Below are 230,686 nucleotides of genomic sequence, written 5' to 3' on the forward strand. Positions count from 1 at the left end.
CCTGGAAGCTACGCCGCCTCGGGCCAGCTCCCCGTGCTCCCAGAGGGGGCAGTTTTGGAGGCCGATAAGGGGTCAAACTTCGGCGCCGATTGACAATGGTCTGTTCCTCGCTGGACCTGCTTCGCTTCATGTCCGGTCCTTTCTCCTGGGCCGGATTCTTACTCCGTTTGGAGGAGAACGCGGGGGTCACGTCAGGGTGTGCAGGCATGGGGGCGGCGTCATGCAGCCCCAAGGGCGACAGGCGCGGCGCCCCCCGTCACGACGAGACGGTCTGGAGATGGACGCATGTCGCCCGAGCGCTCCACGACAAGGGCGGGGTCACCGCGGAAATCCGGGAACGCTTCGCGTCTATTCGGGCGCCGACTTCAGTTCGCGCTGCCATGGCTTGCCGTTGCACTCGGTCGCGCGATGGGAGACGTGATAGGACAGGATCCGCTCGATCATTTCCAGCATGCTCGCCTGCTCCGCCTCGTCGAGCGGCGACAGCATATGCTGGATGGCCTCCGCGATCAGCGGCTGGGCATCGGTGATCGCCTCCTCGCCGGACGGCGTGATGTAGGCGACGCGCGCGCGCCTGTCCCGCGCGCCCACCTCCCGCCGGATCATGCCGTGTTTCTCAAGCCGCTTGATCACATCGCCCGTGGTCGAGGTGTCGAGCTCCGCGCGCACGGCGATGGTGGTCTGCTCCAGCCCCGGCTCCAGACCGATGATCACGAGGATGGTGTACTGGATCGGCGTGAGGTTCACGCTTTGCAGACAGTCGTGGAAGACCGCGACGGAGACCTGATGCAATCGCCTGATCTGATGCCCGGGCGTGCGGATTCGGGCGTATGATGCGTTGTCCATTCGGGGCCGTTTTCCTCATGCCGGGCGACGCGATGCGGTCCAGGCTCCGGCGCCCGAGGCGGGGCCCGGAGCCTGGACCGCGTGCTCAGTTCAGCCAGGAGACCGGGACGAGCACCAGTTCCGGGAACATCACCAGAACGGCGCCGATCACCAGATCGACCAGCAGGAACCACAGGATGCCCTGAAAGATCCCGCCGAGGGACACCTTGTCTCCGACCACGCCCTTGATGACGAACACGTTCATGCCCATCGGCGGAGAGATCATGCCGACCTCCAGCAGCTTCGTGAGAAAGACGCCGAACCAGATCAGGTTGAAGCCGGCCTCGTCGATGATCGGAAGCACGATAGGCAGCGTCAGCAGCATCGTGCCGATCGGCTCCAGGAACATGCCCAGCACCAGATAGATCACCGCGATGCCCAGGATCAGCATCACCGGGTCGGTTCCGAAGCCGATCACCAGGTCCGTGATGAACACGCCCGAGCCGCTCAGCGCCAGGAAGCGGATCAGCAGCGCCGCGCCGCAGCCGATGATGAACAGGCTCGACGTGGTCGTCAGCGTCTCGATCGCCGCTTCCTTCAGATCCCGCAGGCTCAGCGAGCGCGAGACGAAGGCGATGATCAGGGCGATGACCGAACCGACGGCGCCCGCCTCGGTCGGGGTGAAGAAGCCGGCGAGCAGGCCGCCGAACACGCCGGAGATCAGCACCAGAACCGGCAGCGTCTCGCGCAGGGCGTCGAAGCGCATGGCCCAGGTGATCTTCTCCTCCACCCGCGGGGCCAGTTCGGGGTTCAGCTTCACCCGGACGATGATCAGCGCGATGTAGCCCGCCGCGGTGATCAGTCCGACCGAGATGCCGCCCATGAACAGCGAGGCGATGGGGACCTGGGCGATGATGCCGTAAAGGATCATGAGGATCGAGGGCGGGATCAGCGCGCCCAGCGTGCCCGCGACGGCCAGGGTGCCGGCGGCCAGCCGGGGGTCGTAGCGATACTTGACCATCTCCGGGAACGCGATGCGCCCCATCGCGGCCGAACAGGCGATGGAGGACCCGGCCACCGCCGCGAACCCCGCCGCGCCGAAGACCGAAGCCACGGCGAGCCCGCCGGGAAGGGCGGACAGCCAGAGCCGCGCGAACCTGAACAGTCCGCGGGTCAGCCCGGCCCGGTAGCTCACGTAGCCCATCATGAGGAACATGGGGATGGAGCTGAGCGTCCATGTGGCGGCGAAGGTCTGGGGCACCAGGCTGAGCGTGCCCCAGGCGGCCCGCTCTCCGCCGACCCACCAGATGCCCATGAAGGATACGCCGATAAGCGCGAAGCCGATGGGCACCCGGTTCGCGACGAGCAGGACGAGCAAGCCGATGCAGATCAGGCCGATCTCGAGATTGCTCATGCCGCGCCGACTTCGGAATGGGATGCCGCGGGAGGAAGGTTGCCGGTCGCGAACTGGATCAGGCGCATGGCCACCAGCAGGCACAGGGCGCCGCAGCCGGCGGGAAGCAACCAATAGGCGGGCCAGACGTAAAGGCGCAGACCCGACTCCATGTCGAAGGCGCCGAGCTTGTATTTCTTCATCGCGGTCAGCCAGGCGCTGTAGGTGAGCAGGGCGAAGACCACCAGGGTCACCGCATGGCCGCAGGCCGCCTGAACGCGCAGCGCCCGCGGCGCAAGCCGGCCGGAGAGCGCGTCCATGGTGATATGCTGGCCGAGCCGTTCGGTATAGGCCAGCGGCAGGAACGCGCAGGCCACCATGTAGTATTCGGAGACGATCAGGGTGGTGCCGGGCAGCGAGCCGCCCAGCACCGCGCGGCTGATCACGTCAGCCGTCACATGGGTCATCATCAGAAGGACGGCGATGCCGCCGCCCCACATGAGGATCTCGACGAGCCGGTCGATCGTCGCCCAGAGCCGCCCGATCCCCGGGCGGCGGCCTTGCGTGGTCATGGATGAAGCCTCTGGCTGCGCCGGATCAGTTCAGGCCGTAGGTTTCGAGATCCAGCTTGGAGTGGATCTCGGTCCAGAACAGCTCGGCCAGCGCCTCGGTGTCGGTGGGATCCAGCTCGTTGGTCAGCTTCTTCCACTTTTCGAGCAGCGCCAGGAAGGTGTCGACCTTGCCGTCCACGTCGTCGAGCCGGAAGTCGTCGCGGTAGATCGACTTGATGGTCTCGACATCGTCGCGGATGAACGCCTCGGTCGCGTCCCGCAGGGCCGCGTCGGCCTCGACGATCTCGATGCCCTTCTCACGGGCGGTTTCGAGGTCGAGAACCTCCTGCTTCACATAGGCGGTGACCATGAAGGCGGTGGCCTCGGACATGCCGCGGGCCACGGCCTCGCGCTCCTCCATGTCGAGCGACAGCCAGAAGTCGAGGTTCAGCTGGCCGATCCCGGAGCCGCCGAAAGTGCCGCCGGGCATGCCGGGGGTGATGCCGCCGACCACGTCGAAGAGGCTGAGGTTGCTCATCTCGCCGATGGCGTTGATCGTGCAGTCGACCAGGCCCTGGTTGAGCCCGTCGAACACCTCGTTGGCGGAAATGGTGATGGGCGAAGCGCCCATGGCCTCGGCCCAGCGGCGGAAGATGCTGACCGGACCGCGGACGGCGCGGCCCTCGATGTCCTCGACCGAGGACGCGGGCTCGCGGCACAGCAGCGAGAACTGCGAGCCGGGCGCGAAGGCCAGGCCGATCTGGTTCTGCGCCAGGTTCTGCCGCACGCATTCGGGGCAGTGCATGGTGACGTATTCCATGAGCGCGCCGCCGACCGTGGCGCCGATGCTGGCGGGACGCGCGCCGAGGTTGGCGACCATGGTCAGGTCGGCGACGAAGTTCTGTTCGGAGAACTCGTTCGGGAAATAGGCGGTCAGCAGCATGGTGGAATCGGCGACGCCGGAGGTCAGGCCCGGCGAGGCCTGCTTGAGGTCGAGAACCGTGAGGGCGAAGACCTCGGTGTCGAGGTCGGTGTTGTCCTCGACGTGCTGCGCCAACACCTTGAAGGTGTCGTCGACGATGGACTGGGCCGGAAAGCCGTGCGCGATGCGCATGGTTTCCGCCTGGGCGGCGCCGCTCGCGGCGGCGGCGGCGAAGGCAAGGGCGAGAGCGCCCGTCTTGCTGTTGCGGCTCATGGTTCGTTTCCTCCTGGGCGCTTCGTCCGCAAGGGATGGAAGCGCGTTTTCTCCCCGTCGTGGGCTGCGGGGTTGCCTTTGCGTAGCACCGGGCGCTCGGATTTAACAAGTATGCTCATTAATCCGGGGCGTGGATTTTCGGCTGAATGTTGCGATGCGGATGTCGTCATGGCGCGGAATTGGAGGTGTTTCGCCCCATTCGCGCAGCAAAATTGCGCTGTGGCGGGGCGGTGCGGTCGCCTGCGCATTCGGCGCCGAGGCGAGCCCCCGGAAATCCCGGCGAGCGCGCGATCAGCGCCGCGGAACCCGCGGCGTTCCGGACGTCCGGTCGATCCGGCCTGTCTCCGGTTGCGCGAAGGCGGACATCAGATCGCGACCATGAACCCGGCGAGCGGATCGGCCGAGCGGCATGTTCCGCCGGGACGGCCTTCACCTCCGCGCCGTCTGGGCGTATGCGAGGGACGCGCGCCGCCCGTGGCGCACGGCCCCCTTCCGGCTCGCGGCGCCCCTTCGCGAGCGATTTCCGGACCCTGGACGGAACCGCATTTGCCCCTCGCCTCCCCCATCGACCGCGCCGCCGGCATCCTGCTGATCCTCGATCTTGCGCTGGTGGCCCTGGGGCGATGGGGGGGCGGGACCTGGATGGAGCCGGTGGAGTATGCCTGCGCCGCCGCCGTGGCGGGGCTGCTGGCGGCCCGGGCCTCGCGTCAGCCGAGGGTGTTCGTGGGGATCGGCGTGGTCCTGTCGCTGATCGCTCTGGCGACCCTGCCGGGCGGCGCGGCGCTGATCGGCGACGGGCTCGCGCAGGCGGCCTTCATCGCGGCCTTCTTCGCGGCGCTGGCCACGCTGCGCCACGCGGCCGAGACCTCGCCCTCGATCCGCGACTGCGGGCTGTTCCTGGCCTCTCGCCCGCCCGGCCAGCGATATGCGGCGCTGACGCTCGGGGGCGCGGCCTTCGGGACGGTGCTGAACTACGGCTCGATCGCGCTGCTGGGGTCGCTGGCGACAGCCTCGGCCGAGGCGGAGCCGAACCCCGAAATACGCGAGATCCGCACCCGCCGGATGCTGCTGGCCACGGCCCGCGGACTGGTGGCGATGCTGCCCTGGTCGCCGCTGAGCTTCGCCATCGCCATCACCACCGCCCTGATTCCCGGCGCGAGCTGGGCGGGCGTGCTTCCCTACGCGCTGGTCTCGGGCCTGCTGCTCGCGTCCATCGGCTGGGCGATGGATTCGATCTTCAAACCCCGCCTCTCCGCCGCCGCCTCCGCCCCCGGCGCCGGACGGGCCGAACCGGAGCCCGGCGGCTGGGCGCGCACCCTGCCGCTGGTGACGCTGCTGGCGGTGATCGGCGGCGGCGCGGCGACGCTGCACCTGGCGACGGGGGTCTCCATCGTGGGCGTGGTGATGGTCTGGGCGCCGCTGGTCTCGGCCGCCTGGGTCTGGCTGCAGGGCCCCGGCGCGCGATGGCGCCGGCTGTCGTCGCGGGCGGCGGGCTACACCGTGCGCGACCTTCCCCGATACCGCGCCGAGATCGTGCTGCTGATGATGGCGGGCTTCATCGGCGCGGTGGGCTCGGGGCTGCTCGCCCCCGTGGTGCGCGGCGCCGGCCTGCACCTGGAGCTCGTGCCCGCCTGGGCGCTGCTGCTGTCGGCGCTGTGGTTGATGCCGCTGGCGGGGCAGATCGGGATGAACCCGATCCTGGCGGCCTCCCTGCTGGCGCCGCTGCTGCCTTCGCCGGAGGCGATGGGCGTCAGCCCCGAAGCGGTGGTCTGCGCCTTCACCGCCGGCTGGGCGGTGGCGGGGGCGTCCTCGCCCTACACCGCGTCCACGCTGATGCTGGCCGCGTTCAGCGGCACGACGGCCCGCCGGGTGGGGCTGGTCTGGAACGGCGCCTACGCGCTTGTCTGCGGCGCGGCGCTATCCGCCTGGGTGCTGTGCATCGCCTACCTGCTGTAGGGGCCCGTTCCTCGCGTCATGGCCCGGCGGGCCGGGCAGGGGCGCTCGCGCCATCGCGGGGAGCCGCGTCGAGGGACCTGAGGCCGTCGCCCGCAGCCTTCCCGCGCCATCGCCCCGCGATCCCAATGGGTTGACCCGATGGAAAACCTTGAGGGACTATGGGGCGAGCGTCATGACCCCTTCGCTTGCGCGCGCCGCAGATCTTCGCCTTCAGGAGAAATATTTCCGCATGTTCCGAACCTTGTCGCTCGTCGCCGTCCTGTTTCTCACGGCCTGCGCCGAAACTCCGCGCCAGTCCGCCGTCGCGTTCCAGCCGCCGCCCGAAGCGCTGAATGAGGGCGCCGTGCTGCTGGCCGACATGCGCCCGGAATTCGATTGGGCGGGCCAGAAGGACGCGCTGCGCGACGGGGTCGCCGCCTATTTCGACCGCTATGCGCCGGGGTGGCGGGTGGTCGACGCGGCCTCCGGGCAGAGCGGGGACCTGACGCTCACCTGCTCGACCTACCACGACGGCTGGAGCAATTGCGCCGAGGTCGAGCTGACCTGCAGCCTGGGGATGAAGGGCGAGGAGCGCCGCCGCTTCAAGTTCGAGCGCGAGTCGGAAACATGCGGCAAGGGCGGCGACGACGCCTCCACCCGGGCCGAGGCCTACAACCGGGGCCTGGCCATCGCCGAGCGCGCCGCCGCCGAGATCGCCGGGGACCCGGAGATGTCGCGGATCGTCGGCGCGGATCGTCGGCAGGACCTGCTGGACACCGCCCTCGCCTCGCAGGATGAGGCGGAGCTGCTGGCCTTCGCCGACACCTATCCGGGCACGCCGGAAGCCGAACGCGCCCGCCGGATCGCCGGGCAATGGCGCGCCCGGGCGCTGGAGGACGCGACGGTTGTCGAGTCGGGGGACGCCGGGGCGGGGGACGCCGGGGCGGAGGGCGCCGGCGCGGAGGTCGCGGGTGCGGGGGGCGAGCCGGAGCAGGCCGCGCCCGCGCCGGCCCCGGAGACGCCCGCGACGCCCGCCGCCGAGGCGGCCCCGACCACGGTCGCCGCGGCGGAGGAGCCCCCGGTCGCGGCAGCGCCGACGCCCGCGGACACCGACCTTTCCTGCTATGACACCCGTCAGAACATGTGCGCGGATTACAGCTTCCCCACCGTCGCCAAGCGCTACGAGTTCGAGCGCAAATGCGTGCAGGGCGGCACGCAGGTGCTCGACACGTTCTGTCCCCGCGATGCGGACACCGCGGGATGCGAGCACCGCAGCGGCGGCACGCGCGTCGTCACCTGGGTCTATGGCATGAACTCCGGCCAGGTCGCCCAGTCCTGCCGAGCGAATGGCGGACGCGTGGCGGACCCGCTCGGATAGGCGCGAAGGCGGCCTTCCGCCCCGGCGGATCGGAGCATCGAGCGGTCCGATGCCGCCGGAGATTTCCGGCATACGCGGGGCTGGCGAGGGGTTGAGAGGCCCCTCGCCGGTCCCCTGCGATGCCGCAGCGGGGCGAAGGACGGGGGCGCCGATCCCGCCCATGCCAAGGCGCGCCTTCTGGTCGCCGCGCTTCGCGTTTCGATCAGGCGCCCGGCGCGATTTCATGCGGGACCCACGGGATTGCGGGTCGGGCTCTCAGGGCGTCTGCCGGGCGTTTCGGATCCCGTTGGCGCGGTGATCTGGGCCGCTGTTCCAATGTGGCCAGCATCTGTCCGCGCCCCTCTCGAATTTCGCGCCATCTCCCTCGCGCCGCCATGATTTCGGATGTGAAGGAAGGCGTCGCCGTCCCTGCATCAGAGGCACGCGGTTCACGAAAAACAACTTGAGCGTCCGCTCAAGTTTGAGTATGCAGGTCTGGCGAAGCCGGCCGGACGCCCTCTCCAGCGGTTGAGTTCGCGAGTCCTGAGAATGGCTCGGTCGCCTGTCTTGTGAAGTTCATGAAAAAACGACTCTCGTGGCGCGTAACGTAATCGAATTCAGGCGGACGTCCGGAAGTAGCAGTCGTGACGTCAGCGACATAGGCGCCGGTCCCCGGGTTTGAATTCGAAAATACGCGCCGTCTGGCCGCGGGAGCATGAAGGGGCGTCGGTCCCCCGGCTGACCGCGCTGGCGGAATATCCGCGCGCAAAAGCGCGTCGTCCCGGTCGGGCGCCGCATCCACGTGAAAGGAAGACACGGCATGGCCGAATACACGCCTCCCAAAGTCTGGACATGGGATGCCGAGAGCGGCGGCGACTGGGCCAGCATCAATCGCCCCATCGCCGGCGCGACCTACGACGCGGAGCTGCCCGTCGGGAAGCACCCGCTTCAACTCTACTCCATGGGCACGCCGAACGGCCAGAAGGTCACGATCATGCTGGAGGAGCTCCTGGCCCTCGGCGAAAGCGGGGCGGAGTATGACGCGCACCTGATCAGGATCGGCGAGGGCGAGCAGTTCTCGTCCGGCTTCGTGGCGTTGAACCCGAACTCCAAGATCCCGGCGCTGATGGATCGCGACACCGGCGCCCGCGTGTTCGAGAGCGGCGCGATCCTGCTGTATCTGGCGGAGAAGTTCGGCGCCTTCCTGCCGACCGACCTCCTGCAGCGCACCGAGGTGATGAACTGGGTGTTCTGGCTTCAGGGCTCCGCGCCCTATCTCGGCGGCGGGTTCGGGCACTTCTACGCCTACGCGCCGGAGAAGTTCGAATACCCCATCAACCGCTTCACGATGGAGACGAAGCGCCAGATGGACGTTCTGGACCGCGAACTGGCCGGGCGCCGGTTCCTGGGCGGCGACGCCTACACCATCGCCGACATGCTGACCTTCCCCTGGTACGGCAACCTGGCCCTGGGAGGCGCCTATGATGCGGGCGAGTTCCTGGACGTGGAAAGCTACGGGAACCTGCGCCGCTGGGCCGAAGAGATCCTCGCCCGTCCCGCGGTTCAGCGCGGCCGCATCGTGAACCGCCTCCGCGGACCGCTGAACGAGCAGCTGCACGAGCGCCACGACGCGTCGGACTTCGACACCAGGACCCAGGACAAGATCGCCGCCGCGAGCGAATGAGCCCGGCGTTCCCCGAACCCAAAGGATGCGACATGCTGAAATTTTACTACCACCCCACGCCGAACCCGATGAAGATCGCCCTCTACCTGGCCGAAACCGGCCTGCCCTATGAGCTGGTCCCCGTCGACACGGCCGAGGGCAAGCAGCACACCCCGGAATTCCGGGCGATCAACCCCAACGGCAAGGTGCCGGCCATCGACGACGACGGCACGACCGTCTTCGACAGCACGGCCATCCTGCTCTACCTCGCCGAAAAGACCGGCAAGCTGGGCGGCGCGCCCGAGGATCGCGGCCAGATGCTGTCCTGGCTGATGTTCATCGCCACCGGCCTGGGGCCGTTTTCGGGGCAGAGCGTGCATTTCCACCACAGCGCGCCGGAGGATCTGCCCTACGCCAAGAACCGCTTCATGCGGGAAACCGAGCGGCACTATCAGGTGCTGAACGACCACCTGAAGGGGCGTGAGTTCATCGTGGGCGACAGCTTCTCCATCGCCGACATCTCCGCCTGGGGCTGGGCCGTCCGCGGGGACCGGGTGCTGGGCGGCGAGGGGCTCGTGCAGTTCCCCGAAGTCGCGCGCTGGTTCAACGCGATCAACGCCCGTCCCGCGGTCGAGAAGGCCCGGAACATCGCCGAAGGGGAGACCTTCAAGACGCCAGGCGACGAAGCCTCGCTGCGCGCGCTGTTCCCGAGCAACTACGTCGACGCATGACGCCGGCCCGCCCCAGGCCGCAAGCGCCTGGGGCGGGTCATCGAAACCCTTGGGGCGGAGCGTGGGTTCGACCGCCTGGGCGCGCGTCTCTTCGTGCGACCGCAGCCGCTACGCGTCGCCCGGCGCCATGCCGCGGCAGCGCGACCGCCAGGTGTGGAACGTGGCGTCGCTGACCCCGCGCCTGCGGCCCGGCCCTTCCAGGCTCCGCCGCATGGTCCTTCAGGATCGCGATGATCCGCTCGCCGGCCCGTATCCCGCGCATCCGCGTCTTTCCTCTCGGGGGAACCGCCTGGCGGACGCCCGCCATCCCCGCGCGGATCAGGCGGCGATGCCCGGCGCGGGCGTGTTGGGCAGCTGCTGCTCCCAGAAAAAGGCGATGGCGCTGCCGCCGAGATGATCTCGCAGGGCGTCGTTCAGGCTGTTCGCCCTTCCACCTGAGCCCCTGACGTCGGAGGGCCAGCTCCTGGCGGCGGTTGGGGTCGTCGGTTCGGAAGGGGCGCGGTCACGGCGCCTGCCCGAAGTTCCGGGGCGTCCCAATCGACTTTCAGGCTCCCTGCCGTCAGGCTGAATTGCCGGCGAGGCGAATAGGGTTGGATTTCGGACCCGCACGCTCGGCTCGCCGTTCTGCCCCGCGATCTGCGCGACAACCTCGGCGGACGCGCGCCGGGAGCGGCGCCGACCGAAACATCGAAAGGGAAGTCCGTCGATGCCTGACATTCAAGAGACATGGCTCGGGTCCGCCCTTGCCGCGCTGACGCTGGCGACCCCCGCTCTCGCCCACCCGGAAGCGGCGGCCTTCGCGCCGACCGCCTTCATCGAAGCGCCGGAGATCGTGGCGTGCACGCTGGAAAACGGCGCTGAGACCCAATGCCACCGGATCACGGTCGGCTACCTGCCCGAGGGGTTGGAGATCGGACCGTTCTGCCCCGCTGATCTGGAGGATGCCGGCGGCATCTGGGACTGGACCGGCGAGAATGCCGGGCTCTATCGCATCGACGGCGACTTCCTGCGGATGCTCGACGCGCTGGGCTATCGTTTCCATGACGATGATGGAAACGTCTATTCCGTCGATAACGCGACCGAACGGCCCGCGGTCGATCACGCCTGCATCAACGTCTCGGCCGATGAAAGCGTCGAGATCACGATGCTGCTGCCGGTGGCGCCGGTGATGGCCGATGCGCCCACGCCGCTGGGCACGGTCGCCAAGGTCGGCGTGGCTCTGGACGGTGTGCCGATCTTCGCGGACGCCCCGGAAATCCAGGTGACGGGCCACATGCCCGCGCTCGACACCTGCGGCGGCCATATCGATCCGGGCGGCTGGTATCACTGGCATGGCGCCTCGACCGATATCGAGACGGTGTTCGCGAACGAGAACGTCGCCGCCGATTGCGCTCTGGAACAGGATGCGAGCGCGCAGTTCGGCTATGCTTTCGACGGCTTCGCGATCTACGGAAGCGTTGAGGCGGACGGCAGCGGACCCACCGATCTCGACGCGTGCAACGGTCATGTCGGCCTGACCGCGAACGGCGACGTGATTTACCACTATCACGCCGCCGATGCCTTCCCGAACCTGCCCGCTTGTCTGGTCGGGGTTCCGGCGCAGGACAACTTCAGCACCACCGCCACTGCGGGTATCGGCGCCGCCCGCACGGGCGAGGATGGGCGCAATGAACCGCCGCGCCCGGCCGATGGCGGCGTCGGGGGCATGCCTCCGGGCTTCGATCAGGCGGCGAAGGCTGTCGGCGTAAGCGCGGAGGCGCTTCTTGCGGCGATGGAGGCCGCAGGTGGGCCCAATGCCGATCTGGCGGACGTCGCGGCGAGCTTGGGCATCGAGGAAGACGCCCTGCGCGCCGCCCTTCCCACACCCCCTGGGCGATGACCAGGGAGAGGGAGACGTTGACCCCGCGATGCGAACGCCTCCGGTCCGCCTGTCTCGGCTTCCCCGGCGACGCCGGCATGCTTGCGGAACGCGAGGCCGCCGCGCGACCCGGTGCGGTCCCTAGGCGCCGGCCTCGGCGCTGCGGTGTCGATACTCGGTCGGTGTGCAGCCGGTGAAGCGGCGGAAGGCGCGGCTGAAATGCTGGGGGCTCTCGTAGCCGGCCATCATGGCGACGTCGATGATCTTCAGGGCGGGATCCTCCAGGCCCGTGCGGGCGAGCGCGAACCGGGCTTCCTGGACGATCCGCGAATACGAGCTTCCGCAAAGCTTCAGCCGTCGCTGAAGGGTCCGCGTGCTGATCCCCGCCATCTCGGCCGCCGATGCGACGTCCAGGGACCCCTCGCGCAGATAGGGCTGGACCATCATGCGCAGAAGGCTCGCGAATTCCCAGGCGGCGGGCGGGGCGTCCCTTGCGTCCGCCGACGACGACGCGCCGGCCGCGGCCGCGTGTTTCGTCGGCCGCGCGAGATCGGCGCGCGCGACGACGATCGACGTCTGCGGCTGGCGCAGCAGGATGCGCGTGTCGGGAAACGCCGCCTTCACCGCCTCGGGCACGCGATGCGATGCCACGAAACACATCTCGCTCGGGCGCCACCACGGCCCCGCGACGCTGCGCACGACGGTGATGACCGCCTGAAGGTTCAGCCACTCGGCGAAGCAGATGGAGGGATGCCGGGTGAGGCCGGTCATGTCGCACAGGATGCGGACATTCTCGCCCTCGCGCCGGATGCCGAAGTCCAGCGTGCTGTCCTCGAACCGCGAGATGCCGGCCAGGGCCGTGAGGCGCAGCAGGCCGGTCTGGGCCATGACGATCGACGCCTGATGAATGGGGCGAAGCGTGGACAGGGATGCGTTGCGGGCCGCCAGCAGCCCGAGTTCCATGGGATCGAGGTCGCGGCCGGCCCTCGCGGTCCATTCCATCGCGACGGCGGTGTTGACGTATAGATCCGGGGTCTCCTCGATCCGCCCCGGAAGCCGCGACCGCTCAAGCTCGCGGTCCACCGGCGCGCCGAGCGCGCGCAGCACCGACACGTAGTCGTGCAGGTGCGCCGCCCTGACGATCGAAAGCCTGCCTGCCACCACGCGCCCCCCACCCCCGGTCCGCCGCCCGCCGTCCGCGGAATGGCGCGTCCGGGTCAGTCTCCATACAGCGATTCGATCAGGGTGTTCCCGCGAAATCCTCGAGTCCCGGTTGGCACGCATGACGCAACGAACGAAGGATCCCGAGCGGGAGCTGGCGAGGATCAGGCGGGTGATCGCCGGCCTCGCGCTGGCGGGGACGATTTCGCTCGAAGCGGTGGCGAAGCGTCTGGGAACCAGCCCCCGCACCCTTCAGCGCAGGTTGAACCGGCAGGGCGTACGCTTCTGGGCGCTGGTGGGGCAAAGCCGGTTCGGGATCGCCGGCGCGCTGCTGGAAGAGACGGATCTGAACATCCAGGAGATCGCGGCCGCGGCGGGCTACAGCACGCCCAGCGCCTTCGCCCGCGCCTTCGCCAGGTGGTCGGGCACGTCGCCGAGCGCCTACCGCCAAGCCCGCGTCGCCCGGTCGTCGGGCATGTCGGAATGGCGCGAAATGGGCGGACCCGAGGCGGGCCGGCCGGTAGCCATGAAGGATCGAAGCGACGTGCCTGAGGAGAGCTGACCGATGAAACGCCTCGCCGCCATGAGCGCCTTCGCGCTTGCCGCCGTCATGGGGCCCGCATGGGCGGAGGTGTCGTCGGCGGAACTCGCGGCGATCTCCATTCCCGACAAGGTCGACACCGCGATCGGGACGCTGGAATTCTTCGACGGCGTGCCGACCGACGCCACGATCGCCACGCTTTACGAAAACCTCGACCGCATGCGCGGAATGGGCGTGTTTCTCGACAATGTCGGGGCCGTGTCCATGGCGAGCGTGCGCAAGGGGCTGGCCGCGGCCGGCGCCGAAGGGGCGAACAGGATCGCCGTCTTCGAGCAGCTGATGGACTCCCGGACCCTCGTGGTCACCGCCAACACCTCGACCCTCTACGCCTACACCTACACCGATCTCGCCAAGGACGGTCCGACGGTGATCGAGGTGCCGCCCGGCATGCTCGGCTTTCTCAATGACGCCTGGCAGCGCTTCGTGGGCGACATGGGCGTGACGGGGCCGGACAAGGGCGAGGGCGGCAAGTATCTGGTCGTGCCCCCGGGCTATGCGGGCGAGATCCCCGAGGGCCACTTCCTGCTGAAGCCCGCCACGAACCGGAATTTCATGTTCCTGCGCGGGTCGATCAGGAACGGTCTCGCGCCGGCGGTGGAGAACATCACCGCCAGGCTGCGGGTCTATCCGCTGAAGGATGCGGCAAGCCCGGCGGCGACCGAGTTCGTCAATATGTCGAGCAAGGCCTTCAACACGATCCTGCCCAGCGATTTCTCGTTCTTCGAGGAACTCGACGAGGTCGTCCAGGGCGAACCGATCGAGGCGATCGGCCCCGAGGTCCGCGGCGCCATCGCCGCCATCGGCATCGTCAAGGGCAAGCCCTTCGCCCCCGACGCGCGGATGCGCAAGCTGCTGGGCGAAGCCGCCACGCTGGGCGCCGCGACCGCCCGCGCCATCACCTATCACCCCCGCATCGAGGGCGTGAGGATCTATCCCGACACCCCGTCCAGCGTCTGGTCCACGGCCTTCGCCGACAAGAACACCAGCTTCGAAGCCGACGGGACCATGGGGCTCGACGCGCGGGCGCTCTATTACTTCAACGCCGGCGGCGTGACCCCGGCGATGGCCGCCACCCATGCGGGCCAGGGCTCGGACTACGCGCTCGCGCTGCTCGACGCCGACCAGAAGGCCTTCGACGGCGCCAGGACCTACAGGCTGCATCTGCCCAAGGACGTGCCGGTCAACGATTTCTGGGCCGTCACGCTCTACGACACCCAGACCCGCTCGCAGCTTCAGACCGGACAGCCGTTCCCGACCGTGGGCAGCCAGTCCAAGGGCATGACCGCGAACGCCGACGGGTCCTACGACATCTATTTCGGGCCCGAGGCGCCGGAGGGCAAGGAAGGCGCCTGGCTGCAGACCGTGCCCGGCAAAAGCTGGTTCACCATCCTGCGGATGTATGGGCCGACGGAGCCCTGGATCAACAAGACCTGGCGTCCCGGAGAGATCGAGCTGGTCCGCTGAAGCCGCGCCGGCCCGCGCGGGCCGGCGGCCCCGATCCGAACTGCATGAAACCCGTAAGGTGACCTCGATGAAACGCCCGTCCTTCCTTCTGCTCGCCTGCGCGATCGCCGCCTTCTCGCCCCCGGTCGTCGCCACCGCGGAGCCCATCGTGGTCAACGTCGACAACTTCGACCGCGCCCAGACCGACCTGGAATTCGACGGCATCGTCAAGATGGCGGGCGGCGTCAACAAGCTGCACCACAACCGCGCGCCGACGCCGATCGACAAGCAGAACGTGATCCGGATGAACCGCGACACGCTCTACAGCCTCGGGGTCATCGACATCTCCAAGGGCGCCACGGTGACCCTGCCGGACGCCGGCGAGCGATACATGTCGCTGATGGTCATCAACAACGATGGCTATGTGAACGAGGTCTTCTACGGCGGCGGCGCCCACAAGCTGAGCGTCGAGGCCTTTGACACGCCCGTCGTCGGCGTCGTGATCCGGACGCTGGTGAACGCGGCGGACGACGCGGATGTCGCCGAAGCCCACAAGCTTCAGGACCGCATCGAGATCGCGGCCGGGTCCGACGCCCCCTTCGTCCTGCCGGATTACGACATGGCGAGCCACAAGGCGACGCTGGCGCCGATCCTGGAGCTGGCCAAGGGGCTGAAGCGCTACATCCGCACCTTCGGCTCGAAAACGGAGGTGGATCCGGTCCATTTCATGATCGGCTCCGCGTCGGCCTGGGGCGGCCTGCCGGACAAGGCCGCGGTCTATGTCAACGTGCAGCCCGAGCTTCCGGTGGGCGCCTACGAACTCACGGTCAGGGACGTGCCGGTCAAGGGCTTCTGGTCGATCAGCCTCTACAACGCGGCGGGCTATTTCCAGAAGAACGACCTCGGCGCCTACAACCTCAACAACCTGATCGCCAGGCCGAACGCAGACGGCTCCTACACGATCCGCTTCGGCGAATGCGGCGCGGAGGTGGAGAACTGCCTGCCGATCATGAAGGGCTGGAACTACGCGGTCCGCATGTATCAGCCCGACGAAGCGATCCGGAACGGCGCGTGGACCTTCCCCGGTCCGCCGACGCCGCGCGGCGAATGAACAATGAAATGATCCCAGACATCAGAACGATGAGAGGAACCGCCCGATGACCCGCCCGATGACCCGCCCGATGACTCGAACGATGATGACCTCCGGGCTCGCGCTCGCCCTGGCCTTCGCCGCGGCGACGGCCCGGGCCGAGGTGTCGCAAGCCACCCTCGACGCCATCGGCGCGCCCGACACGCTTGAGACGCCGATGGGCGCGATGACCTTCACCGACGGCGCGCCGACCGCCGAGACCGCGCGGAAGGTCTTCGACGCGCTTGATTTCACCCGTGCGCTGAACGTCTACAACAACAGCTTCCGCGGCGCCTCCGCCCTTGGTTTCCACAAGGGGTTCCAGAGCATCGGCGCCGACTACAACGAAGTGGTCATCACGTCGAAGCTGCTGGACTCGGAGTCCATCTTCCTGACCGGCAACGCCGACACGGTTTATTACCTTTCGGTCATCGACCTCTCCAAGGGGCCGATGGTGATCGAACAGCCCTCCGACGGCGTGGGCACCATCAACGACATGTGGTTCTCCTGGATCATCGACGTGGGCGGCCCCGGGCCGGATCGCGGGCAGGGCGGCAAATACCTGATCGTGGGGCCGGACTATGACGGCCCGCTGCCCGAGGGCGGCTATTTCACCGCCCATTCCAAGACCAGCCGCATTCTCTACGCCTCGCGCGCCTATCTGGTGGACAGCGATCCCGCGCCGGCCGTGGCGAACATCCGCGACAACCTGAAGATCTATCCGTATTCGCCGGGCGGCTACGGCACCAGCATCGCCCAGGCGCTGACCGGCGCGGTCCGGCTCGGCGCCGACGCGAAGATCCCCGAGACGACGTTCGTCGAGGCGAGCGACCTGTCGTTCAACACCGTGCCGCCGAGCGACATCGGTTTCTACGAGTGGATCAACGAGAACGTGCAGGCCGAGCCCGCCACCAGCTATGACGTCGAGCTCGCCGGCCAGCTCGCCGCCATCGGCATCGTCAAGGGCCAGGACTTCGCGCCGGACGACCGGATGAAGAAGATCCTCTCCGAGGCCGCCGCCGTCGGCCAGGCCGCCGGCCGGGTGCTGAACTGGAGGCCCTACGGCGCCCATCCCGACTGGGCCTATTACGACGGCTCGATGTGGGGCAGCATGCTCTGGGAAGGCGGCGCCTTCTTCGAAACCCCGCCCCCGGCCTTCGAGAAGGGCGAGTTCAAGCCGCAGGCCCCGACCGGCGCCCGCACGCTCGATAGCCGCACGGCCTTCTACTACGGCTACACGCTCGACAGCCCCGGCATGATCATGCGCATCCCCGGCGTGGGCTCGCAGTATCTGATGGGCTTCGTCGATGCGGGCGGCGATCCCATGGACGGCGCCAAGACCTACAAGGTGACGTTGCCCAAGGACATCCCGGCGGAAGCGTTCTGGTCGCTCACCATCTACGACAACCAGACCCGCTCGATGCTGAAGACGCCGCAGAAATACCCCCGCGCCGGGTCGCAGAGCTATCCCTCGCCCGCGGCGAAGGCGGCCGAGGACGGCTCCACCACGATCTGGTTCAGCGCGGAGCAGCCCGCCGGGGTGGATCGCGGCAACTGGATCCAGACCGACCCGCAGAAGGGCTGGTTCACCATCCTGCGCCTCTACAGCCCGCTGCCGTCGTTCTTCGACAAGTCCTGGCGGCCGGGCGAGATCGAGCTGGCGCAGTAAGCCGCCCTCCGATCCGGCCGAACACCGGCGACACTGGCGCGCCCGGGTTCCGCTGGGTATCGTCCGAACCTCGACCCCCGGCGGCCGCCTCGCAGGCGGCCGCCGGGGCGCGACGCCTCCGCACCCGCGCCCGGCCCCTGCACGCCGCGGCGCGGCCGCCCGTTTCCCTGCAGCACAGGATCAAGCCACATGAGGCGCCCAAGAGCCTTCCCCACGGCCGCGACGCTCGCCCTCGCGCTTCTGGCGAGCGGACCGCCCGCCGCGGCGCAGACCGCATCCGGCACGGTCACCATCTCGCAAACCCAGGTGGCCCTCCTGGTGAGCGGCGCCCTCGGCGGCGGCGTGCTGACCTATGAGGGCCGCGAGCACCCGTTCACCATCGGCGGCCTCGGCTACGGCGGCCTCGGCATCTCCACCATCGAGGCGTCGGGAAAGGTCTACGGGCTGGAGCGGCTCGAGGATTTCGAAGGCCCCTTCGCGCAGGGCCGCGCCGGCGCCGTGGCCGGAACCGAGCAGGTCGAGGGCGGCATCTGGCTGGTCAACCCGCAAGGCGTGACCGTCGAGCTCAAGAGCCGGCGGGAGGGCTACGCCCTGTCCCTCGGCGGCGACGCCGTCTTCGTGAAATTCAAATGAGGGGGGCGGCCATGAGTTACCGCAGCATCTTCGCCGCGATCGCGCTGGCGGCGTCGGCCTCCGGCGCGCTCGCCCAGCAGGCGGCGGACGGGTCCGCGACGGTCGACGCGTTTTCGGTCTGGTCGGCCGCGGGCGTCGTCATCGCCACCGGCCCCCGGTCCCACGCCTTCGCGGGCGAGATGAGCGGGCCCTACTTCGTCGATGCCGGCGAGGGCCCGGTTCCGGCGGGGCGCATCGTATGCGTCGGCGCGCTTGAGGGCGACGAGGCCACCGGCCGCCAGAGCGGCGCGGCGACCTGCCAGCTGCGCGCCATCGACGGCGCCGTGGCTTACGGCGGCTTTTCCTGCGAGGGTTGGCGGCTTGTCGGCTGCACCGGCCGGTTCGAAATCACCGGGGGCGAGGGCCGCATGGCCGGCGTCACCGGCGAAGGGTCGATCACCCTGCGCCGCTACGAGACGTCGCTGGCCGAGCTTTCGAGCGGCGAAGCGGAGGAGACCGGCCTGGGCATCGCCTACTGGCGCGGCTTCACGCTGCATCCCGCCGCGTCGCCGGAATGACCGCAGGGCGGGCGCGTCGGCCGATCTTCGCCGCGCCCGCCGCCACGCCTTCCGGGCGCGTCGAGCCGGCGCGCCCGGATTTTCGCCTGACGCCCGAGGGAACGCCGCGATGAAACCCCGCTCGACATTCGCCTTGCGCCTGCTGATCGCCACCACCGCGATCGCCGGGCCCGCCGCCGCGCAGGACGCGGGCTGGACCGGGGCGCTGTCGGTCTACGGCTGGCTTCCAACGGTGAGCGGCACGGCGACCTTGCCCCGGTCGGGCCTGAGCACCGATCTGTCGTCCGACGGCGGCGACATCCTGGAGGCGCTGAACTACGCCTTCTTCGCCAACGGCGAGCTGCGCAAAGGCTCCTGGGCGGTGTTCGGCGACCTCGTCGCGACGGAGCTGAGCTCGGCCGAGACCCGGACCGGGCCCGCCGCCGCGCGCGTCAAGGGAGTGGTGGACCTCGGGCTTTTCACCCTCGGCGCCTCGTGGCGGGCCTACGAGGACGCGCGCGGCTCGATCGACCTGCTGGGGATCGGCCGCATCACCCATGTCGGCCTCGATATCTCCGCCACCGGCGGCGGGGGAGCCGGCGCCCGGCGGTCCGCGAGCCGGGACGAGACATGGTTCGACCCGCTCTTCGGCCTGCGCGGCCGATACGCCCTGACCGAGGACTGGGGCCTTCGCGGCTCGGCCTCGGCGGGGGGCTTCGGCATCGGCAGCGAAATGACCTGGGACCTCTACGCCGGCGTCACCTACGCGTTCAGCGAGCGCTGGGTGGGCGAGGCCGGCTACCGGTTCCTGGCGATCGACTATCAGGCGAAGCGCGTCGATCTCGACGTCGACATTCATGGGCCGGTCATCGGCCTCACGATGCGGTTTTGAGGCGGGCCTAGGGCCGTCGCCGGGTTTCCTCGCCCGGCTGGCGGCTCTGGTCCGAGTGCCGACGATCCGGCCAGCACGCTGTCCAACCCCCATCGCGCGCCCGTTCCGCATGCCGCGGCGGTCGAACCAGGGCCGACCGGCGTCGCGCCGCGACGGCAGGGCCCGCGGAGCCGCGCCATGCTCGGCGACCGCATCCGGTCCTGCGCGCAGAGCGCACCGAAGATGAACGCCTCCTCCCCCCGCGGCTGAAGCCCGGCGAGACCATGCCGCCCATGACGGGGCAGGGTCGAAGGGGCTGACGGGAGACCGTCGGGCGTCGCTCGGCGCAGCCGGGCAGGCGTGGAAACCCGCGCCGCATCGGCGCGGGCATCCTTCGCCGGGACTGTGAATTTTTTGCGAAACAGGGCTTGGACAGGAGGGGCGTCATTGCCGCCTCCACGATGATTTGTGTATTCATGAATTGTCGAATCGACGTCTGAAGCACAGTCGCTCGGCATTCGGCCCAGACGCGGCGCCACGGAAGGGGGGGACGGTTTCATGGCTTTCGGATACCGGCGGCCCGCCTTCGTCGGGGCGACCTCCGCGTTGGCGAAGACGCCCGCTGCGACATCGGGGCGTCTTCGCCCGGGCGGGCGCGAGACCATTCACAGGAGCTAAGATGACCTACGTCAAGCTGGCCGTTTCGATGCTCGCCATCGCTTCGGCCTCGACCGCGATGGCCCAGTCCCGCGACCAGATCCGCATCGTCGGCTCTTCGACGGTGTTCCCCTACACCCAGGCGGTGGCGGAGCAGTTCTCCAACACCACCGGCGCCCCCTCGCCCATCGTGGAGTCCACGGGCACCGGCGGCGGCATGCAGATCTTCTGCCAGGGCATCGGCGAGCAGCATCCCGATGTCACCGGCGCCTCCCGCGCCATGAAGCCGTCCGAGTACAAGCTGTGCCAGGACAACGGCGTCGAGAGCATCTCGGAAGCGATGATCGGCTATGACGGCCTGTCGCTGGCCGTGTCGCGCGAAAGCGCCTTCGAATGGGATCTCACGCTCGCGGAGGTCTATCTCGCGCTGGCCGCCCAGGTTCCGGTCGACGGCGAATGGGCCGACAACCCCTACACCATGTGGAACGAGATCAACGCGGACCTGCCCGCGGTGGAGATCCTCGCCTACGGCCCGCCGCCGACCTCCGGCACCCGCGACGCCTTCGTCGAACTGGCCATGCACGCGGGCTGCGAAGAGCTGGACTACGTGAAGAACGGCGATTTCGACGGCGACTGGATCGGCGAGAACTGCTCGCGCATGCGCACCGACGGGCCGTTCGTCGAGGCGGGCGAGAACGACAACCTGATCGTGCAGCGGCTCCAGGCCGATGCCAACGCCGTCGGCATCTTCGGCTACTCGTTCCTCTATGAGAACATGGACACGCTGAAGGCGGTGGATATCGCCGGCGTCTCGCCGAGCGAAGAGACCATCGGCGACTTCTCCTACCCGGTCTCGCGGCCGCTGTTCTTCTACGTGAAGAACGCTCATCGCGGCGTGATCCCCAACCTCGACGAGTTCATCGCGGAATACATGTCCGACGATGCGCTGGAGCCGGGCGGCTACCTGTCCGAGCGCGGGCTGGTCTCCCTGTCCGCCGATCGCCTCACCGCGCTTCAGGACGCGGTTCTGGACGGCGCGCCGATGAGCGCGCCGGAGTAACGCCACGTAGAACGGCGGCCGCCCGATCCCTCGGGCGGCCGCTTCGCTCGATGCCGCGCGACAGGCGCGCAATCAACGTCGGGACTGTTCATGACCGCCCTCGCCTTCGCGATTCTGCTTCTGACGGCCTGCGCCGGCTACGCCTTCAACCGCCGCGCCGCCATGGCCCTTCAAACCAACGGCGTGCGGCTGCACTCGATCCCCTGGTTCCACGGGCTGTTCTCCGGCCTGACCATCCTGATCCCGGTTCTGGTGCTGGTGCTCGCCTGGCTGGTGTTCCAGTCGCCGCTCATCGACCGTGCGGTCATGGCCGGGCTGCCGGACGCCGAGACCTCCGGCCTGGCGTCGGGCGAACGGCAGCTGCTGCTGGCCGAGATCAAGTCGATCGCGGGCGGCCGCGTCTTCGGTCAGCCGGAGGCCTGGAAGCTCGCGGCGGCGGAGCGGATGACGTTTCTCCAGCAGGCCGCCACCCTTGGAATGGTGGTCTTCACGCTGGCCGGTTCCGGCGCGCTGCTGCTGCACGCCCGCCGCAAGGTGTCGCCCGACTTCCGCGCCCGGCAGGGGGCGGAGCGGCTGGTGCAGGGCCTGATGATCTTCTGCTCCGTCGTGGCGATCTTCACCACCATCGGCATCATCGCGGCGCTGCTGTTCGAGACGATCAAGTTCTTCCGCATGGTTCCGCTGACCGACTTCCTGTTCGGCGTGAACTGGGAGCCGCAGATCCCGATCCGCGAGGACCAGGTCGCCGCCGAGGGCGCCTTCGGCTGGATCCCCGTGATCCTCGGCACGCTGGTCATCACCGTCGTCGCGCTGATCGTGGCGATCCCCGTCGGGCTGATCTCGGCCATCTACCTCAACGAATTCGCGCCGCGCCCGGTGCGCCAGGCCGCCAAGCCGCTGCTGGAGATCCTCGCCGGCGTGCCGACGGTGGTCTACGGCTTCTTCGCCATCCTCGTGGTGGCGCCCGCCATCCGCAGCGCCGGCCAGTCGATCGGGCTCGACGTGGCGCCCAACACCGCGCTGGCGGCGGGCGGCGTGATGGGGATCATGCTGATCCCCTTCATCTCCTCCTTCGCCGACGACGCCATGTCGGCCGTGCCGCATGCGCTGCGCGACGGCGCGCTGGCGCTGGGCGCGACGCGGGCCGAGATGATGCTGGGCGTGGTCTTCCCCTCGGCGATCCCGGGGATCGTCGGGGGCGTGCTGCTGGCCGTCAGCCGCGCCATCGGCGAGACGATGATCGTGGTGATGGCCGCGGGGCTGATCGCCTCGCTCACCCTCAACCCGCTCGACAGCGTCACCACGGTCACCGTTCAGATCGTGACGCTGCTCATCGGCGACACCTCTTTCGACAACCCCAAGACGCTGGCCGCTTTCGCTCTGGGCATGATGCTCTTCCTCGTGACGCTCGCGATCAACGTCTTCGCCCTCCGCATCGTGCGGAAATATCGCGAAGCCTACGACTAAGGATACCCAGGATGACCGAAACGTCCTCCGGCGCTCCGACCCGGTTCGCCGACGGCGCGAGATCGCCCCACCTGGCGCGTCGGCGTCGCAAGCAGAAGCTGCTCCAGGCCTTCGGCGTCGCCGGCCTGGGCGTGGCCACGCTGATGCTGTCGATCCTGATCGGCTCGCTCGTGGTCAGCGGCTACAAGGCCTTCACGCAGACCCATGTCACGCTCGACGTGTTCATAGACCCGCAGGAGGTCACGGCCGAACGCCTGCCCCGCGGCGGCTTCGACGACGTGCTGGCGCGGAGCCTCGCGGAGCAGCTCGCCGATCTGGACGCCTCCGACCGCGCGACGCTGCGGCAGGCCACGTCGATCCTGTCGAACGGCGCGCAGTTCCAGCTTCGCGACGCGGTCGTCGCGGATCCCGCGCTGATCGGGACGAGCGTGACGATCACGGTTCCCGCCTCCGATCCGTTCGACCAGCTCAACAAGGGCCTCGTCGATCGCGACACGCCGGAGGGTCAGCGCCGGGTCAGCGATGTCCAGATCGCATGGTTCGACCAGCTGGCGGCGCAGGGGGCGGTGTCCAAGCCCTTCAACTGGGCGCTGTTCTTCAACGCCGACAGCCGGTTCCCCGAACAGGCCGGGCTCTGGGGCGCCATCGTGGGGTCCTTCTGGGCGCTGCTGACCTGTTTCGTGATCTCCTTCCCGCTCGGCATCGGGGCGGCCATCTATCTTGAGGAATTCGCCCCGAAATCCCGCCTCAGCGACTTCATCGAGGTCAATATCAACAACCTGGCCGCCGTGCCGTCGGTGGTTTTCGGGCTGCTGGCGCTGGCCGTCTTCATCGGCTGGTTCGGCATGCCGCGCTCGGCGCCCGTGGTCGGGGGGCTGACGCTGGCGCTCATGACCATGCCCACCATCATCATCGCCACGCGCGCGGCGCTGAAGGCCGTGCCGCCGTCGATCCGCGAGGCGGCGCTGGGGGTTGGCGCGTCGCGGCAGCAGGTCGTGTTCGACCATGTGCTGCCGCTGGCCATGCCGGGCATCCTCACCGGGACCATCATCGGTCTGGCCCAGGCGCTGGGAGAGACGGCGCCCCTGCTGCTGATCGGCATGAACGCCTTCATCACCTCCGCCGCGAGCACGCCGTTCGACAGCGCCACCGCCCTGCCGACGCAGATCTTCATCTGGGCGGACAGCCCCGAACGGGGCTTCGTCAGCCGGACCTCGGCGGCGATCCTTGTGCTGCTGGGCTTCCTGGTCCTGATGAACGGGCTCGCGATCTTTCTCCGCAGCCGTCTGGAACGGCGCTGGTGATCTCCGGCCGGGCGCTCGCCCGGGCCATGGCCTCGCCGCCCGCGCCGCGCGGGCGGCGAGGCCGGGGCGCGGCGCCCCGCGACGCCGGCTGCGGGCTGGCGGAGTCTTGCCGCATCCGCTAGGAATGCGGGTTCCTGCGCGACCCTGCGTCTTCGAATCCGGACGGGCCGGCTCGCGTCGGGACCCGCGGTCAAGACGCCGAGCGACAGATGAACTTGGAAACCACGCTGGAGGGGCTCGGCGCGCTCGCGCATGCCGGGCGCATGTCTGTGTTCCGGCTGCTCGCGCGGCGGGCGCCGGAAACGGTCTCGGCCGGCGACCTGGCGCGGGCGCTTGACCTCAAGGCGAGCACGCTTTCGGTCTATCTCTCGATCCTGACCCGCGCGGGCCTTGTCCGGCAGGAGCGCGCCGGGCGCTTCATTCGCTATGGCATCGACCTCGACAATCTGGGCCAGCTGGTCGAGCATCTCGTCAACGACTGCGGCCGGGGACGTCCGGAGATCCTGGCCAACCTCGTCGGCGAGGCGCCGCGTCCGACCGGCCTGCCGGCGGAGGACGTCTGCAACGTCCTGTTCGTGTGCACGGGCAACTCCGCGCGGTCCATCTTCGCCGAAGCGCTTCTGGAGCAACTGGGCGGCGGCCGTTTCCGGGCGTTCTCCGCCGGGACGTCTCCCTACCCTGCGCTGAACCCGTTCACCGAAGAGGTTCTGCGGGCGGAAGGCCATGACGTCTCGAAATACCGTCCCAAGCCCGTCGACATGTTCTACGAGCCCAACGCCCCGAAGATGGATTTCGTGTTCACCGTTTGCGATCATGCCGCGAACGAGGAATGTCCGCCGCTTCCCGGGCAGCCTGTCTCCGCTCATTGGGGCATGGCCGATCCGGTCCGGCTGGTGGGAAGCGTGGCGGAGCAGGCGCTGGCGTTCCGGCAGACCTATGGCGGTCTGCAACGCCGTCTGGAGGCCTTCGTCGCGCTGCCGTTCACGCGATTGAACCGGCTCTCGCTGCAGCGGAAGCTTGACGCGATCGGGCGGTCCTCCGGGGATATTCCCAGCCTGCGCCAGGTGGTGCTCGAAGATACGGACGATTGATCGGGCTGCGGGTTCCACCCAGCGAAGGCGCTCGGGTCAACAGGCGTGGAGCCCGCCCCGCCGAAATCGGTTGGACTCGGGCGCATCCCGAAGCATCGCCCGCCGCCGGATGGCGCATGGCAGGAACGCCGCGCCGGGGGCGCACGCTCAGGCTTCGACGCCGGGCTCAGCCGACCGCTCGGCGTTCGGACGATCCGGGACGCGAGGCTGGGATGTCGTCATCCCGATGGCGTTCGAGGAACGGGCGAGGCAGACTTGATCCGGGGGCCGCGGAACCGGCGGCAGGTCAGGCGCGGAACGACCGGAAAGGACCAGTTCAATGACGATCCCGCATTCGAAAAGCGCATCCCGTGGACCCGGAAGCCCGGACGTCGTCGGCTTCTACGACCCGGCGTCGGGAAGCTGCCAATATATCTGCATCGACCCGGCGACGAGAAAATGCGCGCTGATCGACGTGGTTCTGGACTTCAACCCGGCCCGCGCCCGCACCTCGACCGAGGCCGCCGACTGGGCGCTTGACTGGATCGAGCGCGAGGGCCTGAGCCTTGAGTGGATCCTCGACACGCACCCCCATGCAGATCATCTGATGGCGGCGGGGTATCTCAAGCGGAAGACCGGAGCGCCTAACGCCATCGGCGAGAAGGTCAGGGAGATCGCAGGCCTCTGGCGCGACTTCTACAACACGCCGGACGCATTCGACCCGGAGGCCGGTTTCGACCGGCTTCTCGCCGACGGCGACAGGTTCCGCATCGGCGATCTTGACGTGCGCGTGATGCTGTCGCCGGGCCACACGCTCGGCTCGATCACCTATGTGGTCGGGGACGCGGTGTTCGCCCATGATACGTTCATGCAGCCCGACAGCGGCACCGCGCGCGCCGATTTCCCCGGCGGATCGGCGGCCATGCTCTACGACTCGCTGATGGCGATCCTGGCGCTGCCCGACGACTTCCGGATCTTCATCGGCCACGACTACGGCGCGGAAGGCCGCGACGCCCCCGCCTGGGAAAGCACGGTGGCCGAGCAGAAGGCCTCGAACAAGCATCTGGGCGGCGGCGTCGAAAAGGACGAGTACGTCACGCTGCGCGAGGGCCGCGACGCCACGCTCAACCTGCCTGACAGGATGCTCCACGCGCTCCAGGTAAACCTGCGGGGCGGCCGGCTGCCGGAGCCGGAGGCGGATGGAAACAGCTACTTCAAGATACCTGCGAACCGGTTCTGATCGTGCGGCCACTCCCGTAGCGCCCCCCCCGAAGGCCGGACTGGCCCCTCCCGCGCAGTCGGGGGGCGGCTTCGCGGCCGCCGATCCGGTTCAGCGAGGGCGCGACGCGGGCCGTGTCATTCGCCCTGCCATTCGGCGATGAAGCGCACGAATATCCGGGTCAGGCTCTCGCGCCGCGATGTGTCGGGCCAGACGGCGAAAAAGCCCAGCGGGATCAGCCGCCAGTCGGGCAGCAGGCGCACCAGCTCGCCCGAGGCTTCGCCGCGCGCGGCGAGATGTTCCGGCAGGACCGTGGCGCCGAGGTTCCGGCAGGTGAAGTGGTAGAGCGCATCGATGCTGTCGGCCTCGAGCCGGGGCTGGCCCTGGACCTTCCGCGTCTCGCCCCCCGGCCCGTGCAACGTGATGCTGTCCGGGCGGTGCTTGTAGCTCAGCCAATCCCAATGCTCGAGGTCGGAGGGTTGTGCGGGCGGGGGGCGGGTCGCCGCGTATCCGGACCCCGCCACCAGGGCCCGTTCGCTTTCGCCCAGCTTTCGCGACATCATCGAACTGTCGTCCAGCCATCCGGCGCGGATGGTCACGTCGAACCCGTCCTCCAGCAGATCCGTCCGCCCGTCGGTGAAACTGACCGACACCGCGACCTGCGGGTGCCGCCGCACGAATTCCGCGATGGCCGTCGCCAGGGCGGAGGATGACATGAAGGCCGGCATCGAGACCCTGAGCGCGCCCACCGGCGCCAGCGCCAGGGCGTTGAGCTCGTTCAGGCCGCTTTCGGCGCTGCGCAGCATCTCGGTCGCGCGGGCGTGGAACATGCGCCCTTCGTTGGTGAGGGCGATCTTGCGCGTGGTGCGATAGAGCAGGGTCACGCCCAGAAAGTTCTCGAGATCCGACACCGTTTCGCTGACCCGTGAGGGCGCGAGGCCGATGGCTTTCGCCGCCGCCCGAAAGGACCCTTCGTCGACGACCCGCGCGAAGATCGCCATGTGCCGCAGATGATCGATCATTGTTCCGCTGATCCGAACGATGACTTCCGAAATGCGTGCATACCCGGATCAATGCCGAAGGGATAGGTGATTGCGGCAACAGCACGGAGCATCGACATGAACGCGAGCGCATACTTCGAAACGGAACATGCCCAACGCTACCTGGGCACGCTCTGCAAGCATTTCGGCCACAAGGTGACGGTCGTCCATGAACCCGGCTTCGGCCGGATCGAACTGCCCTTCGGGCGATGCGCGCTGCACGCCGACGCGGCGGGATTGCGCCTGACCGCCACGGCCGACGACCGGCCGATGCTCGACAAGACCATCCAGGTCATGTCCAGCCATCTGGAGCGGTTCGCCTTCCGCGAGAACCCGGACCTCACCTGGACCGGCGCCGAGGGCGGCGAGGCCTGAGGCCCGTCCCCTTCGGGCCCGTCCCGGGATCCCGCCACCGAGCCGCCGGACATGCCGCCCGCGACCCGGTGGCCGGAGCCCCTGTTTCCGATCGTCAGGAGCCGCCCCATGACCTACGCCGTGACCGCCGTCTCCGGCCAGCTTGGCGCCGAGATCGCCCGAAAACTCATCGCCCTGCCGGGCGGCGCCCGCGTCGTCGGGCTGGCCCGCACGCCTTCCAGGGTCGCCGTTCCGGGGATCGAGGCGCGTCCGGGCGACTACGACCGGCCGGAGCAGTTGCGGACCGCGCTGGCCGGGGTCGACGCGCTGGTGATCGTCTCCGGCATGGCCGCGCCCGAGCTTCGCATTCAGCAGCACCGCAACGTGATCAACGCCGCCCGCGCCGCCGGTGTGAAAAAGCTGTTCTACACCAGCATCATCGGCCCGGAGGAGGGCTCCCGGTTCTCCCCCGTCGTGCGAAGCAACCGCCAGACCGAAGCGGACATCCGCGCCAGCGGACTGGACTGGGCCATCGGGCGGAACGGCATCTATATCGAGCCGGATATCGACTTCATCGACAGCTACAAGGCCCGCGGAGAGATCGCCAACAGCGCAGGGCAGGGCCGCTGCGGCTACACCACGCGGCCCGAACTGGCCCATGCCTACGCCGCGCTGCTGACGCGCGACGACGTGAACGGCGGCGTCTATGACCTGAACGGCCCGCCGATGTCACAGACCGAACTCGCGGCCCACCTGAACCGCGCCTTCGACGCCGATCTCGTGTATCGGGAGATGACGCCGGAGGCCTTCGTGGAGGACCGCAGCGCGGCGCTGGGCGACTTCATCGGTCCCATCATCGGCGGCATCTACGAGGGCATCCGGCAGGGCGTCTACGACCGCCCCGGCGACTACGCCGAGGTCACCGGCCGCCCGCACCAGTCCTGGGGCGACTATTTCGCCGCATTCCGCCCCTGAGCGCGACGGAAACGCCGCGCCGCGCTGTGCAACAACCGGTTCATTCGTTCGGCCGTCCGGCCGCTCCTTCCAGGAAAGGCGACAGACATGGCGTCGCGACTCTCTCCCTACTGGCTCTGGGCGCTTCTGGCGCTGCCGGGCCTTGGCCTGTCGGCAAGCATCCTCGGCGCGTCCGGTGTCGAGGCCACCGGGGCCGCCATCCACAAGGCGTTGCATCCCACGGGCGAATTCGCCGCGCGCTTCATGATCATCGCCATGCTGGCCTCGCCGCTGGCGCTGGTGTTCAAGGGCTGGCGCGGGCCGCGCTGGCTGAAGAAGAACCGCCGATATTTCGGTGTCGCGGCCTTCTTCTACGCGCTGGCGCATACGGTGCTGTATCTGATCGACCTGGGCGCCGCGCGGAAAGTGATCGCTGATGTGCCGAACCTCTACATCTGGACCGGCTGGATCGCCTTTCTGATCTTCGTGCCGCTGGCCGTCACCTCTTCGGATCACTTCGTCCGCAGGCTGGGGCGCCGCTGGAAGACGCTGCAACGCACGACCTATGCCGCAGCCGTGCTGACGCTGCTGCACTGGGCCGCGCTGCACGACTGGGGCGGACTTGTCCCCGCGCTGGTGCATTTCGTCCCGCTCGGCCTGCTGGAGGCCTACCGCGTCTGGTACTGGCGCCTGCGCCCGAGGCCGCAGACCGCTTGAGGGCCGGGGGATCGGGCGCTTGCCTTGGCGAATGATCTCACGCGGCGGGGAGAGGTTTCTCGCGCCTGCCGCTGACCTGCGCCGACAGCGCCGCGCCTTGCCCTACGCGCCCGCCTGATCCGACCATTCGGGGCGATTTCCCAGCCGCTCGATCAGGAAGTCGATGAAGATCCGGGTTTTGGGGGTCAGCACGTTTGACCGCGGATAGACCAGCCAGAGCACGGTGCGTTCGTTCAGCCTCCAGCCCGGCAGGACGCGGATCAACCGGCCCGCCTTCAGGTCATGGGCGATGTTCCAGAGCGAATTGACCGAAATGCCGACGCCCGCCGTGGTCGCCCTCCGCTGCGCGGCGCCGTCATCCACGATCGTGCGGCAGGTCATCCTTTCCGGGTCCAGCGTGGCGGTCGCGCCATCGTCATGGATAAGCTCGCGGGTCCCGGCGCTGCTCCAGGCGATGAAGCGGTGGTTCGCGAGGTCGGCGGGCGTCGCGGGCAGCCCGGTCCTCGCAAGGTAGTCGGGCGAGGCGCAAAGCACGCGGCTGTCATCCGACAGCTTGCGGCCCTTCAGGCTGTTGTCGGCCAGGGGCGCGCTGCGCAGCGCAAGGTCGAAGCTGCCTTCGATCGCGTCGAACCGCGTGTCCGACAGCCGCAGGTCGAGCGTCAGATCGGGATAGAGCGCCTGAAACTCGGGCAGGAGCGGCATGATGTGCAGCTGCGCGAAACTGCTGGGGGCTGCGAAGCGCAACGTGCCCGACGCGCCCGCGCCCGAGCCCCCGAGCGCCGCGCGCGCCGCCTCCGCCTGCGCCAGAATTTCGCGCGCATAGGGCAGGAAATCGGATCCTTCGAGCGAGAGCGACACCTTGCGCGTCGTGCGGCGCAGCAGTTCCACGCCCAGCTCGGTCTCCAGCTTGGCCAGGCGCGCGCTCGCGACCGCCGGCGCCAGACCAAGCTCACGTCCCGCGGCGCTGATGTTGAGCCGTTCGGCCGCCATGACGAACAAGCGCAGGCAGTCGGTGTCCATCGCCATTATATCCGAAAAGCGGAAACAGAACTCCGATAGGCGCCGATTTTATTCGTCAGGGCAAGTGATATCTCGGGGGCAACCCAACGCCCTGCCAATGGATACAGCCATGAACGCCATCGCCGACATCACCCCCGACATCACCCCCGACATCCAGGCCCGGATCATCGACGCCTTCAACTTCCGCCACGCCACCAAGGTCTTCGACCCCGAGCGCAAGGTGGACGCGCGCGCCTTCGAGACGATCCTCGAAGCCGCGCGCCTGTCGCCGACCTCCTTCGGACACGAGCCGTTCAAGGTGCTGGTCATCCAGACCCCGGAAAAGCGCGAACTGCTTCGCGACTTCTCCTGGGGCGCCAACGGCATGATGAGCGGCACCACCGGCCAGTTGGGCACGGCGAGCCATTTCGGCATCATCCTCGCCAGCACCGCCGAGACGATGACGGCCGGGTCGGACTACCTTGTGGATCACTACAGGACGGTCAAGCAGCTGCCCGAAGAGGTGATCGAGATCTTCAACGGCGCCTATGGCCGGTTCCAGACCACCGACCACGGCATCACGACGGATCGCGAGATCGCCGACTGGGCGGGCAAGCAGGCCTATATCGTGCTGGCCAACATGATGACCACGGCCGCGCTGATGGGCATCGACAGCTGCCCGATCGAAGGCTTCGACATGGCGCTCACGACGCAGACGCTCGGCCGGGATTTCGGCATCGACACCGGCAAGTGGAAGCCGGCGGTGATGTGCGCCTTCGGCTACCGCGCCAAGGACCCCGAGTTCCCGAAGACCCGCCGCGCCATGGCGGACACGGTCAGCTGGTTCTGACGCGCGCAGGCGACCCCCGCCATGAAAGGAGCTTCCCAAGTGGTCTGCTATTCCGTTCTCGACGTCACCCCGTCCAGCGAAGACTGGATCCCCGGCTACCTCCCCGCCGCGAATGCGCGTGTCGCGGCGCATGGCGGGACATACCTGGCCCGCACGGCGTCCCACGAACAGGTCGAAGGCGGCGACCAGCCGGCCGCGCTGCGGATCATCATCGAATGGCCGTCGAAGGCGCATGCCGAAGCCTTCATGGCCGATGAAGCCTATGCGCCGCATCTCGCCGCGCGGAGCAGGGGGTCCGTCAGCCACCACTACCTGATCGAAGGCAGGGACGACCTGGCCTGAGCGACCCCGCCCGCCGGGCGCATCCGGCGGGCGGTCTTCGATCGCCCAAGGCGCCATCGGCCGCATCGAGGATGCGTCCGTCACGACGATCCGGCCACGCGTCGAACGCCGGACGCTGGCGCGGCGCTGAACCCGCGGGAGGAGAGACGACATGCCGGACAGGCCCGATGCCGACAGCTTTCAGAAGCTCAACCGCGCCCATGACGCGGTGTTCCGTCCCCGACGCCTGAGCCTCGGGCTCGTGGCGCCGCTGGACGCGCATGGCCCCGACCCGGTTCCCGATCTGACGCGCCATATCGAGCGCGCGCAACTGGCCGACCGGTTGGGGTTCTCGGCGCTCTGGCTGCGCGATGTGCCGTTCAACGTGCCGTCCTTCGGCGATGCCGGGCAGGTGTTCGATCCCTTCGTCTATCTGGGCGCGCTGGCCATGGCGACGCAGGACATCGCGCTGGGGGTGGCGAGCGTGGTCCTGCCGCTGCGCCATCCCGCGCATGTGGCCAAGGCCGCGGCCTCGGCGGATGCGCTTTCCGGCGGGCGGCTGCTGCTCGGCATCGCCTCCGGCGACCGGCCCGAGGAATACCCTGCGCTGAACATGTCCTTTCCCGATCGGGGCGCGCGGTTTCGCGACAGCGTGGACTACATCCGCGCGATGGGCGCGGACCATCCCCGCATCGAGACGGCGCAGGGCGTGCTGACCGGCGGGATCGACATGCTTCCCAAGCCGGTGGCGGGGCGCTTGCCGCTGCTGATCACCGGCGGCAGCCGGCAATCGCCCGAATGGGCGGCCCGGAACGGCGACGGCTGGATGACCTATCCGCGCGACCCCGCGGCCCAGGGCAGGGCGGTCGCGGAGTATCGCCGCAGGATCGCCGAGGCGGGTTCCCCCGACAAGCCGGTGATGCAGTCGCTCTATGTGGATCTCATGGACCAGCCGGACGCCCCGCCGCGCCCGATCCATCTGGGCTTCCGGTCCGGCACGGATTTTCTGCGACGGCATCTGGCCGAATTGCGCGACCTCGGCATCAACCATGTCGCCCTGAACCTGCGCTTCAACGGCGCCGATATCGAAGACACGATGCATCGCCTCGCCGAGGCGCTGCTGCCGGAATTCTCCAACGCGGAGACGCATCCATGACCAGGACTATCCTCATCACCGGCGCAACCGACGGTATCGGACGCCTGACGGCCCGGACGCTGGCCGCGGAGGGGCACAAGGTCCTTTTGCACGGACGCAGCGCCGACAAGCTGGCCGCCGTCGCCCGTGACATGGACGGCGACCCCGAAACCTACCTCGCCGATTTCGCGCGGCTGGACGAGGTGGCCGCGCTCGCCGGGGCGATCCTCGCGCGCCATGAGACGCTTGACGTCCTCATCAACAACGCGGGCGTCTACAAGACGCCGCGAACGCGGACGCCGGCGGGGCTGGACATGCGCTTCGTGGTCAACGCCATCGCGCCCTACCTGCTGACGCGGACCCTGCTTCCGATCCTCCCGCAGGACGGTCGCGTGGTGAACCTGTCGTCGGCGGCGCAGGCGCCGGTCGACCTGGCCGCGCTGCGGGGCGAGGTCGCGCTCGATGACATGGGCGCCTATGCGCAAAGCAAGCTGGCGATCACGATCTGGACGCAGGAACTGGCGCGCCGGCATCCCGAGGGGCCGGTCTTCGTCGCGGTGAATCCCGGCTCGCTGCTGGCGTCGAAGATGGTGAAGGAAGGCTTCGGCGTCGCGGGCAATGACCTGCGGATCGGCGCCGACATCCTGCGCCGCGCCGCGCTGTCGGACGAATTCGCCGAGGCTTCCGGCCGGTATTTCGACAATGACCGCGGGCGGTTCGCCCAGCCCCATGCGGCGGCGCAGGATGCGCGCCACGCCGCCTCCGTCATGCAGGCCATCGGCGATCTCGCCGGGGGATGACGCGCGCCGGGTCAGAGGCGCCACGCGAAGCCGACGGCTTTCTCGGACACCTCCCAGAGGCGGGACATGACGCGCTTGTCATGGGCGTGGGCGTTCAGGACGCCCCTGCCGACCGGGCCGACGACCTCCCGCGTGCCGGTGGGGCCGTAGAGGGCGCGCTGCTCCAGCCCGTCCTCGGTGGCGCACATGAGCTCGGGATAGGCGCCCTGTTCGGCGGTCTGCACCATCGGCGTCTTGGTCATCAGCCACCAGACGAACCGCATCGTCCGGCTGCCGCTGGTGGTGATGAGCGAGGTCGCCGACGCGCCGGGGTGGCAGACATGGACATCGACTTCCGTCCGGCCGGCGGCGGCGAGACGATCCTGCAATTCGTAGGCGAACATCATCTGCGCCAGCTTGCTTTGGCTATAGGCGGCGTTGGCGCCGTAGCCCTTGTCCCAGTTCATGTCGTCGAACCGGATGGTCTTCAGGCCCATGTTGTAGCCCAGGCTGGCCACCACCACGATGCGGCCCCTGCTCGGCGCGATCCGGTCGAAGAGCAGGCCGCACAGCAGGAAATGGCCGTAGTGGTTGGCGCCGAGCTGGCTTTCGAACCCGTCCACGGTCAGCTTGCGGGTGGGAACCTGCGCGATGGCGGCGTTGCAGATCAGCGCGTCGATCCGGGGGACGGTTTCGAGCACCGTTTCCGCGGCCTTGCGCACGCTGTCCAGAACCGCCAGGTCCATTCGGATGAAACCGACATCGGCCCCGGCCCCGAACTCCGACTTCAGCTCCGCGATCGCGGCCTGCGATTTCTCGGCCGAGCGGTTCAGCATCACCACCCTGGCGTTCTTCCGCAGCAGCGTCCGCGCCGCCTGAAAGCCCACGCCGGCATTCGCCCCGGTGATGAGGAAGGTCTTGCCCCGAAGGTCGCCGAGGCGCTCGGGCGTCCAGCCTCCGGGTCCGAAAGTCGTGTCCGCCATGTCATCTCTCCCGCCAGCCCGGGCCGGCCCCTTGCGTGGGTGTGTCTGGAGATGCAGATAAATCTCCCGGGCCATCGAAAACAGGCGGGATCGTCGCGGATACTTGCCTGATCGTATCATCCCGATTGCGTCGCGCCGTTTTCCCCGCCAGCTTGAGCGCATGAGCAAGGACCGGATCAGACGCATCATCGAAGGCCGTCTTCCCGAGGCCGGCCTTTTCGAGACCGGGCTGAAGGGCGTGCGGCTCTTTCGCGTGACCGAGCCCGTGCCCTGCGTGCCGGCCGTCTATGAGCCCACGGTCGTCGCCATCGTCAGCGGCGCCAAGGAAGCCGTTCTGGACGGCGAGCACCATGTCTATGACAGCAGCCGATACATGCTGTGCCCGATGACCCTGCCGGTGGAGGCCGGGGCGCCGCGGGCGTCGAAGGACGACCCGCTTCTGGGCGTCATGATCACGCTGGAGACGCGGGTCATGCGCGCGCTCGCCATCGAGATGGAGACCGCCGCCGGCGCCTCGCGCAGGGCGGAAGGCGCGCCCGCGCAGGCGCTGGCCGTGGCGCGGTGGGATGCGGGCTTCGGCCAGGCGCTGCTTCAGCTGCTGGAGCTGCTCGACGATCCGGTGGATGGGGCGGTGCTGGGGGCGGGGCGCCTGCGCGAGCTCTGCTACGCCGTGCTGAAGGGCGAGGCGGGCGCGGCCGCAAGGCGGGCCTTCGGCGTCGGCAACGAGATCGCGCGCGCCATCGAATACCTCTCGGCCCGCCTGAACGCGCAGGTCGCCATCGACGACATGGCCAGCCATGTCGGCATGAGCCGCGCCGTCTTCCACCGGCGGTTCAAGGAGGCGACGACGATGTCGCCGATCCAGTTCGTGAAGGCGATGAGGCTGAACAACGCCGCGATGCGGATCGCCGAGGGCAAGACCGTGAACGAGGCCGCCTGGGACGTCGGCTACGCGAGCGCCTCTCAGTTCAGCCGGGAGTTCAAGCGCCTGTATGGCCAGTCGCCCAGGGACTGGAGCCGGGGGCTCCGGACGCCGGCCCGATTCATGTAGGGTGGGATGGGCCGCGGGATCGACACGCGCATTCTCGGGACATCGTTCGGCCGGGCGCAGGCGGGAACGGTCCTTCGTTCTGTTCGGGGGCGCGCCCGCCCCCTCCGCCACGCGCCGCCGGGAAAGCGTTTCCCCGCGGCGCGCGGCGTCGGTTCGGCGCGGGGCTGCGCCGTCAGTCGGCCCCGCGCGCGACACCCGATGCGGTCATGCGCGCGCGCTGGATCAGGATCAGCGCGATCGCGATGCCCACGCCGATCGCGTCGGTGATCCAGCCGCCGGCGATCATCGTCAGCCCGCCCGCGCCCAGCGCCGCGCGCACCGCCAGGTTCGCGTGCCCGAAGAACCACCCCTGCACCGCGCAGGACAGGAGGTAGACGCCGACCAGCGCGGTCACGGCGATATGGGCGATCTCGAACCAGCTGCCCTCCAGCAGCATCGCGGGCGAGTAGAAGAACATGTAGGGGACGACGAAGGCGGCGAGGCCGATCTTGAAGCTTTCGACCGAGGTCCGGATCGGGTCCGATCCCGCCAGCGCCGAGCCCGCATAGGCGGCCAGCGCCACCGGCGGCGTGATGGCCGACATCACCGCGAAGTAGAAGATGAACAGATGCGCGGTCAGCGGCGCGACGCCCAGGTTGATCACGCCGGGCGCGATGACGGAGGCCGCCACGGCATAGGCCGCCGTGGTCGGCATCCCCATGCCGAGGATGATCGACACGACCATGGCGAAGAACAGCGCGAGGATCTGGCTCTGGTCCGCCAGCGCCAGCAGCACGGTCGAAAAGCGCGAGCCGATGCCGGTCAGCGCGATGACCCCCACGATGATGCCCGCCGTGGCGCAGACCGCCACCAGCTGCAGCACCATGCGCGCGCCGGTGTCCAGCGCCTGGAACAGCTGCCGCGGCCCCATGCGATGCGGCGTCAGCCAGGACACGACGGCGGCGGTGATCATCGCCAGCGTGCCGCAGCGAATGACCGAATAGCCGGCGAAGAGCGCGTAGATCAGCACCACGATGGGCAGGAACAGGTAGACCTGTCTGGCCAGCTTCCCGAGCTTGGGAAGCGCGTCGCGGGGCAGGCCCTTCATGTCCGCCTTCTTCGCGGCGAGGTCGACCATGAAGTAGACCGAGACGAAGTAGATCACCGCCGGGATGATCGCGGCGTAGACGATCTCCATGTATGCGATGCCGGTGATCTCGGCCATGATGAAGGCGCCGGCGCCCATGATCGGCGGCATGATCTGCCCGCCGGTGGACGCGGCGGCCTCGACGGCGGCCGAGGTCTGGTTGCGGTAGCCCACCTTCTTCATCATCGGGATCGTCAGCGAGCCGGTGGCCACCACGTTGCCCGCCGAGGTGCCGTTGATCATGCCCATCAGGCCGGAGGCGAAGATCGCCACCTTGGCCGGGCCGCCCCGCCGGTGGCCGGCGGCGGCGAAGGCGAGGTTGACGAAATATTCGCCCACCCGCGTCGTCTGCAGGAAGGCGGCGAAGACCACGAACAGGATGATGTAGGTGGACGAGATCGCGATCGGCGCGCCCAGCACGCCGTTGTCGGTGAAGATGTAGGAGAAGAAGCGCTTCACGTCGTAGCCGCGATGCTCGAAAATGCCCGGCAGCCACGGTCCGGCGAAGGCGTAGGCGACGAAGACGGCGGCGATGATCACCAGCGCCAGCCCGGCCACGCGGCGCGTCAGCTCGATGATCAGCAGCACGCCGGTGATGGCCGACCACATGTCGCCGGGCAGCGCCATGGGCATCCCGGCGCGCAGCTGCAGCTGCCGGGCGAAGAAGATCAGGTAGGCGGTGAAGGCGATCGCGGAAAGCGCCAGCAGCACGTCGCCGGGCGCGAACCGCATCCGGCCGCGATGGGGAAACACCCAGCCATGCAGGATGGCCAGCGCCGTGCCGGCGGTCAGCGGGATGCCGAAGGTGGACATGGCCCATTGCGGCGGCAGACGCTCGCCCAGCACGGCGCCGTTGATCCAGACCGCCGCGACCCCGATCAGCCCGTAGACGACGCCGGCCCCGGCGAGCGCCAGCAGCGCCTTGGACAGCAGCCCCTCGCGCCGGGTCGCCTCCGCGTCCTCCCGGAAAGCCTGCGAGCCGAACAGCAGGAAGCCCAGCAGCAGGCCGCCGCCCACATGGGTCAGGCGATAGGCCCAGGTCTCCAGCGGGTAGACGTTCATGACCAGCAGGTGGAACACCGTGTAGGCCACGCACATCAGCGCGATCACCAGGTTTCGGGGGCCGGTGAACAGCCTCTGGTTCGCCGCGACGGGATCGTTGTCGACATTGGCCCGCGCCAGCTGCTGCTCGATGGCGGACTTGCCGTCGTCTTCGGTCGAGGTTGGGCTGTGCTGCCGCTCGGCGTTGTTCATGGACCGGATCGCTCGTGAGAATGGATATGGTTCGGGCGGCGACGCGGAGGTCGCCGCCCGGCAGCCGTCAGATCGTCGTTCGGGACGGCGCGGTCTTACTCGACGGTCGGAACGTCATAGCCGTTTTCCGTGAACCAGCGGGCGGCGCCCGGGTGGAACGGGATCACGGTGTTCTTGACGACATTCTCCGGCAGCGTCTCGCGCGCGGCGGCGTGGTTTGTCATCATGCGGTCATGGTTCTCCATGGCCAGCGCCGTGATCTCGTAGGCCAGGCTCTCGGGCATGTCCGCATGGGCGATGGCGAAGTTCCACAGCGACACGGTCTGCAGGTCCTCGGGCTGATCCTCGTAGGTGTCGGCGGGGATGGTGAAATCCGCCATGGCCGGCACGATCTTCTTCATCGTGGCCAGGGTCTCGTCATCCATCGACAGGAAGCGCACGTCGTTTTCCACGGCCAGCTGCGAATAGGCGCCCGTGGGCAGGCCTGCGGCGTAGACGAAGGCGTCGATCAGCCTGTCCTTGAGCTGTCCGGCCGTGTCGGAGCCGCCGGCGTTGGAAATGGTGACGTCGCCGTAGCCTTCCGCGTTCTCGAAGAAGCGCGTCCAGTAGGTGGCGGACGTGCCGCCCGCCGGGCCGACGCCCACGCGCTTGCCCTGAAGGTCCTGGAAGCTCTCGATGTCCGAAGAGGCCAGCACCGCCGCCTGCAGCGGGGTCTGGTACATCGGGAAGAGCGCGCGCACCGATTCATGCGGGACGCCCGGCATCAGCGGGCTTTCGCCGCGGCGCGCCTCGTCGGCGGGGCCGAGCGTGACGAAGCCCAGCTGGTGCTCTCCGGTCTCGACCAGGGTGACGTTCTGCACCGGCCCGCCGGTGATCTCGACCCCGGCGTTGACGCCCAGCGCTTCGCTGATCATCGCGCCGAAGCCGGAGCCGTAGCCGAAATAGGCGCCGCCCTGGCTGCCGGTGCCGATGGTGAGGCTGGTGGGCCAGTCGGCTTTGTCCTACGCGGCGGCGGGCAGCGCGACGAAGCATGCGGCGGCCGCAATGACCTTGGTGAATTTCATGGTTTCCTCCTCATTGTTTTCTCCCGTGACGCCACGAGACGCGGCGCACCCTCCGCCTGCAACTCTGGGCGAAGGACCGGGATCGACACAATTCAGGAGCAATTATATTCACTAATGATATAATCAAGCCGAGGCCTCCAGGGCCTCCAGCTGATCGTCGAGAACCTGCAGGAATCCATCCCGCAGCGGATCGCGCGTCCCCCTCGCCCAGGCCGCGGCGAGGATGAGTTTCGCCTGCGATGTCGCGTCCGTCTCCGCCAGCGGAATGAAGCGCACGCCCTCGACCTGCAGGCGGGACGTCCAGCGCGGCACGATGGCCAGGCCGGCGCCCGCCGCCACCAGGTTGACGATGGTCTGCTTCTCCTCCGCGATCTGGGCGACGCGCGCCGTCAGCCCGGCGCCGAGGAACAGCGACATGGTCAGGTCGTGGGAATGCGGCCGGGACCGGCGGTCCGGCACGATCAGGGGTTCTTCGGCGAGATCGGCGATCCCGATCGCGTCGCCGCCGGCCAGCGGATGCGCCCGGGGCAGGGCCACGACGGCGGTTTCGTAGAACAGGGTGTGGAACACCAGCCGCGGGTCCCGAATGTCCGGCGGCCGGCAAAGGGCGATGTCGAGGCTGCCGCTCAGCAGTTTCGGAAGCAGGTGGATGGTCTTCTGCTCCACGATCTGGATTTCCAGGTCCGGGTGGGCCTCGTGCAGGGGGTTCAGGACCTGCGGGATCAGCCCGGCCGCGGCGCTGTCGATGGCGCCCACCCGCAGCACATGCGCCCCGGCGCTGCGCACGGCGCGGGCCTTCTCCTCGAACGCCTCGGCCTGGGCGACGAGCGCGCGCGCATCCGCCAGCACCCGGTTTCCCGCTTCGGTCAGCGACACCGCCCGCGTGGTGCGCTGGAACAACGTCACGCCCAGGTGATCCTCCAGCTGCTTGACCTGCCGCCCCAGCGTCGCGGGCAGGATGTCGAGCGACCGCGCCGCGCGGCCGAAATGCAGCGTCTCGGCGGCGGCGAGAAAACATTGCAGCTGCGTGATGTTCACGTCGGGCGGCCCGTTCTCTGTTTTATTTCACAAGTGTATATAAACGACGCTGAATTGAGAAGCCCGGATGCCGGCCTGTAGGATCGCCTCCGAACGCAACCTGCGTTCACGAGGAGGAGACAGCATGATGATCCTGAAGGACGGCGATGCCGCGGCCACCCCTTCCGCCGGTGCGCAAGCGAAAAGCGATGCGGTGAGGACCTACAGGATCGCCTCCATCCCGGCCGACGGCATCGGCCCCGAGGTGATCGCGGCGGGGCTGCAGGCGCTTGAGGCGCTGGCCCGGCGCGACGGTGGCTTCGCCTTCGACGTCACCGCCTTCGACTGGGGCTCGGACCGCTACAAGCGGACCGGCGCCCTCATGCCGGAGGACGGGCGCGACCAGATCAAGGATTTCGACGCCATTTTCTTCGGCGCGGTGGGCGCGCCCGACGTGCCCGACCACGTGACGCTCTGGGGCCTGCGCCTGCCGATCTGCCAGGGCTTCGACCAGTATGCCAACGTGCGCCCGACCAAGATCCTGCCGGGCATCACCTCTCCGCTGGCGGGGGTCGGCCCGGGGGATCTCGACTGGGTCATCGTGCGCGAGAACTCCGAAGGCGAATATTCCGGCAATGGCGGCCGCACCCACCAGGGCATGCCCGAAGAGGTCGGCACCGAGGTTTCGATCTTCACCCGCACCGGCGTCACGCGGATCATGCGCTATGCCTTCGAGCTGGCCCGGTCGCGGCCGCGCAAGCTGCTGACCGTGGTCACGAAATCCAACGCCCAGCGGTTCGGCATGGTGATGTGGGACGAGATCGCCGCCGAGGTGTCCAGGGACTACCCGGACGTGACCTGGGACAAGATGCTGGTCGATGCCATGACCGTGCGCATGGTCAAGAATCCGAAAAGCCTCGACACCATCGTCGCGACCAACCTGCATGCCGACATCCTGTCGGACCTCGCCGGCGCGCTGGCGGGCAGCCTGGGCGTGGCGCCCACCGGCAACATCGACCCCGAGCGGCGGTATCCCTCGATGTTCGAGCCGATCCACGGCTCGGCCTTCGACATCACCGGCAAGGGCATCGCCAATCCGGTGGCCACCTTCTGGACCGCCAGCCAGATGCTCGACCACCTGGGCGAGACCGAGGCCGCGACCCGGCTGATGCGCGCGGTGGAGAAGGTCTGCGCCGACGGCATCCTGACGCCCGACGTGGGCGGCGAGGCCACCACGCAGGAGGTCACCGACGCGGTCTGCGAAGCGATCCGCGCCGAGAATATCTGAGCCTTCGCGATGACGGACGACGACGCCCGCGACCTGCTGCAACGGATGCTGGAGGCCGCCATCGGCGCGGCGGATCCCGCGCGGGCGCTCGCCCGTCACCTTCCCGAAAAGCCTCGGGGGCGGTGCATCGTGGTCGGCGGCGGCAAGGCGGCCGCGTCCATGGCGAGGGCGGTGGAGCAAGCCTGGCCCGACGTCGATCTGTCCGGCGTGGTCGTGACGCGCTACGGGCACGCGACGCCCACGGACCGGATCACGGTGCGCGAGGCGTCGCACCCGGTCCCCGACGCCGCGGCGCAGGAAGCGACGGCGGAGATCATGGCCGCGGCGCCCGAGGCCGGGGCCGACGATCTGGTGCTCGCGCTGGTTTCCGGCGGCGGCTCCTCGCTGCTCACCCTGCCGAGGCCGCCTCTCGCCCTGGACGATCTGATCGCCGTGAATCGGCTGCTTTTGTCATCCGGCCTGTCGATCTCCGAGATGAACAAGGTGCGCCGCCGCCTTTCGCAGGTGAAGGGCGGCGGTCTGGCGCGCGCCGCCGGACAGGCGCGGCTGGTCACGCTGGCGATTTCCGATGTGCCGGGCGACGATCCCGGCGCGATCGCCTCGGGGCCGACCGTGCCGGATCCGACGGCACGGGAAGACCTGTCGCATCTTGCCGCGAAGCTCGGCGGGGGGCTGCCGGAGGCGGTCGACGCGATGCTGCGCGCGCCGTCGCCGGACGCTGCGGATTTCGCGCCCGACTACCGTCTCATCGCCACGCCCCAGGGCTCGCTTGCAGCGGCGGCGGAGGTGGCTCGGGCCGCCGGCGTGACGCCCGTGCTTCTCGGCGATGCGCTGGAGGGGGAGGCGCGCGAGGTCGGCATCGCGATGGCCGGCATCGCCAGGGCCGTGGCGCGCCACGGGACGCCCGCCCCCCCGCCCGCCGTGCTGATTTCCGGCGGCGAGACCACGGTGACCGTGGGCGACGAGGCCCCCGGGCGAGGGGGGCGCAACACCGAGTTCCTGCTGTCCCTTGCGCTCGCGCTCGATGGCCATGCCGGCATCTCCGCGGCTGCGGTCGACACCGACGGGATCGACGGGACCGAAATCGCCGCAGGCGCGATCGCGGGCCCCGACCTTGTGAGGGACGCGGCCCGCCTTGGCATCGATGCGCGCCGCATGCTTGAGGCGCATGACAGCTTCACGGTTTTCGAACGGCTCGGCGGTCTGGTCACGACGGGGCCCACTCTGACCAATGTGAACGACTTCCGGGCGATCCTCATCCAAGGCTGAACGCGCCGGCGGGGACGCGGGCGCGCCGATCTCTCCCGCCGGCTCGCGGTCGAACCGGGCGCCGTCATCCGGCGCCTGGCGCTCCGGCGTCGCGCTCAGCCCTGGGCGGCGATGCGGGCCACCTCGGCCTTCACCACCTTGCCGCCGGAGTTCTTCGGCAGGCTCTCCATCACGAACCAGCGCGAGGGGACCTTGTAGCTCGCCAGTTCGGCGCGGCAGCGGGCCTTCAGGTCATCGACCCCGTCGCCGTCGCGCAGGACCAGCGCGGCGCAGACTTCCTCGCCCAGTTCGGCATGCGGCAGGGGGAAGACGCAGGCCTCGGCGACCTCCTCCATGCCCTGCAGGGTCTGCTCGATCTCCTGCGGGTAGATGTTCACGCCGCCGCGGTTGATCATGTCCTTCGCCCGGCCCCGCAGGGTCAGATACCCGTCCGCGTCCAGCGCGCCGAGATCGCCGGGATAGAACCAGCCGTCGCGGAACGCGGTCGCCGACGCCTCCGGGTCCCGGAAGAAGCTGTCGGCCACGCCGGGGCCGCGATAGCGCACCATGCCGGTTTCGCCCGCGGGCAGGGGCCTGTGGTCCGGGCCCACGATCTCGACCTCGACCCGGAAGGACGGCCGCCCGACGCTCTCGGGCCGGATCTCCTGATCCTGGGGGGGGAGGACCGAGACGCCGCCCCCCTCGGTCGAGGCGTAGTATTCGTAGTAGTTGGGCGTGATCTTCGCGCGCACCTGCTCGCGCTCATGCCGGTGCAGGGGCGAGCCGGACGAGATCAGCAGACGCAGGCCGCGGAACGACGCCTGCACCTCTTCGGGCAGGTCGAGCAGCCGCCGCAGCAGGGTGGGCACGAGGAACACGCCGTTGGCGCGGGTGCGCGCGATCTCGGCGGCCAGCGCCTCGGGCGAATAAGGAGGCGGGCAGAGCACGAGGGTCGAGCCCAGCACGATCTGCGACAGCGAAAAGGTGCGCCCGCCGCCGAAATAGAGCGGCGTGGCGGTCATGAACCGGTCGTAGGCGTTGAAGGTCAGCGACACGGTCTGCGACATGAACCGCGCGAACATCCGCTCATGCGTCACCATCGGACCGGTCGGCCGCCCGGTGGTCCCGGAGGACAGCGACACCAGCAGCGGAAGGTCCGGACCACTAGCCAGGGGCGCGTCGTCCTGCGCCGCCATCACCGCCGCATCCCAGGCCGGGTCGACGCGCATGACCGTCTCGCGGTCCACCGGGGCGATCGGTGAGTCGGACAGTACCAGCCGCGGCTTGAAGAACGCGACGAGGCGCGTGCGCTCGACCTCGCTCCAGCGCGCGTCCATCGGCAGGGACATGGCGCCGATCCGCGCCAGCGCGAAGAGCACGAACAGCGTGCGGGGCGAATCCTCGAGCGAGACGCCGACCAGGTCGCCGGCGCGCACGCCGGTGTCGACGAGATGCCGGGCATGACGGCGGACTTCGCGCGCAAAATCCTCGTAAGTCCATTCCCGATCATGGAAAACCAGAGCCGTGTGACCGGCGCGCGTGCGGGCGTGCACGTCGAGAATCCCCGCGAGATTGCCCGAATCCATTCCCCGCGCCGGCGTCCCGCGCCCTGTCGTGGCCGGGGAGCCAGGGGTGGCCGAACCTGCGCCTGCGTCGTTCATGTAGCTCCTCCGGAGCGGGGGCGAGACCGGAGCCGCGCCGCCGCCTGTATCAAAGATGGGCCTAAACTTGACTTATCATTGACACAGCTTGCCAGGTTCAGCAACAACGTCTGGACAAAGAGCTTCGCAAGGGGCCGGGAGTATTGGACGAGAGGCGCGCGCAGCCGGCGTGGAGCCCATGAACAGCGACAGGGACGAGCGATGAAAACGACCTTTCGAATGATGGCGGCCGCGGCCGCGCTGGCGACCGCGGGCGCCGCCCCCGCCTTTGCGCAGGACACTTTCGTGCGCATCGGCTCGGGCCTCGCGGGCACCTATCCCGTGGTCGGCGCCAAGATCGCCGACCTGATCAACGCCAATATCGAGGGCGTCCACGCGACCACCGTCGCCGGCGGCACCGAGGCGAATTTCGCCCTGATGGCGCAGGGCGAGGTCGACATGATGCTGACCTACTCGTTCCTCTCGCCCATCGTGCAGCGCGGCGAAGGCTCGCTGGGCGTGCCCACCCCGCAGGCCCGCCACCTGATGACGCTCTACGGCGCGCTGTTCCAGCCGGCGGCGACCACGGGCTCGGGGCTCACCTCGCTCGATCAACTCGACGACGGCGAATACCGGGTCTGGGGCGCCAACAAGACCTCGATCTTCTATCCGATGATCGTGGCCGCGCTGGAGGCCAACGGGACCTCGTTCGAGGCGATCGAGGCGGCCGGCGGCGTGATCGAGGAGATCGGCTACGGCGACGAGGCCGGCGCCATGCAGGACGGCCGGCTCGACGTGGGCTTCTTCTCCGGGCCCGCGCCCTATTCGCTGCTGATGCAGGTCGAGAACGAGCCCGGGATCACGCTGCTGGGCTTCTCGCCCGAGGCGGCCGCGAAATACGCCGACCTTCTGCCCGGCGCGTCCTCCGGCGTGGTGCCGGCGGGCACCTACGAGGGGCAGGCCGAGGATGTGACCGTCCCCTACGTCTCCAACGAGCTGGTGGTCAGCGCCGATCTCGACGAGGCGCTGGTCTACAAGATCACCCAGGTGCTGGTGGAGCATCATGCGGAGTTCCACGACCTGTTCGCCGGCGCGGACGAGATCAGCCCCGAGATCATGCTGAAGAACAAGGCGATCGAGGTGCATCCCGGCGCCGCGAAATACTACGCGGAAGCCGGCATCTCCGAGTGACGCCGCGGGGGCGCGCGGCGGTCTCGCCGCGCGCCCCCCGTCGCCCCCGCCTGGCGGCGGAGCGGTCCGCCCGCGCCGCCGCTCCCGGCCCGGCCTTCGTCCGGGGCGCGGCCTCGCCGCCCTCGATCCCTTCGCCTGACGGCGGCGCCCGTCGCCGCCCCGGCCTCGCCGCGCCGCCGCGCGATCGCTTCGGAGCTCCAGCCCTTCCATGACCGCGACCCCGCGATCCGCGTTCCAGGCGCTTTCCGGCGAGGCGTCCGCGCCCCTGCGGATCACCGCCTTCCTGATCGGCGTGCTGGCCACGCTTTTCGCCATGATCCACCTCTATGCCGGGATCTACGGCGCGCCGCCGGCGATGCTGTTCCGCATGGTGCATCTGTGCCTGGCGCTGGCGCTGGTGTTCCTCGCCTTTCCGCTGCGCCGCGGCTGGGCGGATCCGTGGAACGCCTGGACCATCCTCGACGCGGTTTTCCTCGCCGCGTCGCTCTGGCTGATCTGGTACTACGTCACGACCATCGACGGCTGGGCCCTGCGCCAGGTGATCATGTCGGACGCGGACCTGTTCGCGGCCTTCGCCACGCTGTTCCTGGTGGCGGAGGCGGTGCGGCGCACGCTGGGGCCGATCATCCTGATCGTGGCGGGGTTCTTCGTGTGCCACGCGCTGTTCGCCGACCATTTTCCGGGCCTGTTCTACGGCCCGCCCGCACGGCCGCTGACGCTGCTGCGCGCGCTGGTGGTGGGCGACGGCGGGATCTTCGGCGCGCCGATCGCGGTGATGGCGCAATATGTCGTGCTGTTCATCCTGTTCGGCCAGCTTCTGGCGGTGGTGGGCGTGGGCGACTTCTTCCTGCGGCTCGCCTTCTCGCTGTTCGGGCATCGCACCGGGGGGCCGGCCAAGGCCTCGGTGATCTCGTCGGGGCTGATGGGGATGCTTTCGGGTTCGGCCATCGGCAACGTGCTGACCACGGGCGCCTTCACCATCCCGCTGATGCGCCGGCTGGGTTACCGTCCCGCCTTCGCGGCGGGGACCGAGGCCGCGGCCTCCACCGGGGGCATGATCATGCCCCCGGTGATGGGCGCCATCGCCTTCATCATGGCCGAGTTCCTGGGCATGGAATATGTCGAGATCGTCATCGCCGCGATCATCCCTGCGGCGCTCTATTTCCTGGTGATCTTCCTCGCCGTGCATTTCGAGGCGAAGCGCACCGGCCTGGGCGCGCTGCCCCGGGACCGGCTGCCGGTGTTCCGCACGGTGATGCGGCGCGAGGGCTATCTGCTGTTCCCCATGGCGCTGATCGTGGGCGGGCTGACGGCGGGGTTCTCCATCGTGCTGGTCGCGGTGATCGCTCTGGCGGGGACCTTCGTGATGGGCTTCGCGCGCCGCGCCACCTGGCCGACCCCGATCCGGCTGATGGAGGCGATGGAGGGCGCGGCCCGCGCCACCGCCTCGCTGTCGGCGACGGCCGCGGCGGCGGGCGTGATCATCGGCGCGATCTTCGCCACCGGGCTCAGCTACCAGGTCACGCAGGGCGCGATCTCGGTCGCGGGCGACCATCTGTGGCTGCTGCTGCTGATGAGCGGGCTGATGGCCATCGTGCTGGGCATGGGGATGACCTCCTCGGCGGTCTACATCACCATGGTCGCGACCGTGATCCCGATCCTGCGGGCGGCGGGGGTGCCGGACATCGCGGCGCATATGTTCGCGCTCTATTTCGGCGTCGTCTCCAACATCACGCCGCCCATCGCGCTGGCGGCCTTCGCCGCGGCGCCGATCGCGGGGGCGAATCCGCTGGCCGCATCGGTCGAGGCCGCCAAGCTCGGCGTCGCGGCCTTCGTGATCCCGGTGATGTTCGTCTACCAGCCGGCGCTGCTGATGATCGGCGATCCGCTGACCATCATCTGGTCGACGGCGACCGCGGCCATCGGCCTGTCGGCGCTGGCGGCGGCCTTCGTGGGCTATCTGTTCGCGCCGCTGTCGACGCCGGCGCGCATGGCCATGACGGCCGGCGCCTTCCTGATGATCGCGCCGGAACGCGCGACCGACCTCGGCGGGCTCGCCGTGGTCGGGGCGGCGGTGCTGCTCGACCACCGCTTCGCCGCCCGCCGCGCCGCGCGACGGGCCGTGCGACGGGCCGCCCCCGTCGCCCAAGCGCCGGCCGGCGGCGCATCCGGGCCCGCGCCCGCGCCGACCGGGCTTCTCGCCCGTCTCGCCGCCAGCCGCCTGCGCCGCGCCGCGGCCGAGGACGGGGGCGAGCCCGGCGCCGGCCCCGCCGGGCTCGACGCGCTGGCCCGGGTCGCCGACGCCCCTGGCGGCGTGGCCGAACATCCGGGCCGCTCGCTCTGGCTCGGCTGGGGGGTGCTGGCGCTCTTCGCCACGGCGGTGGAGCTTCTGGGCCGCGCCCATCTCCAGTCCCGCGACCCCGTTCTCTGGCTGGTGGCGATGGCCGTGCTCTCGGCCCTGCTGGTGGCGATGTCGGCCCTGGTCCTCGGCCTCGCCCGTCGCCGCGCCGCGCCCATGGGAGCGTCCGCCGCATGATCGATTTCCAGCCCGACGACGAACAGCTCGCCATTCTGGAGACGGTCGACCGCTTCATGGCCCGCCGCCTTCCGCCCGAAGAGCAACGCCGCCGCGACGAGGGCCATGCGCCCCCCTACGACCTCCTGCCCGAGATGGGCGCGCTCGGCCTGCTCGGCCTGCCGTTCCCGGCCGCGTTCGGCGGGCTGGAGGCCGACTGGCGCACCGTCGCCCTGGTGCAGGAGCGGATGGGCCTGCGCGGGCGCATGGCCGCCTCGATCTTCAACCGGGTGATCGGCTTCGGCGGCATGTCGCTGATGACCTATGGCAGTCCCGCCCAGCGCGAGGCGTTCCTGCCGGGCCTGATCGCGGGAGAGCTGCTGTTCGCCCTCGCCCTGACCGAGGCCGACGCCGGCTCCGACGCGGCGGGGGTGAAGCTGAAGGCCGCGCGCACCGCGTCGGGCTGGCGGCTGAACGGGCGAAAGACCTGGATCTCGGACGCGCAGGGCGCCAGCCACCTGGTCACCATCGCGCGCACCGATCCCGAGGCGTCCCGCCATGCCGGCATCTCGGCCCTGCTGGTCCCCACCGACGCGCCGGGCCTGTCGATGACCCCGATCCCCAAGCTGGGCAACAACTGCATGCCGAGTTTCGAGGTCTTCTACGACAATGTGGACGTCGGCGAGGACGCGCTGATGGGGGCGGAGGGGCAGGGCTTCGCCGCCATGTCCCAGACGCTGAAATACGGGCGCGGGGGGCTCGCCGCCTCCTGCGTCGGCGCGGCGCAGCGGGCGGTGGACCTGGCGCTGGCCCATGCGAAGGAACGGGTGCAGTTCGGCCGGCCCATCGGCGCCTTCCAGGCCGTGCAGCACCGGCTGGCGGACATGCAGATGCGCGTCGACCAGGCGCGCCTCGCGTGCTGGCATCTGGCCTGGCTGATCGCCACGGGGCGGGATTCGACGCGTGAGGCGTCGCAGGCCAAGGTCATCGCCTCCGAGGCGCTGCAATACGCGACCCATCACGGAATGCAGATCCTCGCCTCGGCCGGCTACGCGGCCGAAAGCGAGATGGGCCGGCTGTGGCGCGACGCGCGGCTGTTCTCCTTCGGCGAGGGCGCCAACGAGATCCAGCGCAGCCTGATCGCGCGGAGCATGGGGCTGTGAGCGATCCGGCCCCGCCCCCGTCTCCGGCTTCGCCCCCGTTCCCGGCCCCGCCCCCGTTCCCGGCCCCGCCCCCGGCCCCGGCCCCGCCCCCGGCCCCGGCCCCGCCCCCGGCCCCGGCCCTCGCGCGCCGCATCGGCGCCTTCGCCGCCGGCCTGGCCTGGGCGGATCTGACCCCCGCCCGCCGGACCAGGGCGGCCCTGTGCTATGTCGACTTCCTGTCCCTCGCCGCCGCCGGCGCGACCCTGCCGGAGGCCGCCCCCGCCGCCAGCCTCGCCGAGGACGGCCCGGTCCGCGTCCCCGGCCTGGACCGGGGGCTGTCGGCCTCCGGCGCTATGGTGGCGCTGGGCTATCTGGGCGCGCTGCTGCAACTGCATGACGGCTTCGGGCGCGGCGGCAACCACCCCTCGTCCGCCATCGTGCCGGCGGCGCATGTCGCGGGCCGCGGCAAGCCGATGCGGGAGATCCTGACCGCCCTGGCGCTGGGCTACGAGGTCGCCAACCGGCTTTCGGCCGCGACCCATCCCGAGCAGAGCCTGCGCGGCGCCGCCCCCACCGCCACCATGGGCGCCATCGGCGCGGCGGCGGCCTGCGGGCGGCTGATGGGCCTCGACGCCGAGGCGCTTGGGCGCGCCGTCGCCATCGCCGCGGTGACCGCTCCGGTCGCGGCCTATGAGGCGCTGCGGCTGCATGGCTCGGCGGTTCCCTTCCATGGCGGGCTGGCGGCCCGGGCGGGATACGAGGCGGCCCGCCTCGCGGCCCATGGCCTCGACGGCGGGTCGACGGTGCTGGAAGGGCGGCCCGGCGCCGACGGCCTGCTGACCCTGCTCGCGGGGCGCGCCGCGCCGACGCCGGACCCGGCCGGCTGGGCGGGAGAGACGCTCGACCTGGTGTTCTTCAAGCCCGTCCCCGGCTGCCGTCATGTCCAGCCGGCGGTCGAGGCCGCGCTGGATCTGCGCGCCGGGCTGCCCGACGACCCCGACCGGATCGCGGCGGTGGAGATCGAGACCTACCCCCTCGCGCTCGCCTTCGCCGCCGCCCCCGATGCGCGCGACGAGCTCTACGACCGGTTGATGAGCGTGCCGTGGTGCGTCGCCTCGACCCTTCTGCGCGGCCCGCTTTCGCCCGGGCTGCTGGCCCGCCCGACGGACGCGGCGCTGCACGCGTTGACCGCCCGCACTGCCATGCGCGCGGCCGAGCCCTTCGTCGCGGACTATCCCGACGCGCTGGGCGCGCGGGTGACGGTCCGGCTCGTCGACGGCGCGCGGCTGAGCGCCGAGCGGCGGCTCGCCTACGGTTCCGCCGCCGACCCGACCCTGCTGACCCCTCCCGGCGGCCATCTCACGCCGCTGGACCGCGCCGGGCTGCTCGCCCGGGCGGAACGCTTCCTGGTCCCCGTCTGGGGGGCCGGACCCACCCGAAGCCTGATCGACGACGCGCTCGCGCCCTGCGGCGCCGCCGTCGCGGGCGCCTGATCAAGGACGAGACCCATGCCCACCGGAGCCATCGACGCCGTCGTCAACCTTTGGACCGAAGAGGTCATGTCCCACCGTCCCGAATGGCGCGACGGCTTCTTCGTCGAGAAGATGAAGGTGGACCAGGCCACCTCCAGGGGCATCGAGATCGACGAGATGCTGCGCCGCATGGACGCCGCCGGGATCGAGCGCGGTTTCCTCGTCGCCCCCAAGGTCGGCCGGCTTGGCCATCGCTCGACCTGGCATCTGCCCTATGAAGTGGTGCTGCGCGCGGTGAAGGCCCATCCCGACCGCTTCTTCGGGCTCGCGGGGCTGGACCCGACCGAGGGCATGAAGGGCGTGTGGGAATTCCAGCGCGCGGTCGAGGATTACGGCTTCATCGGCGCTCACGGCTACCCGCACTGGTTCGAGATCGCGCCCGACGCCGCGCGCTGGTATCCGTTCTACGCCAAATGCATCGAGCTCGACGTCCCCGTGCAGCTCCAGATCGGGCAGTCGATGGTCTACGCCTCCGACTATCCCTGCCGCTCGGTCGGCCGGCCGATCACGCTCGACGGCGTCGCCTGCGACCTGCCGGAGCTGAAGCTGGTCGGCATCCATGTGGGCATCCCGTGGACCGAGGAGATGATCGCGATGGCCTGGAAGCACAAGAACGTCTTCATCGGCTGCGACGCCCATCGTCCGCCCTATTGGCCCGAGAGTTTCGTGCGCTACATCAACAGCTTCGGGCAGGACAAGGTGATCTTCGGAACCGACTTCCCGGTGCTGGACTTCGAGCGGACCACCGCGGATATCGAGGCGCTCGGGCTCAAGGAGGTCGCGAAGAGGAAGCTGTTCCGCGACAATGTCATCAAGCTCTACAAGCTTGAGGAGCGCGGCGTGAAGCTCTCCGACGGCTGAGACGGTCCGACGGCGAAGGCGGCCGCCCGTCCGCGGGAAGGCGCGCGCCGGACGCGATCCGGGGCCGCCGCCGCCTTCCGGACCCGCGCGGCGCGATCTTCGCCTCGCGCGGTCCCGGTTTCAGGTCGCCGCGAGGCTCGGCGCCTCCGCGCCGGTTCCGGCGCGCGCCTCCGCGAAACGCCAGAAGGTTTCGGCCAGAAGGCGCGGGGCGCGCTGGCGCCGGATCATCACCAGGTCGCTCGCCAGGCGGCGGCCCTCGATGACGACGGGCCTCAGCGACGGCGCCACGACCGGACGGGCCATGTCGAACCAGCCGATGTCCACCGCCGCGACGCCGCTGCGCAGCGCGAGCCGCATGAGCGAGATCGCGTCGGCCTCGCCGCTGCGCACCAGATCGGCCCCCAGCTCCGTCAGCCAGCGGCTGATCGCGGAGGCCAGCGGCCCGCCATGCGCCCGCCCCACCACCGCGATCGGCATGCCCTTGAGCGCGGTCTCCCGCGCCCGGCCGGACGCGGCAAGGGGATGGCCGGGCGGCGCCAGCAGCCCCACCGGGCGCGTCGCCAGGACCTGCGTCTCGAACTCGGCGCCGAGCGTCATGTTGATCGGCGAAAGCTCCTCCTGCGCGGAGGGTTCGAGCGTCAGCGCCAGGTCCGCCTGGTCGTCGCGCACCGCCCGGTAAAGGCGGGAGGGCGCGAGTGCGAGCACATCGGTCCGCGCCTGCGGACGGAAGGCGGCGAAGGCCTCGGTCAGGGCCACATGCTCGGCGATCATCGGGGCCATGTTCGGGACGGCCAGGCGCAGGTCGTTGGACCGGATCTCCCGCGCGCGCTGCAGGGCCCAGTCATGCTCCAGCACCACCCGCTTGGCGTTGACCAGCAGGGCCTGCCCCTCGCGCGTCATGCTCACCCGGCGCGACGTGCGGTCGAACAGGCGGAAGCCCAGGCGGCGCTCCATCTCCTTGATCATCGCCGACAGGGCGGGCTGCGAGATGTTCAGCTCCGACGCGGCGCGGGTGAAGGAGCCGTGCTCCGCCACCTTGACGAAGGCCCTGAACGGCGTTGCGTCAAGGTCCATCCGGGGCGCTCCCTTGCAAGTCGATCCATAACCAAAGCCGAATGATAGGGTCAGAATCCGATATTTGAAAGCGCCCCGCCCCTGCGCGATGTTCCCTGCGAAAAACACGCCGTCCCGGTCGCGGTCGACCCCACGGGCAAGCGGCGGCATCAGGGAGGGAGCCCCCCATGTGGTCATTCGAAACCGACCCCGAATTCCAGCGCGAGCTCGACTGGATCAGCGCCTTCATCCGCGAGCATGTCGAGCCGCTGGACCACATCCTGCCCAGCCAGTGGAACATCGAGCACGAGGGCTTCAAGCGCCGGGTGCGTCCGCTTCAGGCGCAGGTCAAGGAGCGGGGCCTGTGGGCCTGTCACCTCGGCCCGCATCTGGGCGGCAAGGGCTACGGGCAGCTCAAGCTCGCGCTGATGAACGAGCAGCTCGGCCGCTCCCGCTTCGGGCCGATCGTCTTCGGGACCCAGGCGCCGGACACCGGCAACTCCGAGATCCTCGCCCATTACGGCACCGATGAGCAGAAGGAGAAATGGCTCAAGCCGCTGCTCAACAACGAGATCGTGTCCTGCTACGCGATGACCGAGCCGCAGGGCGGCGCCGACCCGCTGATGATCGAGACGCGGGCCGAGCAGGACGGCGACGGCTGGGTGATCAACGGGGAGAAGTGGTTCTCCTCCAACGCCAAGTTCGCGGCCTTCTACATCATCATGGTGAAGACCGAGCCCGACGCGAACGACCCCTATCGCCGCCAGTCGATGTTCATCGTCGACGCCAAGACCCCGGGCATCGAGTTCATCCGCGAATACGGCTATCACGGCCAGGCGGAGAAAGAGCACGCGCATGTCCGCTGGAACAACGTGCGGGTGCCGGCCGAGGGCCTGCTGGGCGGGCGCGGCGACGGCTTCGCGGTGGCCCAGACGCGGCTGGGCGGCGGGCGGCTGCACCACGCGATGCGGGCGCTGGCCGAGGCCACCAAGTGCCTCGACATGACCTGCGAGCGGGTGGTGTCGCGCCAGACCAAGGGCGACGTGCTGTGGAAGCAGCAGATGGTGCAGGAGCGGATCGCCGACGCCTGGATCCAGCTGCGCCAGTTCCGGCTGATGGTGCTGGAGACCGCCTGGCTCGCCGATCAGGGTCATGACTGGAAGGCGCTGCGCCAGAACGTGTCGGCGGTGAAGGTGGTGATGACCAAGGTGCTGCACGACGTGTCGTCGATGGCGATCCATCTGCACGGCGCGCTGGGGCTGACCACCGAGGCGCCGTTCACCGATCACCTGATGAACAGCTTCATGATCGGCCTCGCCGACGGCCCGACCGAGGTCCACAAATCCGTCGTCGCGCGGCAATTGCTGAAGGATTACACGCCCAACCCCGAGATGTTCCCCGACTACCTGCGCTGGAAGGTGCTGGAGAAGGCGGGGGCGAACGCCGGGCCGGAGGCCGCCGGATGATCGCGGACACCGATTTCAGCGGCAAGACCGTCCTGGTCGTCGGCGGCAGCGCCGGCATCGGCAACGCGGCCGCGCAGGCCTTCCGCGCGCGGGGCGCGGAGGTGCATGTCTGGGCCCGCAAACCCTCCGCCGAGGACTATGCCGACGCGCCCGGCTCCGACATGACCGGGCTGCATTACCACCAGGTCGACGTCTCCGACTTCGACGCGGTGGAGGCCTGGGCGCCGCCCTTCGATCGGCTGGACGTGCTGGTCTGCTGCCAGGGCCACGTGCTCTACCGCCGCGCGGAGTTCCAGGTGAAGGGCTTCCAGGAGGTGCTGGACGTCAACCTGACCTCCAACATGGCGATCATCGGCAGGTTCCAGCCGATGCTGGAGACGGCGAAGGGCTCGGTCATCGTGGTCAGCTCCACCGCCGCCTTCCACGCCACGGTGGGGAACCCGGCCTACACCGCCTCCAAGGCCGGGGCGGTGGCGCTGGTGCGCACGCTGGCGCAGGGAATGGCGGCAAGCGGGGTGCGGGTGAACGGGCTGGCGCCGGGCTTCGTGCCGACCCGCATGACCCGGGTCACCACCGACCGCGAGGACCGCGCGGAGACCATGCGCGCCCGCATCCCCATGGGGCGCTTCGGGCAGCCCGAGGAGATGGCCGGCGTCTGCCTGTTCCTCGCCTCGCCGCTGGCGAGCTACGTCACCGGCCAGACCATCATCTGCGACGGAGGACTGGTTCTTTGACCCACGCCGTCGCGCAGGTCGGGAAGGTGTCGGGCGGGGAGGTCGCGGGCGTCGACCTCGCCCGCCTCGCCGGGTGGATGGACCTGCAGGGGCTGGGCGAAGGGCGGATCGAGGACGCCCGACCGCTGGCGGGCGGCACCCAGAACGTGCTGATCCGCTTCCGGCGGTCGGGACGCGACTACGTCCTGCGCCGCCCGCCCCCGGTCCCGCGCGAAAACTCCAACCGGACCATGGAGCGGGAGGCCCGCGTGCTCGCCGCCCTCGCCGAGGCGCCGGTTCCGCATCCGCGCCTGATCGCCGCCTGCGCGGACCCCGCGCCGCTGGGCGTCGCCTTCTACCTGATGGAGCCGGTCGAGGGCTTCAACGCCGTCGCGGGCCTCCCGGCCCTGCATCGCGGCGACCCCGCCATCCGCCGCCGCATGGGCTTCGCGCTGGTGGAGGGCGCGGCGGCGCTGCATGCGGTCGATCCGGTGGCGGCGGGCCTGTCGGATTTCGGCCGGCCCGAGGGCTATCTCGAACGTCAGGCGGACCGCTGGCTGGCCCAGCTCGACGACTACGCCCGCCATGCGGCCTGGCCGGGCCGGGCGGGGCTGCCGGGGGTGGACCGGGTCGCCGACTGGCTGCGCGCCAACCTGCCGCCGGCCTCGGCCCCCGGCATCCTGCATGGCGACTATCAATTCGCGAACGTGATGTATCGCCCGGACTCGGGCGAGCTCGCCGCCATCGTGGACTGGGAACTGGCGACGCTGGGCGATCCCCTGGTGGACCTCGGCTGGATCGTGGCCTGCTATCCCGGCTCCGGCGGGCCCGAGCTGCCGGTCCTCAAGGTCGAGCCGTGGGACGGCTTTCCCACCGCCGACGAACTGGTCGCGCGCTATGGCGAGATCTCGCCGCGCCCGCTCGATCATATCCGCTGGTATGTCGCGCTCGCCTGTTTCCGGCTGGCCATCATCCTCGAAGGAACCTATGCCCGCGCCTGCGAAGGGCGCGCCCCGAAGGCGACCGGCGATCTGCTTCACGCGACCGCCGTGGCGCTGCTGGGCCGCGCGCTGCATCGCATCGGCGGCTGAGGCCGCCCCAACCGACCGCGTGGCGGCCCCATGGCGCGCCGCGTGACCACACCCCCGCGAAGGGGGACATGAGCGCCCGCCACGAGGCGCCGGGGCCGCAAGGGCCGCAAGGGGGGAGACCGCGATGACCGACCGCAGACGCAGTCCGCGCACCTGTGACCGCGCCCCCGCGCGCGCCGATTCGCTCGGCCGCCCCGGTGTTCTCGCGGCGCTGCGCGACATGGATCGTTCTGCCCAAGGGAGGAAAACAACCCGATGAAACTTATGAAAAACCTGCTCGTCAGCGCCGGCGCCGCCACGCTGGCGCTTTCGGCGTCGTCCGCGCTGGCCGCGGAATACAGCTACGGCTCGTTCCTGCAGTCCACCGCCGCCACCAGCGTGAAGGGTCAGATCCCCTTCTTCGAGCGGGTCGCGGCCCGCACCAACGGCGAAGTCACCTTCAACCCCTTCTGGGGCGGCGCCATGGGCGGGCCCAAGGAGCTGCTCGGCGCGGTCGATGACGGCGTGCTCGACTCCGGCCTGATCGTCGACGTCTACACCAAGAAGTCGCTGCCCCACGCCTCGTCGCTGTCGGCGGCCTTCATCCTCGCCGAAGACACGCTCGTCTGGGGCGCGGCGGTGAACGAATTCCAGCTGCTGCACTGCCCGGAATGCCGCGAGGACTTCGCGGATAACGGCCAGATCGGTCTCGCCTGGTATGCGACCACGCCCTACGTGCTGATGTGCACGTCGCCGACCGCCACGCTGGCGGACCTGCAGGGCAAGAAGGTGCGCTCGGTCTCCCGGCTCGCCGACCTGATGGCCCATATGGGCGCGACCCCGGTGTCGGTGACGGTGGCGGAGATGTACGAAGCCATGCAGCGCGGCCAGGTCGACTGCGCGCTGGGCTCGGCCAACTACCTCAACACCTACAACATCAAGGACTTCGTCACCTCGATCATCGACGAGCCGATCGGCGCCTATGTCTCCACGCTGACCCTGTCGGTCAATCTCGACGCGTGGGAGGGGATGTCGACGGAGAACCGTCAGATCATCATCGACGAGATCCCGCAGCTGCTGGCCGATATCGAGTGGGCCCAGTTCGAGGACGACCGGAACGCCGTCGAGGCGACGCTGAAGAAGGGCGGCGAGGTGGTGACCCCCGACGACGCCTTCCGCGCCAGCCTTGAGGAAATGCGCGCCGGCGAGTGGGAGGCGCTGGCCGCGGCCGCCGCGGATGACGGGGTGGAGAACGCCGACAAGCTGATCGCCGACTTCCGCGCGGTGGTCGAGAAGTGGCGCGGGATCATCGCGGAGATCGGTCACGACGACCGCGATGCCTTCGAAGCGGCCCTGCGGGACGAGATCTTCTCGAAGCTCGAGCCCTGAGCGAAACCGGACCCCGGCGCCCGCGCCGGGGTCCGATGACCCGGCCTGCGGGCCAGGCCGCGGCGGTTGGAGCGGCGCCGGCGGTGGCGCCGGCGGTGGGGGGGAGCGACGATCTTTCCCTCGGCCGGACCGCCCGACCGCCGCTTCGGCCGCAGGCCTCCGGCGAACCCGGACCTGATCTGATCGACATATCCCGCCCCGGCGCGCGACCGGGCCTTTGCGACCGACCCGTGATCGCTTCGCCTCCGCGGAAGCATCGCCCTGGGCGGATCCCGGCGCTGCGGCGGCCGGGCGACTTCATGTGACCAAGCGCAAGGGAGCCTGACCGCGAAGGGAAGGGCCCGGCTTTGATTTCATTCGAGTTTTGAGGATGGCGCCAGCCCTGCCGGGATAAGGACCGGCCGGGATGATGTCGCCGCGGCCCTCGCGCCCAAGGCGGTTTCGCCGTGGGCGGGGCGGCGCGCCGCGCCAGGGAGGCCGGCGGCCCTGTCCGCCCTTCGCCCCTTGTGCCGGGCCGCCATAGCGCGTTCCCTCCCGGTCCGAGCCGCGAGACGCCCGACTTCAAAACGGAGATCCAAATGCTCGACAAAGACCTCTTCGCCCGCGCCGGCGTGACGGACCTGTCCCTGCTGCGCGACCTCTCCTTCATCGACGGCGGCTGGGTCGCCGGCGACGCCGCCGCGCCGATCCCGGTCACGAACCCCGCCGACGGCGCGCGCATCGGCGATGTCGCCGCCCTGACACCGGCCCAGTCGAAAGCCGCCGTCGACCGCGCCGACGCGGCCTTCGCGGCCTGGTCCGGCGCGCTCCCCCAGGCGCGCGGCGCCGTCCTGCGCCGGTGGTTCGAACTGGTGCTGGAAAGCAAGGAGGACCTCGCCCGCATCATGGTGCTGGAGCAGGGCAAGCCGCTGTCGGAAGCACGGGGGGAGATCGACTACGCGGCCTCCTTCCTCGAATTCTACGCCGAAGAGGCCAAGCGCCCGAACATCGAGGGCGTGACCTCCCACCTCCCCGACGCGGAGGTGGAGCTGTGGCTGGAGCCGGTGGGCGTCGCGGCCCTGGTGACGCCCTGGAACTTCCCCGCCGCGATGCTCACCCGCAAGGCCGCGGCGGCGCTGGCCGCGGGCTGCTCGGTGGTCGCGCATCCCTCGGCGGAGACCCCCTATTCGGCGCTGGCGCTCGCCGTGCTGGCCGACCGCGCGGGCCTTCCGGCGGGCGTGCTCAACATCGTCACCGGCGAGGCCCCGACCATCGTCGCGCCCTGGACCGAGGACCGGCGGGTGCGCGCGCTGTCCTTCACCGGCTCGACCGAGATCGGGCGGCTGCTCTATCGCCAGTCCGCCGACACGGTGAAGCGCCTGGTGCTGGAGCTGGGCGGGCACGCGCCGGTGATCGTGTTCAAGGACGCGGATCTGGACGACGCGGTGGCCGAGACCATGAAGGCCAAGTTCGCGACCTCCGGCCAGGACTGTCTCGGCGCCAACCGCATCTACGTGGAGCGTGAGATCTACGACGCCTTCGTCCGGCGCTTCGCCGAAGCGACGCGGGCGCTGAGCGTGGGGCGGGGGATGGACGATCCCGACATCGGCCCGCTGATGAACGCCCGCGCCGTGGCCAAGCAGGTCGAGCATGTGCGCGACGCGCTGGCCAGGGGCGCGACGCTGGCCTGCGGGGGCGAGGTGCTGGACCACGGCCCGCTGTTCTTCGCGCCCACGGTGCTGACGGACGTGCCCGACGACGCCCTGATCATGCGCGAGGAGACCTTCGGCCCGGTCGCCGCCCTGACCCCCTTCGACAGCGAGGACGAGGTGGTCGCGCGGGCCAATGACAGCGAATTCGGGCTGGTCGCCTATGTCCACAGCCTCGATCCCCGGCGCATCTATCGGGTGTCGCGGGCGCTGCAATACGGGATGGTGGCGGTGAACCGGACCAAGGTCACCGGCGCGCCGATCCCCTTCGGCGGCATGAAGCAGTCCGGCGTCGGGCGCGAGGGCGCGCGCCGGGGCATGGAGGCCTTCATGGAGGTCAAGTATCTCTGCCGCGACTGGCGCTGAACGCGGCGTCCGCCGCCGGGCGCGCGCTCGGCGGCGGCGCCCGGCAAGCGCGTGAACCCGGTCCCGCGCCGGGGCGGGGGGCCCTGTCCCGCCGAAAGTTCGAGCCCCCGCGCCGCGCCGGTGCGCGCGCTGATCTCCGCGGCGCCAAGGGCGAAACGCCTGTCGCCGGCGCCGTCCGCGGCGTGTCATCATCACCCCGCCGCGCCCGCGCCGGCCGGCCGATTCATCCCGACGACGTTCCCCGTCCCTCCCGGTCCCGACCCCTGAAGGAGCCAGTGCCTTGGCGAAACCGGCCTCCGATCTCGATATCGGCTACGCGACCGCGCATGAGCTGCGCGCCCTCTACGAGGCGGGCGATCTCGCGCCTTCGGAGGCGGTCGCCGCCGTCTTCCGGCGCATCTCCGCGGTGAACCCGCATATCAACGCCTTCTCCGCGCTGATGGAGGACGAGGCGATGGACGCCGCCCGCGCCTCCGACGTCCGGATCGCGAAGGGCGAGGCCCGGCTGCTGGAAGGCGTGCCGGTGACCGTCAAGGACTTCTACGAGGTCAAGGGGCAGGAGACGGAGACCGGCTCCTTCGCCATCCGCAAGGGTCCGGCGGCGGCGGACAATCCCGTGGTGACCCGCCTGCGCGAGGCCGGGGCGGTGGTGATCGGCAAGACCACCATGTCCGAGCTCGCCTGGTCGGGCATGAGCCGCAATCCGGTGACCGGGATCACCCACAATCCCTGGGGGCGGGGGCTGAACGCGGGCGCGTCCTCGGCGGGGGCGGGCGCGGCCTCGGCGGCGGGGTTCGGCCCGCTGCATCTGGGCTCGGACGGGGCGGGCTCGATCCGCATGCCGGCGCATTTCTGCGGGATCTTCGGGCACAAGCCCACCTATGGGCGGGTGCCGCATATCCCGGTCTCCCAGAACGATTACGCCACCTATATCGGGCCGATGAGCCGGACGGCGGCGGACAGCGCCCTGATGCTCAAGGTCATGGCCGGACCCCACCACCTGGACCATACCAGCTGCGAGGCGCCGCCCGCCGACTACCCCGCCCTGCTGGACGCGCCCCTGAAGGGCAAGCGCATCGCGTATTCGCCGGATTACGGCCATGCGCGGGTGGACCCGGACGTGGCCGAACAGGTCGCGAAGGCGGTGAAGACGCTGGAGGACCTGGGCGCCGAGGTCGAGGAATTCACCCCCGCCTGGGGGCCGAAGGGGCCGGAGATCGGGCGCTTCTTCTGGTCGGTCCTGTGGGGGCGCCGCGCCGGGGTGTTGGACGAATTCGAAGACCGGATGAGCCCCGACCTCGTGGCCTGCATGCGCGAAGGGGCGAACTACTCCGCCAACGACTACCTGAACTGGCGCGAGCGGAAATACGCCTATGTCGCCGAGATCGCCGAGACCCTGGCGCAATACGACTTCCTGGTCTCGCCCGCCGTCTCGGTCGCCGCCTTCCCGGTGGAGCGGGTGCAGCCCGCGCATTGGCCGGAGGATCCGTGGAACTGGCTCGCCTGGGCCGAATTCTCCTATCCGTTCGACATGTCCGGCGACCCGGCCTGCTCGGTCCCCTGCGGGTTCACCCCGGCGGGGCTGCCGGTGGGGTTGCAGATCGTGGCGCGGCGCTTCGACGACCTGGGCGTGCTGCAGGCCGCCCATGCGCTGGAGCAGGCGCTGGGGATCATGGACCGGCGCCCGCCCCTGCCGGGCTGAGCGTCGGGCCGCGCGCCCGCCATCACCAGGCTCGACGGGCGTTCGCGCCGCCCGTCGGCCCTTCGCCCTCCCCTTGTCCTACACGCTGCAGGAGCCTCCATGCCCCGGCCTCTTTCCCCGCCCGACGCCGCCCCCGTTCTCGTCACCGGGGGGACGCATGGCATCGGCGCCGCCTGCGTTCGCCTGATGGCGGAGGAGGGCTGGCCCGTCCTGTTCTGCGGCCGCGACGCGGAGGCGGGCGCGGCGCTGGCCGCCGAGACCCCCGGCGCGACCTTCTTCCAGGCCGATCTCGGCGCTCCGGCGGGCATCCACGCCGCCGCGGACCGGGCGCTGGAGCTGTCGGGCGGGCGGCTCTCGGGGCTGGTGAACAATGCGGGCGTCGGGGTGCGGGGCGTCTTCGCGCAGACCGACGACGCGCTTTACGACCGGGTCATGGACCTCAACCTGCGGGCGCCGGTGATGCTGACCGCCCGGCTGCTGCCGGCGCTGACGGCGGGCGGCGGCGCGGTGGTGATGATCGCCTCGGTGGCGGGCAAGGCGGGGGAGAAGGGGCTCGCGCTCTACACCGCCTCCAAGGCCGCGCTGATCGGGCTGACCAAGAGCCTGGCGCTGGAGATCGGGCCGCAGGTGCGCATCAACGCCGTCTGCCCCGGCCAGATCGAGACCCGCATGATGGGCCGCACCCTGTCGCTGCCCGGGCGGCGGGCGCTGCTGGCCGCGCGCATCCCCATGGGCCGGCTGGGCCTGGCCGAGGACGTGGCCGAGGCGACGGCCTGGCTGATCTCGCCCCGCTCCGGCTATGTCTCGGGCGACGTGATCACGGTGGACGGGGGCGAGACCGCGGGGCTCATGGTCTCCGAGGACTGAGGCTCCGCCGCGAATGGCCGGCCGCCGACAACAGACCCGGGCGCGACAAGCATAGCGCCGGGGCGAGAGGGATGAGGAAAGCAAGCATGTCGATCGAGACCTGGACCCGCGCCCTGAACGCCGCCCTGGCGGCGGGCGACCCGGAGGCGGTGGCGGACCTGTTCCTGCCCGACGGGTTCTGGCGTGACTTCATCGCCACCGACTGGACCCTGCGCACCGTGGAAGGCGCCGCCGACATCGCCGCCTTCGCCGTCGCCCACGCCGCGCCCGCCGGGCTGGTCGTGGCGCCCGAGACCGCGGGGGACGAGGCGTCGGAGGGGTTCGTGACCTTCGAGACGGCGCTGGGCCGGGGCCGCGGCTATCTCCGCCTGCGCGAAGGCCGCTGCCGCACCCTGCTGCTGTCGCTGGAGGAACTGAAGGGCCATGAGGAGCCGTTGCGCGCCCGCCGTCCCTCGGGTCTCGTCGACGACCCGCAGGGGCGCAACTGGGCCGAGCGTCTCGCCGCCAAGGCCGAAGCCTATGGCGACGCCGCCCAGCCCTATGTGCTGGTGGTGGGGGGCGGGCAGGCGGGGCTGGCGCTGGGCGCCCGGCTGGAGATGCAGGGCGTGCCCTACCTGATCGTCGACAAGCATCCCCGCGTCGGCGACCAGTGGCGCAACCGCTACAAGGCGCTGACCCTGCATGATCCGGTCTGGTACGACCACATGCCCTATCTGCCCTTTCCCGATTTCTGGCCGGTCTTCACCCCCAAGGACAAGATGGCCGACTGGCTGGAAGCCTACGCCCACGCGCTGGAACTGGCGATCTGGACCGGGACCGAGATGCTCGGCGCCGCGCGCAACGAAGCCGATGACGGCTGGACCGTCACCCTCAGGCGCGGCGACCGGACCGTGACCCTCGCCCCCACCCATCTGGTGATGGCGGTGGGCAACGCCGGCTTCCCGCGCCTGCCCGAGTTCGAGGGGGCGGAGACCTTCGCGGGCCCCCAGCTCCATTCCTCGCAATTCGCCAGCGGCGAGGGCATGGCGGGCAGGCGCGTGGTGATCGTGGGGGCCAACAACAGCGCCCATGACATCGCCGCGGATCTGGCGGCGAACGGCGCGCATCCGGTGATGATCCAGCGGTCCTCGACCCTCATCATCCGCCAGTCCACCCTGACCGACGTGCTGTTCAAGCCGGTCTTCTCGCAGGAGGCCGTGGAGGCCGGGATCACCACCGACCGCGCCGACCTGCTGCTGGTCTCCAACCCGATGCGGGTGCAGGAGGAGAACAACCGCCGCGTCTGGGACGCCATCCGGGTCGCGGAGAAGCCGTTCTACGACCGCCTGACCGCCGCCGGCTTCCAGCTCGATTTCGGTGAGGACGGCACGGGCCTGATGAAATATCAGCGCGCCGCGTCGGGGTACTACATCGATGTCGGCGCCTGCGAGATGGTGGCCGACGGGCGCATCGGCATCCGCGCGGGCGTCGGCATCGCGCGGCTGGTCCCCGAGGGGGTCGAACTGGAGGACGGCGAGGTCCTGCCCGCCGACATGATCGTCCACGCCACCGGCTTCGGCGCGATGGAGGAATGGGTCGCCCGGCTGATCGACCCGGAGACCGCGGCGCGGGTCGGCCGCTGCTGGGGCTACGGGTCGGGAACCCGCGGCGATCCGGGCCCGTGGGAGGGCGAGCTGCGCAACATGTGGAAGCCCACCGCGCAGCCGGGCCTCTGGTTCATGGGTGGCAACCTCGCCCAGTCGCGCTTCTATTCGGGCCTGCTCGGGTTGCAGCTGAAGGCGCGCCATGCGGGGCTCGCCCCCGCGCCGGAGGGCGCCTGACGCCGGGCGCCGCAGGGCGCCTGACGCCCCGCGCCGCAGGGCGCCTGACCCGGGCGCCGCAGGGCGCCTGAGGCCGGGCGCGCGCCCCGAGATGTCGGGGCGCGCCGTGTCCGGTCATCTCCCGGCCCGGAAGGGGGGAGGCGCGCCCCGCGGGACGCGGTTCACGCCGCCGCCGACCACGCCCCGGTCCGGGCCGCGTCCCGCGCGAAGGTCGCGAAGTCCCGCGGCGGCCGGCCCAGCGCGCGCTGAACGCCGTCGGCGAGCCGTGCGTTGCGGCCATCCAGCGTCTCCCGCGCGATCTCCGTCACGATCCCGGCCAGCGCCTCGCCATTGGCCTGCGCCATCGCGTCGTGGAACGCCTCGAAGGACAGCGACAGGCGGCGCACCGGCCGGCCGAGGGCGTCCGAGAGCGCGTCGGCCATCTCGTCGAAGGTCATCAGGCGCGGGCCGGTGACCTCGTAGATCTCGCCGTCATGGCCGTCCTCGGTCAGCGCCGCCACGGCGACCTCGGCGATGTCGTCGACATCCACGATGGGCTCACGCACGTCGCCGCCCGGCATGGGCAGCACGCCCGCCTGCACCGCGTCCAGCAACGCGCCCTCGGAGAAGTTCTGCGCGAACCACGCGGCCCGCACGATGGCGGTGGGGATGCCGGAGGCGCGCACGATCCGCTCCGCGCGTTCGGCGTGATGCTCTCCGCGCCCGGTCAGCAGCACCAGCCGGGGCAGGCCCATGCGGCGGGCGAGCGCGGCGAAGGCCTCGACCTGCTCCACCGCGCCGGGAAAGGCGATGTCGGGGAAGTAGGAGACATAGGCCGCGCGGACGCCGTCCAGCGCCGGGGCCCAGGTCTCGGGCCGGTCCCAGTCGAAGGGGATCGGCGCGCGGCGCGAGCCGGAGCGCACGGCGTGGCCGCGCGCCGAAAGCAGCCGGGCGATGCGCGAGCCGGTCTTGCCGGTGGCGCCGATGACGAGGATGGGGCGGTCGGTCATGGGGGATCTCCTTGTGAATGCGATGACCCCGAGATAGCCGGCGCAGGCGGGACGTCCCATTCCCGTGCGTCCGCGTCTCTTGCCCGTTCGTCCCGAAATGGTGGACGCAGGGCGTCGGCCGGGCCAGAATGCCCCCATGACCCGTCCCACGCCCCATGTCCCCGACCCCGACGCCCTCGCCCGCCCGCAGGGCGATCCGCTGGGGGAGATCCTGCACCTGCTCAAGCTGACCGGGACCTTCTATTGCCAGTCCCGTCTCTCGGCCCCCTGGGGCGTCGCCATCCCCGGCTTCGAGGGCGCGCTCTGCTTCGTCGTCGTCACCCATGGCCGCGGCTGGCTGGAGGTCGGCGACGCCCCGCCCTTCGAGATCGGGCAGGGCGACCTGGTGTTGGTCACCAACGGCGCGCCGCTGGGCCTGCGCAGCGCCCCCGACGCGCCCCTGCGCACGCTCGATGACCTGCCGATCCGCAAGCTCTCCGCGCTCTACGAGACGCTGGACTGCGGCGGCGGCGGGGCGGAGACGGGGGTCATGTACGGGCTCGCGCGCATCGACCACGCCGCCGGCGGGATGCTGATGGCGCTGCTGCCCGACATCCTGCGCATCGACCCGTGGGAGGAGGACGCGGGAAGCTGGCTGCAAGGCACGCTGCAGTTCATCGCCCGCGAGGCGCGCGCGCCGCGTCCGGGCGGCGAGACGGTGGTCACCCGGCTCGCGGACGTGGTGGTGGTCGAGGCCATCCGCCGCTGGCTCAACACCGCGCCCGAGGCGGATCGCGGCTGGCTGAAGGCGGCGCGGGATCCGCAGATCGGCCGCGTGCTGGTCGCCATCCACCGGGCGCCGGCGCAGGACTGGTCGGTGGAGCGTCTGGCCGAGGTCGCGGGGATGTCGCGCTCGGCCTTCTCGGCGCGGTTCACGGCGCTGGTCGGGGCGCCGGCGATGCAATATCTCGCGACCTGGCGGATGCGGCTGGCCTGGCGAGCGCTGGTGGAGACCGCGAAGCCCGTCGCCGTGATCGCGGCGGAGCTGGGATACCTGTCGGAGCCCGCCTTCAACCGCGCCTTCAAGCGGGTGTTCGACGTCCCCCCCGGCGAGGCGCGCCGGCGGGGCCGGGCGGAGGCGCGGGCGGCCTGATGCAGGACCGCCGGGGGGCGCCTCCTGCGCGTCGTCGGCATGGCGCGCGCCCCTGAAGAAAGCGCCGGGCGTCCGCGTGAGCGGCGCGCTGGGGACTTCGGGATCGGACCGGAAAGTCCCGCTCCGGACAGGCCGCGGGGCGCGCGCGTTCCGGCGGGGTGCGCAGGCGTGTGCGGGCGAGGGCGCGTCCGATCTCGATACGTTTTCCAGCCCGGATGACGCCCCCCGTCGGGCTCGTGATCCGGCCAGGGCCGCGCGGGCGCCGCTGTCGGTTCAGCGTCCGCGACCGGCGGCAGGGCGCCGCCGCCGCCCGGCCAGGATCGCCCGCGCCGCCGCCGCGGCGACCAGCGCGCAGAGCCCGGCCTTGGTCCACCCCTCCATGATCCCGTCGATCAGCATCGCGTGCAGGATGACCCCCGCCGCGATCAAGGCGCCGAGCAGGAGATGACCCCGCCGCCACAGCCCCGGCCCCAGCCGCCGCGTCAGCCGGCGACGGAACGCGGCGAGCAGACCCGTGGCGAAGACCGCCCACATCGCCGCCACCCCCCAGACCGAGAACGGCGTGGGAGAGCGGAGCAGCAGCGCGTCGATCACGTCCGGCGGGCTGGTCAGCCAGAGCGCGCCGACATGCAGGACCACCGCCGCGACCAGCCCCGCCCCCACCCACGCATGGAGCCGCCTGCCGCGCCGCCCCTCGGCGCCGGGCAGGGCGCCCGCCGCCAGCAGGGGCTGAACCAGCAGCAGCGCCAGCCCGATCACCCCGGCGAAGCAGCCGGCGATGTAGACGGGGCCGCGCCAGGCGAGCAGCGGGCTCGTCCCCGCCACCGCCAGCGGAAGCGCGATCGCGACGGCCAGCGCCGCCCGGACGAGCGTGGGCGGAAGCCTCCGCACCCGGTTCAGGCCGGTTGCAGCACGAAATCCGCGCTGAGCGACGTGTCCGACCGGCTCGACATCACCGGGCGCAGGAACACGGTGCGGAAGCCGTTGGGATCATGGTCGGCGTCATAGGCGAGATGGGCGTGCGGCTGCCCGAAGGCCGGCACGATCTGCGGCATGTCCATGCGGAAGGCGCCGGAGGCGTCGGTCAGCGTGGCGCCGTGGCTCTCGGGATCGCGCTCGCGGCCCTCGGTGGTGTGCGCCCAGATCTGGATGCGCACCCCCTCCAGCGGCGCCCCGTCGCCGGCGCGGCGCACGGTGCCGCTCATCAGGAAGCCGCCGCCGCCGATGCGGTCGCGGATCGGGGCGCCGGCGCGGTAGTTGTTGGCCCCGCCGCGCATGGTCTCGGTGGGCGCGAGACCCTGGGCGCGGGCGGGCGCGATCAGGCCGCGGGGGCCGAGGATCAGGGCGCTCGCCGCGGCGGCGGCGGCGAGAACGGCGCGGCGGGTCTGCGGAACTCGGGTCATCCGTGTCTCTCCTTGCCGGGCGGAGGATAGGGATCGCATGGGCGGACGTCCGAAAGCTGCCGGAAGCGCGCGGATCGTCCCCCCCACAGCTAGGCGAAATCCGGGCGCGGAGAAATCAACCCCGCGTGAGGGCCCCCGCCCGCCGCGCTTTTCGCCGCCCCGCCCCCCCGCCTGCGCGCTTTTTCCGCGCCCGCCGCCGGCGCCGGCCATGCTAGTCCGCCCCCGAACCGGACGAGCCGCCGAACCGGCGGCCGCGAGCGGGAGACGGCGATGACGGAACTGCGCCTCACCAACCTGTCCAAGCGCTTCGGCGGGACCGGCGACGCCCCGGCGGTCGACGGGCTCGACGCCACCGTGCGCGACGGGGAGTTCTTCGTGGTTCTCGGCCCCTCGGGCTGCGGAAAGTCCACGCTGCTGCGCCTGATCGCGGGGCTGGAGACGGTCTCGGGCGGGGAGATCCGCTGCGACGGCGCGCTCTGGTCCGGGGCGGGCGGCCATCTGCGCCCCGAGGACCGCGGCGTCGGCTTCGTGTTCCAGAGCTACGCGCTCTGGCCCCATCTGACGGTGGAGCGCAACGTCTCCTTCCCCGCCGAGGTCGCCGGCGCCGCGCCGCGGGACTGGAAGGCGCTGGCCGCGAAGCACCTGGAGACGGTGGGCCTCACCCGCTTCGCCGAGCGTCGCCCGGCCGAGCTTTCGGGCGGGCAGCGGCAGCGGGTGGCGCTGGCGCGGGTGCTGGCCTCGGACGCGCGGCTGGTGCTGATGGACGAGCCGCTGGCCAATCTCGACCCGCATCTGCGCGCGACGATGGAGGCGGAGTTCCTGGAGTTCCACCGGCTCAGCGGAGCCACGACGGTCTACATCACCCATGACCAGCGCGAGGCGATGGGCATGGCCGACCGCATCGCGGTGATGATGGACGGGCGGTTCCTTCAGGTGGACGCGCCCGAGACGCTCTACTGGCGCCCGGCCACGGCGGAGGTGGCGCGCTTCATCGGCCGCGGGGCGCTGCTGCCCGCGACCCGGCGCGGCGGCCGGGTGACGGCGGAGGGGCTGGGCGAGGTCCCGGCCCGCGACAACCCGGCGCTGGCGGACGGGTTCTGCGCGCTGTTCGTGCGCCCCGAAGAGGTCCGGCTGGGCGGAGACGCGGCGGAGGGCGGCGCGGAAGCGCGGGTCGTGCGCGCCGTCTATCGCGGCGGCGTGTGGGAACTGACGCTGGACCTCGGCGGTCTGCGGCTGGAGGCGGTCGGCCCCGCCCGCGTCCGGGTCGGCGACATCGTCCGCGCCACGGTCGCGGGCGGCTGGCCGCTTCCCGCGCCGGAGGGTTTCCCGATGTCGCGCAACGCCGTGGAAGACGCGTTCGTTCCCGCGGAGTAGGCGCGCTCCGGCGCGGTCGGTTCGGTCTTCCTCGTCTCGGTCCAGTCGGGCGTCTCAATCCAGCCAGGGGATCGTTCCACGGGGCAGGCGCCTTCCCAATCGGGTCAGCGCCGCCATCAGCAGCGCCGTGACCGCCAGCGTCACCGTCGCCATGGCCGAGGCCAGCGCCGTGTAGCCGCCATCCTCGAAATTGAAGATCACCGTGCCGATGGTCTCGGACCCGCGCGACCACAGCAGGGCGGAGACGGTGACCTCGTTGTAGGCGGTCATGAACACCAGGATCGCGCCCGAGGCCGCCGCCGGCGCCGTGGCCGGCCCGAAGATCCGCCGCAGCCGCGCCCCCAGCCCCGCGCCCGCCACCCGCGCCGCGTCGTCGAGGCTGGGGTCCAACTGGGCGTAGGCCGCCATCACCGGCTTCAGCCCCACGGTCATGAAGCGGATCAGGTAGGCGAGGAAGATCACCGCCAGCGAGCCGTAGAGGCTGACGCCGAGCCAGGGCAGCGGCTTCGCGAAGATCAGGATCAGCGCGATGGACAGCACCAGTCCGGGCAGGGCGTAGGCCATGTCCCCCAGCGCCGTCGCCGCGGCGACCAGCCGTCCGCCCCGCCCGCCCTGCGTGAAATATCCCAGCGCCACCGCGAACACCGCCAGCGTCGCCGCGGCCCCGCCCGCGATCAGGAAGGAATTGGCGAAGGCGCGCAGGGTGACCTCCTGCTCCAGCAGCACCTCGCGGAAATTGGCCAGCGTCAGGGTCTGCAGGTTCAGCGTCACCCCGTAGGTGGAAACCAGCGCGGTGGAGATCAGCGAGACCAGCGGCAGCACCAGCGTCGCCAGCACCGCCAGCGCCAGCCCGGTTTCCGCCGCCGGACGCATGGGCCCCAGCGCGAAGGCCAGCGGGCGGGAGGGCGGGCCGATGCTCTCGGCCCTCGCGCGCCGCTCCAGCCCGCGTTGCAGAAGCGAGGCGACCAGCGCCGCCAGCGCCATGACGGTGGCCAGCACCGCCACGTCGCGCAGCACCGAGGGGCCGAAGCTGGACAGCTTCTGATAGATCAGCACCGGCAGCGTGTGATAGCCGGCCGGAATGCCCAGCAGGGCAGGGATCCCGAAATTGCCGAGGCCGGAGACGAAGGCCAGCATGAACCCCGCCGCCAGATGCGGGGCCAGCATCGGCAGCAGGATCCGGCGCAGGATGGCGAAGGGGCGGGCGCCCGACAGCCGCGCCGCCTCGATCGCCTCGCGGGGCAGGGCGCGCAGGCCGGCGCGCACCAGCAGCATCACCAGCGGCGCGTGCTGGATGGCGAGCAGCAGCACGATCCCGCCGGGCGAATAAAGCGGATGGGTCGAGCCCAGCGGCGGCGCGATCCCCAGCGTGCGCAGCAGCACGCTGGACGGGCCCAGCGACTGGATCCAGGCGATGGCCGTCACATGCGGCGGGATCATCATCGGGACCATGACCAGGAACACGAACCCGGCCTTGAAGCGGATGTCGGTCAGCCCCAGCAGCAACGCGCAGCCCGCCCCGAAGACCAGCGCCAGCGCCGCCGCGGCGAGGCTCGTCTCCAGCGACCGGCGCAGCCCGCGCAGCACGGTCTCGTCCCCCAGCGCCTCGGCCAGCGGGATCAGCGTCAGCCCCTCGGGGCCGGAGATCCCGGCCAGCAGCAGCCGCGCGAAGGGCAGGCCGATGACGACCAGCGCGGCAAGCGCGAGGGCGGCGGGCCATATCCGCCCGCCGCCCCCGTTCATCGTCCCGCGCGCGACCCCGCGCGCGGGGCTCGTGACGCCGAAGGCCATCAGCCGCCGAACAGCGCGTTGAACTTCGCCTTGTGGGCCGCGTCGTTCTCAAGCGCGTCGGCGGGGTCGAAGTCCATCAGCTTGATCTCGGCCCGCGCCGGGAAGCCCTCGGGCGGGGTCACGTCGGGATGGGCGGGAAGGTAGCCCATCCGCGCGGCCAGCTCCTGCCCCTCGCGCGAGACCAGGAAGTCGATGAAGGCCTTGGCCGCGTCGGGGTTCTTCGCGGTGGAGAGGATCGCCGCCGGCTCGGTCACCGCCGAGACGCCCTGCGGCGGGAACACGAAGGCCACGGGCGCGCCCTTGGCGGCTTCGCGGATCGGCAGGAAGTCGACGACCACGCCGCACAGCTTCTCGCCGCCGGCCACCGCCTTCAGGGTTCCGCCATTGCCGCCCTGCGCGACGGCGCCGGTTTCGGCCAGCTTGGCGTAGTAGTCCCAGCCCAGCTCCGGGTTGGCGGTCAGGGTGGCCATGTGGATGGTCGCGGCGCCCGAGGTCAGCGGCGAGGGCATCGCCACCTTGCCCGCGCAGGGGCCTTCCACCAGGTCCGCCCAGGTCGCCGGCGCCGCGTCGGAGGCGGTGTTGTAGACGATGCCCGAGGTGATCAGCTTGGTGGAGAAGTAATACCCCTCCGGATCGTGCAGCCCGGCCGGATAGGCCGAGACGTCGGCCTCCGGATGCGCCATCAGCCGGCCTTCGCGCTTCAGGCCCTCCATGGTCACCATGTCGGCGATGAACAGCACGTCGGGCTGCGGGGCGTCGGCTTCGAATTCGGCGCGCAGGCGGGCCATGATCTTGGTGGTGCCGTCGCGCACCCACTCGACCTCGACCTGCGGATAGGCGGCCATGAAGGCGTCGACGGTGGCCTGCGCGTCGGCGTTGGGCTGCGAGGTGTAGAGCACCAGCGGGCCTTCCTGCGCCGAGGCGGCGCCTGCGGTGGTCAGCGCGGCGGCGGAAAGGGCGAGGGCGGTCAGGAGGGGTCTCATACGAGCTCCGCTGTCAGGGTCGGGGGGAGGATCGGCCTCCGTTTAACTCGGCTCGATTGCATTAATATGTCGGTGACGCGAGCCCTGATCGCACGGCGCCTATGCGGCGCCTATGCGGGGCGATCCGGTCGCGAAACCGGCTTGTCGCATGTTATGTTATACAGTAACAATCTCCGCCGAAGCCGATGCGGCGGGACATCTCGTGCGGGCCAGGCGCCCGCGCCGCCCGATCCCCCGTTTCAGATCCGAGACCACAGTGACCCGGAAAGCGCCTTTCCGGGACCGGAGAGATTTCGCCATGTTCGATGTCGCCGTCATCGGGGGGAGCTTCGCGGGACTGACCGCAGCGCTCCAGCTCGGCCGCGCCAGCCGCTCCGTGCTGGTGATCGACGCGGGCGCGCCGCGCAACCGGACCTCGCCGGGGGCGCATGGGGCGGCGGGCTGGGACGGGAGGCCGCCGGCGGAGATCCTCGCCCGCTTCCGCGCCGACCTCGCCGCCTATCCGACCGTCGCGCTGCGCGCCGGGACGGCCGAGGACGTCTCCGGCGGCCCGGACGGGTTCGAGGTTCGGCTGGCGGGCGGCGATCGGGTCGCCGCCCGGCGCATCCTGCTGGCCCACGGGCAGCGCGACGTGCTCCCCCCGATCCCCGGCGTCGCCGAGGCCTGGGGGCGCCGCGTCCTGCACTGCCCCTATTGCCATGGCTACGAGGTGAAGGGGGCGCCGCTCGCCGTGCTCGCCCTGCACCCGACGGCGGCGCATCAGGCCCTGATGCTGCGCGCCGACTGGAGCGACCGGGTCACGCTATATGGCGCGGGGCCGGAGGGGCTGGATATCGCCGCGCTGGAGGCCGCGGGCGTTCTCGCGGACCCGCGCGGGGTGGAGGCGGTGCGCGCCGACGACGCCGGCGCCGATCTCTTCCTGACCGGCGGCGGGACCGCGCGCGTCGGGGCCCTGTTCCTCGCCCCCCGCGCCACGCTGGAGGGGAGCCCGGCGGCCCGGCTGGGCTGCGCCGCCGACGAGGGGCCCATGGGGCGTTTCCTGCGCGTCGGCCCGATGGGCCAGACCAGCCTGCCGGGCGTCTTCGCCGCCGGCGATCTCGCCCGCCCCATGCCCAACATCAACTTCGCCCTCGCCGACGGCGCCCAGTCCGGCGTCGCCTGCCACGCCTCGCTTCTGTTCCCCGGGTTCGTCCCGCCGCTGGAGATCGCCGCATGACCGCCCCGCAACCCGACGCCCGACTTCCCGTGACCGTGCTGTCCGGCTTTCTCGGCGCCGGCAAGACCACGCTGCTCAACCGCCTGCTCAACAACCGTGCGGGCCTGCGCGTCGCGGTCATCGTCAACGACATGTCCGAAGTGAACATCGACGCCGATCTGGTCCGCGCGGGGGCCGAGCTGAGCCGCACCGACGAGACCCTGGTGGAGATGTCCAACGGCTGCATCTGCTGCACCCTGCGCGACGACCTGCTGGCCGAAGTCCGCCGGCTCGCCGCCGAGCACCGCTTCGACCACCTGCTGATCGAGAGCACCGGCATCTCCGAGCCGCTGCCCGTCGCCGCCACCTTCGACTTCCGCGATGCGGAGGGGGAGAGCCTGTCGGACGTCGCCCGGCTCGACGCCATGGTCACGGTGGTCGACGCGGCCAACCTGCTGCGCGACTATTCCAGCCACGATTTCCTGTCGGATCGCGGCGAGACGCTGGGCGAGGGGGACGAGCGCACGCTGGTCCACCTGCTCACCGACCAGATCGAGTTCGCCGACATCGTGGTGCTCAACAAGATCACCGCGGCGGGGCCGGAGCGGGTCGACGCCGCCCGCAAGATCATCCGCAGCCTCAACGCCGACGCGCGCATCATCGAGGCGGATTTCTCGGCCGTGGCGCCGGACGACATCCTCGGCGTCGGGCTGTTCGACTTCGACAAGGCGCACGAACATCCGATGTGGGCGAAGGAGCTGTACGGCTTCGCCGACCATGTGCCCGAGACCGAGGAATACGGCGTCGCCAGCTTCGTCTACCGCGCCCGCCGCCCCTTCGCGCCCGAGCGGATCATGGCGGTTCTCGACGGCCCGCTTTCCGGCGTGATCCGCGCCAAGGGGCATTTCTGGATCGCCACGCGCCCTGACTGGGTGGCGGAGTTCTCCCTGGCCGGGGCGCTGTCTTCGGTGGCGCCGCTGGGGACCTGGTGGGCGGCGGTTCCGGAGGCCCGACGCCCCGATCACGACGCCGCGCGGGCCTACATGAAGGCCCATTGGCAGGAGCCCTGGGGCGACCGGCGTCAGGAGCTGGTGTTCATCGGCGCGGGGATCGACTGGCCGGCGGTCAAGGCGCGGCTGGACGCGGCGCTGATCCCCGAGGCGCTGGCCGCCGGGCCCGACGCGCTGCCCGACATGCCCGACCCGTTCCCCGCCTGGCGTCGGGCGGAGGCGGCGGCATGAGGCTCGCCGCCGACATCGCTTCCCCCGCATCGCGGGCCGCCGCGGCTGTGGCCGGTGATCGCCCCGGCCCGCGCGCAAGACGCGGGAGCGGCGGGGCCCGCCCCGGCGATCTCGGCGCCACGCGGCTGCCCCGGCGCCGGCGCGAGGAAGACCCGATGCGCGCCTTCGACGCCCTGCCGGCGCCCCTGCGCCGCTGGCTGGCCGAGGCCGCGCGGCCCTGGTCGTCCGCCTCCTGCCGCCGGATTTGGCGGCGCGCCATGGCGCGGGGCGAAAGCGTGGAGGCCGCGCTCGCCCGCCTGACCCGGGCCGAGCGCCGGGCGCTGATGCGCGACGCCATGGCGCCCGGCGCTCCCCCCGAAATCCGCTCCCCTGTCGCATCGACGTTGCGGGCGCGTGCTTGAAATGACCATAATCGTCAAGGAAGGAACCGTCATGAAAACCGCTCGTCTGGCTCTGCTGGCCTCCGCCGCCGCGATCCTCGTCGCAGCCCCCCTCCACGCGCAGGACAAGCGCGAAATGGAGGCCCATGAGCATGGCGTCAGCACGCTGGAACTGGCCGTCGAGGGCGGCGAGGTGGCGATCAACCTGACCTCGCCCGGCGCCGACATCGTCGGCTTCGAATACGCGGCGAGCTCGGACGCGGACAAGGACGCGGTCGAGGCCGCGATCCGGGTCCTGCTGACGCCCGAGAACGTCGTGACCCTTCCGGACGCCGCCGAATGCCGCCTGACCGAGGTGCTGGCGCATCTGCATGGCGGCGGCGACCATGACGAGGACGAGCACGGCCACGGGGACCATGAGGACCACGCCGACGACCATGCCGACGAGGCGCATCACGACGACGGCCATGGGGACGACCACGGGGACGAACACGGCGACGACCACGAAGCCGGCGCCGAGCACAGCGAATTCCACGTCCGCTACCGGTTCGCCTGCGAACACCCCGAGGATCTGACCGCCCTCGCCTTCCCCTTCTTCGAGCGCTTCGGCGCCGCGAAGGAGATCGAGGCGCAATACGTCACCGATGCGGGCGCGGGCTCCGCCGAGATCACGCGCGACGCAGCGGAGCTGTCCCTGAAGTGAGCCGACCCGAACCCGCTCCCGCCCTCGCCCCCGCTCCGCGCGCCGAACCCCGTCCGGCGCTCGCGCTCCGCGACGTGGCCTTCGCCTGGCCGGGCGCGGGGCGGGGACGGGGCGGGTTCGGCCTGCGCTGCCCTGACTTCTCGCTGGCGCAGGGGGAAAGCGTGCTGCTGCTCGGCGCCAGCGGTTCGGGCAAGTCCACGCTGCTGTCGCTGATCTGCGGGATCGTGGCGGCCGATGCGGGCGTGGTGGCGGTGGCGGGGACGGATCTGCGCGGCCTCTCCGCCGGCGCCCGCGACCGTTTCCGGGCCGAGCGCATCGGCGTGATCTTCCAGCAGTTCAACCTGCTGCCCTATGCGAGCGTTTCCGACAACATCCTGCTGCCCCTGCGCTTCGCCCCCGAACGCCGGGCGCGGGCCGGCGAAGGAGCGGCGGAGGTCCGGCGGCTCTGCGCGGCGCTGGGGCTGCCCGCGGACGCGCCCGAAACCCCCGCCGGCCGGCTCAGCGTCGGCCAGCAGCAGCGCGTCGCCGTGGCCCGCGCCCTGATCGGGCGCCCGGGCCTGATCGTGGCGGACGAGCCGACCTCGGCGCTGGACGCCGCCGCCCAGGACGCGTTCCTCGGCCTGCTGTTCGGGCAGGCGGAGGACGCGGGCTCCTCCCTGCTGATGGTCAGCCATGACCCGCGGCTGGGGGAACGCTTCGACCGGGTCGTCCGGATCGAGGACATCGCCGCGGCGGAGCGAAACCCATGATCCTGCGTCTCGCCATCGGCTCGCTCTTCGCCCGCGCGCTGACCGTGGGCATGACCGTGCTCGCCATCGCGCTGTCGGTCGCGCTGTTCCTCGGCGTCGAGAAACTGCGCACCGGGGCGCGGGCCAGCTTCGCCGACACGATCTCGGGGACCGACCTGATCGTGGGCGCGCGCTCGGGCTCGGTGCAGTTGCTGCTCTACTCGGTGTTCCGCATCGGCAACGCCACCAACAACGTGAGCTGGGAGAGCTTCCAGGACATCGCCTCGCGCCCCGAGGTGGACTGGGCCGTGCCCATCTCGCTCGGCGACAGCCACCGGGAATTCCGGGTGATGGGCACCACGCCCGAGTTCTTCCGCCGCTACGAATACCGCGGCGGCCGGTCGCTGGAATTCGCCGAAGGGCGGGGGCTGGACGACCTCTATGACGCGGTGATCGGGGCGGATGTGGCCGCGGCGCTGGGCTATGAGGTCGGCGACCCGATCGTGGTCTCCCACGGGCTCGCCTCTTTCACCGACCATGACGACCAGCCGTTCCGCATCGCCGGGATCACGGCCAGGACCGGCACCCCGGTGGACCGCACGGTGATCGTCAGCCTGGAGGCCATCGAGGCGATCCATGTGGACTGGCGCGGCGGCGGCAAGACCGGCGCCGCCACGCCGGTGGAGGCGATCCGGGCCATGGAGCTGACGCCCACCGCCATCACCGCGGCGCTGGTCGGGGTGAAATCGCGGCTGCGCATCTTCACCCTGCAACGCTGGATCAACGATTATCCCGAGGAGCCGCTGCTCGCGATTCTCCCCGGCGTGGCGTTGCAGGAGCTGTGGGCCATCGTCGGGGTGGCGGAAACCGCGCTGGTCGGCGTCTCCGCCATGGTGGTGCTGACGGCGCTGCTGGGCATGACGGCGATGATTTTCTCCACGCTCAACGAGCGGCGGCGCGAAATGGCGATCTGGCGGGCGATGGGGGCGCGGCCGGCGACGATCCTCGGCCTGCTGGTGCTGGAGGCGATGCTGATGGCCGCCGCCGGGGCCGTGCTGGGGGCGGCGCTGCTCTATGCGGGGCTGGCGGCCGGGCGGCCGCTGGTGGACGCGGCCTTCGGGATCTGGCTGCCGATCGAGCCCCCCAACGCGCGCGAGCTGTGGACGCTCGCCGCCGTGATCGGCGCGGCGGCGCTGGCCAGCCTGCTGCCCGCGCTCCGGGCCTATCGCCTGTCCCTCGCCGATGGCATGATGGTGAGAACATGACTCAAGCGCACATGATAACCCGCCGGCGTTTCGGCCTGATGGCCGCGGCCGCCTCGCTGAGCGTCGCGCCCCGCGCGGCCTTCGCCGCGGCCTTCCGCGAAATCACCTGGGAGGATCTGATCCCCCCCGGCGAGCCCTATTCGGAGATCGTCGGCGACGGCAAGTTCGACGCCGTGAACGACGTCTGGGTGCCCGAGTTCGACGAGCACGGCGCCAAGCTCAACCCCGAGCTGGACGGCGCGCTGGTGAAGCTGCCGGGCTACATCATCCCGCTGGAGATGGGGGCCGAGGGCGTCACGGATTTCGTGCTGGTCCCCTATGTCGGCGCCTGCATCCACGTCCCCCCGCCGCCGCCCAACCAGCTGGTGCTGGTCTCCGCGAAAGACCCCTGGCCGAGCGAGAGCCTGTGGGACGCGGTCTGGGTGTTCGGGCGCATGACGGCCCAGCTCTCCTCCACCGAGGTCGCCCAGACCGGCTACCGGATCGAGGCCGAGAAGGTCGAGGCCTATCAGTGGTGAGCCGCGCGTCCCGGCGCCGCGTCCTGGCCGCCTTCCTCGCGGCGCTGGGCCTCGCGGCGCTGGGCCTCGCGGCGCTGGGCCTGGCGGCCGCGTCCGCGCAGGCCGAAGATGTCGTGGACCTCGGTTGGGATGACCTGATCCCGCAGGGCCAGCCGCCGCTGTCGCCCTCGCTGGAAGGGGTGATCCCCCATGACGAAAGCGCGATGGCGAGCGGGCAGCCGGCGTCTTCGGGCGTGCGCGGCGACTGGAACGGCCGCATCGTGCGCCTGTCGGGCTTCGTCATCCCGCTCGACCAGGACGGGGCCGGGGTGCGGGTGTTCATGCTGGTCCCCTATGTCGGGGCCTGCATCCATGTGCCTCCGCCCCCGGCCAACCAGCTTGTGCTGGTCACGTCCGAACGCCCCTACGAGGCCGAGGGCCTGTTCGCCCCGGTGACGGTGACGGGGATGTTCGGCGCGGCCGCGACCTCGACCCGGTTGGCGGAGGTGGGCTACGCGCTCTCCGCCGACCGGATCGAGGCCTATGGCGGCTAGCGCGCCCTCGCCTTCAGCGCGCCCTCGCCTTCAGCGCGCCCCTGCCTTCAGCGTGCCCGGGCGCGGAGCCGGTCGGTCAGCCACTCCATCGCCAGCACGATCACGAACACCGCGAGGATGATCGCGGAAGCCTTCTGATACTGGAACAGGTCGAAGGCGGTTTTCAGCTCCTGCCCGATGCCGCCCGCGCCCACCAGCCCCAGCACCACCGAGGACCGCACCGCCTTTTCCAGCGCGAAGAGCGAGGCGTTGATCATCGAGGGCAGGGCGTCGGGCAGCACCGCGCCGAACAGCACGCCCCAGCGGTTGGCGCCAATGGTCTCCAGCGCCTGCCGGGGTTCGGCCTCGGTCTCCTCCATCGCCTCGGCGAAGAAGCGGCCGCAAAAGCCCAGCGTGTCCACGGCGATGGTCATGGTGCCGGCCACGGCGCCCAGCCCGACGGCCGAGACGAAGATCAGCGCCCAGACCAGGTCCGGCACGGTGCGCGCCAGCGACACGGTGGCCTTGAACAGGAAGGCCCCGCGCCCGAACGGCGTCACCCCGCGGGCCGAGGCCCAGGCGAAGGGCAGCGAGACGAGCACCCCGAAGAAGGCCCCGACCAGCGCGATCTGAAGCGTCTCCACGATGCTCCAGAACATGCGCAGCAGGAAGGCGGGGTCGGTCTCGGGCGGCAGCATCCGGCCGACCAGCCGGGCGATGCGGGGCCCGCCCTCGGCCAGCCGCTCGGGAGACGGCGCCACGTCCCCGAGGCTGGCCACGATCAGCGCCAGCACCGCCACGATCAGAGCGAAGCTGAGCGGGGAGCCGCCGCTGAGCCGCGAGGGCGGGGGCAGGGGGGCGGGCGCGGGGCGAATGCCCGGGAAATCCAGCGTCCGGTCAGCCATCGAACAGCGCCTCCAGGTCGGTCAGCGCGCAGTCGGCGGCGGGGCGGTCCAGCGCGATGCGGCCGTCGCGCAGGCCCACGACCCGGTCGGCGTAGGCCAGCGCGTGCTCCATGTCGTGTGTGGTGAACAGCAGCGCCGCGCCGCGCCGGGCGACGAGGGCGGAGAACAGCTCCATCACCTCCCGCCCCGCCGCGGGGTCGAGCGAGGCGGTAGGCTCGTCGGCGATCACCAGCCGCGGCCGGCTGACCAGCGCGCGGGCCACCGCGACCCGCTGCGCCTGCCCGCCGGAGAGGCGATCCGCCCGGTCGCCGGCCCGATCGGCGAGCCCGACCTCGGCCAGCGCCTCCATCGCGTCCGCGCGCCACGGGGCGGGGGCGATGGCGGCCGACCAGCCGCGCCAGGCGCCGGGGCGGGCCATCAGGCCATGCACGACATTGGACAGCGCCGAGCGTCGGCGCACCAGCCCGTGTTTCTGGAAGACGAAGCCGGTGCGCGCCCGGGCGCGGGCCCGGCCGCGGGCGCGGTCCAGCCGTTCGCCCAGCGTCTCCACCGCGCCGCCGGCGGCGGGGACCAGCCCGACCACGGCGTTGAGCAGCGTGGTCTTGCCGGCGCCGTTGGGGCCGATCAGGGCCACGCGCTCGGTCGCGCCGAGGGTGAAATCCACGCCGCGCAACGTCTCCCGCGCGCCGCGGCGCACCACGAGGCCGGTGACGCGGCACGCCGCCCCGGACGTGTCCGGCGCGGCGTGGAAGGGGGCGGCGGCGGGCGCGTCGGCCCGCCGCGTCAGCGTCTCGAGATCCGGCAAGATCAGTCGCCGACGAAATCGGTGACGGTGTCGATGCCGATGGTCTTGTACATGTCGCGGACGTAGTCGTAGTCGCTGTCCTCGATGCCGGTCAGGAAGAACCCGCCCTTGTACTTCTGGTTGTCGTCGCCCTTCAGCACCGACGCCATCAGCGCCCGGCCGTCCTCGACGAAGGCCGTGCGGACCTTCTCCAGCGCCGCCGGATCCACGTCGGCGCGGGCCACGAGGATGTCGTTGGGCAGGTCGCGGCCGCGGGCGACCACCTGGAAGGCCACGTCGGGGAAGGCCTCGCGGATCTTGTTGAGATGGCCGAAGTTCATCCCCACCGCGGCGACGTCGCCGTTGACCATCGCCTCGACCGCCACGTTGCGGTTGATGATGCGGGCCTCGTAATCCTCGCCCAGCTTCAGGCCGAGATCCGACAGCGCCTGCGCCGGCCCGAGATGCTGGGAGGTCGAGCCGACCGAACCGAAGGTCACCACCTGGCCGCGCAGATCCTCGACCGTCTTCACCGGCCCGTCGGCCAGCGCCACGACCTGGGCGAAATAGTCGGGACGCTGCCAGGCGGCGACGATCACCGGGTTCGACAGCGCCTTGATCACCACGTATTCCGCCGGGCCGGTCAGCACGAAGTCCACCTGGCCGGCGTTCATCGCCTCCACCGCCGCGGTGCGCGAGGACACCGGGTAAAGGTCGATCTCCAGCCCGGTCGAGGCCTCCAGCGCCGCTTCGAAGGCGCCGAATTCCTGGGTGAGCTGCTCCAGCCCCTCGACATCGGTGACGGCGAACTTCAGCGGTTCGGCAGCGGCGGAGACCGCGCCGGCGGCCAGCATGGCGGTCGCGGCGATGACGGTTTTCAGCATGAGATGCCCCTCGTTGAGATAAAAACGTCTTCAGCCGCTGGTATGCGCCTTGCGCGACGGATGCGTGACGCTTCCTCAACGGTTTCGAGAAGAAGGACCCACCCATGGACTGGACCCTCCGCGGCGGCGCGCCGCTCGGCCCCGGCGCGCCTGCGGGCGACCTGCTGCATCTGACCGGCGGGCGCATCGACGCGCGGGGGGCGGAAGGGGCGCAGGTCTTCGACGCTTCGGGGCTGACGGTGGCGCCGGGGCTGATCGACCTGCATGGCGACGGGTTCGAGCGGAACCTCTCGCCCCGCCCCGGCGTGCTCTTCGACCCCGAGATCGCGCTGGCCGAGACCGACCGACAGCTCACCGCCAACGGCATCACCACCGCCTGGCTGGCCGTGACCATCAGCTGGGAGCCGGGGCTGCGCAGCCTGGACACCGCGCGCAGGCTGGTCGAGGCCTGGACCCGCCTGCGCGGCGCCTTCGCGTGCGACATGCGCCTGCAATTGCGCTGGGAGGTCTATGCGCTCGACGCCGTGGAGCAGGTGGAGGCGTGGCTGGCGCTGGAGCCGCGCCCGGCGATCGCCTTCAACGACCATTTCACCGGCCTGTTCGATCCCACGACCCGGATGGCGAAAAGCCTCGACAAATACGCCGCGCGCTCGGGGCTGAGCGTGGAGGCGTATCGGGAGATGATCGGGCGGCTCGCGGCGCGCCGGGACGAGGTCGCGCCCGCCATCGCGCGGCTTGCGGCCGCCGCGGCGCGGGCCGGGGCGCCCCGGCTCGCCCATGACGAGCCGGACGCCGCGACCCGCCGCGCCAACCGCGCGCTGGGGATCGACGTCTCCGAGTTTCCGCTGTCGCGCGAGGCGGCGGCGGCGGCGGCCGAGGCCGGCGAGGTCGTGGTCCTGGGCGCGCCCAACGTGGTGCGCGGCGGCAGCCATATCGGCGCGCTGGACGCCGAGCCCGCGGCGGCCGAGGGGCTCTGCACGGCGCTGGCCTCGGACTATTACTACCCCGCGCCGCTCGCCGCCGCGGCGCGCCTTCTGGCGCGGGGGGACATGGCGCCGGAGGCCGTGTGGGGCCTGGTTTCGGCCGGGCCGGCGCGGGCCATGGGGCTGCGCGACCGGGGCGCTCTGGCGCCCGGGATGCGCGGCGATCTCGTGCTGATCCGGCGCGACGGGCCGCGGGCGCGGGTGGTCGCGGTGTTCGTCGGCGGCGCTCCGGCCTGGTGCGCGGAGCCCTGGAGGATCGCCGGCGCGACCGTGCCGGCCTGAGGCGGGGCGGCCCGAAGCCGGGCTCCACCGCAGGGTGCATGGCGACGGGCGTCCCGGGCAGCGGGTTCGGCCTCGCCGGACCGGGGGGAAGGCGGCTCCAGGACGTGTTTTCACCCCTGCGCAGGGCGGAGGTCCGTGCGGACCCCGCATGGGGGGAACCCGCGCCGGTCTCAACCGTTTCGAGCGGGGAAAACCATGAAATTCATATACTTGAAGATAGGTGGTTCCGAGCCCCAACGCTCTCCCCCTGGGCGAGTTTGCCTAAACAACGATAGCGCGTGTGGATTTCTGCGTGCTAGTTTCGCACAGTCGGCGGCGGAATCGCGCCCGGCCGTGGCGGCGCCTCATGTCTCGGGCCGTCACCTGCCTGACGCATCGTCGACGTAGACTTCGGCGGCGGCCGTGCTCAACCGTCAAGAGCATGGCCATGCCTGCGCGCCCGCGACGGCGCGCCCCTGCGGGGCGGGGGTATCTCTCACGCCCGCCTGCCGTTCGCCATGACCGCGGACGGATCATCGTCGTTCCCAACGTCAAGCGAGTCACCTGATGCGACAGACATCCCTGGCGGCGGCGGCCCTGGCCGCGATCGCCGCCTTTGCGGCAAGTCCGGCTACGGCGCAGGACGCCGCCGAAAAGCCCAACATCCTGGTGATCTGGGGCGACGATGTCGGCCAGTCCAACATTTCCGCCTACACCATGGGCATGATGGGTTACCGGACCCCCAACATCGACCGGATCGCCGAAGAGGGCATGATCTTCACCGACTATTACGGCGAGCAGTCCTGCACCGCCGGCCGGTCGTCCTTCATCATGGGCCAGTCGGTGTTCCGCACCGGCCTGTCCAAGGTGGGCCTGCCCGGCGCCGATCTGGGCATGCAGGAAGAGGACCCGACCATCGCCGGCATCCTCAAGGCGCAGGGCTACGACACCGGGCAGTTCGGCAAGAACCACCTCGGCGATAAGGACGAGCACCTGCCGACCAATCACGGTTTCGACGAGTTCTTCGGCAACCTCTACCACCTCAACGCCGAGGAGGAGCCCGAGAACGAGGACTATCCCGGCGAGATGGTGATGGCCGACGGCCAGACCTTCCGCGACAAGTTCGGCCCGCGCGGCGTCATCAAGTCCTCCGCCGACGGCCAGATCGAAGACACCGGCCCGCTGACCAAGAAGCGCATGCAGACGGTGGACGACGAGACCGTCGCCGCCGCCCTCGACTTCATCGAGCGCAAGACCGCCGAGGGCACGCCCTGGTTCGTGTGGTGGTCCGGCACCCGCATGCATTTCCGCACCCATGTGAAGCCGGAAATGCGCGAGACCGCCGACCAGATGGCCGGCCGCCACCTGGACGAATACCAGGCCGGCATGGTCGAGCATGACCTGCATATCGGCCAGTTCCTCGACAAGCTCGACGAGCTGAACATCGCCGACGACACGGTGGTGTTCTACTCGACCGACAACGGGCCGCACATGAACACCTGGCCCGACGCGGCGATGACCCCGTTCTGGGGCGAGAAGAACACCCAGTGGGAAGGCGCCTGGCGCGTCCCCGCCATGGTGCGCTGGCCCGGCCGGATCGAGGAGGGCTCGATCAACAACGAGATCGTGCACCACATGGACTGGCTCCCGACCTTCGCCGCCATCGCCGGCGAGCCGGAGATCAAGGAAAAGCTGCTGGAAGGCGGCGTCCAGGCCATCGGGCGCGAGTACAAGGTGCATCTCGACGGCTACAACATCATGCCGCTGCTGATCGGCGAGGCCGACAAGTCCCCGCGTGAGGAGATCTTCTACTTCACCGATGACGGCGACCTGGCCGCGCTGCGCTGGAACGACTGGAAGCTGACCTTCCTGGAGCAGAAGGCCTGGGCCACGTTCCGCGCCTGGATGGAGCCGCTGACCGAGCTGCGCGTGCCCCTGATCACCAACCTGCGCCGCGATCCCTACGAACGGGCCTACCGCACGTCCAACACCTATTACGACTGGCTGCTGGACCGGGCCTACATGCTGGTGCCGGCCCAGGCCTATGTCGGGAACTTCCTGGCCACCTTCCAGGAATTCCCGCCGCGCCAGAAGGCGGCGAGCTTCTCGCTCGACCAGGTGATGGAGAAGATGACGCCCCCGGCCCAGTGAGCCGGCCCGCGTGATCGCCTGAACGGCGGGCTCCCCGGCCCGTCTTCGGCCGCCCCGTCGCGGGGGCGGCCGACACGCTTGCCCCCTGACCGGGCATCCTCTCTCGCACAGGATGAAAGACCTCATGACGCTGGCAAGAACACTCGTCGCGGCCGCCGCCGCGACGCTCGTCTTCGGCGGACCGCTCGCGGCCCAGGACTCCGAAAAGCCCAATATCCTCGTGATCTGGGGCGACGACATCGGCGTGCACAACATCAGCGCCTACAATCACGGGATCATGGGCTACCAGACCCCGAACATCGACCGGCTCGCCAAGGAAGGCGCGATGTTCACCGACGCCTACGGCCAGCAGAGCTGCACCGCCGGCCGCGCCGCCTTCATGCTGGGGCAGAGCCCGTTCCGCACCGGCCTGCTGACCATCGGCATGCCCGGCTCGGACCACGGCATCCCCGACTGGACGCCGACCATCGCCGAGGTGCTCAAGGAGCAGGGCTACGCCACCGCGCAGTTCGGCAAGAACCATTTCGGCGACCAGGATCAGCACCTGCCGACCAATCACGGTTTCGACGAGTTCTTCGGCAACCTCTACCACCTCAACGCCGAGGAGGAGCCGGAGGGCTATTACTACCCCAAGGATCCGGAGTTCCGCGAGAAATACGGCCCCCGCGGCGTCATCAAGTCGACCGCCGACGGCGAGATCGAGGACACCGGCCCGCTGAACACCAAGCGGATGGAGACCGTGGACGAGGAGTTCCTCGCCGCCGGGCTCGATTTCCTCGAACGGACCACCGCCGAGGGCAAGCCCTTCTTCATGTGGTTCAACGCCACCCGCATGCACGTCTGGACCCATCTGAAGCCCGAGTCCCAGGGCGTCACCGGCGTCGGGCTCTATCCCGACGGCATGGTGGAGCATGACGGCCATGTGGGCCAGCTGCTCGACAAGCTCGACGAACTGGGCGTCGCCGACAACACCATCGTCATGTATTCGACCGACAACGGCGCCGAGGCCGTGACCTGGCCCGATGGCGGCACCACCCCGTTCCACGGCGAGAAGGGCGACACCTTCGAGGGCGCGTTCCGCGTGCCGCTGCTGGTGAAATGGCCGGGCGTGCTCGAGGAAGGCACGATCATCAACGACATCGTCGCGCATGAGGACTGGCTGCCGACCTTCGCCGCCGCCGCCGGCGACGCCGATGTGGTCGAGAGCATGAAGGCCGGCGCGACCTATAACGGCAAGGAGTTCAAGGTCCATCTCGACGGCTACAACATGATGCCGTTCTTCAGCGGCGAGGTCGAAGCCGGCCCGCGCAAGGAGATGTTCTACTTCTCCCAGGGGGGGGAGCTGAACGCCGTCCGGGTCGGCCCCTGGAAGACCCATTTCGCGCTGCTCAACGGCAACATCGCCCAGGCGACGCGCGACGTGACCTCCTGGCCCACGGTCATCAACCTGCGGGCCGATCCCTATGAGAAGGCCTGGCTCGAATCCGGCATGTACATCCGCTGGTATGCGGAGAACACCATGTGGACCTTCGTGCCGGTGCAGGAGACGATCAAGGAGTTCTTCTCGACCTTCGCGGACTATCCCTACCAGGCGGGGTCGTCGCTGACCGCCGCCAATCTCGGCTACGACACCCTGCGCAACGCGGAGCTGATGAAGCGTCTCGAAGCGCAGGGCTTCAAGCCCAAGCAGTAAGGCGCCGGGCGCCGCGCGCGCCCCTCGCCCCTTTCCGGACAGGCCAGAGACCCGGGCCGCGATCGCGCGGCCCGGGTCCCCCACCGAAGGACGAGCCCATGCGCCCCAACGCTTCCGTTTCCGCCCAGACCCCCGCCCTGATCCCCGCCCTGATCCCCGCCTGCGTTCTCGCCGCCGCCTTCGCCCTGCCGGGCGCGGCCTCGGCGGACCCGCTGCCCTCCTGGCGCGATGACGGCGCGCAGGCCCGGATCGAGGCCTTCGTCGAGGCGGTCACCGACCCGGCCTCCGAAGACTACGTGACCCCCGCCCGCCGCATCGCCGTCTTCGACAATGACGGCACGCTGTGGTCCGAGCAGCCCGCCTATTTCCAGCTGCTCTTCGCGCTGGACGTGCTGAAGACGAAAGCCGAGGCCGACCCGTCCATCCTCACCTCCGACGTGCTCAAGGCCGCCGCCGCCGGGGACATGGAGGGCATGATGGCCGGCGGCGTGAAGGGCCTGCTGGAGGTCGTCGACGTCAGCCATGCGGGCATGAGCGTCGAGGCCTTCCAGGCCGACGCCGCCGCATGGCTGGCGGAGACGGCGCACCCGACCTCCGATCTGCCCTACGCCGCGATGACCTACCAGCCGATGATCGAGCTTCTGTCCTATCTGCGCGACGAGGGGTTCTCGACCTGGATCGTCTCGGGCGGCGGCGTGCATTTCATCCGCGCCGTGGCCCAGGACGCCTACGGCATCCCGCCCTGGCAGGTGATCGGCTCGCGCGGGAACCTCTCCTACGACGCCGAGGGCAAGGCGTTGATGAAGGACGGCGGCGTCAGCCTCGTCGACGACAAGGAGGGCAAGCCGGTCGGCATCGACCAGCAGATCGGCGTGCGCCCGATCCTCGCCGCGGGCAATTCCGACGGCGATTTCGCCATGCTGGACTACGTGACCGCGGGCGACGGCCCCTCGCTGGGCCTGCTGGTCCACCACACCGACGGCGCGCGCGAATTCGCCTATGACCGCGAGGGCCATATCGGCGTGCTGAACCAGGGGCTGGACGAGGCCGAGGGCCGCGGCTGGCTGCTGGTCGACATGAAGGCCGACTGGACCCGCATCTGGACCGGCGGCGAATGAGCGGCGCGATGACCGACATCCCCCCCCGCGAGGCGGTCCAGGCGCTGCGCGCGCGCATGGCGCTCAGCATCGTCGGCCAGGCCGAGGTGATCGAGCGGCTGCTGATCGGCCTGCTCGCCAACGGCAACCTGCTGGTCGAGGGCCTGCCGGGGCTCGCCAAGACCCGGGCCATCAAGGCGCTGGCGAAGAACATGGAATGCGATTTCTCGCGCATCCAGTTCACGCCGGACCTGCTGCCCTCGGACGTCACCGGCACGGAGGTCTATCACCAGGCCTCCGGCGCCGGCGAATTCCGGTTCGAGCCGGGGCCGATCTTCGCCAACATCGTGCTGGCCGACGAGATCAACCGCGCCCCCCCCAAGGTCCAGGCGGCGTTGCTGGAGGCGATGGAGGAGCGGCAGGTCACCGTCGCCGGCAGGACCCATGCCATGCCGCCGCTGTTCATGGTCATGGCCACCCAGAACCCCATCGAGCAGGAAGGCACCTATCCGCTGCCCGAGGCGCAGATGGACCGGTTCCTGATGCATGTGCGGGTGGATTATCCGCCCGTGGAGGACGAGGTCGCGGTGATCGAGATGGTCCGGGCCGAGGAGGTCGCGGCCCTGACCGCCGCGTCGCCCTCCGCCCCCGGCGCCTCTCTCGCCGCCACTCCCGGCGCCGCGCCGCCGCCCCCGATCCCGCAGGACGCGGTTTTCGCGGCGCGCGCGGAGATCGGCGCCATCCACGTCGCCCCCGCCATGGCCCGCTACATGGCCGATCTCGTGCAGGCGACCCGCAGGCCGGACGCCTTCTCCGCCGATCTCGCCCGCTGGATCGAGGTGGGCGCCAGCCCCCGCGCCTCGCTGGCGCTGGATCGCTGCGGGCGCACCCATGCCTGGCTCGCGGGGCGCGATTACGTGGACCCCGAGGACCTGCGCGCGGTGGTTCCCGACGTGCTGCGCCACCGGCTCGGCCTCAGCTACGAGGCGCAGGGCGAGGGCGTCGCCCCCGACCAGGTGACGGCCGAGATCCTCGCCCGCGTCGCGGCGCCCTGATCGGCGGAGGGGTTTTCACGATGCGCGACCGCGCCGCTCGAACCCGCCTCGGCCTCGACGTCCCGCCGCCCCCGGCGGAGGCGGAGGCGGACCCGCGGGTGCATGTCTCCCTCGCCGGGCTGCGGGGGCTGGAGGGGCGGGCGCGCGCGCTGTCCTTTCTGCCCCGCCAGCCCGCGCGCTCGGCGCTCAACGGCCGGCACGGCTCGCGGATGCGGGGCAGGGGGCTGAACTTCGAGGAGCTGCGCGGCTACCTCCCCGGCGACGACATCCGCGCCATCGACTGGAAGGTCACCGCCCGCACCGGCCGCCCCCATGTCCGGGTGATGACCGAGGAACGCGACCGCCCCGCGCTGATCGTGGTCGATCAGCGCATGTCGATGTTCTTCGGCTCGCGGCTCAACATGAAGTCGGTGACGGCGGCCGAGGCGGCGGCGCTGGCCGCCTTCCGCATCCTCGACCAGGGCGACCGGGTGGGCGGCATCGTCTTCGGCGACGAGACCATCGCCGAGATCCGCCCCCAGCGCAGCCGCGCCGCGCTCGACCGTCTGCTGACCGCGCTGGTCGTCGCCAACGGCGCCCTGCATGCCGAGGCGCCGGCGGTGGCGCCGGTGTCGCTGACCCGCGTGCTGCGGGCGGTGGCGCGGATCGCGCCGCGCAATCACCTGGTGATCCTGATCTCGGATTTCGACGTGATCGACGACGAGACGCGGCGGCTGGTCTCCACCCTCTCGCGGCGCAATGACCTGGTGCTGGGCGTGGTCACCGACCCGCTGGCCGAGACGTTGCCCGAGGGCCTGCGCCTGCTGGTCTCGGACGGCGAGCTGCAGGCCGAGGTCGACACCGGCGACCGCGCCACCCATCGCCGTCTGCGCGACATGGCCGAGGGGCGGCTGGCCGAGGCGCTGGACTGGCAGCGCAGCTTCGGCGTGCCGCTGCTGCCGCTGAGCGCGGGGGAGGAGACCTTGCCCCAGATGCGCCGCCTGATGGGCCTCGGCCCCGGCCGCGCGGGAGGCGGGCGATGAGCGACGCGGCGCCTGACGCGGGCGCGCCCGGCGCGGTCCCGCCCGGCGCCCCGGAAACGGGGGCCGGGGCGGCGCCCGGCGCGGGCGTCGCGGTCGAAGCCGGCGCGGACACCACCTCCGCTTCCACCTCCGCTTCCGGCGCCGATGGTGTCGTGACCCCGCCGGAATCGCTGGTCGGTCTGCTGGACCAGCTCGCCCAGCCGGTTCCGCCGCCGCCGATCTCCATGGCGCCCCAGACCGCCGGCTGGGCGGTGGCGGGCGTCGTGCTGCTGATCCTTCTGGCCCTGGTCGCGATCCGCGCCGCGCGCCGCCGCCGGGCGAACGCCTATCGCCGCGCGGCGCTGGCGGCGCTGGCGCGCGCGGGCGACGATCCGGCGGCGGTCGCCGCCATCCTGCGCCGCACGGCCCTCGTCGCCTATCCGCGCGAGCAGGTCGCCGGCCTCCATGGCGCCGCATGGCTGCGCTTCCTCGACGAGACCGCCGGCGCCGGGGCGGGCGGCGGTCTCTCCGACGGTCCCGGCGCCGCCCTGATCGCCGCCCCCTACGCGCCCGGCCCGCACGCGGTCCCCGGCCTCGGCGCCGCGGCGGCCGACTGGGTGCGCCGCCACCGCGCCCCGGAGGCCGTGCGATGATCTCTCTCGGTCTGCCCTGGGCGCTGGCGCTGGCGCCCCTGCCGCTGCTGATCTGGCGGCTCGTCCCCCCGCATCGCGAACGCGCCTCCGCCCTGCGCTTCCCCTTCTTCCGCCGCATCGCCGAGGCCGCGGGGGCCGAGCCCCGCCGCGGCGCCGTGGTGCTCGCCCGCTCCCGCCTCCAGATGGGGGCTGCGGCGCTGGTCTGGCTCTTGCTGGTCGCGGCCCTCGCCGCGCCGGAGCGGGTCGGCGACCCGGTCGAGGTCACCCGCGCCGCGCGCGACGTGGCGCTGGCCATCGACATTTCGGGCTCCATGGACACGCGCGATTTCGCGACCGAGGACGGCCCGCCCCAGCAGCGCCTCGCCGCCGTGCGCGACGTGGTCTCCGACTTCGTGGCGGGGCGGGAAGGCGACCGCATGGCGCTGATCGTGTTCGGCTCCAAGGCCTATCTTCAGGCGCCGCTGACCGAGGACCTGTCGGCCATCGAGGAGCTGCTGGCGCGCACCGAGGTCGGCATGGCCGGGCCGCATACCGCGCTGGGCGACGCCATCGGGCTGGCGATCCGGACCTTCGAGGCCTCGGAGATCGAGCAGCGCCTGCTGATCCTGCTTTCGGACGGCGCCGACACCGCCAGCCGGATGAGCCCGGTCAACGCCGCCGAGATCGCCGCGGATCGGGGGGTGGAGATCCATACCATCGGCGTCGGCGACCCCGAGGCCTCGGGCGAGGACCGGGTGGACCTGGACGCGCTGAAGGACATCGCGGCGCGCACCGGGGGGCGGTATTTCTTCGCCGGAGACGCCGACGCGCTGGAGGCGGTATACGCAAGCATCGACGCGCTCGCCCCGCGGGAGGTGGAGACCCTGTCCTGGCGGCCCCGGCAGGCGCTGGCCTGGATCCCGCTGACCGCCGCGGCGCTGATCGGCATGGCCGCCACCGCCGCCCTGCATCTGGGCGCCGCCGGGGGCGGGCTGCGCGCGGGCGGGGGCGGGCTGCGCGCGGGCGGGGGGCGTCGGGGCCGGGACCGGGCCGGGACCGACATCGCGCCCGCAGCCGGGCCAGAAGCCGGGCCCGAACCCAGGCCCGAAGCCGGGCCCGAATCCAGAGAGGACGCGGCGTGACCGACCCGGCCCTGTTCCTCGAGGCGTTCCACTTCCTGCGCCCCTGGCTGCTGGTCCTGCTGCCGGTGATCGCGGCGCTGTGGTGGGCCGCCCGGCGCGGGCGGCTGCGGGCGGAGACGGGGGCGCAGGCCCTCGCCCCCCATCTGCGCGCCGCGCTGACCGTGGGCGCGGCCTCGCGCCGCCGCCTGCGCCCGCTCGACGGCGCGGCGATGGCCTTCGCGCTGGCCGCGCTGGGCGCCGCCGGGCCGACCTGGTCCCGCGTCCCCGACCCCTTCGCCGCGCAATCCGCGCCGGTGGCCGCGATCCTGAAGGTCGCGCCCTCGATGACCGCGGGCGACGTCGCGCCCTCGCGGCTGGAGCGGGGCAAGCAGAAGATCCGCGGCTTTCTCGAACGTCGCGCCGGCGCGCGCACCGCGCTGATCGCCTATGCCGGCACGGCCCACAGCGTGGTCCCGATGACCGAGGACCCGGACGTCATGACCCCCTATCTCGGCGCCCTGACGCCCGAGGTGATGCCGGAGGCGGGCGACCGGGCCGGCGAGGCGCTGGCGCTCGCGCTCGCCATGCTAGCGCAGGAGAACGCGCCGGGCGGGGTGCTGCTGGTGACCGACGCGATCGACCCGGCGGATGTCGCCGCGCTGAACGCCGCCGGGGCGCCGCTGGCGGTGCTCGCCCTGCTGCCCGAGGGCGTGCGCGACCGCGGGATCGACGCGCTGGACGCGCCGGTGGCGCAGGTCACGCCCGATGACGCGGATCTCGCCCGGCTGGAGCGCGCGCTGGACGCCGCCTGGCGCCGGGCGCAGCTGGAGAACGCCGAGCAGCCCTGGGAGGACCGGGGCCGCTGGCTGGCCTGGCCGGCGGCGGCGCTGACGCTGATCTGGTTCCGCCGCGGCTGGACCATGCGCTGGGCGGCGCTGGCGCTGGTCGTCGCCGGGGCGGCCTTCGCGCCCGGGGGCGCGCGGGCCGAGGGGATCGCGGACTGGTTCCTCACCCCCGACCAGCAGGGCGAGCTCGCCGCCCGGCGCGGGGATTTCCACGCGGCCTCGGACCTTTACGCCGACCCGCTGCATCGCGGCTACGCGCTCTACCGCGCCGGGCGCTACGCCGAGGCGCGCGAGGTTCTGGCCCGCCTCTCCACCCCCGAAGCCGCCTTCATCCAGGGCCTCGCCGCGATCCGCGACCACGCCTATCGCAACGGCGTCCGCGCGTTCGAGACCACGCTGGAGCGCGACCCGGACTTCGCCGACGCGGCGGCCAACCTGGCGCTGGCCAAACGCATCGTGACCTATGTGGAGGACGCGCAGGAACAGTCGGACACCGGCGAGCAGCCGGACCTGAGGGCCGACGAGGAGACCTACGACAACGAGGCGAACCGCGGCCAGGAGATGGAGGCGCCCGCCCCTGGCGACAAGGCCGAGGCCATGCCCTCGACCGAGCAGTGGATGAACGCCGTGGACACCCGCCCCGCCGATTTCCTGCGCCAGCGTTTCGCGCTGGAGGCGGCCCGGGGGCCGGCCGCGGACAACGCCGCGTCGGCGCCCGACCCGTCTGCCGGGCCCGCCCCCGGCGCCGCTGGACAGGAGGCGCCGGAATGAGCCTTCGCGCCTCGCGTCTCGTCGTCGCCGCGGTTCTCGCCGCTTCGGCCGTCTCCGGCTCCGCCGCCGCCCAGGGCCGCAGCGCCGAGCAGATCGAGGCCAACCGCGAGGCGGTGGCCCGCGGCGCCGACAGCGCCCCCGCGGCCGCCGCCGAAACGGCGCCGACCCGGCCGATCCTGCGTCTGGACCTCGACGCCGCCGAGGCCGTGCCCGGCCAGCCCCTGACCCTGCGCCTCACGGTTCTGGTCCCGACCTTCATGCCCAGGCCCCCGGACTGGCCGGATTTCGAGGCGCCCAACCTGCTGGTCCGCCTGCCGGGCCGCGCCACGTCGCCGGTCAGCGAGCGGGTGGGGGCGGAGACCTGGTCCGGCGTCTCGCGCCGCTGGCGGATCGCGCCGATGATCCCCGGCGACATCCCGGTCCCCGCGCAGGAGGTGCGCGTCACCTGGTCCGATCCCGACGGGGGCGAGGACCTGACCGCCGACCTGCCCGTGGACGCCGTCACCTTCCGCGGCGTGGTTCCCGAGGGTGCCGAGGGGCTCGATCCCTTCATCGCCGCCTCGGGCCTCAGGCTGGAACGCCTGGTCGAGCCTGCGGGCGACGCCGCCGGGGCCGACCCCGACGCGCCGGGGCAGGGCATGGCGCCGGGGGACAGCGTGACCGTCACCCTCACCGCGACGGTGGAGGGGGTGTCGCCGATCTTTCTCCCCACGCTCGCGCCCCCCGCCGCGATCCCCGGCCTCGCCGCCTATCCCGACCCGCCGCAGGTGAGCGAGACCGACGGTCGCGACGGGCCGGGGGGCGCGCGGGTCGAGCGCATGTCGCTGGTCGCCGAGGGCGGCGGGGCGGGCGAGCTTCCGGCCGTGACCCTGCGATGGTTCGACCTTGATGCCGGAGAGGTGCGCGAGGCCACGGTCCCGGCCGTGCCGCTTTCGGTCGACGGGCCGCCGGCGCGGGCGGCGGCGGCGCCGCGGGACTGGGCGAGCCTCGCGGTCCGGGGCGCGGCGGCGCTGGCCGGGCTGGCGCTGCTGGTCGGCCTGGCGCGGCTGGCCGGCCCGCCGCTGGGCCGGTCGCTGGCGGCGCGGCGGGCGGGGCGGCTGGCGTCGGAGGCCCATGCCTGGGCCGGATTGCGCCGGGTCGTCGCGGCGCGCGACCATGCCGCCCTGCGCCCGGTGCTGGACCTTTGGGCGGGACGGGTGGCGGGGGCGGATCCGCGCCGGGACCCGGCGGTTTCCGCGGCGCTCCTGCAACTCGGCGCCGCGCGCTACGGCGCGGCCGAAGGGGGGGCGAAAGGTAGGGCGAAGGGCGGGGCGGAAGAGGCCGAGGCCGCCGCCTGGGCCGCGCTCGCCGCCGCCTTGCCCGCCGCGCGCCGTCAGGGACGAGACGGCGGAGGCGGGGACGCCGCCGCGCTTCCGCCGCTCAACCCGGTGTGACGGGCGGCTTGGCGATGCCCGGCGCGGCGTCGCGGACCGCATGCGGATCGGGCGCCCGGCGCCCGCGCCCCGAGGCCCGCCGCCGCATCGCGGCCGGCTTCGGGACGTGATCGCGCTTGACCCTCGGCCGGCGGAAGGTTAACCGCAACGACAAGGGCCGCCCCCAGCCCGTCGCCAGTGCGACGGCCCCGCGCGCATCGCCGTGCGACCGCAGCCCTTTCCTCCCGAGGTTCCCCGCGTTTCCATGACCGCTCCGCTATACGCCGGCGCCCGTGCCGGCCTGCCCGATTCCGTCGCCGCCCTGCGCCGCATCGTCGAAGCCGCCGCTGCGCTCGACATCCGCGCCGAGCCCGCCGCGCGCGCCGATGCGGACCCCGCCGCGCACCCCGGTGCGCACCCGGCCGCGCGCGCCCGGGCCGTGACCCTGCGCGGGGACGGCTGGTCCGTGGGCCTCGACGCCGGGGACCGGGGCCTGGACCTGGCGGCCGAGGCCTGCGACGCGGTGGTGATGCGCGGGATCAAGGAGATGGCGGTTCATTTCCTGGCCGAAATCGACCCGCCCGCCGCCGAGGCGTTGCGCTGGTCCGACGGGGCCCGGCCCGGCGCGCTCGCCGCCGATTTCCAGGCATGGACCTGGCGGGGCGCGCGGGCGCCGGTGATGCCGGGGCTCGACCGGCTGGTGTTCGAGGTCGAGGACGCGGCCCGCTATGCCGGCGCGCCCATGCATGTGCGCCTGCTGGTTCCGCCCGTCGAGACCGGGGACGGCGAAGGGGCCGCCTGGCCGCGCCAGAAGCCGAATGGCGGGCTCGCCTGGCCGGCCGGCCCGCAGGCGCTGGCGACGCGGGTCTACACCGTGCGCCGCGCGGATGTCGCGCGGGGCGAAGTGGAGATCGACGCGGTGGTCCATGGCGACGACCTGCTGGCCGGATGGGCGGCGCGGGCGCGGCCGGGATGGCGGCTCGGCGCGCTCGGCCCTTCGGGCGGGCCGCCGGCGGCGGATGCGGCGCTGATGGCCGCCGCCGATCTCTGCGCCCTGCCGGCGCTGGCCCGCGCCTTCGAGGCGGCGCCCGGGCGCCGGGGCCTCGCCGTCGTCGCCGCGCCGCCCGAGGCCGCCGCCTACCTGGCGCCGCCGCCGGGAATCGCGCTGCGGCTGCTGCCCCCCGACACGGCGCCCGAGGCGCTGGCCGACGCGCTGCTCGACGCGGCGGAGGCCGCGATGGGCGCCGCCGACCCGCCCCGCTGGTGGATCGCGGCCGAGACCGCCGCGGTGCGCCGCGCGCGCGTCCGGCTCGACGCGCTGGGCGTGCCGCGCGACCGGCGCGACTGCGTCGCCTACTGGCGCGCCTGACCCGTTTCGCAAGGCCCGCGCGCGCCGGAAGCGACGCGGCCCAGCCTGAACAACGCCGCCCGAGACATGGCGCGCGCAAAAAACCGACTGAAACAGTCGGTCGTCCGGGCGCTGCGGCCCCGGGCGTCTGAACAGCTCAGAGGGACCCCGTATGACCGACAAGACAGACACGACCCGCCCGCCCCGAGACCTGCGCGCCCGCCTAGACCTTCGCGCCCGCCGCGCCCTGCGCGCCGGCGCCGCCCCGCTGGCGCTGGCGCTGGCGCTCGCCGCCCCGCAGGCCCGCGCGCAGGACGCGGCCGAGCCCATCCGGCTCGGCCCCATCACGGTGGAGGCGGAATCCGACACCACCCTCGTCCAGAACGGCTACGTCGCCCAGCGCGGGCGCCAGGCGACCAAGGTCGACACCCCGATCCGGCGCATTCCGCAGGCGGTCTCGGTCATCACCCAGGACCAGATGGAGGACCAGAGCCCGCGCACCCTGCTCGACGCGCTGGCCTATACCGCGGGCGCCTCGATCTCGGCCTTCGGCTATGACAGCCGCTACGACGCCTACACGATCCGCGGCTTCCCCGCCTATTACACCGGCATGTTCCGCGACGGGCTGCGGCTCTACAACGGCCCCTCCGCCTGGTTCCGCAACGATCCCTACACGCTGGAGGGGGTGGCGGTGCTGAAGGGCCCGTCCTCGTCGCTCTACGGCGTGTCGGGGCCGGGAGGGATCGTCAACATGGTCTCCAAGCGCCCCACCGCCGAGCCCTATCGCGAGGTCGAGGTGCTGACCGGGACCGACGACCGCTGGCAGGGAGCGTTCGACCTGTCCGGGCCGGTTCCGGGGTCGGGCTCGCTGAGCTACCGCATCACCGGCCTCGCCCGCACCGCGGAGACCGAGCTGCCCGGCTATCCCGACGACAAGCTGACCATCGCCCCGGCGCTGAGCTGGGCGATCACGCCGGACACCACGCTGACCCTGCTGGGCGAATACACCGACGCCACCACCGGCGGCACGGCGGCCTATTACAACCCGGCCTATGGCGAGGTCTCGCGCGTTCCCGCCGCGGATCCGGCCTATAACGACTTCGACCAGCAGCAATGGCGCCTGGGGTGGGAGCTGGAGCACGACGTGAATTCCGCCATCACCCTGCGCCAGAAGGGGCGCTACGCGGATGTGGACGCGGATCTGGAATATTCCGGGCTCTACGACGCCGGCGCCCCGGAGCTGACGCGCTATTGGGGGCACTACACCGAGACGCTGTCCCAGTTCACCGTGGACAACCAGGCCCAGGCCGAATTCGCCACCGGCTCGGTGCGCCACACGCTGCTGGCCGGGCTCGACTACACCTGGGCGGATTACGAGGCGGGCTCGCTGGTGGATTACGTCTCGCTGGCCTCGATCAAGGCCTCCGCCGTGCCCTCGGCCGGGGGGCAGGAGCAGAACCAGGTCGGGCTCTACCTGCATGACCAGGCGGTGTGGCGGGACCTGACCGTGTTTCTGTCGGGCCGCTGGGACCATGTGGAGACCGCGTCCACCGACGCGGCGGGCCTGCGGACCGACACCACGGACGAGGCGTTCTCGGGCCGCATCGGGGTGAGCTACGAGGTCGGCTACGGACTGGCGCCCTTCGCCAATCTCTCCACGTCCTTCTCCCCCAATATCGGGCTGGTCTACGAGCCCGCGACGTCGGCCGTCGGCACGCCGGCGAAGCCCACCACGGCGCTGCAGAAGGAGATCGGGATCAAATACGCGATCCCGGGGACCGACAGCCTGGTGACGGCGTCCGTCTTCGATATCTCGCAGGAGGACGGGGTGGTCTTCGACACCTCGACCGGGATCAACCGGCAGGTGCAGCGGGATCTGCGCTCGCAGGGGTTCGAGATGGAGGCGGTGTCGAATTTCGACAACGGGCTCAGCGTGATCGCCTCGTGGACCCATCTGCGCATGTCGATCCGCAAGGGGGCCGCGGGCACGGCGGGGAACGAGCTTTCCGCCACGCCCAACGACGTCGCCAGCCTCTGGGCCCATTACGCGCCGCGGTCGGGCCTGCTGGAGGGCTTCGGCATCGGCGCCGGCGTCCGCTATGTCGGGGACAGCTGGGGGGATGACGCCAACTCCATCCGCAACGCCGAGCGGATGTTCGTGGACGCGGCGCTCAGCTACGACCTCGGGCAGGTGGGGATCGAGGGCGCGCAGGTGCAGCTGAACGTCCGCAACCTGTTCGACCAGGCCGACCAGACCTGCGCCTCGGGCTTCTGCTACTGGGACGAGGGGCTGAACGCGACGCTGGCGCTGCGGTATCGCTTCTGATGGGCGGTTCCGTCTCCGCCTCGCCCTGGGGCGTCACGCTGGCCATCGGCGGGCTCTATGTGGGTCAGAGCGTCATCGGGGGCCTGACCTGGAGCGGTCTGCCCGCGGTGCTGCGCGCCGAGGGGTTGCCGCTGGAGCATGTGGGGCTGCTGTCGCTGCTGGCGGCGCCCTGGGCGCTCAAGTTCCTGTGGTCGCCGGCGGTGGAGCGGTTCCGGCTGCCTCCGGGGCGCCCCGCGCGATCGGGCGCGGTGGTGCTGATCGGCGGGGCGGCGGCGGTGGCGGGGCTGGCGGCGGCGGGGCTGGTGGGGCCGGCCCCGCTGGCCGCGACGCTGGCCTGCCTGATGCTGGTCGCCATCGCCACCTCCACCGTCGACATCGCCGTGGACGGCTACGCGGTGCAGAACCTGTCGGATCGGCAGCTGGGCTGGGGCAACGCCGCCCAGGTCGGAGGCTCCTATCTCGGTCATGCGATCGGGGCGGGGGCGTTCCTCGTCGCCGTGGGCTGGGTCGGCTGGGGGCCGGCGGTCGGGCTGGCGGCGGGGGCGGTGACGCTGCTGGCGCTGCCCTTTCTCGCGCGGACGCGGCGGGGGGAGCCGATATCGCTCCCCGGACCGCGGCCGTCGCTGCGCGCGGCGCTGGCCCGGCGGCCGGTGCGGCGCGGGCTGGCGCTGGCGGCGATCCACGTGACCGCGCAGAAGACCTCGATCGGGCTGCTGGGACCGTTCTTCGTGGACCAGGGCTGGTCCCTGGCCCAGGTCGGGCTGCTCAACGGGGCCGGGGCCATCGGGCTCGGGGTCGTGGGGGCGGCGCTCGGCGGCGGGCTGGTGCGGCGCTTCGGCATTCGCGCGGTGCTGGTGGGCGCGGCGGTGGTCCAGGCCGGCGTGCTGACGCTGATCGGCCTGCACGCCGCCACCGGCGCGCTGCCCGGCGCGGCGCTGGTCGGGCTGGCGCTGACCGGCGGCTCGCTGGTCATGGCGACCGGGTTCGTGGCGCTCTACGCCCAGTTCATGCGCTGGTCGGACCCGCGCCAGGCCGGCGTCGACTTCACCCTGTTTCAAAGCGCGGACGCCGCCGTGTCCATGGCCACGGGACTGGCCGCGGGCGTGCTGGCCGGGGCGCTGGGCTACGCGGCGTTCTTCTGGATCGCCGCCGGGCTGGCGTTGCTGGCGGTCCCGGCGTTGTTCTGGGCGACCCGCGCGGAGCCGGGCTGAGCCGCGCCCCCATCGCGCATGAGCGAGCCGGCGGCCTCCGAGGCGCCTCATGCGCGAGCCTTGCCGGCCCGGCGCCTGTCCCGCGCGCAGTCGGCGCCTTCCGGACAGGCGCCCGTTGCGGCGATGCGCAAATCTCCGCCCTTTTCGCCGCGTCGCGGAAATTCATATGTGGACAGGCGGAGGCGAAATTCGCAGGCTCCCACACCGGGACGCGGAACCAGCCGCGCCCGACAAATGAGGCCGGGCTCGACCCCGGCCCGATCCCAGGCCGCGCTGAACCGCGCGGCGCGCAACAGCGGAGGCGCGACAATGAATTTCCTCAGCAGACTGGCCGTGACGGGGCTCGCGGCAGCGATTCTCGCCGGCCCGGCGCTGGCCCCGGCTCCGGCCTACGCCGCCCCCCCCGCCGACACGTTCGTGATGGCCAAGGACGTCTCGGACATCATCACGCTCGACCCGGCGGAAGTGTTCGAGTTCTCGGGCGGCGAGATCATCGCCCAGATCTATGACCGCCTGATGTGGTTCGAACCCGAGGACATGGCCACCCTGGTCTGCGGCGTGTGCGAGACCTACACGGTGTCGGAGGACGGCAAGTCCATCACCTTCACCATGCGCGAGGGCATGACCTTCGAGAGCGGCAATCCGGTCACCGCCGAGGACGTGGTCTATTCGCTGCGCCGCGTGGTGAAGCTGAACAAGACGCCTTCCTTCATCATCACCCAGTTCGGCTGGACCCCGGAGAACGTGGACGAGCTGGTCCGGGTCGAGGACGGCGCCGCGGTGATCACCATCACCGAGGACTTCTCCCCCGCCCTGGTGCTGAACGCGCTGTCCGCCGGCGTCGCCTCGATCGTCGACATGAAGACGGTGGAAGAGCACGCGACCGACGGCGACATGGGCTACGCCTGGCTGAAGAACCACTCCGCCGGCTCGGGTCCGTTCAAGCTGCAGACCTGGAAGGCCAACGAGCTGGTCTCGATGACCGCCAACGAGGACTTCCGCTCCGGCGCGCCGGGCGTGAAGCGGGTGATCGTGCGCCACGTCGCCGAGCCGGGCGCCCAGCGCCTGCTGATCGAGAAGGGCGACATCGACGTCGCCCGCGACCTGACGCCGGACATGGTCGCGGCGCTCGAGTCCAATGACGACGTGACCGTGCAGACCGACGCCAAGGCGGCCGTGATCTACATGGCCTTCAACCAGTCGGACGAGATCCTGTCCAATCCCAAGGTGGCCGAGGCGATCCGCTATCTGGTCGACTATCGCGGCATGGCCGACACCTTCCTGAAGGGCCAGTTCAAGGTCCACCAGGCGGCCTGGCCCGAGGGCATGTGGGCGGCCTACAACGAGACGCCCTATGCGCTCGACATCGAGAAGGCGAAGGCGCTGCTGGCGGAGGCCGGCTATCCCGACGGGTTCGAGATCCACATGGACACGCTCAACCAGTCGCCCTACCCGGAGATCGCCCAGGCCCTCCAGGGCACGCTGGCCCAGGCCGGCATCAAGGTCGAGATCTCGACCGCCGAGGGCAAGACCCTGTGGCCCATGTACCGGGCGCGCAAGCATCAGCTGATCCTCGCCCAGTGGTCGCCGGACTACACCGACCCGCACTCCAACCTCGACGCCTTCGCGCATAACCCGGACAACTCGCCCGAAGCCAAGCTGACCGGCGTGCTGGCCTGGCGCAACGCGTGGATGGACGAGGACATGAACGCCATGGTCGTGGCGGCCCGGAACGAGACCGACACCGCCAAGCGCGAGGCGCTCTATCACGACATCCAGGCCAAGCTGATGCATGAAGGCCCCTACGCCATCCTGTTCCAGCAGACCGAGCAGGCGGTGATGCGCGCGGAGGTCGAGGGCTTCGTCTCCGGGCCGACCTTCGACCTGATCTACTACCGCACCGTGTCCAAGTAAGGCGGCGGTCTTGACGGATACGAACAGCGCGGCGGCGACGGGGAAGCTCCCGGCGGCGCCGCGCGCCCTGCGGGCGACGGCGAGCGCGCTCGTCTCGCTCGCGCTCACCTTCATCGGGCTCACCGCGATCACCTTCGTGATCGGGCGGGTGATGCCGGCGGATCCCGTGCTGGCCGTGGTCGGCGACCGGGCCTCCGAGGAAGCATATCAACGGGTGTTCCTGGAAATGGGGCTCGATCGCCCGATCTGGGAGCAGTACCTGACCTATCTCGGCCAGATCCTGACCGGGGATTTCGGCACCTCGATCATGACCACGCGGCCGGTGACGGAGGACATCCTCCGCTTCTTCCCCGCGACGCTGGAACTGGCGACGCTGGCCACGCTGATCGGCTGCGTCATCGGCATTCCGCTGGGCGTCTGGGCGGCGGTCAACCAGGGGCGCTGGATCGACCATTGCGCCCGCGTGCTGGGGCTGGCGGGCTATTCGGCGCCGGTGTTCTGGCTGGGCATGCTGGGGCTGCTGATCTTCTACGGCAATCTGGGCTGGGTCGCCGGGCCGGGGCGCATCGACATCTACTACGACGGCCTGGTCGAGGACCCGACCGGCGTGATCCTGTTCGACGCCGCCTGGCATGGCGAATGGGAGATCTTCTGGAACGCGTTCAGCCACCTGATCCTGCCGGCCGGGGTGCTGGGGCTTTATGCGCTGGCCTATATCGCGCGGATGACGCGCAGCTTCATGCTGGATCAGCTGGGGCAGGAATACGTGCTGGCGGCCCGGATCAAGGGCGCGTCGGAATTCTCGGTGATCTGGCGGCACGCCTTCCGCAACGTGCTGGTGCAGCTCATCACCATCATCGGCCTGACCTACGCCTCGCTGCTGGAGGGCTCGGTGCTGACCGAGACCGTCTTCGCCTGGCCGGGGATCGGGCAATACATCACCACCTCGCTGTTCAACGCCGACATGAACGCGGTGCTGGGCGGGACCGTGGTGGTGGGCATCTGTTTCGTGGGGATCAACATGCTCTCCGACCTGCTTTACCGCTTCGCCGATCCGCGGGCCCGGACATGAGGACGCTGACATGAGCGCGGCCGCCGATCCGCAGGGCGCGGGGCTGCGCGCCTGGCTGCGCTCGCCCTCGCCGGCCTCGACCTGGCAGGCGCGGGCGCAGCGGGCCTATCTGGGATGGGTGGCCTTCCGGGCCAATCCCATCGCCATGGCGGGGCTGCTGATCGTGGTCGCCCTGGTGCTGGCGGCGATCTTCGCGCCGCTGCTGACCGGGTCGCGGGGGCTCGACCCCGACCTGCCCAACCGCCTGCTGCCGCCATCGGCCGAGCACTGGCTGGGCACCGACCAGCTGGGCCGGGACATCTACGACCGGCTGATCTGGGGCTCGCGCGTCACGCTCTACATCGTGGGGCTGGTGTCGATCATCGTGGCGCCCATCGGGCTCGCGGTCGGCACGCTGGCGGGCTATGCGGGCGGCTGGGTGGACACGGTGCTGATGCGCATCGTGGACATCTTCCTCGCCTTCCCCCGCCTGATCCTGGCGCTGGCCTTCGTCGCGGCGCTGGGTCCGGGGCTGGAGAACGCAGTGCTCGCCATCGCGCTGACCACCTGGTCCCCCTACGCCCGCATCGCGCGGGCCGAGGTGCTGACCATCCGCAAGGCCGACTACATCGTGGCGGCCGAGGCGCAGGGCGCCTCCACCTGGCGGATCCTGCGCAAGCATGTGGTGCCGCTGTGCCTGGCCTCGGTCATCGTGCGGCTGACGCTGGACATGGCGGGGATCATCCTGACCGCCGCGGGGCTGGGCTTCCTCGGGCTCGGCGCCCAGCCGCCGCTGCCGGAATGGGGGGCGATGATCTCCACCGGCCGCGATTTCCTCTATGACCAGTGGTGGGTGCCCACCGCGCCGGGCGCCGCGATCTTCCTGGTCTCGCTCGGCTTCTGCCTGCTCGGCGACGGGCTGCGCGACGTCCTGGACCCGAGGAGCGGCGAGGCATGACCGAAGCCAGACTGCTTGAGGTCGAGGACCTCCGCGTCACCTTCCGCACGCCGCATGGGCCGGTCGAGGCCGTGCGCGGAGTGTCGTTCTCGCTGGGCCGCGAACGGCTGGGGATCGTGGGCGAGTCCGGCTCCGGCAAGTCCCAGACCGGGCGGGCGCTGCTGCGGCTCTCGGCCCGCAACGGGCGGGTGAGCGCGAAGAAGATGGTCTTCGACGGCATCGACCTGACCAACGCCTCGGAGCGGACCATGCGCCGGATCCGCGGCGCGCGGATCTCGATGATCATGCAGGACCCGCGCTATTCGCTGAACCCGGTGGTGAAGGTCGGCGACCAGATCGCCGAGGCCTATCGCATCCACACCGGCGCCTCCGCCCGCAAGGCCCGCGACCGGGCGATGGAGATGCTGGAGACGGTGCGCATCCGGGAGGCCGGGAAGGTCTATGACCTCTACCCCCACCAGGTCTCCGGCGGGATGGGGCAGCGGGTGATGATCGCCATGATGCTGATCCCGGAACCCGACGTGCTGATCGCGGACGAGCCGACCTCGGCGCTCGACGTCACGGTGCAGATGCAGGTGCTGGCGCTGCTCGACGACATGGTGCGGGAACGGGGGATGGGGCTGGTGCTGATCTCGCACGACCTGAACCTGGTGGCCTCGTTCTGCGACCGGGTGATGGTGATGTATGGCGGCCGGGTGATGGAGGTGCTGGAGGCCGGGCGCCTGCATGAGGCGCAGCACCCCTATACCCGCGGGCTGCTGAACTGCCTGCCCTCGCTGGAACATCCGCAGCACATGCTGCCGGTGCTGACCCGCGACGCCGGCTGGCTGGAGGAGGCCCGATGATCGAGGTCGAGAACCTGACCGTCGAATTCGGCCGCGGCGCCGCCACGGTGCGGGCGGTGCGCGGGGTCTCCTTCACGGTGGCCCAGGGCGAATCCTACGGGCTGGTGGGCGAGAGCGGCTCGGGCAAGTCCACGGTCCTGCGCGCCATCGCCCGCATCAATCCGGAGTTCGGCGGGACGATCCGGGTGAATGGCACGCCGCTGACCTCGAAGCGCAGCCGGGACGAGGCGCGGCGGATGCAGATGGTGTTCCAGGACCCCTACGGCGCCCTGCACCCGCGCCACACCGTCGACGCCATCCTGCGCGAGCCGCTGGAGATCCACCGCGTCGGCGACAAGGATCGGCGGATCAAGGCGGCGCTGTCGGATGTGGGGCTGGGGCCGGAATTCCGTTTCCGCTACCCGCACCAGATCTCCGGCGGCCAGCGTCAGCGCATCGCGGTGGCCCGCGCCCTGATCCTGGAACCCGAAATCCTGCTGCTGGACGAGCCGACCAGCGCGCTCGACGTCTCGGTGCAGGCGGAGGTGCTGAACCTGCTCAAGCGCCTGCAGCGGGAGCGGGGGCTGACCTATCTGATGGTCTCCCACAACCTCGCCGTGGTGGCGCATATCTGCGAACGGGTGGCGGTGATGAACCGGGGCAGGGTGGTGGAGGAGCTGACCGCCTCCACCCTGCGCGGCGGCGAGCCGGCGGAGGCCTATACCCGCCAGCTGGTCTCGGCCACCGAGGGTTACGACCGCGAGGCGGTGCGGGGATATGTGACCTACGAGTAGGCGGGCGAACAGGCGGGCGGGGGCGCGCGGTCTGACGGGGGCGGGGGCGCCCGCCGGCTCCGGCCCCGCTGCGCGGGCGGGCTGGCGGGCGCCGCGCGCTTGGCCTAAAATTCAGCGATGAGCTTCGACCCAGACCACCAGGCCGAGACCCTGCGCGGGGCCATCGGCGCCCTTTCGCAGCGGTTCAAGTCGGCCGAGGCCCAGCTTTCCGCGGGCCGGCCGTTGAACCCGCTGGACATGCAGATCCTGCTGTTCGTGGCCGAACGCCCCGGCTGCGGGCCCTCGGACCTCGCCCGGGGGCTGGGGGCCGCCGCGACCACCATTTCCTCGGCGACCGACCGGCTGCACCGGCAGGGGCTGCTGGCCCGCGACCGGCCGGAGCAGGACCGGCGCGCCATCCGGCTGAGCCTCAGTCCGGCGGGGCGGGACTATGCGGAGGCGTTGCTGGCCGTGCAGCGCGAGCATTGCCGGCAGATGCTCGACCGGCTCGATCCGGAGGAGCAGGCGACCTTCCTGCGTATTTTTACGAAACTCGCATCATTCGAACTTTGAATACTGCGAATCTCGTATTACATTCCCTCTCGCCCCAACGGTCGAAAGGGACCCGAGATGACCTGTCTGCATGTGCTCACCGGCGCCACTTCCGGACTTGGACTGGCCGCCGCAAGGCGGCTGGCGGAACGGACCGGCGACCGGATCCTCGTCGGCGCGCGGGCCCCGGACCGGGCCGTGGCGCTGCGGGCCGCGGTCCCGGCCGATCGGCTGGAGATCCTGCCGCTCGACACCGGCTCGCGCCGGTCGGTGCACGCCTTCGTCGCGGAGGCGCGGGCGCGGGTGCGGGCGGGGGAAAGCGGGCGGGGCGACGTGGCCTCGGTCCTGTGCATCGCCGGCGCGCAGGCGCTGGGGCCGCAGGAATTCACCGAGGACGGGATAGACGCCGTGTTCGCCGCCAATGCGCTGGGCCATGTGGCGCTGGTCGACGGGCTTCGGGACCTGCTGGCGCCAGGCGCGGCGGTGGTCACCACGGGCAGCGGCACCCATGATCCGGCGAACCGGCTGGCGGCCCGGGCGGGGTTCCGGGGGGCCGTCTACCGGGATGCGCGCGCTGCGGCGCTGGGGCGCGACAGTGCGGGGGACGACAGGGCGGGGGATGACGAGATGGGGGAAGAAGACGGGGGGCGCGACGCGCTTGGGCGGGCGCTCGATCGCTACGCGACCTCGAAGCTCTGCGCCATCTACCACGCCGCCGCCGCCTCGGGGGAGCCGGGCTTCGCTGGCGCGCGCCTGGCCTGTTTCGACCCGGGGCTGATGCCGGGCACCGGACTTGCGCGGGACCGCGGCCCGACGCTGCGCTTCGCCTGGCGGCGGGTGATGCCGCTTTTGCGCCACGCGGTCGAGGGGGTCAGTTCGGCCGAGCGCTCGGCCCGGGCGCTGGTCGACGGGCTGGTGCTGGGCGGGATGACCTTCGCCTCGGGCGACTGCGTGGAATTCACCGGCCGGCCGGCGCCGATCAGCGCCCAGGCCGCGGACCGCGCCGCCGCCGCGCGCTTCCTGGCCGAGGCGCGGACGCTCTGGCCGGCGCCGCCCGCGATGGAGGCCGGGCCCCCGTCCGCGAGCCCGCTCCCCTCCGCGCCCCGCCTCAGGACGGGATGAGGTTGGCGCGGCGGAACTGGTAGGTCCAGGTTTCGGTCAGCGGTTCGCCGTCCAGCGCCATGTACATGCGCAGCTCCGCCACCTCCTCCGGCCCGATCTCCAGGTCGAAGAAGGCCCGCCACACGTTCCCGCCCGGCACCGGCTCCACGAAGGTCCGCACGATGCGGCCGGCGGAGGTCGAGGCCACGACCTCCGGCATCACGCCGTAGGGGATCCGGGTCAGCACTTCGGGCCGGTCGAATTCCACCGCGATCTTCCAGGTGTTCTCGGGCCGCGCATGGCCCGGCTGCCCGCCCCGACCGATGCGGGTGGAGACGGTCTGCGCGATGTTGGTCGCGGGGTCGGGATGCCCGTCCTTCCAGTGCAGCTTGTAGTGCAGCCGCCAGGCGGACCCCGCCTTCGCCGGCCGCTCCGGCACCCAGAAGGCGCCGATATTGTCGTGGATCTCGTCGTTGGTCGGGATCTCCAGCAACTGCACCGCGCCGCGGCCCAGCGGCGCGATCGGCTCCACCCACAGGCTCGGGCGACGCTCGTAGAACACGCCGTCGCGGTAATGGTCGAAGTTCCGGTCCCGCTGCATCAGCCCGAAGCCGCGCGGGTTCTCCGCCCCGAAGGCCGAGACCTGCGTGGCCACCGGGTTGTTGAGCGGCCTCCAAAGCCGCTCCCCGTTCTCCATCCACAGTTCCAGCCCGTCACTGTCATGCACTTCGCCGCGCCAGTCGAAGGCGCGTTCACGGCCGTATTCGCCGTACCAGAACATCGAGGTCAGGGGCGCGAGGCAGAGCCGCGCCACGTCCCGGCGCAGGAACAGCTGCGCCTCGACCTCCATTTCCACCCCCCGCGCGCGATCGCGGCCGCGCAGCACGGTGAAGCGGAAGGCGCCGGTGATCGAGGGGCCGTCGAGCAGGGCGTGGACGGTGACCGGAGCCTCCGGGTCCTCGCCCTGTTCGATGTAGAATTCGGTGAAGTCGGGGAACTCCTCCGGCATGTCGGGCAGGGCGGGGTTGATCGCCGCGCCGCGGGCCGAGAGCCCGTATTGCCCCGACGCCCCGATGGCCCGCAGGTAGGAGGCGCCGAGAAAGGCCAGCCAGTCCTGCGTCTCCCAGTCCTCGGCGCCGGAGAATTCCTGGAACCGGAAGCCTGCGAAGCCGCTGTCGGCGGGGAGCTTTCGGGCGGGATTATCCTCGGGCATCTCGAACAGGGACTGGTCGTAGGGGAATTCGGTGGCCTGGCCGTCGGCGACCATGTGCATCTTCACCGACTTCTGGAAATACTGGCCGAGGTGAAAGAAGGTCACCGGATAGGCGCCGGTCTCGGCGAAGGGGGCCTTGTCGGTGCGGTAGCGGATTTCGCCCCATCTGGCGTAGTCGATGGCGGCGGTGACCTCGGGCATCGGCGTGTAGGGCGCGCGATAGGCGACGCGGCAGGCGTCCTCGGCCCGGACGATCAGGCTGTCGAAGTCGAAGGCGAAGGGTTCGGGGGGCGGCGCGGCGGTCTGCTGGGCGAAGGCGCGGCCCGAGGGGGCGGCGGCGAGCGCGCCGAAGGCGGCGGCGGTTCCGAGCAGGCGCCGGCGGCTGACGAACATATTTGGACCTCGTCCTGGCTGTCTGGGGCGGGTCGGCGCCTGCGCGCCGGTCGTCTCGCCCCTTCGAGATAAGCGCCGCGACCGGCTCGGCAAGATGCGGCGCATTCGCTTGCGCCCCCCGTTCGGCCGCCGGAGCGCCCGTCGCCCGCGCGCCCAGGCGTCAGCGCGGCCCGGCCATCGCGGAGGCGCCCGGAGGACCCGCGCCCAGCAACAGCTCCAGCGTGCCGGGACGGGCCCGCAGGACCTCCGCCAGGGTGAAGCGGTCGAGCGAGGCGTAGAAGGCGTTCTCCGCCTCCCGCAGCGCCCGCACCAGGCCGCAGCTTCCGCGCAGCAGGCAGGCGGAGCAGTCCACCATCGGGCCGTCGTTCTCCATCAGGCGCACGATCTCTCCGACCCGGATCTCGGCGCCCGGCCGGGCCAGGGCCACGCCTCCGCTGCGCCCGCGCACGGATCGCAGGACGCCGCCGTCGACCAGCATGTTGACGACCTTCATCAGATTGCTCTGCGACAGGTCATGGGCGCGCGCGATCTCGGCGATGGGCGCGAGCCGGCCTTCATGCGCCGCGAGATACAGCGCGGCGCGGAGCGCGTAGTCCGAAAAGCGCGAAAGGCGCATGGCGATGTTCCTGAAACCGGGCCCGCGGATTAAAGACGAAGGGAGCCCCCGAAGCAATGTCGGAGGCCCCCTTGCGCGGCGCGCGTGACGAACGGGTCCCGGGCCGTGGCCCGCGGGCGTCGGAGCGCGGCGGCCCCGTTCGTCTCAGTCCACCCGTCGGTCTCAGTCCATCAGTGAGGGCAGCCAGGTGCTGAGTTCGGGCACCAGGAACAGCAGCCCGATCACCACGATCTCGCCCAGGATGAAGGGCGCGACGCCGCGGAACCCGTTCTCGATCCGCGATCCCGCCGCCCCGCAGGCGACGAAGACGTTCATGCCCAGAGGCGGCGTCACCAGCCCGATCTCGGCGGTCTTGGTCATGATGATGCCGAACCAGATCGGGTCGTAGCCCAGGCTCATCACCAGCGGGAAGGTCAGCGGCAAGGTCAGGATGGTGATGGCGATCTGGTCGATGAAGAAGCCCAGCACGATGTAGATGCCGATGATCACCAGCATCACGCCCCAGCGCGGCAGGGGCAGGTCGCCGACGGCCTCCACCAGGGTCTGGGGGATCTGCGCGATGGCCAGGAAATAGCCGAAGATCATCGCGCCGATGATGATGGTGAAGATCATGCAGGTCGCGCGCAGGGTGGCGGTCAGGGCGTCGTTCATGCCCGCCCAGCGCAGCCCCCCGATCAGGGTGGAGATCACCAGCGCCCCCAGCGCGCCGACCGCCGCGGCCTCGGTCGCGGTGATGGCGCCGGAATAGATCCCGCCCAGCACCAGGAACACCAGCACCAGCGCCGGCCAGACGCGGGGCAGGGCCTCCATCCGCGCCTTCATCGGAAAACGCTCGGTGGCCGGCGCGATCTCGGGCCGGCGGCGCACGAGGATCTGGATGACGATCAGGTAGCCCGCCACGGTGATCAGGCCGGGGATGATGCCGGCCAGGAACAGCTTGCCGATCGAGGTCTCGGTCAACACCCCGAACAGGATCAGCGCCAGGCTGGGCGGGATCATGATCGACAGCGTGCCGCCGATGGCGATGACGCCCAGCGCGAAGCTCTCGTCATAGCCGTAGCGGCGCATCTCGGGCATCGAGATCCGCGACATGGCCGCGGCGGCGGCGGTGGACGACCCCGACAGCACCGCGAAGCCGACATTGGCCGCGATGGCGGCCATGGCGAGGCCGCCGCGGATATGGCCCAGGCACAGATAGGCCAGCCGGTAGAGGTCGCGCACCACCGAGCCGCGGGCCAGCAGTTCCGCCATCAGGATGAACAGCGGCACCGTGGACAGCAGGAAATGCGCGGCGGTGCGGTAGGGCGTGGTCTGCAACACCCCCAGCATCGGCGTGAAGCCGATCTGGCTGAGCACGCCCAGCGCGCCGGTGACGCCCAGCGCGAAGGCGATGGGCATGCCCAGCGCGATCAGGACGAGCAGGAGAATGAGAACGGCGGCGGCGAGCATCGGCGGGTCCTGCGATGAAGTCGGAACATGGCCCGGCGCGCCCGTCAGGGGCGCGGCGCGGCGGGGGCGTGGGGTGGGGGCCGGGCGGCCCGGCGCTCAGCGCGCGTCAGACATCGTGGATCTCCGGCGCATCCGCCCCGCGTCCGGCGATGTCGCCGCCGCGCAGGATCAGCGCCGCCTGCAGCCCCAGGCGCAGGCAGAACACCCACGCCCCCAGGGCGGCGATCGCCCAGGAGGGCCCGGTGGGGATCGGCACGACGCCGGTGGTCCAGCGGTTGGCCTCGAAATTGTTGATCGAGGTCCGCGTGGCCGCCCAGGCGATCAGCGCGAACAGCACCAGGGCGGCGAGCAGGTAGATCACCTCCAGCGTCTTCTGCACCCGGATCGGGAACAGGTCGAAGAACACGTCGGCGCGCACATGCCCGCCGACCCGCTGGGTCATCGCGAAGCTGAGGAAGATCAGCGCCACCATCAGGTAGAACTCGGTGATCTCGTAGACCCCGGGCACCGGGTGGGCGAACAGGTAGCGCCCGCCCGCGTCGGCGCAGACCAGCAGCATCATGGCGACCAGCGCCAGCTTGGCGAACCAGCCGAAGAAGGTTTCGATGGCGGTGATCGCCCGGTCTATGGCGTGCATTCGGATCGGTTTCCTGGATCGAGTGAGCGAAGCGCGGCCGGCCCCCCGGCCCGCCGCGCGGGAACGCCCCGCCGCCTTCGCGGGCGGCCCCCGGCGCCCGCATCCCCCCGGCCGGACGCCGGGGAAAGGCGGAGGGCGCCGCGGACCCGCCCGCGAAGGACGGGGCGCGCGGGTCCCGGCCTCAGGCCGTGACCAGCTCCTCCCACTTGGCGGCGACCATCTCGGCGGGCTTGTCCAGCTTCTGGAGGCTCGCCTCCCAGTCGTCGCGCACCGGGGCCAGCTTGCCCGCCCAGACCGCGCGCTCCTCGTCGGGGAGCGAATAGAAGCCGCCGCCCTTCTTCTCCAGCGCCGCCTTGAAGGCCGCCTGCCGCTTCACGTCCTCTTCCCAGAGCAGCGGGACGGTATCCTCGCCCGCCTGCACCAGCGCCTGCTGGATGTCCTCGGGCAGGCCTTCCCACACGCGCTCGTTGATCACGTTGGTGGTGGGGAACAGGCCGAGATTGAGGTTGTCGGTCGACCAGCTCAGCTGCTCCTCCAGCCGGTAGCCCGAGGCGGTCGGCAGGTTGAACAGCGCCCCGTCCACGGTGCCGCGCTGGATGGCGGCGTAGAGGTCGGGCGCGGGGATGCCGGTGGCGATGGCGCCCAGCATCTCGACCGAGCGCTCCTGCACCCCGCCCGAGGACCGGATCTTGCGCCCCTTCAGGTCGTCGAGGCTCATCACCTTGTCGCCGCGCATCATCAGCTGGTAGGCGGGCGTGGTGCCCGACCGGATGACCCGCACGCCCTGGGGCGCGTATTCGATCTCGTTGAGCGTATCGAACAGCAGGGTATGCCAGGCGTCGTGCAGGCCCTTGCGCTCGGTCACGTTGCCGACCAGCGGCAGCGCGGCCACGGTCGAGAGCGGCAGCCGGTCCGAGATATAGAGCGGCGCCGCGTAGACCACATCCGCGATGCCGTTCTGGCAGGCGTCGAGCAGGTCGGCGGCCTTGGCCAGCTGCTCGGCGGGGTAGTAGTCGATCTGCACCCGCCCCTCGGTCAGCTCGTCCACGCGCTTGATCCATTCGCGGGTGTTGAGCGAGGACGAATGCGTGGTCGGATAGCTGTCGGCGGCGCGCAGGGTGAACTCGGCGGCGCGGGCGCGGCCGCCGATGGCGAAGACGCTGGCCGCGGCGGCGGTCGAGGCGGCGCCTTTCAGGAAGGTTCTTCTTTTCATGGGGGTTCCTCCAGGTTGGTTTTTCAGGGTCCGTCCGGCGGCCTCCGCGGCGTTCTGATGCGCCGTCGGCGGCGCCGGCATGTCAGCCGACGGGCCGGGGGACGGGTCTTGTCGCGGGCGCGGGCGCGGTGGCGCTCGCATCGGGGGTGGGCGCGGGCGCATCGGGGGCGGGAGCGGGCGCGTCGGGCGCGGTTTCGGATCGCGCCGCGGGGCCGAGCCCGAGTTCCGCCAGCACCTCCGCCGTGTGCTCGCCATGGCGCGGCGCGTGGCGGCGCAGGGTCCAGGGCGCGCCGGAAAACGTCACCGGCGGGCGGATCGAGCGATAGGCCCCCTCGGTCGGATGCTCCGCCGTGGCGAACAGGCCGACGGCTTTCACATGCGGATCGTCGGGCAGATCCTCCAGCGCGATCACCGGCATGCAGGGGATCGAGGCCGCATCGCAGAAGGCCACCCATTCGGCGTTGGTCCGGGTCGGCGCGGTCCGGTCGATGATTTCGTAGAGCACTTCGATATGCGCGACCCGGTCGGGCAGGGTGGCGAAGCGCGGATCGCTCACCAGCTCGGCATGTCCGGCCTCGGTCAGGAAATCCCGCCAGTTGGCGTCCGAATAGGGCAGGATGCAGCAATGCCCGTCGGCGGTGGCGAAGGGTCTGCGCCAGGCGTTCAGCAGCCGTCGGTAGCCGGGTTTCTCCAGCGCCGGCTCGAAGCCGAAGCCGCCCAGATGCTCCAGCAGCATGAACTCGATGGCGGTCTCGAACATCGGCACCTCGACCGCCTGGCCGCCGGCGCCGCGTTCGCGGGCGAACAGCGCGGCGATCACCGCATAGGCGATGGCCTGGCCGGCGAGCTTGTCGCAGATCACCGTGGGCGCGTAGGAGGGCGCCCCGTCCCGCTCGGCCGCGAAGGCCGCGAAGCCGGAGCCCGCCTGGATGATGTCGTCATAGGCCGCCTTGTCCGCATAGGGCCCGGCGGCGGAGAAGCCGTAGGCCCCGCAATGCACGATGTCGGGGTTGATCGCGCGGACGCTTTCGTAATCCAGCCCCAGCTTGCGGATCGCCCTGGGGCGCAGCGCGTGGACGAAGACGTCGGCCGAGGCCGCCAGCCTCCGCATCGCCTCCATGCCCGCCTCCGACTTCAGGTCCAGCACCACCGAGCGCTTGTTGCGGTTGAGATGCAGGAAATTGCCGGACATGCCGGGGCTGCGGCTGGGCCGGCCGGTGCGGATGGAGTCGCCCTCGGCGCTTTCCACCTTGATGACGTCGGCGCCCATGTCGGCGAGGATATGGGTCGCGAAGGGCCCCATGATGACGTTGGTCAGGTCCACCACCCGCACGCCGACGAGCGGCCCGGCGAAGGGCGCGGGCGTTTCCACAGGGCTCATGCGCGGGCCCCCGCGGCGGTGACGTCGACGATGGCGGGCCACAGCGCCTCGCCCCCCGCGGCGCAGATGCGGCGGCCGATCCGTTCCTCCCACCAGCTTTCGGCGCCGAACTCCTCGCGCCAGGACCACAGGCGCCGGGTCAGGAAATGCAGCCCGTGCTCCTGGGTGAATCCCATCGCGGCATGGACCTGGTGGACGATGGCGGAGACCCGGCCGGCCGCCTCCCCGGTCCGCGACTTGGCGAGGCCGGCGGCGAAGTCGAAATCCTCGGTCCCCCAGGCCTCGGCGGCCATGTCCACGATGGCGGAGGCGGCGGCGACATGGCCGGCGGCTTCGGCCAGCATCTGCTGGATGGCCTGGAATTTCGCGATGGGGCGGCCGAACTGCTCGCGCTCGTTGGCGTAGGCCACCGCCATCTCCAGCGCGCGGTCCATGGCGCCGCTCATCTGGGCGGCGCGGATCAGGGCGCCATGGGGGGCGAACCCGTCGGGGCCGAGCCCCGGAACCTCGCGGATGGCGTCGGCGGGCAGGCCGGAAAGCTCCAGCGCATCCCGCGGCTCGTTCGCCAGGCTGCGGTCATGGACGAGCCTGCGGCCCGCCAGCGGAATCAGCGCCGCGCGCGACCCGCCCGCATGGACCAGCGCCTGGGCGGCGTCGCGCCCGAAGGCCAGCCGGGCCAGCCGTCCATGCCCGTCGGGCGCGGTCCCCGGGGCCAGCGTCGCCGGCCCCTCCAGAGGCGCGCCCCAGAGCGCGGCGGCGACCATCGTCTCCCCCAGCGGAACCGGAGCCGCGTGACGGGCGGCGAGGCGGATCAGCCCGAAGGCCGCCACGGGGGGGAGCCCCACGCCGCCCGCATCCTCGTCCAGAAGGGCCAGCGGCAGTCCCGCTTCCTCCACCGCCGCCCAGAGTTCCGCCTGCCATTCCCCGCGATCGGCGGCGGCGAGCGTGTCGCGGTCCACCCGGCGCTCGAACAGGCGCGCGGCCTGCTCGGCCACCACGGCGCCGAGGTCTTCGGCATCAGGGGCGATATCGGGGGCGTCCATCATGCGGGTCATCTCAGGCCGAGGCCGCGGGCGATCATGCCGCGCAGGATTTCCTGCGTGCCGCCGCGCAGCGTGAAGGAAGGGGCGCGGAGCACGGTCTCCGCGAGGCTCTGGGCGTAGTCGCCGGGCGCGTCGGGGCCAGGCTCGGTCCGGCGGATGCGGCGCGCGGTCTCGGGAACCATGCGCTCGAACCCCGTGCCCACGTCCTTGACCAGCGCCGCCTGCGTGACCGGCGAGGCGCCCTCGTCAAGCATCGAGCTGACCGAGGCCGACATGCGCCGCAGCGCCGCCAGATGCGCGGTCATGCGCCCGATCTCGGCGGCTTCCATGCGGTCGGGCTCGGCCCCGATCTCGTCGATCAGGCTCACCAGCAGGCGGATGTCCGACAGGTAGCGGTCCGGGCCCGCGCGCTCGAAGGCCAGCTCGGCGGTGACCATCGACCAGCCGTCGCCCTCGCCGCCCACCCGCATGTCGTCGGGCACGAAGAAGTCGTCGAAGAATACCTCGTTGAACTCGTGGTTCCCCGCGAGGTCATGAATCGGCCGCGTGGTCACGCCGGGGGCCGAGAGGTCGATGACGAACTGGGTCAGCCCCGCATGGCGGCTGGCGCCGGCGTCCCCGGTGCGCACCAGCGCGATCAGGTAATGGGCGCGATGGGCGTTCGAGGTCCAGATCTTGGCGCCGTTGATCCGCCACCCGTCCCCGTCCCGCACCGCCCGCGTCCGCACCGCCGCGAGGTCGGAGCCCGAGCCCGGCTCCGACATCCCGATCCCGAAAAAGCAGTCGCCGGCGGCGATGCGGGGCAGGATCTCGGCCTTCGCGCGGGCCGAGCCGTGGCGCAGGATCTGCGGGCCGGACTGGCGTTCCGCCACCCAATGCGCGCCGCAGGGAGCGCCGGCGGCCAGCATCTCCTCGGCGATGGCGAAGCGGACCAGCATCGGGGCGCCCTTGCCGCCATATGCCTCGGGAAAGCCGGTGGCGATGAAGCCGGCGGCGCCGGCGCGGGCCGAGAACGCGGCGTCGAAGCTCGTCCAGGTGGTGCGGTGGGGCTCCCAGCCGCCGATCTCGCGATCCTTCGCCAGAAAGGCGCGCACATCGGCGCGCGCGGCCTCGGCCTCGGCCGGCAGGCGTGCGCCCGCGAACCGGAAAGTCTGCATGTCTTGTTCCTCCCGGGGCGCGCCGCGACGGGGTCTGAAGCTCCGTTTTCAGGGCGCGTCCTTCCCGGGAAAGAGACCGCGCATCGGCCCGGCTTGCAATGCGTGTCCACATGTATGATTACTAAAATCATGGATGTGAAAAGAACGGTGGAGGAACATGCGCTCGACACGCCTGCACGACGCTCAGATGGTCTCCGCCCCCGACCCGGTTCCGCGCAGCGCGGGCGCGGTGAAGTCGGCGGGCAGGGTGTTGCAGGTATTGGAGTTCTTCGAGGATGTGCGCCGCCCCGCGCGCGCCACCGAGATCTCCGAGGCGCTGGGGATGCCGCAATCCTCGACGTCGATCCTGATGCGCAGCCTGCGCGACCTGGGCTATCTCGACTACGACCACGCGACGCGCACGTTCCTGCCCTCGCCGCGGGTGTCGCTGCTGGGCGCGTGGCTTGACGGCGGCCCGATCCGCGACGGGCGCCTGACCCGGATGATGGAGCGGCTGACCGCGGAGACCGGCAAGACCAGCTTCGTGGCGGCGCGCAGCGGGATCTTCGCGCAGTATATCTACACGGTGTCCTCGACCTCGACGATGCGCTTTCACATCACCATCGGGGCGCGGCGGCTGCTGGTGTGGTCGGCGGCGGGCTTCACCCTGATGACGGGGATGGAGGACGCCGAGATCCGCGCGCTGACCCGGCGCACGGCGGCCGAGATACCGGGCTTTCACGCCCGCTCGGACGACGTCGTGGCCAATGTGGAGCGCGCCCGGCGCAAGGGGCATTTCCTGTCGCGGGGCCTGGTGACCCAGGGCGCCGGCGCCATCGCGCTGCGGCTGCCCGAGGGGGTGGACGCGGCCGGGCGCCCGCTGGCGCTGGCCTTCGGCGGGCTGCAGGAGGAGCTGGAGCGCGACGAGGATCAGCTGGTCGCGTCGATGCGCGCCGGGGTCGCCGATTTCCTCCAGGCGGCGGAGTGAGGGCGCGCGGCGCGGGCCCCTTCGGCCTGCGCCGCGCCGCTTCTGTCCGGGAACGCGTCCCGCTCCGGGTCCCGGTCGGCGATGGGGCCCCGGTCGGCCCGCGTCAGTCGCGCGAGGCCGGCTTCGCCTCCGCCGCGCCCGCTTTCGGCGCGCTGCGTTTCCAGTACCACAGCGCGACATAGCGCACGATCGCCAGCAATCCGATATTGCCCAGCGCCCAGAGCTCCGGCGCATCGGGCGCGACCAGCAGGAACACCACGAAGGACGCGATGAAGGCGATGCGCAGCAGGTTGGCCACCACCAGCGACCGGAACAGCAGGATCGCGAACATCGCCGGACCCGCCGCCAGCGACAGCGTCTGAAGGATCACGAGCAGGACATAGAACAGCTCGGGCGGGACCGTCGTGAAGTTGTGGCGCAGCAGCAGGATCATGATGGCGAGGTTGCCCACCGCCGAGGCGATGGAGAAGAAGGCGATCTCCACCGGGCCGGAGCCGATGTCCCGCCGCCCCCGGTCGAGCTTGTTGAGGAAGGCCTTGATCCTGCCTTTCAAGCCGCCGCCCCCGGCCCTGGCCTCCGTCTTTTCCGCAGCCGCCCCCGGCTTCGCCGCCCCGCCGCGCCCGGTTCCCACGCGGAAGATCCGCTGGAACTGCTGGCTCTGCTCGGTGACGAAATTGAGCTTCATGATGGTGTTGAACACGGCCAGCGCGACGGGGCCGTAAAGCGCCTGGATCAGCAGGTTGATGCCGTTGGTGAAGGCCGCTTCCATGGAGTAGCTGAAATAGACCGAGCCCAGCCGCCCGGGCCGCATCCGAAGAAACACGGGCGCGCGCAGGATGCGCCCGGGCGCCGCGCGTCCCATGGTGCGCACGAATATCGCCGCGCAGAGCGCCACCCACAGCCCCGCGCCCAGCCCCAGCGCCATTTCCGGCGTGGCGCCGAGGCACAGCAGCCCGACGCCGAACAGATGCATGAAGGGCGGCTCGTAAAGCGGCGCCGGGCGGGTGCGCAGGCAGGCCCGAAGGTAGCGCCCCGCGACCACGGCGGCGGAGATCAGAACCCCGCTGAAAATCGCGATCCCGTAGGGCGCGCCCGCCGCCCAGGCCGCCGTCGCCGCCGCCATGCAGGGCGCCCACAGCACGATCCAGGTCTTGAACACCCGCGCGCGCAACGACGCGCCCTCGCGCCCGCCGGCGAGCCCCGCGGTGCGCGACAGGCGCAGCATGGTGTGATCGGCGCCGAAACGGGTGAAGACGTTGATGATCACCGCCAGGCTGAAGCCGGCGAGGTAGAGGCCGTAGGATTTCGCCTCGCCGATGCCGATCAGATAGAAGGCGCCGAAGAAGGAGACCACCGAGCTCGCGCCTCGGATGATCCCGAAGGCCAGCACGTCGCGGCGGGCGGAGGCCGCGCCGCTCATCGCGCGCCGGCCGGGCGGATGGCGTCGGGGCGGGGACGGGATATGGGGGCCATGCTGCGCAAGTCCTTGGAACCTCGGGGCCGCTGAGGGGGGCGAGGTCCGGCGTAGCGCCCGCGGCGACGCCCTGTCCAGATGGACATTTGGCGCCGCAGCAAAAGGGCGCGCCCCCCGCTCCCGCCGTCACGACGGGGGAAGGGGGCGCCAGGCGCGCGCGCACAGGATCGCGCGGGTCGGATCCGCAGGCGCGCGGCTTGCGGCGCCCGGGCGGATGCAAGGGGGGGGCGAGGCGCGCGCAGGCGGCCCGCCCGCGGGTCAGGTCGTCGCCACCGGCGTCAGCGGAGAGCCCACCGCGCCGGGCAGCCGCAGCGGCGGCGCGGTCAGGAAGAAGCGCGTCCGTCCCGCCGCCCGCAGATGCGCGGCCAGCGGCGTCAGGTGCCACAGCTCGCCCAGATGCACGCCGAGCTTGAACAGGCAGTGCTCATGCAGGGGCAGCACCGCGTGCTTGCCCTCGCCGGGGCGGGAGGGATGCCCCTCCACCGCGTAATTGTCCGCGATCAGCACCGCGGCGCCGGAATCCGTCACCCAGTTCAGCAGCTTCGCGTCGCGCCCGTCGAGCACCGCGCAGGCGTCGTGCAGGATCTCGACCGAGGGGTCGCGGTCCATCTCCAGCACCCTTTGCGCCCAGCCGGTGTGGAAGCAGACCATGTCGCCTTCCTCCACCTCCGCGCCGTCGGCCTCCATCACCCGCATCAGGTCATCGTAACCCACATAGGTCCGCGCATCGCCCAGGTGGTGGCGCAGGTCGATCATCACGCCGCGGCCCTGCACGCCGGTCGCGGCCATGTTCTCGATCCCCAGCCGGTCGGCGTGGGAGCCTTCGAAGTCCGAACAGTCATGGCCATGGGTGTTGGCGGGGGCGAAGATATGCTCCTCGGCCCGCCAGCCGTTGTAATAGACCCGCTCCGGTTCCCCGTCGCCGTCGGCGTCGAACAGGCCCCCGACATGGGCCAGCGCGTCCCACTGGGTCGAATACTGGCAATGCAGCAGCACCGCGTCGTCGGACACCACGTCGGTGAAATCCGGGCCGTTGACGTTGAGCGGCTGGTTGAACCAGGGCTGCCCCTTGGCGGTGACGGTGGCGAAGAGGCGCGGCGGGTGGCGCCGCTCGTTCAGCTTGTTCCCGCCGGGGAAATCCAGCGGCAGGGACAGGCACCAGGACCGGCCGTCATGGATCTCGGCCGCCGCGCGGCGCACCCGCTCGGGCGTCAGCAGGGCGAGGCGGCCGGTCTGGTCGTCCTCCCCGAAATCGCCCCAGGTCGAGCCCTCGGGCCGGTTCTTCCAGCGTTTCGTCATGGGGGCCTCCTCAGAACAGGGTCATCAGGCGGACATGGTCGTTGAGCGGCTCGGGCGCGCCCTCGTAGACCACCGCGCCGGTCTTGATGACCATGGCCCGGTCGGCCACGGGCAGGGACAGCTTCACGTTCTGCTCCACCATCAGGATCGAGGCGCCGAGGTCGCGGTTGATGGTCTTGATCGCCTCCATCACCCGCTCCACCAGGTTGGGCGCCAGCCCGATGGAGGGCTCGTCGAGGATCAGAACCCGCGGCCCGTGCATCAGCGCCATGCCGATGGCCAGCATCTGCTGCTGCCCGCCCGAGAAGGTGCCCGCCACCTGGCCCGCACGCTCCTTGAGGATGGGGAAGAGTGAGAACACCTGCTCCAGCCGCTCCCGCGTCCTGGCGGCGTCGGTCTCCGAGAACGCGCCCAGCTCCAGATTGTCCCGCACGGTCAGCGTCTTGAAGATGCCGTGGCCCTGCGGGACATAGGCGATGCCGTCGGCCACGTTGGCGGCGGGCGTGCGGCCGGAGATGTCGGCGCCCTCCAGCAGCACCTGTCCCTCCATCGGCCGGATCAGGCCGAAGATGGTGGACATGAGCGTGGTCTTGCCGGCGCCGTTATGGCCGAGCACCAGCAGGATCTCGCCGGCGTTCAGCGCCAGGTCCACGCCGTGCACGGCCCGTTTCTTGCCATAGCCGGAGACGAGAGCGCGGGTTTCGAGGATGGCGGTCATTTGAAATACCTCGCGGCCAGCTCGGGGTCGTTCATCAGGGCTTCCGGCGTGCCGGTCGCCATGGCGCGGCCCTCGTCGAGGAAATAGACCGTGTCGCAGAGCTCTTTGATGACATCGAGATTGTGCTCGATGATGCAGACGGTCTTTCCGTTGGCCGCGAGCTTGCGGATCACCGGGAAGATCTCCTGCAAGGTGGTCTGGTCGAGCCCGGACATGGGCTCGTCGAACAGCAGCACCTCGGCGCCGGTGGCCAGCAGGCGGGCGACGACGAGCAGCTTCTCCTCGGCGTAGGACAGGTCCTCGGCGGTTTCGTGGGCCTTCTTGTCCAGCTCCACGAAGCGCAGGATCTCCATGGCGCGGGCGGCGTTGGCGCGCTCCTCCTCCCGCACCTTCAGCGGGCGCAGGAAGACGGAGGCGAGGCTGTCGCCGGACTGGCGGGGCAGGGCGACGACGACGTTCTCGATCACCGTCATCTTGGTGAAGAGCCGCAGGTCCTGGAAGGACCGGGCGACGCCGGCGCCGACCAGCTCATGCGGCTTCTTCGCGCCGATGGCCTTGCCGTGCAGCCGGATTTCGCCGGCGGTGGGGCGCAGGAACCCCGTGAGCAGGTTGAAGGCGGTGGTCTTGCCGGCGCCGTTGGGGCCCAGCAGGCCGGTGATGCGCCCCTTCTTCAGCTCGATGGAGAAGTCGGAGATCGCGGTGATGCCCCCGAAGGTCTTCTTCAGCGCGCGGCCTTCCAGCGTGACCGAGCCGGGCTCTCCCGCGCCGCCCTCGAACAGGGCCTCGGCGTCGCCCTTGCCGCCCTCCGCGTCCACGGGCACGAACATCGCCTTCTTGCCCCGCGGTTCCGGCAGCAGGCCCTCGGGCCGGAAGCGCAGGATCACCATCAGCACCAGGCCATAGGCGATCAGGCGCAGCTTGTCGGCGATGTCCACGGGCAGGGGGGCGAATTTCAGCGCCTCGGGCAGGATCACCAGGATCGCGGCCCCGAGGATCGAGCCCCAGAGGTTCCCGGCCCCGCCCAGGATCACCATGGCGAGAATGTAGATGGTTTCGTCGATGGTGAAGCTGTCGGCGCCGACATAGGTGAAGTAGCGGGCGAAGAGCGAGCCCGCCACGGCGGCCAGCCCGGCGGAGACCGCGAAGACCGTGACCTTCATGTAGAGGATGTTCTTACCCACCGCCTGGGCCGCGGCCTCGTTCTCGCGCATGGCGCGCAGGGCCCGGCCGAAGGGGGACCGGGTCAGGCGCCGGCACACCCAGAAGCAGGCGACGGCGGCGATGGCGGCCACCACCAGGAAGGATCCGGGCGTGTCGATGCGGATCCCGAAGAAGGTGTATTGCGGGATGCCGGAGATGCCGTCGGTGCCGCCGGTCAGCCCCTTCCAGTTCAGCGCCACCTGAAGGACGATGATCTGGAGGGCGAGCGAGACCACCACCAGGTAGTGGCCCGAGACCCGCAGCGCGGGAATGGCGATCAGCGCCGACATGACCGCGGCCACGACGACCGACATGATCAGCGGGATCGGGAAGGGCAGGCCCAGCGTGCCGGCCCCGATGGCGGTGGCGTAGGCGCCCAGCGCATAGAGCGCGGCCTGGGACAGGGCGAACAGGCCGCCGAAGCCGACCAGCAGGTTGAACGAGGTCGCGAGGATCGAATAGAGGCAGAACATCGCGAGGACGTGGAGGACGTATTCCATGCTTCCAGCTCCCTCAGCGCCGCGCCATCGAGAACAGGCCCTCGGGCCTGATCAGGATCATCGCGTAAAGCACCACGAAGGCGATGGACTGCTGCCACTCGGTCGGGATCTGCCAGAGCCCGAGGCTCTCGACCAGGCCCAGCAGCATCCCCCCGGCGGCGGCGCCGCGGAGCGAGCCGACGCCCCCCACGATCACCGCCACGAAGCCCATGAAGACGGCGGCGAAGCCCATATGGGTCGAGGCGCCGTCCTTGAGCAGGATCAGCGTGGCCGGCACGGCCGAGAGCATCGAGCCGATGGCGAAGACCAGCAGCGTGATCTTGAAGGTGTCGATGCCGATGATCCGCGCCATGTCCGGGTCATCGGTCATCGCCAGGATCGCCTTGCCGTAGCGGGTGCGCCGCAGGAACAGCGCCAGCCCGCCGGCGAGGATCACGAAGGAGCCGACCTGCCACAGGTGGATCGAGGTGAAGAACACCGGCCCGAGGAAATAGATGCCGTAATCCAGGTCCACGACCCGGACGCCGGTGCCGAAGAGGATGCCCACCAGGTTCTCCAGCACGATATAGAGCCCCAGCGACGCGATCAGCGGCGCCAGCGGCGGCGCGCGGTTGACCTCCAGCGGGCGATACAGCGCGAGGTAGCTCAGCAGCCCCAGCCCCACCGCGCAGGCGATGGCGGCGATCAGGCCCAGCCAGATCGGCAGGCCGAGCCCGCCCGAAACCCCCCAGGCCACATAGGCGGCGAAGGTGAAGACCGGACCGTAGGCGAAATGCACGATGCGGGTGGTGGCGAAGATCAGTCCGAACCCGACGCCCAGCAGCGCGTAATGCGCGCCGTTGATGACGCCGTTGACGAACAGTTGCAGCAGCAGGTCCATGCGGGGAAGGCCTTCCGGAGATCGGGTCGGGGGTGGAGCGGGTCGGGGCGGGCCGGGTTGGGTCGGGCCGGGTTGGGGACGCGCGCGGTCAGGCCGCGCGGCGTCGGCAAGCGGCGCGAAGGCGCCCGGTCGGGGGAAGCAGGGGCGCCGGCGTCGCGTCGCGCGGGACGCGGCGTTCGGGGCCGGAGCCTAAGCCGGGGCCGGAGCCGGGGGGGACTGCGGAAGGGGCGCTCGGGGGGCGCCCCTTCCCTCCCGGATTTCCGGCGTGGGGTCCGGATCAGTCGCGGGAGATGTACTTGACGAACTGGCTCTCGCCGCCCTCGACCTTGAACAGGGCCACGCGCTTCTTGGCGACGCCGTTGTCCTGATAGGTCATCTCGCCGCCATAGACCGACTTGAAGGTCGGGTTGGCCTTGATCTCGGCCGACAGCTTGTCGCCCTTCCAGTAGTCGCCGCCCTTGGCCCGGGCGCGCTTGATGGCCTCGGCGAGCACGTAGACGTCCTCGTAGTAGTTGGCCGCGTAGAACTCCGGAGCCTCGCCGTAGCGCTCTTCGTAGCCGGCGGCGAAGGACTTGGCCCAGTCATCCGACGGGGTGAAGTAGTCGGAGGTGTACTCGTAGCCCTCGGAATACTTGCCGGCCACCGACTGGATGTCCTGGTTGTACTCGATGCCGATGATCGGCGCCTTCACGCCGAACTCGCGCAGCCGCTTCAGGGCCAGCCCCGGATCGGGAGAGAACAGCCACAGCGCCACCCAGTCGGGCTTCGAGGCGCGGATCTTGGCGACCTGGGTGTCGATGTTGGCGGCGCCGACCTCCATGTATTCGGTCGCCCCGATGGAGCCGCCGCCATCCTTCCACATCGGGTCGACGGCGTTGACGATGCTTTCGCCCGCGTCCGACTTCCACGCGATCTGGGCCATCTTCTCCAGCCCCAGATCCCTGGCATGAGCCGCCGCCGCGGCGCCCAGATCGGCGGCGAGCGAGCGGTTGTGGAACAGGTGCTTGGAGGCCCCGATCAGCGCCGCCGAGACGCCGCCGCCGTTGAGCAGCAGGATGCCCTTTTCGTCGGCGATCGGCGCGATGGCCAGCGTCGGCGGGGAGAACGAGGTCAGCACCGCCTGCACGCCGTGAATGTTGATCAGGCGGGTCATCGCCGACACGCCTTCCTTGGCGACGCCGGACTTGTGGTCCTCGATGATGGCTTCCATCGGGATGCCGTCGATGCCGCCGGCGGCGTTGATCTCCTCGACCGCCTGCAGGACCGCCTGGCTCATCACCTTGCCATACCAGTCGGCCTTGCCGGACATGGCGAGGATGGCGCCGAAGCGGAAGACCTCGGGGTCGTTGGGGGCGTCGGCGGCGCGGGCGGCGTGCGGGGCGGCGGAGAGGCCGCCGAGCGTCAGGGCGCCCGCGGCCAGCCAGGACATGACTGAGCGTCGTTTCATCGGTGATCCTCCCTGTCGGGCCGTCTGCGGCGGCCCCTGTCTGTCCGTATGTCGGACAATTGTCCGCATATCAGGGCGCATCCGGGCGGGGGGAGTCAACAGGAGATTTGCGCCCGCGCGCCCCTGGCAGGTTCCTGGCAGGCCCCTGAGAGACCCGCGACGCGCGTCCGCGCGCGGCGCCGAACCGCCGCGCCCTACCAGTCCATGCTGGCGGAAAGCTCCGGGGATATCTTGCGCAGAGCGGGGATCAGCGTGTCGCGCAACCGCGCAGGCTCGGCCCGGGCGGAGGAGACCGAGGCCGCCAGCCCCGCCACCACCCGGCCCCCGCGCCCCAGAATCGGCACGGCGCAGGAGCGGATGCCGATCTGCATCTCCTCGTCGATCAGGGCGCATTCCTCGGCCCGCACCCGGTCCAGTTCGGCGCGCAGGGCGGCGGGATCGACCAAGGTGCGCGGGGTCATCGCCGGCGGGGGATGGGCGTCCAGCCAGCGGTCCAGCGCGTCCGGCGACAGCCGCGCCAGCAGCACCCGCCCCACGGCCGAGCAGGCGGCGGGCAGGCGCGCGCCCACCGCCAGCCGCTCGGCGTAGATGCGGCGGACCTCGACGCGCGCGACATAGACCACGTCGCCCCCGTCCAGCACGCCGATAGAGACGGTCTCGTCCATCTCCTCGCTCAGCCGGCGCAAAAGGGCGGCGGAGGCGTCCCCCAGCCCCAGCCGTTCGAGATAGCCGTTGGAGAAGTTCAGGACCTTGGGCGTCAGCCAGAACCGCTTGCCGTCCGTATCCGCGAAGCCCCGCCCGCGCAGGGTCAGCAGCAGCCGCCGCGCGGTGCCGCGGCTCAGCCCGACGGCGGCGGCGACCTCGGTCAGGGTCAACCGGCCGCGGCGGTCGTCATGCGAGGCGTCGGCGAGCGCGCCCAGCACCTCCAGCCCGCGGGCCAGCGCCTCCACATGGTCGGGGTCTCGCCGTTTGGCGGGCGCCGCTTCGTCCTGCAAGCCGTTGATCCTCCCTCGCAAACACAAACCGCCCGCGCCTGGGGACAGGCGCGGGCGGAGGAAGGCTAGCGAGCCGTGACGCGCGCGGCAAGCGTCCGCATCGCGGACAACCGCCCGATCAGGCCGGGGCCGGGCTCATTTCAGGGTGGCGAGCATCCCGGCCATGACCTTGCCGCGCAGGGCCAGCGTGGGGACGATGAGATGCTCCGACAGCGTGTGCATCAGGTCGCCCTCCACCCCCAGCCCGTCCAGGGTCGGCACGCCCATGGCGCCGGTGAAATTGCCGTCCGAACCGCCGCCCGAGCTTTCGTGCCGGAACGCCATGCCCACGTCCTTGTGGAAGGCCTCGGCCATCTCCATCATCCGGAAGGTCTCGCCGCTCGGCTCCCATACCGGGCGGGTGACGTTGCGCTCCACCGTGAATTCGTTGGTGTTGAGCGCCAGCATCGCCTCCACCCCCTTGTCGAGATCCTCCTGCCGCTTGGCCATGGAGAGCACCTCGGCCTGGGCCTCGGACGACACGCAGTTGACCCACTGGCCGGCCTTCAGGACCGAAACCGAGAAGGTGCAGTCGGAGGTGGTCATGTCCTCGATCTGCTCGATGCGCTTGATCATCTCGCGGATCGCGGACTTGCCCTCCGACAGGCGCGCGCCGGCATGGGCGGGGCGGCCGACCGTGGCGATCTTGAAGCGCGCGATGGCGTAGCGGCCCGAGGTGACGCCGCCGCCGGAGCGGCCCGGCTCGGGCACCAGCACGTATTTGGCGCGGGCGGCCTCGGCCTCGATCAGGTCGCGGACCGACGGCGTGCCGATCTCCTCGTCCGGGGTGGCGAGGAAGGTGACGGGCAGCGGCGTCTCGATCCCCGCGGCCATCAGCTGGCGGATGGCCTCGACCGACAGGTAGGAGCCGCCCTTCATGTCGCAGATGCCGGGGCCGTAGGCCTTGTCGCCCTCGCGCCGGAAGGGGAGCTTTTCGAGCGTGCCGACCGGGTGGACGGTGTCGAAATGGCCCAGGATCAGGATGCCCGGCGCATTGGGCGTGGGGTGGGGAAAGCGGGCGCGGACGCTGTCGCCCAGGCCCATGCGGCCGGGGATGCGTTCGACCGTGGCGCCCATGACCGCGAAGTCGCGGCACAGGATGTCCATCATGCGGTTGACGGCGGCGGCGTCGAAAGTGGGGCTTTCGCATTCCACCCAGGGGCGCAGGCCGGCGAGCATCTGGTCCGCGTCGAAGGGCAGGGCGGAGATATCCATGGTTCTTGGTCCTTGTTGGTCGCGGGCCGGCCCCGATGGACGCGGGCCCCGTCAGTTCGCCGCCCCCCGCATGGCATGCGAGGGGCGGCGCGGGCCGGCCCGGGGGCCGGAAAAGACGCGCGCCCGGGGCCGCGAAGGCCCGGGGCGCGCAGGGCTCAGCCCAAGGCGGGCTCGACGCCGGCCACGGGGCGGAATGCGCCGAAATCCCAGTGTCGGCCGGGGGCGGCCTCGATCAGGGTGCGGGTGTAGTCGGTGCGCGGGTTGGCCAGAACCTCGCCGGCCGGCCCGTATTCCACCACCGCGCCGCGCTGCATCACCATGACATCGTCGCAGATCTGGGCGGCGACGCGAAGATCATGAGTGATGAACAGAATGGCGATGCCCATGCGGCTCTGGATCTCGTCCAGCAGCTTGAGCACCTGGTCCTGCACCGACACGTCGAGCGCGGAGACCGCCTCATCCGCCACCAGCAGGTCCGGGTCCATGGCCAGCGCCCGGGCGATGGCGATGCGCTGGCGCTGCCCGCCCGAGAACTGGTGCGGGAAACGGTCCACGGCCGAAGCGGGCAGGCCCACCAGCTCCAGCAGCTCCCGCGCCCGCTTCATGGCGTCGGCGCGCGAGACGCCGAAATTGGTCGGCCCCTCGATGATCGACTCGCCCACCTCGATGCGCGGGTTGAGCGACCGGAACGGGTCCTGGAAGACGATCTGCACGCGCTTGCGATGCGGCTTGAGCTGGGCCTGCGGGATGGTCGCGATCTCGGTCCCCGAAACCTGGACCGAGCCCGCCGTGGGCTCGATCAGCCGCACGATGCAGCGCGCCACGGTGGACTTGCCCGAGCCGCTCTCGCCCACGATGCCCAGCGTGCGGCCGGGCTGAAGGTTGAGCGTCACGTCCTTGGCCGCCACCGTCTCCTTCTTGCCGCCGAACAGCGTGGCGGTGGCGTAGACTTTCCGCAGGTCCTTCGTCTCCAGCGCCGGGACCGCATCCGCCAGCGCCGGGCGCGGTTCCCGCGGGATCAGCGACGGCACGGCCTTCAGCAGGTCGCGGCTGTACTGGGTCCTGGGCGTGCGCAGCAGGGCGTCGACCTTCTGCACCTCCATCACCTCGCCCAGCTTCAGCACGGTCACGTCATCGGCGATCTCGGACACCACGCCCATGTCATGGGTGATGAACAGGACCGCGGTGCCCTGCTCCTCCCGCAATTCGCGGATCAGCTTGAGGATCTGCGCCTGCGTGGTGACGTCGAGCGCGGTGGTCGGCTCGTCGGCGATCAGCAGCCGCGGCTTCAGCACCAGCGCCATGGCGATCATGATGCGCTGGCGCTGGCCGCCGGAAAGCTGGTGGGGGAAGGAGTTGTAGATCCGCGCCACGTCGGGCAGATGCACGTGCTCCATCATCTCCAGCACCCGCTTGCGGCGGTCCGAGCCGACCATGGAGGAATGCGCGTCCAGCACCTCCGCGATCTGCTGGCCGACCCGCATCACCGGGTTCAGCGCGGTCATCGGCTCCTGGAAGATCATCGCCATGTCGGTGGCGCGGAGCTGGCGCAGGCGGCGGGGGGAGGCGGTCAGCAGCTCCTCCCCGCCCAGCGAGATCGACCCGGCGATGGGCTTCAGCACCGAGGGCAGCAGCCCCATCGTGGCGAGCGAGGTCAGGGACTTGCCCGAGCCGCTCTCCCCCACCAGGCACATGGTCTCGCCGGCATGGATCTTCAGGTCGATGCCCTTGACCACCTGGGCGTCGGGATCGCCGTTCAGCGCGATGCGCAGGTCGCGGACGTCGAGGACGGGCTGGCTCATCGGTCGATCCCCCGCTTGGCCATGCGCGGGTCGAGCGCGTCGCGCACGGCGTCGCCCAGCAGGTTGATGGACAGAATGGCGACCGACAGCACCAGGCCGGGCCACAGGATGATGCCGGGGTTGATCGGGAAGTAGACCCGGCCCTCGGCCATGATGTTGCCCCAGGTCGGGGTCTCGGGATTGATGCCGGCGCCCAGGAAGGACAGGATCGCCTCCACCAGGATCGCCGAGGCGCAGATATACGTCCCCTGCACGATCAGCGGCGGCACCGTGTTGGGCAGCAGGTGACGCACCAGGATCCGCGGGGTGGAGGAGCCGAGCGAGATCGCCGCCTCCACATAGGGCTCCTCGCGCGCCGACAGCACGACCGAGCGCACGAGCCGCACCACGCGGGGCACTTCGGGGATGGTGATGGCGACCAGCACCGTCCACAGCGAGGCGCCCGACAGCGCCACGATGGCGATGGCCAGCAGGATCGAGGGGATCGCCATGAGCCCGTCGACGATGCGCATCAGGATCGCGTCGAAGCGGCGGAAGAACCCGGCGGCGAGCCCGATGACCAGCCCGATGAAGGTGGCGAAGACCGCCGCGCCGACGCCCACGATCAACGAGATCCGGGCCCCGTAGATCACGCGGGACAGCAGGTCGCGCCCATAGGCGTCGGTGCCCAGCAGGAACTCCGCGCTGGGCGGCTTGAGCCGGGTGGCGGGCGACAGCCGGATCGGGTCATGGGGCGCGATCAGCGGCGCGAAGATGGCCATGGCGACGATGAGGAACAGCATCACCGTGGCGATCGAGGTCACCGGGCCGGCGAAGAAGATGGCGCGCAGCCGCGAGGCCAGCGAAGGCCCGGCGGGCGGGGCGGAGGCGGGGGTGTCGGCCAGACCGGTCATGCGTAGCGGATCCTCGGGTCAAGCAGGACATAGGCGATGTCGATCAGCAGGTTGATCACCACGTAGACCAGCGAGGCGAGCAGGATCACCGCCTGGATCACCGGGTAGTCGCGGGCCAGCACCGCGTCCACGGTCAGCCGGCCGATGCCGGGCAGGTTGAACACGGATTCCGTGACCACCACGCCCGAGATGATCAGGGCGAAGCCGATGCCGATGACGGTGACGATGGGCACCGCGCAGTTGCGCAGCGCGTGGCGCATCAGGACGCGGCCCTCGCGCAGGCCCTTGGCCCTCGCGGTGCGCACGTAGTCCTCGCCCATCACCTCCAGCATCGAGGTGCGGGTGATGCGCGCGATCAGCGCGATATAGAGCAGGGTCAGCGTCAGCGTCGGCAGGGCGATGCGCTCGGCGAAGGGTCCGACCCCGTCGAAGATCGACTTGAAGCCTTGCACGGGCAGCCATTTCAGGTTCATCGCGAAGACCTGGATCATCACATAGGCGATCACGAAGACCGGGACCGAGAAGCCCAGCACCGAGATCGCCATGACCAGCCGGTCGATGAGGGTGCCGTGCTTCCACGCGGCGATGACGCCCAGCGGCACGGCGATGAGGATGGCCAGCACGATGGTGGTCAGGGCCAGCGACACTGTGGGTTCGAGCCGGCCCATGATCATGTCGATCACCGGGGTGCCGGACAGGATGGAGGTGCCGAAATCGCCCTGCAGCAGGCGCGACACCCAGTCGAAGAACTGGGTGTAGATCGGCTCGTTCAGCCCGAGCCGTTCACGGATGGCCTCGAGCTGTTCGGGCGTGGCGGCGTCGCCGGCGATGATCGCGGCGGGGTCGCCGGGCGACAGCCGCAGCAGCAGGAAGACGAAAAGCGCGACGAAGCCCATGACGGGGATCGCCGCCAGGATTCGTTGCGCGATGTAGCGGAGCATGTCGGGCCTCTCGGGCTGGGTCAGGGTCCGGGGGTCCTGCCGGGGCCGCGCGCGGTCGCGGTCGCGGGCTCGGGCCGGCGGGGCGCCGGTTGGCGGCGCTCGGTTATCGCGGGGCGGGCCCGTGCGGGTCGATCGCCCGGATCGGCTGCCGGGATCGCTCGTTCGGGACCGCGTTGGTCGTCCGGGTCGGCGCGCACGGGCGGTCGTCCCGCCCGCGCGGAAAATGCAGGTCCGGCCCCGCCGCGCGGGCGGGGCCGGGTCCGGATCACTCCTTGGAGATGTTCCAGAAGAACGGCGCGGGGCCGTCCAGCACGCCCTTGACCGAGGTGGTCCAGGCCGCCGGGGCGGTGAACTGGCCGCCGGGGATATACATCACCTCGTCATAGGCCAGGGCCTGAAGCTCGGCGGCGATGGCGGCCTGCTCCTCGGTGGTGCCGGCGCGGGCATAGGCGTCGCGCAGTTCCTCGGCCTTGGGCAGGTCGGGCCAGCCGAACCAGCCGCCGCCGTCCGGGCCGCGGCCGTTGACCATGTTGTTGGCGATCGGGTTGAACACGTCCGCGCCCACCCAGGTGGTGAAGAACATGTTCCAGCCGCCGTCGGCGATCGGCGCCTGGGAGGCGCGGCGGCCGACCAGCGTCTGCCAGTCCATCGCCTGCAGGTCGACGGTGAAGCCCGCGTCGCGCAGCGCCTGGGCCGCGACCACCGGCTGCGTGCGCAGGGTGCCCACGTCGGTCGGGTGCATGATCACCACCGGGGTGCCGTCATAGCCGGACTCGGCCAGCATGGCCTTGGCCTTGTCGAGGTCGTCCTTCTCCAGCACGCCCTCGGCGCCCACCGCGGTCTCCAGCGGCGTGTCGCACAGGAACATCGCCCCGCAGATCTTGTAGTAATCGGGGTTGCCGATCATCGCGTCCATGATGTCCTGCTGGTTCAGGGCCACCATCGCCGCCTGCCGGACCGCCTTGTTGTCGAACGGGGGGTGCAGGAAGTTGGGACGACCGATGGTGGTCGACCCCATCTTGTTGATCACCCGCATCTCGAGCTCGGGGTTGGTCTCGAGGATCGGCAGCAGGTCGTAGGGCGGCGATTCCCAGTAGTCGATCTCGTCCGACATCAGGGCGTTCAGCGCGGTCTGGGCGTCGGCCATCACGACCCACTCGACCCGGTCGACCTTCACCACCTTGCCGCCCGAGGCCCAGGAGGGCTCTTCGTCGCGCGGTTTGTAGTCTTCGAACTTCTCGTAGACGGTCAGCACGCCGGGCTGGAACTCGTCCTGCTTGAAGGTGAAGGGGCCGGAGCCGATCTGCTCGGCGATCGGCTCGGAGGCCGGGGTCTCCGCCAGCCGCTTGGGCATGATGAACGGCACGTTCGAGGACGGCTTGGCGATCGAGCCGGGCAGGAGGCCGTAGGGCTCCTTCAGCTTGATCTCGAAGGTCGCGTCGTCGACGGCGACCATCTCGGACACGTAGTCCATCATCTTCTGGCCCATGCCGTCGCGCTGACCCCAGCGGGCGAGCGAGGCGATGGCGTCTTCGGAGGTCACCGGGGCGCCGTCATGGAACATCAGCCCGTCGCGGAGCTTGAAGGTCCAGGTCAGCCCGTCCTCGGAAACCGAGTAGCTTTCGGCCATCTGCGGCTTGATCTCGAAATTCTCGTCGAGCGCCAGCAGGGTGTCGAAGACCATGTAGCCGTGGTTGCGGCTCATGTAGGCGGTGGTGATGATCGGGTCGAGCACGCGCAGGGCGGAGTGCATCACGACCCGCAGCGTTTCGGCCTGGGCCGGCAGGCCGACGCCCATGACGGCGGTCGCCGCCGCGGCCATCAGCGCGGCGCGCGCGCCGCGTCGGGCGGGCATGCGGGCCAGAGCCTTCATTCCATCGAGCATGAGTAGAGTCTCTCCTGTGGGTGATCCGGCCTCTGACGCATCCCCGGTCGGTCCGGACGCTCGGGCCGTTTGCTGCAACGCGAAAGAAGGTTGCGGGCGGGCCCGGATCGTTGTCAATGTCCATGCCAATGAAAACCGTCGACAAACGACATCCGACATACGCCCCTGCCTGAAAGGTTTGCACGCTAATGACCATGGCGCCTCTCGATGATGCAGCCCGCGCCGCGATCCGCGCCGCGGTTGACGCCAATTTCGCGACGCAGACCGCGTTCCTGGCCGATTTCGTTCGAATCCCCTCCCTTCGCTTCGAGGAAGGCCCGGCCCAGGACTTCATGGCCGCCGCTCTGCGGGAACGCGGCTACTCGGTCGACGACTGGAAGATCGACCTGTCCGATCTCGAGTCGCTGCGAGGGTATGGACCTATCGAGGGCGACTTCTCCCGCGCCCGCACCGTGGTCGGCTCGCACCGGCCGGAGGAGGTCCATGGCCGTTCGCTGATCCTTCAGGGCCATCTGGACGTGGTCCCCGCCGGCCCGGTGGAGATGTGGGAGACGCCGCCTTTCGACCCGGTCGTCAAGGACGGCTGGATGCATGGCCGCGGCGCCTGCGACATGAAATCGGGCACGGTCTCGGCCCTGTTCGCGCTGGACGCCCTGCGCGCCGCGGGGTTCGAGCCCGCCGCCACCGTGCATTTCCAGTCGGTGATCGAGGAGGAGTCCACCGGGCTCGGCGCGCTCTCGACCCTGCAGCGCGGCTACCGGGCCGACCTGGCCTTCATCCCCGAGCCGACCGGCTTCCGCTTCCTGCGCGCCCAGGTCGGGGTGATCTGGTTCAAGCTGAAGGTCCGCGGCAAGCCGGTGCATGTGTCGGTGGCGGGCGAAGGCGCCAACGCCATCACCGCCGCCTTCGACATGATCAACGCCGTGAAGGGCCTGGAGATCATCTGGAACGAGCGCGCCAAGGAGCATCCCAACTTCAAGGACGTGGTGCATCCGCTGAACTTCAATCCGGGCAAGATCGCGGGCGGCGACTGGGCGTCCTCGGTCCCGGCCTGGTGCGACGTGGATTGCCGCATCGGCGTGCTGCCCGGCTGGGACCTGGCCGACGCCCGGCGCGAGATCGAGGAATGCGTCACCGCTGCCGCGCGCACGCATCCGTTCCTCGCCAACTCCCCGCCCGAAGTGGTGTGGAACGGCTTCATGTCCGAAGGCTGGGTGCTGGAAGGCGCCGAGGAGCCGGAGGCCGAGTTCCGCGCCACCTGGGGCGAGGTCTTCGGCGACGAACCCCTGATCGAGAACGCCAACACCGGCCTGACCGACACCCGCTTCTATCCCTATTACGGCGTGCCGGCGGTGTGCTGGGGGCCCAAGGGCCTCAACATCCACGGCTTCGACGAAAAGGTGGACCTCGCCTCGGTCAGGAAGGCGACGGAGATGATGGCCCTGTTCATCGCCCGCTGGTGCGGGCTCAACAAGCTGGAGGGCTGAGCCATGGCCAACCGCCCCGCTCCCCGTATCGCCATCGGTGGTTTCCTGCATGAGACCAACACCTTCGCCCCCTCCAAGGCGACGCTGGACGATTTCCGCTCCGGCGGCGGCGCGGGGCGGATGGTCGAGGGCGAGGACGTCATCGCCCGCACCGAAAGCATCAACGCCGGCATCGCCGGGGTGATCGAGCGCGGCCGGGCGGAGGGGTGGGAGATGATCCCCACCCTCTTCGCCGCCACCTCGCCCTCGGCCCATGTGACCGAGGAGGCGTTCGAGACCATCACCAACCGGATCATGGAGCTGGTGGCCGCCGCGATGCCGCTCGACGGCGTGTTCATGGACCTGCACGGCGCCATGGTCACGGAGCATTTCGACGATGGCGAGGGCGAGTTCCTGCGCCGCCTGCGCGAGGTCGTCGGCCCCGACGTGCCGGTGGCCGTGACGCTGGACCTGCACGCCAACGTCACGCCCCTGATGATGGACCGCGCCGACCTGCTGGAGACCTACCGCACCTATCCGCATGTGGACATGACCGAGACCGGGCGCCGGGCCGCGGCCTCGCTGGTCAGGATGCTGGGCGGGGCGCGCTTCCCCAAGGCGTTCCTGCAGGCGCCCTATCTCTCGGCCATCGCCTGGCAATGCACCGACCTGGACCCGGCGAAACGCCTCTACGCCCTGCTGGACTCGCTGGTGGATGGCGAGGCGGTGGAGGCGGTGAGCTTCAACATGGGCTTCCCGGCGGCCGATTTCGCCGATTGCGGCATGTCGGTCGCCGCCTACGGGGCCGGGGCCGAGGCCGCCGCGAAGACCCTCATGGCGGCGGTCGAGGCCGCCGAGGCCGATTTCGCCGGCAAGGTCTGGAGCCCGGAGGACGGCGTGGCCGAGGCGATGCGGCTCGCCAGGGGCGCTTCGAAGCCGGTGATCATCTCCGACACCCAGGACAATCCGGGCGCGGGCGCGGATTCGGACACCACCGGGATGCTCAAGGCCCTGATCGCCGCCGGCGCGACGGCGTCCATCGGTAATCTCTACGATCCCGAAAGCGCCGCCGCGGCCCATGCGGCCGGCGAAGGCGCGACGGTGCGCCTGTCGCTCGGGGCCAAGTCGAACTGGCCCGGCGACACGCCGCTGGAGGCCGATTTCGTCGTCGAGAAGCTCTCGGACGGAACCTTCCCGGCCAAGGGGCCCTATTACCTCGGGCGGATGATGCAGATGGGCAAGTCGGCCCGGCTGCGCATCGGCGACGTCTCGGTGGTGGTGGTCTCGGCCAAGGCCCAGATGGCGGATCGCGAGATGTTCCGCCAGGTCGGCATCGACCCGGAGGATCAACCGCTGCTGGTGGTCAAGAGCTCGGTGCATTTCCGCGCCGATTTCGCGCCCATCGCGGAGACCATCCTGGTCTGCGCCGCGCCCGGCCCGATGGCGGTGGACCCGGCGACGCTGCCCTGGACCCGCCTGCGCGCCGGCGTGCGCCCCGGCCCGTTCGCGGCGCCCTTCGACCCGGCCTCCGTCGCGGCGGAGTGACGGGGGCGGAGCGACGGGGCGGACTGACGGGGCGGACTGACGGGGCGGGGGGCGGCGATCGGCGAGCCTGACTTCCTGTCGGGGCGCCCATACGCCTGCTGAGGGCCGAAACGGGGGCGCTGCGCTGGCCAGCCTCCCGTTTCGTCACTAGCCTTCCGCTCAATCCGCGCCGCCCTCCGGGGCCGAGACGCGGAACGAAGGGGAGGAGACCGCCCATGCCGCGCAGCGCCGTGAACGCGCCCGTCGCTTCGGTGAGGGAGCAAGCGCGATGAGCGACGCCGGGGCCCGCTCCGACATCGCCGCATGGCTGACGCGACTCGACGCCGCCGGGCATGACCCGGCGGCGCTTTCTCGTCTGTTCGCGCAGGACGCGCACTGGCGCGACCTCGCCTGCCTGCGCCCGCGCTTCGCCACCGTATCCGGGCGCGAGGCCGTGGTCGCCGCGCTGGCGCCGGCGCTGGCCGCCGGCGAGGCGCGGAACTTTCGCCTCGCCCCCGACCGCCACGGCCCGGCCCGGGCCGAGCGCGCGGGCGTGGAGGTGGTCGAGGCGGTGCTGGATTTCGACTGCGCCGACGGGGCGGGGGAAGCGGTGCTGCGCCTGGTCCCCGGCCCGGACGGCCCGGTCGCGTGGATCCTGCTGAGCTCGCTGCTGACATGGACCGGGGCGCGGGCCCCGATCTCGGCCGCGCCCTCGGGCGGGCGCCGGGATTTCGCGGCGCCCAACTGGGCGGACCGGCGCGCGCGGGCCGAGGCCTATGCCGACCGCGATCCCGAGGTGCTGATCGTCGGCGGCGGCCATGCCGGCATCGTCGCCGCGGCCTGCCTGAACCGGCAGGGCGTCGACACGCTGGTCGTCGACCGCATGGCGCGGGTCGGGGACAACTGGCGGCTGCGCTATCACGCGCTCGCCCTGCACAACCAGAAGAACAGCAACACCATGCCGTTCCTGGATTTTCCGTCGACCTTTCCCCCCTACATCCCCAAGGATCTGATCGCCGACTGGCTCGAGACCTATGTCCGGATGCTGGAGGTGAACTTCTGGTGCGCGACCGAGTTCACCGGCGCCGTCCGCGACGAGGCCGCGGGGGTCTGGGAGGCGACCGTGACCCGCGCGGGCGAGCCGCCGCGGGTGATGCGGCCCCGGCATATCGTCATGGCGACCTCGGTGTCCGGCACGCCTGTGGTTCCCAAGATCCCCGGATTGGAGGGCTTCGGCGGCGAGGTGGTCCATTCGTCCGGCTTCGCCTCGGCCGAGCCCTGGCGGGGCAGGGGCGTGATCGTGGTGGGGACGGGGACGTCCGGGCACGACATCTCGCAGGACCTGCACGCCAAGGGGGCGCGGGTGACGATGGTGCAGCGCTCGCCCGCGCTGGTCACGCAGGTCGAGCCCTCGGCCCAGCTGTTCGACGGGATCTTCTTCGGGCCGGGGCCGGCCCTGGCGGATCGCGACCTGCTGAGCCTCGCCCTGCCGCTGGGGCCGATGAAGCAGGCGCACAAGCGGATCGCCGCGCAGTCGGTGGAGATCGACCGGCCGCTGCTCGACGGGCTGGAGGCGGCGGGGTTCAAGCTGGATTTCGGCGAGGACGGCACCGGCTGGCCGTTGAAATACAGGACGCGGGGCGGGGGCTACTATTTCAACATCGGCTGCGCGGACCTGATCGCGTCGCGGGAGATCGGGCTGGTGCAGGCCGCCGACATCGCGGGCTGGGAGGCGGGCGGCGCCCGGCTGGCGGACGGGCGGCGGATCGAGGCCGAGCTGGTGGTGCTCGCCACCGGCTACAGGGGGCTGGAGAGCCTGTTGCCGGACCTGTTCGGGGAGGCGGTGGCGGCGCGGGTCGGCCAGGTCTGGGGGTTCGACGCGGACCAGGAGCTGGCCAACATGTGGACCCGCACGCCGCAGCCGGGCCTGTGGTTCAGCGGCGGGGCGTTCAGCCAGGTGCGGATGTTCTCGCGCCATCTCGCCCGCCAGATCGCGCAGGCGCTACCGGGTTGAGGCCGACGGAGGGGACGGGAGGCGGCGCCGCCCGCGCCCCGGCCTCCGCGCGCCGCGGGCGACCGGGCGCCGGTCCCGCGACCGTGACGCGGCGCCTGGCGGAGCGGTTCCGCCGGGGGCGCCGCGTCGAGGTCACGCCGCCGGCCCGGGCCCGCCCGCGGCGCGCGGAGGCCGGGGCGCTTGGGGACCCGTCTCCTCTTCCGGGGGCGGGGCGTCAGAGAACCCGCCGCCCCTCCCTCCAGGCCTCGGCCACATGGGCGACGCCGCCCACGCGACGCACGCGGATCAGGTCGGCCCGCAATCCGGGCGCGATGGCGCCCCGGTCGGTCAGTCCGGCGGCCCGGGCGGGCGCCGCGCTGACCATCGCCACCGCCTCGGGCAGCCCCTGGGACAGGCCCGGATCGGCGGCCATGGCGAAGGCCGCGTCGACCAGGCTGCGCGGCACGTAGTCGGAGGCGAGGATGTCGAGCAGCCCCTCCGCCGCCAGGTCCCGGGCGGCGACGTTGCCGGTCATCGATCCGCCCCGCACCAGGTTCGGCCCGCCCGCGATCACCGCCATGCCGCCGGCTGTCGCGGCCCGCGCCGCCTCCAGCGTCGTGGGGAATTCGGAAATCGTCGCGCCCTCGGCCCGGGCCAGCGCCACATGCGCCGCGCTGGCGTCGTCATGGCTCATCACCGCCAGTCCCCGCTCCAGCGCCGCGGCCGCGCAATGGGCGCGGATCGAGGGGCCGAGCCGGGCCGAGCGCTCCAGCAGCGCGTCGCGCCGGGCGATCATCTCCACCAGGCTCACGTCGATGTTCTCGGCCATGCGCCGGGTCCAGCGGTCCATGTCCGGGCTCTGCCGGTCCCCGGGCGCGTGGTCCATCAGCGAAACGAGTCCGACCCCGCCGGCCAGTTCCGCGGCCATTCCGGGGCGGCTGAGCGCGCGCTCCATGAGGATCGGGGTGTCGGGATCGGAGATCTCGCAGCGCAGGTGCAGCCGGTGCTCGGCGCGGAACAGGCCGAGCTGGGCGGCGCGGGCCAGCGCGTCGAGCGCGGGGAACAGCAGGTCGCGCCGCTCCGGCTGGCGGATGGCGGCGCCGACGGAGAGCGAGTCGAACACCGTGGTCACCCCCGCCGCGATCACCTGCGCGTCATAGGCGAGCGCGGCGCTGAGCGGGTCCCAGGGCGCGGTGACCCGCGGGTGCAGGTGCTTTTCGATATGATCGGTGTGCAGGTCGACGAGGCCGGGGAGGATGTAGTCGCCCTCAAGCTCGGGGCCGGGCGTCGAGGCGGGCGCCTCGGCGTCGCCCTCGGGCGTGATGGCTGCGATGCGGCCGCCCTCCAGGCGCAGGCGGCCGCGGACCACCCGGTCGGGCAGGACCAGAAGGGCGGGGCCGAGCGTGGCGTCCGGCGCGTCGGCGGGAGCGTCGGCCGGAGCGTTGGTCGGGGCGTCGGTCAGGTCGGTGGGCGCGGGCGCGCGGTCGGGGGGGCCATCCATCGGCGTCTCCTTGATCGGGCCGGCGACCCTGCACGGGGATCGCGACGGGTTGATGACAGCCGGCCCCGGGGCGCTGCCGGACCCATGGCGAGACGTCGACGCCCGCGCTCCCGGTTCCGCGCGCCGCGGGCGCCAGGGCGGCGGCGGGCGCGACCTGCGCGCGGCGCCCCCGCCTTGACCGCGCCGCCGGGCGCCGCGTCGAGGTCGCGCGGGTCGTCGCCGTTCCGCCCACGGCGCAGGGCGGCCGGGGCGCCCGGCGTCGCGGTCGAAGCGCCGTCCGCGTCCCGCCCCCGCCGTTCGCCCCTGCCGTTCGCTTCCGTCGCCCGCGCCCGCCGCTCGACCCCGCCGTCCGGGCCCGTCAGTCCAGCGAGATCGGGTTGGCCTTGGCCAGACGGTCGAACTCCATCAAGGTCTCGATCAGCGCCGGCATCCGCTCGATCGGGATCATGTTGGGGCCGTCGGAGGGGGCGTTGTCGGGGTCCTCGTGGGTCTCGATGAACACGCCGGCGATCCCCAGGCTCACCGCCGCGCGCGCCAGCACCGGCGCGAATTCCCGCTGCCCGCCCGAGGCGCCGCCCAGCCCGCCCGGCTGCTGCACCGCGTGGGTCGCGTCCATGATCACCGGATAGCCGGTGGCCGCCATGGTCGGCAGGCCGCGCATGTCGGTGACCAGCGCGTTGTAGCCGAAGGAGGCCCCGCGCTCGGTCAGCAGGATGTTCTCGTTGCCGGTCGAGGCCACCTTGGCCGCGACATTGGCCATGTCCCAGGGCGCGAGGAACTGGCCCTTCTTCACATTCACCACCTTGCCGGTCCGGCCCGCGGCCAGCAGCAGGTCGGTCTGCCGACACAGGAAGGCGGGGATCTGGAGGATGTCCGCGACCTCGGCCGCGGCGGCGCACTGGTCCTCGGTATGCACGTCGGTCAGCACCGGCAGGCCGGTCCGCTTGCGGATCTCGCCCAGCATCTCCAGCCCCTTCTCGGTTCCCGGGCCGCGGCGGCCGGAGACGGAGGTGCGGTTGGCCTTGTCGTAGCTGGCCTTGAACACGTAGCCGGCGCCGACCGCGGCGCAGGCCTCGGCCATGCGGCCGGCGATCATCAGGGCATGGTCCAGCGACTCGAGCTGGCAGGGCCCGGCGATGACGGTCAGGGGGGCTGCGTTCGAGATCGCGAACTCGCCGACTGGGACGGAGCGGGGCCTGGAGGCGCGGGACTGGGTCATGATCAGGTTCCTAGCAGAGCCTTGGGCGGTCGAGAAGCCGGTCCGCGGGCCTTCGGGCGCGCGCTTGGCCGCAGTTGCGAGCGGGGCCGCGCGCGGGCTTTCAGGCGGCGCTTGAGGCGCCGAGGGGGCGGGCGCCGCGTCGAGCGTGCGCGGGCGTCGACGGTTCGCCCGCGGCGCGTTTCAGCGATGGCGCGGGCGTCGACGCGTCCCGGCGGATCCGCTGCGGGGGCCCGGGCCCGGGCAGGGATGGGCCTCGGGCCGGGCGGGGATGAGATCCGGCGTGGCGGTCTCAGCGCCCGTTCCAGCCGCGGAACCAGTCGACGAACGTCGCCAGACCCTCGCGCAGCGGCGTGTCGGGGCGGAAGCCCACGGCGGCCTCCAGCGCGTCGACATCGGCCGAGGTCTCCTGCACGTCGCCCGGCTGCATGGGCAGGAACTCCTTCACCGCCTCGCGGCCCAGCAGCTCCTCCAGCGTGGCGATCATGTCCATCAGCCTTTCCGAACGCCGGTTGCCGATGTTGAACACCCGGTGCGGCGCCCAGGAGGTGGCGGGGTTCGGGCGCGCCGGGTCGAAATCCGGGTCCGGCGCGGCGGGGCGGGGGATCAGCCGGGCCACGCCCTCCACGATGTCGTCCACATGGGTGAAGTCGCGGCGCATGTCGCCGTGGTTGTAGACCTGGATCGGGCGGCCGGCGAGGATCGCCTCGGCGAATTTCCAGTAGGCCATGTCCGGGCGCCCGCGCGGCCCGTAGACGGTGAAGAAGCGCAGCCCCGTGCAGGGCAGGGCGTAGAGATCCGCATAGGCGTGGGCCATCAGCTCGTTGGCCTTCTTGGTGGCCGCGTAGAGGCTGACGGGATGGTCGACGCCGTCGCCCTCGGCGAAGGGCACCTTGCGGTTGCCGCCATAGACCGAGGAGGACGAGGCGTAGACCAGATGCGCCGTGGCGCGGGCGCGGCAGGCCTCCAGCACGTTGAGAAAGCCGGTCAGGTTGGCCTCGCCATAGGCATGCGGGTTGTCGATGGAATAGCGCACCCCGGCCTGGGCCGCGAGGTTGACCACATAGGCGGGACGAGCGGGGTCGGGAAAGGCCGCGTCGAAGGCGGCGCCCAGGGCCTCGCGGTCGGCGAGATCGCCCAGGCGGAAGGCGAAGCCGGGGCGGCCCTCCAGCCGGTCGAGCCGGTGACGCTTCAGCGCCGGGTCGTAATAGGGGGTGAGGTTGTCGAAGCCGGTGACCTCGCAGCCGCGATCCAGCAGGGCCTCGCACAGCGCCGCGCCGATGAAGCCGGCGGCGCCGGTGACGAGGACGGGGCCGTCGATCGGGTCGGCGGGCAGGTCGGCGGGGGCGCGGGACGTGGTGGTGTCGGCCATGGGTCGATCCTCATTGTCAGCGCCGGAGCCGCCGCGCCGGCTCCGGTCCCGGTCCCGGTCCCGGTCCCGGTCCCGGTCCCGCAATCCCGAGCCGCCGATCGCCGCCCGCTCCGGACCCCCGCGGCCCGGGACATCGACGCATTCGCCGCATCGCCGCGCGCCGCGGGCGGGCCGGCCCGTCCTGGCGCCGCCTCGACGCGGCGCCCCCGCCCCCCCGGGTTCCGGCGCGCGCCGGGGGCGGGGGCAGGGGCGAGGGCGTGCGGCCTGCGCCTCAGCTCACCTTCTTCTGCACCCGGGTGACCTTGCCCGCGATGATGGACAGGATCGCCGCGCCGAAGCTCATCAGCGCGCCCATCTTGGCGGCGTCCTGCACCGGCCCCGGATCGAAGGCCACGGCCGCCACGAACAGCGCCACCGTGAAGCCGATCGCGGCCACGCAGCCGACCACGAACAGGTCGACCATGCGCATCCCCTCCGGCAGGCCCAGTTTCAGCCCCTTGGCCGCGAACACGCCCATCAGCGTGATGCCCAGCGGCTTGCCGATCAGCAGCCCCGCCAGCACCAGCCATGTGGCGTTGCCCATCGACGTGAACTCCACCCCGGCATTGGCGAGGCCGAACAGGAACAGCACCACCTCGACCGGGGCTTTCAGGCCGTGCTCGATCTGGTTGAGCAGGTCGTGAAGATGGGTCTCGGCCTCGGCGAAGATGCCGAAGCTGACATCCGCATGGGGGATGGTCAGCACCATCGGCAGCAGGCCGAGCGCCGGGTGGATGCCGGATTCCTGGAACCCGTACCAGCACACGCAGCCGCCGATCAGGTACGGCCAGAAGGACAGTTTCCTGCGCACCCAGGTCGAGTTCGGGCGATGCTGCTTGCCCCGGTCCATGCGGCGCGGCAGCCAGTTGGCCAGCAGGTAGGTGGCGCCTGCGGCGGCCAGCGACAGCAGCAGCCAGACCGGCTGAAGCTCGCCCGAGGGATAGAAGATCGCCAGGATCACCAGCCCGGCCGCGTCGTCGGCGATGGCCAGCAGCAGCAGGAAGCGCACCGCCGGATGCCCTGCGCCGAACACCATCCGCCCCACCAGGTAGGAGAAGGCGATGTCGGTGGCCGTAGGCACCGCCCAGCCGTGGAAGGTGGCGTTCCAGGTCTCCGAGCCCAGCGCGATGGCGAGCCCCAGATAGACCGCGATCGGCCCCACCATGCCGCCGACGGTGGCGATCAGCGGGGTCATCGCCTTGCGGCCCCGCAGCGAGCCGTTCTCCAGCGCCACGGCCTCCCACACTTCCTTGCCGGCGATGGCGAAGAACAGCGCCATCAGCACGTCGTTGATCAGGTAGTGCAGGGTGAGCGTGCGATGGGCATGGCCCTCGGCGGCCACGTGCAGATGGCCGATGAAGAAGTTGTCGATGATCGGATATTCGACGAAGTGGTGATAGCTTTCGGGCGATATGTTGGCCCAGCCCAGCGCAAGCAGCGCGCCGCCGATCAGCAGCAGCGAATACTCGGAAACGAAGGACCACGTTCGATACATGCCCGGCTCTCCCTGTCGCGGCGTTCTTCCGGCGCGGTCGCCGCCCTTTGCGGGCGTGCGGGGCGGCCGGCCCCCCGCGCCGCGGACCCGAGCGTCGCGCGCGCGCTGAACTTGGTAGGGGATCGCGCGGGAGGGGGCAATGCCGGGCGGAAGCGTCGAGCGGATCCGTCGTGAATTCGATGCGATTCGCCGCGTTGGCGGCCAAGCCGCGATCCGCCGCCGGCGAGTGGAGGGGAGACGCGGTGAGGCGGGGCGAGACGAGGCGGGGGGGCGGCGCCGGGCGCGAAAACCGGCCGGAGGCGAGCGCGTCGGCTGCGGCGCAGGCGCCGCGTCGAGGGCGCGGCGGCGGCGCCCGCCCGCCCGCGGCGCGCGGAGAGGTTGGCGCCTGTGGGCGCGGTCTCCCTGCACCCGCGCGGCGCGACATGGGCGGAGCGCGGCCTGCGCGGCGCGCGGTGTCGTGAGGCGCGCGCGTCGGGGCCTGCACGGGGCCTGCGCGGGGGCCTGCGGGGGCTCGTCGCCGAGGGCTCAGGGTTTCGCGGCGCGCGCCACCGCCTCGGCGAGCCGCGCGGCCAGCGCCTCGGGCGGACCCTCGGCCCGCAGCCGCTTGACCCGCGCCGTCGCTCCCCGCTCCACCCGCACCGCCGAGCGGGGCAGGTCCAGCAGCCCGGCCACCAGCGCCTCGACCGCCGCATTGGCGCGGCCGCCGTCCGGAGGGGCCGAGACCCGCAGCGCCAGCGCCGGCCGGCCCTCGGCGTCCCGCCCCACGCCGTCCAGCGCGTCGCGCCCGCCCCGCGGCGTCACCCGCGCCACGATGCGCAGCCCGTCGCCGTCCGCGGCCCAGGGCAGGTCGCCTGCCCGGTCGGCGTTCAGCCCATCCGGCCGCGCCTGCGCGGCGCCCGGCGCGTCGCGGCGCTTGCGGGCCAAGGGCTCAGTAGGCGGAGAGGTTGTTGGCGATCAGGATCTGCAGCGCCGCGATCCCGACCAGCACCACCAGCGGCGCCAGATCCAGCCCGCCCATCGACGGCAGCACCGAGCGGATCGGCCGGTAAAGCGGCTCGGTCAGCCGGTTCAGCGACGACCAGATCGAGTAGACGAAGCGCTGGCGCAGGTTGATGACGTCGAAGCTGATCAGCCAGCTCATCACCGCCTGAACGATGATGATCCACCAGGCGAGGTTGAGGATCATCAGGAGAATGGCGGCGATCGAGGTCATCGGCGATGGTTCCGTCGTCTGGCGCGTCAGGATTGTTCAGCGCGAGAGGTAGCGGCCGCGGGGCTCGGGTTCAACCGCGGCGGGGGGCGCAAAGCGTTAATCGCGGCGGATTCGCGCGGGTCGGGGCCCGTTCGCCGCCCGCGGGACGGGTCCGAAGCGCCGCGGGCGCGACGGCGCGGCCGGGCGGGGACCGGGACGCGGCGCCTGCGCCCGCCGGGATGCTGGTCGCGCCGGGCGGCCAGAAGCGCGGGCGGGAGCGGCGCGGAGGCGGCTTCGGCGCGCGAGCGCGGGCCCGACGCGCGAGCGTGGGGCGGGCGCGGAGATTTGGCCCGGAGGCGCTTGACACCCCCCCGGCGCCCGACTATCCACCCGGCCAGCGGGGCCGTAGCTCAGATGGGAGAGCGTCGCGTTCGCAATGCGAAGGTCAGGGGTTCGATCCCCCTCGGCTCCACCAAATTCCCGCAGATGTATGTTATCGCACCCAGATCCCGGCATGTCCCGGATCGGGCGCGACATCGGGCGCGACGGGCCGCGCGCGCGTCGAGCCTGCGTCGCCGGCCGGCGGTCTGCGCGGCGCCCGTCCGCCGATCAGTCCGCGCCGCGCGCCAGCCGCATCACCGCCACCCCCTCGGCGTCGAACAGCACCAGCTTGCCGGTTTCGGGCAGCGTCGCGTAGCGCGTCGTCGCGGACAGGGCGTCTAGGAACCGCGTCTCCTGGTTCATCGCCGCCGGCGGGCAGGCCATGCGCGTCACGGCCAGCGGGCCGACCGCGAAGCGCGCGCCCTCGATCCGGGCCTGGCCGCGGAAGCCGTTGCAGCCCGCCCGGCCCGAGACCCCGCCGTCCGCCGCGATGTCGAGCGTGGAGGGCGGACCGTCGATCACCCCTGCGCCCCGGATGTCCTCCGCCACCCAGGCGCCGACCAGCGCGGCGGGATCGGTCTCGGGCGCGGGGGCGGCGCGGCTCACCTCGATCGACGTCTGGTCCGGGCCCGACCCGAACACCGCGTGATGGGCGGTGGAGGTGAACAGCAGCGCCTCGCCCTCCCGGATCGTGGCGCGCAGGGCGTAGCGCCCGCGGGCCGTGATCTCCGCCGGATCGTAGCTCAGGGCGAAGGGGACGGGACTGCCGACCGCGTCCTCGATCCGGGTTTCGGCCAGGATGCGCGCGGGCGCGTCGGCGCGGGAGACGTCGAGCAGGCGCACCTCCACCACGGCGCCCGGAGGCAGGGCCATGCGTTCGCGCCAGGAGACATCGCCGCTCAAGGCGCCTGACAGGGCGCCGGCGGGGGCGTCGGGCGTCGTCGAATCGGGGGCGGCGCCGGCGCAGGCCGTCAGCGTCAGCCCGGCGACGATCAGGAGGAACTGGCGGCGGAGACAGGCGTGGGGTCGGGTCATGAGGCTCGCTTTCGCTCGGTCTGCATCGGGGGCGCGGCCGCGCCGCTAGGGGGGGCGAGGCGGGACGGGGCCGGATCGCCTTGCGGTTTCGCCGGCATTCTAGGCGGGTTCGCGACGAAAGGGCGCCGCAAGCGGGACTGCGCCGGAGCGCTGCGCTCGCCCCCCACCGCCAACCCCCAAACCGATCCCCAAGCCGATCCGCGCGCCGGGCCGTTTCGAAGGACGATATCAGCCGCCTGATGACGCGGAGGGCGGCGAGGGGCTCGACCCCGCCTCCGCCCCCGCGCATTCTGTCGGGGAACGGACCTGCACCGCCTCGCCGCACGGGGGGGCGGCCGCAGGTCCCTGGCCAGCCCGATCGCGACGGCTGCGCGCCGGTCCGCCGTGAAGATCGCGACGACCGGGGCGCCGACGCCGCGCAGCATGAGGAACGACATGAACGACGCCACGCCGCCCAAGAGCCCGCCCGCCAACGCCGGAAACCTGCCCGACCCCAGCGCCGCCACCATCCAGCAGACGCTCGGCCTGCACCAGGTCGTGTTCCAGGAAGGCGGCCGCGCCATCGTCGAATACCGCGCGGACATGCATATGTGCCATTCGGGCGGCATCGTGCAGGGCGGGTTCGTCACCGGCTGGATCGACTCGGCCATGGCGCATGCCGCCTTCTCGCTGGGGCGCGAGGACGTGGCCCCGCTGTCGCTGGAGATGAAGACCAGCTTCTTCGCCCCCGCCCGCCCCGGCATCGTCACCGCCGAGGCCTGGATCGAGCGCGCCGGCGGCGCCACCTGCTTCGCCGAAGGCGTGCTGCGCGATGCGCAGGGGGCGGTGCTGGCCAAGGCGAGCTCCACCATCCGGCTGGCGTCGCTCAAGCGCGCGCAGGAGAAATCCCGCGAGGCGCTGGCCGCCGCCGCCGCCGCTGCGGGCTGATCGCGCGCCGCGGAGGCGGGGCCGGGCGGTGGGACGACCGTGGGGCGGGCGCGTCCCGCCGCGTCGCGCCGGCTCCCGGCCGGCCCCGTTGGGCGCCGGTCGAGCCCCGCTCGGGCCCGCCGGCCGGCTGGCCGGCCGGACCCCGCCACCTCGCCGCAGGGCGCCGCGCGCCATCAAGCTTGCCGCAACGCTTTCTCGCGTATAACTCCGCCCACGGGAGCGGGCGCCGCGAGGAGGAACCCCCATGGCCGGCGCCGCCGTCCGCGAGATCAGCTATGCGCATGGCGTGCAGACCGCCGCCGGACAGGCCGTGGTCCGGGCGGTGGAGAATCTCACCGGCCGCATCGGCCTGATCCGCCGGGCGCGGGGCTATGAGGTGGAGGTCGCCGCCGGCGCCGACTTCTGGGAGGTCATCGCCCGGCGCTACGGGCTGACGCTGGACCTCCCCGATCCGGGCCTCGCGCGCATTCCGGCCGAAGGGCCGCTGGTGCTGGTCGCCAACCACCCCTACGGCATCCTCGACGGGCTGATGATGGGCCGGGCGCTGTCTGCGCGCCGGCAGGATTTCCGCATCATCGCCCATCAGGTGTTCCGCAAGGCCGACGAGATCGACCGTTTCATCCTTCCGATCAGCTTCGACGGCACGCGGGAGGCGCAGAAGCTCAACATCGAGACCCGGCGCGAGGCGATGGAGCATCTCGCCCGGGGCGGAGCCATCGGCATTTTTCCCGGCGGCACCGTCTCCACCGCGCGCGAGCCCTTCGGGAGGGCGATGGACCCGGCCTGGCGGACCTTCACCGCCAAGATGGTGGCGCGTTCGGAGGCGGCGGTGGTGCCGATGTTCTTCGAGGGGGCGAATTCGCGGGCCTTCCAGCTCGCCTCCCATCTCCACGCCACGTTGCGGCTGGCGCTGCTGATCGCGGAGTTTCGCCGCCGGATCGGCGACCCGGTGCGCGCGGTGATCGGCGATCCCCTGCCGGCGGAGCAGATCGACGCGCGCCGCCGCGACCCGCGGGCGCTGATGGATTATCTGCGGGCCTCGACCTACGCGCTCTCCCCCCAGCCGCTGGACGACATCGGCTACGGATACGAGTTCGAGGAGACCTGGAGCTAGGCGTGGGGCGAGCCAGGCGTGGGGCGAGCCAGGCGTGCGGGGAGCCAGGCGTTCGGCCGCTCGCGGCGCCCGCGCCCATCCAGCCGCGCGGTCAGGAAGGCGCCTGAGGGGCGCTCGAACTGCCGCCAGCTCAGCCAGCCGGCGACCGAGGTCAGGGTCAGGATCAGAACGGCGAGCACCGGCCCCTCGGCGCGGCCCGTTCCCCCTTGCGCGCCAGAGCAGCGCCAGCGCCATGCCGACGGGAAATTCCTGCGCGATGGCCCCGACCCCGAAGACCAGCGCGCCGACCAGCAGCGCCCCGGTCTCCGCGGTGGTCGCCAGCCTCGGGTCGCGGATCGGGATGGCGAGCGCGAAGAGCAGGTGGAGCAGCATCTCGTATTCCAGCGTCCAGCCGACGCCGATCACCGGATAGTCCCAGCCCGAGACCTGCAAGAGAAAGCCGAGCGAGGCCAGGTCCCCCTCCACGCTCAGGCGCGAGCGCACGAAGACCTCCGGCGCCGCGAGGTGGATCGCGCCGAACAGAAGCGTCAGCGCCCGGTAAAGCGTCAGGATGCGGATCAGGCGCCGGACGATGAACCCGCTGGTCCCCCGCCTGCGTCACGCGCATCCCCCTCAAGCCGGCCCGAAGCCTCTGACACGGCGCGCAGCATCGGGCGCCCGCCCCGGCGCCGCAAGTAGGCGGGGAAAGCGGGCGCGCGCCGCCCGCGATCAGCGCGGCCCGGATGCGACACTCCCGGCCCCCCCGCGCCCGCCGCCGCGCAGAACCGTTGCGCGCGGTCAACAGGGGGGCTACGTCTCCGCCCGCATTCAATCCAGCGGAGTCGAGACAATGACCAGGGCGCGCATCGCGATCATCGGGGCCAGCGGCTACACGGGCGCCGAGCTCGTCCGACTGGTCACGTCGCATCCGCGCATGGAGATCGCCGCGCTCGCCGCCGACCGCAACGCGGGCAAGGCCATGGGCGACGTCTACCCGTCCTTCGCCCATATGGACCTGCCCAGGCTGGTCGCGACCGACGACATCGACTGGTCGGGCATCGACCTCGCCTTCTGCGGGCTGCCCCACGCCACCGCCCAGGCGGTGATCGGCGGGCTTCCGCGGGACCTGAAGGTGGTGGACCTCTCGGCCGACTTCCGGCTGCGCGACGCCGCGGTCTACGCGAAATGGTACGGGCATGAGCATCACGCCCCCGAGCTGCAGGACGAAGCCGTCTACGGCCTGCCCGAATTCTACCGCGACGCGCTGAAGACCACCCGCCTCGCCGCCGGCACCGGCTGTTTCGTGGTCACCGGGCTGATGCCGCTGCTGCCGCTTTGCGAAGCCGGGCTGATCGACCTGGACGACATCGTCATCGACGCCAAGACCGGGATCACCGGGGCCGGCCGCTCGGCGGCGGAGTGGAAGCTGTTCTCCGAGGTCACCGAGGGGACCAAGGCCTACGGCATCGCCACCCACCGCCACACCGCCGAATTCGACCAGGAGCTGTCGAAGGCCGCGGGGCGGGAGGTGGTCGTCTCCTTCACCCCGCATCTGCTGCCGATGAACCGCGGCATCCTCGCCACGATCTACGTGAAGGGCGACCCGGAGGCCATTCAGGCCGCGCTGGCCGCGCGCTACGCGGCCGAGCCCTTCGTGCAGGTGATGCCGATGGGCGAGGCGCCGACCACCTGGTCGGTGCGCGGCTCCAACATGGTGCGCATCGGGGTCACGCCGGACCGGCGGCCGGGACGGGCGATCATCGTCTCGGTGCTCGACAACCTGGTGAAGGGGGCTTCGGGCCAGGCGGTGCAATGCGCCAACCTGATGCTCGGCTTCGAGGAGACCGAGGGGCTCATGCTCGCCCCCATGTTCCCCTGATCGCTGACGAGCCGCCCATGGGGGCCTCGGCGGGGCCGCGCGCCCCTGCGGTCGCGGGTCCGGCTCGCCCCCGGCGGCGAGCGGGCTAGCTTACGTGGCGAAGGCGCCCGGTTCCGGCCGGGCGCCTTCGCCGAGACCCGAGGACCCCGCGCCGGGACATCGCCGCCCGAGTTGCCGCACGCCCGCGCGGAAAAGTCCGCCTGCCAGGAGACGCCGCCCCGTGACCCCCACCATGAACATCGCCCCCGACGGCCCGGATATCGAGACCGGCGCCTTCTCCGACGATGTGGGGGGGCCGGGCGCCCGCGCCGCGCGGGCCGGGGTCTCCAGCCCTGCCGGGGTCGGCGATGCGGAGGGGCTGAAACCCTCGATCATGGCCCGCTACGGCGTGGCGCTGCGCGGGGCGGCGACCCGGCTGTTCTCGCTCGAGACGCTGAAGCTGATGATCGCCGCCGGGGTCAGCTTCCAGAAGAACGAAGGCCCGATGCTGGCGGGCTACATCGCCTTCTCGACCCTGCTGGCGGTGTTCCCCTTCCTGATCTTCGCGACCTCCGTGGCCGCGGCGACCATCGGGCCGAGCCAGCTCGACGCGCTGACCCAGCTGCTGTTCGAGATCGCCCCCACCGAAGTCGCCGAGTTCATCCGCCCGGTGCTGGAGGAGGCGCTGGGCCGCCAGCGCACCGGGGTGCTGACCTTCGCGGGCCTGGGCGCGCTGTGGGTGTCCTCGAACGGGGTGGAGGCCTACCGGATCGGCTTCGACCGCGCCTATGATCCCGACAAGCCGCGCGGCTTCCTGTTCAGCCGTGTGGTGGGGCTTTTCTTCGTGGTGCTGGGCACGGCGGTGGCGCTGATCATGGGCTTCGCGGTGGTGCTGGCGCCCTTGATGATCGGGCTGCTGGAGGACATTTTCGGCCGCACCGTGCCGCTGGGGCTGGGCATTCTGCGCTACCTGCTGGCGGGCGCCGCCTTCGTCGTGTTCCTCGCGCTCATGCACCTGATCCTGCCCTCGCGCCGGCCGGGGCGCTGGCGTCGGATGTGGCCGGGCGTGCTGGCGACGGTGGCGATCTGGACCGTGGCGGCGTCGCTGTTCTCGATCTACCTGGCCAATTTCCAGTCCTACACGGTGACCTATGGCGGTCTCGCCAGCGTGATCGTGACGCTGCTGTTCTTCTATCTCTCCGGCGCCGTGATCCTGTATGGAGCGGAGATCAACGCCGCCCTCGCCCGCGCCGACCAGGCCCGCGCCGAGGGCGAGGCGGCCGAGGAGCCCGCGGCCGAGGTCTGAGGCGGCGGTCCGAGGCCGGGCCGCGCGCATGACGCGAACAGGGGAGCTGGGGACGCATCCATGGCCATGACCCGCAAGAAACGCCGCATGATCCTGATCGGCATCGGCGCCGCCTTCCTCGCCTCGGCCTCGTTGCTGGTGGGCGTGGGGATGCGCGATTCCATCGTATTCTTCCTCTCCCCCACCGAAATCACCGAGCGCGCCCCCGGCCCCGACCAGCGCCTGCGCGTGGGCGGGCTGGTGGAGGAAGGCTCGGTCGCCCCGATGGACGGAGGCGGCGTGCGCTTCGCGGTCTCGGACGGGGCGACGGTGCAGGTGGTGGAGTTCGCCGGCATCCTCCCCGATCTCTTCGCCGAGGGGCAGGGCGTGATCGCGGAGGGGCGGATGCGCGACGGGCTGTTCGTCGCCTCCGAAGTCCTGGCCAAGCATGACGAGAAATACATGCCGCGCGAGGTCGAGGCCGCGCTGAAGGAGCAGGGCGTCTACCGCATGCCCTCCGAGGACGGCGACGGCCGCGCGGTGGCCGAGCCCGGAACCGGCGGCTGATCCGCCCTGGACGTCCGGAACGGGAGACCAAGCTTGTGCCCTGTCCCTTCGACTGGGTGGACGCCTTCGCCTCGCGTCCCTTCGGCGGCAACGCCTGCGTGGTGGTCCACGACGCGGGCGACCTGCCCGTGGAGGCCCGGATGGCGCTGGTGCGTGAGACGTCGCTGTCCGAATGCGCCTATGTCGTGCCCAGCGCGGCCGCCGACTTCGGGGCGCGCTACTACCTCGCGGGGCGGGAGATCCCGATGGCCGGCCACCCGACGGTGGCGACCGTGGTTTCGCTGGTCGCGCGCGGGCGGGTCGACGTCTCCGCCGGGCCGGCGCGCTTCACGCTCGAAGTCGGCTCCGGCGTGATGCCGATCGAGGCGGCGCGGGATGAGTCGGGCGGGATCCGGGTGACGATGACCCAGGCCGCGCCGGTATTCGGCGCGGCCCAGGACCCGGCGGAGATCGCCGGGATCTACGGGCTTTCCGCCGCGGATATCCTCGGGACCCCGCGCATCGTCTCCACCGGCACGCCGTTCTGCGTGACGCTGCTGCGCGACCATGCGGCGCTGACCCGGGCCCGGCTCGACGCCGCGCGGCTGGACGCCTGGCGCGCGGGGCAGGGGGCGGAGACCGGGGCGGACGGGCTGATGGAGCCGTTCCTCGCCTGCCTGGGCGGGTTCACGGAAGCGGGCGACACCGCCGCCCGCCTGCTGATGGCCCCGCCCTCGCCGGCCGAGGATCCGTTCACGGGCTCGGCCACCGGCTGTCTCGGGGCCTATCTGTGGCATGAAGGGCTGATCGAGGCGCCGGCCTTCACGGCGGAGCAGGGCCACGGCATGGGCCGGCCCGGCCAGGCGAAGGTCGAGGCGCTGGGCCCGCGCGAGGCGCCGGTCGGCGTGCGCGTCGAGGGGTCGGGCGTGGTGCTGATGCGCGGCGAACTGGAGCTTTGACCCCCGACCCGTGAGATCCGGGCCCGTGAGCTCCCGACCCGTGGGACCCCGCCGCCGGCGGCCGCCGCATGTCGTGGCGAACGGCCCTGGCCGAGCGACGGGGCGGGAGGTCGACGCGGCGCGCGTGATCGCTGCGCCGCGTCTCCCCCCCCACGCCCGGCGGCCACCCCCACGGGGCCGCCAGGCGGTCTCGTCCGCGGCGGGAAGCGCCGGTTCCGGCGGCAGCCCCCGCTGCGTTGGAATCATGTATGCCGCAGCCGGCGTGATGCTGGTGTGACAGAGCGCATACTCCGCTAACGCTTTTCCAATCAGACAAAGAACCTTTTGATTTCAGGGGGTAAGCGCGGCCGTGTCCGGGCGGCGCCAGGGCGCGAGACGCCGATGACCCGGCAGGCCCGGCCGAATCGCGCCGGGAATCGGGCGGGGCGCGGGGATGAGGTCCCTCCGCTCGGCTCCCCGAACGACGCGTCCCGCCTCCTGCGACCCTCCATCGCCCCGCCCTCACGCCCCCGCGAATTGCATCGGAAGGCCCCGCGGCGCATTCTCCGCCCCCTGCGCCCGCGCCCCACCGGCGCCGGCCGTGAACCGGAGGCCGGACATGATCGCCGAGCTTGGCCACTTCGCCCTGATCCTCGCCCTGATGGCGAGCCTCGCGCAGGCCGTCGCCCCGCTGATCGGCGCGCAGATGCGCTGGGCCGACTGGATGCGGGTCGGCGAACCCGCCGCCGGGCTCGCCTTCGTGCTGACGCTGGCCTCCTTCGCGGCGCTGACGACGGCCTTCGTCACCTCGGATTTCTCGGTGGCGCTGGTGGCGTCAAATTCGCATTCCGCCAAGCCGATGCTCTACAAGGTCTCGGGCGTGTGGGGGAACCACGAGGGGTCGCTGCTGCTCTGGGTGCTGATCCTGACGCTTTACGGCGCGCTGATCGCGGGGCTGGGCGGAAACCTGCCGCAGGCGCTCAAGGCGCGCACGCTGGCGGTGCAGGGAGCGATCGGGGCGGCCTTCCTGGCCTTCCTGCTGTTCACCTCCAACCCGTTCCTGCGCCTGCCCAATCCGCCGCTGGACGGCAATGACCTGAACCCGCTGCTGCAGGACCCGGGGCTCGCCTTCCATCCGCCGTTTCTCTACCTGGGCTATGTGGGGCTTTCGACCGCCTTCTCCTTCGCGGTCGCCGCGCTGATCGAGGGCCGGGTCGACGCCGCCTGGGCGCGCTGGGTGCGGCCCTGGGCGCTGGCCGCCTGGATGTTCCTGACCGTGGGCATCGCGCTGGGCTCCTACTGGGCCTATTACGAACTGGGCTGGGGCGGCTGGTGGTTCTGGGACCCGGTGGAGAACGCCTCCTTCATGCCGTGGCTGGCCGCCGCCGCGCTTCTGCATTGCGCCATCGTGGTGGAGAAGCGCGACACCCTGAAATCCTGGACCATCCTGCTGGCGATCATCGGGTTTTCGCTGTCGCTGCTGGGCACGTTCATCGTGCGCTCGGGGCTGCTGACCTCGGTCCACGCCTTCGCTTCGGACCCGACGCGGGGGGTGTTCATCCTGGCCATCCTGGTGGTGGCGGTCGGCGGCTCGCTGGCGCTGTTCGCCTGGCGGGCGCCGAAGCTTTCGCCCGGCGGGGTCTTCGCCATGAGCAGTCGGGAGAGCTTCCTGGTCGCCAACAACCTGCTGTTGTCGGTGGCCTGCGCGGTGGTGCTGCTGGGCACCATGATGCCCCTGATCCGCGAGGCCTGGGACGGCGGGCGGATCTCGGTCGGGGCGCCTTTCTTCGACCTCGCCTTCACGCCCTTCATGGTGGCGCTGGCGGTGGTGCTGCCGGTGGGCGCGATGATCCCGTGGAAGCGGGGGAAGATCGGCCGGACCCTGCGCCGGCTGTGGCCCGCGGCGGCGCTGGCCTTCGCGGTGGCGGCGCTGGTCTGGGCGCTGCAGACCGGGCGCTCTGCGCTGGCGCCGGTGGGGATCGCGCTGGCCATCTGGATCATCGGCGGCGCGGTGATCGAGCTTGGCGCGCGCGTCGGGCGGGGCGGGCTCGGCCGGCTCGCGCGGCTGCCGCGGGCGGACTGGGGCAAGGCCATGGCGCATTGCGGACTGGGCCTGACCATCTTCGGCATCGCCGCCCTGTCGGCCTGGGAGAGCGAGGCGATCCGCGCCCTGCGCCCCGGCGCGACGGTGGAGACGGGGGGCTACGCCTTCCGCTTCGACAGCGTGGCGCCGCTGGCGGGGCCGAACTATTCGGCGGAGCGCGGGACCTTCACCGTCTTCAAGGGCGACGCGGAGATCGGCGTGCTGAGCCCCGAGAAGCGTTTCTTCCCGGTGCAGCGGACCACGACCTCGGAGGCCGCGATCGACTCGGGCCTGCTGCGCGACCTCTATGTGGTGCTGGGCGACCGGCAGGAGGCCGACCCGTCGGCCTATGCGGTGCGCATCTACGTGAAACCCTTCGCCAACTGGATCTGGATCGGGGCGCTGGTGATGGCGCTGGGCGGGCTGATGTCGCTGACCGACCGCCGTTACCGCGTGGGCGCGGCGGCGCGCCGGGCGCCCTCCGCCGCGCCGGTGGCGGCGGAATGAGCCCCCCGGTGCGCCTCCGAATGCGCCTCCAAATACGTCTGGGCGGGGCGTTCGCCGCGGCCCTGCTGGCGGTCGCGCTGGGCCTGACCCTCGCCCTCGCCCCCGCCGGCCCGGCGCTGGCCGTGCAGCCCGACGAGGTGCTGGACGACCCGGCGCTGGAGGCCCGCGCCCGCGAGATCTCGGCCGAATTGCGCTGCCTGGTCTGCCGCAACGAGAGCATCGACGATTCCAACGCCGATCTCGCCCGCGACCTGCGCCTGCTGGTGCGCGAGCGGCTGGTGGCGGGCGACAGCAATGACGAGGTCCGGACCTACATGGTGGACCGTTTCGGCGAATACGTGCTGCTCAAGCCCACCTTCTCCGTGGCCAACATGGCGTTGTGGTTCGGGGGGCCGGCGCTGCTGCTCGCCGGCGGGTGGGCCAGCTGGCGCTATGTGCGCCGCGCCCGCCCCGGGGCCGCCGCCGCCTCCGCCCCCCTGACCGAGGACGAGAACGCCCGCGTCGCCGCCCTGATGCGCGACGAGGACTGACGGCGCCGAAGGCAGGGCCGCGGGGGCGCGATCGCGGGACGCGATCATCGGGCGTGATCGGGGGGGCGTGATCGGGGGGGCGTGATCGGGGGGGCGTGATCAGGCGGGCGTGATCGGGCGGGCGCTCCGCCTTGCCGCTTGCGTCAGGCGCGCGTTTTCCCCAAGTGATGGGGTCTCCCGTCCCCGCCCAGGAGCCGCCATGACCGCCCATGACACCCGCCTGACGACGCCCGACTACGCCACCCTGCGCGTGGCGCTGCGCGACGGGATCGCCACCGTGGCGCTGGCGCGTCCCGAGGCGCTCAACGCGCTCGACGCCCAGATGAAGATGGAGCTGATCCACGCCCTGCGCCTGGTGTCCGGCCATGCCCGCGCGGTGGTGCTGACCGGATTGGGGGAGGCGTTCTGCGCCGGGCACGCGCTGGGCGATGCGGCGGCGATCCGGGACCTCGACCTCGGCCGGACCATGCGGGAGGAGACGCGCCCCCTGCTGGAGGCGCTCGCCGCCTGTCCGCTGCCGGTGCTGGCGGCGGTGAACGGGGCCGCGGCGGGGGCCGGACTGGCGCTGGCGCTGGCCTGCGACATGGCGGTGGCGGCCGAGAGCGCGGAGTTCGCCGTCACCTCCTCGCGGCTGGGGCTGATCCCCGATGCGGGGCTGAGCTTCTGGTTGCCGCGGCTGGTGGGGCCGGCGCGGGCGCGGGGGCTGGCCATGCTGGGCGAGCCGTTGAGCGCGCGGCGCGCCGCCGACTGGGGCCTGATCTGGGAGGCGGTCCCCGACGACGCCTTCGCCGAGCGGGTCGAGGCCCGCGCCCGGGCGCTGGCCGACGGCCCCACCGCGGGGCTGCGCCTGACCCGCGACGCGCTGCGCGAGGGGCTGGAGAACGACTGGGGCGCCCACCTGGAGCGGGAGGCGGAATTGCAGGCCGAGGCCGGAACCACCCGCGATTTCCTCACCGCCGCCGTCGCCGCCGCCGAGGGCGGGACGCCGGTGTTCGAGGGCCGCTGAGGGCGGAGAGGGGAGGCCGGGGCTCGGGGGCGTCGAGCCCCCTCGCCCCGGCGCCGGCTTCGCCGTCGGGCGCCTGGCGGGACGCGGAGCGCGGCGGGAACACGTGCTCTGGAAATGAGAACAAAACGGGAATATCCTGCGGGGCCGAGATGGAGACTCAGCCCTTGAACACGGTGTCCCGATGCCAGCGCAGATAGACCGGGTGCGGACGGGCGGCGGCGGCCTGCGGCGCGATCAGCCGGCGGTCGGCGACCAGCAGCGCCTCCGCCCCGGGCGGCAGCCGGTCGCGGGCGGTGAGGATGCTCAGGTCGTCGTCGATCGAGATCAATCCCCGGTCGAACATCCAGTGCGCCGTGCCCGACAGGGCGACCCCGTTGCGCAGGGCGTCGGGGCCGTCGGCCTCGACCGCGCGGATATGGGCGGCCTGCACCTCCGGGCGCCCGCCGCCGTTGACGATGCGCAGGCCGGTCACGGCGCAGGTCTCGCGGTAGGCGGCTTTCACCTGCCGGGCGAAGGCGGCGTCGCGCAGGCGGCGCGCGGTCAGGCGCTCGACCAGCGGGCGGGGGGAGAATTGGGCGGGGGGCTCGGCGGCCTCCAGCGCCTCCGCGTCGGGAAAGGCGCCCCAGCGGCGGCGGGCGGGGGGCGGCGCGGAGGCCTGGTTCCCGGCCCCGTCCAGCAGCCCGTCCCGCCTCTCGTCCAGCACCTCGTCGCGCCTCTCGTCCTGCATCCAATCCTCGGCGCCCAGCTCATCGCGGACCCCGGCGAGGCCGGCGGCGACGATCGCCTCGAACTCCGCGTCCGGCAGGCTGCGCATGGCGCGCCCGAAGGCGCCCTTGTTGGTCGATCCGTCCGCCTTGCGCAGGGCGCTTTCCATGTAGAGATCGCCGCCATCCGCCCCGCCCCAACCCCCGTCCGCGGCGAGGCGGAACGGGACCGGCGTGGGAAAGGGCAGATACATCCCCGGCGTCATGCGGGCGTAGAAATGGTCGGCCCGGGCGGGGTCGCGGATCACGTCGCGCACCTGCGCCACGGCGAAATAGACCTGCCGCCCGCCCGCCCGGTCGCTGCCCGCCGCCACCCGCCGCGGCTCGTAATAGACGATCCAGTCGCCCACCGCCCGCTCCGCCACCGCCAGATAGGTGCGGGGGAAGTGGTAATGCGTCTCCGGCAGATCGTCGTAGATCGAGCCGTCCGCGTGGGTGAACACCGCCTTGACCATGCGGCCAGGCTATCCCTGTTCCATCCCGGCACGCCAGGGCCCGCGTGATGGGCTTCGCCGAGCTCTTCGCCACCTCGAATTTCACGTTCCTCACCGGGGCCTCGCACCCGGAGGAATACGCGCGCGAGGCCGCGGCGCTGGGCCTGACTGCCATCGCCATCGCCGACCGCAATTCCGTGGCCGGGGTGGTGCGCGCGCATCAGGCGTTGAAGGAGCTGGCGCGCGAGGCGGCGGAGGGCAGGGCGCCGGCCCCCGGAGATCCGGCGCCGCTGCGGGTCTCGGACAATATCGGCGACGCGGACGTGGCGGCGCGGGCCGAGGCGCTGGCCCTCGCCCGCGCCCGCCGTGCCGGCCCCCTGCGCGATCCCCGCGACGATAGCGCCGCCGAGCGCGCCGCCCGCGCCGCCGCCCTGCGTGGCGCGGAGCGGGGAGGCGCGACGGAACGGAGCGCGGCGGGGGAGGCTGCGACGGGGGAGGCTGCGGCGGGAGTGGACGCGGTGGGGGGAGCTGGGGCCCGGGGCGGCGGGGCCCGGGGCGGCGGGGCCGGAGCGCCCGCCGCCGCCGCATGCGATGAAACCCGCGCGCCGCGCCGCCACGGCGCGACGCGGGAAGAACGCGCGCGCCCTGACCTCGCGCATGCGCCCGGGAACGCAGCGGGGGTGTCCACAGGCGGCGCGCGCGCGGAGGCGCAGGGCGGTTCGGACGGCTGGGGGGCGCCTCGTTCCCCGGAGGCGCCCCGCAGGATCGGGCGCGACCCGCGGGACGGCCATGGCCCGGAGGGCCGGTTCGGACGCGCGCGCGCCGGGACGCTCCCGGCCGGTGCTGGCGCCGATGCCGCCGAGGATGGAGGAGAGGCGCCCGCGGGTCGGGCCCCCGGCGCGTCGGGGGACGCTCTGGCGAAGCCGGCGCAGGGCGCGGGTCCGGGGCGCATGAACGCCGCGGCGTCCTCTATGGCGGGGACGGGCGCGGCCGGCGGCCTTCCTTCTGCGCGCGCCCTCGGTCGTGAGATGCGGAACGACCCTGCCGGAGAGCGGTCGGCGGCGCAGTCGGACGCTCAGGGCCCCGCGCAGAGCCTGTCGCAGACCGACGCGGAGGACGCGGAGGGCGCGGGGCCGGTTGGGGCGGGCATGGCCGGAACGCCCGTCGAGCCCGCGCCTGACGGACCGCGGGAGGCGCGAACCGGCCCGCCGCCCGGCGCGCGGTCCGCAGGCGTCGCAGGCGGAGATGACGGCGCCGGGGCCGGGGACGAAAGGAGGGCTGAGCGCGGGTGCGTTTCGGGGTCAGGTCGGGACGGCCCGGCCCCTTCGCGCGATCCCGACCTGACCGCCTCCGCGGCGGGGAGGGAGGCCGAGGCGATCCGGGAGCCGGCTGCCTCGTCGGAGGACGCCCCCGCCCCTCAGGCCGCCCCCGCCGCCACGGCCATCGCAGCCGCCTCGCCTTCGCCGCCGCCGCATGAAGCGCAGTCCGGTTCCGTCGACCGCCCCGCCCTGCGGCCTCCGCATTCCGACGGCCCGACCCGTCCCGCGCCGCCCGTCTTCGCGCCGGTGGCGCCGCAGAGCCTGCCGCGGCTGATCCCCGCCGCCCTGCTGGCGCTGGAGGATGGGCAGGAACTGGTCGCGCTGCCCGTCGACCGCGCCGGGTGGAGCCGGCTGACCCGCCTGCTCACCGTCGGCAAGCGTCGGGCGGGCAAGGGCGAATGCCGGCTGACCGAGGCCGACGTGATCGCCCATGCCGAGGGGCTGATCCTGTTGTGGCGCGCGCCCGACCCGCTGCCGGCCCCCGCCGCGTCGGGGGCCGAGGGCTGGCTGGCCGAGGCCGCCGGGTCGCGCCGCCCCGCCGCCCCTCCCCGCCGACGCCCCACCCGTGGCGCATCGGCGGGGGGAGCGGCCCGGAGCGACGGTCCGGCTTCGGGCGCGGGCGCCCGCCCGAACGCCCCCCGGGGACTCGCCCCGGAGCCGCCCCTCGCCCCGACCGGCGACTCCGCCTCCGCCTCCGCCCCGGCCGGCGACTCCGCCCCGGCCCCCGCCCCCGCCGCCGCCCTCCCGCCGCGCCGGAAGGCCGGGGACGCCGCCGGCCCCTCCGCCCCGGGGCCGCACGCGCCTCCGTCGCAGGGCGGCGCGGGCGCTCCCTCGAAAACCCTGGCGCGGTGGACGCGCCGCCTCCCCGGGCAGGTGTTCTGCCTCGCCGCCCCCGCCTATGACGGCCGCGACGCCGCCCGGCTCGACGCCCTCGCCGCCACGGCCGAGGCCGCCGGCGCCCCCCTCGTCGCCTCCGCCGCCCCGCTGATGCATCGCGCCGCGCGCCGCCGGCTCGCCGATGTGCTCGCCTGCATCCGCGAAGGGACCACCATCGACCGCCTCGGCCGCCTCGCCCAGCCCAACGCCGAGCGCCGCCTGCGCGCCGAAGCCGAACTGCGCCGCATCTTCGGCCCCCACGCCCATGCCGTCGATCGCGCCGCCGAAATCGCCGGGCGCTGCCGCTTCGCGCTCACCGAACTGGCCTATGAATATCCCGACGAGGTCTCGCGCGGGGAGAACCCGCAATCCCGGCTCGAACGGCTCACCGAGGAGGGCCTCGCCCTCCGCTACCCCGACGGCCCCCCGCCGCGGGTCCGCGCCCAGGCGGACCATGAGCTCGCCCTGATCGGACGGCTGAACTACGCGCCCTATTTCCTCACCGTGCGCGACCTGGTGGCCTTCGCCGAATCCCGCGGGATCCTCTGCCAGGGGCGCGGATCGGCGGCCAATTCCATCGTCTGCTACGCGCTGCGCGTCACCTCCATCGGCCCCGAGATCGCCTCCATGGTGTTCGAGCGCTTCGTCTCCGAGGCCCGCGACGAGCCCCCCGACATCGACGTGGATTTCGAACACGAACGCCGCGAGGAGGTGATCCAGCACATCTACGAACGCTACGGCCGCCACCGCGCCGGGCTCTGCGCCACGGTGATCCACTACCGCGCCCGCCGCGCGATCCGCGAAGTGGGCCGGGCCATGGGGCTCTCGGCCGATGCCATCGGCGCGCTCGCCAGCCAGGTCTGGGGCTGGTCCGCCGACGCCATCCGCGACGAGCGCATCCGCGAAGTCGGTCTCGACCCCGGCGACCCGCGCCTGGCGCTGACGCTGGATCTGGTGGCGGAGCTGATCGGCTTTCCCCGCCACCTGTCGCAACATGTCGGCGGCTTCATCATCACCAAGGGCCGGCTCGACGAACTGGTCCCCATCGAGAACGCGGCGATGGAGGACCGCACCACCATCGAATGGGACAAGGACGATATCGACGCGCTGGGCATCCTGAAGGTGGATGTGCTGAGCCTCGGGATGCTGACCTGCGTGCGCAAGGCCTTCGAGCTGATCGAGCGGCATGGCGGCCCGCGCTGGGATCTCGCCACGCTGCCGCCGGAGGATCCGGAGGTCTACGACATGCTGTGCGAGGCGGATTCGGTCGGCGTCTTCCAGGTGGAATCCCGCGCCCAGATGAATTTCCTGCCGCGCATGCGCCCGCGCTGCTTCTACGACCTGGTGATCGAAGTCGCCATCGTCCGCCCCGGCCCGATCCAGGGCGACATGGTCCACCCCTACCTGCGCAGGCGACGGGGGGAGGAGGTGGTGACCTTCCCCTCCGACGAACTGGGCGAGGTGCTGGGCAAGACGCTGGGCGTGCCGCTGTTTCAGGAGCAGGCGATGCAGATCGCCATCATCGGCGCGGGGTTTTCGCCCGAGGAGGCCGACCGCCTGCGCAGGGCGCTGGCGACGTTCCGCAAATCCGGGACCATCGGGGATTTCCGGGCGCGCTTCCTCGCGGGGATGGCGGCCAACGGCTACGAGGCCGGCTTCGCCGAGCGCTGCTTCTCCCAGATCGAGGGGTTCGGGGAATACGGCTTTCCCGAGAGCCACGCGGCGAGCTTCGCGCTGCTGGTCTACGCCTCGGCCTGGCTGAAACGGCGCCACCCGGCGGCCTTCGCCTGCGCGCTGCTCAACGCCCAGCCGATGGGCTTCTACGCGCCCGCCCAGATCGTGCGGGATGCGCGCGGGCACGGGGTGGAGGTGCGCCCGGTCTGCGTGAACGCGAGCTATTGGGACAACGTGCTGGAACCGGCGCCGGGCTCGACCTCGGGCTTCGCGCTGCGGCTGGGGTTCCGGCAGATCAAGGCGATGAAGGAGGAGGACGCGGCCTGGCTGTCGGCCGCGCGGGGCAACGGCTACCGCTCGGCCGAGGACGTGTGGCGGCGCGCGGGGCTGGGGCCGGCGGCGATCGCCGTGTTGGCCGAGGCGGACGCCTTCGCCGGGCTGGGCCTGGGGCGGCGGGACGCGCTGTGGCAGGCGAAGGCGATTTCGGGCGAGGCGCCGTTGCCGCTGTTCGAGGGCTTGCTGGAGGGCGAGGGGATCGAGGAGCCGCCGACGCTCCTGCCCGCGATGACCGAGGCCGAGGAGGTGGTGGAGGACTACGTGGCCCTGCGCCTGACCCTGCGCGCGCATCCGCTGGCCTTGCTGCGGTCGCGGCTGAGCCCGGGGTTCGAGGGGCTCGCCCTGGCCGGGGGGGCGGACGCGGGGGGCGTCGAGCCCCCCGCGCCCGCCGGCCCTGCGGGCCGCGGCGCCCGGATTGCCGGTGGGGCGCCGGGGGCGGGCGGGGCGCAGGGCGGTTCGGTTCGGGACGGGCCGCGGCGCGCCGGGTCGGGGGGCGGGCCAGAGGCGCCTGGCGAAAAGGGCGCGGCCACGTCCGGGCCGCGGCGCATCGCGTCGCCGGGGCAGGGGGATGCCGAAAGCCCGGCGGGTGCGGACCGCGAGGGGGAGGAGCAGCGGGGAGACCGGCTGGCGCTGCCGTCATCCTCCGCGCAGGCGCATGGATCGAGGTCGGCGCAGGAGGAGGACGGCGCTCCATCTCCGGCCCGGCGTCATCTCGCCGCCAGGCGACGCCCCCTGCCGAATGCCCCCCGCGAGGGGGCGGAGGGACCGGCCCTCGCGCAGGGGGGCGACGCATGGCGGGGCCGCGCCGAAACGGGGCGCCCGCCGGCGCCGGGGGCGGGCGTTTCCGGTGGGACGGACTCTTCGGACCGGGTGGCGCCGCCCTCGCCGCCTGCAGGAGCCCCGGAGGCCGGAGAGGCGGGGGCTCCGGGACGCGAGCCGTCGCCCTCCAGGCGCCCGTCTCGCGGTGAGCCGCGGGCGGAGGGCGCCGTTCCCGCGCGCCTCCGCGACATGTCGGGGGGAGGACGGACCGCCGCTTCCGCCGACCCCTCCGCCGAAATCGCCGGCGCCTGCATGCGGGGGCCCGACGAGCAGAGCGGCGCCCCCCCCTCCGGCCGGGCGGCGGGGGGCCTGCGACGCGATCCGTCCGCCGGGCCGGACCTTGCGGTGGCGGGCGATGGCCGGGCGCCGCGGGTCGGGCGCCCGCCCGTCCCGGGCCGCGCCGTCTCCGCCGGTCTCCGGGACGCGCCGGGCGGCGGGCGCGGCCGGGCGCAGGAGAGGGAGGACGCCGCGCGAGGGGCGCGGCCTGAGCTGAGCGGCGCGGGCGCGTCGGACCATGGCGGCGGGGCGGGCGCCTCCGGCTCCACGGAACCCGCCTCCGCCCGCCTCGCCGCGACGCCGCCCGCCCGTCCCGACTGGCCGCGCCCGCCCGCCTGCCTGCCCGCGGACTTCCTGCATCTGCCCCCGGAACGGGCCCGGGTCGCGGTCTGCGGGCTGGTCATCGTGCGCCAGCGCCCGGGCTCCGCCGGGGGCGTGGTCTTCGCGACGCTTGAGGACGAGACGGGCGTGGTGAACGTGGTCATCTGGCAGCGGGTCTACGAGGCCTTCCGGCGCGAGATCATCGCCGGGCGCCTGATGCGGGTGCTTGGCCGCGTGCAGCGCGACGGCAAGGTCGTGCATGTGGTGGCGGAGCGGATCGAGGACCTCTCCGCCATGCTCGACGATCTCGGCCGCGGCGCGCGGACCATGCCCGACCCCGCCGGCCCCACCGACGAGGCCCGCCGTCCGCTGCCGGAGGGACGCGGCGGGGTGGGAGGGGGAGGAGCAGGCGCCCGCCACCCCCGTCACCAGGCGCGAAAACTGTTCCCCTCCCGCGACTTCCACTGAAGTCCCCGGGCCGGGGTCAAGCCGTCAGGGGCGGGCCAGCCTGCCGATCCGCTCCAGCATGATCTCGGTCGAGCCGTCGGCGAAGGAGGCCGCCTGCATCCCCGCGATATGGCGCGAGAACAGGCTGTCCGCCTTCAGACCGGACGCGCCATGGGCGTGAAGAAGCTCCGGTATGTGCTTGTTCGCCAGCCCGATTCCCACATATTTCGCCTGCGCGGCGATGAGCTGGGTGTCCTCGCCGGCGCTGTGCTCGGCCTCGGCCTTTCGGACCAGGGCGCGGGCGGCGGCGAGCTCGGCCTCCGCGCCCGCCAGCCGCCAGCGCCAGCCCTGGTGTTGACCGAGCGGTTTTCCGAAGGAATTCCGGGACTTGCCATAGGCGGTGGCGCTGTCCAGGGCTGCGTCAACCATGCCGAGACACATGGCGGCGACATAGATCCGGGCGCCGTTGATCTCGGACATGATCTGGCGGAAGGCGGCGCCGGGCTCCATGATCAGCGCCTCCTCGGGCGCCTCGTAGTCGGTCAGAGAAAAGCCGCCGATCCCGTTGGCATGTATGGCGAAAGTCCCGCTGTCCGGAGTGCGGGAAAAGCCGGGGCGGTCGGCCTCGACGATGAAGGCGCCGATGCCGGCCCCGTCGCCCTGCGTCCCGGTCTGGGCGAAGCAGATGGCCACCGAGGCGTGCTGGGCGTTGGTGATCCAGGCCTTGGCGCCGTTCAGCCGCCAGCCGCCGGGGATCCTTTCGGCCCGGGTGGCGATACTGGCGAAGTCGGAGCCGGCGCCGGGTTCGGTCAGCGCGGCGCAGCCGGTGGTCTCGCCGGCCATCATCGGCGGGAACAGGCGCTGGGCCAGCGGGTTGTCGGTGAGCTTCGCCAGGCGCCAGGCGGTGTTGTGGGTGTTGAGAATGGCCATGGAGAAGCCGAAGCAGGCGCGGGCCAGCGCCTCGGCGATCTCGGATTTCGCGGCGAAGGACATCCCCAGCCCGCCCTGGGCCCCGGGGATCTGGATCGAGGTCAGGCCAAGCCCGGCGGCGGCGCGCAGGGCGGCGAGGTCGGGGGCGCGGTCGCGCTCGCAGGCCTCGGCGGCGGGGACCAGGTCCTGGTCGGCGAAGGCGCGGGCGCGCGCGACAAGGGCGCGCTCCTGGGATGTCAGGGTCATGTGGGCGTTCCTCCCGCCGCGCGTGTTGGGGTCGGCGGCTTGGGAGGCAGCCTAGGCGCCGCGCCGTCCCGGGACAAGCCGGGGACGCGCGCCGATCAGGCCGCGGCTTCGCCGGGGTTTTCGCGCGCGGTCTGGATCGCGGCCGAGAGGTCGCTGAGCGAGTAGGGCTTGGGCAGGAACACGAAGCCCTCCAGCCCGTCGAGACTGCGCCGGAACGCGCCCTCCGCATAGCCGGAGACGAAGACCACGGCCACGTCGGGGCGCGACTGGCGGGCGGTCTTCACCCAGCTCGGCCCGTCGAGCCCGGGCATCACCACGTCGGACACGATGACATCGATATGCAGGTCCTCATCCTCGAGCAGGGCGAGCGCCTCCTCGGCGTTCTCGGCCTCCAGCACCGTGTAGCCGCGCAGCCCGAGGGCGCGGGTGGCGAAGGACCGGACCGGGGCCTCGTCCTCCACCAGCAGGACCACGCCGTCCACGGGGGTCTGGGCGGCGCGCGGCGCGGGAGGGGGGGCGAGCGCGGCGGGCTCGGTCGCCTCGGACCCGGCTTCGTGGCGGGGCAGATAGACGGTGAACACGGCGCCCGCGCCCGGCGGGCTGTCGGCGAAGATGAAGCCGCCGGTCTGCTTGACGATGCCATAGGCGGTGGAGAGGCCGAGCCCTGTGCCCTCGCCCACCTTCTTGGTGGTGTAGAACGGCTCGAATATCTGCCCGATGCGGTCCGGCGGGATGCCCGAGCCGCTGTCCAGCACCTCCACCGCCACGTAGGGCCCTGAGGGGATCACGGCGCGGTCCCGGCGGAATTCGCGGTCGAAGGTGACGTTGCGGGTGCGGATGCGGACCTCGCCCCCGCCGGGCATGGCGTCGCGCGCGTTGACCACGAGGTTCATCACCACCTGCTCGAACTGGCGTTCATCGACCCGCACCAGGCCCAGATCCGCGCCATGCTCAAGCCTCAGCTGCACTTTCTCCCCCAGCAGGCGGTTGAGCAGATGCGACAGCTCGGTCAGCGTCTCGGTCAGCTGGGTGACCTTGGGGCGCAGGGTCTGCTTGCGCGAAAAGGCCAGCATCTGGCGCACCAGGGCGGCGGCGCGGTTGGTGTTCTGGCGGATCTGCATCAGGTCGGGATGGTCCGCGTCGGTGGCGTCGCGGCGCATCAGAAGCAGGTCGCAATGGCCGGCGATGGCGGTGAGCAGGTTGTTGAAATCATGCGCGACCCCGCCGGCGAGCTGGCCGACCGCCTGCATCTTCTGGCTCTGGACGAACTGGGCCTCCAGCGTCTTGAGCTCGGTGGCGTCGCTGAGCACGGCCACCAGGCAGGGGGCGCCGCCCTGTTCGCCGCGGGTGAGGGAGAGCTGGAGGAAGGTCTCCCGATCCTCGCGCCGGCCTCGAGCGATCTCGGATCGGCCGGAGGCGCGCCCGCGGGCGGCTTCCGCGATGCGCTCGGGGATCGAACGTCCCAGCCCTTCGGCCAGGGCGGAAAGCCGGGCGCCCGGCGCCGCGCCGGGCCCGAGCAGGCGGCGGGCGGGTTCGTTGGCCGAGAGCAGCACGCCGTCCAGGTCGAGCCGCGCGATGGCCACCGGCAGCCGGTCGAAGCTTTCGCCTTCGCCGCCGGCCATGCCATGCGCGCCGGGGGTCAGCAGCCAGCCGCGGGGACGGGACGCAAGGGACGCGTCCTCGGCCGGGTCCGGCGCCTCCATGGAGGCGTCGCCGGCGTCCTCCGGCTCGGGCCTGGAGGCGCTGGGCATGGCCGGGATCTCCACCCAGCGAAGGGGCGTGCCGTCGAGCGCGGTCGGAGCTTCGTCCGCGGCCCCTCCCGGTCCCCCGGGGGCGCCGGGAGGGGCGGCGCGGCCGATCAGGCGCGCCTCGATCCCGGGAACCAGGGCGCGCGCGGCGGTGTTGGCGCGCAGGGCCCCGCCGTCGCGCAGGACCATGGCCAGGCCGGCCGCCTCCATCGCGTCCGAAAGCGCGGCCGAGTCGGCGGCTTCCTCGGGATAGAGCCGCCAGATCAACACGTCGGGCGCGAGCAGCGCCAGCGCGATCGCCCGCCGGGCGCCGTCGAAACGCAGGCTGCGGTTCGAGGCGCGGCGGTGCAGACGGGCCTGGCGCAGGATGCGGTAGACCTCGGCGGTGGCGGGCACGGCGTCGGGCGCGGTCTCGAACAGGGATTCGATCATCTCGGGCAACACGCGGCCGTCGCCGGCGCCCATGGCGCGCAGCGCGGCGCGCAGCGCGGGATTGGCCCCGATCAGGGCGCCGCGCAGGTCGGTGACCGCGGTCGGCACCGGATCATGGGCATGCAGCGCCTCCATCGCGCGGGCGGCGGCCGGGCGTCGGGCGGGGGCGAGGCGGGCGAAGGGCCCGGCGCCGGCCAGCAGCCCGACCAGTCCCGCCCCGATCACGAAGGCCGCGAGGGCGATGACCGTGGCCTCGTCGGCGAAGGCCCAGGCCACCGCCAGCACGGTCAGCGCGAGCGCGGCGAGCGAGACGATCAGGCGGCCCGGTCCCGCCGGGACGCCGGAGGGCCGCGAGGCATCGCCCGGACGCGGGGCCCCGGCGTCCGCGCCATGGGCGGGGGAGGCGGGCGAGCCGGGGGCAGGCGGATCCCCAGCAGGCGCTTGAGGCGCCTCGGCGTCGGCGCGCGCGGTCCCGCCATCCTCGGCGGAGACGCAGATCGCATCCTCGATATCGCTGGCCTTGTCGGCGGCGCCGGGGCTCGCGGGGGGGCGGGCGCCGCTGCTCGCGGCAGGGTCCGGACGGCCGGTCATAGGCGGGCTCGGCGATGGATCCGGGGGTGGGCTCGGGGCTGGGCTTGGTGACGGGCTCGGTGACGGGCGCCGGCGCGGCGCCGGCCTGGTGTGCCGCGCCTCGAAGCCGCCGTTGCGGGCGCGCCATCGCGAACCGGTCGCATCATCGTCTCATCCTCCGCAGCCCCGATCGCCGGCATGCGTCGCCGGCCTCGGTCGCCGGGGGAAATCAAACCCGGAAACACTTATAAATTGTAAAGCGGGCCTGTCGAACCCTTTCAGGATGTTTCGATCCGGGTCAAAGACGGCGGAAACGGGCCGCGTAGAAGCCGTCCCCGCCTTCGAGCGGGGTCAGGATCATGTCGCCCTCAAGCGTGAAATCCGGGCTTCGGGCGGCGAATTCACGGGCCTGGGCGCGATTCTCGGCCTCCAGAAGCGAGCAGGTCGCGTAGACCAGCCGCCCGCCGGGGGCGACCCGCGCGGCGGCGCGGTCGAGGATGGCGGCCTGGGTCTCGACCAGGGCCGAGAGATCCCCGGAACCGAATCCCCATTTCGCGTCCGGGTTGCGCCGCCAGGCCCCGCTGCCGGAGCAGGGGGCGTCGACCAGCACCAGGTCGCAGGGCGGCGCCGCCTCGGGGTCCGTCACGCGACGGATGCGGGCGCCGGCCCGCGCGGCCCGGGCGGGCAGGTCGGACATGCGGCGCGGGTCGCCGTCATGGGCGAAGACCTCGCCCTTTCCCTCCATCGCCGCCGCCAGCGCCAGCGCCTTGCCGCCGCCGCCCGCGCAGAAATCCAGCGCGCGCTCGCCCGGGCGGGCGTCGGCGAAGGCGGCGACGGCCTGGCTGGCGATGTCCTGGATCTCCACCGAGCCGTCCAGATAGGCGGCGGCGCGGCGCAGGGCGCGGGCCCCGGCCGTCACCCGCAGCGCGTCGGGCAGCGCAGGCAGGGCGGCGCCGGGAGCGGGGGCGAGCGCGACGGGCTCCGCCGCGATGCCCTCGGCCGCGAGCGCGGCGCGCGCGGCTTCGGGCGTGGCGCGCAGGCGGTTGACCCGCAGGTCGAGCGGCGCGCGCTCGCCCAGCGCGGAGAGCACGGCGGGGGCCTGCTCGCCCAGGCTGTCGCGCATCGGGGCGGCCAGCCAGTCGGGCAGGTCGAACCGGACCGGATCGGGCGCGGCGGCCGGGTCCGCGTCGCGGCGCAGGGCCAGCCAGGCGCGCTCGGCCTCCGTGGGCGGGGCGGGCGCGTGGCCGAGGCCGGAGAACAGGACGTCGAGCGTCCCGGCCTCGTCGGCCAGGGCGAGCAGGCGGGGACGGGCGCCGGCGGGCGGCTCGGCGTCCTCCGCCATCGGCGGCCAGGCCAGCGAGCGCCAGCGGCGCAGGGCGGCGTAGACGAGATCCGCCACCGCGGCCCGGTCGCCGGACCCCGCGAAGCGCGAGCGGCGGCCCCAGGCGATCAGGTGGCGGTCCATCGGTTCGTTCCCCGCCTCAAGCGGCCGGAAGCGGTCGAGGATCTCGATGGCGGCCTGGGCGCGGGCGGCGGGGGTCATGGGGGTCTCCGGCGAGGGCGGGGGGCTGGGCCGGGGTCATGGCGCGCGGGGCCGGCGCGGGCAAGACGCGCGGCGCGGGATGCGGCGACGCGCGGCGCCGGGGCGGGATGCGGCGCGACAGGGCGGCGGGCAAGGGAACGCGGCGGGGGGAGGCGCGGGCGCCTCCCCCCGCCCAGGGAGCCCGTCCGGGTCAGTCGGCGAAGCGGGCCGTCACATAGGCCGACTTGCGCGCGAGATAGTCGCGCGCGATCGCCAGGTCGAACTGGTCGAAGGCGTGGATGCCGCCGGGATAGACCGCAAGCTCCGCGTCCAGCCCCGCCCCCGTCCAGCGCGCCGCCATGGCGAGGCTGTCGTCCAGCAGCGGGTCCGCCGTGCCCACCTGGAACAGCGCCGGGGGCATCCCCGAGAGATCCGCCAGCAGGGGCGAGGCCAGCGGGTCCGCCATGACCGAGGCGTCCGGGCACAGGTTGGCCGCGAACCAAGCGATGGTCGGGGTCGACAGCACCATCGTCTTGTCCCCCCAGTTGCGGGCCGAGGCGGTCATGCGCAGGTCGAAACAGCCGTAGTTCAGCACCGCGCCCTTGATGCGTCCCAGCAGCCCGCGCTCCCGCAGCGCCAGCAGGACCACGGCGCTCAGGTGTCCGCCGGCGCTCTCGCCGCCGATGACATGGGGCAGATCGCCGAAGGGCAGCGTCTCCAGCGCCCAGATCGCGGCGCCCACGCAGTCGTCATGGGCGGCGGGCCAGGGGTGCTCGGGCGCGAGCCGGTATTCGATGGAGATGACCGCGGCCCCGGTTTCCGCGGCCAGAAGCTGGTTCTGCGCGTCGGAGAACTTGGGGCTGCCCAGCGTCCAGCCGCCGCCATGGATGTGCAGGTAGACGCCCTTCGGCGCGCCCTCGGGCAGGGAGACGCGGACGCGCCCCGTGCCGGCGTTGATCTCGCGCCAGTCGGAGCCGGGCAGGGGGCCGCCGGACGGGAAGATGCCGCGGCCTTCCTCGCGCGCCTGGCGGGTCAGCTCCACCGGGACCTCATGGGTCGCGGGGAGCTTGTTGAAGATCGCCTCCATCTCGGCGATGAAGGCCGCGGTCTCCTCGGAGATCGCCTCCTTGGCGAAAAGCTTGGGGTCGAGTTCGAGCATTGGCGCCGCCTCCCATCCGGCGGGGCGCAGCAGACCCCGGTCGGCGGGCGATGGCAAGGGGGCGGGGACGTAGAGAAGGGGGCCGCGCGACGACCCGCACGCCGGTGGCGGCGGGGGCGCCCGCGCGGCGGCTCAGCGGACGGCGCGGATGGCGCGGTGGCGGAGCGGATCGCGCGGGCGCGGGCTGAGGGGGGCGGCCAGGGGCGGCGGCCGAACGCCCCGAGCACGCGGCGCCGGAGGAACCGCGCCGGGATGCGGGGTCAGGGCCGCTGACGCCTCGGGCCCCGGCCGTCGCCCGCGATGCGACGCGACGCGACCTGGCGACCTCCGCAGCGCCTGCCGGCGTCGCGACGCGCGCCGGGGCCTCGACGGCCCCGGCGCAAGTCCGCCCCCTTCAGGCTTCGCGGGCCCAGAGCGTCCCGCACAGCGTGCCCAGCTTCGCCTCCACCGCCTCGGCCGCGGCCAGCGCCACGTCCTCGCGATAGCGCGAGGCCACGAACTGCGCCCCCACCGGCAGGCCGTCGACCAGCCCCAGCGGGGCCGCCGCCGAGGGCAGGCCCAGCATGTTGAAGATCCCGATGAACATCACGTCGTTGCTCCAGAGCTTGCGCGTGTCCTCCGGCGCCCCGATATCCGCCCCCCTGGCGAAGGTCGGCGCCAGGCTCATCGGGGCCAGAACCACCGGATATCGCTCCAGGAACTCCAGCCAGCGCCGCTGCCAGGTCAGCCGGGCCGAGCACGCCTCCATGAACCCCTTCAGGTCCAGCTGCGAGGTGTAGGCGTCCATCCCCTTCCAGGCGGTCCTGAAATCGTCCGAGGCGACCTCCAGCATCCCCTCGCCCATCATCACGTTCATCTCGGTCAGCAGGATGTCCGCCCAGACCTGCCAGCAGGCGCGCACGTCGGGGACCTCGACCTCGTCCACCTGCCAGCCCGCGTCCGCCAGCGCGTCCGCCGCCGTGCGCAGCAGCGCCATGATGCGCGGATCGGCCTCCGCCCCCTCGGGCAGCTTCGCCAGCGCGACCTTCTTCGCCACGTCCGGCCCCTTCAGCGGCGCCGGCGTCCAGAACGGGTCGCGCGGATCGCGCCGGGACATCACCTCCAGCCCCAGCCGCACATCCGCGACCGAGCGCGCCAGCGGCCCCTGGGTGGAGAAAAGTTGCGCCATCATCGGCCGCTCCGCCGGGGCCGAGGGGTTGAAGGCCGGAATCCGCCCCTGCGTCGGCTTGATGGTGGCGATGCCGTTGCAATGCGCCGGCCAGCGCAGCGAGCCGCCGATGTCGTTGCCATGCCCGATGCAGCCGAAGCCCATCGCCGTGGCCGAGCCCGCGCCCCCCGAGGACCCCCCGCAGGTGATCGCCGGATCCCAGGGGTTCAGCGTCTCGCCATGCAGGGGGTTGTCGGTATGCATCCGCATGGAGAATTCGGGCGTGTTGGTCAGCCCGATGCAGATCGCGCCGGCCTTGCGCAGGTTGCCCACCACCGCCGAGTCCTCGGCCGCGATGTTGTTCGCCAACGAAGGCGCGCCGTTGGAATTGGCCTGGCCCGTGTAATCCACGTTGATCTTGATGGTCACCGGAACGCCGGTCAGCAGGTCCGGGCTTTCGCCCCGCGCCAGCGCCTGGTCGACGCCCCGCGCCGTGTCCACCGCCTCGTCGCCCAGATCGACCACCACCGCGTTCAGCGCCGGGTTGGCGGCGCGCATGCGGGCGACATGAGCCTCGGCCACGGTCTCGGCGCTGATCTCGCGCGCGCGGATGGCGCGGGCGGTGCGCGTGGCGGTCCATTGCCAGATCGGATCGCTCATCTCGGGTCTCCTCGCAGGGGCGGGGCGAGTCGGAACGGCGGCTCCGACGCGCAGGTCGGGGCCGAGCCTAGTGAGCGCATCGCGACGCCCACAATGCCGACTGTCGACATTTCGCGTATGACGTAACGTCATTGGGGGCCGCGCGACGACCGACCGGCTGCGCGGAGGTCGCCGCACGGGACCCGTGGCCGCTCGTGCCGCCCTCTCCGCGCGGCGCGGGCGGGCCCTCGCAACCCGCGTCCGCCCCGACGCGCCGCCTCCGAGCCGATCCGCCGGGCGCCTCGGTCGACCCGAGGCGCGAGCCCGTGTCTCGCGGATCGCGCCAGGGTTGACGCGCGCTCCCGCTCCGGGCTAGCTGAACACGGGGGCGAGGGTCGGGCGACAAGGCTACGCATGGCGCGGCTCACAGCCACTTCCATATCCGGAGCGGATCTCGTCACGCTCTCCAGCTCGCTTGGCCGCGATCCGGAGACCGGCCTCCTGACCGCGTCCGACACCGCCGATCTCTTCGACTGGACGACCCCCGCGGGGATCGCCGCGCAGGCCCGGGGCGCGCCCGGCGCCTTCGCGCTCGACCCCGAGGGCGAGCCCTCCGGCCCCGTCACCCGCCTGTCGCTGACGCTGGAGGACGGCGGCGCCCTTCATCTCAGCCCGGTCCGGGTCGGCGATCCGCTGGGCGACCTCGCGGATTTCGCCGCCGCGGGGCCCATCGCAGGCGCCTTCGACGCGCTGCTGGCCGGGGCCGACCAGTTCGACGCGGGCGGCGCGGGGTCGGTCCGGCTTTTCGGCGACGCCCTGATCGCGACGGATGACGCGGTCGGCGGGCGCGACGCCTTCACCCTCTTCGATGCCGGCGACCGCATGGTGGCGGCGGATTTCTGGATCGTGCCGGAATACGTGTTCTCCGCCGCGGGAGGCGGGGACGAGGTGCTGATCCTCTCCGGCGGCGCCCTGCATGTCTGGGGGGACGCGCCGCTGCTGCTCGACCGCGCCTCGCCCGACGGCGCGCGCTTCACCGGCGGTGGCGACCGGCTCGACGCCTCCGGCGCGACCCCGGCCGCGCCCGGAACGACCCCCGATGCGGTGCTGGTCGGCGATGTCGGCGCGGTCGGCGCCAACTGGGAGATGGTCGGCGGGCATGACGCGCTCTCGGCGCCCAGCTGGGGCGGCGCGCTCTTCGGCGACGCGCTCGGGGCCGGGGCAGGGGCGCGGCTGGCGGGCGGCGACGACCTGCTGACCGGCGGCGCCGGCGTCGACCGGCTTTTCGGCGACGCGCAGGACCTGTCCGGCCCGGTGGATTTCGCGCCCGGAGAGGACACGCTGATCGGGGGCGAGGGCGACGACCTCATCTACGGCGACGCCCGCAGCGTGGACGCGGAGGTCTTCGCGGCGTCGGACGACCTCGCGCCCCTGACCGGCGGCGACCTGATCCAGGCCGGCGCGGGCGACGATTTCGCCGATGGCGGCTGGGGCGACGACGAGATCGAGGGCGAGGCCGGCGACGACCGCCTTCTGGGGCGCGAGGGCGACGACCAGCTTTCGGGCGGCGAGGGCGACGACCGTCTGGGCGGCGGCGACGGCGCGGACTTTCTGGACGGCGGCGACGGCGCGGACCGGCTGGGCGGCGGCGCGGGCGACGATACGCTGATCGGCGGCGCGGGGGCGGACGTGCTGGCCGGCGGGGCCGGGCGGGACACGCTCGACGGCGGCGCGGGGCGGGACAAGCTGCGCGGCAAGGCCGGCGCGGACCTGCTGGAGGGGGGCGGCGGCCATGACCTCCTGGTCGGAGGCGCCGGATTCGACACGCTCGACGGCGGCGGGCGCGCGGACCGCCTGCGCGGCGGCGCCGGCCGGGATCGGCTGGACGGCGGGGCGGGGCGGGATACGCTCGACGGCGGCTCGGACGCCGACCGGCTGAACGGGGGCGCGGGCGCGGACAAGCTGCGCGGCGGCGGCGGCGCCGACCTCTTCATCTTCGCCGCCGGGGACGGCCGCGACAGGATCCTGGACTTCGAGCCCGGCCGCGACGCCCTGAGCCTCCAGGGCGGCCTCGCGCCGCTGGAGGCGACCGAGACCCGCGCCGGCCTCCGCCTGGTCGGAGAGGATCTGGCGGTGGTGCTGCTTCGCGTCGCCCTCGACGATTTCGGCGAGGACCTGCCGGACTGGATCGCCTGATCCCGCCGCCCGCGGGGGCGCCGTCGCCGTGCCCAGCTCGGCGCCGGCCTTCGCCGGGAGCGGCGCGCCCGGCGAAGGCCGGGCATCGCGTGTCGTTTCCCCCTGCACGCTCGTCGGCGCAGGGATGCGCCGGGCCGCGCGGACCCCGCCCTCGGCGCCCGTCCTGTCAGGCGGTCGCGCACGGGGCGGGCGGCTCGGCCCCGCCGCCGCTTCGGCCCCGCCTGCTGTTCGGTCGCGTCGAGCGCACACCGGTTTCGCGCGGGGCGTCAAAACGGCTCCGGGACTGTTCCGAGCGGCGATGTCCGGAGCGTCCCGCGAGACTTTCCCGGCGGTATGCGCTCAGGCGGCCTCGATCGCGAGGCGGCGGGCGGCGCGTTGGCGGGCGGCCTCGCCGAACGCGGTGTAGATCGCCTGGCTGACCGGGCTCTCCCAGGCCATCCACTCGGCATGCCACTGCACGCCCAGCGCCAGGCCGGGCGCGTCGCGGATCACGATCGCCTCCGGGGTGCCGTCGGGGGCGTGGCCCTCGATCACCACCCGCGGGCCGGGGTCGATGATGCCCTGGCCGTGCAGGGTGTTGGTCATCACCTCGGTCGCCCCGAGCAGGCGGTGGAAGGTCCCGCCCTCTGCGAAGGTCACCGCGTGGCGCAGGGCGAATTTCTCTTCGACCGTGCCGTCGGGGGGCATGCGGTGGTTCATGCGCCCGGGCAGGTCGCGGATCTCGGGATGCAGGGTCGCGCCGAAAGCCACGGCCAGCTCCTGGAAGCCGCGGCAGATGCCCAGCACCGGCGCCCCCGCCGCCACCGCGGCCCGGATCAGCGGCAGGGTCACGCCGTCGCGCTTGGGGTCGAAGGGGGCGTGGGCCTCGGTCTCCTCGTGACCGTAATGCGAGGGATGCACGTTGGCCCGTCCGCCGGTGAACAGGAAGCCGTCGCAGGCCGCGAGCAGGTCGTCGGGGTCCACGGCTTCGGGCAGGGCCGGGATGATCAGCGGCAGGCAGTCGGCCGCGTGGCGCAGGGCGCGCATGTTCATCTCTCCCGCAGCCGAGACCGCGAAGGTCTCGTTGATCAGCATGGCGTTGGAGATGACGCCGATGACGGGACGGGGGGAACGGGCGGGCATGGCGCCTCTCGGGGCTGGACTGGACAGAAGGGGCCGGACGCGGTCCGGCGGGTTCGGGGCCGAAGGTAGCGTCGCGGGGGCCGCGCGCCAAGGGCGTGAGGCGACGCGGGGGCGCCGGGGTCGGGAAGCGCCGCGGCCCGGCGCTTGATCCCGGTCAAGGCGGCGGCGCGTTCGATGCCCGAGACTGCGCGGGCCGGCCGCCGCTCGGCCCCCGCCGCCTCCGCCCTCGTCGCCGCGTCGCGCAACGGAGGCGCGCGGAACGGGCGCGCGGACCGGCCCCTGGTTGACGCACAGAAGGACAAGGCGATGAGCCATACCCCGCACGAACTGGCCGAGGCGCTGCCCGGCGAAGCCGCCAACATCTCCGCCCGCAAGGCCTCGGATCCGCATTTCGCGCGGCTGGCGGAGGAGTATCACACGCTGAACCGCGAGATTCACCGCGGCGAAACCAATGTCGAGCCGATGGACGACCTGCGGCTCGAAACCCTGAAGAAGAAGCGGCTGGCCCTGCTGGACGAGATCAAGGGCATGCTCGCCGCCGCCTGAACCGGAGGGAGGCGGCGCCGGATCCCGCGCGCTGGTGGCGCAGGGGGCGCCGGCGCCGCCGGTCACCGGCTCGCGGAAGGCGCCGGGGCGAGGCGGGGCCGTTCCGCCTTCCCGGCGCCGCCCGCGGCACGGTCCGGCGCGGCGCCGGCGCCCGGGCGCGGCCTGGCGCGCGGGTCGAGGCGCCGCTCCCTCGCCCCAACTGGGGGCGGGCGCCCGGATCATATTCCCGGATCAGCCCCCCAGTTCAGCCCCCCCGATCAGGCGTCAAGCATGCGGGACACGATCTCGGCCATGTCGCGCGACAGGCCCTCGGTCGCGGCGATGCGGGAGAGTTCCGCCCGGATCAGCTTCTGACGCTTCGCGTCATAGCGCCGCCAGGTCTCGAAGGCGCCGGCCACCCGCGCCGCGGTCTGCGGGTTCACCGGGTCGAGCCGGATCAGCCAGTCGGCGAGGAAGCGATAGCCCGACCCGTCGGCCTGGTGGAAGGCGCAGGGGTTCTGGGCGAAGGCCGCGACCAGCGAGCGGAAGCGGTTGGGCGTCTTCCACGGAAAGTCCGGCGCCTCGGACAGCGCCTTCACCCGCGCCAGCGTGTCGGGGCGCGAGGCCGTGGCCTGCAGCATCCGCCACTTGTCCATCACCAGCGGATCATGGCGCCAGTCGGCGGCGAAGGCGTCCAGCGCCGCGTCGGCGGCCGGCGAGCCGCTGGCCAGCAGCGCCGCCAGCGCCGGCAGCCGGTCCGACATGTTGGCCGCGCCGCATTGCGCCTCGGCCATGCCGGCCCCCACCGGCAGCCGGGCCAGCAGCCCCAGCGCCGCGGCCCGCAGCGCCCGGCGCCCGGCGTCGCCGGCCTCGGGCGTGTAGGGGCCGGGGGTCTCCATCGCTTCGTAGAGCCCGCGCAGTTCCGGCTCCAGCGCCTCGGCCAGCGCCTTGCGGGCCGCCTTGGCCGCGGCGTGGATGGCGTCGGGATCGGCGGGGCGGCCGCGGGACCAGGTCTCGCGCGCGATCTCGTCCTCGCCGGGCAGGGTCAGCAGCAGGGCGCGGAAGGCCGGGTCCAGCGACGCGTCGGTGATCGCGGGCAGCAGCGCCTCGGCGAAGGCGTCGGCGGAGGCCGCGCCCATCATCACCTCCAGCGCCAGCGCCCGCGCCGCCTCCCAGCGGTTGAACGGGTCGCGGTCATGGGCGAGCAGGAAGGCGCGCTCGGCCTCGGACGAACGCCGCTCCAGGATCACCGGCGCCGAGAAGCCGCGCAGCAGCGAGGGGACCGGCCGCTCGGGCAGCTCGAAGCTCCAGCAGCGTTCGGTGTCGTCGAGCTCCAGCACGCCGGGCTCGATCAGCTCGCGCCCGTCGGCGCCCAGCAGCCCGAAGGCGACCGGGATCGGCACGGGTTTCTTCAGCGGCTGGCCGGGGGTGGAGGGGGTCTCCTGGCGCAGGGTCAGCGTGTAGCGCCCGCCCTGGCCCGGCGCGTCCTCCACCCAGCCCTCCGAGACCGTGACCCGCGGCGTGCCCGCCTGCGCGTACCACAGCCGGAACCGGGTCAGGTCGCGGCCCGAGGCGTCCTCGAACACCGCGATCCAGTCCTCGATGGTGCAGGCCTGCCCGTCATGACGGTCGAAATAGAGGTCGAGCGCCGCGCGGTAGGTCTCCGCCCCCACGATCAGGCGCAGCATGCGGATCAGCTCGGCGCCCTTTTCGTAGACGGTGGCGGTGTAGAAGTTGTTGATCTCGATGAACTCTTCCGGCCGCACCGGGTGGGCGAGGGGGCCCGCATCCTCCCGGAACTGGCGGGCGCGGAGCATCTTCACCTGGTCGATGCGCTGCACCGCCTCCGAACGCATGTCGGCGGAGAACTGCTGGTCGCGGAAGACCGTCAGCCCCTCCTTCAGGCAGAGCTGGAACCAGTCGCGGCAGGTGATGCGGTTGCCGGTCCAGTTGTGGAAATACTCGTGGGCGATGATGCCTTCGATCAGCTCGTAATCGCGGTCGGTGGCGGTCTCCGGCGAGGCGAGGACATATTTCGAGTTGAAGACGTTGAGCCCCTTGTTCTCCATCGCCCCCATGTTGAAGTCGTCGACCGCGACGATGTTGAAGACCGAGAGGTCGTATTCGCGGCCATACTCCGTCTCGTCCCAGCGCATCGAGCGCTTCAGGGCGTCCATCGCATAGGCGCAGCGGTCCTCGTCGCCGGGGCGGACGTGGATCGCAAGGGCCACCGGGCGGCCTGAGGCCGTCGTGAAGGCGTCCGTGTGGGCGACCAGTTCGCCTGCCACCAGCGCGAAGAGGTAGGAGGGCTTGGGCCAGGGGTCGGTCCATTCGGCGAAGTGACGGTCGCCGGGCAGGGGGCCGGTCGCGCCGGGCTCGCCGTTGGACAGCAGCACGGGGATCGAGGTCGGCGCCTCGATCCGCACCGCGTAGGTGGCCATCACGTCGGGGCGGTCGGGGAAATAGGTGATCTTGCGGAAGCCCTCGGCCTCGCACTGGGTGCAATAGACGCCGTTGGAGAGGTAGAGGCCCTCCAGCTCGGTGTTGGCCTCGGGGTCGATCTCGACCTCGGCCTCCCAGGTGAAGGCGTCGGGCAGGGGGGCGTTGTCGGCGGGGGCGAGGGTCAGGCCCTCCTCGTCCACGGTGATCGAGGGCAGGGCGTCGGTCCCGTCGACGGCGGCGGAGAGCAGGCGCAGCTTCTGGCCGTCCAGCCGCAGCGGGCCGCCGGCGGCTTCGCCCGGGCCCTTGACGAAGCGGATGCGGGCGCGGACCCGGGCGCCCCTGGGGGCGAGGTCGAAGGTCAGGTCCACATGCTCGGCGACCCAGGCCGGCGGGGCGTAGTCGGCGAGGCGGATCGGCGTGGGGCTGACGTCGGGACGCATGCTCGGCTCCTGCAATCGTTGGCGTCCGGAGAGTTGACCGGCGGCAGGCGGGGCGCAAGGCGCCTGGGCGGGTCCGGGCCGAAAGTCGCGGATCCGGATTTTCGAAAGGGGGGGACGGGGGCGGCCCTCGCGGCGCGGCGCGCCGCATCGGCCCCGCCCAGCCGTCCCCGCGTGCGGGCGCAGGCGGGCGGGGTCCGGGCGGGCGGGTTCGCGGCTTTCCACGGCGTGGAATGGATCCGGAGGTGACGGGCCCGGACTTCCGCACCGTGGAAACCGGCGCCGCATGCGGTGGCGCGACGCGCCGGGGAAGCGCATGTTCGCCCTCGACACGCCCTTTCCGAATCCGCCCCCCGCCGAGGCTCGTAACACCATGACCGACCGCATCCAGATCGCCGGCCTCCAGGTCGCCCCCGAACTCCATGCCTTCGTCGAGACCGAGGCGCTGCCCGGTTCCGGCGTCTCCTCCGCCGATTTCTGGGAGGGGCTCGCCGGCATCGTCCGCGATTTCGGGCCGAAGCGCCGGGCGCTGCTCGCCACCCGCGACGACCTGCAGGCGAAGATCGACGCCTGGCATCTCGCCCGACGTGGCCAGAGCTGGGACGCGGAGGCCTACAAGGCCTTCCTGACCGAAATCGGCTATCTGCGCCCCGAAGGCCCCGACTTCTCGGTCGCCACCGCCAATGTGGACCCGGAGATCGCGGCGCTGCCCGGCCCGCAGCTGGTGGTGCCGGTGATGAACGCCCGCTATGCGCTGAACGCGGCCAACGCGCGCTGGGGCTCGCTCTACGATGCGCTCTACGGCACCGACGCGCTGGGCGACCTGCCTTCGGGCAAGGGCTATGACCCCGAGCGCGGGGCGCGGGTGATCTCCTGGGCCAAGGGCTTCCTCGATGAAAGCGCGCCGCTGGCGGGGGGGCGGTGGGCGGACGTCACCGGGCTGAAGGTCGAGGGCGGCACGGTCATCGCCGCCTCCGCCACGGCGGGGGAGACGGGGCTCGCCGACCCCGCCCAGTTCGCGGGCTATACGGGCGAGGCGGGGGCGCCGAGCTCGATCCTCCTGCGCCGCAACGGGCTGCTGGCGCGGGTGATGATCGATGCGACCAGCGCCATCGGGGCGACGGACCCGGCCTCGATCTCCGACGTGATGCTCGAATCCGCGCTGACCGCGATCATGGATTGCGAGGACTCGGTGGCCGCGGTGGACGCCGAGGACAAGGCGCTGGCCTATCGCAACTGGCTGGGCCTGATGCGCGGCGACCTGACCGAGACGGTGGAGAAGGGGGGCGAGACCTTCACCCGCGCGCTCTCCCCCGATTTCGAGGCGACCGGGCCCGAGGGCGGGACCTTCGCGGTGAAGGCCCGCGCCCTGATGCTGGTGCGCAATGTCGGCCTGCTGATGACCACGCCGGCGGTGCTGGACGGCGACGGCGAGGAGATCGCCGAACACATGCTCGACGCCATGTGCACGGCGCTGGGCGCGAAGCATGACAAGGGCGCGAACTCGGCCGAGGGCTCGGTCTACGTGGTCTGCCCCAAGATGCACGGGCCGGACGAGGCGGGCTATGTCGCGGAGGTCTTCGGCCGGGTGGAGACGGCGCTGGGCCTCTCCCCCCTGACCCTGAAGATGGGGATCATGGACGAGGAGCGGCGCACCACCGTAAACCTGCGCGAATGCATCCGCGCGGCGGGCGACCGGGTGGCCTTCATCAACACCGGCTTCCTCGACCGCACCGGCGACGAGATCCACACCTCGATGGAGGCCGGGCCGATGGTGCGCAAGGCCGACATGAAGGCCCAGGCCTGGATCGGCGCCTATGAGGACTGGAACGTGGATGCGGGGCTTGCCTGCGGGCTGCGCGGGCGGGCGCAGATCGGCAAGGGCATGTGGGCCATGCCCGACCTGATGGCGGCGATGCTGGAGGCCAAGATCGGCCACCCCAAATCCGGCGCCAACTGCGCCTGGGTGCCAAGCCCGACCGCGGCGACGCTGCACGCGACCCACTACCACAAGGTCGACGTGCCGGCGCGCCAGGCCGAGATCGCGGACGGCGGGCGCCGCGCGAGCCTCGACGACATTCTCACCGTGCCGCTGGCCGACCGGCCCAACTGGTCGGAGGCGGAGGTGCAGGCCGAGCTCGACAACAACGCCCAGGGCATCCTCGGCTACGTGGTGCGCTGGGTGGATGCGGGGGTCGGCTGCTCGAAGGTGCCGGACATTCACGACGTGGGGCTGATGGAGGACCGGGCGACCTGCCGCATCTCCTCCCAGCATATCGCCAACTGGCTGCATCACGGGATCTGCACCGAGCGCCAGGTCATGGAGACGATGAAGCGCATGGCCGCGGTGGTGGATCGGCAGAACGCCGGCGACGCGGACTATCAGCCGATGGCGCCGGCCTGCGACGGGATCGCGTTCCGGGCGGCCTGCGACCTGGTCTTCAAAGGGCGCGAGCAGCCTTCGGGCTACACCGAGCCGCTGCTCCATGCCGGACGGCTGGCGAAGAAAGCGGAAATGGGAGGGAAGGCATGAGCGGAATTTCAGGGGCGTCGGGCCCGGGGATCGAGGCGGCGCGGGCCATCCTGGCCGGCGCCTTCGCCAAGGCCGCGGAAGCGGGGATGAAGCCGCTGGCGGTCTGCGTGCTCGATGCCGGCGCGCGGCTGGTGGCCTATGAGCGGCAGGACGGCGCGTCTCCGGGGCGCTACGAGATCGCGTCGGGCAAGGCCCATGGCGCGGTGATGCTGGGCATGGGCGGGCGGGCGCAGATGGCGCGGGCCGAGGCGCAGGCCTATTTCATCGCCGCCGCCAATGGCGCGCTGGGCGGCGGGCTGGTGCCGGTTCCGGGCGGCGTGCTGCTGCGCGATGCGGAGGGCGCGGTGATCGGGGCCGTGGGCGTGTCGGGCGATGCGTCCGACAATGACGAGGCCGCGGCGCTGGCCGGGGCCGAAGCCGCCGGGATCGCCGCCGAAGCCTGAGTTCCGAGACCTGAGTCCCGAGACTGGGGCCTGGGGCGCGCGGAGCGCGGGCGCCGCGTCCCGCGCTCGCCAGGCCGCCCGGTTCCGCCCGCGGCGCGCGGAACCGGGGGCGCCTGGCGGCGGGGGCTCTTGCCCGCCCTGCTGCGCGCCGGGGCGGACCGGCGCCTCCGCCGAGACGGACAGCCCGACCCGAGGCGGTTTTCGCGTCGGCGCAATGACGCGCGTCCTGCGCGTCGCCGTCCCGGGACCGCCCTCGCCGCCCGAAACAGCGCCGCTCGCGAGCCCGCCCGCAGCCGGCGCCGGCGCCCGGGAGACAGCCGCGCGCCGGTCGGGGCGCCGGCTCCCCCGGTCGCCTATTCGGCGGAGCCGGCGCCGGATTTGGCGGCCGAGTTGGCGGCGGGGGCGGAATTGGCGGCGGGACCGGGGGCGAAGCGCTCGCCCTTCACCACGATCCCCTCCGCCTCCCGGTCCCAGGTTCCCGCCACAGGGCCCTCGGCGCGCAGGCGGTGCTTCTCCACCTTCGCCGTGGGGGTCTTGGGCAGCTCGTCCAGCACGCGCACATAGCGGGGGACCATGAAATAGGCCATCCGCGCCCGCATGAATTCGAACAGCGCCGCCGGGTCGACCGAGCGCCCCTCCGCCGGCGCCACGCAGATCATCACGTCGTCCTCCGCCAAGGGACTGCGGGCGGCCACCGCCGCGGCCTCGCGCACGTCGGGATGGGCCAGCGCCTCCGCCTCCACTTCGAAGGACGAGATGTTCTCTCCCCGCCGCCGGATCGAGTCCTTCACCCGGTCCACGTAGAAGAAGTTCCCCTCCGCATCCCGCCGGAACGCGTCGCCGGTGTGGAACCAGCCGTTGCGCCAGGCGGCGGCCGTGGCCTCGGGGTTGCGATGGTAGCCCGAGAGCATCGCCCAGGGCCGGTCGGTGCGCAGGATCATCTCGCCGACCGCGCCCGTCGGGACCTCGCAGTCGTTCCCGTCCACCAGCCGCAGGTCCACGCCCGGCCGCGCCCGCCCGCAGGCGCCGTCGACCTCCGGATTCGCCTCCGAGAAGGTGGGGGTCGAGATCTCGGTCATGTTGAAGATGGTGCGGACCTCGACCCCGAACCGTTCGGCGAAGCGCCGCGCGCCGGCGAGCGGCACCATCAGCACCAGCCGCAGGGGGTTGTCGGCGTCGCCGGGCTCGGGCGGGCGCTTTTCCAGGAAGGCCGCCATCACGCCCAGCATGAAGGCCACCGAGGCCTCCGTCCGCCGCACCGTGCCCCAGAAGGTCGCCGTGTCGAAGCGCTCGGCCAGCGCGAAGGAGGCGCCGCGGGCCAGCATCACGAACATCGGCCCCATGCCGCCGATATGGAACATCGGCGCCGCGACCAGGTAGCGGTCGTCCCCGGTGACGAAGGGCCAGCTCTCCGGCCCCGCATTGGACCACAGGTGCAGGTAGGACATCAGCACGGCCTTGGACGGCCCCGTGGTGCCCGAGGTGAAGATGATCGACATCGGGTCCCAGGGCTCGACGGGGCGCGGCGGGGGGACGAGCTCGCCCGCCTCGGGCAGCAGGGCGTCGGCCCAGGCGAGGCAGGGCAGGGGCAGGCCCTCCGCCTCGCCCCCCACGATCACCAGGGTTTCGAGCGCGGCCGTGTCGACCTCGGCCAGCCGGGGCGCGAGATCCGCATGCACGATCCCCAGCTTCGCGTCCGACAGCTCCACCACATGCGCGAGCAACCCGCCCTTGTAGGCGGTGTTGATCGGCACGCAGACCGCGCCGAGATAGTTCAGCGCGAAGAACACCCGCACATGCTCGCGCCCGTTGGGGAGCCAGACGAGCACGTGATCCCCCATCCCCACGCCCAGCCGTTGCAGGCCGAGCGCGGTTTGCAGGACCAGGTCGCGGAACCGGGCGTAGGTCCAGTCCTCGACCGCGCCGTCGAGACTGTCGAAGCGGGCGAAGACGCGGGTTCCGCGCTCCTCCGCCCAGCGGTCGATCAGGTCGCGGGTGACCACGTCGCGGCGGCGCGGGATGGCGGGGTCGGCGGTCTCGGGCGCCTCGGGGGCGGGAGCGGCGGAGATCATCGCGCGGCCTCCGCCGGGGCGCGGTCGAAGACGTAATCGTCCGGGTCCGCCTTGCGGGTCATCCGCCAGAAGTCGTCGTTGCGCCACGGCGTCAGCGCCACCACCCGGCCGCGGTCGTTGCGATACCAGTTGGTCATGCCGGGATGCGTCCAGACCATCTTCTCATGCGCCGCGTCGACGCGCGCGTTATAGGCGTCATGCACGTCCTCGCGCACCTCGATCGCCTCGGCCCGCCGGGCGAAGAGCGCGTCGAGCAGGGCGAGCACGTAATCCGTCTGCATCTCCACATTGGCGATGATCGAGCCGCCGTGCCCCAGCCCCACATTGGGCCCCAGCAGCATGAAGAAATTGGGGAATCCCGGCACGGTGGTCCCCAGATAGGCGCGGGGGTCGTCGTCGTCCCAGACCTCCGAGAGCAGGCGCCCGCCGCGGCCCGTCACCTGGTAGTTCCCCAGCATCCGCGCGGTGACGAAGCCGATGGCGAGCACCAGCACGTCCGCCTCCCGCCGGGCGCCGTCGCCCGCGACCAGCTCGGCTCCGTCCACTTCCGCCAGCCGGTCGGCGACCAGCGTCACGTCGGGCCGGGCCATGGTGCGGAACCAGCCGTTGTCCATCAGCATCCGCTTGCCGAAGGGCGGGTAGGTGGGGATGACCAGCGGCGCGAGGTCCTGGCGCTCGCCCAGCTCGGCGCGCACGTAATCCTCGAAATGGCGGCGATGCGCGTCGTTGGAGGCGTTCAGCGCCCGGTCCGGATGCGGCCAGTCGGGGTCTTTCTGCAGCGACCCATGCACCCGATCGTTGAAGGTCCAGGTCATCCGCTGCCGGTGCCAGGCGCGGTAGAGCGGGACTTCGCGCAGCAGCATCCGCACGCCCTCGGGGATCTCGCGCCCGAATTGCGGGAAGGGCGCGGCCCATTGGGGGGAGCGGGCGTAGACGGTCAGGTGCTCGGTCCGCTCCGCGATGGCGGGGACCACCTGCATGGCCGAGGCGCCGTTGCCCACGACCGCCACCCGCTTGCCGGTCACGTCCAGCCCCTCGGGCCAGCGGGCGGTATGGAAGGCGGGGCCGGGGAAGCTGTCGAGGCCGGGGATGGTCGGCGTCTTGGGGATGTTCAGCACGCCGACGCAGGAGATGACGGCCTCGGCCTCCAGCACCTCGCGCCCGTCCGGGCCCTCCGCCTCGACCCGCCAGATCCGCGCGCCCTCGTCCCAGTCGGCGCGGGTGACGGTCGTGCCGAACCGGGTGATCTCGGGCAGGCGGAAATCCCGGGCGACGCCGGAGAGGTAGCCGTGGATCTCATCGCGCAGCGCGAAGGGGCGGGTCCAGTCATGCGGGGCGAAGGAATAGGCGTAGATGGCGTTGGGCGTGTCGACGCCGGCCGCGGGATAGCGGTTCTCCAGCCAGGTCCCGCCATAGTCGTCGTTCTTCTCGATCAGCGTCGTGGCGATCCCCCGCTCCCGCAGCCGGATCGCCGCGCAGATGCCCGAGGCGCCGCCGCCGATGACGATGACCCGGAAGCCCTCGGGCGCCGGGACCGGTTCGGAGAGCGAATGCCGCGCGAGCCCCAGCCCCTCCGCGATGATCTCGCCATAGCCTTCGGGCGGACGCTCGGCCATGGCGCAGGCCAGCATCTCCTCCAGCAGCGCGGGGTCGGGTTCGGCGATGGCGAGCGGGCGGCCCGCGCGCCAGGTGAGAATGGCGTCGAGGGCGGCGTCGCGGATCTCGGACTGGATCCCGGGGGGGAGGCCGCCGTCATCATTGTCGTCGAGCCCGATGGCGCGGCGCGGGCGGTAGGGCGCCTGCATCCAGCGGAGATCGCCGGTCATCTGCACCAGCAGCATCAGCAGCACGGGAATGTTGGCGTCGGCGACCGCGGCGGCGAAGCGCGCGCGGTCCGCGGATGCGGCGTCGGTCATCTGTCTTCCTCCCTGGGCGCGTCCCGTCGCGGTTGATCGGGCGCCTCCTTTTGATTGGCGGGAAGCCTAGCTAAAGCGGTCGCTTTAGTCGATGGATTTCAGTAGGGAGGCGCCAGGGCGGGGCGGCGTGCGGAGGGCGCGTGGACGACAAGGACGCGACAGACATGGCCGGCCTCGCGCCGACGCCTTCCGAACCCGGCCCAAAGCCGAGTCCGAAGCCCAATCCGGACGCCGACCCGGACGCGACCCGCGCCCGGATCAAGGCGGCGGGGATGAAGCTGTTTTCGGAACGGGGGATCGACGCCGCCTCGGTCCGCGCCATCGTGCGCGAGGCGGGGGCGCGCAACGGGGCCTCGCTGCACTACTATTTCGGCTCCAAGGAGGGGCTGATCCGCGAACTCGCCGCCGACGCCGCCCGCCGTTCCGACCGGGCGCGCAACGGGCTGCTGGATGCGATGGAGGCCGGGGGCGGTCCGCGCCGCGCCGCCGATATCGTGGGCCTGATGGTGGCGGTGGAGACCGCGCCGGCGCAGGGCGGGGCGCTGGACGGGCTGCCTGTGGGCTTCGGGCACATGCGCTTCGTGGACGCCATGCAGGGGGCCCACCGGGCGCTGTTCCTCGACGCGGTGGGGGGGCGCTGGACCACCAGTTTCGACCGCTGCATGGCGCATCTGCGCGGGATGCTGGGCCATCTGCCCGACGACGAGGCCCGGCGCCGGCTGGCCTTCTTCGTGGTCTTCTTCAGCGCAGGCCTCGCCGCGCGCGAGGCCGCCTTCGTCGCCGACCCCTCGGGCGGAGGGCTCTGGGGCCGCCCCGGCGCGCGCGAAAGCTTCGTGGCGAGCCTGTGCGGGGGGCTGGAGGCGCCCGGGTGAGAGGGCGGGCGCCCCCGCGTCGCCCGTCCTCGTCCCGACGCCGCGCCGCGCTCAGAACATGTAGTCCCCGCCGTTCAGGTGCAGCGCCTGGCCGTTCACGAACCCGCCGGTGGTGCACAGATAGACCGCCCCATAGGCCAGATCGTCCACATGCCCCCAACGCCGCACCGGCACGCGGTCGCGCACATCCTCGACCACGGTGTTGGGATACTGGCTCCAGTCGCGCGAGGTGTCGATGGCCCCGGGCACCAGCGTGTTGGCCGTGATCCCGTGGGGGCCGAGCTCCTTCCCGATGGCCTTTGACAGCCCGTGCATCCCCGATTTCGCGGCGATGTTGTAGGCGCGGTTGGTCAGGTGGCCGGTGAAGCCGTCATAGCCCGAGACATGGATGATCCGCCCCCAGCCGCGGTCCTTCATCCCCGGCACGACCTCATGCGCCAGGTAGAAGCAGGACGACAGGTTGGTGCGGATCGCCCAGTCCCAGTCCTCGATGGTGATGGTCTCGAACGGCTTGTGCAGCCGGCGCGAGACGTTGGAGACCGCGATGTCGACCTTGCCGAAGGTCGCGATCGCCTCGGCCACCATCTCCTTGACCTGCGCGGGCTCGGAGACGTCGGCCATGATCCCGTGGGCGGTCCCGCCGGCCTCGCGGATCGCGGCGACGGTCCCGTCGACCTTCTCCCGGCTGTTGGCGCCGTTGACGATCACCGAGGCGCCGGCCTCGGCCAGCCGGATGGCGATGGCGCGGCCGATGTTCTGGCCGGAGCCGGTGACCAGCGCGACCCTTCCGTCGAGCCGGGTGGGGTGAAGGGGCGCGCCGCGCGGGTCGTCCGAGGGGGCGGCTTCGGGCATGAGGAGGTCCTCCCGTTGGAATGCCGGGCTTCGGGCGGCCCGATCAGGATAAGGGGTCGGGGGGGCCGGGCGCGGGCCCGGCCCGGGGGTCACATGCCGATCAGGTCGGCGCGGTCCACGATCCGGTCGACGATGCGCATGGAGGCGATGTCGATCATCCGCCCCTCGAACTGGGCCGCGCCCTCGCCGCGCGCGATGGCGGCGTCGAAGGCCTCGCGCATGCGCCGCGCGCGGTCCACGTCCTCCGGGGTGGGAGAGAAGACGCCCTGCGCGATCTCCACCTGGCTGGGATGGATCGCCCATTTGCCGACCATGCCGAGGATCATCGACCGGCGGCATTCCTCCGCGAACACCTCCGGCGCGCCGAAATCGGCGAAGGGGCCGTCCACCGCGTCGATCCGGTTGACCCGGGCCGCGATGGTCATCTTCTGGCGCTGATAGTGCCAGATGTCGCCGGGATAGCCGCTGTCGCCGCCGATATCCCTGGTCGACACGCCCTGGGAGGCCGAATAGTCGCCCATCCCGAAGATCATCGCCTCCAGCCTCGGGGAGGCGGCGGCGATCTCGTCCACGCGCTGCATGGCCTCGACCTCCTCGATCAGGGTTTCGAGGCCGATGGTCTTCGTCAGCTTCAGCTTCTTCTCCATCATCGAGATCAGCTTGTCGCAGAACGTGATGTCGTCCGGCCCCATGCATTTGGTGAGCATGATGAGGTCGAGCCGGGCATGCGCGCCCTCGATCACCTCGATGATGTCCTCATAGGCGTATTCGGTGGTCAGGTCGTTGATCCGCACGCAGACGGTCTTCGCGCCCCAGTCGAGCCCGTTGATCGCCTCGACGATCTTCCTGCGGGCCGGGCGCTTGGCGTCGGGGGCCACCGCGTCCTCAAGGTCGAGGAACACGTAGTCCACGTCCAGCGCCGCGGCCTTGGTCATCATCTTCTCGGATGAGCCGGGCACCGAAAGCTGGCAGCGGCGCAGGCGTTTGGGGCGGGTGTGCGGATGGGTCATCGGGGGCGTTTCCTCAGGGGTCAGGCCACGGCGCCGGAGGCGCGAAGGGCGGCGATCTGGTCGGTCGAAAAGCCGAACTCGGCGAGGATCTCGTCGGTGTCCTCGCCGATCAGCGGGGCGCGTCGGCGGACCCCGCCCGGCGTGCCGGTCATGCGCACGGGCGTGCCGGCGACGGTGAGGGGGGCGTCGGCGCCGGGCGCCTCCACGGCGGCGAGCATCTCGCGGATCGCGAAATGCGGGTCGGCGAAGATGTCGTCGGCCCGGTAGACCGGGGCGAAGGGGATGACGCCGCCAAGGGTCTCGGCGATCTCCGCGCGGGTGCGGGTTCCGGCCCAGTCTTCGAGGAAGGCGGTCACCGCCTCCCGGTTCAGCAGCCGGGCGTCGTTGGTGGCGAAGCGGGGGTCGTGCTCCAGCTCCGGCCGGTCGATGCGGCGGGTGAAGCGGCCCCAGAACAGGTCCTTGGGGATGCCGAGGCTGAACCAGCCGTCCTTCGCCCGGAACAGGCCGAACGGATGCAGCAGCGGGTGGTAGTTGCCCTCCACCCCCGGCGCCGCGCCGGACGCGCCGTACTGGAAGACCAGCCGCTCGCACAGCGCCAGCACCCCGTCGACCATGGCCACGTCCACATATTGCCCCCGGCCGGTGCGCGCCGCGTTCCAGCAGGCCGAAACCACGCCGAAGGCCGCCCACATCGCCGGCACGATGTCGCCCACGCCGGGGCCGATCTTGGTGGGCGGGCCGTCCTTTTCCGGCCCGGTGATGCCCATGATCCCGCCCATGGCCTGGGCGATGGGGTCGTAGGCGGGCCAGTCCGCATAGGGGCTGGCGCCGCCCCGCCTGTCTCCGAAGCCGCGGACCGAGGCGTAGACCAGCCGCGGATTGATCTCCTGCAGCCGCTCCCAGGGCAGGCCGAGCCGGTCCATGACGCCGAGCCGGTAGTTCTCGATCACCACGTCGGCCTGCTCGATCATGCGGAGCAGCGCGGCCTTGCCGTCCTCCGACTTCAGGTCCAGCACGACCGAGCGCTTGTTGCGGTTGATCGAGGCGAAATAGGCGCCGTAGCCGCCGTCCTCCATCCGGGTCTGGCCCTCGGCCCAGGGCCCGATGCGCCGCGTGTTGTCGCCGCCGGGAGGCTCGACCTTGATGACCCGCGCGCCCTGGTCGGCCAGCATCATCGAGGCGTAGGGCCCGGCCAGCATCATGGTCAGGTCGATGACGGTCAGCCCCTCCAGCGCGCCCCCCTGCGGCGCGCCCGGAAAGCGGCCTGCGGGCGGGGCGGGAGAGGGGGCGGGCGGCGCGCTCACGCCGCCCCCCAATGGCTGCGCCGTTTCATCAGCGCGGTGCGGTCCGCCTGCACGCAGAGCTTGTCGTCCTGGTTGATCCCGTAGTGCCGGAACGTCACCAGCCCGGCGTCCTCGCGGTCCGAGGGCGCGGCGGAGAGCACTTCGGTGAAGGCATAGAGCGTGTCGCCATGGAACACCGGGTTCGACAGCCGGATGCCGGTCATCGAGACTTCCGACAGCACCTGCTCGGCGGTGTCCTGCGCCGCCAGCCCGAGGGTCATGGACAGGTTGATCCCTCCGAACACCACCCGCTGCGCGAAGATCCCCGAGGCGCCCTGTTGCATGGCGTGTTCGTTGAAATGCCCCTCGGCGGTGTTCATCACCAGGTTGGTCAGCAGGACATTGTCCATCTCGGTCACCGTCTTGCCGCGGCGGTGTCGCCACAGGTCGCCGGGGGCGAAGTCCTCGAAATAGTTGTTCGCGGAGGTGAGGGCGGCGGAGGCGCTCATTCGGCCCCCTCCGGCTTGTCGCCCCACGCCTGTTCGAACGCCTGGTCGGCGATCCAGCGATCCACCCCCGACTTGCCCAGCAGGTTGTCGGAGATGATCCGCATCTGGATCTGCGACGTGCCCTCGAAGATCTTGGTGAGACGGGCGTCCCGCCAGTGACGTTCCACCGCGTGCAGGGTGGTGTAGCCGGCGCCGCCGAGGATCTGCAGCGCGTCCGAGGTCACCCGCTCCGCCATCTCGGAGGCGAAGAGCTTGACCATCGACGCCTCCTTGTCGCAGCGGCGGCCCTGGTCGATCTCGTTGCACACGAAATACATCAGCTGCCGGGCGGCCTCGACCTGGCTCGCCATCTCGGCCAGCTTGAAGCGCAGGCCCTGGAATTCGGCGATGGGGCGGCCGAACTGGGTGCGCTCCAGCATGTAGGCGGTGGCGTCCTCCAGCGCGCCCTGCGCCAGCCCGATGGCGCGGGCGGCGGTGTGGGCGCGGGCGGTCTCCAGCCCCTTGGCCATGATCAGGAAGGCCTTCCCCTCCTCTCCGATCAGGTGGGAGGCGGGGACGCGGCAGCCGTCGAAGGAAAGCTCCAGCGTGTTCCAGCCGAAATACCCGATCTTGGGGATCTTCGAGCCCGAGACGCCCTTGGGAAGCTCGCCGCGCGGCTTCTCGATCATGAAGCAGGAAATCCCCATCCAGCGCTTGGACGAGCTGGGCGGCGGCGCGGTGCGGGCGAAGACGGTCATGTAATCGCAGCCGTCCGCGAAGGTGCACCAGTACTTGGACCCGGTCAGCACCCAGTCGTCCCCGTCCCGCACCGCCCGGCAGGAGATCGAGGCGAGGTCCGATCCCGTCCCCGGCTCCGACAGGCTGGAGGCGTTGAGATATTCGCCGCGCACCACGCGGGGCAGGTATTCGGCCTGCATCTCGGGGCTCATCGCCCGGCGGATCCAGCCGCCCTGGCCGCGCGCCATGATCGAGGCGACCGACATCCAGCCGCGCGCGAGCTGTTCGGCGATCAGGCAGTATTCGAAGCAGCCGAGCCCGAGCCCGCCGTATTCCTCGGGGATGGTCACGCCGAAATAGCCCATGTCGGCCATCTTCCGGCGCAGCTCCATGGGGATCTGGCCGTCGGGACCGTCGAGCGCGTTGGCGACGGGCAGCACCTCGCGCATCGTGAAGTCGCGGGCGCTGTCGCGGATCATGATGCGCTCTTCGGTGAAGTAGCCGCGGCCGTCGGCCGAATGGGCGCTGTCGTGGGGGGCGTTCATGCGCGTTTCCTCACCAGGTTGGTGCGCCGGAAGCGGATGACCTCCTCCCCGCGCTGGTTGAAGCCCTGCGTCGCCCAGGTGACGATGCCGAAGGCGGGGCGCTTGTCGCTTTCGCGGGCGTCGATCACGCGGGACCGGGCGGTCAGCGTGTCGCCGGGAAAGACCGGGGCGAGGTATTCGCAATCCTCGACGCCGAGGAACGGGCCGCCGCCCTCCGACAGGTCCTCCACCGACAGGCCGAACACGGTGTTGAACACCAGCAGCGGGTTCACCGGGGTCGTGGGATGGCCGTTGGCCCGCGCGATCTCGGCGTTGGTGTATTGCGGGTTGTAGTTGAGCGTGAGGATGGAGAAGAGCGTGTTGTCCGCCTCCGTCACCGTGCGCCCCCAATGGTGGGCGAAGTCCCGGCCGGGCGAAAAATCCTCGTAGCGATTGCCGCGGGGCCAGGGCTTCGCCTCGGCCTTCAGTCGCGCGACGACGGTCTCATGGGACATGAGCTGCGGTTTCCTCCCTGGGGCGAGGTCCGGATCGGGCCGGACTCTTCTGGTTTTCTTGTGCGGTCGGCGGGTCGCCGGGTCGCCGGGTCGGCGGATCGGGTCAGCGGATGGCGTCGAGCAGGGCCGACAGGTCCGGCGCCCCGTCCAGCCCGGCGGCGGCGGCGATCATCGCCTCGGCCCGCGCCTCGCCGATGACGGGGGGCGCGATGGCGCGGGCCTTCGTCTCCAGCCTGCCCTGCTGGGCGGCGAGGTCGGTGGCGGGGACGCCCACATTGGCCTCGGCGCGGAAGGTCCGGCCGTCCTTCGTGGTCAGCGTGATCGCGGCGCCGTGGCGGGGCGAGGTTCCGACCGGCCGGGGATCGACCTCCACCCGCCCGCGCAGCTCGGCGACCTTCGGGTCGCGGGCGGTGGCGTCGGTGTAGAGATCGAGCGCGGCGGTGTCGGCCCCCATCAGCGTCAGCCCGGCCAGCGAGCGGATCGAGAACTTCACGTCCAGTCCCGAGCGCGGCTCGCGGATGTCGCAGACCCGGGTGTGGGTGACGGGGACATGGAGGACGAGACGCTCCAGATCCTCGGCCCCGATGCCGGACTCGGCGCGCAGGGTCTTGAGCGACTCGATGGCGGAATGCGTCAGGTAGCAGGCGGCGTGATACTTGAAGAGCACCTCCTCGACCTCGAACGGGGCCGCGGGATCGGGGCGGAAGGGCGCCGGGGCGAAGGCGGTCGACAGCGTCGGGCCGAACCCCTGTTCGCATTCCAGCCCGTCGGGGCGGGCGGTGAAGCCGCGGGCCGCGAGCCGGGCGGAGAGCAGTCCGTTCGAGGCGGCGCGGCCGGCATGGAGGGGCTTGGCCATGGTCCCGAAATTGGCCTTCAGACCCGCGGCCTGGGTGCCGGCGAGCGACAGGGCCCAGGCGGCGCGTTCGGGGTCGAGGCCCATCAGCTGGGCGCAGCCCGCCGCCGCCGCCACGGTTCCCACGGTCGCGGTGGCGTGGAAGCCGTGCTCGTAATGGGCGTCGTCCATCATCGCGCCCAGGGCGCCGGCGACCTCCAGCCCCGCCACGAACGCGGCGATGAGCTGGTCGCCGGAGGCGCCCAGATCCTCGGCCAGCGCCAGCACGGCGGGGGCGATGGCGACGGTGGGGTGGCCGTGCATCCGCCGGTGCACGTCGTCGAAGTCGAGCGCATGGGACATGGCGCCGTTGATCAGGGCCGCGTCGGCCAGCCCGGCGCGGCGGCCGCCGGAGGCGACGATGCGGGCGCCGGAGGACCGGGACGCGGGCTCGGGCGCCAGTTCGTCGCGCAGGAGCGCGGAGAGCGGCTCGGCCGAGCCCGCGACGGTCACCGCGGACCAGTCCAGCAGACAGGCGCGGGCCCAGGCGCGGGCGGCGGGCGTCAGGTCGGCGGGGCGGAAGGCGGAGAGCCAGGCGGCCATCTCCGCCGTCGGTCCGGGGGGGGTGGGGGCCGGGCCGGCGCCTGTCGGGACGGCGGGGCGGGCGAGGGTGCTGTTGTCCATGGCCGCGATCTTGGCGCCGCCCGGACCGGCCCGCCAAGCGCCATCGCATCCGCGATACCCGATATCAGGAGTCTGATAGACGTTCCGGCGTCCTCATTCCGCGGTCTCGGCGCAAGCGGCCCGCGCCCGCCGAAGCCCCCCGCCGAAGCCTGACGCCGCAGCTCCACGCCGCCGTCCGCGCGAGCACGCTCGCGCCCGACCGCTCACGCGGCCGGGACGGCTTGGCGCCGCAACGGGAAAGGGGGGCGCCCGGCGGCGCCGTCAGGGGCGCCAGGGGGGCGCCAGGGGGGCGCCGGGGGGCGAAGGTCAGTCGAGGAAGGCGCGCATCAGGGCGGCGACCTCGTCGGGCTTCTGGTGCATCAGCCAGTGGTCGCAGCCCTCGATCTCGCGCAGCGTGAGGTCGTCGCACAGATCCTCCAGCCCCTCGCGGCTGACCGGCAGCAGGGCGGAATCGTCCATCCCCCAGATCAGCAGGTGGGGCATGGTGATGCGCATCGCCTCCGCCGGCAGGTCCGGAATGTCCCCGGGCGCCAGCGTCCCGCCCGGCGGCGGCACCGCGATGCGCGCGGCGCGATACCAGTTCACCATGCCGTTCATCGCGCCGGGCTGGCCCCAGGCGGCCTTGTATTTCGCCATCACCTCCGGCGTCATCCAGGACACGTCCATCTTCGCCCACAGCATCCGCATCACGCCCTCGAAATCGTCGGCGGCGAGCTTCTCATGGCTGTCGGGCTGGCGGAGGAAGTGGATGTACTGGCTCGCCGCCCCCTGCGCGGGATCCGTCGCCAGCGCGCGCTGGAAGGGCAGGGGATGCACGCCGTTGGCGATGATCAGCCGCTCGAACCGCTCGGGCGCCCGCATCGCGGCGGCGTAGGCGACGCCCGCCCCCCAGTCATGCCCGATCAGCGCATGGGCCCGCCCGCCGGGGCGGTAGTGGTCGAGGATCGCCACCGCGTCCGACACCAGCTTGCCGGTGGAATAGGCCGAGACCTCGGCCGGCTTGTCGGAGAGGTTGTAGCCCCGCTGATCCGGCGCCACGCAGAAATAGCGGTCCGAGAGGCGTGCGATCATCTCCTCCCAGCCGCCCGAAAACTCGGGGAAACCGTGCAGCATCAGCAGCATCGGCGCGTCGCGCGGGCCTTCGGCGAGGCAGGAGAAGGTCAGGCCGTTGGCCTCGATGGTCTCGCGGTTCATGGGGGTCCTCCCTTGGCGGCGGGCCGTTTCGGCGGAGGCGCGTCCGTCGCCGGCCCTGTTCCCTCAAGGGCTATCGGTCCCGGCCGGCGCTGTCACCTTTCGAGCCGCGCCCCCGCGCCTGCGCGCCCGCCGACTTCGCCCCCGCACCCCCCTGCACCCCCCCGCGCCCCCCCCCGCAACGCGGCGTTGTCGGCGCGGCAGGCGCCTCCGGCCCTTGACGCAGGGCGCCGCACGCCGGAAGACGGGGGCGCAACCACGACCCTGGAGGGGGGCGAAACCAGGGGGACGGCGCATGGATCCGGTCAGACGGCAATACGAGACCTATCCCTATCCCGCCCGCGATCCGGCCGATGAGGACAGGCGGCTGATCGTCGGCTCGCCCTCGGACCCGATCGAGATCGACCATTTCTTGTTCCGCGGCCGTCGCGACTGGTCGCGGCCCTTCCGCGCGCTGATCGCCGGCGGCGGGGCCGGCGACGCGCTGGTGATGATCGCGCAGAAGCTGGCCGATGCCGGGCGTCCGGCCGAGCTGACCTATGTGGACATGTCCGAGGCCTCGCGCGCGGTGGCCGAGGCGCGCATGGAACGCCGCGGGCTTTCGGCGACCTATGTCACGGGCTCGCTGCTGGACGCGGCCGATCTGCCCGGCGCGCCCTTCGACTATATCGACTGCTGCGGCGTGCTCCATCATCTGCCGGACCCGCAGGCGGGCTTCGCCGCGCTGGCCGGCGCGCTGAGCCCCGAGGGCGGCATGGGCCTGATGGTCTACGCCCCCCTGGGCCGCGACGGCGTCTACCCGATGCAGGAGGCGTTCCGCGCCCTGCTGGGCGGCGACGCGCCGGAAACCCAGGTGGCCCTGGCGCGCGAGGCGCTGGGCGCGCTGCCCGAGACCAACGGCTTTCTGCGCAATCCCTTCGTGGGCGACCACAAGGAGAGCGACGCGGGCCTCTACGACCTGCTGCTGCATTCCCGCGACCGTCCCTATTCGGTGGCGGAACTGCTCGCGGCGCTGGAGGGCGCGGGGCTCGGCCTCGTCTCCTTCCTCGAACCCATGCGCTACGACCCCGCGCAATACCTGCCCGGAACGCCGGCCTTCCGGGAGCGCCTCGCCGCCCTGTCCGAACCCGAGCGCTGGGCGATGGCGGAGCGTCTGGCCGGCAACATGCGGATGCATGTGGTCTACGCGGCCCCCGCCGCCCGGGCCGGTCAGGCGATGGCCCGGATGGCGGCGGATGCGGTCCCCCGGCTCAACGGGCTGGAGGCGGGCGCGCTGGCGCGCAAGGTGGCGCAGGACGGGGGGTTCCGGATCACCGTCTCGGGCCTGCGGCACTGGGTGGAGATCCCGAAGCCCACCGCGCCCCTGCTGGCGCGGATCGGGGGCGGGCGCAGCCTCGGCGACATCTCGAAGGGGGCGGGGCTCGACTGGTTCGCCTTCGCCCAGGCCTTCGGGCCGGCGGTCCGCGCGCTGACCGGGGTCAACCTGCTGCGGTTCTCGAAAGGGCTGAAATCATGAGCGATGCGATCGGCCCCCGCGACCTCGCCGACCGGCCCGACTGGGCGCTGAGCCATGTTCCGGTGGCGCCCTTCGTCCATCCGCGCAGCGCGGTGGCGCCGGGGATCGCGCCGCTGGACCCGGCCGACTGGTTCCATGTGGACGAGGACCATTCCGGCCAGATGCGCCTGCGCGACGCGCTGATCGCCCACAGCCCGGACTGGGCCTTCGACACGCTCCCCGAAGGCGAGGCCGCCGCCGCCGAGCTGCTGGAGGAGATCCTGATCCATCTCGGCGCCCGCCCCGATTACAAGGTGCGCGCGGACGGACGGGTGCGCCGCCCCGACGGGGTCGAGGTCGACACGCGCGCCCTGCCTTCCATGGCCGCCGCCGGCCGGCTGGTGCAGGACGACCTGCTGATCATGCGGAAGGCCGAGGGCGAGGAGGAGCATCGCCTCGTCGCCGGCGTGCTGTGCTTTCCGGCCCACTGGACCCTGTCGGAGAAGATCGGCAAGGCGCTGCTGCGCATCCACATGCCGGTGCCCGAATATGCCGGGGACCTGTCGCGCCGGGTGCAGCGGTTCTTCGACGGGGTGCAGCCGGGCCGGCCGCTGTGGCGGGGGAACTGGCATTTCGCCGGGCGCCCCGACATCGTGACCCCGATGCGCGAGGCCCTGAAGACCGCCGCCGGCCATGACCGCCTCGCCGAGAACGGCGACGACGCCTGGCTGCGGGTCGAACGTCAGACCGTGCTACGCCTGCCGCGGAGCCGGGCGGTGGTGTTCGGGGTGCGGACCATGGTGTCGCCGGCCGAGGCGATGAGCTCCGAACAGTGGCGCGGCCTGCACGCCACCCTCCAGGCGCTGCCGGAGGAGCTTGCGGTCCGCAAGGTCTCCCCCGCCCTGCGCGCCCGCGCTGCGGCGGAATCGGGGGCGGAATCCGGGGCGGAACCTGAAGCGGAGGTTGGGGCGGCGCGGCGGCCGACGCGATAGCCGCCGCCCGCCGTCCGCCCGCCCCTCCGCCGGGGCGGCCCGCTCAGAGCGCCAGGAACCCGCCATCGGCCGGATAAGCCGCGCCCGTGACGAAGGAGGCGCGGGGCGAAAGCAGGAAGGCGATGACCTCGGCCACCTCCTCGGGCTCTCCCAGCCGGCCGATCGGGTGCAGGGGGACCAGCGTCTCGGCCTCCAGATGCGCGGTCATCGGCGTGCGGATGAAGCCCGGGCAGACCGCGTTCACCCGCACGCCCAGCGCCGAATATTCGATGGCGGCGGAGGCGGTCAGCCCGATCACCCCGTGTTTGGCGGCCACATAGGCCGAGGCCCCGCCCCGCGCCGCCCGCCCCAGCACGGAGGAGATGTTGACCACCGCGCCGCCCCCCGATTCCAGGATCTTGGGGATCTGGGCGCGCATGCCCAGGAACACGCCGGTCAGGTTGACCGAGATGATGGCGTTCCAGTCCTCGACCTTGGTGTCGACGACCGTGGCGCGCTGGCTGCCGACGCCGGCGTTGTTCACCGCCAGCTTCAGCGACCCGAACGCCTCCACCGCCATCGCCACGGCGGCGGCGTGGTCGTCGGGATCGGCGGCGTCGGCGCGCATCGAGCACGCCTCGGCCCCCGCGGCGCGCAGCTCGCGCGCCACCGCGTCGGCGGCCTGGCCGTCGATATCGGTCAGCGCCACCGGCGCCCCCATCGCGGCCAGGCGCAGCGCCGTGCGCCGCCCGATGCCCGAGCCCGCGCCGGTGATCAGCGCCGGCATCCCCGCCAGTTCGCGTCCGGTTGCGTCCGCATTCCCGTCCATGCCCGCTCCTTCTCCCTTGTTGAGGGGGAAGTCTGGGGCGGGACGGGGGCCGCGTCTTGCGTCAGCGGCGTCGGGATTCGCGGGGGGCGCGGCCATGCTCGGCCCGGAACGCGCGCGAAAAGGCCGAGAGGCTGGTGTAGCCGCAGGCCATCGCGACCTCGCGCACCGGCAGGGTCGAGCGTTCCAGCAGGTCCGCGGCGCGGCGCAGGCGGGCGCGGCGGTCCCAGGCGCCCGGCGTCAGCCCGGTCTCGGCGCGGAAGGCGCGCTCCAGCCGGTCCGAGGACACGCCCAGCGCCCCGGCCAGGCCCGCCACGTCGAGCCGGGTCTCGCCGCCGCCGGATTCGATTTCGGCGATCGCGTCGGCGACCAGCGCGGCGCGCGACGAGGGCTCGGGCGGGCGGGCGCCGGGATTGCGCTGGGCGTGAACGAACCAGTCCGCCACCGCGCCGGCCAGCGCCGGGCCGCCATCCTCGGCGATCAGCGCCAGCATCATGTCGAAGGCGGCCGCGCCCCCGGCCGAGGTGAAGCGGGTGCGGTCGATCACGAAAATCTCGCGGCGCAGCTCCAGATCGGGAAAGGCCGCCGCGAAGGCGGAGCGGGAGCGGTCGTGCAGCGTGCAGGCATGGCCGTTCAGCAGCCCGGCGCGGGCCAGCAGGAAGGCGCCGTCGGCCACCGCGCCGACCCGGGCGCCGGCGCGCAGCGAGCGGCGGATCCACGCGATCTCGGGCCCCGGGGGGCGCGCGTCGGCGGCGCCGCCGGTGCACACCACGATGCGCTCGGCCGGCGGCGCGCTGTCGGCGCCCTGGTCGGGGCGCAGCGCGATCCCGCAGGAGGCCCGCACCTCGGCCCCGTCCGGCGACACCAGTCGCCAGGAATACAGCGGCCGCCCGGCCAGTTCGTTGGCGGCGCGCAGCGGCTCCACCAGGTTGGCGAAGGCCATCATCGGAAAGCCGGGCGCGACCAGGATCGCCCAGCGGATCGGAGCGGCGGCGGCGGGGCCGTCGGGCCCTCCGGGGCGGTGCAGGCCGGCGGTGGGGCGGGCTCGGCCTCGGAGCGGGGCGGCGACGCGGGACGATGCGTCCGGCGCGTCTCCGATCCTGTCGGGATCCTCTGTCCCGCCTCGCCCAATGGCCGGTCTTGCGGCGCCAGACAGCGGCATGTTCGGGTCCTTCCACGCCGCGTCTGAGCGAATTCACGTTTGCGACGTGGGGCCAGCATTCGTGGTGCGGGGGCGCCAGTCAATGCGCGGCGCGGCTCCGCGCCTGATATTCGGGCGGTTGCGCCGGATATTGCGCCTTGATCCCCCGGCAGCGGTTCGCGTTCGCCACTGAACGCGAGTAAATCATTATAATACGGGCGCTTGCGGGGATTTGATTGCGGGACGCAACGGGGTCCGATTCGCGCTATCCGCGCGCGCCGGCCCCGTTCCGCCCCCAGGCGCCCAGCCGCAGGGCGCCGGCGGTCACCACGCCATAGACGAGCATCCCCCCCGCCACCGCCAGGAACACGCCCTGCAATCCGAAGCCGAGCGATCCGGTCAGCGCCGCGCCGCCGCCGATCGCGATCGCCAGCCGCGCGAAGCCCGCCACGGTCGGCCACAGCACCCGCCCTGCGCCCTGGCTGGCGAAATACAGCGCCAGCCCCAGCGCGAAGAAGAAGTAGAAGGGGCCGACGGTGCGGAAATACATCCGTCCCGCCTCCAGCGCGCCGGTGTTCTCGGGGCCGAGGAACAGGCCCAGCCACAGGTCCGGGAAAATCGCCATCACCCCGCCGATGCTTCCCACGAACCCCGCCGCGGCCAGCGAGCCGGTCCAGGCCACCCGCAGCGCCCGCGCGCGCTGGCCGGCCCCGATATTGGCGCCGACCATGGCGGTCATCGCGGCGCCCATGCCGAACACGATCGGCACCATCAGGAACTCCAGCCGCGCGCCCAGCCCGTAGCCGGCCAGCGCCGCCTCGCCGAAGCGGCCGACCAGCCCGACCATGGCGACGATCGTGGCCACCGTCTGCACCGCGCTCAGCGCGGCCATCAGTCCGACCCGCAGGATGTCGGCGAAGAGCCCCGCCTCCAGCCGCCCGAAAGCCCGGCGGAGGGAGAACCCGGCCCGCCCCGAGGCGATATAGGCGAAGGCGCCCAGTCCCGCGATCCCGAAGGAGATCACCTGGCCCGCCGCCAGCCCCGCCATGCCGAGCGCGGGCGCCGGTCCCCAGCCCAGCGCCAGCGCGCCGCCGATGGGGATGGAGCCCGCCGCGGCGGCGAACAGCGCCAGCGCCGGCACGAACATGTTTCCCGTCCCCCGGATCGCCGAGAGCTGGGCGTTGCACAGCCAGTGGCAGAGGCAGCCGGGGAAGAACACCGCCGCATAGGCCAGCGCCTGGGGCAGGGCGGCCTCGCCGCCGCCGAGCAGGGCGAAGAGGTCGGGGGCGAACAGCCCCATCAGCCCTGCGGTCAGCGCCGCCGCGCCGATCCCGATCACCGCCGCGTGCAGGGCCAGCCGGTCGGCTCTGCGCCCGTCGCCGGCCCCAAGCGCCCGCGCCACGGCGGCCGAGATCGCGCCGCCCATGGCGCCGGCCGACAGCATCTGGGTGAGCATCACGAAGGGAAACACCAGCGCCAGCCCGGCCAGCGCCGAAACCCCGATGCGCCCGGCGAACCAGCCCTCGGCGATGGAGGTCGCGGCGGTGGTCGCCATGGCGATGACGTTGGGCGCCGCCAGCCGGGCCAGCGTCGAGGGGATCGGCGCCTCCAGCAGCAGCCTGGTGCGGGCGCTCCGCCGCGCCTCGGCCCGGCTGGCGCCGGCGCCGGCGACTTGGGCGGCTCCGGCGACGGCCTCGGGCGCGGCCCCCTCGGCGGCGGAGACGGCCATCAGGCCGCGCTTCTTTCGGCCAGGGGGAACAGCAGGCAGGTGGTGGTGCCATGGGCGTAGAGCTTGCCGTCCTCGACGCCGACCAGCCGTCCTTCGGCCGTGGCCATCTGGCGGCCGGCATGGATCACCGTGCCGGTGGCGCGCAGCAGGCCGCGGCCGGGCAGGATGGCGCGGGTGTAGTGGATCTTCAGCTCGGCGGTGGTGTAGCCCACCCCCGCCGGCTGCGCCGTATGCGCGGCCAGCCCCATCACCGAATCCAGGATCGTCGCCGCGAAGCCCCCATGCACCGCCCCCGTGGGGTTGAGCAGCCAGTCCCCGGGCTCGGCGTCGATGCTGCACGTGCCGAAGTCCAGCGAATGCGGGATCGACATGCCGATCGTGTCGGTGATCGAGGGCCGGTCCCCGAACTCGCCCGCCACCAGCGCCCGCATGTAGTCCAGCCCGGTCATGGTCATCGCCGCCCGCAGGTTCAGCCCGCCGACCACGTAGTCATAGGTGCGGGTGCGGGCGCCGGCGGCGTGGGCATCTGCGGGGCGGGCATCTGCGGGCCGGGCGTCGGCGGGCGCGGGCGCGGTCAGGGGGGCGGCTTCGGTCATGGGGGGCTCCTTCCCGGTCGGGATCGCGCCGGGGTCGGGCGATCGCGAAAAGCGAGTTCCTTTTTGGAATGTGCTGGCGAGGCTAGGTTCCCTTTCGGAACGTGTCAAGCCGCGCTATATTGGGGGCATGAAATGGACCGAGCTCAGCGACGAAGCCTGCCCCGTGGCCCGCAGCCTGTCGGTTGTCGGCGACCGCTGGACCCTGCTGATCCTGCGCGACGCCTTCCGCGGCGTCCGGCGGTTCGAGAAATTCCAGACCAATCTCGGCGTCACCCGCCACGTGCTGGTCGAGCGTCTGCGCCGACTGGAGGCCAACGGCATCCTGCGCCGCGAGCCCTACCAGGAGCGTCCGCTCCGCCACGAATACCGGCTGACCGAGGCGGGCAAGGAGCTGGGCCCCATCCTGGTGCTGCTGGGCGAGTGGGGCGAACGGCGCCTGCCGAGCGAGAACGGGGTGCGCCTCGCCCATGTGTTCCGCGACACGGGCGAGCCGATCGAGCCGACGCTGGCCGACGCCCGCTCGGGCCGCCTGATCGGGCCGCGCGACATGCTCACCCGGTTCGCAAGCGGCGAGGATGTCGGGGGCGATGGGGGCGACGGGGCCGGCGAGGCAGAAGCCGGCTGAACCGGGCGCCGCCGCGGCGCCCTTCCCGACACCGACACCGGCGCCCGTGACGGGACCCGCAGCGGCCCTGCGGCGTCGCGGCGGGCCGGCCGTCCTGCGCCGGGTTCGCGGAATCGGCCGGCTTCGGCTAGACTGGCGGCGCGGGTTCCGGGGGCGCCGCCGACCTCCGCGCCGAAGCGCCCCTCGCCCGCCGTCGCTCGTCCCCATCCGCTCGCATCGGAGCCCGCCGTCATGTCGCGCATCAATATCGACTTCGTGCAGGACCTGCTGTCGGCGCTTCGTCTGAACGATCGCGCCCCTTCGGCCCGCGGGGCGGGAGCGCCGGCGCGGCGGCTGGAACAGGCCTGCGGCAAGCTCTCTCGCCCCTCGGGCGAAGCCGCGCGGATCGCCGCCGCGGCCGAGGCGCTCGCGGCCTATGGCGAGCTGACCGCGCCGGAAAAGGCCGATTTCTTCCGCCGCCTGCTGGTCGAGGAAGGCGCCGACGCCGCGGCCCTGCGCGCCGCCTATGCCAGGTGGGAAACCGCGGTGCTCGCCCGTGACGCCGCCGCGCCGGCGACGGCGCCGGTGATCGCCACGGCGCCGGCGGAGACGACGGAGGCCGGCGCGCCCATGCTCTCCGTGGCGCCCGAACCCGCGCCCGAACCCGCCCCGGACGCCCCCGATCCGCAGGCGCTGGCGGAGGAAGCCGCGGCCGCCGAAGCCGGCCTCGTCCGCGCCGCCGAGCCGCGCCGGCAGGAGCTTCTGCGCGCGCTCAACCTCTGCCCCGGCGGCACCATCGCGCTGGTGCGGATGCGCGAAGACCTGCTCGCCGCCCTGCGCGAGGATCGGGCGCTGGCCGCCGTGGACCAGGATTTCGCGCATCTGTTCCGGTCCTGGTTCAACCGCGGCTTTCTGGTGCTGCGCGAGATCGACTGGAACACGCCCGCCGCGATCCTCGAAAAGATCGTGGCCTACGAGGCCGTCCACGAAATCCGCGACTGGGACGACCTGCGCCGCCGGCTGGACCCGCCGGACCGGCGCTGCTTCGCCTTCTTCCACCCCGCCACCGGCGACGAGCCGCTGGTCTTCGTCGAAGTGGCGCTGACCGACGGCGTTCCGGGCGCCATCGCGCCGGTGCTGTCGGGGGGCGGCGCCGTGGCCCCGCGGGATGCGGACACGGCGGTGTTCTACTCGATCTCCAACTGCCAGAAGGGGCTCAAGGGGGTCTCCTTCGGCTCCTTCCTCATCAAGCAGGTGGTGCAGGAGCTGTCGCGGGAACTGCCGGGGCTCAAGACCTTCGTCACGCTGTCCCCCGCGCCGGGCTTCGCCGCATGGCTGGCGGAGGAGGGGACGCGGGACGCGGGCCTCGCCGCGCTGGAGGAGGCGCTGGGCGATCGCGGCTGGCTGACCGACGAGGCGGCGCGCAAGGCGCTGACCCCGCGGGCCGAGGCGGCGGCGGCGCGCTATTACCAGGACGCGCGGACCCCGGACGGCCGGCCGCTGGACCCGGTGGCGCGGTTCCATCTGGGCAACGGCGCGGCCTTGGCCGACGTGCACTGGCCCGCCGACATGTCCGAACGCGGGCTCGCCCAGGCGCATGGCGTGATGGTGAACTACCTCTACGACCTCGACCGGATCGACGCCCGACACGAGGCGTTCAGCAAGGACGGAACCGTCGCCATGCTGGCCCCGGTGCGCAAGATGGCCAAGGCCGCCGACCGCGCCGCCTGAGGCTGGGCGCCGCCCCCCCCCCTTCCGCCAGGGTCCGCCCGCCCCGCTCTCTGGCCCCCCTCGACGCCGAGGAGGGGAGGCGCGGGCGGCGCGCTCGCGCAAGACGGTCCTGCGTTCCGCATCGCGGTCCGAATGCGACGACCCGCGCCTTGCGATCCGGTCGCGCAACGGTAAGGTCCGCTTAGTTCGCGGGCCCGCCCGCCGACCCAACGCAGATCAACGCCCGCCTGCCGGCCCCCGGCGCGACGGGCGACAAGGGATGGACGCCGCCGATGACCGACCTCGCCGAACCCGCCGCTCCGCTGGTGATCAAGACGCTCGACGCCCCGGGCCATGTCTTCGAGCCGCTCCCCGCCCGGGTTCGCCGCCACGCCGCCGAGCGTCCCGACGCCCCGGCCCTGGCCGAAAGCGGCGGGAAGGTCATCGCCTGGGGCGAGCTCTCGGGCATCGTCGCGCGCGCCGCCGCGAAGCTGATGGCCTGCGGCGTGACGCGGGGCGACGTGATCCCGGTGCTGGCCACCGCGCCGGTGGAATACACGCTCGCCTATCTCGCGGGTCTGACTGCGGCGGGCTGCGTGGCGCCGCTGCCGGTCATGGCCGCCGACGACACGCTGACCCGGATGATCGCCGACGGCGAGGGGCCGGTGATGATCGCGTCGGCCGACTACCGCGAGCGCGCCGAGGCCATCCTCGCCGCCGATCCCGCCATCGCCGGGCGTCGCAAGCTGGCGCTCGACTTCGAGGCGCCGGGCTGGGAGCCGCTGTTCGACCCGTCCGCCCCCGCGCCCGAGACGCTGCCCGAGATCGGGCCCGACGACCTGTTCAACATCATCTATTCCTCCGGCACGACCGGCGTGCCCAAGGGCATCGTCCATGACCACATGATGCGCACCCGCCAATGGCCGCGGATGCACGCCAAGGGCATGGACGCGGACAGCCGCATGATCCTGTCCACCCCGCTCTATTCCAACACCACGCTGGCCGGGCTGCTGCCGCTGCTCGCCGCCGGCGGCTTCGTGCGCTTCCAGCGCAAGTTCGACGCCGCCGACTGGTTCCGCATCGTGGCCGAGGAGAAGATCACCAACACCATGCTGGTCCCGGTGCTGGTGCAGCGCCTGATGACCAACCCGGACTTCGCCTCCGCCGACATCTCCTCGCTCAAGCTGACCACCTGCACGTCCTCGCCGCTGGCCCCGACCATCAAGAAGCGGATGCTCGACGAATGGCCGGGCGAGGTGATGGAGCTTTACGGCCTGACCGAGGGCGGCATCGGCACCGCGCTCGACCTCAAGGTCGACACGGGCAAGTGGGCCTCCGTCGGCAAGGCCGCGCCGGGGGCGGAGCTGATGGTGATCGACGAGGACCTGAACGTCCTGCCCGTGGGCGAGGTCGGCGAGGTCGTCGGCCGCTCCGCCACCGTCATGCGCGGCTATCACGGGCGCGAGGATCTGACCCAGAAGGCGCTGGTGCGGCTGGCGGACGGCGAGGTCTATTTCCGCACCGGCGACCTGGGCCGCATCGACGAGGACGGGTTCCTGTTCCTCGCCGGGCGCAAGAAGGACATGATCATCTCCGGCGGCTTCAACATCTACGCCACCGACCTGGAGGAGGCCCTGCACTCCCATCCCGACGTGTTGGAGGCCGGCGTGGCCGGCGCGCCCGACGAGGAATGGGGCGAGATCCCCTGGGCCGGCGTCGTGCTGCGCCCCGGCGCGACCGTGACCGAGGCCGATCTGATCGCCCATGCCAACGCCCGCCTGGGCAAGCTGCAACGGATCAAGCGGGTGTTCTTCATCGAGGTGCTGCCCCGCAACGCCATCGAGAAGGTCGACAAGCCCAACCTGCTCAAGCTGCTGCTCTCGCTGGCCTGAGCCTTCGCCTGCGCCTGCGCCTGCGCTCCGCGCCCCTGCGCCGGGCGCGCTCGCCCCGCGGTTCCGCCCGTCCCGATCGCTCGGGGCGGGCGTTTCTTGACGGGGCGGAGGAAAATCAACTTGTGATCGTGCTAAGCACCGAGTCGCGGTCCCGCCGGCTTCGGCGGGCGACCGCGCGAAACTCGGCGGAAAGGCACTCGACGACATGATGCGCTACACGATCTTCGTCCTGACCGGGGTCCTGGCGCTGGCGCTCTTCGCCATCGCGCTGGCCTTGCCCGGCTACGACCTGATGGCCTCGCTGGCCGGCGTGGTGATGACCGGATTGTTCATTCTCGGCGTCACCGACCTGATGCAGACCCGGCACGCGGTGCTGCGCAACTATCCCGTCATCGGCCATATGCGCTGGCTGTTCGAGGGCATCCGCCCCGAGATCCGCCAGTACCTGATCGAAAGCGACGAGGACGAAGAGCCCTTCAGCCGCGAGGTCCGCTCCCTCGTCTACCAGCGCGCCAAGAACGTCGAGGACAAGAAGCCCTTCGGCACCCATGAGCGCGTGTACGATGCGGGCTATTCGTGGATGACCCACTCGGTCGCCACCAAGCATGTCACCGATTTCGACTTCCGCGTGTCGATCGGCGGACCGGACTGCAAGCAGCCCTACAACGCCTCGATCTACAACATTTCGGCGATGAGCTTCGGGGCGCTGTCGGGCAACGCCATCCTGGCGCTGAACAAGGGCGCCAAGGCCGGCGGCTTCGCCCATGACACCGGGGAGGGCGGGATTTCGCGCTATCACCGGGAAGGCGGCGGCGACCTGATCTTCCAGATCGGCACCGGCTATTTCGGCTGCCGGCGCCCCGATGGCGGCTTCGACGAGGAGCGCTTCGCCGAACAGGCCGCCGATCCGCAGGTGAAGATGATCGAGCTGAAGCTGTCGCAGGGCGCCAAGCCCGGCCATGGCGGGATGCTGCCGGCCGCCAAGATCACGCCCGAGATCGCCGAGGCCCGTCACGTGCCGATGAACGAGGACTGCATCTCCCCGCCCTCGCATTCCGCCTTCAACACGCCGCTGGAGATGGTGGAGTTCATCGGCCGCCTGCGGGAGCTGTCGGGCGGCAAGCCGGTGGGCTTCAAGCTCTGCATCGGGCACCGGCGGGAATTCATGTGCATCGTCAAGGCGATGCTGAAAACCGACATCTACGCGGATTTCATCGTCGTGGACGGATCGGAAGGGGGCACCGGGGCCGCGCCGCTGGAATTCTCCAACCACATGGGGATGCCGCTTCAGGACGGGCTGATGATCGTCCACAACACCCTGCGCGGCGCCGGCATCCGCGGACGCATCCGCATCGGCGCGGCGGGCAAGATGGTCACCGCCTTCGATATCGCCCGCACGCTGGCGATGGGGGCGGACTGGTGCAACTCGGCCCGCGGCTTCATGTTCTCGGTCGGCTGCATCCAGGCTCAGGCCTGCCACACCAACGAATGCCCGGTGGGGGTCGCCACCCAGGACAAGCTGCGCCAGAAGGCCCTGAACGTGGCCGACAAGTCGGTGCGCGTGGCCAATTTCCACAACAACACCCTGAAGGCGCTGGGCCACATGATCGGCGCGGCGGGGCTGGAACAGCCCTATGAGCTGAGCCCCTATCACTTCAACTACCGCCAGCAGCGGGGCGAAACCATCGAGGGCGATCTGCTCTTCGTTCCGATCCATGACGGCAGCCTTCTGGACGGCTCCTGCAAGGACGAAAGCCTGATGAGCCGCTGGCGCCGGGCCCGGCCCGAAAGCTTCGCGCGCATGGACTGAGGCCGACCCGTCCCGCCCCCTCTCCCGCCTGTCGGGGAAGGGGGCGGGGGTGGGAGCGCGCGCGCGATCAGCCGCCCAGCAGCCGGGGCAGGAACAGCACGATCCCGGGGAAGATCAGCAGCAGGGCGACCCGCAGCATCTCGGCCGCGAAGAACGGCGCGACGCCCTTGAAGGTCTCGATCATCGGGACGTTCTTCGCCAGGCTCGAGATGACGAACACGTTCATCCCCACCGGCGGCGTGATCAGCCCCAGCTCCACCACGATCAGCGCCAGGATCCCGAACCAGACGTTCAGCTCGTCGGTGGAAAGCCCGAAGCCCGACCCCTCGGCCCCCTGGTAGATCCCGCCGTTCAGCTCGATCAGCACCGGCCAGAAGAACGGGATGACCAGCAGGATCATCGACAGGCTGTCGAGAAAACACCCCAGCACGATCAGCGCCAGCAGCAGCAGCAGCAGAACCACCATCGGGGTGAGGCCGGAGCCCGCGATCCAGGCCGCCGTCTCCTGCGGCAGGCCGATGCGGGACATGAAGATCTTCATCATCTCCGCGCCCAGCAGGATCAGGTAGATCATGCCGGACGAGCCCGCGGTCTCCTTCAGCGCCTCGATCATCTGGGGCAGGCGCAGGCGGCCCTGCAGCGTGCCCACCAGCCAGACCAGGAACACGCCCACTGCCGCGGCGGGCGTGGGATTGTAGAGCCCGGCGTAGATCCCCCCCAGCACCAGCGCGAAGATCGCCACCACCGGGATCACGCCCAGCGTGGCGGCGCGGCGCTCCTCCCGGCTCACGCGTTCGCCGCGGGGGCCGGCTTCGGGGCGCAGCGTGACATAGAGCGCGATGACGCCCAGAAACAGGACCACCGCGATCAGGCCGGGGACGAAGGCGGCCATGAACATGGTGACGATATTGGCCTCGGTGATGATCGCGTAGACGATCAGCACCACCGAGGGCGGGATCAGGATGCCCAGCACCCCGCCCGCCGCCAGCGTGCCGGTGGCCAGCGCGCCGGAATAGCGGTAGCGGGCGAGCTCGGGCAGGGCGACCCGGCCCATGGTCGAGGCGGTGGCCAGCGACGATCCGCAGACCGAGCCGAACCCCGCGCAGGCCGCGATCGCGGCCATCGCGGCGCCTCCGGGCAGGCGCCCCAGCCAGGCGTCGGCGGCGCGGAACAGCGCCTGGCTCAGCCCCGCCTTTGCCGCCAGCGCGCCCATCAGCACGAACATCGGGATCACCGACAGCGAATGGATGGAGAACTGCCCATAGGCCAGCGTCTTGAGCTGGTTGAGCATCAGGGCCGATCCGTTCAGCCAGGCGATGCCCAGCCCCGAAACCAGGATCATGGCGTAGGCGATGGGCATGCGCAGCGCGATCAGCGCCACCAGCGCGACCAGCGCGCCGACCCCCAGGGTCACGGCGTCGATCATGCCGGGCCGCTCCCCGCGCCCGGCGCCCGGCCCGCGGCGACCGGCGCGGCCTCGACCAGCGACACCAGCGCCGCCACCGCCAGCAGGGCCAGCGACACCAGGATCGGCGGGAAGGCCCACCACACGGGGACCGAAAGGATGGCGGTCATGTAGTCGTATTCCCGCTGATCCAGCATCCCCGCCCACATCCGCCACAGGAGCAGCAGCGCGAAGAACAGCGCCACCACGGCGGCGGCCAGCGCGAACCGCGCGGTCCAGGCGCGCGAGGCGCGGGCGGTGAAGATGTCGGCGGTGACGTTGGCGCCGGTCAGCTGGCACCAGGGCAGGAAGGCGAAGGCGGCGACGGCCACCCCCATCTCGGTCAGTTCGAAATCGCCGGGCACGGGGGCGCCGAAGACGCCCCCGATCACCGAGGCGGCGTTGATCGCCACCACCCCCAGCAGCAGCGCGCCGCCGGCCAGCGCCCAGAGCTCGATCGCCCGGGCCGCCGCGCCGGTCCAGCCGGCGCGGCGGGGCGGGGTCTCGGCGCCGGTCTCCGAGGTCATTCGGCGGCGTGCTTTTCGATCAGCGCGCGCGCCTCGTCGACCAGCGCCTGGCCGTCGATGCCCTTGCTCTTCACTTCCTCGACCCAGCGCCCCACCACCGGGTCCAGCGCCGCGGCGAAGGCGGCGCTTTCCTCGGGCGTCAGGGTGACGTGCTCGTTGCCGGCCTTGACCGCGAGCCCGATGCCGAAATCATCCGCGGCCCGCCAGATCTCTCCGACCCGGGCCTGCCATTCGGGGCCCGAGGCGTCGCGGAACGCCTTCTTGATGTCGTCGGGAAGACCGTCCCAGCGCGCCTGGTTCATCGAGACCTGGAAGGCGGTGGTGCCCAGCCGGCCCTCGTCGGCGAGTTCGACCTGATAGGCGGTCTGGTCCTGGATCTTCAGCGGCGGGATGATCTCGAACGGGATGAAGGCCCCGTCCACCACGCCCTTCTGCAGGGCGGGGGGCAGGTCGGGCACCGGCATGGCGACCGGGGTGGCGCCCAGCGCCTCGATCACCCAGGCGTTGGTGCGGGTGGGGGTGCGGATGTTGAGCCCCGCCAGATCGGCGGGCGTGCGCACCAGCTTGTCGCGCATCTGCATGGCCTGGCCGGCGTGGACATGCAGGAACATGACCTCCACGCCCTTGTAGTCGTCGGCCAGCGCGCCCGAGGCCAGCATCTCGTTCATCGCCAGATCCGCGGCGCGGGGATCGTTGGTGAAGACATTGGGAAGCTCGAACACCTCGGTGCGCGGGAACAGGCCCGGCGTGTAGCCGTTCACCGTCCAGATCAGATCCACGACCCCGTCGCGCACCTGGTTGATCAGCTCGGGCGGGCGGCCGCCCAGCGTCATGGCGGGGAAGATCTCGATCTTCACCCGGCCGCCGGAGTTCTCCTCCACCTGCTCGGCCCAGGGGACCAGCATGCGGGAATGGGCCGGCGCCTGGGCGGACAGCAGATGGTGAAGCTTGAAGGTGAATTCCTGCGCCCGGGCGCCGTCGGGCGCGGGCGTCAGGGCGAGGATCGCGGCGGGGATGGCTGCGGCCGCGGCGGCGGCCAGCCCGCGAAGGCCGGGTCTGCGTGTCGTGGTCATGGTTCCCTCCCAGGGTCCTTCGGTCGCGCAGGAGAGGGGCCTCCTCCCCCCGACCGCGCGCCGAGCGCTCGTTTCCGCCCGGGCGTTGCCCGTGCGTCGGCATAGATGATCTATCGCCTCCCACGCCCCACACGTCCAGTCGGGATCGCCCGCGCGCCCCTGACCGAGGCGGAATCAAGGCCGGGCTCCGGCGCGGATGCGGCGACGAAACGGCGCCGCGCGGGTCAGCGAGTCACGATGATGAAGATTTTTTAACCAGGCTGAAACCCGTTCATGAGGCGGCCGTATTTGGAAGGGTCAAGGCGCCCCCGCCCGCGGCGTATCGCGGGGCTTTCAGCGGCGGTGAGATAGCTCAAGCGTCAGACGCAGCGTGGTTTTCCGCGTCCAGCCGAGAACGGGGACCGACCGCCTGCAACGGTCGGCCCCCGGCCATTCCTCCCCGCTCGCGGGAGGCGGGCCCGGATGAGGCCGACCGATCCCGCCGGATCGGACGTCTTCGCCGGGGGCGCGGGGGAGGGACGGCGAGGCGCGTGTGGTTGCGTAAAGGGGGGCGCGGGTCGGGTATCGCGCGGAGCGTGCGAGGTGGAGTGCGTTGTCCGTAGCTTGGGGTCCGGTCGCGTCGATATCGGGCCGCGTCGCGTTGTTCGGGCCGGAGTCGCCGGCCGCGTGAAGAAGCGTCGAAGGCGCGCGGCCGTTCGCGCGCCGCGGTGTGGCGCCGCCGCCGGCCGATCCCCCGGACGCCCGCCGCTCCCGACCGGAGCGGTTGGCGCCCGGGGGGCGGCCGTCAAGCGTGTCCGGCGGGAAAGCTCCGTTCGGCCCGGCCCGCGGCGACGGGAAGCTCGGCGAGGTCCCGCACGAATTCCGCGACGGTGCGGGTCAGCGTCTCGCGCAGCTCCTCGCGATGGGTGTCGAGCCGGCTGATCGGCCCGCCCACCGCGATGCCCAGACAGGGGCCCGAGCCCGGTATTTCCAGCAGCGTGCAGATGGTGCCGGCCCCGCGCGAGGCGATGCCGAAGGTCTCGATATAGCCCTGCGCGCGGGCGAGGCGGACATTCTCCAGCGTGGCCTCCTCATCCGGCCAGCCGTCCTCGGCCCCGAACTCGGCCCGGTGGCGGCGCACGATCCGGCGGATGTCGTCGTCCGAGCGGCGGGTCAGCAGCATGATCCCGATCCCCGAGCCGTGCAGCGGCCGCACCAGCCCCGGGCGCAGCGAAAAACGCAGGTTGTGCGGGCTCTCGATGATCGAGAGATACTGCATGAACAGGCCCTTCTGTCCGCCCAGCAGCACCGATTCCTCGGTCTGCTCGGCCAGCGCCCGCATCAGGTTCTGCACCTGCTCGATATTCCCCGGCCCCCCCAGCGCCCAGTGCCCCAGAAAGGCCAGCCGCGGCGCCGGGCGATAGCGGCGGGTCTCCGGGTCGAACTCCACATAGCCCTGCGCGGCGAGCGTCTTCATCAGCGTCGAGACCGAGGATTGCGGCATCCGCAGCCCCTCCACGATCTCGCTGACCTTCAGGGCCCGACGTTCGGCCTCGAAGAACTCCAGGATCTCGATGACGCGCACCGCAGATTTCACCATTCCGCCGTAGCGGACTTCTTCCGAGCCGTCCAAGCTTCGTCTCCCGGGTAAAGCCATCAGGTAGGTGATGTTATATATCACTCTTTCGATGGCATGGCGACGCGACGCGTGCAAGTCTTCGGCTCTGACCGCGGCGGGACCCGGCGCCAACAGCCGGGCCGCGCGGTCGTGAATGGGAGGAACGACATGATGCTCGCCAGACCGGCGGCCGCCCTCGGCGCCGCCTTCGCCCTCGCGCTCGCCGCCGGAGCGGTCTCCGCCCCCGCCGCCAAGGCCGGGGAGGTGCTGTCCTTCACCACCTCCGCGACGCCGACCGCGCCGCAGTCCCCGGTCTTCGAGGCCTGGGCGAAGATGATCGAAGAGAAGACCAACGGCGACCTGGAGGTGGAATTCTACTACCAGCAGTCGCTGTCCAAGCTGGCCGACAATCTCAAGGCGGTGTCCTCCGGGCTGGCCGATATCGGCATCCTGGTTCCGGCCTACACGCGCACCGTGTTCCCGCTGACCTACCTGTCGTCGACCTCCTTCGGCACCGGCGATCCCTATGTGATCACCCAGGCCTGGCTGGCGACGCGCGACGCGTTCCCCGAGATCGCGGCGGAGGACGAGGCCAACAACCTCAAGTTCCTCACCAATCACTCCATCGGCTCGACGGTGCTGGTGGGCGACCAGTTCTACCCGACCCCGCAGGCGATGAACGGCAAGACCATGCGCCTGTCCTCGCACTGGACCTACGCGGCCAAGGCGCTGGACCTGGACGTGAACCCGGCGCGGATCCGGTCGCCGGAGACCTACACCTCGCTGGAGAAGGGGACGATCACCGGGTCGGTCACCTATCTGGGGCAGCTCTACCCCTACAAGCTCAACGAGGTGGCGGACCACCTGACGATCCTCGACCTCGGCCAGCACATGAACATGTATTACATGAACCTGGATCGCTGGAACGACCTGACCGACGAACAGCGCGAGATCATCGCCGGGTCGCTGCCGCAGCTGACGCTGGACCTCGCGCGGGCCGAGATCACCTTCGACGAGGAGAGCCTCGCCAAGGTGCAGGTCGACGAGACCTATCCGATGAAGGTGCTGAAGGTTGAGGGCGCGGACAAGGACGCCTGGCGGGCCGGGCTGAAGCCCAGCTACGACAACAACGTCGCCAAGGCGACCGAGGTCGATCCCGACGCGCCGAAGATCGCCGAGTTCTACATCGGCAAGGTCGACGCGCTGGAGGAGAAGATGAAGGCCGAGGGCTACCCCTGGTGAGCCCGCGCGCCGCGCCGGGGGCGGGATCGGGTCGGGCCTGAGCCCTGAGCTGAGCCCCGACCTGAGCCCCGGTCCTGGCCCCGGACCTTGCGTCCGGCCCGCCGCCTCCCTGTCCGCGCCGCGGCTTCGGCACGCGACGGGGCGGCGGGGGGCGCGCCGGGGGACCGGGGCCTGCCCCCCCCGACCGCCCTTCGCGCCGGCCTTCCCGCCGATCCGGGCGCCGCGCCGGCGCCGCCCCCCCATCCCGGCCCTTCCCCGCACGCGGGGGAGGGAGGCGCCCGGCCCGTCGGGTCGCCTCCGACGGCCTGCGCGCCCGCAAGCGCAATCCGCCCGCAACCGGAAAGAGCCCGAGCCCCGTGTTCACCTATCTCATTCATGACGCCTGGATCTCCGAGCCCGACAGCTTCTGGTCGGCGCTCCATGTGGCGATCCTCTGGGGCCTCGGCCTCTTCCTCGACCTGCTGCTGATCATGGTGCTGCGGGTCGCGTGGCTGTCGGCCCTCACCCTTTCCGCCTCGGGGCGGGAGCGGGGGACCCGCGGCCTGGTCGCCGCGGCCCGGACCATGGCGCGCATCGACCGCGTGGTGGTCTATGTCGCCGGCGCGGCGCTGGCCGCCATGGTGCTGGTCACCTTCTTCTCGGTGATCGGGCGCACGCTGTGGAAGCCGATTCCCGACGACTACACCATGGCCGAATGGGCGCTGGTTCTGGTCGCCGCCCTGATGATGGGCGTGATCCAGGGCCGCGGCGAGCATATCGAGGTCACCGCCTTCACCGACAACATGTCCGAGCGCACCAACCGCACCCTGCGCCTGGTGGGCGTGCTGGCGGGCTGCCTCGCGGTCTCCCGGCTCGCCTGGGTGAGCATCGAGGAGGTGCCGGGCTCCTTCCTCGAAATCACCTACGGGTCGATCTACGACCTGCCCATGTGGCCGCCGCGGCTGATCTTCATGATGGGGCTGGCCTGGTGGCTGGCGCGCACCGCCATCCAGGTGCTGGTGCTGCCGGTGACGGAGCTTGTCGACGCGGAGGCCGCCGGCGCCCCGCCGGGATGGGACCTCACCCCGCTGCTGCCCGCCCATAGCGGCGCCGAGGTCGAGACCTCGGGCGAATTCATCGACACCACCGCCTCGGATGAGCGCGGCCGCGACGCCGGGGGGAATTCCTGATGGAACGGGAAGTGATCGGCGCGCTGGGCGTGCTCGCGATGATCGTGCTGATGTTCTGCCGCATGCCGGTGGCCTTCGCGCTCACCCTGGTGGGCTGGGTGGGGCTGACCGTCCTGCGCTCGGACCGGGCGGCGGACGCGGTGCTGTCCTCGGACACGTTCGGGACCATCCTGAACTTCGACCTGACCACCATCCCCGCCTTCATGCTGATGGGCTACATCACCTATGTCTCCGGCTTCACGCGGGAGATCTACGACGCGGCGCGGGTCTGGTTCGGGCGCACGCCCGGCGGGCTGGCGGCGGCCTCGACGCTGGGCTGCGCGGCATTCGCGGCGGTCTCCGGCTCCTCGCTCGCCACCGCCGCGGCGATGGGCAAGATCGCGGTGCCCGAGATGCTGCGGCGCGGCTACGACAAGGGGCTGGCGACCGGCGTGGTGGCGGCCTCGGGCACGCTGGGCTCGCTGATCCCGCCCTCGGTGCTGATGATCCTCTACGCCGTGTTCACCGAGCAATCCATCGCGCTGCTGTTCATCGCGGGCGTGATCCCCGGCTTCCTGTCGGCGGCGATCTATATCGGCATGGTGCTGATCCGCGCCCGCATCAACCCGGCCCTCGCGCCCGGGATGCTGGAGCGGGTGAGCCTGGGCGACAAGATGCGGGCGCTCTCGGGCTCCTGGGGGATCGTGCTGCTGTTCATCCTGGTGATGGGCGGCATCATGATCGGTTTCTTCACCCCGATGGAGGCCGGCGCCATCGGCGCCGCCGGCGCCTTCTTCATCGCGCTCGCCGCGGGGCGCATGAACAAGGCCAAGACCGGCGCCGCCTTCTTCGACGCGCTGCGCCAGACCGGCTCGATCTTCGCCATCATCTTCGGCGCGATGATCTTCTCGCGCTTCATCGCGATTTCGGGGCTCGGCCAGTTCCTGGCGGACTGGGCGAGCTCGATCTCCACCGACGCCACGCCCGTCATCATCGCCATCTCGTTGATCTACGTGATCCTCGGCACCTTCATCGGGCCCATCGAGATCATGCTGCTGACCCTGCCCATCGTGACCCCGGTGGTGGAGAGCTACGACGTCTCGCTGATCTGGTTCGGGGTCATCATGATCAAGTATCTGGAAATCGGGCTGATCACGCCGCCGCTGGGGTTCAACGTGTTCATCATCTCCTCGGTGGTGGGCAAGGCGGTGCCGGTGACCACGATCTTCCGGGGCGTGATGTGGTTCCTGGCCATGGATATCCTGACGCTGGCGGTGCTGATCGGCTGGCCGGAGATCACGCTCTACCTGCCCGGGCTCTACACCGACTGGATGAGCTTCCTGCGGACCGAGGATCTGGGCGCCATGCAGGCCATCGGGTTGTGGCTGTCCGGGGATCTGGCCGCGACGGTGGCGGCGGGCGGATAGCGCAGGAAACGGGCTGACGGCAGGGGGGCGGGGCGGCGATCAAGGCCGCGCCGCCCCCTTCGCATGCAGGAGCCCCGCCCATGCTCGACCTCGCCCATCCCGATTCCGATCCCGCGGAGGCGCTGGACGCCCACGGCCACGCCGATCTCGGCCCCGTGCTGGACCCCGCGGCCTGCGCCGCTCTCGCCGCGCTCTATCCCGAGCCGGCGCCCTTCCGCAGCCATGTGGTCATGCGCCGTCACGGCTTCGGGGAGGGCGAGTACAAGTATTTCGCCGATCCGCTGCCCGAGGCGGTGGCGGCCCTGCGCGCGTCGCTCTACGCCCGCCTGGTCCCCGCGGCCAACGCCTGGGCCGAGCGCATGGGGCGGGGGCGGCCTTACCCTGCGACCCACGCCGCGTTCCGCGCGCTCTGCGCCGCCGCGGGGCAGACGAAACCCACGCCGCTGATGCTTCGCTACGGGCCGGGGGACTTCAACTGCCTGCACCAGGACCTTTACGGCGACCTCGCCTTTCCGATCCAGGTGGTGATCCTGCTGAGCCCGCCCGAGGCTTTCGAGGGCGGCGAGTTCGTGCTGACCGAGCAGCGCCCCCGCATGCAGTCCCGCGCCGAGGTCGTGCCCCTGGCCCAGGGCCATGCGGTCGCCTTCGCGGTGTCGGACCGCCCGCGGCAGGGAACCCGCGGAACCTACCGCGTGAAGCAGCGCCACGGCGTGTCGCGCCTGCGGGCGGGGGAACGCGCCACGCTGGGGATCATCTTCCATGACGCCGCCTGAGGGCGCCTCAGAACGTGGAGAACTCCTTGCGGAGATTGGCCAGGATCTGGTCCCGCGTCGCGCGATAGGCGTCGAGCTTCTGTTCCCGCCGCTCGCCGATCCCGGTGGGGTCGAGGGTGGGCCAGTAGCGCACCTCGGTCGCGTACCAGCGGGTGTGATCGAGCGCGGCGCGCTGGGCGGCGGGCGACAGGGCCACGATCAGCTCGTAACTGTCGATCTGCTCGCCCCCCGTGGCCAGATCCTCGAAGGAGCGGGCGCGGTGCTTTTCCAGCTCCACCCCGATTTCGGCGCAGACGGCGACGGCGAAGGGGTCGACCTCCATGTCGTGCTTCACGCCGGCCGACTGCACGAAGATGCGCGTGCCGTGCAGCTTCTTCATCAGCCCCTCCGCCATGGGCGAGCGGACCGCGTTGTGGTCGCAGCAGAACAGGACGGAGGCGGGAAGCAGGGCCATGGGTCGGTCCCCGTTCAGCCCTTGAAGTGCAGGACGCAGACCAGGGTGAACAGCCTCCGCGCGGTATGGTCGTCGACCTCGGCCTTGCCTTCCAGACGCTCCCGCAGGATCCGCGCGCCCTCGTTGTGGATGCCGCGCCGGCCCATGTCGATGGCCTCGATCTGGCTCGGCGGCAGGCGTTTCACCGCGTCGTAGTAGCTTTCGCAGATCGCGAAATAGTCCTTGATGATCTGCCGGAACGGACCCAGCGACAGGTGGAACTCCCCCGCCGGATCGCCCGCCTCGGTGGTCAGGGAGAACACCACCCGCCGGTCGCGGATGCCGAGCCCCAGCGCGTAGGGGCCTTCGGGCGAATCCTCGCGGGTCAGGGAGAAGCTGTTCTCCTCCAGCAGGTCGTAGATGGCGACCTTGCGCTCCTGCTCCACTTCCGGGGTGGGGGCGGCGAGCCCGGCTTCGTCCAGCGTGATGGCGGTGAGACGGGTCATAATCAGCCCTCGTTGAGCGCGTCGAGCCGCAGGCGCACGGACAGCGCATGCGCCTCCAGTCCCTCGGAGCGGGCCAGGGTCTCCGCCGACGGGCCGATGGCGGCGAGCGCGCCGGGGGACATGCGGGCGATGGTGGTGCGCTTCATGAAGTCCAGCACCGACAGGCCGGAGGAGAACCGGGCCGAGCGCGCCGTGGGCAGCACGTGGTTGGGCCCGCCCACATAGTCGCCGATGGCCTCGGGCGTGTAGGCGCCCAGGAAGATCGCGCCGGCATGGCGGATGCGGGCGGACAGCGCCTCGGCGTCCTCGGTGCAGATCTCCAGATGCTCGGGCGCGATGCGGTCGGAGATCTCGGCCGCCTGGGCGAGGTCGCGGGTCAGGATCACCGCGCCGTTGGCGCGCCACGACGCCTCGGCGATGTCGCGGCGGGGCAGGAGGGCGAGCGCGCGCTCCACCGCCGCGATCACGGCCTGGGCCATGGCGGGGCTGTCGGTGAGCAGAATCGACTGGGCGCTTTCGTCATGCTCGGCCTGGCTCAGCAGGTCCATGGCGATCCAGTCGGGGTTCTGGTCGGCGTCGGCGATGACCAGGATTTCGGAGGGGCCGGCGATCATGTCGATCCCCACGGTCCCGTAGACCCGGCGCTTGGCGGCGGCGACATAGGCGTTGCCGGGCCCGGCGATCTTGTCCACGGCCTGCACCGTCTGGGTGCCGTAGGCGAGCGCGCCGATGGCCTGGGCGCCGCCGATTCGGAAGATCTCGGTCACGCCCGCCAGCCGCGCGGCCAGCAGCGTCAGCGGGTTCACCTTGCCGCCGGGCGTCGGCATGCAGACCGACAGCCGCCTCACGCCCGCGACCCGCGCGGGAATGGCGTTCATCAGCAGCGATGACGGGTAGGAGGCGGTCCCCCCGGGCACGTAGAGCCCCGCGGCCTCCACTGGCGTCCAGCGCCAGCCGAGCTGCGCGCCGGCCTCGTCCTCGAAGCTCACGTTCTCGGGCAGCTGGCGGCGGTGATAGGCCTCGATCCGCGCGGCGGCCAGCTCCAGCGCCTGCGCCTCGTCCGGCGGCACGGCGAGGGAGGCGGCGGCGATCTCCTCGGGCGAGATCGCCAGCGTGTCGGGCGCGAGGTCGAGCCGGTCGAAGCGCGAGGTGTAGTCGATCAGCGCCTCGTCGCCGCGCAGCCGCACATCCGCGAGGATCGAGGCCACGACATCGTCCACCTCGGGGGCGGATTCGCGTTTGAGGGCCAGAAGGGCCTGGAAGCGCGTCTCGAAGTCCGGCTGGTCGGCGCGGAGGATGGCGGGCATGGGATCTCCCTGGTCGGCGTATCGCGGTGATAGCGGGCGCAGGGGAAAGGGGCAACCGGGGGCGGGGGCGCAGGGCAGGCCGCCCGGCCCCCCCCGCCGCGGTCGATCAGACCTCGGAGGCTTCCAGCTCGCCGATCATGCGGTCGATCAGGCCGAGGCCCTTCTGCCAGAACTGCGGGTCCGTGGCGTCGAGCCCGAACGGGGCCAGCAGCTCCTTGTGACCCTTGGAGCCGCCGGCGGCCAGCATGTCGAAATACTTGTCCTGGAAGCCCTCGCCGCTTTCCTCGTAGACGGCGTAAAGCGCGTTCACCAGCCCGTCGCCGAACGCATAGGCGTAGACGTAGAAGGGCGAGTGGATGAAATGCGGAATATAGGCCCAGAACGTCTCGTATCCCGGCGCGAATTCGAAAGCCGGGCCGAGGCTTTCGCGCTGAACCTGCATCCAGATCTCGCCCAGGTCGTCGCCGGTCAGCTCGCCCTCGGCGCGGGCCGCGTGGACCCGGCATTCGAAGTCGTAGAAGGCGATCTGGCGGACCACCGTGTTCAGCATGTCCTCGACCTTGCCGGCCAGCAGGGTGCGGCGCTTCTTCGGGTCCGTCTCCCGGTCCAGCAGGCGGCGGAAGGTCAGCATCTCGCCGAAGACCGAGGCGGTCTCGGCCAGGGTCAGCGGGGTGGAGGACAGGAACTCCCCCTGGTCGGCGGCGAGGATCTGGTGGACCCCGTGCCCAAGCTCATGGGCGAGCGTCATCACGTCCCGCGTCTTGCCGAGGTAATTGAGCATCACATAGGGATGCGCGTCGGTGACGGTCGGATGCGCGAAGGCGCCGGCGGCCTTGCCCGGCTTCACCGGCGCGTCGATCCAGCCGTTGTGGAAGAAGGGCTCGGCCAATTCCGCCATGCGCGGCGAGAAGCCGGCATAGGCGTCCATGACCGTGGCCCTGGCCTCCGCCCAGTCGATCTTGCGGTCGGGCTCGTCGGGCAGGGGGGCGTTGCGGTCCCAGTGCTGGAGCTTGTCCAGCCCCAGCCAGCCCGCCTTCAGCGTGTAGTAGCGGTGCGAGAGCCGCGGATAGGCCTCGACCACCGCGTCGCGCAGGGCCTGGACCACCTCGGGCTCCACCTGGTTGGACAGGTGGCGGCCGGTCTGGGCGGAGGGCATCTTGCGCCAGCGGGTCTCGATCTCCTGCTCTTTCGCGAGCGTGTTCATGATCCGGGTGAAGATCGGCAGCTGCTCGGCGAAGACGGTCGACAGCGCCGCGGCGGCGGCGGCGCGGCGGCTCCGGTCGGCATCCGATAACAGGGTCAGCGTGGATTCCAGCGGCAGGGGCTCGTCCTCGCCCTCCACTTCGAAGGTCAGGCGGGCCATGGTCTCGTCGAACAGGCGGTTCCACGCGGCGGCGCCGACCACCGACTGGTCGTGCAGGAATTTCTCCAGCTCGTCGGAAAGCTGGTAGGGCCGGTAGGCGCGCAGGCGCTCCAGCCAGGGCTTGTAGCGGGTCAGCGCCGCGCTTTCGCCCAGCATGCGCTCGATCTCCGCATCCTCGATCCGGTTCAGCTCCAGCGTGAAGAAGACCGTGGGCGCGGTGATCTCGGTGACCTCGTTATGGCGGTCGCCCATGAACTTGGCGCGCTCGGGGTCGGTGGTGTTCTGGTAGTGGCGCAGGCCGGCATAGGACATGACCCGGCCGAGCCGCTGCTGAAGCCGCTCGTAGCGGGCCACGGCGTCGGCCATGGCGTCGCCGCTCAGGGTCGCCATCTTGCCCTCGAACTCATCGGCCAGCGCCTGCGCCTCGGCCCGCGCGGCGTCGAGATCCTCGCGCAGGGCGGGGGCGTCGGGGCCGGGATAGAGGTCGTCGAGGTTCCATTCCGGCAGCTCGCCCAGCGGACCGCCCGGGGCGCCCTGTCCGGAAGCGGCGTCGGCGGCGTCGGCGAGCGGACGGCGATCGAGGCGGAAGGGCAGGTGCATGTCGGGCTTCTCCATGGACGGCGGAGCGTGGGGCGAAGGCGGGATATAGCCCGGCGAGGCGGAGGGAGAAAGGGCGCCGGCGCCGGCAATGCGCAGGGACTGCGCGGGACGCGCGCGAAATCCACGGGTCGGGCGGCGCCCGCCGGTCGACCGGGTGGGAAAGAGCGCGGGGCGGGCAAGGGTGAGGCGCGCCGCCGGATCACGCGCGGGCTGCGTCGGCCGGGAGGGCCGCCGGGCGGGCGGCCGCAAGGGGCGCGCATGCGAAAACGCCCCGCGCCAGGGGCGCGGGGCGAATTCAGATCATCCATGACGCGCCGCAGGCCCGGGGGCCCGCGGCGGCCATCCCCCGATTACTCGGAGATCGCGATGGTGGCGCGACGGTTGCGCGGCTCGCGGACGTTGTCGCTGGTCGGCACGGCCAGCTCGGATTCCGAACGACCGGACTTCGAGATGGTGCCGGCGTTGATGCCCGAGGAGGCCGAGCGGGACAGGATGGCCTGCTCCACCGCGGTGGCGCGACGCTCGGACAGCTGCTGGTTGTAGGCGAACGAACCGACGGTGTCGGTGTGGCCCACGATCGAAACCAGCGGAGCGCTGTAGGAGGCCAGCATGGTCACGACCTCATCGATCACGGCCTGGGCCGCGGCGGTGATGTCGGCCTTGTCGAAGCCGAAGTAGACGGTCATGTCCGAGGCGATGCCGCGGCAGGCCACGAGAGCCTCCTCGAGCATGGCCTTGGCGTCGGCGGCCGAAACGCAGGCGAACGCGCCTTCGGCCAGCGACTCGAGGTACTGGTCCCAGTAAGCCTGGGCCTTGGCGCAGGCCTCGGGACGCACGTTCATGTTCGCGTTGACCAGCGAAACGACGTCGTCATAGGCGATCTCGGGGGAGACGCCCAGCTCGGCCGGGGTCCAGGGCGCGACGCCGCCGGCGGCGGCGGCCTCGGACTTGGCGATGTAGGCCGTCGAGTCCATCCAGTTCACGTCGGTGCGCGCCGAACGAACGGCGAGCGCCTGGTATTCGCGAGCCAGAGCAGCGTTGAAGCCCGAGCCCTCGATCGAGGTCCCAAGGTAGCTCTCGGCCGTGAACGTGTCGCCCAGGTTTGCGCCCGGCAGATACGAGCAGCCGGCAAGCGCCAGGGCGGTTCCGGCCATGGCAGTCCGGGAAATGATGTTCATCCCTCTCTCCGTCTCGGTTCGCCCGGCTGCGGCTGCCGGGTCATGAAAGTATGGGCGCCGGCGATCGTGTAGTTCCGACTGCACCCTGCGGTTCGATTGCCACGATCCGCGGCGACGATCAACCATGTAAGCGGCGCGATGGCTCGGAAACGGCTGCGGAATTCATGCCTCGTCGCGTTTTAACAACACATTGGTCTCTTGGGCCTAACTTCGCGCCGATTCTGTCGAGAGCGTAAATCGAGTCACCTGCGTTTCAAGGCTTGGGATCGAGGGCGATACGGAAGAGACACATGATGGATGATGCAAGGCGCGCGCTTCGCCGCGGGGTTGGTCCGGGTGAGTCGGCGGGAGCGGAAGGGCAGGCGGGCGGGCGGTCCGGGGGCGCGGCGCCTGCGGATTTCGCGCCCCTGCGCGGGGCGGACGGCCACGCCCGCCCGCTGGCGGATGTGGAGGGCGACGCCATCCGGCACGCGGTGCGGCTTTACGCCGGCAACCTGTCGGAGGCCGCGCGGCGGCTGGAAATGGGCCGCTCGACGCTCTACCGGCGGCTGAGGGTGCTGGGCGTCGCGCCCGACTGACGCGGCGGCCCGGCGGGGCCGGCGCGGGCGTTCCGGCCGGGCGTTGTCGCCGGGATGACGGCGGGATGACGGAAGGGGGATTCGGGCGCCGCGCCGCCGCCGCGCGGGGTGAGCCCGTGCGCGCGTGATCGCTCATTCGAGCGGCGCGCCGGCCTGCGGCGCGTGGCGCGACCCTGCGCGCCCGCGCCGGAGGCGGCGATTCCCGGTCGCGATCACCTGTGTCGGCATGAGCCGCGTCTCTTCCGCGAGGCGCCCTCCTCGGACCGATGGGCGGCGAGCGCGTCTAGCATCCGAGGACGAGATTCGGGCGCGCAGGGCGTCGGGCGGGGCGAACCGGTCCCCCGGCCGTCTGCCCTGGCCTTCCGTCAATGTCCGTCGCCGACGGCCACCGCGGCCGGGCGCGGGCAGTCGGGCGCCCCGCGCCGCAGAGCACGCGTAACGCGCGAAGGGAGGTCGGCGGACCCCAGCCCGGAGACGTGACGCGGAGGCCAAACCTGCGTGTCTTCGGCGCCTCACCCCTCATGCGGGGCGGAGAGGTGCGAGGGGGCGCCACCCGCGCGGGGGCCGGCCGGGGGGCGGATTTCGGCAAAGCGCGGCATGGCGCGCCGCGCGCTCCGACCGCTCGGCCGGCGCGGCGGGGCCGGTCATGAAAAAGGCCGCCGACGCATCGCGCCGGCGGCCCTGTCATGCGGCGCCTGCTTCCTTCGGGAAGACGGCGCGCCCGTCAGATGTTGGACCCGTCAGATGTCGGGCCCGTTACATGTTGGGCCCGTCACATGTTGGGATAATTCGGCCCGTCCCCGCCCTGCGGCGTGGTCCAGTTGATGTTCTGCGGCGGATCCTTGATGTCGCAGGTCTTGCAGTGCACGCAGTTCTGGAAGTTGATCACGAAGCGCGGGTCGGACCCGTCGTCGTTGCGCACCACCTCATACACGCCGGCCGGGCAATAACGCTGCGCCGGCTCGTCGTATTTCTTGAGGTTCCAGGCGATCGGGATCTCCGGATCCTTCAGCCGCAGGTGGCAGGGCTGGCTCTCTTCATGGTTGGTCGCCGCGAAGCTCACGTTGGTCAGCCGGTCGAAGCTCAGTTTGCCGTCGGGCTTGGGATAGTCGATCGGCGTGTGCTTCGCCGCCCGTTCCGTCGCCTCGGCGTCCGTCTTGCCATGGCCCAGCGTCCCGAACAGCGTGCCGCCGAAGATCGAGGCGAACCACATGTCCAGCCCGCCCAGCGCGAGGCCGCCCACCAGCCCGTAGCGGGACCAGAGCGGCTTGACGTTGCGCACCTTCTTGAGGTCGGCGGCGATGGGGCCCGAGCGCACGTCGGCCTCGTATTCCACCAGCTCGTCGCCCTCGCGCCCGGCCTGGATGGCCTCGAACGCCGCCTCGGCCGCCGCCTTGCCCGAGAGCATGGCGTTATGGTTGCCCTTGATCCGGGGCACGTTGACCATGCCCGCCGAACAGCCCAGCAGCATGCCTCCCGGGAAGGTCAGCTTGGGCAGGGACTGCCAGCCGCCCTCGGTGATGGCGCGGGCGCCGTAGGCGACGCGCTTGCCGCCCTCCAGCATCTCGGCCACGGCCGGGTGATGCTTGAGGCGCTGGAATTCCATGTACGGATACAGATACGGATTCTTGTAGTTCAGGTGCACCACGAAGCCGATGAACACCTGGTTGTTCTCGCCGTGGTAGATGAAGGACCCGCCGCCGGCATTGTCGCCGAGGGGCCAGCCCATGGTGTGGGTGACCTGGCCTTCCTTGTGCTTGGCGGGGTCGATCTCCCACACCTCTTTCATGCCGAGGCCGTATTTCTGCGGCTCCTTGCCGTCCGAGAGGCCGAACTTCTCGATCGCGGTCTTGGAGAGCGACCCGCGCACGCCCTCGGCCAGCATCACGTATTTGCCGCGCAGCTCCATGCCCGGCTCGTAGCTCGGGCCGGGCGTGCCGTCGGGGTTCTTGCCGAATTCGCCGGCGACCACGCCCACGACTTCGCCCTTGTCGCCATAGACCAGCTCGGAGCAGGCCATGCCGGGGAAGATCTCGACCCCCAGCTCCTCGGCCTGCTCGGCCATCCAGCGGCAGACATTGCCCATGGAGACGATGTAGTTGCCGTGATTGTCCATCAGCGGCGGCATCGGGAAATTCGGGATGCGCATGTCGCCCGCGGCGCCGAGCACCAGGAACTTGTCCTCGGTGACGGGGGTGTTGAGCGGCGCGCCCTTCTCCTTCCAGTCGGGGATCAGGGCGTCGAGGCCCGACGGGTCCAGCACGGCGCCCGACAGGATATGCGCGCCGACCTCGGAGCCCTTTTCGAGCACCACCACGTTGAGGTCTTCGCCGCCCAGCTGTTTGAGCCGGATCGCCGCCGAGAGGCCGGCAGGGCCGGCTCCGACGATGACGACGTCAACGTCCATGGTTTCGCGTTCGATCTCGCTCATCCGGGCATCCTTCGTGTCTCTCCCCCGGCCGCACGGCAGGTTGCGACCGACATTCGAGGTAAAGCGCCCCCGGGGGGTCGTCAACCTGACAGCGTGGAAACCCGTCTCCGCGGCGCGGTCGGGCCGGGGGTGGAAACGACGCGAGCGGGACGCGGGAAGGACGGGGGGCAGCGGCGCGGCGCCCCCTATCGGGCCCGGCGGGCGGGGGCTAGGATGCGGGGATGGATCAGGGAACCGAGATCGGCGGCTGGCGACGCGACGGGACCGGCGGCGACGCCTGGGCCGCGGCGGGGCGCGAGGCGCTGCTGGCGGCGCTCGAATTCCAGGTGGAGTGCGGCGTGGACGAGGCGGTGGCGGAGGCGCCGGTCGACCGTTTCGCCGAATCCGCAGCCCTGGCCGCCGCCCGGGCCGCGGCGCGCGCGGCGACCCCGGCCGCCGCCGCGCAGCCCGGATCGAAAGCCCGCAAGCCCGCCGTCCCGCGCCCGGAGCCGGAGGCCGAGCCCCGCGAGGTCGCCCGCGCGCTCGCCGCCGCCGCCTCCGACCTGTCCGCCCTGCATGACGCCATCCGGGGATTCGAGGGCAGTCCGCTGAAAAAGGGCGCCCGCAACACGGTGATCTGCGACGGCCGCCCCGGCGCCCGCGTGATGATCGTGGGCGAGGCGCCGGGGCGTGAGGAGGACCGCGAGGGCAAGCCCTTCGTCGGCCGCTCGGGCGTGCTGCTGGACCGGATGCTCGCCGCCATCGGGCTCGCGCGGGACGCGGCGACCCCGGCCGATTCCGTCTACATCACCAATGTCGCCTTCTGGCGGCCGATCGAGAACCGGCGGCCCTCGACCGATGAGGTTTCGATGCTGCTGCCCTTCACCGAGCGGCATATCGAGCTCGCCGCCCCGGATTTCGTGCTGCTGATGGGGGCCGCGCCGTCGCAGGGGCTGCTGGACACGACGGTCGGCATCACCCGGCTGCGCGGGATCTGGCGGGACTGGCGCGGGGTGCCGGTGCTGCCCACCTTTCACCCCGCCTACCTGCTGCGCACGCCGGAGCGGAAGCGCGACTCCTGGCGCGACCTGCGCGCGTTGCGGGCCGCGCTGGACGGCGCCGCGCCCGAAATCGGAGCCTGACCATGAGCGACGCCCCTGCCTCCCCTCCCGCCTCCGGCCCTGGTCCCGCCCCCACCCCCACCCCTACCCCCGCCCCCGCCCATGGCGGCAAGGCGGCGCGGGCGTTCATTCCGCTGCGCATCGCGGTGCTGACCGTCTCGGACACGCGCAGCCTCGCCGACGACCGCTCCGGCGACACGTTGGTCGCGCGGATCGAGGGCGCGGGCCACGGGATCGCGGCGCGCGACATCGTGGCCGATGACCGGGGCGCGATCGCCGCGCGGCTGCGCGCCTGGGTGGCGGATCCGGGGGTGGACGTGGTGATCTCCACCGGCGGCACCGGGCTCACGGGCCGCGACGTGACGGTGGAGGCCCATCGCGACGTCTACGAGAAGGAGATCGACGCCTTCGGCACGGTCTTCGCCGTGGTCTCGATGGGCAAGATCGGGACCTCGGCGGTGCAGAGCCGCGCCTGCGGCGGCGTGGCGGGGGGGACGTATCTGTTCGCGCTGCCGGGATCACCGGGCGCGTGCAGGGATGCGTGGGACGAGATCCTCGCCGCCCAGCTCGACTATCGCCACACGCCCTGCAATTTCGTCGAGATCATGCCCCGGCTCGACGAGCATCTGAGGCGCAAATGAACTTTCCCGACGAGCCCGAGTTCCCGCTGTTCGGGGCGTGGGAGGACGCGGGGCCGGGCGCCGGCGCGATGATCTTCGCGGTGGACGCCGAGGCTCGCGTGCTGATGCAGTTGCGCGACGACCGCCCGCATTTGTCCGGCGCCGGCTTCTGGGCGCCCTTCGGGGGCGGGGTGGAGGCGGGGGAGACGCTGCGCGAAGCCGCGGTTCGTGAGTTTTGGGAGGAGACCGGGATCACGCTGGCCCAGGACGTCCTGCGCCCCTTCGGCCGATGTCTCTCGACCCGACGCAGCCGGGCGCGGCTCTACGCGTTCGTGACGCGGCTCGACGTGACCCCGGACGCGATCCGGGTAGGGGAGGGAGCGGGCTTCGCCTTCTACACCGCCCGCCAGCTGCGCCTGATCCCGCTGGCCCCGGCGCTGGCCCATGCCAGCCTGCGGATGGCCGAGCTGATCGAGACCGACGCGCTGCCCGAGGCGCAGGGCGCCGTTCCGGTCGCGCTGAGGGACTGAGGCGCATGCCCGACGCCCCGCGACGAAGCGGGGACGTCTCGGGCGGGGCGAGGTTGAGCGCAGCGAAACGAGGGCCGCCGGAGACGGCCCCCCGCAAGCGCTCAGGCGGTGGCGAGCGCGTGAAACAGCGACCGGAACAGCCGCCGCCCGTCCGAGCCGCCATGGGCCGGGTCCACCGCGCGCTCCGGATGGGGCATCATCCCCAGCACCCGGCGATTGCGCGACAGGATCCCCGCGATGTCGCCCATGGCCCCGTTGGGCGCGCCGCCCTCATAGGTGAAGGCGATCCGGTCCTCGCCCTTCAGCGCGGCCAGCGTGTCCTCGTCGGCGACATAGGCGCCGTCGTGATGCGCGATGGGGATCGAGGCGATGTCGCCGGCGTTCCACGCATTGGTGAAGGCGCTGGCCGAGGTGCCGACGCGCAGCGGCGACGACTTGCACAGGAATTTCAGCCGCCCGTTGCGCAGCAGGGCGCCGGGCAGCAGCCCCGTTTCGGTCAGGATCTGGAAGCCGTTGCACACGCCCAGCACATGCCCGCCCTTGCCGGCGAACTCGGTCACGGCGCGCATGATCGGCGACTTGCCCGCGATGGCCCCGCAGCGCAGGTGATCGCCGAAGGAGAAGCCGCCGGGCAGGGCCACCAGGTCCAGCCCCTCGGGCAGGGCGGTGTCCTTGTGCCAGACCATGCTGACGCCGGCGCCGGTCGCCTCGCGCAGCGCGACGGCCATGTCGCGGTCGCAGTTGGAGCCGGGGAAGACGATGACCGCGGCGCGCATCAGGCGATCTCGATGGCGTAGGATTCGATGACCGGGTTGGCGAGCAGCGACTTGCACATGCGCTCGACCTCCTCGCGGGCGGCGTCGGGATCGGTCTGGGCCAGCTCGATCTCGATCAGCTTGCCCTGGCGCACGCCGCTCACGCCCTCGAAGCCGAGGGAGCCGAGCGCGTGGCGGATGGCCTCGCCCTGGGGGTCGAGCACGCCGGTTTTCAGCGAGACATGGACGCGGGCTTTCATGGGCGGTCTCCGGTCTGCTTCCGGGCGGGGGAGGATGAGCGCTGAGTAGCCCGCGCGGGCGCGCGAGACAAGCGGGCGCGGGGTCGCGGAGAGGCGGGGGGGGGTGAGGGACGGGGGCGGGGGGACGGGGGCGGCCCTCGCTTCGCTGCGCTCCGCCTCGGCCCCGCCCTTCCGTCCCCGCGGATCGCAGGCGGTCGGGTCAGCCGCAGGGGCGGTCGGTCCGCGCAGCCTCGGCGTCGAGGATTGCCTCGATCCGCGCGCGGGAGACCGCGCCCTCCGCCACCGCGCCGCCGATGACCAGCGAGGGCGTGCCGACGAAGCCGAAGCGGGACGCGGCCCGGGCCGTGGCGGCGAGGATGCGGGCGGTCTCGGGCGCCGCCATGTCGTCGGCCAGCCGGGCCGGGGCGATGCCCAGCGGCGGCGCTACGGCGTCGATATAGGCGGCGTTGATGGCGAAACTCGCGTCGAGCAGCCGGGATTTCAGCGCCCGGAACTGCCCCTGCCGCTCCGCCGCCACCGCGGCCCGCGCCGCGATGGCCGACCCCGGCCCCAGCACCGGCCATTCGTGATGGACGATGCGCAGGTCCGGGCGGGTCTCGGACAGGTCCTCCAGGATGCCGTCCAGCGTCCGGCAGTAGGGGCAGTTGGCGTCGGAGAAGACGGCGATGCGGGGGCGGGCGTCGGGCGGTCCCTCGGCCGGGGCGCCGCCCTCCCACAACAGGGCGCAGAGCGATGCGGGGGCGGCGGCGGCGGGCGCGTCGCCGAGCCCCAGCATGACCGCGCCGCCCGCGCCGCTCGACCCTGACGACGCCCCGGCGAGCGCGCGCCAGCCGGGCAGGCCGTCGATATCCGTGAAGTCCAGATCGGTCCCGCGATGCGCCCCGATCCAGGCCGCGCCGAAGACCAGCGCGCCGAAGCCGAGCGCCAGGGCGGCGGCGCGCGCGCGTCTCATGTTCCGAGCACGGAGAGCGCCCCTGGCCGTCCCGCTGTTTCGCGGGGACGGTCGGGCGGGGCGAGGCGGCGCGCAGCGACGCGAGGGCCGCCCGCGCCGGCCCCGGGCGCGCCGTGGGGGCGCGCCTTCGCACGGGGTCCGGCGAACGCAAGAGGCCCAACGATCAAAAAGGGCCTGACGATCGGGCGGGGCACGGCGATCGGACGGGGGCGCGCGGGTCTCAGTGGACCAGTTTCGGCCCGGTGGTCGCGCCGCCGTTCTGCTTGGGCATGATGCCCAGGCGCGAGGCGACCTCGGTATAGGCGTCGGTCAGGTTGCCCAGGTCGCGGCGGAACACGTCCTTGTCCAGCTTCTCGCCGGTCTTGGCGTCCCACAGGCGGCAGGAATCCGGGCTGATCTCGTCGGCCACGATCACCCGCTGGAAATCGCCCTCGTAGACCCGCCCGCACTCGATCTTGAAATCGACCAGGCGGATGCCGACGCCCAGCATCATCCCCGACATGAAGTCGTTGACCCGCAGGGCCAGCGCGATGATGTCGTCGATGTCCTGCTGGGAGGCCCAGTTGAACGCCGCGATATGCTCCTCGGTCACCATCGGATCGTGGAGCTTGTCGTCCTTGTAGTAGAATTCGATGATCGGGCGGGGGAGCTGCATGCCCTCCTCCAGCCCCAGCCGCTTGGCGAGGCTGCCGGCGGCGACGTTGCGCACCACGACCTCGAGCGGGATGATCTCCACCGCCCGGACCAGCTGCTCGCGCATGTTGAGCCGGCGGATGAAGTGGGTGGGCACGCCGATCTCGTTGAGGCCGGTCATGATGTGTTCGGAGATGCGGTTGTTCAGCACCCCTTTGCCCTCGAACACGTCCTTTTTCTGGGCGTCGAAGGCGGTCGCGTCGTCCTTGAAGTGCTGAATCAGCGTGCCGGGCTCCGGACCCTCGTACAGGATCTTCGCCTTGCCTTCGTAGACCAGTCTGCGTCGCGCCATGAGAAGCCCCGGAAAATAGCTCTTGGGCGCGTGGGAGGGACCCGCGCGCCGGGACCTGCGCGATAGACCATCGCTTGACCTGCCGCAAGGATTCGCCGCGGACAGGGCGCTAGGATCGGGGTCGCGTAATGGCTATGTAGGGCGCGGAACAGCGGGGGCGGCGCGTCGCCCGGCCCCGGAACTGCGCAGCGGAGGACCGTGATGACCACTTTCAACGACCGCGAGAAAGCGTTCGAGAACAAATTCGCCCATGATGAGGACATGAAGTTCAAGGCCTCGGCGCGGCGGGACAAGCTGCTGGGCCTGTGGGCGGCCGAGCTGATGGGCCTGTCCGGCGCGGACGCCGACGCCTATGCGGCCTCGGTCGTCGTGGCCGATCTCGAGGAGGCGGGGGACGAGGACGTGTACCGCAAGGTCTCCGCCGATCTGGAGGCCAAGGGCATCTCCGCCGAGCCCCTGCGCGCCAAGATGGAGGAGCTTCTGGCCGTCGCCAAATCCCAGCTTCTGGGCGAGGCCGGCTGAGCCGTCGCCTGACCTGAGCCGCCGCCTGACCGGAGCCGGGCGTCTGCGCGCGGAGGCGCGGGCGCCCGGCCAGGCGCCGTCCGGTTCAGCCGAGCCGGAAGAAGTGGTGCAGCGGTCCGTGGCCGCCGCCCACGTCCAGCCGGTCCGCCGCGGCGATGGCGCCGGCCACGTAATCGCCGGCCTCGCGGGCGGCGGCCTCCAGCGCCGGGGCGTCGGGCATCGTCCCTTCGGCATCCATCGCGGCCCTACCCTGCGCCGCTGCCAGCGCCGAGGACAGGGTGCAGCCGGTGCCATGGGTGTTGCGGGTCGGGTGTCGGGGCCGCTCGAACCAGGTGGCGCCGGCTTCGTGCAGCAGCAGGTCGGGGCTGGTTTCGCCGCCCAGATGGCCGCCCTTGAGCAGCACCGCGCGGGGGCCGAGCGCGCGCAGCGCGGCGGCCGCGTCCTCCATCTGGTCCCGGGTTTCGATCGGGCCGCGGTCCAGCAGGGCGGCGGCCTCGGGCAGGTTCGGGGTCAGCACCGTCGCCAGCGGCGCCAGGCGGGCGCGCAGCGCGTCCAGCGCCTCATCCGCCAGCAGCCGGTCGCCGCCCTTGGCGACCATCACCGGGTCCAGCGTCACGGGCGCCGCCAGCCCGGCCAGCGCGTCGGCCACGGCCTCGGCGATCTCGGCCGAGGCGATCATCCCGATCTTCACCGCGTCCACCCGGATATCCCCCCTGACCGCCGCGATCTGGGCGGCCACGAAGTCCGGCGGCACGCCATGCACGCCGCTGACCCCGCGGGTGTTCTGCGCGGTCAGGGCGGTCAGCGCCGCCATGGCATAGCCGCCATTGGCCGAAATCGCCTTGATATCCGCCTGGATCCCCGCCCCGCCCGAGGGGTCGGACCCGGCGATGGCGAGGATGTTGGGAATGCGCGCGGCGCCGGTCCTGTCGGGCTTCATGCGTCTCTCCATGCGGTCACGGCGGCGCGGGTCGCGGCCTCGGGGTCGGCGCTCGCGAAGATCTCCGAGACCATGGCGAGGCCCGCGGCCCCGGCGCCCTTGGCCAGCCCCGCATGGCCCGTCTTCACCCCGCCGATGGCCACCGCCGGCACGGGCGCCAGGGCGCAGAGCCGGGCGAGCCCGTCCCAGCCCAACGGCGTCGCGTGATCCGGCTTGGTGGCGGTGGCGAAGACCGGGCCGGCGCCCACATAATCGATCCGGTCCCAGTCATCGCGCGCCAGGTGCTCGGGCGCCTCGACCGACAGGCCGAGGATCGCGGTCTCGCCCAGCACCGCGCGGGCCTGGGCCACCTCGGCGTCGGTCTGGCCCACATGGGCGCCCGCGGCGCCGGCGGCCCGCGCCACCTCCACCCGGTCGTTGATCAGCAGGGCGCAGCCCAGCGGGGTCAGCGCCGCCACCAGCCGGCGGGCGAGCGCGGTGAGCTCTTCGTCCGAGGCGGTCTTGTCGCGCAGCTGCACCAGCCGCGCCCCGCCGCGGGCGGCCGCCACGCAAG

Annotated in this window: 190 protein-coding genes, 1 tRNA gene and 2 pseudogenes (1 of these 193 cut by a window edge); 106 read left to right on the top strand and 87 right to left on the bottom strand. The window is 71.7% G+C overall.

The genetic code is table 11. The features are described from left to right. Positions 1-348: 348 nt before the first annotated feature. From BLV24_RS00005 to BLV24_RS00020, 4 genes are all read right to left on the bottom strand, one after another. On the bottom strand, positions 349-846 hold the full coding sequence (locus tag BLV24_RS00005) for a MarR family winged helix-turn-helix transcriptional regulator (protein ID WP_092679108.1): 498 nt from the start codon (positions 844-846) through the stop codon (positions 349-351). A gap of 85 nt (positions 847-931) precedes the next feature. Continuing rightward, complete coding sequence (locus tag BLV24_RS00010) at positions 932-2,239, bottom strand: TRAP transporter large permease (RefSeq protein ID WP_092679109.1); 1,308 nt, start codon at positions 2,237-2,239, stop codon at positions 932-934. Next, positions 2,236-2,790, bottom strand: a complete 555-nt coding sequence (locus BLV24_RS00015; RefSeq protein ID WP_092679110.1) for a TRAP transporter small permease — start codon at positions 2,788-2,790, stop codon at positions 2,236-2,238. Before BLV24_RS00015 ends, BLV24_RS00010 begins: the two co-directional genes overlap by 4 nt. Positions 2,791-2,815: 25 nt before the next feature. After that, positions 2,816-3,964, bottom strand: coding sequence for a type 2 periplasmic-binding domain-containing protein (locus BLV24_RS00020; protein ID WP_092679111.1), 1,149 nt, complete (start codon positions 3,962-3,964; stop codon positions 2,816-2,818). Positions 3,965-4,510: 546 nt separating this feature from the next. Between BLV24_RS00020 and BLV24_RS00025 the strand changes: the two genes are divergently transcribed. From BLV24_RS00025 to BLV24_RS00050, 5 genes are all read left to right on the top strand, one after another. Continuing rightward, positions 4,511-5,920, top strand: coding sequence for a hypothetical protein (locus tag BLV24_RS00025; protein WP_092679112.1), 1,410 nt, complete (start codon positions 4,511-4,513; stop codon positions 5,918-5,920). A 229-nt stretch (positions 5,921-6,149) separates the two neighbouring features. Further along, positions 6,150-7,277, top strand: a complete 1,128-nt coding sequence (locus tag BLV24_RS00030) for a hypothetical protein (RefSeq protein WP_092679113.1) — start codon at positions 6,150-6,152, stop codon at positions 7,275-7,277. A gap of 799 nt (positions 7,278-8,076) precedes the next feature. Next, positions 8,077-8,940: a glutathione-dependent disulfide-bond oxidoreductase gene (yghU, locus tag BLV24_RS00035; protein WP_092679114.1), complete on the top strand. Its 864-nt coding sequence runs from the start codon at positions 8,077-8,079 to the stop codon at positions 8,938-8,940. 32 nt (positions 8,941-8,972) lie between these two features. Beyond that, positions 8,973-9,650, top strand: a complete 678-nt coding sequence (locus BLV24_RS00040) for a glutathione S-transferase family protein (RefSeq protein ID WP_092679115.1) — start codon at positions 8,973-8,975, stop codon at positions 9,648-9,650. A gap of 706 nt (positions 9,651-10,356) precedes the next feature. After that, on the top strand, positions 10,357-11,529 hold the full coding sequence (locus BLV24_RS00050) for a YHYH protein (RefSeq protein WP_092679117.1): 1,173 nt from the start codon (positions 10,357-10,359) through the stop codon (positions 11,527-11,529). Positions 11,530-11,649: 120 nt separating this feature from the next. Here BLV24_RS00050 and BLV24_RS00055 read toward each other — a convergent pair whose 3' ends face one another. Continuing rightward, a complete protein-coding gene (locus BLV24_RS00055) occupies positions 11,650-12,669 on the bottom strand; it encodes an AraC family transcriptional regulator (RefSeq protein ID WP_176954569.1) in 1,020 nt (339 codons plus the stop codon). A gap of 121 nt (positions 12,670-12,790) precedes the next feature. On the opposite strand from BLV24_RS00055, the gene BLV24_RS00060 reads away from it, so the two are divergent. The 12 genes from BLV24_RS00060 (at position 12,791) to BLV24_RS00115 (ending at position 26,349) form a co-directional block, all read left to right on the top strand. Continuing rightward, the gene (locus BLV24_RS00060) at positions 12,791-13,231 is read left to right on the top strand and encodes a helix-turn-helix domain-containing protein (protein WP_092679119.1); all 441 of its coding nucleotides are present in this window, start codon (positions 12,791-12,793) and stop codon (positions 13,229-13,231) included. Positions 13,232-13,234: 3 nt separating this feature from the next. Next, a complete protein-coding gene (locus BLV24_RS00065) occupies positions 13,235-14,734 on the top strand; it encodes a DUF1254 domain-containing protein (RefSeq protein ID WP_092679120.1) in 1,500 nt (499 codons plus the stop codon). Positions 14,735-14,801: 67 nt separating this feature from the next. Further along, the gene (locus BLV24_RS00070) at positions 14,802-15,824 is read left to right on the top strand and encodes a DUF1214 domain-containing protein (RefSeq protein ID WP_092680183.1); all 1,023 of its coding nucleotides are present in this window, start codon (positions 14,802-14,804) and stop codon (positions 15,822-15,824) included. Between the two features lie 46 nt (positions 15,825-15,870). Then, positions 15,871-17,511 carry a DUF1254 domain-containing protein gene (locus tag BLV24_RS00075; RefSeq protein ID WP_218133308.1) on the top strand — a complete coding sequence of 547 codons (1,641 nt, stop codon included), beginning with the start codon at positions 15,871-15,873 and terminating at the stop codon, positions 17,509-17,511. Between the two features lie 189 nt (positions 17,512-17,700). Continuing rightward, positions 17,701-18,144, top strand: coding sequence for a hypothetical protein (locus BLV24_RS00080; protein ID WP_092679121.1), 444 nt, complete (start codon positions 17,701-17,703; stop codon positions 18,142-18,144). An 11-nt stretch (positions 18,145-18,155) separates the two neighbouring features. Beyond that, complete coding sequence (locus BLV24_RS00085; RefSeq protein WP_092679122.1) at positions 18,156-18,701, top strand: hypothetical protein; 546 nt, start codon at positions 18,156-18,158, stop codon at positions 18,699-18,701. A 109-nt stretch (positions 18,702-18,810) separates the two neighbouring features. Then, a complete protein-coding gene (locus BLV24_RS00090; RefSeq protein WP_092679123.1) occupies positions 18,811-19,572 on the top strand; it encodes a porin family protein in 762 nt (253 codons plus the stop codon). A gap of 658 nt (positions 19,573-20,230) precedes the next feature. Further along, complete coding sequence (locus tag BLV24_RS00095; RefSeq protein WP_092679124.1) at positions 20,231-21,268, top strand: substrate-binding domain-containing protein; 1,038 nt, start codon at positions 20,231-20,233, stop codon at positions 21,266-21,268. A gap of 90 nt (positions 21,269-21,358) precedes the next feature. Beyond that, positions 21,359-22,735, top strand: a complete 1,377-nt coding sequence (gene pstC / locus BLV24_RS00100; RefSeq protein WP_092679125.1) for a phosphate ABC transporter permease subunit PstC — start codon at positions 21,359-21,361, stop codon at positions 22,733-22,735. Positions 22,736-22,746: 11 nt separating this feature from the next. Further along, the gene (gene pstA / locus BLV24_RS00105) at positions 22,747-24,039 is read left to right on the top strand and encodes a phosphate ABC transporter permease PstA (protein WP_092679126.1); all 1,293 of its coding nucleotides are present in this window, start codon (positions 22,747-22,749) and stop codon (positions 24,037-24,039) included. Between the two features lie 209 nt (positions 24,040-24,248). Then, positions 24,249-25,130 (top strand): arsenate reductase/protein-tyrosine-phosphatase family protein, encoded by an 882-nt coding sequence (locus BLV24_RS00110; RefSeq protein ID WP_092679127.1) that lies wholly within the window; start codon positions 24,249-24,251, stop codon positions 25,128-25,130. A gap of 319 nt (positions 25,131-25,449) precedes the next feature. After that, complete coding sequence (locus BLV24_RS00115) at positions 25,450-26,349, top strand: MBL fold metallo-hydrolase (protein ID WP_092679128.1); 900 nt, start codon at positions 25,450-25,452, stop codon at positions 26,347-26,349. 116 nt (positions 26,350-26,465) lie between these two features. On the opposite strand, the gene BLV24_RS00120 is transcribed toward BLV24_RS00115, so the two are convergent. Beyond that, positions 26,466-27,350 carry a LysR family transcriptional regulator gene (locus BLV24_RS00120; RefSeq protein ID WP_092679129.1) on the bottom strand — a complete coding sequence of 295 codons (885 nt, stop codon included), beginning with the start codon at positions 27,348-27,350 and terminating at the stop codon, positions 26,466-26,468. Positions 27,351-27,446: 96 nt separating this feature from the next. Between BLV24_RS00120 and BLV24_RS00125 the strand changes: the two genes are divergently transcribed. The 3 genes from BLV24_RS00125 to BLV24_RS00135 all read left to right on the top strand — a co-directional run bounded on the left by BLV24_RS00125 (position 27,447) and on the right by BLV24_RS00135 (position 29,393). After that, positions 27,447-27,743, top strand: coding sequence for a DUF2218 domain-containing protein (locus BLV24_RS00125; protein ID WP_092679130.1), 297 nt, complete (start codon positions 27,447-27,449; stop codon positions 27,741-27,743). A gap of 108 nt (positions 27,744-27,851) precedes the next feature. Then, entirely contained in the window at positions 27,852-28,697 is an 846-nt protein-coding gene (locus BLV24_RS00130) for an NAD(P)H-binding protein (protein WP_092679131.1), read from the top strand. Between the two features lie 87 nt (positions 28,698-28,784). Next, positions 28,785-29,393, top strand: a complete 609-nt coding sequence (locus BLV24_RS00135; protein WP_092679132.1) for a protein-methionine-sulfoxide reductase heme-binding subunit MsrQ — start codon at positions 28,785-28,787, stop codon at positions 29,391-29,393. A 102-nt stretch (positions 29,394-29,495) separates the two neighbouring features. Here BLV24_RS00135 and BLV24_RS00140 read toward each other — a convergent pair whose 3' ends face one another. Next, a complete protein-coding gene (locus tag BLV24_RS00140) occupies positions 29,496-30,413 on the bottom strand; it encodes a LysR family transcriptional regulator (protein ID WP_092679133.1) in 918 nt (305 codons plus the stop codon). Positions 30,414-30,522: 109 nt separating this feature from the next. Here BLV24_RS00140 and BLV24_RS00145 point away from each other — a divergent pair, with 109 nt between their 5' ends. The 4 genes from BLV24_RS00145 to BLV24_RS00160 all read left to right on the top strand — a co-directional run bounded on the left by BLV24_RS00145 (position 30,523) and on the right by BLV24_RS00160 (position 33,498). Further along, the gene (locus BLV24_RS00145) at positions 30,523-31,242 is read left to right on the top strand and encodes an NAD(P)H-dependent oxidoreductase (protein ID WP_092679134.1); all 720 of its coding nucleotides are present in this window, start codon (positions 30,523-30,525) and stop codon (positions 31,240-31,242) included. Between the two features lie 21 nt (positions 31,243-31,263). After that, positions 31,264-31,584 (top strand): DUF1330 domain-containing protein, encoded by a 321-nt coding sequence (locus BLV24_RS00150; protein ID WP_092679135.1) that lies wholly within the window; start codon positions 31,264-31,266, stop codon positions 31,582-31,584. A gap of 151 nt (positions 31,585-31,735) precedes the next feature. Then, positions 31,736-32,719 carry an LLM class oxidoreductase gene (locus tag BLV24_RS00155; protein WP_092679136.1) on the top strand — a complete coding sequence of 328 codons (984 nt, stop codon included), beginning with the start codon at positions 31,736-31,738 and terminating at the stop codon, positions 32,717-32,719. Beyond that, the gene (locus BLV24_RS00160) at positions 32,716-33,498 is read left to right on the top strand and encodes an SDR family NAD(P)-dependent oxidoreductase (protein ID WP_092679137.1); all 783 of its coding nucleotides are present in this window, start codon (positions 32,716-32,718) and stop codon (positions 33,496-33,498) included. Before BLV24_RS00155 ends, BLV24_RS00160 begins: the two co-directional genes overlap by 4 nt. Before the next feature lie 11 nt (positions 33,499-33,509). Here the strand turns inward: BLV24_RS00160 and BLV24_RS00165 are convergent, their stop codons facing one another. Beyond that, positions 33,510-34,460: an SDR family oxidoreductase gene (locus BLV24_RS00165; protein WP_092679138.1), complete on the bottom strand. Its 951-nt coding sequence runs from the start codon at positions 34,458-34,460 to the stop codon at positions 33,510-33,512. A gap of 160 nt (positions 34,461-34,620) precedes the next feature. Here BLV24_RS00165 and BLV24_RS22720 point away from each other — a divergent pair, with 160 nt between their 5' ends. Then, on the top strand, positions 34,621-35,511 hold the full coding sequence (locus BLV24_RS22720; protein ID WP_092679139.1) for an AraC family transcriptional regulator: 891 nt from the start codon (positions 34,621-34,623) through the stop codon (positions 35,509-35,511). Positions 35,512-35,683: 172 nt separating this feature from the next. Here the strand turns inward: BLV24_RS22720 and BLV24_RS00175 are convergent, their stop codons facing one another. The 3 genes and pseudogenes from BLV24_RS00175 to BLV24_RS00185 form a co-directional block, all read right to left on the bottom strand. Continuing rightward, positions 35,684-37,891 (bottom strand): TRAP transporter permease, encoded by a 2,208-nt coding sequence (locus BLV24_RS00175; RefSeq protein ID WP_092679140.1) that lies wholly within the window; start codon positions 37,889-37,891, stop codon positions 35,684-35,686. 95 nt (positions 37,892-37,986) lie between these two features. Then, positions 37,987-38,868 (bottom strand): annotated as a pseudogene (locus tag BLV24_RS00180) (TAXI family TRAP transporter solute-binding subunit); the annotation flags it as partial. 210 nt (positions 38,869-39,078) lie between these two features. After that, complete coding sequence (locus BLV24_RS00185) at positions 39,079-39,993, bottom strand: LysR family transcriptional regulator (RefSeq protein WP_092679141.1); 915 nt, start codon at positions 39,991-39,993, stop codon at positions 39,079-39,081. A 193-nt stretch (positions 39,994-40,186) separates the two neighbouring features. Here BLV24_RS00185 and BLV24_RS00190 point away from each other — a divergent pair, with 193 nt between their 5' ends. After that, entirely contained in the window at positions 40,187-41,260 is a 1,074-nt protein-coding gene (locus BLV24_RS00190; protein WP_092680185.1) for a tartrate dehydrogenase, read from the top strand. Positions 41,261-41,269: 9 nt separating this feature from the next. Further along, positions 41,270-42,529 (top strand): glycerate kinase type-2 family protein, encoded by a 1,260-nt coding sequence (locus BLV24_RS00195; protein ID WP_092679142.1) that lies wholly within the window; start codon positions 41,270-41,272, stop codon positions 42,527-42,529. A 95-nt stretch (positions 42,530-42,624) separates the two neighbouring features. Here BLV24_RS00195 and BLV24_RS00200 read toward each other — a convergent pair whose 3' ends face one another. Then, the gene (locus tag BLV24_RS00200; RefSeq protein WP_176954570.1) at positions 42,625-44,094 is read right to left on the bottom strand and encodes a class I adenylate-forming enzyme family protein; all 1,470 of its coding nucleotides are present in this window, start codon (positions 44,092-44,094) and stop codon (positions 42,625-42,627) included. A gap of 276 nt (positions 44,095-44,370) precedes the next feature. Between BLV24_RS00200 and BLV24_RS00205 the strand changes: the two genes are divergently transcribed. The 5 genes from BLV24_RS00205 to BLV24_RS00225 all read left to right on the top strand — a co-directional run bounded on the left by BLV24_RS00205 (position 44,371) and on the right by BLV24_RS00225 (position 51,389). Beyond that, positions 44,371-45,339 (top strand): TAXI family TRAP transporter solute-binding subunit, encoded by a 969-nt coding sequence (locus tag BLV24_RS00205; protein ID WP_281242859.1) that lies wholly within the window; start codon positions 44,371-44,373, stop codon positions 45,337-45,339. A 208-nt stretch (positions 45,340-45,547) separates the two neighbouring features. Further along, positions 45,548-47,875, top strand: a complete 2,328-nt coding sequence (locus BLV24_RS00210) for a TRAP transporter permease (RefSeq protein ID WP_092679144.1) — start codon at positions 45,548-45,550, stop codon at positions 47,873-47,875. After that, positions 47,872-49,017 carry an acyl-CoA dehydrogenase family protein gene (locus BLV24_RS00215; protein ID WP_092679145.1) on the top strand — a complete coding sequence of 382 codons (1,146 nt, stop codon included), beginning with the start codon at positions 47,872-47,874 and terminating at the stop codon, positions 49,015-49,017. Before BLV24_RS00210 ends, BLV24_RS00215 begins: the two co-directional genes overlap by 4 nt. Beyond that, positions 49,014-50,489: an MmgE/PrpD family protein gene (locus tag BLV24_RS00220; protein ID WP_176954572.1), complete on the top strand. Its 1,476-nt coding sequence runs from the start codon at positions 49,014-49,016 to the stop codon at positions 50,487-50,489. The genes BLV24_RS00215 and BLV24_RS00220 overlap by 4 nt, the downstream gene beginning before the upstream one ends. A gap of 15 nt (positions 50,490-50,504) precedes the next feature. Beyond that, positions 50,505-51,389 carry an amidohydrolase family protein gene (locus BLV24_RS00225; RefSeq protein WP_092679146.1) on the top strand — a complete coding sequence of 295 codons (885 nt, stop codon included), beginning with the start codon at positions 50,505-50,507 and terminating at the stop codon, positions 51,387-51,389. A 120-nt stretch (positions 51,390-51,509) separates the two neighbouring features. On the opposite strand, the gene BLV24_RS00230 is transcribed toward BLV24_RS00225, so the two are convergent. Continuing rightward, positions 51,510-52,463: a LysR family transcriptional regulator gene (locus tag BLV24_RS00230; RefSeq protein ID WP_176954573.1), complete on the bottom strand. Its 954-nt coding sequence runs from the start codon at positions 52,461-52,463 to the stop codon at positions 51,510-51,512. 167 nt (positions 52,464-52,630) lie between these two features. Here BLV24_RS00230 and BLV24_RS00235 point away from each other — a divergent pair, with 167 nt between their 5' ends. From BLV24_RS00235 to BLV24_RS00270, 8 genes are all read left to right on the top strand, one after another. After that, positions 52,631-53,908 carry an acyl-CoA dehydrogenase family protein gene (locus tag BLV24_RS00235; protein ID WP_092679148.1) on the top strand — a complete coding sequence of 426 codons (1,278 nt, stop codon included), beginning with the start codon at positions 52,631-52,633 and terminating at the stop codon, positions 53,906-53,908. After that, complete coding sequence (locus BLV24_RS00240) at positions 53,905-54,642, top strand: SDR family NAD(P)-dependent oxidoreductase (protein WP_092679149.1); 738 nt, start codon at positions 53,905-53,907, stop codon at positions 54,640-54,642. The genes BLV24_RS00235 and BLV24_RS00240 overlap by 4 nt, the downstream gene beginning before the upstream one ends. After that, complete coding sequence (locus tag BLV24_RS00245) at positions 54,639-55,712, top strand: phosphotransferase family protein (protein ID WP_245710312.1); 1,074 nt, start codon at positions 54,639-54,641, stop codon at positions 55,710-55,712. The genes BLV24_RS00240 and BLV24_RS00245 overlap by 4 nt, the downstream gene beginning before the upstream one ends. Before the next feature lie 255 nt (positions 55,713-55,967). Further along, positions 55,968-57,080, top strand: a complete 1,113-nt coding sequence (locus tag BLV24_RS00250) for a C4-dicarboxylate TRAP transporter substrate-binding protein (protein ID WP_092679150.1) — start codon at positions 55,968-55,970, stop codon at positions 57,078-57,080. 578 nt (positions 57,081-57,658) lie between these two features. Beyond that, positions 57,659-59,134, top strand: coding sequence for an NAD-dependent succinate-semialdehyde dehydrogenase (locus BLV24_RS00255; RefSeq protein ID WP_092679151.1), 1,476 nt, complete (start codon positions 57,659-57,661; stop codon positions 59,132-59,134). Between the two features lie 280 nt (positions 59,135-59,414). Further along, positions 59,415-60,836 (top strand): amidase, encoded by a 1,422-nt coding sequence (locus tag BLV24_RS00260; RefSeq protein ID WP_092679152.1) that lies wholly within the window; start codon positions 59,415-59,417, stop codon positions 60,834-60,836. 99 nt (positions 60,837-60,935) lie between these two features. After that, on the top strand, positions 60,936-61,703 hold the full coding sequence (locus BLV24_RS00265; RefSeq protein ID WP_092679153.1) for an SDR family NAD(P)-dependent oxidoreductase: 768 nt from the start codon (positions 60,936-60,938) through the stop codon (positions 61,701-61,703). Between the two features lie 86 nt (positions 61,704-61,789). After that, positions 61,790-63,523 (top strand): flavin-containing monooxygenase, encoded by a 1,734-nt coding sequence (locus BLV24_RS00270; RefSeq protein ID WP_245710313.1) that lies wholly within the window; start codon positions 61,790-61,792, stop codon positions 63,521-63,523. A gap of 161 nt (positions 63,524-63,684) precedes the next feature. On the opposite strand, the gene BLV24_RS00275 is transcribed toward BLV24_RS00270, so the two are convergent. Then, the gene (locus BLV24_RS00275) at positions 63,685-64,512 is read right to left on the bottom strand and encodes an NmrA family NAD(P)-binding protein (protein WP_092679155.1); all 828 of its coding nucleotides are present in this window, start codon (positions 64,510-64,512) and stop codon (positions 63,685-63,687) included. Positions 64,513-64,648: 136 nt separating this feature from the next. Here BLV24_RS00275 and BLV24_RS00280 point away from each other — a divergent pair, with 136 nt between their 5' ends. Continuing rightward, positions 64,649-65,644, top strand: coding sequence for an AraC family transcriptional regulator (locus tag BLV24_RS00280; RefSeq protein ID WP_092679156.1), 996 nt, complete (start codon positions 64,649-64,651; stop codon positions 65,642-65,644). 273 nt (positions 65,645-65,917) lie between these two features. Here BLV24_RS00280 and BLV24_RS00285 read toward each other — a convergent pair whose 3' ends face one another. Both BLV24_RS00285 and BLV24_RS00290 read right to left on the bottom strand, forming a co-directional pair. Next, the gene (locus BLV24_RS00285; RefSeq protein ID WP_218133310.1) at positions 65,918-66,535 is read right to left on the bottom strand and encodes a ferric reductase-like transmembrane domain-containing protein; all 618 of its coding nucleotides are present in this window, start codon (positions 66,533-66,535) and stop codon (positions 65,918-65,920) included. Positions 66,536-66,540: 5 nt separating this feature from the next. After that, positions 66,541-67,047, bottom strand: coding sequence for a peptidase associated/transthyretin-like domain-containing protein (locus BLV24_RS00290; protein ID WP_092679158.1), 507 nt, complete (start codon positions 67,045-67,047; stop codon positions 66,541-66,543). A gap of 270 nt (positions 67,048-67,317) precedes the next feature. On the opposite strand from BLV24_RS00290, the gene BLV24_RS00295 reads away from it, so the two are divergent. Further along, entirely contained in the window at positions 67,318-68,421 is a 1,104-nt protein-coding gene (locus tag BLV24_RS00295) for an ABC transporter ATP-binding protein (RefSeq protein WP_092679159.1), read from the top strand. Between the two features lie 54 nt (positions 68,422-68,475). On the opposite strand, the gene BLV24_RS00300 is transcribed toward BLV24_RS00295, so the two are convergent. Together BLV24_RS00300 and BLV24_RS00305 are read right to left on the bottom strand one after the other, a co-directional pair. Then, positions 68,476-70,164 (bottom strand): ABC transporter permease, encoded by a 1,689-nt coding sequence (locus BLV24_RS00300; RefSeq protein WP_092680189.1) that lies wholly within the window; start codon positions 70,162-70,164, stop codon positions 68,476-68,478. A 47-nt stretch (positions 70,165-70,211) separates the two neighbouring features. After that, positions 70,212-71,195, bottom strand: coding sequence for an ABC transporter substrate-binding protein (locus tag BLV24_RS00305; protein WP_092679160.1), 984 nt, complete (start codon positions 71,193-71,195; stop codon positions 70,212-70,214). Positions 71,196-71,493: 298 nt separating this feature from the next. On the opposite strand from BLV24_RS00305, the gene BLV24_RS00310 reads away from it, so the two are divergent. Genes BLV24_RS00310 through BLV24_RS00345 form a run of 8 tightly spaced genes read left to right on the top strand, consistent with a single transcriptional unit; the run spans position 71,494 to position 77,758 of the window. Continuing rightward, the gene (locus tag BLV24_RS00310; protein WP_092679161.1) at positions 71,494-72,411 is read left to right on the top strand and encodes an NAD(P)/FAD-dependent oxidoreductase; all 918 of its coding nucleotides are present in this window, start codon (positions 71,494-71,496) and stop codon (positions 72,409-72,411) included. Then, a complete protein-coding gene (locus BLV24_RS00315) occupies positions 72,408-73,631 on the top strand; it encodes a GTP-binding protein (RefSeq protein WP_092679162.1) in 1,224 nt (407 codons plus the stop codon). The genes BLV24_RS00310 and BLV24_RS00315 overlap by 4 nt, the downstream gene beginning before the upstream one ends. A gap of 47 nt (positions 73,632-73,678) precedes the next feature. Next, positions 73,679-74,032 (top strand): DUF6525 family protein, encoded by a 354-nt coding sequence (locus BLV24_RS00320; protein WP_281242880.1) that lies wholly within the window; start codon positions 73,679-73,681, stop codon positions 74,030-74,032. A gap of 31 nt (positions 74,033-74,063) precedes the next feature. After that, a complete protein-coding gene (gene zrgA / locus BLV24_RS00325) occupies positions 74,064-74,714 on the top strand; it encodes a zinc uptake protein ZrgA (protein WP_092679163.1) in 651 nt (216 codons plus the stop codon). Next, entirely contained in the window at positions 74,711-75,463 is a 753-nt protein-coding gene (locus BLV24_RS00330) for an ATP-binding cassette domain-containing protein (RefSeq protein WP_092679164.1), read from the top strand. Before zrgA ends, BLV24_RS00330 begins: the two co-directional genes overlap by 4 nt. Further along, on the top strand, positions 75,460-76,707 hold the full coding sequence (locus BLV24_RS00335; protein ID WP_092679165.1) for an ABC transporter permease: 1,248 nt from the start codon (positions 75,460-75,462) through the stop codon (positions 76,705-76,707). The genes BLV24_RS00330 and BLV24_RS00335 overlap by 4 nt, the downstream gene beginning before the upstream one ends. Beyond that, positions 76,704-77,225 (top strand): DUF3299 domain-containing protein, encoded by a 522-nt coding sequence (locus BLV24_RS00340; protein WP_092679166.1) that lies wholly within the window; start codon positions 76,704-76,706, stop codon positions 77,223-77,225. The genes BLV24_RS00335 and BLV24_RS00340 overlap by 4 nt, the downstream gene beginning before the upstream one ends. After that, positions 77,222-77,758: a DUF3299 domain-containing protein gene (locus BLV24_RS00345; RefSeq protein ID WP_245710315.1), complete on the top strand. Its 537-nt coding sequence runs from the start codon at positions 77,222-77,224 to the stop codon at positions 77,756-77,758. The genes BLV24_RS00340 and BLV24_RS00345 overlap by 4 nt, the downstream gene beginning before the upstream one ends. 47 nt (positions 77,759-77,805) lie before the next feature. Here the strand turns inward: BLV24_RS00345 and phnE are convergent, their stop codons facing one another. From phnE to BLV24_RS00360, 3 genes are read right to left on the bottom strand one after another with little or no spacing between them, the layout of a single operon-like run. Further along, positions 77,806-78,642 carry a phosphonate ABC transporter, permease protein PhnE gene (gene phnE, locus BLV24_RS00350; protein ID WP_092679167.1) on the bottom strand — a complete coding sequence of 279 codons (837 nt, stop codon included), beginning with the start codon at positions 78,640-78,642 and terminating at the stop codon, positions 77,806-77,808. Further along, the gene (locus BLV24_RS00355) at positions 78,635-79,447 is read right to left on the bottom strand and encodes a phosphonate ABC transporter ATP-binding protein (protein ID WP_245710316.1); all 813 of its coding nucleotides are present in this window, start codon (positions 79,445-79,447) and stop codon (positions 78,635-78,637) included. Before BLV24_RS00355 ends, phnE begins: the two co-directional genes overlap by 8 nt. A gap of 2 nt (positions 79,448-79,449) precedes the next feature. Then, positions 79,450-80,310 carry a PhnD/SsuA/transferrin family substrate-binding protein gene (locus tag BLV24_RS00360; RefSeq protein WP_092679168.1) on the bottom strand — a complete coding sequence of 287 codons (861 nt, stop codon included), beginning with the start codon at positions 80,308-80,310 and terminating at the stop codon, positions 79,450-79,452. Between the two features lie 104 nt (positions 80,311-80,414). On the opposite strand from BLV24_RS00360, the gene BLV24_RS00365 reads away from it, so the two are divergent. From BLV24_RS00365 to BLV24_RS00460, 20 genes are all read left to right on the top strand, one after another. Continuing rightward, complete coding sequence (locus tag BLV24_RS00365) at positions 80,415-81,575, top strand: alpha-D-ribose 1-methylphosphonate 5-triphosphate diphosphatase (protein WP_092679169.1); 1,161 nt, start codon at positions 80,415-80,417, stop codon at positions 81,573-81,575. A 546-nt stretch (positions 81,576-82,121) separates the two neighbouring features. Continuing rightward, a complete protein-coding gene (locus BLV24_RS00370; protein ID WP_092679170.1) occupies positions 82,122-83,705 on the top strand; it encodes an arylsulfatase in 1,584 nt (527 codons plus the stop codon). Between the two features lie 124 nt (positions 83,706-83,829). Beyond that, positions 83,830-85,398: an arylsulfatase gene (locus BLV24_RS00375; RefSeq protein ID WP_092679171.1), complete on the top strand. Its 1,569-nt coding sequence runs from the start codon at positions 83,830-83,832 to the stop codon at positions 85,396-85,398. Between the two features lie 98 nt (positions 85,399-85,496). Next, the gene (locus tag BLV24_RS00380) at positions 85,497-86,516 is read left to right on the top strand and encodes an HAD family hydrolase (protein WP_092679172.1); all 1,020 of its coding nucleotides are present in this window, start codon (positions 85,497-85,499) and stop codon (positions 86,514-86,516) included. An 8-nt stretch (positions 86,517-86,524) separates the two neighbouring features. Next, on the top strand, positions 86,525-87,550 hold the full coding sequence (locus BLV24_RS00385; RefSeq protein WP_092679173.1) for an AAA family ATPase: 1,026 nt from the start codon (positions 86,525-86,527) through the stop codon (positions 87,548-87,550). A 20-nt stretch (positions 87,551-87,570) separates the two neighbouring features. Continuing rightward, positions 87,571-88,572, top strand: coding sequence for a DUF58 domain-containing protein (locus BLV24_RS00390; protein WP_092679174.1), 1,002 nt, complete (start codon positions 87,571-87,573; stop codon positions 88,570-88,572). Continuing rightward, the gene (locus BLV24_RS00395) at positions 88,569-89,204 is read left to right on the top strand and encodes a DUF4381 domain-containing protein (RefSeq protein WP_092679175.1); all 636 of its coding nucleotides are present in this window, start codon (positions 88,569-88,571) and stop codon (positions 89,202-89,204) included. The genes BLV24_RS00390 and BLV24_RS00395 overlap by 4 nt, the downstream gene beginning before the upstream one ends. Next, positions 89,201-90,325, top strand: a complete 1,125-nt coding sequence (locus BLV24_RS00400; RefSeq protein WP_092679176.1) for a VWA domain-containing protein — start codon at positions 89,201-89,203, stop codon at positions 90,323-90,325. The genes BLV24_RS00395 and BLV24_RS00400 overlap by 4 nt, the downstream gene beginning before the upstream one ends. After that, entirely contained in the window at positions 90,322-91,920 is a 1,599-nt protein-coding gene (locus BLV24_RS00405; RefSeq protein ID WP_092679177.1) for a vWA domain-containing protein, read from the top strand. Before BLV24_RS00400 ends, BLV24_RS00405 begins: the two co-directional genes overlap by 4 nt. Further along, positions 91,917-93,353, top strand: coding sequence for a BatD family protein (locus BLV24_RS00410; protein ID WP_092679178.1), 1,437 nt, complete (start codon positions 91,917-91,919; stop codon positions 93,351-93,353). Before BLV24_RS00405 ends, BLV24_RS00410 begins: the two co-directional genes overlap by 4 nt. Before the next feature lie 244 nt (positions 93,354-93,597). Beyond that, complete coding sequence (locus BLV24_RS00415; protein ID WP_092679179.1) at positions 93,598-94,701, top strand: siderophore-interacting protein; 1,104 nt, start codon at positions 93,598-93,600, stop codon at positions 94,699-94,701. 151 nt (positions 94,702-94,852) lie between these two features. Then, positions 94,853-97,006, top strand: coding sequence for a TonB-dependent siderophore receptor (locus BLV24_RS00420; RefSeq protein WP_092679180.1), 2,154 nt, complete (start codon positions 94,853-94,855; stop codon positions 97,004-97,006). Then, on the top strand, positions 97,006-98,217 hold the full coding sequence (locus tag BLV24_RS00425) for an MFS transporter (RefSeq protein ID WP_092679181.1): 1,212 nt from the start codon (positions 97,006-97,008) through the stop codon (positions 98,215-98,217). Before BLV24_RS00420 ends, BLV24_RS00425 begins: the two co-directional genes overlap by 1 nt. Before the next feature lie 309 nt (positions 98,218-98,526). Then, positions 98,527-100,131 (top strand): ABC transporter substrate-binding protein, encoded by a 1,605-nt coding sequence (locus BLV24_RS00430; RefSeq protein WP_176954574.1) that lies wholly within the window; start codon positions 98,527-98,529, stop codon positions 100,129-100,131. Between the two features lie 10 nt (positions 100,132-100,141). After that, positions 100,142-101,203, top strand: a complete 1,062-nt coding sequence (locus BLV24_RS00435; protein WP_245710317.1) for an ABC transporter permease — start codon at positions 100,142-100,144, stop codon at positions 101,201-101,203. Positions 101,204-101,213: 10 nt separating this feature from the next. Beyond that, positions 101,214-102,140 carry a nickel transporter permease gene (gene nikC, locus BLV24_RS00440; RefSeq protein ID WP_092679183.1) on the top strand — a complete coding sequence of 309 codons (927 nt, stop codon included), beginning with the start codon at positions 101,214-101,216 and terminating at the stop codon, positions 102,138-102,140. Then, a complete protein-coding gene (locus tag BLV24_RS00445) occupies positions 102,137-102,985 on the top strand; it encodes an ABC transporter ATP-binding protein (RefSeq protein ID WP_092679184.1) in 849 nt (282 codons plus the stop codon). The genes nikC and BLV24_RS00445 overlap by 4 nt, the downstream gene beginning before the upstream one ends. Next, complete coding sequence (locus tag BLV24_RS00450) at positions 102,982-103,758, top strand: ABC transporter ATP-binding protein (RefSeq protein WP_092679185.1); 777 nt, start codon at positions 102,982-102,984, stop codon at positions 103,756-103,758. Before BLV24_RS00445 ends, BLV24_RS00450 begins: the two co-directional genes overlap by 4 nt. A 117-nt stretch (positions 103,759-103,875) precedes the next feature. Further along, positions 103,876-104,310, top strand: coding sequence for a MarR family winged helix-turn-helix transcriptional regulator (locus tag BLV24_RS00455; protein WP_092679186.1), 435 nt, complete (start codon positions 103,876-103,878; stop codon positions 104,308-104,310). A 57-nt stretch (positions 104,311-104,367) separates the two neighbouring features. Then, positions 104,368-105,411: an SDR family NAD(P)-dependent oxidoreductase gene (locus BLV24_RS00460; protein WP_092679187.1), complete on the top strand. Its 1,044-nt coding sequence runs from the start codon at positions 104,368-104,370 to the stop codon at positions 105,409-105,411. Here BLV24_RS00460 and BLV24_RS00465 read toward each other — a convergent pair. From BLV24_RS00465 to BLV24_RS00500, 8 genes are all read right to left on the bottom strand, one after another. Then, positions 105,398-106,996 (bottom strand): OpgD/OpgG family glucan biosynthesis protein, encoded by a 1,599-nt coding sequence (locus tag BLV24_RS00465; protein ID WP_092679188.1) that lies wholly within the window; start codon positions 106,994-106,996, stop codon positions 105,398-105,400. The two genes, BLV24_RS00460 and BLV24_RS00465, sit on opposite strands and share 14 nt — an antisense overlap. 160 nt (positions 106,997-107,156) lie before the next feature. Next, positions 107,157-107,612, bottom strand: coding sequence for an RrF2 family transcriptional regulator (locus BLV24_RS00470; protein ID WP_092679189.1), 456 nt, complete (start codon positions 107,610-107,612; stop codon positions 107,157-107,159). A gap of 162 nt (positions 107,613-107,774) precedes the next feature. Further along, entirely contained in the window at positions 107,775-109,061 is a 1,287-nt protein-coding gene (locus BLV24_RS00475; protein WP_092679190.1) for a TRAP transporter large permease, read from the bottom strand. Positions 109,062-109,167: 106 nt separating this feature from the next. Beyond that, positions 109,168-109,698, bottom strand: coding sequence for a TRAP transporter small permease (locus BLV24_RS00480; protein WP_092679191.1), 531 nt, complete (start codon positions 109,696-109,698; stop codon positions 109,168-109,170). A 181-nt stretch (positions 109,699-109,879) separates the two neighbouring features. Continuing rightward, a complete protein-coding gene (locus BLV24_RS00485; protein WP_176954642.1) occupies positions 109,880-110,911 on the bottom strand; it encodes a TRAP transporter substrate-binding protein in 1,032 nt (343 codons plus the stop codon). Positions 110,912-110,993: 82 nt separating this feature from the next. Next, complete coding sequence (locus BLV24_RS00490) at positions 110,994-112,292, bottom strand: CaiB/BaiF CoA transferase family protein (RefSeq protein ID WP_092680194.1); 1,299 nt, start codon at positions 112,290-112,292, stop codon at positions 110,994-110,996. After that, entirely contained in the window at positions 112,289-113,338 is a 1,050-nt protein-coding gene (locus BLV24_RS22725) for an acyl-CoA dehydrogenase family protein (RefSeq protein WP_092679193.1), read from the bottom strand. Before BLV24_RS22725 ends, BLV24_RS00490 begins: the two co-directional genes overlap by 4 nt. Before the next feature lie 5 nt (positions 113,339-113,343). Then, the gene (locus BLV24_RS00500; RefSeq protein ID WP_092679194.1) at positions 113,344-114,492 is read right to left on the bottom strand and encodes an acyl-CoA dehydrogenase family protein; all 1,149 of its coding nucleotides are present in this window, start codon (positions 114,490-114,492) and stop codon (positions 113,344-113,346) included. 157 nt (positions 114,493-114,649) lie between these two features. Between BLV24_RS00500 and BLV24_RS00505 the strand changes: the two genes are divergently transcribed. Then, positions 114,650-115,459 (top strand): IclR family transcriptional regulator, encoded by an 810-nt coding sequence (locus BLV24_RS00505; protein ID WP_218133311.1) that lies wholly within the window; start codon positions 114,650-114,652, stop codon positions 115,457-115,459. A gap of 103 nt (positions 115,460-115,562) precedes the next feature. On the opposite strand, the gene BLV24_RS00510 is transcribed toward BLV24_RS00505, so the two are convergent. The 12 genes from BLV24_RS00510 to BLV24_RS00565 all read right to left on the bottom strand — a co-directional run bounded on the left by BLV24_RS00510 (position 115,563) and on the right by BLV24_RS00565 (position 130,747). After that, positions 115,563-116,879, bottom strand: coding sequence for a hypothetical protein (locus tag BLV24_RS00510; RefSeq protein WP_092679196.1), 1,317 nt, complete (start codon positions 116,877-116,879; stop codon positions 115,563-115,565). 312 nt (positions 116,880-117,191) lie between these two features. Then, complete coding sequence (locus BLV24_RS00515; RefSeq protein WP_092679197.1) at positions 117,192-118,232, bottom strand: cyclase family protein; 1,041 nt, start codon at positions 118,230-118,232, stop codon at positions 117,192-117,194. Positions 118,233-118,242: 10 nt separating this feature from the next. Next, positions 118,243-118,950: an ABC transporter ATP-binding protein gene (locus BLV24_RS00520; protein WP_092679198.1), complete on the bottom strand. Its 708-nt coding sequence runs from the start codon at positions 118,948-118,950 to the stop codon at positions 118,243-118,245. Continuing rightward, positions 118,947-120,650, bottom strand: coding sequence for a branched-chain amino acid ABC transporter ATP-binding protein/permease (locus tag BLV24_RS00525; protein ID WP_092679199.1), 1,704 nt, complete (start codon positions 120,648-120,650; stop codon positions 118,947-118,949). Before BLV24_RS00525 ends, BLV24_RS00520 begins: the two co-directional genes overlap by 4 nt. Positions 120,651-120,663: 13 nt before the next feature. After that, positions 120,664-121,530 (bottom strand): branched-chain amino acid ABC transporter permease, encoded by an 867-nt coding sequence (locus BLV24_RS00530; protein ID WP_092679200.1) that lies wholly within the window; start codon positions 121,528-121,530, stop codon positions 120,664-120,666. Positions 121,531-121,807: 277 nt separating this feature from the next. Further along, positions 121,808-122,977, bottom strand: coding sequence for an ABC transporter substrate-binding protein (locus BLV24_RS00535; RefSeq protein WP_092679201.1), 1,170 nt, complete (start codon positions 122,975-122,977; stop codon positions 121,808-121,810). 194 nt (positions 122,978-123,171) lie between these two features. Beyond that, positions 123,172-123,972 carry an IclR family transcriptional regulator domain-containing protein gene (locus BLV24_RS00540; protein ID WP_143040176.1) on the bottom strand — a complete coding sequence of 267 codons (801 nt, stop codon included), beginning with the start codon at positions 123,970-123,972 and terminating at the stop codon, positions 123,172-123,174. A gap of 135 nt (positions 123,973-124,107) precedes the next feature. Further along, complete coding sequence (locus BLV24_RS00545) at positions 124,108-125,226, bottom strand: M20/M25/M40 family metallo-hydrolase (RefSeq protein ID WP_092679203.1); 1,119 nt, start codon at positions 125,224-125,226, stop codon at positions 124,108-124,110. Between the two features lie 155 nt (positions 125,227-125,381). Beyond that, a complete protein-coding gene (locus tag BLV24_RS00550) occupies positions 125,382-127,028 on the bottom strand; it encodes a dipeptide ABC transporter ATP-binding protein (RefSeq protein WP_092679204.1) in 1,647 nt (548 codons plus the stop codon). After that, complete coding sequence (locus BLV24_RS00555; RefSeq protein ID WP_092679205.1) at positions 127,025-127,921, bottom strand: ABC transporter permease; 897 nt, start codon at positions 127,919-127,921, stop codon at positions 127,025-127,027. The genes BLV24_RS00550 and BLV24_RS00555 overlap by 4 nt, the downstream gene beginning before the upstream one ends. Continuing rightward, positions 127,918-128,862, bottom strand: a complete 945-nt coding sequence (locus BLV24_RS00560) for an ABC transporter permease (RefSeq protein ID WP_092679206.1) — start codon at positions 128,860-128,862, stop codon at positions 127,918-127,920. Before BLV24_RS00560 ends, BLV24_RS00555 begins: the two co-directional genes overlap by 4 nt. 265 nt (positions 128,863-129,127) lie before the next feature. After that, on the bottom strand, positions 129,128-130,747 hold the full coding sequence (locus BLV24_RS00565; protein WP_245710318.1) for an ABC transporter substrate-binding protein: 1,620 nt from the start codon (positions 130,745-130,747) through the stop codon (positions 129,128-129,130). 194 nt (positions 130,748-130,941) lie between these two features. Between BLV24_RS00565 and BLV24_RS00570 the strand changes: the two genes are divergently transcribed. The 3 genes from BLV24_RS00570 (at position 130,942) to BLV24_RS00580 (ending at position 135,751) form a co-directional block, all read left to right on the top strand. Continuing rightward, complete coding sequence (locus BLV24_RS00570; RefSeq protein ID WP_092680196.1) at positions 130,942-132,234, top strand: ArgE/DapE family deacylase; 1,293 nt, start codon at positions 130,942-130,944, stop codon at positions 132,232-132,234. A 3-nt stretch (positions 132,235-132,237) separates the two neighbouring features. Further along, positions 132,238-133,758, top strand: coding sequence for a M81 family metallopeptidase (locus BLV24_RS00575; protein WP_092679207.1), 1,521 nt, complete (start codon positions 132,238-132,240; stop codon positions 133,756-133,758). Positions 133,759-134,026: 268 nt separating this feature from the next. Continuing rightward, entirely contained in the window at positions 134,027-135,751 is a 1,725-nt protein-coding gene (locus BLV24_RS00580) for a flavin-containing monooxygenase (protein WP_092679208.1), read from the top strand. Between the two features lie 214 nt (positions 135,752-135,965). Here the strand turns inward: BLV24_RS00580 and BLV24_RS00585 are convergent, their stop codons facing one another. The 6 genes from BLV24_RS00585 to BLV24_RS00610 all read right to left on the bottom strand — a co-directional run bounded on the left by BLV24_RS00585 (position 135,966) and on the right by BLV24_RS00610 (position 142,566). Beyond that, positions 135,966-137,231, bottom strand: a complete 1,266-nt coding sequence (locus BLV24_RS00585) for an alpha-D-ribose 1-methylphosphonate 5-triphosphate diphosphatase (RefSeq protein WP_092679209.1) — start codon at positions 137,229-137,231, stop codon at positions 135,966-135,968. 358 nt (positions 137,232-137,589) lie between these two features. Next, positions 137,590-138,450, bottom strand: coding sequence for a 3-deoxy-8-phosphooctulonate synthase (gene kdsA / locus BLV24_RS00590; RefSeq protein ID WP_092679210.1), 861 nt, complete (start codon positions 138,448-138,450; stop codon positions 137,590-137,592). A gap of 289 nt (positions 138,451-138,739) precedes the next feature. Further along, positions 138,740-139,819 carry an NAD-dependent epimerase/dehydratase family protein gene (locus BLV24_RS00595; RefSeq protein WP_092679211.1) on the bottom strand — a complete coding sequence of 360 codons (1,080 nt, stop codon included), beginning with the start codon at positions 139,817-139,819 and terminating at the stop codon, positions 138,740-138,742. 271 nt (positions 139,820-140,090) lie between these two features. Next, positions 140,091-141,353 (bottom strand): Na+/H+ antiporter NhaA, encoded by a 1,263-nt coding sequence (locus BLV24_RS00600; protein ID WP_092679212.1) that lies wholly within the window; start codon positions 141,351-141,353, stop codon positions 140,091-140,093. Between the two features lie 525 nt (positions 141,354-141,878). Further along, positions 141,879-142,277 carry a DUF167 family protein gene (locus BLV24_RS00605; RefSeq protein ID WP_245710319.1) on the bottom strand — a complete coding sequence of 133 codons (399 nt, stop codon included), beginning with the start codon at positions 142,275-142,277 and terminating at the stop codon, positions 141,879-141,881. Positions 142,278-142,281: 4 nt separating this feature from the next. Continuing rightward, positions 142,282-142,566, bottom strand: coding sequence for a YggT family protein (locus BLV24_RS00610; RefSeq protein WP_092679213.1), 285 nt, complete (start codon positions 142,564-142,566; stop codon positions 142,282-142,284). A 378-nt stretch (positions 142,567-142,944) separates the two neighbouring features. Here BLV24_RS00610 and BLV24_RS00615 point away from each other — a divergent pair. Then, positions 142,945-143,020 (top strand) — tRNA-Ala (locus BLV24_RS00615). 134 nt (positions 143,021-143,154) lie between these two features. On the opposite strand, the gene BLV24_RS00620 is transcribed toward BLV24_RS00615, so the two are convergent. Next, a complete protein-coding gene (locus BLV24_RS00620; protein WP_092679214.1) occupies positions 143,155-143,961 on the bottom strand; it encodes a YbaY family lipoprotein in 807 nt (268 codons plus the stop codon). Positions 143,962-144,396: 435 nt separating this feature from the next. Here BLV24_RS00620 and BLV24_RS00625 point away from each other — a divergent pair, with 435 nt between their 5' ends. Next, positions 144,397-144,888, top strand: coding sequence for a PaaI family thioesterase (locus BLV24_RS00625; RefSeq protein ID WP_092679215.1), 492 nt, complete (start codon positions 144,397-144,399; stop codon positions 144,886-144,888). Between the two features lie 244 nt (positions 144,889-145,132). Further along, positions 145,133-146,002, top strand: coding sequence for a lysophospholipid acyltransferase family protein (locus tag BLV24_RS00630; protein ID WP_092679216.1), 870 nt, complete (start codon positions 145,133-145,135; stop codon positions 146,000-146,002). Here BLV24_RS00630 and BLV24_RS00635 read toward each other — a convergent pair. Then, complete coding sequence (locus BLV24_RS00635) at positions 145,999-146,181, bottom strand: hypothetical protein (protein ID WP_092679217.1); 183 nt, start codon at positions 146,179-146,181, stop codon at positions 145,999-146,001. The genes BLV24_RS00630 and BLV24_RS00635 overlap by 4 nt on opposite strands. Before the next feature lie 650 nt (positions 146,182-146,831). On the opposite strand from BLV24_RS00635, the gene argC reads away from it, so the two are divergent. From argC to BLV24_RS00670, 7 genes are all read left to right on the top strand, one after another. Then, positions 146,832-147,860 (top strand): N-acetyl-gamma-glutamyl-phosphate reductase, encoded by a 1,029-nt coding sequence (gene argC / locus BLV24_RS00640; protein WP_092679218.1) that lies wholly within the window; start codon positions 146,832-146,834, stop codon positions 147,858-147,860. A gap of 220 nt (positions 147,861-148,080) precedes the next feature. After that, positions 148,081-149,145, top strand: coding sequence for a YihY/virulence factor BrkB family protein (locus BLV24_RS00645; protein WP_092679219.1), 1,065 nt, complete (start codon positions 148,081-148,083; stop codon positions 149,143-149,145). A 60-nt stretch (positions 149,146-149,205) separates the two neighbouring features. Beyond that, positions 149,206-149,691 carry a cytochrome c maturation protein CcmE gene (ccmE, locus tag BLV24_RS00650; protein WP_092679220.1) on the top strand — a complete coding sequence of 162 codons (486 nt, stop codon included), beginning with the start codon at positions 149,206-149,208 and terminating at the stop codon, positions 149,689-149,691. Positions 149,692-149,726: 35 nt separating this feature from the next. Beyond that, complete coding sequence (locus BLV24_RS00655; RefSeq protein WP_092679221.1) at positions 149,727-150,629, top strand: PhzF family protein; 903 nt, start codon at positions 149,727-149,729, stop codon at positions 150,627-150,629. Positions 150,630-151,227: 598 nt separating this feature from the next. Beyond that, positions 151,228-153,198 (top strand): heme lyase CcmF/NrfE family subunit, encoded by a 1,971-nt coding sequence (locus tag BLV24_RS00660; RefSeq protein ID WP_092679222.1) that lies wholly within the window; start codon positions 151,228-151,230, stop codon positions 153,196-153,198. 20 nt (positions 153,199-153,218) lie between these two features. Next, positions 153,219-153,728 (top strand): cytochrome c-type biogenesis protein, encoded by a 510-nt coding sequence (locus BLV24_RS00665; RefSeq protein ID WP_092679223.1) that lies wholly within the window; start codon positions 153,219-153,221, stop codon positions 153,726-153,728. A 199-nt stretch (positions 153,729-153,927) separates the two neighbouring features. Further along, a complete protein-coding gene (locus tag BLV24_RS00670) occupies positions 153,928-154,734 on the top strand; it encodes an enoyl-CoA hydratase-related protein (protein ID WP_092679224.1) in 807 nt (268 codons plus the stop codon). Positions 154,735-154,891: 157 nt separating this feature from the next. Here BLV24_RS00670 and BLV24_RS00675 read toward each other — a convergent pair whose 3' ends face one another. Beyond that, the gene (locus BLV24_RS00675) at positions 154,892-155,953 is read right to left on the bottom strand and encodes an HNH endonuclease (RefSeq protein WP_092679225.1); all 1,062 of its coding nucleotides are present in this window, start codon (positions 155,951-155,953) and stop codon (positions 154,892-154,894) included. A gap of 47 nt (positions 155,954-156,000) precedes the next feature. Here BLV24_RS00675 and BLV24_RS23015 point away from each other — a divergent pair. Together BLV24_RS23015 and BLV24_RS21345 are read left to right on the top strand one after the other, a co-directional pair. Then, positions 156,001-156,192, top strand: a pseudogene (locus BLV24_RS23015) (PHP domain-containing protein); the annotation flags it as partial. A 1,305-nt stretch (positions 156,193-157,497) separates the two neighbouring features. Further along, a complete protein-coding gene (locus BLV24_RS21345; protein WP_245710320.1) occupies positions 157,498-162,021 on the top strand; it encodes an error-prone DNA polymerase in 4,524 nt (1,507 codons plus the stop codon). 24 nt (positions 162,022-162,045) lie between these two features. Here BLV24_RS21345 and BLV24_RS00685 read toward each other — a convergent pair whose 3' ends face one another. The 5 genes from BLV24_RS00685 to BLV24_RS00705 all read right to left on the bottom strand — a co-directional run bounded on the left by BLV24_RS00685 (position 162,046) and on the right by BLV24_RS00705 (position 170,414). Beyond that, positions 162,046-163,176 (bottom strand): acyl-CoA dehydrogenase family protein, encoded by a 1,131-nt coding sequence (locus BLV24_RS00685; RefSeq protein WP_092679227.1) that lies wholly within the window; start codon positions 163,174-163,176, stop codon positions 162,046-162,048. A gap of 95 nt (positions 163,177-163,271) precedes the next feature. Beyond that, positions 163,272-165,947, bottom strand: coding sequence for an ATP-binding response regulator (locus BLV24_RS00690; RefSeq protein WP_245710321.1), 2,676 nt, complete (start codon positions 165,945-165,947; stop codon positions 163,272-163,274). 277 nt (positions 165,948-166,224) lie between these two features. Then, entirely contained in the window at positions 166,225-167,469 is a 1,245-nt protein-coding gene (locus tag BLV24_RS00695; protein ID WP_092679228.1) for an RsmB/NOP family class I SAM-dependent RNA methyltransferase, read from the bottom strand. Positions 167,470-167,659: 190 nt separating this feature from the next. Continuing rightward, positions 167,660-168,607 (bottom strand): alpha/beta hydrolase, encoded by a 948-nt coding sequence (locus BLV24_RS00700; protein WP_092679229.1) that lies wholly within the window; start codon positions 168,605-168,607, stop codon positions 167,660-167,662. Positions 168,608-169,001: 394 nt separating this feature from the next. After that, positions 169,002-170,414, bottom strand: a complete 1,413-nt coding sequence (locus tag BLV24_RS00705; protein ID WP_218133312.1) for an amidase — start codon at positions 170,412-170,414, stop codon at positions 169,002-169,004. Positions 170,415-170,807: 393 nt separating this feature from the next. Here BLV24_RS00705 and BLV24_RS22730 point away from each other — a divergent pair, with 393 nt between their 5' ends. Next, on the top strand, positions 170,808-172,589 hold the full coding sequence (locus BLV24_RS22730) for a calcium-binding protein (protein WP_143040177.1): 1,782 nt from the start codon (positions 170,808-170,810) through the stop codon (positions 172,587-172,589). 339 nt (positions 172,590-172,928) lie between these two features. On the opposite strand, the gene BLV24_RS00715 is transcribed toward BLV24_RS22730, so the two are convergent. Then, on the bottom strand, positions 172,929-173,711 hold the full coding sequence (locus tag BLV24_RS00715) for a gamma-glutamyl-gamma-aminobutyrate hydrolase family protein (protein ID WP_092679231.1): 783 nt from the start codon (positions 173,709-173,711) through the stop codon (positions 172,929-172,931). A gap of 306 nt (positions 173,712-174,017) precedes the next feature. On the opposite strand from BLV24_RS00715, the gene BLV24_RS00720 reads away from it, so the two are divergent. Then, positions 174,018-174,257, top strand: a complete 240-nt coding sequence (locus BLV24_RS00720) for an HP1242/YdcH family protein (protein WP_092680199.1) — start codon at positions 174,018-174,020, stop codon at positions 174,255-174,257. 257 nt (positions 174,258-174,514) lie between these two features. Here the strand turns inward: BLV24_RS00720 and pepN are convergent, their stop codons facing one another. Continuing rightward, complete coding sequence (gene pepN, locus BLV24_RS00725) at positions 174,515-177,118, bottom strand: aminopeptidase N (RefSeq protein ID WP_092679232.1); 2,604 nt, start codon at positions 177,116-177,118, stop codon at positions 174,515-174,517. A gap of 370 nt (positions 177,119-177,488) precedes the next feature. Between pepN and BLV24_RS00730 the strand changes: the two genes are divergently transcribed. After that, positions 177,489-179,648, top strand: coding sequence for a malate synthase G (locus BLV24_RS00730; RefSeq protein ID WP_092680200.1), 2,160 nt, complete (start codon positions 177,489-177,491; stop codon positions 179,646-179,648). Then, complete coding sequence (locus BLV24_RS00735) at positions 179,645-180,091, top strand: GlcG/HbpS family heme-binding protein (protein WP_092679233.1); 447 nt, start codon at positions 179,645-179,647, stop codon at positions 180,089-180,091. Before BLV24_RS00730 ends, BLV24_RS00735 begins: the two co-directional genes overlap by 4 nt. A 353-nt stretch (positions 180,092-180,444) precedes the next feature. Here the strand turns inward: BLV24_RS00735 and BLV24_RS00740 are convergent, their stop codons facing one another. Together BLV24_RS00740 and BLV24_RS00745 are read right to left on the bottom strand one after the other, a co-directional pair. After that, positions 180,445-182,163: an AMP-binding protein gene (locus tag BLV24_RS00740; RefSeq protein WP_092679234.1), complete on the bottom strand. Its 1,719-nt coding sequence runs from the start codon at positions 182,161-182,163 to the stop codon at positions 180,445-180,447. Beyond that, positions 182,160-184,079 (bottom strand): flavin-containing monooxygenase, encoded by a 1,920-nt coding sequence (locus tag BLV24_RS00745; RefSeq protein WP_092679235.1) that lies wholly within the window; start codon positions 184,077-184,079, stop codon positions 182,160-182,162. Before BLV24_RS00745 ends, BLV24_RS00740 begins: the two co-directional genes overlap by 4 nt. 140 nt (positions 184,080-184,219) lie before the next feature. On the opposite strand from BLV24_RS00745, the gene BLV24_RS00750 reads away from it, so the two are divergent. Next, positions 184,220-184,951 (top strand): TetR/AcrR family transcriptional regulator, encoded by a 732-nt coding sequence (locus tag BLV24_RS00750; RefSeq protein WP_218133313.1) that lies wholly within the window; start codon positions 184,220-184,222, stop codon positions 184,949-184,951. A 51-nt stretch (positions 184,952-185,002) separates the two neighbouring features. On the opposite strand, the gene BLV24_RS00755 is transcribed toward BLV24_RS00750, so the two are convergent. The 8 genes from BLV24_RS00755 to BLV24_RS00790 all read right to left on the bottom strand — a co-directional run bounded on the left by BLV24_RS00755 (position 185,003) and on the right by BLV24_RS00790 (position 193,071). Then, positions 185,003-185,803 carry an SDR family NAD(P)-dependent oxidoreductase gene (locus BLV24_RS00755; RefSeq protein WP_092679236.1) on the bottom strand — a complete coding sequence of 267 codons (801 nt, stop codon included), beginning with the start codon at positions 185,801-185,803 and terminating at the stop codon, positions 185,003-185,005. Positions 185,804-185,892: 89 nt separating this feature from the next. Continuing rightward, on the bottom strand, positions 185,893-186,813 hold the full coding sequence (locus tag BLV24_RS00760) for an HpcH/HpaI aldolase/citrate lyase family protein (RefSeq protein WP_092679237.1): 921 nt from the start codon (positions 186,811-186,813) through the stop codon (positions 185,893-185,895). A 20-nt stretch (positions 186,814-186,833) separates the two neighbouring features. After that, a complete protein-coding gene (locus tag BLV24_RS00765) occupies positions 186,834-188,117 on the bottom strand; it encodes a CaiB/BaiF CoA transferase family protein (RefSeq protein WP_218133314.1) in 1,284 nt (427 codons plus the stop codon). Next, positions 188,114-188,605 (bottom strand): MaoC family dehydratase, encoded by a 492-nt coding sequence (locus BLV24_RS00770; protein ID WP_092679238.1) that lies wholly within the window; start codon positions 188,603-188,605, stop codon positions 188,114-188,116. The genes BLV24_RS00765 and BLV24_RS00770 overlap by 4 nt, the downstream gene beginning before the upstream one ends. Beyond that, positions 188,602-189,867, bottom strand: a complete 1,266-nt coding sequence (locus BLV24_RS00775) for an acyl-CoA dehydrogenase family protein (protein WP_218133315.1) — start codon at positions 189,865-189,867, stop codon at positions 188,602-188,604. Before BLV24_RS00775 ends, BLV24_RS00770 begins: the two co-directional genes overlap by 4 nt. Next, entirely contained in the window at positions 189,864-190,361 is a 498-nt protein-coding gene (locus tag BLV24_RS00780; RefSeq protein ID WP_092679239.1) for a MaoC family dehydratase, read from the bottom strand. Before BLV24_RS00780 ends, BLV24_RS00775 begins: the two co-directional genes overlap by 4 nt. A 103-nt stretch (positions 190,362-190,464) precedes the next feature. After that, positions 190,465-191,877, bottom strand: a complete 1,413-nt coding sequence (locus BLV24_RS00785; protein WP_092679240.1) for an MmgE/PrpD family protein — start codon at positions 191,875-191,877, stop codon at positions 190,465-190,467. A 306-nt stretch (positions 191,878-192,183) separates the two neighbouring features. Further along, a complete protein-coding gene (locus tag BLV24_RS00790; RefSeq protein WP_092679241.1) occupies positions 192,184-193,071 on the bottom strand; it encodes an alpha/beta fold hydrolase in 888 nt (295 codons plus the stop codon). Between the two features lie 292 nt (positions 193,072-193,363). Between BLV24_RS00790 and BLV24_RS22735 the strand changes: the two genes are divergently transcribed. Continuing rightward, positions 193,364-194,584, top strand: a complete 1,221-nt coding sequence (locus BLV24_RS22735; RefSeq protein ID WP_092679242.1) for a class I SAM-dependent methyltransferase — start codon at positions 193,364-193,366, stop codon at positions 194,582-194,584. Beyond that, the gene (locus tag BLV24_RS00800) at positions 194,581-195,555 is read left to right on the top strand and encodes a heme-dependent oxidative N-demethylase family protein (protein WP_092679243.1); all 975 of its coding nucleotides are present in this window, start codon (positions 194,581-194,583) and stop codon (positions 195,553-195,555) included. The genes BLV24_RS22735 and BLV24_RS00800 overlap by 4 nt, the downstream gene beginning before the upstream one ends. Positions 195,556-195,598: 43 nt before the next feature. Here BLV24_RS00800 and BLV24_RS00805 read toward each other — a convergent pair whose 3' ends face one another. From BLV24_RS00805 to BLV24_RS22740, 4 genes are all read right to left on the bottom strand, one after another. Further along, positions 195,599-196,363 carry an SDR family NAD(P)-dependent oxidoreductase gene (locus BLV24_RS00805; RefSeq protein WP_176954575.1) on the bottom strand — a complete coding sequence of 255 codons (765 nt, stop codon included), beginning with the start codon at positions 196,361-196,363 and terminating at the stop codon, positions 195,599-195,601. Between the two features lie 61 nt (positions 196,364-196,424). Beyond that, positions 196,425-197,522 (bottom strand): GlxA family transcriptional regulator, encoded by a 1,098-nt coding sequence (locus BLV24_RS00810; protein WP_218133316.1) that lies wholly within the window; start codon positions 197,520-197,522, stop codon positions 196,425-196,427. A gap of 244 nt (positions 197,523-197,766) precedes the next feature. Beyond that, positions 197,767-199,230: an MATE family efflux transporter gene (locus tag BLV24_RS00815; protein WP_092679245.1), complete on the bottom strand. Its 1,464-nt coding sequence runs from the start codon at positions 199,228-199,230 to the stop codon at positions 197,767-197,769. Further along, positions 199,230-199,826, bottom strand: coding sequence for a PaaI family thioesterase (locus tag BLV24_RS22740; protein WP_218133317.1), 597 nt, complete (start codon positions 199,824-199,826; stop codon positions 199,230-199,232). Before BLV24_RS22740 ends, BLV24_RS00815 begins: the two co-directional genes overlap by 1 nt. A gap of 127 nt (positions 199,827-199,953) precedes the next feature. Here BLV24_RS22740 and BLV24_RS00825 point away from each other — a divergent pair, with 127 nt between their 5' ends. The 4 genes from BLV24_RS00825 to BLV24_RS00840 all read left to right on the top strand — a co-directional run bounded on the left by BLV24_RS00825 (position 199,954) and on the right by BLV24_RS00840 (position 205,842). After that, positions 199,954-200,451 (top strand): winged helix-turn-helix transcriptional regulator, encoded by a 498-nt coding sequence (locus tag BLV24_RS00825; protein WP_092679246.1) that lies wholly within the window; start codon positions 199,954-199,956, stop codon positions 200,449-200,451. Positions 200,452-200,682: 231 nt separating this feature from the next. After that, positions 200,683-202,161 carry a malonyl-CoA decarboxylase domain-containing protein gene (locus BLV24_RS00830; RefSeq protein ID WP_245710322.1) on the top strand — a complete coding sequence of 493 codons (1,479 nt, stop codon included), beginning with the start codon at positions 200,683-200,685 and terminating at the stop codon, positions 202,159-202,161. A gap of 272 nt (positions 202,162-202,433) precedes the next feature. Further along, positions 202,434-204,032, top strand: coding sequence for a class I adenylate-forming enzyme family protein (locus tag BLV24_RS00835; RefSeq protein ID WP_092679247.1), 1,599 nt, complete (start codon positions 202,434-202,436; stop codon positions 204,030-204,032). A 205-nt stretch (positions 204,033-204,237) separates the two neighbouring features. Beyond that, on the top strand, positions 204,238-205,842 hold the full coding sequence (locus BLV24_RS00840; RefSeq protein ID WP_092679248.1) for an FMN-binding glutamate synthase family protein: 1,605 nt from the start codon (positions 204,238-204,240) through the stop codon (positions 205,840-205,842). A gap of 67 nt (positions 205,843-205,909) precedes the next feature. Here the strand turns inward: BLV24_RS00840 and BLV24_RS00845 are convergent, their stop codons facing one another. The 4 genes from BLV24_RS00845 to BLV24_RS00860 form a co-directional block, all read right to left on the bottom strand. Beyond that, positions 205,910-207,268, bottom strand: coding sequence for a TRAP transporter large permease (locus BLV24_RS00845; RefSeq protein ID WP_092679249.1), 1,359 nt, complete (start codon positions 207,266-207,268; stop codon positions 205,910-205,912). Next, the gene (locus BLV24_RS00850) at positions 207,265-207,813 is read right to left on the bottom strand and encodes a TRAP transporter small permease subunit (protein ID WP_092679250.1); all 549 of its coding nucleotides are present in this window, start codon (positions 207,811-207,813) and stop codon (positions 207,265-207,267) included. Before BLV24_RS00850 ends, BLV24_RS00845 begins: the two co-directional genes overlap by 4 nt. Next, positions 207,810-208,886 (bottom strand): TRAP transporter substrate-binding protein, encoded by a 1,077-nt coding sequence (locus BLV24_RS00855; RefSeq protein ID WP_092679251.1) that lies wholly within the window; start codon positions 208,884-208,886, stop codon positions 207,810-207,812. Before BLV24_RS00855 ends, BLV24_RS00850 begins: the two co-directional genes overlap by 4 nt. Positions 208,887-209,670: 784 nt before the next feature. Beyond that, positions 209,671-210,498, bottom strand: a complete 828-nt coding sequence (locus tag BLV24_RS00860) for an IclR family transcriptional regulator (RefSeq protein WP_218133318.1) — start codon at positions 210,496-210,498, stop codon at positions 209,671-209,673. Between the two features lie 153 nt (positions 210,499-210,651). On the opposite strand from BLV24_RS00860, the gene dctP reads away from it, so the two are divergent. From dctP to BLV24_RS00880, 4 genes are all read left to right on the top strand, one after another. After that, complete coding sequence (gene dctP / locus BLV24_RS00865) at positions 210,652-211,725, top strand: TRAP transporter substrate-binding protein DctP (protein ID WP_176954576.1); 1,074 nt, start codon at positions 210,652-210,654, stop codon at positions 211,723-211,725. A gap of 356 nt (positions 211,726-212,081) precedes the next feature. Beyond that, on the top strand, positions 212,082-212,894 hold the full coding sequence (locus BLV24_RS00870; RefSeq protein ID WP_092679253.1) for a TRAP transporter small permease: 813 nt from the start codon (positions 212,082-212,084) through the stop codon (positions 212,892-212,894). Then, positions 212,894-214,300: a TRAP transporter large permease gene (locus BLV24_RS00875; RefSeq protein WP_092679254.1), complete on the top strand. Its 1,407-nt coding sequence runs from the start codon at positions 212,894-212,896 to the stop codon at positions 214,298-214,300. Before BLV24_RS00870 ends, BLV24_RS00875 begins: the two co-directional genes overlap by 1 nt. An 80-nt stretch (positions 214,301-214,380) precedes the next feature. Beyond that, on the top strand, positions 214,381-215,073 hold the full coding sequence (locus BLV24_RS00880) for a 2OG-Fe(II) oxygenase (protein WP_092679255.1): 693 nt from the start codon (positions 214,381-214,383) through the stop codon (positions 215,071-215,073). A 7-nt stretch (positions 215,074-215,080) separates the two neighbouring features. Here BLV24_RS00880 and BLV24_RS00885 read toward each other — a convergent pair whose 3' ends face one another. The 5 genes from BLV24_RS00885 to BLV24_RS00905 form a co-directional block, all read right to left on the bottom strand. Next, positions 215,081-215,527, bottom strand: a complete 447-nt coding sequence (locus tag BLV24_RS00885; protein ID WP_092679256.1) for an arsenate-mycothiol transferase ArsC — start codon at positions 215,525-215,527, stop codon at positions 215,081-215,083. 14 nt (positions 215,528-215,541) lie between these two features. Then, positions 215,542-216,012 (bottom strand): UPF0262 family protein, encoded by a 471-nt coding sequence (locus BLV24_RS00890; protein WP_092679257.1) that lies wholly within the window; start codon positions 216,010-216,012, stop codon positions 215,542-215,544. A gap of 2 nt (positions 216,013-216,014) precedes the next feature. Continuing rightward, positions 216,015-217,319 (bottom strand): histidinol dehydrogenase, encoded by a 1,305-nt coding sequence (gene hisD, locus BLV24_RS00895; RefSeq protein WP_092679258.1) that lies wholly within the window; start codon positions 217,317-217,319, stop codon positions 216,015-216,017. Positions 217,320-217,425: 106 nt separating this feature from the next. Then, the gene (locus BLV24_RS00900; RefSeq protein WP_092679259.1) at positions 217,426-219,282 is read right to left on the bottom strand and encodes a M3 family oligoendopeptidase; all 1,857 of its coding nucleotides are present in this window, start codon (positions 219,280-219,282) and stop codon (positions 217,426-217,428) included. A 350-nt stretch (positions 219,283-219,632) separates the two neighbouring features. Then, positions 219,633-220,460 (bottom strand): OmpA family protein, encoded by an 828-nt coding sequence (locus BLV24_RS00905; RefSeq protein ID WP_176954577.1) that lies wholly within the window; start codon positions 220,458-220,460, stop codon positions 219,633-219,635. A gap of 293 nt (positions 220,461-220,753) precedes the next feature. On the opposite strand from BLV24_RS00905, the gene BLV24_RS00910 reads away from it, so the two are divergent. After that, positions 220,754-221,038, top strand: a complete 285-nt coding sequence (locus BLV24_RS00910) for a helix-turn-helix domain-containing protein (RefSeq protein ID WP_245710323.1) — start codon at positions 220,754-220,756, stop codon at positions 221,036-221,038. A 772-nt stretch (positions 221,039-221,810) separates the two neighbouring features. Here BLV24_RS00910 and BLV24_RS00915 read toward each other — a convergent pair. Beyond that, complete coding sequence (locus BLV24_RS00915) at positions 221,811-223,469, bottom strand: electron transfer flavoprotein-ubiquinone oxidoreductase (protein WP_092679262.1); 1,659 nt, start codon at positions 223,467-223,469, stop codon at positions 221,811-221,813. A gap of 221 nt (positions 223,470-223,690) precedes the next feature. Between BLV24_RS00915 and BLV24_RS00920 the strand changes: the two genes are divergently transcribed. The 3 genes from BLV24_RS00920 to BLV24_RS22200 are packed head-to-tail and all read left to right on the top strand — an operon-like array spanning position 223,691 to position 225,719. Then, positions 223,691-224,590, top strand: coding sequence for a uracil-DNA glycosylase (locus tag BLV24_RS00920; RefSeq protein ID WP_092679263.1), 900 nt, complete (start codon positions 223,691-223,693; stop codon positions 224,588-224,590). A 2-nt stretch (positions 224,591-224,592) separates the two neighbouring features. Continuing rightward, positions 224,593-225,210 (top strand): molybdenum cofactor biosynthesis protein B, encoded by a 618-nt coding sequence (moaB, locus tag BLV24_RS00925; protein ID WP_092679264.1) that lies wholly within the window; start codon positions 224,593-224,595, stop codon positions 225,208-225,210. Then, on the top strand, positions 225,207-225,719 hold the full coding sequence (locus tag BLV24_RS22200; RefSeq protein ID WP_092679265.1) for an NUDIX domain-containing protein: 513 nt from the start codon (positions 225,207-225,209) through the stop codon (positions 225,717-225,719). Before moaB ends, BLV24_RS22200 begins: the two co-directional genes overlap by 4 nt. 101 nt (positions 225,720-225,820) lie before the next feature. On the opposite strand, the gene purQ is transcribed toward BLV24_RS22200, so the two are convergent. The 4 genes from purQ to purC form a co-directional block, all read right to left on the bottom strand. Next, entirely contained in the window at positions 225,821-226,495 is a 675-nt protein-coding gene (gene purQ / locus BLV24_RS00935) for a phosphoribosylformylglycinamidine synthase subunit PurQ (RefSeq protein WP_092679266.1), read from the bottom strand. Further along, positions 226,495-226,734 carry a phosphoribosylformylglycinamidine synthase subunit PurS gene (purS, locus tag BLV24_RS00940; protein ID WP_092679267.1) on the bottom strand — a complete coding sequence of 80 codons (240 nt, stop codon included), beginning with the start codon at positions 226,732-226,734 and terminating at the stop codon, positions 226,495-226,497. Before purS ends, purQ begins: the two co-directional genes overlap by 1 nt. A gap of 199 nt (positions 226,735-226,933) precedes the next feature. Then, entirely contained in the window at positions 226,934-227,686 is a 753-nt protein-coding gene (locus tag BLV24_RS00945; protein WP_092679268.1) for a DsbA family protein, read from the bottom strand. A 220-nt stretch (positions 227,687-227,906) separates the two neighbouring features. Then, on the bottom strand, positions 227,907-228,671 hold the full coding sequence (gene purC, locus BLV24_RS00950; RefSeq protein ID WP_092679269.1) for a phosphoribosylaminoimidazolesuccinocarboxamide synthase: 765 nt from the start codon (positions 228,669-228,671) through the stop codon (positions 227,907-227,909). Positions 228,672-228,872: 201 nt separating this feature from the next. Between purC and BLV24_RS00955 the strand changes: the two genes are divergently transcribed. Continuing rightward, positions 228,873-229,193, top strand: coding sequence for a DUF1476 domain-containing protein (locus BLV24_RS00955; RefSeq protein ID WP_092679270.1), 321 nt, complete (start codon positions 228,873-228,875; stop codon positions 229,191-229,193). Between the two features lie 85 nt (positions 229,194-229,278). On the opposite strand, the gene thiD is transcribed toward BLV24_RS00955, so the two are convergent. Together thiD and thiE are read right to left on the bottom strand one after the other, a co-directional pair. Further along, complete coding sequence (gene thiD, locus BLV24_RS00960) at positions 229,279-230,133, bottom strand: bifunctional hydroxymethylpyrimidine kinase/phosphomethylpyrimidine kinase (RefSeq protein WP_092679271.1); 855 nt, start codon at positions 230,131-230,133, stop codon at positions 229,279-229,281. Next, on the bottom strand, positions 230,130-230,686 hold the 3' portion of the coding sequence (thiE, locus tag BLV24_RS00965) for a thiamine phosphate synthase (RefSeq protein WP_092679272.1). It continues 73 nt past the right edge of the window; 557 of the gene's 630 nt are visible here — the last part of the coding sequence; its start codon lies off the right edge, out of view; it ends in the stop codon at positions 230,130-230,132. Before thiE ends, thiD begins: the two co-directional genes overlap by 4 nt.

Source organism: Albimonas donghaensis (assembly GCF_900106695.1).
In the GTDB taxonomy this organism is placed as follows: domain Bacteria; phylum Pseudomonadota; class Alphaproteobacteria; order Rhodobacterales; family Rhodobacteraceae; genus Albimonas; species Albimonas donghaensis.

Coding starts and splice junctions, on each gene's coding strand:
- BLV24_RS00690 (WP_245710321.1), bottom strand. CDS start 165,947: ATGACCGGCCGTCCGGACCCTGCCGCGAGCAGCGGCGCCCGCCCCCCC.
- BLV24_RS00145 (WP_092679134.1), top strand. CDS start 30,523: ATGAACGCCATCGCCGACATCACCCCCGACATCACCCCCGACATCCAG.
- BLV24_RS00255 (WP_092679151.1), top strand. CDS start 57,659: ATGCTCGACAAAGACCTCTTCGCCCGCGCCGGCGTGACGGACCTGTCC.
- BLV24_RS00250 (WP_092679150.1), top strand. CDS start 55,968: ATGAAACTTATGAAAAACCTGCTCGTCAGCGCCGGCGCCGCCACGCTG.
- BLV24_RS00365 (WP_092679169.1), top strand. CDS start 80,415: ATGGACTGGACCCTCCGCGGCGGCGCGCCGCTCGGCCCCGGCGCGCCT.
- BLV24_RS00095 (WP_092679124.1), top strand. CDS start 20,231: ATGACCTACGTCAAGCTGGCCGTTTCGATGCTCGCCATCGCTTCGGCC.
- BLV24_RS00010 (WP_092679109.1), bottom strand. CDS start 2,239: ATGAGCAATCTCGAGATCGGCCTGATCTGCATCGGCTTGCTCGTCCTG.
- BLV24_RS00565 (WP_245710318.1), bottom strand. CDS start 130,747: ATGCTCGATGGAATGAAGGCTCTGGCCCGCATGCCCGCCCGACGCGGC.
- BLV24_RS00040 (WP_092679115.1), top strand. CDS start 8,973: ATGCTGAAATTTTACTACCACCCCACGCCGAACCCGATGAAGATCGCC.
- BLV24_RS00070 (WP_092680183.1), top strand. CDS start 14,802: ATGAAACGCCCGTCCTTCCTTCTGCTCGCCTGCGCGATCGCCGCCTTC.
- BLV24_RS22740 (WP_218133317.1), bottom strand. CDS start 199,826: ATGACCGAAGCCGCCCCCCTGACCGCGCCCGCGCCCGCCGACGCCCGG.
- hisD (WP_092679258.1), bottom strand. CDS start 217,319: ATGCCCGCCATCCTCCGCGCCGACCAGCCGGACTTCGAGACGCGCTTC.
- BLV24_RS00550 (WP_092679204.1), bottom strand. CDS start 127,028: ATGAGCCAGCCCGTCCTCGACGTCCGCGACCTGCGCATCGCGCTGAAC.
- BLV24_RS00570 (WP_092680196.1), top strand. CDS start 130,942: ATGGCGCCTCTCGATGATGCAGCCCGCGCCGCGATCCGCGCCGCGGTT.
- BLV24_RS00065 (WP_092679120.1), top strand. CDS start 13,235: ATGAAACGCCTCGCCGCCATGAGCGCCTTCGCGCTTGCCGCCGTCATG.
- BLV24_RS00400 (WP_092679176.1), top strand. CDS start 89,201: ATGATCTCTCTCGGTCTGCCCTGGGCGCTGGCGCTGGCGCCCCTGCCG.
- BLV24_RS00130 (WP_092679131.1), top strand. CDS start 27,852: ATGACCTACGCCGTGACCGCCGTCTCCGGCCAGCTTGGCGCCGAGATC.
- BLV24_RS00485 (WP_176954642.1), bottom strand. CDS start 110,911: ATGAAAAGAAGAACCTTCCTGAAAGGCGCCGCCTCGACCGCCGCCGCG.
- BLV24_RS00445 (WP_092679184.1), top strand. CDS start 102,137: ATGACCGAAGCCAGACTGCTTGAGGTCGAGGACCTCCGCGTCACCTTC.
- BLV24_RS00120 (WP_092679129.1), bottom strand. CDS start 27,350: ATGATCGATCATCTGCGGCACATGGCGATCTTCGCGCGGGTCGTCGAC.
- BLV24_RS00420 (WP_092679180.1), top strand. CDS start 94,853: ATGACCGACAAGACAGACACGACCCGCCCGCCCCGAGACCTGCGCGCC.
- BLV24_RS00745 (WP_092679235.1), bottom strand. CDS start 184,079: ATGACCGACGCCGCATCCGCGGACCGCGCGCGCTTCGCCGCCGCGGTC.
- BLV24_RS00165 (WP_092679138.1), bottom strand. CDS start 34,460: ATGGCGGACACGACTTTCGGACCCGGAGGCTGGACGCCCGAGCGCCTC.
- moaB (WP_092679264.1), top strand. CDS start 224,593: ATGAGCGACGCCCCTGCCTCCCCTCCCGCCTCCGGCCCTGGTCCCGCC.
- BLV24_RS00080 (WP_092679121.1), top strand. CDS start 17,701: ATGAGGCGCCCAAGAGCCTTCCCCACGGCCGCGACGCTCGCCCTCGCG.
- BLV24_RS00115 (WP_092679128.1), top strand. CDS start 25,450: ATGACGATCCCGCATTCGAAAAGCGCATCCCGTGGACCCGGAAGCCCG.
- BLV24_RS00310 (WP_092679161.1), top strand. CDS start 71,494: ATGTTCGATGTCGCCGTCATCGGGGGGAGCTTCGCGGGACTGACCGCA.
- BLV24_RS00510 (WP_092679196.1), bottom strand. CDS start 116,879: ATGAGCGGCGCGGCCTCCGCCCGCCGCGACGTGCTGGCCTTCGGGATC.
- BLV24_RS00270 (WP_245710313.1), top strand. CDS start 61,790: ATGTCGATCGAGACCTGGACCCGCGCCCTGAACGCCGCCCTGGCGGCG.
- BLV24_RS00290 (WP_092679158.1), bottom strand. CDS start 67,047: ATGACCCGAGTTCCGCAGACCCGCCGCGCCGTTCTCGCCGCCGCCGCC.
- BLV24_RS00410 (WP_092679178.1), top strand. CDS start 91,917: ATGAGCCTTCGCGCCTCGCGTCTCGTCGTCGCCGCGGTTCTCGCCGCT.
- BLV24_RS00625 (WP_092679215.1), top strand. CDS start 144,397: ATGAACGACGCCACGCCGCCCAAGAGCCCGCCCGCCAACGCCGGAAAC.
- BLV24_RS00375 (WP_092679171.1), top strand. CDS start 83,830: ATGACGCTGGCAAGAACACTCGTCGCGGCCGCCGCCGCGACGCTCGTC.
- BLV24_RS00335 (WP_092679165.1), top strand. CDS start 75,460: ATGATCCTGCGTCTCGCCATCGGCTCGCTCTTCGCCCGCGCGCTGACC.
- BLV24_RS22720 (WP_092679139.1), top strand. CDS start 34,621: ATGAGCAAGGACCGGATCAGACGCATCATCGAAGGCCGTCTTCCCGAG.
- BLV24_RS00740 (WP_092679234.1), bottom strand. CDS start 182,163: ATGATCTCCGCCGCTCCCGCCCCCGAGGCGCCCGAGACCGCCGACCCC.
- BLV24_RS00415 (WP_092679179.1), top strand. CDS start 93,598: ATGACCGCTCCGCTATACGCCGGCGCCCGTGCCGGCCTGCCCGATTCC.
- BLV24_RS00675 (WP_092679225.1), bottom strand. CDS start 155,953: ATGGTCAAGGCGGTGTTCACCCACGCGGACGGCTCGATCTACGACGAT.
- BLV24_RS00430 (WP_176954574.1), top strand. CDS start 98,527: ATGAATTTCCTCAGCAGACTGGCCGTGACGGGGCTCGCGGCAGCGATT.
- BLV24_RS00005 (WP_092679108.1), bottom strand. CDS start 846: ATGGACAACGCATCATACGCCCGAATCCGCACGCCCGGGCATCAGATC.
- BLV24_RS00560 (WP_092679206.1), bottom strand. CDS start 128,862: ATGCTCCGCTACATCGCGCAACGAATCCTGGCGGCGATCCCCGTCATG.
- BLV24_RS00500 (WP_092679194.1), bottom strand. CDS start 114,492: ATGCAGACTTTCCGGTTCGCGGGCGCACGCCTGCCGGCCGAGGCCGAG.
- BLV24_RS00085 (WP_092679122.1), top strand. CDS start 18,156: ATGAGTTACCGCAGCATCTTCGCCGCGATCGCGCTGGCGGCGTCGGCC.
- BLV24_RS00305 (WP_092679160.1), bottom strand. CDS start 71,195: ATGAGACCCCTCCTGACCGCCCTCGCCCTTTCCGCCGCCGCGCTGACC.
- BLV24_RS00665 (WP_092679223.1), top strand. CDS start 153,219: ATGCGCCTCCAAATACGTCTGGGCGGGGCGTTCGCCGCGGCCCTGCTG.
- BLV24_RS00600 (WP_092679212.1), bottom strand. CDS start 141,353: ATGTATCGAACGTGGTCCTTCGTTTCCGAGTATTCGCTGCTGCTGATC.
- BLV24_RS00175 (WP_092679140.1), bottom strand. CDS start 37,891: ATGAACAACGCCGAGCGGCAGCACAGCCCAACCTCGACCGAAGACGAC.
- BLV24_RS00450 (WP_092679185.1), top strand. CDS start 102,982: ATGATCGAGGTCGAGAACCTGACCGTCGAATTCGGCCGCGGCGCCGCC.
- BLV24_RS00390 (WP_092679174.1), top strand. CDS start 87,571: ATGCGCGACCGCGCCGCTCGAACCCGCCTCGGCCTCGACGTCCCGCCG.
- BLV24_RS00735 (WP_092679233.1), top strand. CDS start 179,645: ATGAGCGGAATTTCAGGGGCGTCGGGCCCGGGGATCGAGGCGGCGCGG.
- BLV24_RS00280 (WP_092679156.1), top strand. CDS start 64,649: ATGACCCGTCCCACGCCCCATGTCCCCGACCCCGACGCCCTCGCCCGC.
- BLV24_RS00910 (WP_245710323.1), top strand. CDS start 220,754: ATGGATGATGCAAGGCGCGCGCTTCGCCGCGGGGTTGGTCCGGGTGAG.
- BLV24_RS00515 (WP_092679197.1), bottom strand. CDS start 118,232: ATGACGAAACGCTGGAAGAACCGGCCCGAGGGCTCGACCTGGGGCGAT.
- zrgA (WP_092679163.1), top strand. CDS start 74,064: ATGAAAACCGCTCGTCTGGCTCTGCTGGCCTCCGCCGCCGCGATCCTC.
- BLV24_RS00205 (WP_281242859.1), top strand. CDS start 44,371: ATGAAAACGACCTTTCGAATGATGGCGGCCGCGGCCGCGCTGGCGACC.
- kdsA (WP_092679210.1), bottom strand. CDS start 138,450: ATGACCCAGTCCCGCGCCTCCAGGCCCCGCTCCGTCCCAGTCGGCGAG.
- BLV24_RS00535 (WP_092679201.1), bottom strand. CDS start 122,977: ATGAAACGACGCTCAGTCATGTCCTGGCTGGCCGCGGGCGCCCTGACG.
- BLV24_RS00850 (WP_092679250.1), bottom strand. CDS start 207,813: ATGACCTCGGAGACCGGCGCCGAGACCCCGCCCCGCCGCGCCGGCTGG.
- BLV24_RS00695 (WP_092679228.1), bottom strand. CDS start 167,469: ATGACCCCCGCCGCCCGCGCCCAGGCCGCCATCGAGATCCTCGACCGC.
- BLV24_RS00545 (WP_092679203.1), bottom strand. CDS start 125,226: ATGGATATCTCCGCCCTGCCCTTCGACGCGGACCAGATGCTCGCCGGC.
- BLV24_RS00360 (WP_092679168.1), bottom strand. CDS start 80,310: ATGCTGAAAACCGTCATCGCCGCGACCGCCATGCTGGCCGCCGGCGCG.
- BLV24_RS00620 (WP_092679214.1), bottom strand. CDS start 143,961: ATGACCCGACCCCACGCCTGTCTCCGCCGCCAGTTCCTCCTGATCGTC.
- BLV24_RS00880 (WP_092679255.1), top strand. CDS start 214,381: ATGCTCGACCTCGCCCATCCCGATTCCGATCCCGCGGAGGCGCTGGAC.
- BLV24_RS00150 (WP_092679135.1), top strand. CDS start 31,264: ATGAAAGGAGCTTCCCAAGTGGTCTGCTATTCCGTTCTCGACGTCACC.
- BLV24_RS00135 (WP_092679132.1), top strand. CDS start 28,785: ATGGCGTCGCGACTCTCTCCCTACTGGCTCTGGGCGCTTCTGGCGCTG.
- thiD (WP_092679271.1), bottom strand. CDS start 230,133: ATGAAGCCCGACAGGACCGGCGCCGCGCGCATTCCCAACATCCTCGCC.
- BLV24_RS00705 (WP_218133312.1), bottom strand. CDS start 170,414: ATGAGCGATCCGATCTGGCAATGGACCGCCACGCGCACCGCCCGCGCC.
- BLV24_RS00730 (WP_092680200.1), top strand. CDS start 177,489: ATGACCGACCGCATCCAGATCGCCGGCCTCCAGGTCGCCCCCGAACTC.
- BLV24_RS00240 (WP_092679149.1), top strand. CDS start 53,905: ATGATCGCGGACACCGATTTCAGCGGCAAGACCGTCCTGGTCGTCGGC.
- BLV24_RS00125 (WP_092679130.1), top strand. CDS start 27,447: ATGAACGCGAGCGCATACTTCGAAACGGAACATGCCCAACGCTACCTG.
- BLV24_RS00670 (WP_092679224.1), top strand. CDS start 153,928: ATGACCGCCCATGACACCCGCCTGACGACGCCCGACTACGCCACCCTG.
- BLV24_RS00720 (WP_092680199.1), top strand. CDS start 174,018: ATGAGCCATACCCCGCACGAACTGGCCGAGGCGCTGCCCGGCGAAGCC.
- BLV24_RS00945 (WP_092679268.1), bottom strand. CDS start 227,686: ATGAGACGCGCGCGCGCCGCCGCCCTGGCGCTCGGCTTCGGCGCGCTG.
- BLV24_RS00685 (WP_092679227.1), bottom strand. CDS start 163,176: ATGACCCTGACATCCCAGGAGCGCGCCCTTGTCGCGCGCGCCCGCGCC.
- BLV24_RS00520 (WP_092679198.1), bottom strand. CDS start 118,950: ATGACCGCCATCCTCGAAACCCGCGCTCTCGTCTCCGGCTATGGCAAG.
- BLV24_RS00385 (WP_092679173.1), top strand. CDS start 86,525: ATGACCGACATCCCCCCCCGCGAGGCGGTCCAGGCGCTGCGCGCGCGC.
- BLV24_RS00195 (WP_092679142.1), top strand. CDS start 41,270: ATGACGGACGACGACGCCCGCGACCTGCTGCAACGGATGCTGGAGGCC.
- BLV24_RS00920 (WP_092679263.1), top strand. CDS start 223,691: ATGGATCAGGGAACCGAGATCGGCGGCTGGCGACGCGACGGGACCGGC.
- pstC (WP_092679125.1), top strand. CDS start 21,359: ATGACCGCCCTCGCCTTCGCGATTCTGCTTCTGACGGCCTGCGCCGGC.
- BLV24_RS00155 (WP_092679136.1), top strand. CDS start 31,736: ATGCCGGACAGGCCCGATGCCGACAGCTTTCAGAAGCTCAACCGCGCC.
- ccmE (WP_092679220.1), top strand. CDS start 149,206: ATGGCCATGACCCGCAAGAAACGCCGCATGATCCTGATCGGCATCGGC.
- BLV24_RS00455 (WP_092679186.1), top strand. CDS start 103,876: ATGAGCTTCGACCCAGACCACCAGGCCGAGACCCTGCGCGGGGCCATC.
- BLV24_RS00060 (WP_092679119.1), top strand. CDS start 12,791: ATGACGCAACGAACGAAGGATCCCGAGCGGGAGCTGGCGAGGATCAGG.
- BLV24_RS00610 (WP_092679213.1), bottom strand. CDS start 142,566: ATGACCTCGATCGCCGCCATTCTCCTGATGATCCTCAACCTCGCCTGG.
- BLV24_RS00955 (WP_092679270.1), top strand. CDS start 228,873: ATGACCACTTTCAACGACCGCGAGAAAGCGTTCGAGAACAAATTCGCC.
- BLV24_RS00370 (WP_092679170.1), top strand. CDS start 82,122: ATGCGACAGACATCCCTGGCGGCGGCGGCCCTGGCCGCGATCGCCGCC.
- BLV24_RS00830 (WP_245710322.1), top strand. CDS start 200,683: ATGTCGCGCATCAATATCGACTTCGTGCAGGACCTGCTGTCGGCGCTT.
- BLV24_RS00630 (WP_092679216.1), top strand. CDS start 145,133: ATGGCCGGCGCCGCCGTCCGCGAGATCAGCTATGCGCATGGCGTGCAG.
- BLV24_RS00140 (WP_092679133.1), bottom strand. CDS start 30,413: ATGGACACCGACTGCCTGCGCTTGTTCGTCATGGCGGCCGAACGGCTC.
- BLV24_RS00825 (WP_092679246.1), top strand. CDS start 199,954: ATGAAATGGACCGAGCTCAGCGACGAAGCCTGCCCCGTGGCCCGCAGC.
- BLV24_RS00230 (WP_176954573.1), bottom strand. CDS start 52,463: ATGGACCTTGACGCAACGCCGTTCAGGGCCTTCGTCAAGGTGGCGGAG.
- BLV24_RS00700 (WP_092679229.1), bottom strand. CDS start 168,607: ATGCTCGAACTCGACCCCAAGCTTTTCGCCAAGGAGGCGATCTCCGAG.
- BLV24_RS00275 (WP_092679155.1), bottom strand. CDS start 64,512: ATGACCGACCGCCCCATCCTCGTCATCGGCGCCACCGGCAAGACCGGC.
- BLV24_RS00755 (WP_092679236.1), bottom strand. CDS start 185,803: ATGCCCGAAGCCGCCCCCTCGGACGACCCGCGCGGCGCGCCCCTTCAC.
- BLV24_RS00020 (WP_092679111.1), bottom strand. CDS start 3,964: ATGAGCCGCAACAGCAAGACGGGCGCTCTCGCCCTTGCCTTCGCCGCC.
- BLV24_RS00465 (WP_092679188.1), bottom strand. CDS start 106,996: ATGTTCGTCAGCCGCCGGCGCCTGCTCGGAACCGCCGCCGCCTTCGGC.
- BLV24_RS22200 (WP_092679265.1), top strand. CDS start 225,207: ATGAACTTTCCCGACGAGCCCGAGTTCCCGCTGTTCGGGGCGTGGGAG.
- nikC (WP_092679183.1), top strand. CDS start 101,214: ATGAGCGCGGCCGCCGATCCGCAGGGCGCGGGGCTGCGCGCCTGGCTG.
- BLV24_RS00090 (WP_092679123.1), top strand. CDS start 18,811: ATGAAACCCCGCTCGACATTCGCCTTGCGCCTGCTGATCGCCACCACC.
- BLV24_RS00840 (WP_092679248.1), top strand. CDS start 204,238: ATGATGCGCTACACGATCTTCGTCCTGACCGGGGTCCTGGCGCTGGCG.
- BLV24_RS00890 (WP_092679257.1), bottom strand. CDS start 216,012: ATGACCCGTCTCACCGCCATCACGCTGGACGAAGCCGGGCTCGCCGCC.
- BLV24_RS00030 (WP_092679113.1), top strand. CDS start 6,150: ATGTTCCGAACCTTGTCGCTCGTCGCCGTCCTGTTTCTCACGGCCTGC.
- BLV24_RS00790 (WP_092679241.1), bottom strand. CDS start 193,071: ATGAACCGCGAGACCATCGAGGCCAACGGCCTGACCTTCTCCTGCCTC.
- BLV24_RS00380 (WP_092679172.1), top strand. CDS start 85,497: ATGCGCCCCAACGCTTCCGTTTCCGCCCAGACCCCCGCCCTGATCCCC.
- BLV24_RS00110 (WP_092679127.1), top strand. CDS start 24,249: ATGAACTTGGAAACCACGCTGGAGGGGCTCGGCGCGCTCGCGCATGCC.
- BLV24_RS00050 (WP_092679117.1), top strand. CDS start 10,357: ATGCCTGACATTCAAGAGACATGGCTCGGGTCCGCCCTTGCCGCGCTG.
- BLV24_RS00595 (WP_092679211.1), bottom strand. CDS start 139,819: ATGGCCGACACCACCACGTCCCGCGCCCCCGCCGACCTGCCCGCCGAC.
- BLV24_RS00905 (WP_176954577.1), bottom strand. CDS start 220,460: ATGAACATCATTTCCCGGACTGCCATGGCCGGAACCGCCCTGGCGCTT.
- BLV24_RS00855 (WP_092679251.1), bottom strand. CDS start 208,886: ATGACCACGACACGCAGACCCGGCCTTCGCGGGCTGGCCGCCGCCGCG.
- BLV24_RS22735 (WP_092679242.1), top strand. CDS start 193,364: ATGGATCCGGTCAGACGGCAATACGAGACCTATCCCTATCCCGCCCGC.
- BLV24_RS00265 (WP_092679153.1), top strand. CDS start 60,936: ATGCCCCGGCCTCTTTCCCCGCCCGACGCCGCCCCCGTTCTCGTCACC.
- BLV24_RS00580 (WP_092679208.1), top strand. CDS start 134,027: ATGAGCGACGCCGGGGCCCGCTCCGACATCGCCGCATGGCTGACGCGA.
- BLV24_RS00835 (WP_092679247.1), top strand. CDS start 202,434: ATGACCGACCTCGCCGAACCCGCCGCTCCGCTGGTGATCAAGACGCTC.
- phnE (WP_092679167.1), bottom strand. CDS start 78,642: ATGGCTGACCGGACGCTGGATTTCCCGGGCATTCGCCCCGCGCCCGCC.
- yghU (WP_092679114.1), top strand. CDS start 8,077: ATGGCCGAATACACGCCTCCCAAAGTCTGGACATGGGATGCCGAGAGC.
- BLV24_RS00810 (WP_218133316.1), bottom strand. CDS start 197,522: ATGCCGCTGTCTGGCGCCGCAAGACCGGCCATTGGGCGAGGCGGGACA.
- BLV24_RS00915 (WP_092679262.1), bottom strand. CDS start 223,469: ATGAGCGAGATCGAACGCGAAACCATGGACGTTGACGTCGTCATCGTC.
- BLV24_RS00425 (WP_092679181.1), top strand. CDS start 97,006: ATGGGCGGTTCCGTCTCCGCCTCGCCCTGGGGCGTCACGCTGGCCATC.
- BLV24_RS00315 (WP_092679162.1), top strand. CDS start 72,408: ATGACCGCCCCGCAACCCGACGCCCGACTTCCCGTGACCGTGCTGTCC.
- BLV24_RS00480 (WP_092679191.1), bottom strand. CDS start 109,698: ATGCACGCCATAGACCGGGCGATCACCGCCATCGAAACCTTCTTCGGC.
- BLV24_RS00470 (WP_092679189.1), bottom strand. CDS start 107,612: ATGCGCCTTTCGCGCTTTTCGGACTACGCGCTCCGCGCCGCGCTGTAT.
- BLV24_RS00660 (WP_092679222.1), top strand. CDS start 151,228: ATGATCGCCGAGCTTGGCCACTTCGCCCTGATCCTCGCCCTGATGGCG.
- BLV24_RS00775 (WP_218133315.1), bottom strand. CDS start 189,867: ATGAACGCCCCCCACGACAGCGCCCATTCGGCCGACGGCCGCGGCTAC.
- BLV24_RS00215 (WP_092679145.1), top strand. CDS start 47,872: ATGATCGATTTCCAGCCCGACGACGAACAGCTCGCCATTCTGGAGACG.
- BLV24_RS00585 (WP_092679209.1), bottom strand. CDS start 137,231: ATGGATGGCCCCCCCGACCGCGCGCCCGCGCCCACCGACCTGACCGAC.
- purC (WP_092679269.1), bottom strand. CDS start 228,671: ATGGCGCGACGCAGACTGGTCTACGAAGGCAAGGCGAAGATCCTGTAC.
- BLV24_RS00760 (WP_092679237.1), bottom strand. CDS start 186,813: ATGACCCATCCGCACACCCGCCCCAAACGCCTGCGCCGCTGCCAGCTT.
- BLV24_RS00845 (WP_092679249.1), bottom strand. CDS start 207,268: ATGATCGACGCCGTGACCCTGGGGGTCGGCGCGCTGGTCGCGCTGGTG.
- BLV24_RS00555 (WP_092679205.1), bottom strand. CDS start 127,921: ATGACCGGTCTGGCCGACACCCCCGCCTCCGCCCCGCCCGCCGGGCCT.
- BLV24_RS00530 (WP_092679200.1), bottom strand. CDS start 121,530: ATGGACCTGCTGCTGCAACTGTTCGTCAACGGCGTCATCAACGGCGCG.
- purS (WP_092679267.1), bottom strand. CDS start 226,734: ATGAAAGCCCGCGTCCATGTCTCGCTGAAAACCGGCGTGCTCGACCCC.
- BLV24_RS00815 (WP_092679245.1), bottom strand. CDS start 199,230: ATGGCCGTCTCCGCCGCCGAGGGGGCCGCGCCCGAGGCCGTCGCCGGA.
- BLV24_RS00490 (WP_092680194.1), bottom strand. CDS start 112,292: ATGAGCCCTGTGGAAACGCCCGCGCCCTTCGCCGGGCCGCTCGTCGGC.
- BLV24_RS00395 (WP_092679175.1), top strand. CDS start 88,569: ATGAGCGACGCGGCGCCTGACGCGGGCGCGCCCGGCGCGGTCCCGCCC.
- BLV24_RS00575 (WP_092679207.1), top strand. CDS start 132,238: ATGGCCAACCGCCCCGCTCCCCGTATCGCCATCGGTGGTTTCCTGCAT.
- dctP (WP_176954576.1), top strand. CDS start 210,652: ATGATGCTCGCCAGACCGGCGGCCGCCCTCGGCGCCGCCTTCGCCCTC.
- BLV24_RS00340 (WP_092679166.1), top strand. CDS start 76,704: ATGACTCAAGCGCACATGATAACCCGCCGGCGTTTCGGCCTGATGGCC.
- BLV24_RS00875 (WP_092679254.1), top strand. CDS start 212,894: ATGGAACGGGAAGTGATCGGCGCGCTGGGCGTGCTCGCGATGATCGTG.
- BLV24_RS00770 (WP_092679238.1), bottom strand. CDS start 188,605: ATGAGCGCCTCCGCCGCCCTCACCTCCGCGAACAACTATTTCGAGGAC.
- BLV24_RS00715 (WP_092679231.1), bottom strand. CDS start 173,711: ATGCCCGCCCGTTCCCCCCGTCCCGTCATCGGCGTCATCTCCAACGCC.
- BLV24_RS00900 (WP_092679259.1), bottom strand. CDS start 219,282: ATGCACCTGCCCTTCCGCCTCGATCGCCGTCCGCTCGCCGACGCCGCC.
- pepN (WP_092679232.1), bottom strand. CDS start 177,118: ATGCGTCCCGACGTCAGCCCCACGCCGATCCGCCTCGCCGACTACGCC.
- BLV24_RS00075 (WP_218133308.1), top strand. CDS start 15,871: ATGACCCGCCCGATGACCCGCCCGATGACTCGAACGATGATGACCTCC.
- argC (WP_092679218.1), top strand. CDS start 146,832: ATGACCAGGGCGCGCATCGCGATCATCGGGGCCAGCGGCTACACGGGC.
- BLV24_RS00805 (WP_176954575.1), bottom strand. CDS start 196,363: ATGGACGGGAATGCGGACGCAACCGGACGCGAACTGGCGGGGATGCCG.
- purQ (WP_092679266.1), bottom strand. CDS start 226,495: ATGCGCGCCGCGGTCATCGTCTTCCCCGGCTCCAACTGCGACCGCGAC.
- BLV24_RS00800 (WP_092679243.1), top strand. CDS start 194,581: ATGAGCGATGCGATCGGCCCCCGCGACCTCGCCGACCGGCCCGACTGG.
- BLV24_RS22725 (WP_092679193.1), bottom strand. CDS start 113,338: ATGATGGACGCCCCCGATATCGCCCCTGATGCCGAAGACCTCGGCGCC.
- BLV24_RS00225 (WP_092679146.1), top strand. CDS start 50,505: ATGCCCACCGGAGCCATCGACGCCGTCGTCAACCTTTGGACCGAAGAG.
- BLV24_RS00200 (WP_176954570.1), bottom strand. CDS start 44,094: ATGGATTCGGGCAATCTCGCGGGGATTCTCGACGTGCACGCCCGCACG.
- BLV24_RS00235 (WP_092679148.1), top strand. CDS start 52,631: ATGTGGTCATTCGAAACCGACCCCGAATTCCAGCGCGAGCTCGACTGG.
- BLV24_RS00505 (WP_218133311.1), top strand. CDS start 114,650: ATGCGCTCGACACGCCTGCACGACGCTCAGATGGTCTCCGCCCCCGAC.
- BLV24_RS00885 (WP_092679256.1), bottom strand. CDS start 215,527: ATGGCCCTGCTTCCCGCCTCCGTCCTGTTCTGCTGCGACCACAACGCG.
- BLV24_RS00015 (WP_092679110.1), bottom strand. CDS start 2,790: ATGACCACGCAAGGCCGCCGCCCGGGGATCGGGCGGCTCTGGGCGACG.
- BLV24_RS00785 (WP_092679240.1), bottom strand. CDS start 191,877: ATGGACAACAGCACCCTCGCCCGCCCCGCCGTCCCGACAGGCGCCGGC.
- BLV24_RS22730 (WP_143040177.1), top strand. CDS start 170,808: ATGGCGCGGCTCACAGCCACTTCCATATCCGGAGCGGATCTCGTCACG.
- BLV24_RS00300 (WP_092680189.1), bottom strand. CDS start 70,164: ATGAACGGGGGCGGCGGGCGGATATGGCCCGCCGCCCTCGCGCTTGCC.
- pstA (WP_092679126.1), top strand. CDS start 22,747: ATGACCGAAACGTCCTCCGGCGCTCCGACCCGGTTCGCCGACGGCGCG.
- BLV24_RS00525 (WP_092679199.1), bottom strand. CDS start 120,650: ATGGAATACGTCCTCCACGTCCTCGCGATGTTCTGCCTCTATTCGATC.
- BLV24_RS00475 (WP_092679190.1), bottom strand. CDS start 109,061: ATGCTCGCCGCCGCCGTTCTCATTCTCCTGCTCGTCCTGATCGCGCTG.
- BLV24_RS00460 (WP_092679187.1), top strand. CDS start 104,368: ATGACCTGTCTGCATGTGCTCACCGGCGCCACTTCCGGACTTGGACTG.
- BLV24_RS00295 (WP_092679159.1), top strand. CDS start 67,318: ATGACGGAACTGCGCCTCACCAACCTGTCCAAGCGCTTCGGCGGGACC.
- BLV24_RS00210 (WP_092679144.1), top strand. CDS start 45,548: ATGACCGCGACCCCGCGATCCGCGTTCCAGGCGCTTTCCGGCGAGGCG.
- BLV24_RS00780 (WP_092679239.1), bottom strand. CDS start 190,361: ATGTCCCATGAGACCGTCGTCGCGCGACTGAAGGCCGAGGCGAAGCCC.
- BLV24_RS00160 (WP_092679137.1), top strand. CDS start 32,716: ATGACCAGGACTATCCTCATCACCGGCGCAACCGACGGTATCGGACGC.